Source organism: Streptomyces sp. NPDC000134 (genome assembly GCF_042899225.1).
Taxonomy (GTDB): domain Bacteria; phylum Actinomycetota; class Actinomycetes; order Streptomycetales; family Streptomycetaceae; genus Streptomyces.
This window is the reverse complement of sequence record NZ_JBIAZN010000003.1, coordinates 1-227,515: the sequence shown is the minus strand read 5'-3', so window position 1 is coordinate 227,515 and position 227,515 is coordinate 1. Positions and strand designations below refer to the sequence as shown.

The 227,515-nt window shown below is 72.5% G+C and carries 207 protein-coding genes and 3 pseudogenes (1 of these 210 cut by a window edge); 150 read left to right on the top strand and 60 right to left on the bottom strand.

The annotated features are described in order from the left end of the window. From rplK to ACFY32_RS05745, 13 genes are all read left to right on the top strand, one after another. Positions 1-143, top strand: partial view of a 50S ribosomal protein L11 gene (gene rplK / locus ACFY32_RS05805; protein ID WP_006130605.1) — the 3' end only. It extends 292 nt beyond the left edge of the window; the window shows 143 of its 435 coding nt (coding positions 293-435); its start codon lies beyond the left edge, outside the window; it ends in the stop codon at positions 141-143. A gap of 81 nt (positions 144-224) precedes the next feature. Continuing rightward, positions 225-950 (top strand): 50S ribosomal protein L1, encoded by a 726-nt coding sequence (gene rplA / locus ACFY32_RS05800; RefSeq protein ID WP_359189281.1) that lies wholly within the window; start codon positions 225-227, stop codon positions 948-950. 137 nt (positions 951-1,087) lie between these two features. After that, entirely contained in the window at positions 1,088-1,888 is an 801-nt protein-coding gene (locus tag ACFY32_RS05795; protein WP_390673495.1) for a hypothetical protein, read from the top strand. A gap of 305 nt (positions 1,889-2,193) precedes the next feature. Further along, positions 2,194-2,724 (top strand): 50S ribosomal protein L10, encoded by a 531-nt coding sequence (rplJ, locus tag ACFY32_RS05790; RefSeq protein ID WP_359189275.1) that lies wholly within the window; start codon positions 2,194-2,196, stop codon positions 2,722-2,724. Between the two features lie 115 nt (positions 2,725-2,839). Then, entirely contained in the window at positions 2,840-3,226 is a 387-nt protein-coding gene (rplL, locus tag ACFY32_RS05785) for a 50S ribosomal protein L7/L12 (RefSeq protein ID WP_359189272.1), read from the top strand. Between the two features lie 566 nt (positions 3,227-3,792). Beyond that, positions 3,793-7,278: a DNA-directed RNA polymerase subunit beta gene (rpoB, locus tag ACFY32_RS05780; RefSeq protein WP_359189269.1), complete on the top strand. Its 3,486-nt coding sequence runs from the start codon at positions 3,793-3,795 to the stop codon at positions 7,276-7,278. 97 nt (positions 7,279-7,375) lie between these two features. Then, positions 7,376-11,275 carry a DNA-directed RNA polymerase subunit beta' gene (locus tag ACFY32_RS05775; protein ID WP_359189267.1) on the top strand — a complete coding sequence of 1,300 codons (3,900 nt, stop codon included), beginning with the start codon at positions 7,376-7,378 and terminating at the stop codon, positions 11,273-11,275. A gap of 147 nt (positions 11,276-11,422) precedes the next feature. Then, on the top strand, positions 11,423-11,902 hold the full coding sequence (locus ACFY32_RS05770) for a DUF1707 and DUF4190 domain-containing protein (RefSeq protein ID WP_359189264.1): 480 nt from the start codon (positions 11,423-11,425) through the stop codon (positions 11,900-11,902). A gap of 342 nt (positions 11,903-12,244) precedes the next feature. Beyond that, positions 12,245-12,616, top strand: a complete 372-nt coding sequence (gene rpsL / locus ACFY32_RS05765) for a 30S ribosomal protein S12 (RefSeq protein WP_003948652.1) — start codon at positions 12,245-12,247, stop codon at positions 12,614-12,616. 2 nt (positions 12,617-12,618) lie between these two features. After that, positions 12,619-13,089, top strand: coding sequence for a 30S ribosomal protein S7 (rpsG, locus tag ACFY32_RS05760; protein WP_003998848.1), 471 nt, complete (start codon positions 12,619-12,621; stop codon positions 13,087-13,089). A 39-nt stretch (positions 13,090-13,128) separates the two neighbouring features. Beyond that, on the top strand, positions 13,129-15,255 hold the full coding sequence (gene fusA / locus ACFY32_RS05755; protein WP_359189262.1) for an elongation factor G: 2,127 nt from the start codon (positions 13,129-13,131) through the stop codon (positions 15,253-15,255). 158 nt (positions 15,256-15,413) lie between these two features. Continuing rightward, on the top strand, positions 15,414-16,607 hold the full coding sequence (gene tuf / locus ACFY32_RS05750) for an elongation factor Tu (protein WP_359189259.1): 1,194 nt from the start codon (positions 15,414-15,416) through the stop codon (positions 16,605-16,607). A 120-nt stretch (positions 16,608-16,727) separates the two neighbouring features. Further along, on the top strand, positions 16,728-17,816 hold the full coding sequence (locus ACFY32_RS05745) for a hypothetical protein (RefSeq protein ID WP_390673494.1): 1,089 nt from the start codon (positions 16,728-16,730) through the stop codon (positions 17,814-17,816). Between the two features lie 22 nt (positions 17,817-17,838). On the opposite strand, the gene ACFY32_RS05740 is transcribed toward ACFY32_RS05745, so the two are convergent. Both ACFY32_RS05740 and ACFY32_RS05735 read right to left on the bottom strand, forming a co-directional pair. Continuing rightward, positions 17,839-19,215: an alpha-lytic protease prodomain-containing protein gene (locus ACFY32_RS05740; RefSeq protein ID WP_390673493.1), complete on the bottom strand. Its 1,377-nt coding sequence runs from the start codon at positions 19,213-19,215 to the stop codon at positions 17,839-17,841. 114 nt (positions 19,216-19,329) lie between these two features. Continuing rightward, positions 19,330-20,277 carry a LysR family transcriptional regulator gene (locus tag ACFY32_RS05735; protein WP_359189251.1) on the bottom strand — a complete coding sequence of 316 codons (948 nt, stop codon included), beginning with the start codon at positions 20,275-20,277 and terminating at the stop codon, positions 19,330-19,332. Positions 20,278-20,558: 281 nt separating this feature from the next. Between ACFY32_RS05735 and ACFY32_RS05730 the strand changes: the two genes are divergently transcribed. The 37 genes from ACFY32_RS05730 to ACFY32_RS05550 all read left to right on the top strand — a co-directional run bounded on the left by ACFY32_RS05730 (position 20,559) and on the right by ACFY32_RS05550 (position 45,188). Further along, the gene (locus tag ACFY32_RS05730; RefSeq protein ID WP_390673492.1) at positions 20,559-20,690 is read left to right on the top strand and encodes a hypothetical protein; all 132 of its coding nucleotides are present in this window, start codon (positions 20,559-20,561) and stop codon (positions 20,688-20,690) included. Between the two features lie 429 nt (positions 20,691-21,119). Next, positions 21,120-21,428, top strand: a complete 309-nt coding sequence (gene rpsJ / locus ACFY32_RS05725) for a 30S ribosomal protein S10 (RefSeq protein WP_003948644.1) — start codon at positions 21,120-21,122, stop codon at positions 21,426-21,428. A 17-nt stretch (positions 21,429-21,445) separates the two neighbouring features. Then, positions 21,446-22,090 (top strand): 50S ribosomal protein L3, encoded by a 645-nt coding sequence (gene rplC / locus ACFY32_RS05720; RefSeq protein WP_004984533.1) that lies wholly within the window; start codon positions 21,446-21,448, stop codon positions 22,088-22,090. An 8-nt stretch (positions 22,091-22,098) separates the two neighbouring features. Continuing rightward, positions 22,099-22,755, top strand: a complete 657-nt coding sequence (gene rplD, locus ACFY32_RS05715) for a 50S ribosomal protein L4 (protein WP_359189245.1) — start codon at positions 22,099-22,101, stop codon at positions 22,753-22,755. Further along, complete coding sequence (gene rplW, locus ACFY32_RS05710; protein WP_190206090.1) at positions 22,755-23,174, top strand: 50S ribosomal protein L23; 420 nt, start codon at positions 22,755-22,757, stop codon at positions 23,172-23,174. Before rplD ends, rplW begins: the two co-directional genes overlap by 1 nt. A 50-nt stretch (positions 23,175-23,224) precedes the next feature. Continuing rightward, entirely contained in the window at positions 23,225-24,061 is an 837-nt protein-coding gene (gene rplB, locus ACFY32_RS05705; protein ID WP_359189241.1) for a 50S ribosomal protein L2, read from the top strand. A gap of 12 nt (positions 24,062-24,073) precedes the next feature. Continuing rightward, positions 24,074-24,355 (top strand): 30S ribosomal protein S19, encoded by a 282-nt coding sequence (gene rpsS / locus ACFY32_RS05700; protein ID WP_031076666.1) that lies wholly within the window; start codon positions 24,074-24,076, stop codon positions 24,353-24,355. Positions 24,356-24,396: 41 nt separating this feature from the next. Then, positions 24,397-24,744: a 50S ribosomal protein L22 gene (rplV, locus tag ACFY32_RS05695; protein WP_028420772.1), complete on the top strand. Its 348-nt coding sequence runs from the start codon at positions 24,397-24,399 to the stop codon at positions 24,742-24,744. Next, the gene (rpsC, locus tag ACFY32_RS05690) at positions 24,744-25,574 is read left to right on the top strand and encodes a 30S ribosomal protein S3 (RefSeq protein ID WP_019329636.1); all 831 of its coding nucleotides are present in this window, start codon (positions 24,744-24,746) and stop codon (positions 25,572-25,574) included. The genes rplV and rpsC overlap by 1 nt, the downstream gene beginning before the upstream one ends. A 5-nt stretch (positions 25,575-25,579) precedes the next feature. Next, entirely contained in the window at positions 25,580-25,999 is a 420-nt protein-coding gene (rplP, locus tag ACFY32_RS05685; RefSeq protein ID WP_190206087.1) for a 50S ribosomal protein L16, read from the top strand. Further along, on the top strand, positions 25,999-26,223 hold the full coding sequence (rpmC, locus tag ACFY32_RS05680) for a 50S ribosomal protein L29 (protein ID WP_059079052.1): 225 nt from the start codon (positions 25,999-26,001) through the stop codon (positions 26,221-26,223). Before rplP ends, rpmC begins: the two co-directional genes overlap by 1 nt. Next, on the top strand, positions 26,220-26,507 hold the full coding sequence (rpsQ, locus tag ACFY32_RS05675) for a 30S ribosomal protein S17 (RefSeq protein ID WP_028420769.1): 288 nt from the start codon (positions 26,220-26,222) through the stop codon (positions 26,505-26,507). The genes rpmC and rpsQ overlap by 4 nt, the downstream gene beginning before the upstream one ends. Positions 26,508-26,601: 94 nt before the next feature. Further along, a complete protein-coding gene (gene rplN / locus ACFY32_RS05670; RefSeq protein ID WP_003998823.1) occupies positions 26,602-26,970 on the top strand; it encodes a 50S ribosomal protein L14 in 369 nt (122 codons plus the stop codon). A gap of 2 nt (positions 26,971-26,972) precedes the next feature. Continuing rightward, complete coding sequence (gene rplX / locus ACFY32_RS05665) at positions 26,973-27,296, top strand: 50S ribosomal protein L24 (protein ID WP_003992365.1); 324 nt, start codon at positions 26,973-26,975, stop codon at positions 27,294-27,296. Further along, the gene (gene rplE / locus ACFY32_RS05660) at positions 27,296-27,853 is read left to right on the top strand and encodes a 50S ribosomal protein L5 (RefSeq protein WP_053661885.1); all 558 of its coding nucleotides are present in this window, start codon (positions 27,296-27,298) and stop codon (positions 27,851-27,853) included. Before rplX ends, rplE begins: the two co-directional genes overlap by 1 nt. Positions 27,854-27,858: 5 nt before the next feature. Continuing rightward, entirely contained in the window at positions 27,859-28,044 is a 186-nt protein-coding gene (locus ACFY32_RS05655) for a type Z 30S ribosomal protein S14 (RefSeq protein ID WP_003956452.1), read from the top strand. A 211-nt stretch (positions 28,045-28,255) separates the two neighbouring features. Next, positions 28,256-28,654, top strand: coding sequence for a 30S ribosomal protein S8 (gene rpsH, locus ACFY32_RS05650; protein ID WP_007384075.1), 399 nt, complete (start codon positions 28,256-28,258; stop codon positions 28,652-28,654). A gap of 24 nt (positions 28,655-28,678) precedes the next feature. Continuing rightward, the gene (gene rplF / locus ACFY32_RS05645) at positions 28,679-29,218 is read left to right on the top strand and encodes a 50S ribosomal protein L6 (RefSeq protein WP_190206084.1); all 540 of its coding nucleotides are present in this window, start codon (positions 28,679-28,681) and stop codon (positions 29,216-29,218) included. Between the two features lie 3 nt (positions 29,219-29,221). Beyond that, positions 29,222-29,605 (top strand): 50S ribosomal protein L18, encoded by a 384-nt coding sequence (gene rplR / locus ACFY32_RS05640; protein ID WP_359189231.1) that lies wholly within the window; start codon positions 29,222-29,224, stop codon positions 29,603-29,605. Between the two features lie 36 nt (positions 29,606-29,641). Next, positions 29,642-30,250: a 30S ribosomal protein S5 gene (gene rpsE, locus ACFY32_RS05635; RefSeq protein ID WP_108954805.1), complete on the top strand. Its 609-nt coding sequence runs from the start codon at positions 29,642-29,644 to the stop codon at positions 30,248-30,250. Further along, on the top strand, positions 30,250-30,432 hold the full coding sequence (gene rpmD, locus ACFY32_RS05630) for a 50S ribosomal protein L30 (protein WP_119102573.1): 183 nt from the start codon (positions 30,250-30,252) through the stop codon (positions 30,430-30,432). The genes rpsE and rpmD overlap by 1 nt, the downstream gene beginning before the upstream one ends. Before the next feature lie 2 nt (positions 30,433-30,434). Further along, positions 30,435-30,890 carry a 50S ribosomal protein L15 gene (gene rplO, locus ACFY32_RS05625; protein ID WP_359189226.1) on the top strand — a complete coding sequence of 152 codons (456 nt, stop codon included), beginning with the start codon at positions 30,435-30,437 and terminating at the stop codon, positions 30,888-30,890. Positions 30,891-31,131: 241 nt separating this feature from the next. Further along, entirely contained in the window at positions 31,132-32,445 is a 1,314-nt protein-coding gene (gene secY, locus ACFY32_RS05620; RefSeq protein WP_359189223.1) for a preprotein translocase subunit SecY, read from the top strand. Continuing rightward, positions 32,445-33,098 (top strand): adenylate kinase, encoded by a 654-nt coding sequence (locus ACFY32_RS05615; RefSeq protein WP_359189220.1) that lies wholly within the window; start codon positions 32,445-32,447, stop codon positions 33,096-33,098. Before secY ends, ACFY32_RS05615 begins: the two co-directional genes overlap by 1 nt. Before the next feature lie 120 nt (positions 33,099-33,218). Further along, positions 33,219-34,055 (top strand): type I methionyl aminopeptidase, encoded by an 837-nt coding sequence (gene map / locus ACFY32_RS05610; protein WP_359189217.1) that lies wholly within the window; start codon positions 33,219-33,221, stop codon positions 34,053-34,055. Between the two features lie 146 nt (positions 34,056-34,201). Beyond that, complete coding sequence (infA, locus tag ACFY32_RS05605) at positions 34,202-34,423, top strand: translation initiation factor IF-1 (protein WP_003948620.1); 222 nt, start codon at positions 34,202-34,204, stop codon at positions 34,421-34,423. A gap of 70 nt (positions 34,424-34,493) precedes the next feature. Next, positions 34,494-34,607, top strand: a complete 114-nt coding sequence (gene rpmJ / locus ACFY32_RS05600) for a 50S ribosomal protein L36 (RefSeq protein WP_003998809.1) — start codon at positions 34,494-34,496, stop codon at positions 34,605-34,607. 189 nt (positions 34,608-34,796) lie between these two features. Next, a complete protein-coding gene (gene rpsM / locus ACFY32_RS05595; protein ID WP_006130767.1) occupies positions 34,797-35,177 on the top strand; it encodes a 30S ribosomal protein S13 in 381 nt (126 codons plus the stop codon). 69 nt (positions 35,178-35,246) lie between these two features. Then, positions 35,247-35,651, top strand: coding sequence for a 30S ribosomal protein S11 (gene rpsK / locus ACFY32_RS05590; RefSeq protein WP_003948617.1), 405 nt, complete (start codon positions 35,247-35,249; stop codon positions 35,649-35,651). A 118-nt stretch (positions 35,652-35,769) separates the two neighbouring features. Continuing rightward, complete coding sequence (locus tag ACFY32_RS05585; RefSeq protein WP_003966937.1) at positions 35,770-36,792, top strand: DNA-directed RNA polymerase subunit alpha; 1,023 nt, start codon at positions 35,770-35,772, stop codon at positions 36,790-36,792. Between the two features lie 162 nt (positions 36,793-36,954). After that, a complete protein-coding gene (gene rplQ, locus ACFY32_RS05580; RefSeq protein ID WP_359189213.1) occupies positions 36,955-37,449 on the top strand; it encodes a 50S ribosomal protein L17 in 495 nt (164 codons plus the stop codon). Between the two features lie 148 nt (positions 37,450-37,597). Then, complete coding sequence (gene truA / locus ACFY32_RS05575; RefSeq protein ID WP_359189836.1) at positions 37,598-38,437, top strand: tRNA pseudouridine(38-40) synthase TruA; 840 nt, start codon at positions 37,598-37,600, stop codon at positions 38,435-38,437. A gap of 381 nt (positions 38,438-38,818) precedes the next feature. Beyond that, entirely contained in the window at positions 38,819-40,234 is a 1,416-nt protein-coding gene (locus ACFY32_RS05570) for a glycosyltransferase family 2 protein (RefSeq protein WP_390673605.1), read from the top strand. Beyond that, positions 40,235-41,254 (top strand): glycoside hydrolase family 26 protein, encoded by a 1,020-nt coding sequence (locus ACFY32_RS05565; RefSeq protein WP_390673491.1) that lies wholly within the window; start codon positions 40,235-40,237, stop codon positions 41,252-41,254. Next, positions 41,254-43,080 (top strand): glycosyltransferase family 39 protein, encoded by a 1,827-nt coding sequence (locus ACFY32_RS05560; protein ID WP_390673490.1) that lies wholly within the window; start codon positions 41,254-41,256, stop codon positions 43,078-43,080. Before ACFY32_RS05565 ends, ACFY32_RS05560 begins: the two co-directional genes overlap by 1 nt. A gap of 48 nt (positions 43,081-43,128) precedes the next feature. Further along, positions 43,129-44,433: a UDP-glucose dehydrogenase family protein gene (locus ACFY32_RS05555; RefSeq protein WP_390673604.1), complete on the top strand. Its 1,305-nt coding sequence runs from the start codon at positions 43,129-43,131 to the stop codon at positions 44,431-44,433. After that, complete coding sequence (locus ACFY32_RS05550) at positions 44,430-45,188, top strand: polyprenol monophosphomannose synthase (protein ID WP_359189204.1); 759 nt, start codon at positions 44,430-44,432, stop codon at positions 45,186-45,188. The genes ACFY32_RS05555 and ACFY32_RS05550 overlap by 4 nt, the downstream gene beginning before the upstream one ends. Positions 45,189-45,207: 19 nt before the next feature. Here the strand turns inward: ACFY32_RS05550 and ACFY32_RS05545 are convergent, their stop codons facing one another. After that, positions 45,208-46,083 (bottom strand): hypothetical protein, encoded by an 876-nt coding sequence (locus ACFY32_RS05545; RefSeq protein WP_359189201.1) that lies wholly within the window; start codon positions 46,081-46,083, stop codon positions 45,208-45,210. A 74-nt stretch (positions 46,084-46,157) separates the two neighbouring features. Here ACFY32_RS05545 and ACFY32_RS05540 point away from each other — a divergent pair, with 74 nt between their 5' ends. The 4 genes from ACFY32_RS05540 (at position 46,158) to glmM (ending at position 50,126) form a co-directional block, all read left to right on the top strand. Beyond that, positions 46,158-47,375 (top strand): glycosyltransferase 87 family protein, encoded by a 1,218-nt coding sequence (locus tag ACFY32_RS05540; protein ID WP_390673489.1) that lies wholly within the window; start codon positions 46,158-46,160, stop codon positions 47,373-47,375. 224 nt (positions 47,376-47,599) lie between these two features. Beyond that, positions 47,600-48,043: a 50S ribosomal protein L13 gene (rplM, locus tag ACFY32_RS05535; protein ID WP_190206074.1), complete on the top strand. Its 444-nt coding sequence runs from the start codon at positions 47,600-47,602 to the stop codon at positions 48,041-48,043. Positions 48,044-48,085: 42 nt separating this feature from the next. Then, positions 48,086-48,598 (top strand): 30S ribosomal protein S9, encoded by a 513-nt coding sequence (rpsI, locus tag ACFY32_RS05530; protein ID WP_019526966.1) that lies wholly within the window; start codon positions 48,086-48,088, stop codon positions 48,596-48,598. A 169-nt stretch (positions 48,599-48,767) separates the two neighbouring features. Continuing rightward, positions 48,768-50,126, top strand: a complete 1,359-nt coding sequence (glmM, locus tag ACFY32_RS05525; RefSeq protein WP_359189193.1) for a phosphoglucosamine mutase — start codon at positions 48,768-48,770, stop codon at positions 50,124-50,126. A gap of 85 nt (positions 50,127-50,211) precedes the next feature. Here glmM and ACFY32_RS05520 read toward each other — a convergent pair whose 3' ends face one another. Next, positions 50,212-51,144, bottom strand: a complete 933-nt coding sequence (locus tag ACFY32_RS05520) for a DUF389 domain-containing protein (RefSeq protein ID WP_390673488.1) — start codon at positions 51,142-51,144, stop codon at positions 50,212-50,214. Positions 51,145-51,164: 20 nt separating this feature from the next. Next, positions 51,165-52,154 carry a type I pantothenate kinase gene (coaA, locus tag ACFY32_RS05515; RefSeq protein ID WP_359189187.1) on the bottom strand — a complete coding sequence of 330 codons (990 nt, stop codon included), beginning with the start codon at positions 52,152-52,154 and terminating at the stop codon, positions 51,165-51,167. Between the two features lie 161 nt (positions 52,155-52,315). On the opposite strand from coaA, the gene glmS reads away from it, so the two are divergent. Both glmS and ACFY32_RS05505 read left to right on the top strand, forming a co-directional pair. Continuing rightward, positions 52,316-54,163: a glutamine--fructose-6-phosphate transaminase (isomerizing) gene (gene glmS, locus ACFY32_RS05510; protein ID WP_359189185.1), complete on the top strand. Its 1,848-nt coding sequence runs from the start codon at positions 52,316-52,318 to the stop codon at positions 54,161-54,163. A gap of 68 nt (positions 54,164-54,231) precedes the next feature. After that, positions 54,232-54,603: a holo-ACP synthase gene (locus ACFY32_RS05505; protein ID WP_359189183.1), complete on the top strand. Its 372-nt coding sequence runs from the start codon at positions 54,232-54,234 to the stop codon at positions 54,601-54,603. A gap of 10 nt (positions 54,604-54,613) precedes the next feature. On the opposite strand, the gene ACFY32_RS05500 is transcribed toward ACFY32_RS05505, so the two are convergent. Further along, a complete protein-coding gene (locus ACFY32_RS05500) occupies positions 54,614-55,225 on the bottom strand; it encodes a helix-turn-helix domain-containing protein (protein WP_390673487.1) in 612 nt (203 codons plus the stop codon). Positions 55,226-55,331: 106 nt separating this feature from the next. Between ACFY32_RS05500 and ACFY32_RS05495 the strand changes: the two genes are divergently transcribed. From ACFY32_RS05495 to tsaE, 4 genes are all read left to right on the top strand, one after another. Beyond that, the gene (locus tag ACFY32_RS05495) at positions 55,332-56,789 is read left to right on the top strand and encodes an NAD(P)H-hydrate dehydratase (RefSeq protein ID WP_359189178.1); all 1,458 of its coding nucleotides are present in this window, start codon (positions 55,332-55,334) and stop codon (positions 56,787-56,789) included. A 390-nt stretch (positions 56,790-57,179) separates the two neighbouring features. Continuing rightward, positions 57,180-58,343 carry an alanine racemase gene (alr, locus tag ACFY32_RS05490; protein WP_359189175.1) on the top strand — a complete coding sequence of 388 codons (1,164 nt, stop codon included), beginning with the start codon at positions 57,180-57,182 and terminating at the stop codon, positions 58,341-58,343. Between the two features lie 89 nt (positions 58,344-58,432). Continuing rightward, positions 58,433-59,698: an alpha/beta fold hydrolase gene (locus tag ACFY32_RS05485; RefSeq protein ID WP_390673486.1), complete on the top strand. Its 1,266-nt coding sequence runs from the start codon at positions 58,433-58,435 to the stop codon at positions 59,696-59,698. After that, positions 59,664-60,188, top strand: a complete 525-nt coding sequence (gene tsaE / locus ACFY32_RS05480; protein WP_359189169.1) for a tRNA (adenosine(37)-N6)-threonylcarbamoyltransferase complex ATPase subunit type 1 TsaE — start codon at positions 59,664-59,666, stop codon at positions 60,186-60,188. Before ACFY32_RS05485 ends, tsaE begins: the two co-directional genes overlap by 35 nt. Before the next feature lie 3 nt (positions 60,189-60,191). Here tsaE and ACFY32_RS05475 read toward each other — a convergent pair whose 3' ends face one another. Together ACFY32_RS05475 and ACFY32_RS05470 are read right to left on the bottom strand one after the other, a co-directional pair. Next, the gene (locus ACFY32_RS05475) at positions 60,192-60,359 is read right to left on the bottom strand and encodes a hypothetical protein (protein ID WP_359189166.1); all 168 of its coding nucleotides are present in this window, start codon (positions 60,357-60,359) and stop codon (positions 60,192-60,194) included. 128 nt (positions 60,360-60,487) lie between these two features. After that, positions 60,488-61,051, bottom strand: coding sequence for a hypothetical protein (locus ACFY32_RS05470; RefSeq protein WP_359189163.1), 564 nt, complete (start codon positions 61,049-61,051; stop codon positions 60,488-60,490). A gap of 110 nt (positions 61,052-61,161) precedes the next feature. On the opposite strand from ACFY32_RS05470, the gene tsaB reads away from it, so the two are divergent. The 8 genes from tsaB to ACFY32_RS05430 all read left to right on the top strand — a co-directional run bounded on the left by tsaB (position 61,162) and on the right by ACFY32_RS05430 (position 70,540). After that, positions 61,162-61,815 (top strand): tRNA (adenosine(37)-N6)-threonylcarbamoyltransferase complex dimerization subunit type 1 TsaB, encoded by a 654-nt coding sequence (gene tsaB, locus ACFY32_RS05465; protein WP_359189160.1) that lies wholly within the window; start codon positions 61,162-61,164, stop codon positions 61,813-61,815. A gap of 29 nt (positions 61,816-61,844) precedes the next feature. Then, complete coding sequence (gene rimI / locus ACFY32_RS05460) at positions 61,845-62,324, top strand: ribosomal protein S18-alanine N-acetyltransferase (protein ID WP_359189827.1); 480 nt, start codon at positions 61,845-61,847, stop codon at positions 62,322-62,324. Next, positions 62,317-63,402, top strand: coding sequence for a tRNA (adenosine(37)-N6)-threonylcarbamoyltransferase complex transferase subunit TsaD (gene tsaD / locus ACFY32_RS05455; protein WP_359189158.1), 1,086 nt, complete (start codon positions 62,317-62,319; stop codon positions 63,400-63,402). The genes rimI and tsaD overlap by 8 nt, the downstream gene beginning before the upstream one ends. Then, the gene (locus tag ACFY32_RS05450) at positions 63,399-63,653 is read left to right on the top strand and encodes a hypothetical protein (RefSeq protein WP_359189155.1); all 255 of its coding nucleotides are present in this window, start codon (positions 63,399-63,401) and stop codon (positions 63,651-63,653) included. Before tsaD ends, ACFY32_RS05450 begins: the two co-directional genes overlap by 4 nt. 82 nt (positions 63,654-63,735) lie before the next feature. Further along, positions 63,736-64,119, top strand: coding sequence for a CU044_2847 family protein (locus ACFY32_RS05445; RefSeq protein WP_359189152.1), 384 nt, complete (start codon positions 63,736-63,738; stop codon positions 64,117-64,119). 3 nt (positions 64,120-64,122) lie between these two features. After that, a complete protein-coding gene (locus ACFY32_RS05440; protein ID WP_359189149.1) occupies positions 64,123-66,270 on the top strand; it encodes a trypsin-like peptidase domain-containing protein in 2,148 nt (715 codons plus the stop codon). After that, complete coding sequence (locus ACFY32_RS05435; RefSeq protein ID WP_359189146.1) at positions 66,267-67,217, top strand: MoxR family ATPase; 951 nt, start codon at positions 66,267-66,269, stop codon at positions 67,215-67,217. Before ACFY32_RS05440 ends, ACFY32_RS05435 begins: the two co-directional genes overlap by 4 nt. Before the next feature lie 2 nt (positions 67,218-67,219). Next, a complete protein-coding gene (locus ACFY32_RS05430) occupies positions 67,220-70,540 on the top strand; it encodes an SAV_2336 N-terminal domain-related protein (protein ID WP_390673485.1) in 3,321 nt (1,106 codons plus the stop codon). Between the two features lie 19 nt (positions 70,541-70,559). Here the strand turns inward: ACFY32_RS05430 and ACFY32_RS05425 are convergent, their stop codons facing one another. Continuing rightward, positions 70,560-72,878, bottom strand: a complete 2,319-nt coding sequence (locus ACFY32_RS05425; RefSeq protein ID WP_390673484.1) for a glycoside hydrolase family 3 N-terminal domain-containing protein — start codon at positions 72,876-72,878, stop codon at positions 70,560-70,562. Positions 72,879-73,053: 175 nt separating this feature from the next. Between ACFY32_RS05425 and ACFY32_RS05420 the strand changes: the two genes are divergently transcribed. The 4 genes from ACFY32_RS05420 to ACFY32_RS05405 all read left to right on the top strand — a co-directional run bounded on the left by ACFY32_RS05420 (position 73,054) and on the right by ACFY32_RS05405 (position 77,395). Next, positions 73,054-74,106, top strand: a complete 1,053-nt coding sequence (locus ACFY32_RS05420; RefSeq protein WP_390673483.1) for a LacI family DNA-binding transcriptional regulator — start codon at positions 73,054-73,056, stop codon at positions 74,104-74,106. A 187-nt stretch (positions 74,107-74,293) separates the two neighbouring features. Continuing rightward, a complete protein-coding gene (locus ACFY32_RS05415) occupies positions 74,294-75,304 on the top strand; it encodes an LCP family protein (RefSeq protein ID WP_390673482.1) in 1,011 nt (336 codons plus the stop codon). 107 nt (positions 75,305-75,411) lie between these two features. Further along, positions 75,412-75,768, top strand: a complete 357-nt coding sequence (locus tag ACFY32_RS05410) for a YciI family protein (RefSeq protein WP_359189132.1) — start codon at positions 75,412-75,414, stop codon at positions 75,766-75,768. A gap of 421 nt (positions 75,769-76,189) precedes the next feature. Next, entirely contained in the window at positions 76,190-77,395 is a 1,206-nt protein-coding gene (locus ACFY32_RS05405; RefSeq protein WP_359189130.1) for an RNA polymerase sigma factor, read from the top strand. On the opposite strand, the gene ACFY32_RS05400 is transcribed toward ACFY32_RS05405, so the two are convergent. Continuing rightward, positions 77,392-78,558, bottom strand: coding sequence for a class I SAM-dependent methyltransferase (locus ACFY32_RS05400; protein WP_359189127.1), 1,167 nt, complete (start codon positions 78,556-78,558; stop codon positions 77,392-77,394). The two genes, ACFY32_RS05405 and ACFY32_RS05400, sit on opposite strands and share 4 nt — an antisense overlap. 90 nt (positions 78,559-78,648) lie before the next feature. Between ACFY32_RS05400 and ACFY32_RS05395 the strand changes: the two genes are divergently transcribed. The 4 genes from ACFY32_RS05395 (at position 78,649) to groL (ending at position 82,580) form a co-directional block, all read left to right on the top strand. Further along, on the top strand, positions 78,649-79,575 hold the full coding sequence (locus tag ACFY32_RS05395; RefSeq protein WP_390673481.1) for a polysaccharide deacetylase family protein: 927 nt from the start codon (positions 78,649-78,651) through the stop codon (positions 79,573-79,575). Beyond that, positions 79,572-80,303 carry a polysaccharide deacetylase family protein gene (locus ACFY32_RS05390; protein WP_390673480.1) on the top strand — a complete coding sequence of 244 codons (732 nt, stop codon included), beginning with the start codon at positions 79,572-79,574 and terminating at the stop codon, positions 80,301-80,303. Before ACFY32_RS05395 ends, ACFY32_RS05390 begins: the two co-directional genes overlap by 4 nt. 218 nt (positions 80,304-80,521) lie before the next feature. Then, the gene (groES, locus tag ACFY32_RS05385; protein ID WP_190206047.1) at positions 80,522-80,830 is read left to right on the top strand and encodes a co-chaperone GroES; all 309 of its coding nucleotides are present in this window, start codon (positions 80,522-80,524) and stop codon (positions 80,828-80,830) included. Positions 80,831-80,954: 124 nt separating this feature from the next. After that, the gene (gene groL, locus ACFY32_RS05380; RefSeq protein ID WP_359189120.1) at positions 80,955-82,580 is read left to right on the top strand and encodes a chaperonin GroEL; all 1,626 of its coding nucleotides are present in this window, start codon (positions 80,955-80,957) and stop codon (positions 82,578-82,580) included. An 83-nt stretch (positions 82,581-82,663) separates the two neighbouring features. Here the strand turns inward: groL and ACFY32_RS05375 are convergent, their stop codons facing one another. After that, positions 82,664-83,437, bottom strand: a complete 774-nt coding sequence (locus ACFY32_RS05375; protein ID WP_359189117.1) for an SDR family oxidoreductase — start codon at positions 83,435-83,437, stop codon at positions 82,664-82,666. Positions 83,438-83,536: 99 nt separating this feature from the next. Further along, entirely contained in the window at positions 83,537-84,205 is a 669-nt protein-coding gene (locus tag ACFY32_RS05370) for an MOSC domain-containing protein (RefSeq protein WP_359189114.1), read from the bottom strand. A gap of 81 nt (positions 84,206-84,286) precedes the next feature. Between ACFY32_RS05370 and ACFY32_RS05365 the strand changes: the two genes are divergently transcribed. Continuing rightward, a complete protein-coding gene (locus tag ACFY32_RS05365; RefSeq protein WP_359189111.1) occupies positions 84,287-85,183 on the top strand; it encodes a LysR family transcriptional regulator in 897 nt (298 codons plus the stop codon). Positions 85,184-85,225: 42 nt separating this feature from the next. Here the strand turns inward: ACFY32_RS05365 and ACFY32_RS05360 are convergent, their stop codons facing one another. Continuing rightward, the gene (locus tag ACFY32_RS05360; RefSeq protein ID WP_359189108.1) at positions 85,226-85,555 is read right to left on the bottom strand and encodes a WhiB family transcriptional regulator; all 330 of its coding nucleotides are present in this window, start codon (positions 85,553-85,555) and stop codon (positions 85,226-85,228) included. A gap of 381 nt (positions 85,556-85,936) precedes the next feature. On the opposite strand from ACFY32_RS05360, the gene ACFY32_RS05355 reads away from it, so the two are divergent. The 4 genes from ACFY32_RS05355 (at position 85,937) to ACFY32_RS05340 (ending at position 90,382) form a co-directional block, all read left to right on the top strand. Then, positions 85,937-86,548 (top strand): response regulator transcription factor, encoded by a 612-nt coding sequence (locus ACFY32_RS05355; RefSeq protein ID WP_003948568.1) that lies wholly within the window; start codon positions 85,937-85,939, stop codon positions 86,546-86,548. A 324-nt stretch (positions 86,549-86,872) separates the two neighbouring features. Next, positions 86,873-87,463: a sigma-70 family RNA polymerase sigma factor gene (locus ACFY32_RS05350; protein WP_359189105.1), complete on the top strand. Its 591-nt coding sequence runs from the start codon at positions 86,873-86,875 to the stop codon at positions 87,461-87,463. Positions 87,464-87,602: 139 nt separating this feature from the next. Continuing rightward, positions 87,603-89,111 (top strand): IMP dehydrogenase, encoded by a 1,509-nt coding sequence (gene guaB, locus ACFY32_RS05345; RefSeq protein WP_359189102.1) that lies wholly within the window; start codon positions 87,603-87,605, stop codon positions 89,109-89,111. 146 nt (positions 89,112-89,257) lie between these two features. After that, entirely contained in the window at positions 89,258-90,382 is a 1,125-nt protein-coding gene (locus ACFY32_RS05340) for a GuaB3 family IMP dehydrogenase-related protein (protein WP_359189099.1), read from the top strand. 58 nt (positions 90,383-90,440) lie between these two features. Here the strand turns inward: ACFY32_RS05340 and ACFY32_RS05335 are convergent, their stop codons facing one another. Beyond that, positions 90,441-91,649 carry a nucleotide sugar dehydrogenase gene (locus ACFY32_RS05335; protein ID WP_359189096.1) on the bottom strand — a complete coding sequence of 403 codons (1,209 nt, stop codon included), beginning with the start codon at positions 91,647-91,649 and terminating at the stop codon, positions 90,441-90,443. Positions 91,650-91,946: 297 nt separating this feature from the next. On the opposite strand from ACFY32_RS05335, the gene ACFY32_RS05330 reads away from it, so the two are divergent. Beyond that, positions 91,947-93,653, top strand: a complete 1,707-nt coding sequence (locus tag ACFY32_RS05330; protein ID WP_359189093.1) for a glycerol-3-phosphate dehydrogenase/oxidase — start codon at positions 91,947-91,949, stop codon at positions 93,651-93,653. Between the two features lie 79 nt (positions 93,654-93,732). On the opposite strand, the gene ACFY32_RS05325 is transcribed toward ACFY32_RS05330, so the two are convergent. After that, on the bottom strand, positions 93,733-94,827 hold the full coding sequence (locus ACFY32_RS05325) for a serine hydrolase domain-containing protein (protein WP_390673479.1): 1,095 nt from the start codon (positions 94,825-94,827) through the stop codon (positions 93,733-93,735). Positions 94,828-94,998: 171 nt separating this feature from the next. Between ACFY32_RS05325 and ACFY32_RS05320 the strand changes: the two genes are divergently transcribed. The 6 genes from ACFY32_RS05320 (at position 94,999) to ACFY32_RS05295 (ending at position 106,891) form a co-directional block, all read left to right on the top strand. Next, entirely contained in the window at positions 94,999-97,014 is a 2,016-nt protein-coding gene (locus ACFY32_RS05320) for a serine/threonine-protein kinase (protein ID WP_390673478.1), read from the top strand. Between the two features lie 154 nt (positions 97,015-97,168). Next, the gene (locus ACFY32_RS05315) at positions 97,169-99,886 is read left to right on the top strand and encodes a protein kinase (RefSeq protein WP_390673477.1); all 2,718 of its coding nucleotides are present in this window, start codon (positions 97,169-97,171) and stop codon (positions 99,884-99,886) included. A gap of 215 nt (positions 99,887-100,101) precedes the next feature. Beyond that, the gene (locus ACFY32_RS05310; RefSeq protein ID WP_390673476.1) at positions 100,102-101,916 is read left to right on the top strand and encodes a serine/threonine-protein kinase; all 1,815 of its coding nucleotides are present in this window, start codon (positions 100,102-100,104) and stop codon (positions 101,914-101,916) included. Between the two features lie 81 nt (positions 101,917-101,997). Beyond that, positions 101,998-103,176 (top strand): serine/threonine-protein kinase, encoded by a 1,179-nt coding sequence (locus ACFY32_RS05305; RefSeq protein WP_390673475.1) that lies wholly within the window; start codon positions 101,998-102,000, stop codon positions 103,174-103,176. Positions 103,177-103,380: 204 nt separating this feature from the next. Then, entirely contained in the window at positions 103,381-105,030 is a 1,650-nt protein-coding gene (locus ACFY32_RS05300; protein WP_359189075.1) for a succinic semialdehyde dehydrogenase, read from the top strand. 70 nt (positions 105,031-105,100) lie between these two features. Beyond that, positions 105,101-106,891, top strand: coding sequence for a GMC oxidoreductase (locus tag ACFY32_RS05295; protein WP_390673474.1), 1,791 nt, complete (start codon positions 105,101-105,103; stop codon positions 106,889-106,891). A 90-nt stretch (positions 106,892-106,981) separates the two neighbouring features. On the opposite strand, the gene ACFY32_RS05290 is transcribed toward ACFY32_RS05295, so the two are convergent. Both ACFY32_RS05290 and ACFY32_RS05285 read right to left on the bottom strand, forming a co-directional pair. Then, entirely contained in the window at positions 106,982-108,007 is a 1,026-nt protein-coding gene (locus ACFY32_RS05290) for a hypothetical protein (protein WP_390673473.1), read from the bottom strand. Positions 108,008-108,486: 479 nt separating this feature from the next. Next, the gene (locus ACFY32_RS05285; RefSeq protein WP_390673472.1) at positions 108,487-108,894 is read right to left on the bottom strand and encodes a chorismate mutase; all 408 of its coding nucleotides are present in this window, start codon (positions 108,892-108,894) and stop codon (positions 108,487-108,489) included. A 367-nt stretch (positions 108,895-109,261) separates the two neighbouring features. Between ACFY32_RS05285 and guaA the strand changes: the two genes are divergently transcribed. Then, a complete protein-coding gene (gene guaA / locus ACFY32_RS05280; protein ID WP_390673471.1) occupies positions 109,262-110,845 on the top strand; it encodes a glutamine-hydrolyzing GMP synthase in 1,584 nt (527 codons plus the stop codon). 101 nt (positions 110,846-110,946) lie between these two features. Here the strand turns inward: guaA and ACFY32_RS05275 are convergent, their stop codons facing one another. Continuing rightward, the gene (locus tag ACFY32_RS05275; RefSeq protein ID WP_390673470.1) at positions 110,947-111,432 is read right to left on the bottom strand and encodes a pyridoxamine 5'-phosphate oxidase family protein; all 486 of its coding nucleotides are present in this window, start codon (positions 111,430-111,432) and stop codon (positions 110,947-110,949) included. Between the two features lie 151 nt (positions 111,433-111,583). On the opposite strand from ACFY32_RS05275, the gene ACFY32_RS05270 reads away from it, so the two are divergent. Beyond that, positions 111,584-112,387 carry a class II aldolase/adducin family protein gene (locus ACFY32_RS05270; protein WP_359189821.1) on the top strand — a complete coding sequence of 268 codons (804 nt, stop codon included), beginning with the start codon at positions 111,584-111,586 and terminating at the stop codon, positions 112,385-112,387. Between the two features lie 5 nt (positions 112,388-112,392). Here the strand turns inward: ACFY32_RS05270 and ACFY32_RS05265 are convergent, their stop codons facing one another. Beyond that, the gene (locus ACFY32_RS05265; RefSeq protein ID WP_390673469.1) at positions 112,393-113,304 is read right to left on the bottom strand and encodes a DUF4429 domain-containing protein; all 912 of its coding nucleotides are present in this window, start codon (positions 113,302-113,304) and stop codon (positions 112,393-112,395) included. Positions 113,305-113,481: 177 nt separating this feature from the next. Between ACFY32_RS05265 and ACFY32_RS05260 the strand changes: the two genes are divergently transcribed. Together ACFY32_RS05260 and ACFY32_RS05255 are read left to right on the top strand one after the other, a co-directional pair. Beyond that, complete coding sequence (locus ACFY32_RS05260) at positions 113,482-114,756, top strand: hypothetical protein (RefSeq protein ID WP_390673468.1); 1,275 nt, start codon at positions 113,482-113,484, stop codon at positions 114,754-114,756. Positions 114,757-114,984: 228 nt separating this feature from the next. Beyond that, entirely contained in the window at positions 114,985-115,518 is a 534-nt protein-coding gene (locus tag ACFY32_RS05255; protein WP_390673467.1) for a DoxX family protein, read from the top strand. Here ACFY32_RS05255 and ACFY32_RS05250 read toward each other — a convergent pair. Next, positions 115,515-115,772 carry a hypothetical protein gene (locus tag ACFY32_RS05250; RefSeq protein ID WP_390673466.1) on the bottom strand — a complete coding sequence of 86 codons (258 nt, stop codon included), beginning with the start codon at positions 115,770-115,772 and terminating at the stop codon, positions 115,515-115,517. The two genes, ACFY32_RS05255 and ACFY32_RS05250, sit on opposite strands and share 4 nt — an antisense overlap. After that, positions 115,759-117,147: a PspC domain-containing protein gene (locus ACFY32_RS05245; RefSeq protein WP_390673465.1), complete on the bottom strand. Its 1,389-nt coding sequence runs from the start codon at positions 117,145-117,147 to the stop codon at positions 115,759-115,761. The genes ACFY32_RS05250 and ACFY32_RS05245 overlap by 14 nt, the downstream gene beginning before the upstream one ends. Positions 117,148-117,325: 178 nt before the next feature. Here ACFY32_RS05245 and ACFY32_RS05240 point away from each other — a divergent pair, with 178 nt between their 5' ends. Both ACFY32_RS05240 and ACFY32_RS05235 read left to right on the top strand, forming a co-directional pair. Continuing rightward, the gene (locus tag ACFY32_RS05240) at positions 117,326-118,618 is read left to right on the top strand and encodes a PspC domain-containing protein (protein WP_359189038.1); all 1,293 of its coding nucleotides are present in this window, start codon (positions 117,326-117,328) and stop codon (positions 118,616-118,618) included. After that, positions 118,615-119,334 (top strand): response regulator transcription factor, encoded by a 720-nt coding sequence (locus tag ACFY32_RS05235; protein WP_359189035.1) that lies wholly within the window; start codon positions 118,615-118,617, stop codon positions 119,332-119,334. The genes ACFY32_RS05240 and ACFY32_RS05235 overlap by 4 nt, the downstream gene beginning before the upstream one ends. 46 nt (positions 119,335-119,380) lie before the next feature. Here the strand turns inward: ACFY32_RS05235 and ACFY32_RS05230 are convergent, their stop codons facing one another. Beyond that, on the bottom strand, positions 119,381-120,427 hold the full coding sequence (locus ACFY32_RS05230; protein ID WP_359189032.1) for an NlpC/P60 family protein: 1,047 nt from the start codon (positions 120,425-120,427) through the stop codon (positions 119,381-119,383). Between the two features lie 428 nt (positions 120,428-120,855). On the opposite strand from ACFY32_RS05230, the gene ACFY32_RS05225 reads away from it, so the two are divergent. Further along, positions 120,856-121,209, top strand: a complete 354-nt coding sequence (locus tag ACFY32_RS05225) for a hypothetical protein (protein ID WP_359189029.1) — start codon at positions 120,856-120,858, stop codon at positions 121,207-121,209. Here ACFY32_RS05225 and ACFY32_RS05220 read toward each other — a convergent pair. Further along, on the bottom strand, positions 121,187-122,173 hold the full coding sequence (locus ACFY32_RS05220) for a tellurite resistance/C4-dicarboxylate transporter family protein (protein WP_359189026.1): 987 nt from the start codon (positions 122,171-122,173) through the stop codon (positions 121,187-121,189). The genes ACFY32_RS05225 and ACFY32_RS05220 overlap by 23 nt on opposite strands. Before the next feature lie 26 nt (positions 122,174-122,199). Continuing rightward, positions 122,200-122,361, bottom strand: a pseudogene (locus ACFY32_RS05215) (glycoside hydrolase); the annotation flags it as partial. Positions 122,362-122,519: 158 nt separating this feature from the next. Between ACFY32_RS05215 and pcrA the strand changes: the two are divergent. After that, entirely contained in the window at positions 122,520-125,006 is a 2,487-nt protein-coding gene (gene pcrA / locus ACFY32_RS05210; protein WP_359189023.1) for a DNA helicase PcrA, read from the top strand. 16 nt (positions 125,007-125,022) lie between these two features. Here pcrA and ACFY32_RS05205 read toward each other — a convergent pair whose 3' ends face one another. Together ACFY32_RS05205 and ACFY32_RS05200 are read right to left on the bottom strand one after the other, a co-directional pair. Next, a complete protein-coding gene (locus ACFY32_RS05205) occupies positions 125,023-126,579 on the bottom strand; it encodes a M23 family metallopeptidase (RefSeq protein ID WP_390673464.1) in 1,557 nt (518 codons plus the stop codon). Positions 126,580-126,822: 243 nt separating this feature from the next. Next, positions 126,823-127,752: an esterase/lipase family protein gene (locus tag ACFY32_RS05200; protein ID WP_390673463.1), complete on the bottom strand. Its 930-nt coding sequence runs from the start codon at positions 127,750-127,752 to the stop codon at positions 126,823-126,825. Positions 127,753-128,312: 560 nt separating this feature from the next. On the opposite strand from ACFY32_RS05200, the gene ACFY32_RS05195 reads away from it, so the two are divergent. Next, positions 128,313-128,729, top strand: coding sequence for a cobalamin B12-binding domain-containing protein (locus tag ACFY32_RS05195; protein ID WP_359189014.1), 417 nt, complete (start codon positions 128,313-128,315; stop codon positions 128,727-128,729). Positions 128,730-128,759: 30 nt separating this feature from the next. On the opposite strand, the gene ACFY32_RS05190 is transcribed toward ACFY32_RS05195, so the two are convergent. Together ACFY32_RS05190 and ACFY32_RS05185 are read right to left on the bottom strand one after the other, a co-directional pair. Next, a complete protein-coding gene (locus ACFY32_RS05190) occupies positions 128,760-130,502 on the bottom strand; it encodes a DUF5691 domain-containing protein (RefSeq protein WP_390673462.1) in 1,743 nt (580 codons plus the stop codon). A gap of 225 nt (positions 130,503-130,727) precedes the next feature. Then, the gene (locus ACFY32_RS05185; RefSeq protein WP_390673461.1) at positions 130,728-132,077 is read right to left on the bottom strand and encodes an SWIM zinc finger family protein; all 1,350 of its coding nucleotides are present in this window, start codon (positions 132,075-132,077) and stop codon (positions 130,728-130,730) included. Positions 132,078-132,209: 132 nt separating this feature from the next. Here ACFY32_RS05185 and ACFY32_RS05180 point away from each other — a divergent pair, with 132 nt between their 5' ends. The 5 genes from ACFY32_RS05180 to sucD all read left to right on the top strand — a co-directional run bounded on the left by ACFY32_RS05180 (position 132,210) and on the right by sucD (position 140,038). Beyond that, complete coding sequence (locus tag ACFY32_RS05180; RefSeq protein ID WP_390673460.1) at positions 132,210-133,394, top strand: AAA family ATPase; 1,185 nt, start codon at positions 132,210-132,212, stop codon at positions 133,392-133,394. A gap of 180 nt (positions 133,395-133,574) precedes the next feature. Next, a complete protein-coding gene (locus ACFY32_RS05175) occupies positions 133,575-136,310 on the top strand; it encodes a DUF5682 family protein (protein WP_390673459.1) in 2,736 nt (911 codons plus the stop codon). Continuing rightward, positions 136,307-137,482: a VWA domain-containing protein gene (locus ACFY32_RS05170; RefSeq protein ID WP_390673458.1), complete on the top strand. Its 1,176-nt coding sequence runs from the start codon at positions 136,307-136,309 to the stop codon at positions 137,480-137,482. Before ACFY32_RS05175 ends, ACFY32_RS05170 begins: the two co-directional genes overlap by 4 nt. 458 nt (positions 137,483-137,940) lie before the next feature. Continuing rightward, positions 137,941-139,125, top strand: a complete 1,185-nt coding sequence (gene sucC / locus ACFY32_RS05165; RefSeq protein WP_359189000.1) for an ADP-forming succinate--CoA ligase subunit beta — start codon at positions 137,941-137,943, stop codon at positions 139,123-139,125. A gap of 28 nt (positions 139,126-139,153) precedes the next feature. Next, complete coding sequence (gene sucD, locus ACFY32_RS05160) at positions 139,154-140,038, top strand: succinate--CoA ligase subunit alpha (protein WP_359188997.1); 885 nt, start codon at positions 139,154-139,156, stop codon at positions 140,036-140,038. A gap of 215 nt (positions 140,039-140,253) precedes the next feature. Here the strand turns inward: sucD and ACFY32_RS05155 are convergent, their stop codons facing one another. Next, complete coding sequence (locus ACFY32_RS05155; protein ID WP_390673457.1) at positions 140,254-141,393, bottom strand: helix-turn-helix domain-containing protein; 1,140 nt, start codon at positions 141,391-141,393, stop codon at positions 140,254-140,256. Between the two features lie 104 nt (positions 141,394-141,497). Between ACFY32_RS05155 and ACFY32_RS05150 the strand changes: the two genes are divergently transcribed. Continuing rightward, positions 141,498-143,291, top strand: a complete 1,794-nt coding sequence (locus ACFY32_RS05150) for a DUF6350 family protein (RefSeq protein ID WP_390673456.1) — start codon at positions 141,498-141,500, stop codon at positions 143,289-143,291. 94 nt (positions 143,292-143,385) lie between these two features. Here ACFY32_RS05150 and ACFY32_RS05145 read toward each other — a convergent pair whose 3' ends face one another. Further along, on the bottom strand, positions 143,386-144,162 hold the full coding sequence (locus tag ACFY32_RS05145; RefSeq protein ID WP_359188989.1) for a hypothetical protein: 777 nt from the start codon (positions 144,160-144,162) through the stop codon (positions 143,386-143,388). A 346-nt stretch (positions 144,163-144,508) separates the two neighbouring features. Here ACFY32_RS05145 and purN point away from each other — a divergent pair, with 346 nt between their 5' ends. Together purN and purH are read left to right on the top strand one after the other, a co-directional pair. Beyond that, the gene (gene purN, locus ACFY32_RS05140; protein ID WP_390673455.1) at positions 144,509-145,147 is read left to right on the top strand and encodes a phosphoribosylglycinamide formyltransferase; all 639 of its coding nucleotides are present in this window, start codon (positions 144,509-144,511) and stop codon (positions 145,145-145,147) included. Next, positions 145,144-146,748 carry a bifunctional phosphoribosylaminoimidazolecarboxamide formyltransferase/IMP cyclohydrolase gene (gene purH, locus ACFY32_RS05135; protein WP_390673454.1) on the top strand — a complete coding sequence of 535 codons (1,605 nt, stop codon included), beginning with the start codon at positions 145,144-145,146 and terminating at the stop codon, positions 146,746-146,748. Before purN ends, purH begins: the two co-directional genes overlap by 4 nt. Positions 146,749-146,843: 95 nt before the next feature. Here the strand turns inward: purH and ACFY32_RS05130 are convergent, their stop codons facing one another. The 4 genes from ACFY32_RS05130 to ACFY32_RS05115 form a co-directional block, all read right to left on the bottom strand. Further along, the gene (locus ACFY32_RS05130; RefSeq protein WP_359188980.1) at positions 146,844-147,311 is read right to left on the bottom strand and encodes a hypothetical protein; all 468 of its coding nucleotides are present in this window, start codon (positions 147,309-147,311) and stop codon (positions 146,844-146,846) included. Positions 147,312-147,409: 98 nt separating this feature from the next. Further along, a complete protein-coding gene (locus tag ACFY32_RS05125; RefSeq protein WP_390673453.1) occupies positions 147,410-148,957 on the bottom strand; it encodes a protein kinase in 1,548 nt (515 codons plus the stop codon). Continuing rightward, positions 148,954-149,778 (bottom strand): FHA domain-containing protein, encoded by an 825-nt coding sequence (locus ACFY32_RS05120; protein ID WP_390673452.1) that lies wholly within the window; start codon positions 149,776-149,778, stop codon positions 148,954-148,956. The genes ACFY32_RS05125 and ACFY32_RS05120 overlap by 4 nt, the downstream gene beginning before the upstream one ends. 129 nt (positions 149,779-149,907) lie before the next feature. Continuing rightward, positions 149,908-150,636, bottom strand: coding sequence for an RDD family protein (locus ACFY32_RS05115; RefSeq protein ID WP_359188970.1), 729 nt, complete (start codon positions 150,634-150,636; stop codon positions 149,908-149,910). A 256-nt stretch (positions 150,637-150,892) separates the two neighbouring features. On the opposite strand from ACFY32_RS05115, the gene ACFY32_RS05110 reads away from it, so the two are divergent. The 4 genes and pseudogenes from ACFY32_RS05110 to ACFY32_RS05095 all read left to right on the top strand — a co-directional run bounded on the left by ACFY32_RS05110 (position 150,893) and on the right by ACFY32_RS05095 (position 155,411). Continuing rightward, positions 150,893-151,747, top strand: a complete 855-nt coding sequence (locus tag ACFY32_RS05110; protein WP_359188967.1) for a bifunctional methylenetetrahydrofolate dehydrogenase/methenyltetrahydrofolate cyclohydrolase — start codon at positions 150,893-150,895, stop codon at positions 151,745-151,747. After that, positions 151,737-152,297, top strand: coding sequence for a DUF3017 domain-containing protein (locus tag ACFY32_RS05105; RefSeq protein ID WP_390673451.1), 561 nt, complete (start codon positions 151,737-151,739; stop codon positions 152,295-152,297). The genes ACFY32_RS05110 and ACFY32_RS05105 overlap by 11 nt, the downstream gene beginning before the upstream one ends. Before the next feature lie 437 nt (positions 152,298-152,734). Beyond that, positions 152,735-154,060, top strand: a pseudogene (locus ACFY32_RS05100) (helix-turn-helix domain-containing protein). A 361-nt stretch (positions 154,061-154,421) separates the two neighbouring features. After that, complete coding sequence (locus tag ACFY32_RS05095; RefSeq protein WP_359188958.1) at positions 154,422-155,411, top strand: malate dehydrogenase; 990 nt, start codon at positions 154,422-154,424, stop codon at positions 155,409-155,411. Between the two features lie 105 nt (positions 155,412-155,516). Here ACFY32_RS05095 and ACFY32_RS05090 read toward each other — a convergent pair whose 3' ends face one another. From ACFY32_RS05090 to ACFY32_RS05080, 3 genes are read right to left on the bottom strand one after another with little or no spacing between them, the layout of a single operon-like run. Next, a complete protein-coding gene (locus tag ACFY32_RS05090) occupies positions 155,517-156,272 on the bottom strand; it encodes an isocitrate lyase/phosphoenolpyruvate mutase family protein (RefSeq protein ID WP_359188955.1) in 756 nt (251 codons plus the stop codon). Continuing rightward, a complete protein-coding gene (locus tag ACFY32_RS05085) occupies positions 156,269-156,715 on the bottom strand; it encodes a carboxymuconolactone decarboxylase family protein (RefSeq protein ID WP_359188953.1) in 447 nt (148 codons plus the stop codon). Before ACFY32_RS05085 ends, ACFY32_RS05090 begins: the two co-directional genes overlap by 4 nt. Further along, on the bottom strand, positions 156,712-157,224 hold the full coding sequence (locus tag ACFY32_RS05080; protein ID WP_390673450.1) for a carboxymuconolactone decarboxylase family protein: 513 nt from the start codon (positions 157,222-157,224) through the stop codon (positions 156,712-156,714). The genes ACFY32_RS05085 and ACFY32_RS05080 overlap by 4 nt, the downstream gene beginning before the upstream one ends. Positions 157,225-157,270: 46 nt before the next feature. On the opposite strand from ACFY32_RS05080, the gene ACFY32_RS05075 reads away from it, so the two are divergent. The 6 genes from ACFY32_RS05075 (at position 157,271) to ACFY32_RS05050 (ending at position 164,120) form a co-directional block, all read left to right on the top strand. Further along, positions 157,271-158,662: a PLP-dependent aminotransferase family protein gene (locus ACFY32_RS05075; RefSeq protein ID WP_390673449.1), complete on the top strand. Its 1,392-nt coding sequence runs from the start codon at positions 157,271-157,273 to the stop codon at positions 158,660-158,662. Between the two features lie 90 nt (positions 158,663-158,752). Next, positions 158,753-159,109, top strand: coding sequence for a hypothetical protein (locus ACFY32_RS05070; protein ID WP_359188944.1), 357 nt, complete (start codon positions 158,753-158,755; stop codon positions 159,107-159,109). 3 nt (positions 159,110-159,112) lie between these two features. After that, positions 159,113-160,297 (top strand): glutathionylspermidine synthase family protein, encoded by a 1,185-nt coding sequence (locus tag ACFY32_RS05065; protein WP_390673448.1) that lies wholly within the window; start codon positions 159,113-159,115, stop codon positions 160,295-160,297. 280 nt (positions 160,298-160,577) lie between these two features. Beyond that, positions 160,578-162,026, top strand: a complete 1,449-nt coding sequence (locus tag ACFY32_RS05060) for a glycine hydroxymethyltransferase (protein WP_359188938.1) — start codon at positions 160,578-160,580, stop codon at positions 162,024-162,026. 372 nt (positions 162,027-162,398) lie between these two features. After that, entirely contained in the window at positions 162,399-163,412 is a 1,014-nt protein-coding gene (gene trpS, locus ACFY32_RS05055; RefSeq protein WP_390673447.1) for a tryptophan--tRNA ligase, read from the top strand. A gap of 126 nt (positions 163,413-163,538) precedes the next feature. After that, a complete protein-coding gene (locus tag ACFY32_RS05050; RefSeq protein WP_359188932.1) occupies positions 163,539-164,120 on the top strand; it encodes a 2'-5' RNA ligase family protein in 582 nt (193 codons plus the stop codon). Positions 164,121-164,130: 10 nt separating this feature from the next. Here the strand turns inward: ACFY32_RS05050 and ACFY32_RS05045 are convergent, their stop codons facing one another. Further along, positions 164,131-164,886 (bottom strand): decaprenylphospho-beta-D-erythro-pentofuranosid-2-ulose 2-reductase, encoded by a 756-nt coding sequence (locus tag ACFY32_RS05045; protein ID WP_359188929.1) that lies wholly within the window; start codon positions 164,884-164,886, stop codon positions 164,131-164,133. A gap of 9 nt (positions 164,887-164,895) precedes the next feature. Then, the gene (locus ACFY32_RS05040; protein WP_359188926.1) at positions 164,896-166,251 is read right to left on the bottom strand and encodes an FAD-binding oxidoreductase; all 1,356 of its coding nucleotides are present in this window, start codon (positions 166,249-166,251) and stop codon (positions 164,896-164,898) included. Between the two features lie 144 nt (positions 166,252-166,395). Here ACFY32_RS05040 and ACFY32_RS05035 point away from each other — a divergent pair, with 144 nt between their 5' ends. From ACFY32_RS05035 to ACFY32_RS05020, 4 genes are read left to right on the top strand one after another with little or no spacing between them, the layout of a single operon-like run. Next, entirely contained in the window at positions 166,396-166,893 is a 498-nt protein-coding gene (locus tag ACFY32_RS05035; RefSeq protein WP_390673446.1) for a phosphatase PAP2 family protein, read from the top strand. Continuing rightward, complete coding sequence (locus ACFY32_RS05030; RefSeq protein ID WP_390673445.1) at positions 166,886-167,833, top strand: decaprenyl-phosphate phosphoribosyltransferase; 948 nt, start codon at positions 166,886-166,888, stop codon at positions 167,831-167,833. The genes ACFY32_RS05035 and ACFY32_RS05030 overlap by 8 nt, the downstream gene beginning before the upstream one ends. Then, positions 167,830-168,342 (top strand): GtrA family protein, encoded by a 513-nt coding sequence (locus ACFY32_RS05025; protein WP_390673444.1) that lies wholly within the window; start codon positions 167,830-167,832, stop codon positions 168,340-168,342. Before ACFY32_RS05030 ends, ACFY32_RS05025 begins: the two co-directional genes overlap by 4 nt. Next, positions 168,330-169,238 (top strand): YihY/virulence factor BrkB family protein, encoded by a 909-nt coding sequence (locus ACFY32_RS05020; RefSeq protein ID WP_359188917.1) that lies wholly within the window; start codon positions 168,330-168,332, stop codon positions 169,236-169,238. Before ACFY32_RS05025 ends, ACFY32_RS05020 begins: the two co-directional genes overlap by 13 nt. Here the strand turns inward: ACFY32_RS05020 and ACFY32_RS05015 are convergent. Then, complete coding sequence (locus ACFY32_RS05015; protein ID WP_390673443.1) at positions 169,186-170,475, bottom strand: D-alanyl-D-alanine carboxypeptidase family protein; 1,290 nt, start codon at positions 170,473-170,475, stop codon at positions 169,186-169,188. The two genes, ACFY32_RS05020 and ACFY32_RS05015, sit on opposite strands and share 53 nt — an antisense overlap. A gap of 91 nt (positions 170,476-170,566) precedes the next feature. Between ACFY32_RS05015 and ACFY32_RS05010 the strand changes: the two genes are divergently transcribed. Both ACFY32_RS05010 and ACFY32_RS05005 read left to right on the top strand, forming a co-directional pair. Further along, positions 170,567-170,806: an SCO4848 family membrane protein gene (locus tag ACFY32_RS05010; RefSeq protein ID WP_359188915.1), complete on the top strand. Its 240-nt coding sequence runs from the start codon at positions 170,567-170,569 to the stop codon at positions 170,804-170,806. Positions 170,807-170,842: 36 nt separating this feature from the next. Beyond that, the gene (locus ACFY32_RS05005) at positions 170,843-172,135 is read left to right on the top strand and encodes a metallophosphoesterase (protein ID WP_390673442.1); all 1,293 of its coding nucleotides are present in this window, start codon (positions 170,843-170,845) and stop codon (positions 172,133-172,135) included. Here ACFY32_RS05005 and ACFY32_RS05000 read toward each other — a convergent pair. Both ACFY32_RS05000 and ACFY32_RS04995 read right to left on the bottom strand, forming a co-directional pair. Further along, complete coding sequence (locus tag ACFY32_RS05000; RefSeq protein ID WP_359188909.1) at positions 172,101-173,603, bottom strand: HAMP domain-containing sensor histidine kinase; 1,503 nt, start codon at positions 173,601-173,603, stop codon at positions 172,101-172,103. The two genes, ACFY32_RS05005 and ACFY32_RS05000, sit on opposite strands and share 35 nt — an antisense overlap. Next, positions 173,600-174,289, bottom strand: a complete 690-nt coding sequence (locus ACFY32_RS04995; RefSeq protein WP_359188906.1) for a response regulator transcription factor — start codon at positions 174,287-174,289, stop codon at positions 173,600-173,602. The genes ACFY32_RS05000 and ACFY32_RS04995 overlap by 4 nt, the downstream gene beginning before the upstream one ends. 171 nt (positions 174,290-174,460) lie before the next feature. Here ACFY32_RS04995 and ACFY32_RS04990 point away from each other — a divergent pair, with 171 nt between their 5' ends. Next, on the top strand, positions 174,461-176,881 hold the full coding sequence (locus ACFY32_RS04990; RefSeq protein ID WP_359189810.1) for an MMPL family transporter: 2,421 nt from the start codon (positions 174,461-174,463) through the stop codon (positions 176,879-176,881). A 66-nt stretch (positions 176,882-176,947) separates the two neighbouring features. On the opposite strand, the gene ACFY32_RS04985 is transcribed toward ACFY32_RS04990, so the two are convergent. From ACFY32_RS04985 to ACFY32_RS04955, 7 genes are all read right to left on the bottom strand, one after another. Continuing rightward, entirely contained in the window at positions 176,948-177,685 is a 738-nt protein-coding gene (locus ACFY32_RS04985; RefSeq protein WP_390673441.1) for a TetR family transcriptional regulator, read from the bottom strand. Positions 177,686-177,938: 253 nt separating this feature from the next. After that, the gene (locus tag ACFY32_RS04980) at positions 177,939-178,349 is read right to left on the bottom strand and encodes a VOC family protein (protein WP_359188900.1); all 411 of its coding nucleotides are present in this window, start codon (positions 178,347-178,349) and stop codon (positions 177,939-177,941) included. Between the two features lie 112 nt (positions 178,350-178,461). Beyond that, positions 178,462-179,241, bottom strand: coding sequence for a succinate dehydrogenase iron-sulfur subunit (locus tag ACFY32_RS04975; RefSeq protein ID WP_359188897.1), 780 nt, complete (start codon positions 179,239-179,241; stop codon positions 178,462-178,464). Continuing rightward, on the bottom strand, positions 179,241-180,995 hold the full coding sequence (gene sdhA / locus ACFY32_RS04970; RefSeq protein WP_390673440.1) for a succinate dehydrogenase flavoprotein subunit: 1,755 nt from the start codon (positions 180,993-180,995) through the stop codon (positions 179,241-179,243). Before sdhA ends, ACFY32_RS04975 begins: the two co-directional genes overlap by 1 nt. 19 nt (positions 180,996-181,014) lie before the next feature. Next, a complete protein-coding gene (locus ACFY32_RS04965) occupies positions 181,015-181,509 on the bottom strand; it encodes a succinate dehydrogenase hydrophobic membrane anchor subunit (RefSeq protein ID WP_359188892.1) in 495 nt (164 codons plus the stop codon). Between the two features lie 9 nt (positions 181,510-181,518). Continuing rightward, positions 181,519-181,899, bottom strand: a complete 381-nt coding sequence (gene sdhC / locus ACFY32_RS04960) for a succinate dehydrogenase, cytochrome b556 subunit (protein WP_359188889.1) — start codon at positions 181,897-181,899, stop codon at positions 181,519-181,521. Between the two features lie 178 nt (positions 181,900-182,077). After that, positions 182,078-182,614 carry a 2-oxo-4-hydroxy-4-carboxy-5-ureidoimidazoline decarboxylase gene (locus ACFY32_RS04955; RefSeq protein ID WP_359188886.1) on the bottom strand — a complete coding sequence of 179 codons (537 nt, stop codon included), beginning with the start codon at positions 182,612-182,614 and terminating at the stop codon, positions 182,078-182,080. A gap of 224 nt (positions 182,615-182,838) precedes the next feature. On the opposite strand from ACFY32_RS04955, the gene ACFY32_RS04950 reads away from it, so the two are divergent. After that, positions 182,839-184,467, top strand: a complete 1,629-nt coding sequence (locus ACFY32_RS04950; RefSeq protein WP_390673439.1) for a glycoside hydrolase family 20 protein — start codon at positions 182,839-182,841, stop codon at positions 184,465-184,467. 82 nt (positions 184,468-184,549) lie between these two features. Then, entirely contained in the window at positions 184,550-184,957 is a 408-nt protein-coding gene (locus ACFY32_RS04945) for a hypothetical protein (protein WP_390673438.1), read from the top strand. A gap of 47 nt (positions 184,958-185,004) precedes the next feature. On the opposite strand, the gene ACFY32_RS04940 is transcribed toward ACFY32_RS04945, so the two are convergent. Beyond that, the gene (locus ACFY32_RS04940; protein WP_390673437.1) at positions 185,005-187,635 is read right to left on the bottom strand and encodes an N-acetylmuramoyl-L-alanine amidase; all 2,631 of its coding nucleotides are present in this window, start codon (positions 187,633-187,635) and stop codon (positions 185,005-185,007) included. Between the two features lie 325 nt (positions 187,636-187,960). On the opposite strand from ACFY32_RS04940, the gene ACFY32_RS04935 reads away from it, so the two are divergent. Next, entirely contained in the window at positions 187,961-188,578 is a 618-nt protein-coding gene (locus ACFY32_RS04935) for an RNA polymerase sigma factor (RefSeq protein ID WP_359188877.1), read from the top strand. Then, entirely contained in the window at positions 188,575-189,321 is a 747-nt protein-coding gene (locus ACFY32_RS04930) for a hypothetical protein (RefSeq protein WP_390673436.1), read from the top strand. The genes ACFY32_RS04935 and ACFY32_RS04930 overlap by 4 nt, the downstream gene beginning before the upstream one ends. 112 nt (positions 189,322-189,433) lie before the next feature. Here the strand turns inward: ACFY32_RS04930 and ACFY32_RS04925 are convergent, their stop codons facing one another. Beyond that, positions 189,434-189,838, bottom strand: coding sequence for a winged helix-turn-helix transcriptional regulator (locus ACFY32_RS04925; protein WP_390673435.1), 405 nt, complete (start codon positions 189,836-189,838; stop codon positions 189,434-189,436). 42 nt (positions 189,839-189,880) lie between these two features. Between ACFY32_RS04925 and ACFY32_RS04920 the strand changes: the two genes are divergently transcribed. Further along, complete coding sequence (locus ACFY32_RS04920) at positions 189,881-190,732, top strand: enoyl-CoA hydratase/isomerase family protein (RefSeq protein WP_359188868.1); 852 nt, start codon at positions 189,881-189,883, stop codon at positions 190,730-190,732. Positions 190,733-190,914: 182 nt separating this feature from the next. On the opposite strand, the gene ACFY32_RS04915 is transcribed toward ACFY32_RS04920, so the two are convergent. Then, entirely contained in the window at positions 190,915-191,877 is a 963-nt protein-coding gene (locus ACFY32_RS04915) for an AraC family transcriptional regulator (protein WP_390673434.1), read from the bottom strand. A gap of 239 nt (positions 191,878-192,116) precedes the next feature. Here ACFY32_RS04915 and ACFY32_RS04910 point away from each other — a divergent pair, with 239 nt between their 5' ends. The 3 genes from ACFY32_RS04910 to ACFY32_RS04900 all read left to right on the top strand — a co-directional run bounded on the left by ACFY32_RS04910 (position 192,117) and on the right by ACFY32_RS04900 (position 194,895). Then, positions 192,117-192,716 (top strand): NAD(P)H-dependent oxidoreductase, encoded by a 600-nt coding sequence (locus ACFY32_RS04910; protein ID WP_359188862.1) that lies wholly within the window; start codon positions 192,117-192,119, stop codon positions 192,714-192,716. 446 nt (positions 192,717-193,162) lie between these two features. Beyond that, on the top strand, positions 193,163-193,825 hold the full coding sequence (locus tag ACFY32_RS04905; protein ID WP_390673433.1) for an RNA polymerase sigma factor: 663 nt from the start codon (positions 193,163-193,165) through the stop codon (positions 193,823-193,825). After that, positions 193,825-194,895: a hypothetical protein gene (locus ACFY32_RS04900; RefSeq protein WP_390673432.1), complete on the top strand. Its 1,071-nt coding sequence runs from the start codon at positions 193,825-193,827 to the stop codon at positions 194,893-194,895. Before ACFY32_RS04905 ends, ACFY32_RS04900 begins: the two co-directional genes overlap by 1 nt. 173 nt (positions 194,896-195,068) lie before the next feature. On the opposite strand, the gene ACFY32_RS04895 is transcribed toward ACFY32_RS04900, so the two are convergent. Next, positions 195,069-195,914: a L,D-transpeptidase family protein gene (locus tag ACFY32_RS04895; protein WP_390673431.1), complete on the bottom strand. Its 846-nt coding sequence runs from the start codon at positions 195,912-195,914 to the stop codon at positions 195,069-195,071. Between the two features lie 229 nt (positions 195,915-196,143). Between ACFY32_RS04895 and ACFY32_RS04890 the strand changes: the two genes are divergently transcribed. Together ACFY32_RS04890 and leuE are read left to right on the top strand one after the other, a co-directional pair. Continuing rightward, positions 196,144-197,724, top strand: a complete 1,581-nt coding sequence (locus ACFY32_RS04890; RefSeq protein ID WP_359188850.1) for a methylmalonyl-CoA mutase family protein — start codon at positions 196,144-196,146, stop codon at positions 197,722-197,724. Between the two features lie 71 nt (positions 197,725-197,795). Next, a complete protein-coding gene (gene leuE, locus ACFY32_RS04885; RefSeq protein ID WP_359188847.1) occupies positions 197,796-198,449 on the top strand; it encodes a leucine efflux protein LeuE in 654 nt (217 codons plus the stop codon). A gap of 7 nt (positions 198,450-198,456) precedes the next feature. Here the strand turns inward: leuE and ACFY32_RS04880 are convergent, their stop codons facing one another. After that, a complete protein-coding gene (locus ACFY32_RS04880; RefSeq protein WP_390673430.1) occupies positions 198,457-199,863 on the bottom strand; it encodes an FAD-dependent monooxygenase in 1,407 nt (468 codons plus the stop codon). Positions 199,864-199,954: 91 nt separating this feature from the next. Between ACFY32_RS04880 and ACFY32_RS04875 the strand changes: the two genes are divergently transcribed. Then, the gene (locus tag ACFY32_RS04875; protein ID WP_359188842.1) at positions 199,955-200,605 is read left to right on the top strand and encodes a TetR/AcrR family transcriptional regulator; all 651 of its coding nucleotides are present in this window, start codon (positions 199,955-199,957) and stop codon (positions 200,603-200,605) included. Here ACFY32_RS04875 and ACFY32_RS04870 read toward each other — a convergent pair. Beyond that, on the bottom strand, positions 200,590-201,765 hold the full coding sequence (locus ACFY32_RS04870; protein ID WP_390673429.1) for an acyltransferase family protein: 1,176 nt from the start codon (positions 201,763-201,765) through the stop codon (positions 200,590-200,592). The genes ACFY32_RS04875 and ACFY32_RS04870 overlap by 16 nt on opposite strands. Positions 201,766-201,969: 204 nt before the next feature. Here ACFY32_RS04870 and ACFY32_RS04865 point away from each other — a divergent pair, with 204 nt between their 5' ends. Beyond that, positions 201,970-203,436 carry a glycosyltransferase family 29 protein gene (locus ACFY32_RS04865; RefSeq protein WP_359188837.1) on the top strand — a complete coding sequence of 489 codons (1,467 nt, stop codon included), beginning with the start codon at positions 201,970-201,972 and terminating at the stop codon, positions 203,434-203,436. Continuing rightward, the gene (locus tag ACFY32_RS04860) at positions 203,433-205,760 is read left to right on the top strand and encodes a glycosyltransferase (protein WP_359188833.1); all 2,328 of its coding nucleotides are present in this window, start codon (positions 203,433-203,435) and stop codon (positions 205,758-205,760) included. The genes ACFY32_RS04865 and ACFY32_RS04860 overlap by 4 nt, the downstream gene beginning before the upstream one ends. A 54-nt stretch (positions 205,761-205,814) precedes the next feature. Here ACFY32_RS04860 and ACFY32_RS04855 read toward each other — a convergent pair whose 3' ends face one another. The 3 genes from ACFY32_RS04855 to ACFY32_RS04845 form a co-directional block, all read right to left on the bottom strand. Then, the gene (locus ACFY32_RS04855; protein ID WP_390673428.1) at positions 205,815-206,801 is read right to left on the bottom strand and encodes a hypothetical protein; all 987 of its coding nucleotides are present in this window, start codon (positions 206,799-206,801) and stop codon (positions 205,815-205,817) included. A gap of 158 nt (positions 206,802-206,959) precedes the next feature. Then, the gene (locus ACFY32_RS04850) at positions 206,960-208,297 is read right to left on the bottom strand and encodes a polysialyltransferase family glycosyltransferase (RefSeq protein WP_390673427.1); all 1,338 of its coding nucleotides are present in this window, start codon (positions 208,295-208,297) and stop codon (positions 206,960-206,962) included. Further along, positions 208,294-209,274 (bottom strand): glycosyltransferase family 2 protein, encoded by a 981-nt coding sequence (locus tag ACFY32_RS04845; protein ID WP_359188825.1) that lies wholly within the window; start codon positions 209,272-209,274, stop codon positions 208,294-208,296. The genes ACFY32_RS04850 and ACFY32_RS04845 overlap by 4 nt, the downstream gene beginning before the upstream one ends. 198 nt (positions 209,275-209,472) lie before the next feature. On the opposite strand from ACFY32_RS04845, the gene ACFY32_RS04840 reads away from it, so the two are divergent. From ACFY32_RS04840 to ACFY32_RS04775, 14 genes and pseudogenes are all read left to right on the top strand, one after another. Next, positions 209,473-210,798 (top strand): DUF6716 putative glycosyltransferase, encoded by a 1,326-nt coding sequence (locus ACFY32_RS04840; RefSeq protein ID WP_390673426.1) that lies wholly within the window; start codon positions 209,473-209,475, stop codon positions 210,796-210,798. A gap of 44 nt (positions 210,799-210,842) precedes the next feature. Then, positions 210,843-212,117 carry an N-acylneuraminate cytidylyltransferase gene (locus ACFY32_RS04835; RefSeq protein ID WP_359188819.1) on the top strand — a complete coding sequence of 425 codons (1,275 nt, stop codon included), beginning with the start codon at positions 210,843-210,845 and terminating at the stop codon, positions 212,115-212,117. A 13-nt stretch (positions 212,118-212,130) separates the two neighbouring features. After that, positions 212,131-213,069, top strand: coding sequence for an N-acetylneuraminate synthase family protein (locus ACFY32_RS04830; RefSeq protein ID WP_359188816.1), 939 nt, complete (start codon positions 212,131-212,133; stop codon positions 213,067-213,069). A gap of 44 nt (positions 213,070-213,113) precedes the next feature. Continuing rightward, positions 213,114-214,178: a hypothetical protein gene (locus ACFY32_RS04825; RefSeq protein WP_359188813.1), complete on the top strand. Its 1,065-nt coding sequence runs from the start codon at positions 213,114-213,116 to the stop codon at positions 214,176-214,178. A 267-nt stretch (positions 214,179-214,445) separates the two neighbouring features. Further along, positions 214,446-215,678, top strand: coding sequence for a M20 family metallopeptidase (locus ACFY32_RS04820; protein WP_359189804.1), 1,233 nt, complete (start codon positions 214,446-214,448; stop codon positions 215,676-215,678). Between the two features lie 185 nt (positions 215,679-215,863). Continuing rightward, positions 215,864-216,910, top strand: a complete 1,047-nt coding sequence (locus ACFY32_RS04815; RefSeq protein WP_359188811.1) for a BMP family ABC transporter substrate-binding protein — start codon at positions 215,864-215,866, stop codon at positions 216,908-216,910. Between the two features lie 257 nt (positions 216,911-217,167). Next, the gene (locus ACFY32_RS04810) at positions 217,168-218,217 is read left to right on the top strand and encodes a BMP family ABC transporter substrate-binding protein (protein ID WP_359188808.1); all 1,050 of its coding nucleotides are present in this window, start codon (positions 217,168-217,170) and stop codon (positions 218,215-218,217) included. A gap of 209 nt (positions 218,218-218,426) precedes the next feature. Beyond that, the gene (locus ACFY32_RS04805; protein ID WP_359188805.1) at positions 218,427-219,974 is read left to right on the top strand and encodes an ABC transporter ATP-binding protein; all 1,548 of its coding nucleotides are present in this window, start codon (positions 218,427-218,429) and stop codon (positions 219,972-219,974) included. A gap of 98 nt (positions 219,975-220,072) precedes the next feature. Next, positions 220,073-220,267: pseudogene (locus ACFY32_RS04800) on the top strand (heme ABC transporter ATP-binding protein); the annotation flags it as partial. After that, entirely contained in the window at positions 220,267-221,391 is a 1,125-nt protein-coding gene (locus tag ACFY32_RS04795; protein ID WP_359188802.1) for an ABC transporter permease, read from the top strand. The pseudogene ACFY32_RS04800 and the gene ACFY32_RS04795, both read left to right, overlap by 1 nt. Continuing rightward, a complete protein-coding gene (locus ACFY32_RS04790; RefSeq protein WP_359188799.1) occupies positions 221,388-222,653 on the top strand; it encodes an ABC transporter permease in 1,266 nt (421 codons plus the stop codon). The genes ACFY32_RS04795 and ACFY32_RS04790 overlap by 4 nt, the downstream gene beginning before the upstream one ends. Continuing rightward, positions 222,650-223,042, top strand: coding sequence for a cytidine deaminase (locus tag ACFY32_RS04785; RefSeq protein ID WP_359188796.1), 393 nt, complete (start codon positions 222,650-222,652; stop codon positions 223,040-223,042). Before ACFY32_RS04790 ends, ACFY32_RS04785 begins: the two co-directional genes overlap by 4 nt. Before the next feature lie 12 nt (positions 223,043-223,054). Further along, complete coding sequence (locus ACFY32_RS04780) at positions 223,055-224,338, top strand: thymidine phosphorylase (protein ID WP_359188793.1); 1,284 nt, start codon at positions 223,055-223,057, stop codon at positions 224,336-224,338. A gap of 94 nt (positions 224,339-224,432) precedes the next feature. After that, positions 224,433-225,026 carry a Uma2 family endonuclease gene (locus ACFY32_RS04775; protein ID WP_359188790.1) on the top strand — a complete coding sequence of 198 codons (594 nt, stop codon included), beginning with the start codon at positions 224,433-224,435 and terminating at the stop codon, positions 225,024-225,026. 1 nt (position 225,027) lies between these two features. On the opposite strand, the gene ACFY32_RS04770 is transcribed toward ACFY32_RS04775, so the two are convergent. Beyond that, complete coding sequence (locus tag ACFY32_RS04770) at positions 225,028-225,951, bottom strand: AEC family transporter (protein WP_359188787.1); 924 nt, start codon at positions 225,949-225,951, stop codon at positions 225,028-225,030. Positions 225,952-226,064: 113 nt separating this feature from the next. Between ACFY32_RS04770 and ACFY32_RS04765 the strand changes: the two genes are divergently transcribed. Further along, complete coding sequence (locus tag ACFY32_RS04765; RefSeq protein WP_390673603.1) at positions 226,065-226,457, top strand: STAS domain-containing protein; 393 nt, start codon at positions 226,065-226,067, stop codon at positions 226,455-226,457. Here the strand turns inward: ACFY32_RS04765 and ACFY32_RS04760 are convergent. Continuing rightward, a complete protein-coding gene (locus ACFY32_RS04760) occupies positions 226,341-227,354 on the bottom strand; it encodes a sigma-70 family RNA polymerase sigma factor (protein ID WP_359188785.1) in 1,014 nt (337 codons plus the stop codon). The genes ACFY32_RS04765 and ACFY32_RS04760 overlap by 117 nt on opposite strands. Positions 227,355-227,515: the final 161 nt, after the last annotated feature.

Here is a 227,515-nt window from a genome sequence, read left to right as displayed (position 1 = left end):
CCAAGGTCGCGAAGATCACGCGTGACCAGGTGCGTGAGATCGCCACCACCAAGATGCCCGACCTCAACGCCAACGACCTGGACGCCGCCGAGAAGATCATCGCCGGCACCGCCCGTTCCATGGGCGTCACGGTCGAGGGCTGACCCTCACCCTCGTAAGCCAGCAGTAGTGGCAGGGCCTGCTCGGCCCGGACCACAACTCCTCAGAAGCCAACAGGAGCAGTAGTGAGCAAGCGCAGCAAGTCTCTCCGCGCTGCGGACGCCAAGATCGACCGGGACAAGCTCTACGCCCCGCTCGAGGCCGTCCGTCTCGCCAAGGAGACCTCCACGACCAAGTTCGACGGCACCGTCGAGGTCGCCTTCCGCCTGGGTGTCGACCCGCGCAAGGCCGACCAGATGGTCCGTGGCACCGTGAACCTCCCGCACGGCACCGGCAAGACCGCCCGGGTCCTGGTCTTCGCGACCGGCGACCGTGCCGAGGCCGCGCGTGCCGCGGGCGCCGACATCGTCGGCGCCGACGAACTGATCGACGAGGTGTCGAAGGGCCGTCTGGACTTCGACGCCGTCGTCGCCACCCCGGACCTCATGGGCAAGGTCGGCCGCCTCGGCCGCGTCCTCGGCCCGCGTGGTCTGATGCCGAACCCGAAGACGGGCACCGTGACCCCGGACGTGGCCAAGGCCGTGACCGAGATCAAGGGCGGCAAGATCGAGTTCCGTGTCGACAAGCACGCGAACCTGCACTTCATCATCGGCAAGACGTCGTTCGACGACACCAAGCTGGTGGAGAACTACGGCGCGGCCCTGGAGGAGATCCTCCGGCTGAAGCCGTCCGCCGCCAAGGGCCGCTACATCAAGAAGGCCGCCATCAGCACCACGATGGGCCCCGGCATCCCGATCGACTCCAACCGCACCCGCAACCTCCTCGTCGAGGAGGACCCGGCGGCGGTCTGAGCCCTCGGCTCGCCCCCAGCGGTTCCACGGGCCCCGCACCTTCCCAGGTGCGGGGCCCGTCCCCGTTCCCGACCGGGTACGACCGCCCGGACCCTGGGTTAGCGTGCGGGCACGCAACCGACAGGGGTGGGTGGGACATGACGGGCACGACACCGCGTCGCAGGGCCTCGGGGATCGCGCTGACGGCCGTACTGCTGGGTGCCACCGCCTGCTCCGGCGAGGAGCCCGCCCCCGCGGCCCCTGCTCCGGCCGAGCGGGCCCTGCGCGCCGTCGAGCGGGCCACCGACCGGGCCGGGTCGGCGCGGGTCACCTCCACCACGGTCATGGGCAGCGAACTGTCCATCGAGGCGGCCGGCGCCCTCGGATGGCGGGACGACGGCCTCACCGGCACCCTCACCATCACGTACACCGGCGGCACCACCGCCGAGACCATGCGCGAGCTGGGCACCACCTCCATGGAGGCCCGCTACCTGCCCGACGCGTACTACGCGCGGATGGGCGACGCCTTCGCCGACAAGCTGGGCGGCCGGCACTGGATCAGGTACGACTACGAGGACCTGGAGAGCCTCGGCGGGGGAGCGGGCGCCGGATTCGCCGACCAGATGCGCACCAGTACGCCCCAGCAGTCCGTCAAGCGGCTGCTGACCGCCGACGACGTCCGCAAGGTCGGCGTGGGGACCACCCGCGGCCAGCGCACCACGCACTACTCCGGCACCGTCGACGGCCCCGGCACCCAGACCGTCGACGTCTGGGTCAACGACCAGGACCTGCTGGTCAAGAAGGTCGAGCGGGGCAGCACCGAATCCGGCCGGCTGACCCAGACCGCGTACTACGGCGACTACGGCGTCCGCGCCGCCGCCGAACGGCCCCCGGCCGGCGACACGGCCGACTTCGAGGAACTCCTCGGCCGGGAGACCGGCGGTTCCGAGCCGTCCTGACCGCGCGGAAACCACCGGAGCGGGCGGATTTGCTTGACACCGCCCCGGTCCCGTACGCTTCCACAGAAGCCAAAGACCGCTGGTCGTTGCCGTGCGCTCGTGAGAGGGCGCGGTGGCCGAAGGAACCGCTGAACTGCGGACGACCCGCGCAGGTGACATTGGAGAAGCTCCCGGAGTGCGCGCCGTGTGCGCGGATGGATTCCGGTCGAGCTACGCCCCGTGCGCCTGCGCCGGGGCGTTTCGTTTTCCCCAGTCCTCCTTCGGGTCCGCGCGGTCCGAATCACCCGGAAGGAGGCCGAGGCTCTATGGCGAGGCCCGACAAGGCTGCCGCGGTTGCCGAGCTGACGGACAAGTTCCGCAGCTCCAACGCCGCCGTGCTGACCGAGTACCGCGGTCTCACCGTGGCGCAGCTCAAGACGCTGCGCCGGTCGCTCGGTGAGAACGCCCAGTACGCCGTGGTGAAGAACACGCTGACCAAGATTGCGGCCAACGAGGCCGGGATCACGACGCTGGACGACCAGTTCAATGGTCCGACGGCTGTCGCCTTCATCACCGGTGACCCGGTGGAGTCGGCGAAGGGTCTGCGCGACTTCGCCAAGGACAACCCCGATCTCGTCATCAAGGGCGGTGTCCTTGACGGCAAGGCGCTGTCCGCCGACGAGATCAAGAAGCTTGCGGACCTCGAGTCCCGCGAGGTTCTGCTCTCCAAGCTGGCCGGTGCCATGAAGGGCAAGCAGTCCCAGGCTGCCTCTGTCTTCCAGGCGCTGCCGTCGAAGCTCGTCCGCACCGTGGACGCGCTCCGTGCCAAGCAGGACGAGCAGGGCGGTGCCGAGTAATTCGGCTCGCTTTCTGACTCACGCCGCCTAGCGGCGGGGGTCGCAGCGGGCCCGACGTACGCCCGCCTCACCCAGTACATCCGGCACCTGCCGATTTAGTGGAAGGACCGCCATCATGGCGAAGCTCAGCCAGGAAGACCTGCTCGCGCAGTTCGAGGAGATGACCCTCATCGAGCTCTCCGAGTTCGTGAAGGCCTTCGAGGAGAAGTTCGACGTCACCGCCGCCGCCGCCGCGCCGGTCGTGGTCCAGGGCCAGGGTGGCGGCGGCGCCGCCGAGGCCGTCGAGGAGAAGGACGAGTTCGACGTCGTCCTCACCGGCGCCGGTGACAAGAAGATCCAGGTCATCAAGGTCGTGCGCGAGCTGACCTCCCTCGGTCTGAAGGAGGCCAAGGACCTGGTCGACGGCACCCCGAAGCCGGTCCTGGAGAAGGTCAACAAGGAGCAGGCCGACAAGGCCGCCGAGGCCCTCAAGGGCGCCGGCGCCTCCGTCGAGGTCAAGTAACACCTTCGCGTCCGCGGAAAACGGCTCCCGAGGGCTGTAACGCGGACGCATCGAGGAGCGATCATCCATCCGGGTGGTCGCTCTTCGGCGTTCCCGGGGGTGCGGCCACGGTTGCCTTGCTCGCGTGTTAGCGCGGGGTATGGTGATCTTCGTCGTGTCGCCGAGCGTCCCGGTTCGGGTCAGGGGGGCCTTGACGAACCGCACGCAGCGCGCAATTCTCAGGACGCGTCGTCACAACGATCCGGGTTCCGAGGCATGGATCGGCGACGAAGAGGGCAGTATCAACGTGCGTTGAGGGCAGGCATGCCGCAGACGTTGAGAACAGTGAGGGTAGTGAGGCGCTCCAAAGAGCGGGACTGGACATCAGTGTGCCAAGTGGCTACACTGACCCTTTGCGCTGCCTGTTAGCTGCTCCCTGCCCGTCACCAGGGGCATGCCCTCACCTGAGCATCGAGACCGGAAGTCCCTGAACTGGCCGAACGGCCGGAAATGGGAAGTCTGTCCCCGTGCACAGGAGAGGGACCGGTACGCGCGTAGTGAGTCCGAGCCCTCGGAAGGACCCCCTCTTGGCCGCCTCGCGCAACGCCTCGACCGCGAATACGAACAACGCTGCCAGCACCGCCCCGCTGCGCATCTCTTTTGCAAAGATCAAGGAGCCCCTCGAGGTTCCGAACCTCCTCGCGCTGCAAACCGAGAGCTTCGACTGGCTGCTCGGCAACGACGCGTGGAAGGCTCGCGTCGAGGAGGCCCTGGAGAACGGTCAGGACGTCCCCACCAAGTCCGGTCTGGAGGAGATCTTCGAGGAGATCTCTCCGATCGAGGACTTCTCCGGGTCGATGTCGCTGACCTTCCGCGACCACCGCTTCGAGCCGCCGAAGAACTCCATCGACGAGTGCAAGGAGCGCGACTTCACGTTCGCCGCCCCGCTCTTCGTCACGGCCGAGTTCACCAACAACGAGACCGGCGAGATCAAGTCCCAGACGGTCTTCATGGGCGACTTCCCGCTCATGACCAACAAGGGCACCTTCGTCATCAACGGCACCGAGCGTGTCGTGGTGTCGCAGCTCGTCCGTTCCCCCGGCGTCTACTTCGACTCCAGCATCGACAAGACGTCCGACAAGGACATCTTCTCCGCCAAGATCATCCCGTCCCGGGGTGCCTGGCTGGAGATGGAGATCGACAAGCGCGACATGGTCGGTGTCCGCATCGACCGCAAGCGCAAGCAGTCCGTCACCGTCCTGCTCAAGGCGCTCGGCTGGACCACCGAGCAGATCCTGGAGGAGTTCGGCGAGTACGAGTCGATGCGCGCCACCCTGGAGAAGGACCACACCCAGGGCCAGGACGACGCGCTGCTCGACATCTACCGCAAGCTGCGTCCGGGCGAGCCGCCGACCCGTGAGGCCGCGCAGACGCTGCTCGAGAACCTCTACTTCAACCCCAAGCGCTACGACCTGGCCAAGGTCGGCCGTTACAAGGTCAACAAGAAGCTGGGCGCCGACGCCCCGCTCGACGCCGGCATCCTGACCGTCGAGGACATCATCTCGACGATCAAGTACCTGGTGAAGCTGCACGCCGGCGAGACCGAGACGACCGCGGACAACGGTCAGACGATCGTCGTCGAGACCGACGACATCGACCACTTCGGCAACCGCCGTCTGCGCAGCGTCGGCGAGCTGATCCAGAACCAGGTCCGTACGGGTCTGGCGCGTATGGAGCGGGTGGTCCGCGAGCGGATGACCACCCAGGACGTCGAGGCGATCACGCCCCAGACCCTGATCAACATCCGGCCGGTCGTCGCCTCCATCAAGGAGTTCTTCGGCACCAGCCAGCTCTCGCAGTTCATGGACCAGAACAACCCGCTGTCGGGTCTCACCCACAAGCGCCGTCTGTCGGCTCTCGGCCCGGGTGGCCTCTCCCGTGAGCGGGCCGGCTTCGAGGTCCGTGACGTGCACCCCTCGCACTACGGCCGCATGTGCCCGATCGAGACGCCCGAAGGCCCGAACATCGGTCTGATCGGCTCGCTCGCCTCCTACGGCCGGGTCAACGCGTTCGGTTTCGTCGAGACCCCGTACCGCAAGGTCATCGACGGCCAGGTCACCGACGACGTCGACTACCTGACCGCCGACGAGGAGGACCGCTTCGTCATCGCACAGGCCAACGCCACGCTGGGCGACGACATGCGGTTCGCCGAGGCCCGGGTGCTGGTGCGCCGCAAGGGCGGCGAGGTCGACTACGTCGGCCCCGGGGACGTGGACTACATGGACGTCTCGCCGCGCCAGATGGTGTCGGTCGCGACCGCCATGATCCCCTTCCTGGAGCACGACGACGCCAACCGCGCCCTCATGGGCGCGAACATGATGCGCCAGGCCGTCCCGCTCATCAAGAGCGAGTCGCCGCTGGTCGGCACCGGCATGGAGTACCGCTCCGCGGTCGACGCCGGTGACGTGGTCAAGGCCGAGAAGCCGGGTGTGGTCCAGGAGGTCTCCGCGGACTACATCACCACCGCCAACGACGACGGCACGTACATCACGTACCGCCTGGCCAAGTTCGCCCGCTCCAACCAGGGCACCTCGGTCAACCAGAAGGTCATCGTCAACGAGGGCGACCGGATCATCACCGGCCAGGTCCTCGCCGACGGCCCCGCCACCGAGAACGGCGAGATGGCGCTCGGCAAGAACCTGCTGGTCGCGTTCATGCCGTGGGAGGGTCACAACTACGAGGACGCGATCATCCTGTCGCAGCGCCTCGTCCAGGACGACGTCCTCTCCTCGATCCACATCGAGGAGCACGAGGTCGACGCCCGTGACACCAAGCTCGGCCCGGAGGAGATCACCCGGGACATCCCGAACGTCTCCGAGGAGGTCCTCGCCGACCTCGACGAGCGCGGCATCATCCGTATCGGCGCCGAGGTCATCGCCGGCGACATCCTCGTCGGCAAGGTGACCCCCAAGGGCGAGACCGAGCTGACCCCCGAGGAGCGCCTGCTGCGCGCGATCTTCGGCGAGAAGGCCCGTGAGGTCCGTGACACCTCGCTGAAGGTGCCGCACGGCGAGACCGGCAAGGTCATCGGCGTCCGCGTCTTCGACCGCGAGGAGGGCGACGAGCTTCCCCCCGGTGTCAACCAGCTCGTGCGCGTGTACGTCGCGCAGAAGCGCAAGATCACCGACGGTGACAAGCTCGCCGGCCGCCACGGCAACAAGGGCGTCATCTCCAAGATCCTGCCGATCGAGGACATGCCGTTCCTGGAGGACGGCACCCCGGTCGACATCATCCTCAACCCGCTGGGCGTCCCGTCCCGGATGAACCCGGGACAGGTCCTGGAGATCCACCTCGGCTGGCTCGCCAGCCGCGGCTGGGACGTCTCCGGCCTCGCGGAGGAGTGGGCGCAGCGCCTCCAGGTCATCGGCGCCGACAAGGTCGAGCCCGGGACCAACGTCGCCACCCCGGTCTTCGACGGTGCGCGCGAGGACGAGCTGGCCGGTCTGCTCCAGCACACCATCCCCAACCGCGACGGCGAGCGCATGGTGCTCCCGACCGGTAAGGCGCGGCTGTTCGACGGCCGCAGCGGTGAGCCGTTCCCGGACCCGATCTCGGTCGGCTACATGTACATCCTCAAGCTGCACCACCTGGTCGACGACAAGCTGCACGCCCGTTCGACCGGCCCGTACTCGATGATCACCCAGCAGCCGCTGGGTGGTAAGGCCCAGTTCGGTGGCCAGCGCTTCGGTGAGATGGAGGTGTGGGCGCTGGAGGCGTACGGCGCCGCGTACGCCCTCCAGGAGCTGCTGACCATCAAGTCCGACGACGTCACCGGCCGCGTGAAGGTCTACGAGGCCATCGTCAAGGGCGAGAACATCCCTGAGCCCGGCATCCCCGAGTCCTTCAAGGTGCTCATCAAGGAGATGCAGTCCCTGTGCCTCAACGTGGAGGTGCTGTCCTCGGACGGCATGTCCATCGAGATGCGCGACACCGACGAGGACGTCTTCCGCGCGGCGGAGGAGCTCGGCATCGACCTGTCCCGGCGCGAGCCGAGCAGCGTCGAAGAGGTCTGACGGGAGTCCGGCGGGCCTTGAGCGATCAAGGCCCGCCGGCCCCAGGACCCCCGTATCAGACCCCAAGACTTACAACCCTGAGAGGGATTGACGCATAGTGCTCGACGTCAACTTCTTCGATGAGCTCCGGATCGGCCTGGCCACCGCCGACGACATCCGTCAGTGGAGCCACGGCGAGGTCAAGAAGCCCGAGACCATCAACTACCGCACCCTCAAGCCGGAGAAGGACGGACTCTTCTGCGAGAAGATCTTCGGCCCCACCCGGGACTGGGAGTGCTACTGCGGCAAGTACAAGCGCGTCCGCTTCAAGGGCATCATCTGTGAGCGCTGTGGCGTGGAGGTCACGCGCGCCAAGGTGCGCCGTGAGCGGATGGGCCACATCGAGCTGGCCGCCCCCGTCACGCACATCTGGTACTTCAAGGGCGTCCCGTCGCGGCTGGGCTACCTGCTCGACCTCGCCCCGAAGGACCTGGAGAAGGTCATCTACTTCGCGGCGTACATGATCACGTACGTCGACGAGGAGCGCCGCACGCGCGACCTGCCCTCGCTGGAGGCGCACGTCTCCGTCGAGCGCCAGCAGATCGAGCAGCGCCGCGACGCCGACCTGGAGGCCCGCGCCAAGAAGCTCGAGACGGACCTCGCCGAGCTGGAGGCCGAGGGCGCCAAGGCCGATGTGCGCCGCAAGGTGCGCGAGGGCGCCGAGCGCGAGATGAAGCAGCTCCGCGACCGCGCCCAGCGCGAGATCGACCGCCTCGACGAGGTGTGGAACCGGTTCAAGAACCTCAAGGTCCAGGACCTGGAGGGCGACGAGCTGCTCTACCGCGAGCTGCGCGACCGCTTCGGCACGTACTTCGACGGCTCGATGGGTGCCGCGGCGCTGCAGAAGCGCCTGGAGTCCTTCGACCTCGAGGAGGAGGCCGAGAAGCTCCGCGAGATCATCCGTACCGGCAAGGGCCAGAAGAAGACCCGCGCGCTCAAGCGCCTCAAGGTCGTCTCCGCCTTCCTGCAGACCAGCAACAGCCCCAAGGGCATGGTGCTGGACTGCGTGCCGGTCATCCCGCCGGACCTGCGTCCGATGGTGCAGTTGGACGGTGGCCGCTTCGCGACCTCCGACCTCAACGACCTGTACCGCCGCGTCATCAACCGCAACAACCGCCTGAAGCGGCTTCTCGACCTCGGCGCGCCCGAGATCATCGTGAACAACGAGAAGCGCATGCTCCAGGAGGCCGTCGACGCGCTCTTCGACAACGGCCGCCGCGGCCGCCCGGTCACGGGCCCCGGCAACCGTCCGCTGAAGTCGCTGTCCGACATGCTCAAGGGCAAGCAGGGCCGCTTCCGCCAGAACCTGCTCGGCAAGCGCGTGGACTACTCCGCGCGTTCCGTGATCGTCGTCGGTCCGCAGCTCAAGCTGCACCAGTGCGGTCTGCCGAAGGCGATGGCGCTGGAGCTGTTCAAGCCGTTCGTGATGAAGCGCCTGGTGGACCTCAACCACGCGCAGAACATCAAGAGCGCCAAGCGCATGGTCGAGCGTGGCCGCACCGTGGTGTACGACGTCCTCGAAGAGGTCATCGCCGAGCACCCGGTGCTGCTGAACCGCGCGCCCACGCTGCACCGCCTCGGCATCCAGGCCTTCGAGCCGCAGTTGGTCGAGGGCAAGGCCATCCAGATCCACCCGCTCGTCTGCACCGCGTTCAACGCGGACTTCGACGGTGACCAGATGGCCGTCCACCTGCCGCTCTCCGCGGAGGCGCAGGCCGAGGCCCGCATCCTGATGCTGTCGTCGAACAACATCCTCAAGCCCGCCGACGGCCGTCCGGTGACGATGCCGACCCAGGACATGGTCCTCGGTCTGTTCTTCCTCACCACCGACGGCGAGGGCCGCAACGTCAAGGGCGAGGACCGGGCGTTCGCGTCCGTCGCCGAGGCCATCATGGCGTTCGACTCGGGCGAGCTGTCGCTCCAGGCGAAGGTCGACATCCGCTTCCCGGTGGGCACCATCCCGCCGCGCGGCTGGACCCCGCCGGCGCGTGAGGAGGGCGAGCCCGAGTGGCAGCAGGGTGACACCTTCACGCTGCGCACCACGCTGGGCCGCGCGCTCTTCAACGAGCTGCTGCCCGAGGACTACCCGTTCGTCGACTACGAGGTCGGCAAGAAGCAGCTCTCCGAGATCGTCAACGACCTCGCCGAGCGCTACCCGAAGGTCATCGTGGCGGCGACGCTCGACAACCTGAAGGCGTCCGGCTTCTTCTGGGCGACCCGCTCCGGTGTCACCGTGGCCATCTCCGACGTCGTCGTTCCCGAGGCGAAGAAGGAGATCGTCAAGGGCTACGAGGCGCAGGACGAGAAGGTCCAGAAGCAGTACGAGCGCGGTCTGATCACCAAGGACGAGCGCACGCAGGAGCTCATCGCGATCTGGACCAAGGCGACCAACGAGGTCGCCGAGGCGATGAACGACAACTTCCCGAAGACCAACCCGATCTTCATGATGGTGAACTCGGGCGCCCGAGGGAACATGATGCAGATGCGTCAGATCGCCGGTATGCGCGGTCTGGTGTCCAACGCCAAGAACGAGACCATCCCGCGGCCCATCAAGGCGTCGTTCCGTGAGGGTCTGTCCGTGCTGGAGTACTTCATCTCCACCCACGGTGCCCGTAAGGGTCTGGCGGACACCGCCCTGCGTACCGCCGACTCGGGTTACCTCACCCGTCGTCTGGTGGACGTCTCCCAGGACGTCATCATCCGCGAGGAGGACTGCGGCACCGACCGCGGCCTGCGCCTCAGGATCGCCGACCGCAACGCCGAGGGCGCCCTGCTCAAGACGGAGAACGTCGAGACGTCCGTGTACGCCCGCTGCCTCGCCGAGGACATCGTGGTCGACGGCAAGGTGCTGGCCCCGGCCGGCACCGACCTCGGCGACGTGCTCATCGACGAGCTGGTCAAGCACGGCGTCGAGGAGGTCAAGACCCGCTCGGTCCTGACCTGCGAGTCCGCCGTCGGCACCTGCGCCATGTGCTACGGCCGCTCGCTGGCCACCGGCAAGCTGGTCGACATCGGTGAGGCGGTCGGCATCATCGCCGCCCAGTCCATCGGTGAGCCCGGCACCCAGCTCACGATGCGTACCTTCCACACCGGTGGTGTGGCCGGTGACGACATCACGCAGGGTCTGCCGCGTGTCGTCGAGCTGTTCGAGGCCCGTACCCCGAAGGGTGTCGCCCCGATCTCCGAGGCCAGCGGCCGGGTGCGGATCGAGGAGACCGAGAAGACCAAGAAGATCGTCATCACGCCGGACGACGGCAGCGACGAGACGGCGTACCCGATCTCCAAGCGCGCCCGTCTGCTGGTGGGCGAGGGCGACCACGTCGAGGTGGGCCAGAAGCTCACCGTGGGTGCCACCAACCCGCACGACGTGCTGCGCATCCTGGGCCAGCGCGCCGTCCAGGTCCACCTGGTCGGCGAGGTCCAGAAGGTCTACAACTCGCAGGGTGTGTCGATCCACGACAAGCACATCGAGATCATCATCCGGCAGATGCTGCGCCGCGTGACGATCATCGAGTCCGGCGACGCCGAGCTGCTGCCCGGCGAGCTGGTCGAGCGCTCGAAGTTCGAGACCGAGAACCGGCGTGTGGTCCAGGAGGGCGGTCACCCGGCCTCGGGCCGTCCGCAGCTCATGGGCATCACCAAGGCCTCGCTGGCGACGGAATCCTGGCTGTCGGCCGCCTCCTTCCAGGAGACGACCCGAGTCCTGACGGACGCGGCGATCAACGCCAAGTCCGACAGCCTCATCGGCCTCAAGGAGAACGTCATCATCGGTAAGCTCATCCCGGCCGGTACGGGTCTGTCCCGCTACCGCAACATCCGGGTCGAGCCGACCGAGGAAGCCAAGGCCGCGATGTACTCGGCCGTCGGCTACGACGACATCGACTACTCGCCGTTCGGCACGGGCTCCGGCCAGGCGGTGCCGCTGGAGGACTACGACTACGGTCCGTACAACCAGTAACAGTCGGTTCTGAGGGGCGGTCACCTTTTGGGGTGGCCGCCCTTCGGCGCATCATGGAGGCAACCCCGTCGCGGGAGGTGCTCTCCGGTGTCGTATCCGTCCTGGCAGCCTCAGCCTCAGCCCTGGCACGGGCAGGGGGCTCCGTCGATGCTCGCTTCGCACGCCGATCGGGAGCGGGCCGTGGATGTGCTCAGAGCCGGGTACGGCGAGGGGCGGATGGAGCGCGAGGAGTTCGAGAAACGGGTCGCGCGGGCGTACGCGGCGCGTACGGTGGGCGAGCTGTCGGTGCTGGTGGCCGATCTGCCGCAGGGGCCGCTGCCCGCGGTCCCGGCGCTCCAGGCGCCGCCGCAGGGGGCCGTGCGGCCGGCGTTCCTGCCGGCGGGGCGGCCCCGGACCAACGAGAAGGCGATCGGCGCGGCGATCTGCGGGCTGCTGTGCCTGCCGACGGCCGGGCTGACCGGGATTCCGGCGGTGGTGCTGGGGCACGCGGCCCGTTCCGAGATCCGCCGCAAGGGGGAGTCCGGCGACGGGCTGGCGATGACCGGGCTGGTCCTCGGCTGGCTCTCCACGGCCGGCTGGGCGCTGCTGGTGGTCCTGATGGTGGCGGTGGCCGCCGCGTCCGGGTGAGGGCCCTGAGGGGCCGCCCCGGGGCTCCTCAGCGTGGGCCGGGCGTGGGTCTGCGGCGACCGGACGGCGTGGTGGGACTTGACACGGGGCCGGTGGGGATGCCGGGCGGACCCCATTTGTTTTGACCACAGCGAATGCGATAGGTACGCTCAGACCTTGTGCCTGGGGTGTGCCCTGGCGCTCGTGCGTGCCTTGAACCGCGCGGGAGCCGAGCGCGGCCACCGTGATCCGTGCCCTTTTCGCCTCGCGGCGGAAGTCCGCCGGTTCCGACACACCCGACCGCGTGGGTCGGCGACGTTCCAGGTTAGCTTCACCATTCGGCACACAGAAACCGGAGAAGTAGTGCCTACGATCCAGCAGCTGGTCCGCAAGGGCCGGCAGGACAAGGTCGAGAAGAACAAGACGCCGGCACTCGAGGGCTCCCCTCAGCGTCGGGGCGTCTGCACGCGTGTGTTCACGACCACCCCGAAGAAGCCGAACTCGGCCCTGCGTAAGGTCGCGCGTGTGCGTCTGACCAGCGGGATCGAGGTCACCGCTTACATTCCGGGTGAGGGACACAACCTGCAGGAGCACTCCATCGTGCTCGTGCGCGGCGGCCGTGTGAAGGACCTGCCGGGTGTTCGCTACAAGATCATCCGCGGCTCGCTCGACACCCAGGGTGTCAAGAACCGCAAGCAGGCCCGCAGCCGCTACGGCGCCAAGAAGGAGAAGTAAGAATGCCTCGTAAGGGCCCCGCCCCGAAGCGCCCGGTCATCATCGACCCGGTCTACGGCTCTCCTCTGGTGACCTCCCTGATCAACAAGGTGCTGCTGAACGGCAAGCGCTCCACCGCCGAGCGCATCGTCTACGGCGCCATGGAGGGCCTGCGCGAGAAGACCGGCAACGACCCGGTCATCACGCTCAAGCGCGCTCTGGAGAACATCAAGCCGACCCTTGAGGTCAAGTCCCGCCGTGTCGGTGGCGCCACCTACCAGGTGCCGGTCGAGGTCAAGCCCGGCCGCGCCAACACCCTGGCGCTGCGCTGGCTCGTCGGTTACTCCCGCGCCCGTCGCGAGAAGACCATGACCGAGCGGCTGCTCAACGAACTCCTCGACGCCAGCAACGGCCTGGGTGCCGCTGTGAAGAAGCGCGAGGACACGCACAAGATGGCCGAGTCCAACAAGGCCTTCGCGCACTACCGCTGGTAGTCGCTTCCCCCATCGAGACCGAGAGAAGACTGAAGCCTTATGGCTACCACTTCACTTGACCTGGCCAAGGTCCGCAACATCGGGATCATGGCCCACATCGACGCGGGCAAGACGACCACCACCGAGCGGATCCTGTTCTACACCGGTGTGTCGTACAAGATCGGTGAGGTCCACGACGGTGCCGCGACCATGGACTGGATGGAGCAGGAGCAGGAGCGTGGCATCACGATCACCTCTGCTGCCACCACCTGTCACTGGCCGCTGGAGGACGTCGACCACACCATCAACATCATCGACACCCCGGGCCACGTCGACTTCACCGTCGAGGTAGAGCGTTCCCTGCGTGTGCTCGACGGTGCCGTGACGGTGTTCGACGGCGTCGCCGGTGTCGAGCCGCAGTCCGAGACGGTGTGGCGTCAGGCGGACCGCTACGGCGTGCCGCGTATCTGCTTCGTCAACAAGCTCGACCGCACCGGTGCCGAGTTCCACCGCTGCGTCGACATGATCAGCGACCGCCTGGGTGCGCAGCCGCTGGTCATGCAGCTCCCGATCGGTGCCGAGGCCGACTTCAAGGGCGTCGTCGACCTCGTGACGATGAAGGCCTTCGTCTGGTCCGCCGAGGCGACCAAGGGCGAGATGTACGACATCGTCGACATCCCGGAGACGCACACCGAGGCTGCCGAGGAGTACCGCGGCAAGCTGCTCGAGGCCGTCGCCGAGAACGACGAAGAGCTGATGGAGCTGTACCTGGAGGGCACCGAGCCCACCGTGGAGCAGCTCTACGCGGCGATCCGCCGTATCACGATCGCCTCCGGCAAGGGTGAGGGCACCACCGTCACCCCCGTCTTCTGCGGCACCGCCTTCAAGAACAAGGGCGTCCAGCCCCTGCTCGACGCGGTCGTGCGCTACCTTCCGTCGCCGGTCGACATCGAGGCCATCGAGGGCCACGACGTCAAGGACCCGGAGAAGGTCATCGCGCGCAAGCCGTCCGACGACGAGCCGCTCGCGGCGCTGGCGTTCAAGATCATGAGCGACCCGCACCTCGGCAAGCTCACCTTCGTCCGCGTGTACTCCGGCCGCCTGGAGTCCGGCACCGCCGTGCTGAACTCCGTCAAGGGCCGCAAGGAGCGCATCGGCAAGATCTACCGCATGCACGCCAACAAGCGTGAGGAGATCGAGTCGGTGGGCGCCGGTGACATCGTCGCCGTGATGGGTCTGAAGCAGACCACGACCGGTGAGACGCTGGCCGACGAGAAGAACCCGGTGATCCTGGAGTCCATGGACTTCCCGGCGCCGGTCATCGAGGTCGCGATCGAGCCCAAGTCCAAGGGCGACCAGGAGAAGCTGGGTGTCGCCATCCAGCGTCTCGCGGAGGAGGACCCCTCCTTCCAGGTGCACACCAACGAGGAGACCGGCCAGACCGTCATCGGCGGTATGGGCGAGCTGCACCTCGAGGTGCTGGTCGACCGGATGAAGCGCGAGTTCAAGGTCGAGGCCAACGTCGGCAAGCCGCAGGTCGCGTACCGTGAGACGATCCGCAAGGCCGTCGAGAAGGTCGAGTTCACCCACAAGAAGCAGACGGGTGGCACCGGCCAGTTCGCTCGCGTCATCATCGCGGTCGAGCCGCTCGAGGGCGGCGACGCCTCCTACGAGTTCGTCAACAAGGTCACCGGTGGTCGCATCCCGAAGGAGTACATCCCTTCGGTCGACGCCGGCTGCCAGGAGGCCATGCAGTTCGGCATCCTCGCCGGTTACGAGATGACCGGTGTGCGCGTGACCCTGCTCGACGGTGCGTACCACGAGGTCGACTCCTCGGAGCTGGCCTTCAAGATCGCCGGTTCGCAGGCCTTCAAGGAGGCCGCGCGCAAGGCGTCCCCCGTGCTCCTGGAGCCGATGATGGCCGTCGAGGTCACCACGCCCGAGGACTACATGGGTGACGTGATCGGCGACATCAACTCCCGCCGTGGCCAGATCCAGGCCATGGAGGAGCGGGCGGGTGCCCGCGTCGTCAAGGGTCTCGTGCCCCTGTCGGAGATGTTCGGCTACGTCGGAGACCTCCGCAGCAAGACGTCGGGTCGCGCGAGCTACTCGATGCAGTTCGACTCCTACGCCGAGGTTCCGCGGAACGTCGCCGAGGAGATCATCGCGAAGGCCAAGGGCGAGTAACGGACCTCGCGTCCACGCCGTAGGCTTGACTCCGGAGCCTTGAGGGGCGAACCACCGCGATCGCGGCGGATCGCCCCGCGGGCCCGGGTTTTGACAGCAAAGATCACCTGGCGCCGATGAAGTAAGGCGTACCAGAACCACTCCACAGGAGGACCCCAGTGGCGAAGGCGAAGTTCGAGCGGACTAAGCCGCACGTCAACATCGGCACCATCGGTCACATCGACCACGGTAAGACGACCCTCACGGCCGCCATTACCAAGGTGCTGCACGACGCGTACCCGGACCTGAACGAGGCCACCCCGTTCGACAACATCGACAAGGCGCCGGAAGAGCGTCAGCGCGGTATCACCATCTCCATCGCGCACGTCGAGTACCAGACCGAAGCGCGTCACTACGCCCACGTCGACTGCCCCGGTCACGCGGACTACATCAAGAACATGATCACGGGTGCGGCGCAGATGGACGGCGCCATCCTCGTGGTCGCCGCCACCGACGGCCCGATGCCGCAGACCAAGGAGCACGTGCTCCTGGCCCGCCAGGTCGGCGTCCCGTACATCGTCGTCGCCCTGAACAAGGCCGACATGGTGGACGACGAGGAGATCATGGAGCTCGTCGAGCTCGAGGTCCGTGAGCTCCTCTCCGAGTACGAGTTCCCCGGCGACGACCTCCCGGTCGTCAAGGTCTCCGCTCTCAAGGCCCTCGAGGGCGAGAAGGAGTGGGTGGACTCCGTCCTCAACCTGATGAAGGCCGTCGACGAGTCGATCCCGGAGCCGGAGCGCGACGTCGACAAGCCGTTCCTCATGCCGATCGAGGACGTCTTCACCATCACCGGTCGCGGTACGGTCGTCACCGGCCGTATCGAGCGCGGTGTCCTCAAGGTGAACGAGGAAGTCGAGATCATCGGCATCAAGCAGGAGAAGACCAAGACCACGGTTACGGGCATCGAGATGTTCCGTAAGCTGCTGGACGAGGGTCAGGCCGGTGAGAACGTCGGTCTGCTGCTCCGCGGCATCAAGCGCGAGGACGTCGAGCGCGGCCAGGTCATCATCAAGCCGGGCACCGTCACCCCGCACACGGAGTTCGAGGCCCAGGCCTACATCCTGTCCAAGGACGAGGGTGGCCGCCACACGCCGTTCTTCAACAACTACCGCCCGCAGTTCTACTTCCGTACGACGGACGTGACCGGCGTGGTGACCCTCCCCGAGGGCACCGAGATGGTCATGCCGGGTGACAACACCGAGATGAAGGTGGAGCTCATCCAGCCCGTCGCCATGGAGGAGGGCCTGAAGTTCGCCATCCGCGAGGGTGGCCGGACCGTGGGCGCCGGCCAGGTCACCAAGATCAACAAGTGACCTAGTGGCTCCTGAGGGGCCCGTACGACTTCGGTCGTACGGGCCCCTTCGCCGTTTCCGGTGGGGATACAGTGCCGAGTGCTCGGTCACCTGTTCGTACGACCTGTGAGAGTGAGTGCTGTGAGCAGCGTCCCGCCCGCCGGCAGCCCGGACGAGGGGTCCTCGATATCCGACGAGGAACTGGAGAGGTTCCTGCGGGAGTCGGCCGAGGGCGTCGGGTCGCCGCCGAAGGAGCCGTCGGCACGGGCCCGGATGGTGGCCCGGCGGTTGGCCGAGGAGGGGGCCGCCGCCCCGGCCGCGTGGCGCCCGGGGCCTCCCGTGCGGATCGGCGGCGTCGGCCGGACGCGCCGGCGCGGGCTGCTCACCGTGGTCGGCGTGCTGATCGCCGCGGTCGTCGCCGTGCTCGCCGTACGCCCCTCGCTGCTGCTGGACCGGTTCCGCGGGGACGGGGCGGGAACCAGCGCCTCACCCGGCCCCGCCGGGGGACCGACCCGCGCCGAGCCGTTCCGCGGCTCGCCCGCCGCCGACTGGGCGGAGGGCGCGGACGCCATCGTGCCGCCGGCGGCCAGGGCCGTCCCCGGGGTCACCGAGGCGGAGGTGGCGCGGGCGCTGCGCCGCACGAAGGAGTTCCTGGTCGCCGCCAACCTGGACCCGGGCGTGCTGCGCGGCGAGCGGCCCGCGAGGGCGATCGGCCTGCTGGACCCGAAGAGTCCCGGGCTGCCGGCGAAGGTGAGGCGGTCGTTGAGCGCGCCGGACCGCACCAACGACCCGCTGCTGCTGTTCACCCGGTTCGACCCGGCGCAGGTCCGGGTGCTCGGGGACGTGGTCAAGGTCCGCGGCGAGATGACGGTGCGCGCGGGCGAGCCCGGGGTGGCGGAGGTGCGCGCCGACTACACCTTCGTGTACCCGCTGGTCCGTGCGGCGGGCGGCGACGAGGTCGCCCGGACCGTCGTCCGGCGCAGCCTCACCTTCGCCGTGTCCGACCCGGACCGCTGGGACGTCACCGAGGGGCGGCTGCTGCCGAAGTCGTACTACTCCGACTTCGGCAACACCGCCTGCGAGGTGTACGACGGCTATCTGCACCCCTCGTTCGGCGAAGGGCCCGCCACCGGCGAACCGGCGACGGGCCCCACCGTCGACCCCTACGACCGCGGCCGGCCGCTGACGGGGGACGGGCGCGACGAGTGCGGGGAGGTCACCCGCACCTGACGCGCGTGACCGGGCGGTGCGCTCACGCCCGCTGCCACAGCGCGGGCACGTTCGGGGGCTCCCAGCCCGGCTGGGCCTGGTGCGTCTGGAGGCAGCGGTAGGTCGCGCCGCCGTACGTCACGGTGTCACCGGCCTGGTAGACGGTGCCGGCCGCCCAGGTGCCGCCGGGCTCGCCCGGCTCGCCCGGGTTGCCTGGGTCGTCGGTGGTGGTCTTCAGGGTGAGGCCGTAGTTCTGCAGCAGCGGGTTGATCGGCTGGAAGTACGTGGTGCCGCCGCTGGAGCAGTTGCCCGAGCCGCCCGAGGTGACGCCCTGCGCCTGGCTGCCGGAGATGAAGGAGCCGCCGGAGTCGCCGGGCTCGGCGCAGACCGAGGTGCGGGTGACTCCGGTGATGGTGCCCTCGGGGTAGGTCACGCTGGTGTTGAGCTGCTGGACGGTGCCGCAGTGCCAGCCGGTGGTCGAGCCGGAACGGCACACCGACGCGCCGACCGTGGCCTGTGTGGACCCGGCGACCCGCACGTTCTGCCCGCCGGCGCCGTTGACGTACGGCGTGGCGGTCCAGTTGGAGTTGGTGGCCACCCACGCCATGTCGCGGCCGGGGAAGACCGAGCCCTGGAAGGTGCCCTGCGCCACGCGGTTGGAGCCGGTGGTGCTCGCCCCGGCCTGCCCGCAGTGGCCGGCGGTGGCGAAGCCCTGCTGGGTGCCGCGGGTGACGGGGAAGCCGATGGAGCAGCGGCTGCTGTTGTTGATGTAGTACGCCTCGCCGCCCCGCAGGTCGTACAGGGCCCGGGGCCGCTCGGCCGTGGTCTCGACGCGGCCGAGGGAGGCGTCCAGCCCGGCGGCCTTCAGCAGGGCGCGGGCGGCGGCGGGGCGGACGGCCTGGACGACGACCGTGTTGGTCGGCACGTCGACGTACCGGACCGGGGCGTCGGCGGTGTCCCGGCCGCGCGCCGCCCGGTCCAGGCGGGCCTTGGCGGCGTCCAGGTCGGCGAGGGAGTGGCGTACGACGGCGGCGCGGGCGCCCCGGGCCTCGATGGCCGGGACGTCGGCGGCGTCGGTGGTGGCCACGGTCAGGGCGGCGGGCTCGGCGCCGCGGACCCAGGCGCCCGCGAAGTCGGCGCCGAGGGCGAGCCGCAGCCGGCCGGCGGTGGCGCCGGCCTCCGCCTCGTTGGCCAGGCGCCGCTCGGCCTGGCCCCGGTCCAGGCCGAGGTCGCGTTGCAGGGCGCGCAGGAGGGCCGGGGGCGCGGCGTCGGTGCGAAGGGACTGGGCCGCGGTGGGGGAGGCGGCGGTGGTGGCCGTGGGGATCGCACCCGCGTGCGTGGAGCCGCTGAGCCCGGCCACGAACAGGGCGGCCGTCGCCGCGGTGGCGGCACAGACGGCTCTGGTGCGTCGGTGGAGCATGGGGGATCTCCTCGGTATCGGTCACGTGCGGGGCCACGTGCGGTGGGGAAGTGCCGAAACCGTAGGGAGGGCGGCGGGGCGCCGGTAAGACATCGGCCGGCCCCCTGCCCGGCGTTATGGAACGCGGTGGGCCGCCAGCCAGCGGGTGTAGCTGTCGCTGCGCGCCGCCACGCCCGCGTGCGCCATGCGGGCCTCGGCGAGGACGGTGTCGGCGGTGTCGGCGGGCCGGCCCCCGGCGTGCCAGCCGAGCAGGTGCCGCCAGGCGAGCGGCGTACCGGTGAGCGGCCGGGTCACGATCCCGGGGGTCGCCGGAAACGTCGCCCGGCACAGCCCGGCCGCCCGGCCGACCTGCACCAGGTGGACCAGGGCGGTGGTGTCGGTCTCGTACAGGCGGCGCGGGGTGAACCCGGCGCGGGCGCAGGCCGCCGTGAAGCAGTCCCCGAAACACCCGTCGCCCGGCACGCACGCCCAGTCCTCGCCGGCCAGCTCGCCCAGGCCGACCTCGGTGGCGTCGGCCAGCGGATGCCCCTGCGGCAGCATCACGAAGACCGGGTCGACGGCCACCTCCCGCCAGACGAGGCCCTCCGCGCCGGGCGGCGCGGCCGACCCGCAGGTCCCGGCGAGGGCGAAGTCCAGGCGGCCCTCGGCGAGCAGGTCGGCGAGCTGCCGCTCGGACCAGGAGGCGTGGGTGGTCACCCGGGCGTCGGGGGCGGCGTCGGCGAGCCGGTCGAGGAGGGCGCCGAGCAGCGGGCCGTGCGTGCCGCCGAGCCGGAGCTGCCCGGGGCCGGGTGCGGCGCGGGCGAACCGGGACGCCTCCCGCTGGAGTTCCGTCATGGCCGGCAGGACGACCCGGGTGCGCTCCAGGACGAGTTCGCCGAGCGCGGTGGCCCGTACGCCGTGCCGGCCGCGCTCGAACAGCGCGCCGCCGAGGGCGCGTTCGATCCGCTTGAGCTGCGCGCTCAGGGCGGGCTGCGCGAGGCCGAGGGCCGTGGCCGCCCGGGTGAGACTCCCGGCCTCGGCGATGGCCCGGACGGTCCTGAGATGCCGCAACTCCAGCTCCATGAGGGGAGCTTGCGTCGGGGGAGGGGCTGGGGCAAGGGGTTGGTGTGGACCAATGCGGGCGGGCGTCCTCCCGTCCGCCTCCCCGGCGGCGGGTGAACCCCGGTCCGGCATGTGCGAGAGCTCCGGGACAGCCCGGCGCGAGCCCTGCCACCGCTGTGCGCGGTGTTCTTGTCCGGACGGATGGGACAACCGCTCCCGGGGGGGCGGCGGGCCGGGCGCCGGCTGTACGTGATCGACGGCATCCGGCTGGTCGCCGCCCTGATGGTGGCGGTGCACCCCAGGTGATACGGCTCTACCCGGCGTACCGGTTCGCGATCGCGTTCCCCACGGCCGTCCCGATGGCCGTACCCGGTGTCCGGGAGCGGCTGAGGCCGCGCGAGATCCTGCTCAACCTCACGATGCTCCGGGAGTGACCGGCCGGGGGTCCGGGGACCGGCGTAGTTTGACCTACGTCACTACCGGGGTAATCTCTAGCGCCCGATTGGCGTCCGGCATGCCCCGTATGGCAGACTAGCGGGGTTGCTCGGTCGAGTGCCGATGCTGCGCGCCTCCCGCCGGGGGGACCGGAAGCGAGTCCCACAGTACTCGTCGCTCCTCATCAGGGGCGGACGTACGGGAATCTTCCGGGAAGCGTGAGCGGGGTACCGGCCAGGCGCCCGGTGGGCTTTCGCCCCTGGTCCGCGGTTCCGGAAGGGCCCGCACTCCCCATCGCAGGGATGTTCGAACAAGGGGCATCTGTGTCAGCGGGAGCGCGACACGCCCGACCGCGTGGGTCGGAAGGCGAACGGCAGGAGACTCCGGGTTCCAGAGCGTGAGACAAGAGACAGGACTACGAAGTAGCCATGGCGGGACAGAAGATCCGCATCCGGCTCAAGGCCTACGACCACGAGGTCATCGACAGCTCGGCGAAGAAGATCGTCGAGACGGTGACGCGTACTGGTGCGTCGGTCGCGGGCCCGGTGCCGCTGCCCACTGAGAAGAACGTGTACTGCGTCATCAAGTCGCCGCACAAGTACAAGGACTCGCGCGAGCACTTCGAGATGCGCACGCACAAGCGCCTGATCGACATCCTCGACCCGACCCCCAAGACCGTTGACTCTCTGATGCGACTCGACCTCCCGGCCGGTGTCGACATCGAGATCAAGCTCTGAGGCCGGTGATCTGAACGATGGCTAAGCAGATCAAGGGCATCCTGGGCGAGAAGCTCGGCATGACGCAGGTGTGGGACGAGAACAACCGCGTTGTTCCCGTCACCGTCGTCAAGGCCGGGCCCAATGTCGTCACCCAGGTCCGTACGAACGACGTCGACGGCTACGAGTCCGTCCAGATCGCCTTCGGCGAGATCGACCCGCGCAAGGTGAACAAGCCCCTCAAGGGCCACTTCGCCAAGGCCGACGTCACCCCCCGCCGTCACCTCGTCGAGATCCGCACGTCGGACGCCTCCGAGTACACGCTGGGCCAGGAAGTCACCGCCGAGGTGTTCGAAGCCGGCGTGAAGGTCGACGTGACCGGCAAGAGCAAGGGCAAGGGCTTCGCCGGTGTCATGAAGCGCCACAACTTCGGTGGCCTCGGCGCCGGACACGGCACCCAGCGCAAGCACCGCTCGCCGGGCTCCATCGGTGGCTGCGCCACCCCGGGCCGCGTGTTCAAGGGCCTCCGCATGGCGGGTCGCATGGGCAACGAGCGGGTCACCACCCAGAACCTGACCGTCCACGCCGTTGACGCGGAGAAGGGTCTGCTGCTCATCAAGGGCGCGGTTCCCGGTCCGAACGGCGGCCTCGTCCTGGTCCGCACCGCGGCCAAGGGGGCCTGAGGTAACCGATGAGCACTGTTGACATCCTTTCGCCGGCTGGCGACAAGGCCGGTACCGTCGAGCTCCCCGCGGAGATCTTCGGCGTTGAGAAGGTCAGCATCCCGCTGATCCACCAGGTCGTCGTCGCCCAGCTCGCCGCTGCCCGCCAGGGCACCCACAAGACCAAGACGCGTGGCGAGGTCCGCGGCGGTGGCAAGAAGCCGTACCGCCAGAAGGGCACCGGTCGCGCCCGTCAGGGCTCGACCCGCGCGCCGCAGTTCGCCGGTGGTGGCGTCGTGCACGGTCCCGTGCCGCGCGACTACTCGCAGCGGACCCCGAAGAAGATGAAGGCCGCCGCCCTGCGGCACGCCCTCACCGACCGGGCGCGTCACGACCGCATCCACGTCGTCTCCGGCGTGGTCGAGGGCGAGACCCCCTCCACCAAGGCCGCCAAGAGCCTGTTCGGCAAGATCAGCGAGCGCAAGAACCTGCTCCTGGTCGTCGACCGCTCCGACGAGGCCGCGTGGCTGTCCGCCCGCAACCTGCCCCAGGTCCACATCCTGGAGCCGGGCCAGCTCAACACGTACGACGTTCTCGTCTCGGACGACGTGGTCTTCACCCAGGCCGCGTTCGAGTCCTTCGTGTCCGGCCCGAAGGCCAACGACACCGAAGGGAGCGAGGTCTGATGGCCATCCGTCACCCCGCTATCGCCTCGAAGGCTGCCAAGAAGGCCAAGGAAGCGCGCCTGAAGAAGGCCCGCCGCCACGCCACCGAGGGCAAGAACACCGTCGTCACCCCGGCCAGCAAGGCGTACACGGACCCCCGTGACGTGCTGCTGAAGCCGGTCGTGTCCGAGAAGAGCTACGCGCTCATCGACGAGAACAAGTACACGTTCATCGTCGACCCGCGGGCCAACAAGACCCAGATCAAGGAAGCCGTGCAGTCGGTCTTCTCGGTCAAGGTCACCGGGGTCAACACGATCAACCGCCAGGGCAAGCGCAAGCGCACCCGCACCGGCTTCGGCCAGCGTGCGGCCACCAAGCGCGCGATCGTGACCCTTGCCGAGGGCGACCGTATCGACATCTTCGGCGGTCCGACCGCGTAAGCGGTCGGGATCGTCCAGATTTCGGAATCACTTCCGAGGACTGAGAGACAATGGGAATCCGCAAGTACAAGCCGACGACTCCTGGCCGTCGTGGCGCCAGCGTCGCCGACTTCGTCGAGGTCACGCGGTCCACGCCGGAGAAGTCGCTGGTTCGCCCGCTGCACAGCAAGGGCGGCCGTAACAACGCCGGTCGTGTGACCGTTCGCCACCAGGGTGGCGGACACAAGCGCGCCTACCGTGTGATCGACTTCCGTCGTCACGACAAGGACGGCGTGCCGGCGAAGGTCGCGCACATCGAGTACGACCCCAACCGCACCGCGCGCATCGCGCTGCTGCACTACGCCGACGGCGAGAAGCGCTACATCCTCGCCCCGCGCAACCTGCGGCAGGGCGACACCGTGGAGAACGGTCCCGGGGCCGACATCAAGCCGGGCAACAACCTGGCCCTGCGCAACATCCCGGTCGGTACCACGATCCACGCGATCGAGCTGCGCCCCGGTGGCGGAGCCAAGTTCGCCCGGTCGGCCGGTGCCTCCGTGCAGTTGCTGGCGAAGGAGGGCGCCTATGCCCACCTGCGCATGCCCTCCGGTGAGATCCGCCTGGTCGACGTGCGCTGCCGCGCCACCGTCGGCGAGGTCGGCAACGCCGAGCAGAGCAACATCAACTGGGGCAAGGCCGGCCGCAAGCGGTGGCTGGGCGTCCGCCCGACCGTCCGCGGTGTGGTCATGAACCCGGTGGACCACCCGCACGGTGGTGGTGAGGGCCGGACCTCCGGTGGCCGCCACCCCGTGTCCCCGTGGGGCAAGAAGGAAGGCCGTACTCGTTCGCCCAAGAAGGCGTCGAACAAGTACATCGTCCGCCGCCGCAAGACGAACAAGAAGCGCTAAGGACGGGTTGAGATGCCTCGTAGCTTGAAGAAGGGACCCTTCGTCGACGACCACCTGATCAAGAAGGTGGACTCGCAGAACGAAGCCGGTACCAAGAACGTCATCAAGACCTGGTCCCGTCGCTCGATGATCGTCCCGGCCATGCTCGGCCACACGATCGCGGTGCACAACGGCAAGACCCACATTCCGGTGTTTGTCACCGAGTCGATGGTCGGCCACAAGCTCGGCGAGTTCTCGCCGACGCGCACCTTCCGGGGTCACGTCAAGGACGACCGGAAGTCGAAGCGCCGCTAAGGCGGGGTGGAATGACCATGACAGACACTGGAAGGACGACCATGGAAGCCAGGGCCCAGGCGCGGTACATCCGCGTCACGCCCATGAAGGCCCGCCGAGTGGTGGACCTCATCCGTGGCATGGATGCCACGGAGGCTCAGGCGGTCCTGCGTTTCGCCCCGCAGGCCGCGAGCGTGCCGGTCGGCAAGGTGCTGGACAGCGCCATCGCCAACGCCGCGCACAACTACGACCACACCGATGTCGACAGCCTCTACATCTCCGAGGCGTACGTCGACGAGGGCCCGACCCTGAAGCGGTTCCGTCCGCGCGCCCAGGGCCGCGCCTACCGGATCCGCAAGCGGACCAGCCACATCACCGTGGTCGTCAGCAGCAAGGAAGGAACCCGGTAATGGGCCAGAAGGTAAACCCGCACGGGTTCCGGCTCGGTGTCACGACCGACTTCAAGTCGCGTTGGTACGCCGACAAGCTGTACAAGGACTACGTCAAGGAAGACGTCGCCATCCGTCGGATGATGACGTCCGGCATGGAGCGCGCCGGCATCTCCAAGGTCGAGATCGAGCGCACCCGTGACCGTGTCCGCGTGGACATCCACACGGCGCGTCCGGGCATCGTCATCGGCCGCCGCGGCGCCGAGGCCGACCGCATCCGCGGTGACCTGGAGAAGCTGACCGGCAAGCAGGTCCAGCTCAACATCCTCGAGGTCAAGAACCCGGAGACGGACGCCCAGCTCGTGGCCCAGGCCGTCGCCGAGCAGCTCTCCTCCCGCGTCTCCTTCCGCCGGGCCATGCGCAAGAGCATGCAGTCCGCCATGAAGGCCGGCGCCAAGGGCATCAAGATCCAGTGCGGTGGCCGCCTCGGCGGCGCCGAGATGTCCCGCTCGGAGTTCTACCGCGAGGGCCGCGTGCCCCTGCACACGCTCCGCGCGAACGTGGACTACGGCTTCTTCGAGGCCAAGACGACCTTCGGCCGCATCGGTGTGAAGGTCTGGATCTACAAGGGCGACGTCAAGAACATCGCCGAGGTCCGCGCCGAGAACGCCGCCGCCCGTGCGGGCAACCGCCCGGCCCGTGGTGGCAACGACCGCCCGGCCCGTGGTGGCCGCGGTGGCGAGCGTCGCGGGCGCAAGCCGCAGCAGCAGTCGGCTCCGGCCGCCGAGGCCCCCAAGGCCGAGGCGCCCGCCGCTGCCGCTCCGGCTGAGAGCACCGGAACGGAGGCCTGACCGACATGCTGATCCCCCGTAGGGTCAAGCACCGCAAGCAGCACCACCCCAAGCGCAGTGGTATGGCCAAGGGTGGCACGCAGGTCGCGTTCGGCGAGTACGGTATCCAGGCGCTGACCCCGGCGTACGTCACGAACCGTCAGATCGAAGCGGCTCGTATCGCCATGACCCGCCACATCAAGCGTGGCGGCAAGGTCTGGATCAACATCTACCCGGACCGCCCCCTGACCAAGAAGCCCGCCGAGACCCGCATGGGTTCCGGTAAGGGCTCCCCGGAGTGGTGGGTGGCCAACGTCAAGCCCGGACGCGTCATGTTCGAGCTGTCGTACCCCAACGAGAAGATCGCGCGTGAGGCCCTGACCCGTGCGGCTCACAAGCTGCCGATGAAGTGCAAGATCGTCAAGCGCGAGGCAGGTGAAGCGTGATGTCGGCCGGTACCAAGGCGTCCGAGCTGCGCGAGCTGGGCAACGAGGAGCTGCTCAACAAGCTCCGCGAGGCCAAGGAAGAGCTGTTCAACCTCCGCTTCCAGGCGGCGACTGGTCAGCTCGAGAACCACGGTCGGCTCAAGGCCGTCCGTAAGGACATCGCGCGGATCTACACCCTGATGCGCGAGCGCGAGCTGGGCATCGAAACGGTGGAGAACGCATGAGCGAGAACAACGTGACTGAGCAGAACACCGAGGCGCGCGGCTTCCGCAAGACCCGCGAGGGCTACGTCGTCAGCGACAAGATGGACAAGACCGTCGTCGTCGCCGTCGAGGACCGCGTCAAGCACGCCCTGTACGGCAAGGTCATCCGCCGTACGAACAAGCTCAAGGCGCACGACGAGCAGAACGCCGCGGGTGTCGGCGACCGCGTCCTCCTCATGGAGACCCGGCCGCTGTCCGCGACCAAGCGCTGGCGCGTCGTCGAGATCCTCGAGAAGGCCAAGTAATTCCTGCGGGCAAACCCGCAGGTCAGTTCCGCCAGGCTCCGGGGGCCGTCCTTGAACGGCCCCCGGGGAACCGGCAGACGATCAGGAGATAGACGTGATCCAGCAGGAGTCGCGACTGCGTGTCGCCGACAACACGGGTGCGAAGGAGATCCTCTGCATCCGTGTGCTCGGTGGCTCCGGTCGCCGCTACGCGGGTATCGGTGACGTCATCGTCGCCACCGTCAAGGACGCGATCCCCGGTGGCAACGTGAAGAAGGGTGACGTCGTCAAGGCGGTCATCGTTCGCACCGTCAAGGAGCGCCGCCGTCCGGACGGCTCGTACATCCGCTTCGACGAGAACGCCGCCGTCATTCTGAAGAACGACGGCGACCCTCGCGGCACCCGTATCTTCGGCCCGGTGGGCCGTGAGCTGCGCGAGAAGAAGTTCATGAAGATCATCTCCCTCGCGCCGGAGGTGCTGTGAGCATGAAGATCAAGAAGGGCGACCTGGTCCAGGTCATCACCGGTAAGGACAAGGGCAAGCAGGGCAAGGTCATCGCGGCCTTCCCCCGTGAGGACCGCGTCCTGGTCGAGGGTGTCAACCGGGTCAAGAAGCACACCAAGGCCGGTCCGACGGCTCGTGGTTCGCAGGCCGGCGGCATCGTCACCACCGAGGCCCCCATTCACGTGAGCAACGTTCAGCTCGTCGTGGAGAAGGACGGCAACAAGGTCGTGACCCGCGTCGGTTACCGCTTCGACGACGAGGGCAACAAGATCCGCGTTGCCAAGCGGACGGGTGAGGACATCTGATGGCTACCACCACCACTCCGCGTCTGAAGACGAAGTACCGCGAGGAGATCGCGGGCAAGCTGCGTGACGAGTTCAAGTACGAGAACGTCATGCAGGTCCCCGGTCTCGTCAAGATCGTGGTCAACATGGGTGTGGGCGACGCCGCCCGCGACTCCAAGCTGATCGAGGGCGCCATCCGCGACCTCACCACGATCACCGGTCAGAAGCCGGCCGTCACCAAGGCCCGCAAGTCCATCGCGCAGTTCAAGCTGCGCGAGGGCCAGCCGATCGGTGCCCACGTCACGCTCCGTGGCGACCGCATGTGGGAGTTCCTGGACCGCACCCTGTCGCTGGCGCTCCCGCGCATCCGCGACTTCCGCGGCCTGTCCCCCAAGCAGTTCGACGGCCGTGGCAACTACACCTTCGGTCTCACGGAGCAGGTCATGTTCCACGAGATCGACCAGGACAAGATCGACCGCGTCCGGGGTATGGACATCACCGTGGTCACCACGGCGACCAATGACGCTGAGGGCCGCGCGCTCCTTCGTCACCTCGGCTTCCCGTTCAAGGAGGCGTGAGCGAGATGGCGAAGAAGGCTCTGATTGCCAAGGCTGCTCGCAAGCCCAAGTTCGGTGTGCGTGCGTACACCCGCTGCCAGCGCTGCGGCCGCCCGCACTCCGTCTACCGCAAGTTCGGCCTCTGCCGCGTGTGCCTTCGTGAGATGGCTCACCGTGGCGAGCTGCCGGGCGTGACCAAGAGCTCCTGGTAATCCGGTAGTTCCGGACTCCCAGGGCTCTCGGTAAGCAATGGGACGGCAGGAGGCCCACCCCCGCATGGCTTAGGCTTGTGGGGTTGGGCGCCTGCCGCGCCCGTACGACTTACTACGCCGTAGGTCCACCGCGCCGCACCCGTCCCGTCTCGGATCGGGGAGAGGGATGGCGCACCAGGAAACCCCGGCGAGAGAGGCCACAGGCCAATTCATGACCATGACTGATCCGATCGCAGACATGCTGACGCGTCTGCGGAACGCGAACTCGGCGTACCACGACTCCGTGACGATGCCGGCGTCCAAGATCAAGTCTCACATCGCGGAGATCCTCCAGCAGGAGGGCTTCATCACGGGCTGGAAGGTCGAGGACGCCGAGGTCGGCAAGAACCTCGTCCTGGAGCTGAAGTTCGGCCCCAACCGTGAGCGCTCCATCGCGGGCATCAAGCGGATCTCCAAGCCCGGTCTCCGGGTGTACGCGAAGTCCACCAACCTGCCGAAGGTGCTGGGCGGCCTCGGCGTGGCGATCATCTCCACGTCGCACGGGCTCCTCACCGACAAGCAGGCCGGCAAGAAGGGCGTGGGTGGGGAAGTCCTCGCCTACGTCTGGTAGCAGAAGGGAACGGAGGAAACAGCTATGTCGCGCATCGGCAAGCTCCCCATCGCGGTTCCCGCCGGCGTGGACGTCACCATCGACGGCCGGACGGTCTCGGTCAAGGGCCCCAAGGGCTCGCTGACCCACACCGTCGTGGCGCCGATCGAGATCGCCAAGGGTGAGGACGGCGTTCTGAACGTCACCCGCCCCAACGACGAGCGTCAGAGCAAGGCCCTGCACGGCCTGTCGCGCACGCTGGTGGCGAACATGATCACCGGCGTGACCCAGGGTTACGTGAAGAAGCTCGAGATCAGCGGTGTCGGTTACCGCGTGGTCGCCAAGGGTTCGAACCTGGAGTTCTCCCTCGGCTACAGCCACCCGATTCTCGTCGAGGCCCCCGAGGGCATCACCTTCAAGGTGGAGACCCCGACCCGTTTCTCGGTCGAGGGCATCGACAAGCAGAAGGTCGGCGAGGTAGCGGCGAACATCCGCAAGCTGCGCAAGCCCGACCCGTACAAGGCCAAGGGCGTCAAGTACGAGGGCGAAGTCATCCGCCGCAAGGTCGGAAAGGCGGGTAAGTAAGCCATGGCATACGGGCAGAAGATCCTCAAGGGCGACGCCTACAAGCGCGCCGCGATCAAGCGCCGTCACATCCGCATCCGCAAGAGGCTCGCGGGTACGGCGGAGCGTCCCCGTCTGGTCGTGACCCGCTCCAACCGCCACATCGTGGCGCAGGTGATCGACGACCTCAAGGGTCACACCCTGGCGTCGGCGTCCACCCTGGACAGCTCGATCCGCGGTGGCGAGGGCGACAAGTCCTCGCAGGCCAAGCAGGTCGGTGCCCTGGTCGCCGAGCGTGCCAAGGCCGCCGGTGTCGAGGCCGTCGTGTTCGACCGAGGCGGCAACCAGTACGCGGGGCGCATCGCCGCCCTGGCGGACGCCGCCCGCGAGGCCGGGCTCAAGTTCTGAGCCGCTTGTAGCTAGCGGAAAGAGAGAGGTAATCCAATGGCTGGACCCCAGCGCCGCGGAAGCGGTGCCGGTGGCGGCGAGCGGCGGGACCGGAAGGGCCGTGACGGCGGCGCTGCTGCCGCCGAGAAGACCGCGTACGTCGAGCGTGTCGTCGCGATCAACCGCGTCGCCAAGGTTGTGAAGGGTGGTCGTCGCTTCAGCTTCACCGCGCTGGTCGTGGTGGGCGACGGTGACGGCACCGTGGGTGTCGGATACGGCAAGGCCAAGGAGGTGCCGGCCGCCATCGCCAAGGGTGTCGAGGAGGCCAAGAAGCACTTCTTCAAGGTCCCCCGCATCCAGGGCACCATCCCGCACCCGATCACGGGTGAGAAGGCTGCCGGCGTCGTGCTGCTCAAGCCCGCGTCCCCCGGTACCGGCGTCATCGCCGGTGGCCCGGTGCGCGCGGTGCTCGAGTGCGCCGGTATCCACGACGTGCTGTCGAAGTCGCTCGGCTCGTCCAACGCGATCAACATCGTGCACGCGACCGTGGAGGCCCTGAAGGGCCTGCAGCGTCCCGAGGAGATCGCGGCCCGCCGCGGTCTGCCGCTCGAGGACGTCGCTCCCGCGGCTCTGCTGCGTGCGCGTGCCGGGGCGGGGGCCGCGTAATGGCTCAGCTCAAGATCACGCAGACGAAGTCGTACATCGGCAGCAAGCAGAACCACCGTGACACTCTGCGTTCGCTCGGCCTGAAGAGGGTCAACGACGTGGTCGTCAAGGAGGACCGCCCCGAGTTCCGCGGCATGGTGCACACCGTCCGCCACCTCGTGACGGTCGAGGAGGTCGACTGATCATGGCGGAGAACAACCCGCTGAAGATCCACAACCTCCGTCCCGCCCCGGGCGCCAAGACCGCCAAGACCCGTGTGGGTCGTGGTGAGGCGTCGAAGGGTAAGACGGCCGGTCGTGGTACGAAGGGCACCAAGGCCCGTTACCAGGTTCCGGAGCGCTTCGAGGGTGGCCAGATGCCCCTCCACATGCGTCTCCCGAAGCTCAAGGGCTTCAAGAACCCGTTCAAGACCGAGTACCAGGTCGTGAACCTCGACAAGCTGGCCAAGCTCTACCCGCAGGGTGGAGAGGTCACCGTCGAGGACCTGGTCGCCAAGGGCGCCGTTCGCAAGAACAGCCTGGTCAAGGTCCTCGGCGAGGGCGAGATCTCCGTGGCGGTCGAGGTGCGGGTCGACAAGGCCTCCGCCTCCGCCAAGGAGAAGATCGCCGCCGCCGGCGGCAGCGTCACCGAGCTCGTCTGAACACCACAGGCGTCTCGATGACTTGAGCGATCCCGACCGGGGATACCCCACAAAAGGGGTATCCCCGGTTGGTCGTTCCTAGGGCGGTGGTGTCGCCGGTAAGGTGGCCTGCACTGCCCTCTTTCACGGGTGCCACACATGAGGCACCCTGGGCGGCAGTTGACCGTTACCAGTTCAGTCGTCAGTCGAACCTCAAGACCGTCACCCTTGACGCGCCAGCGCGGGGGTCGCAGGAGGCACCGTGCTCACCGCGTTCGCCCGGGCGTTCAAGACGCCCGACCTGCGCAAGAAGCTGCTCTTCACGCTCGGCATCATCGTGGTGTACCGAGTGGGTACCCACATCCCGATCCCGAACGTCGACTACAAGAGCGTCCAGGAATGTGTGGACCAGGCGTCGGGCAACCAGGGCCTCTTCGGTCTGGTCAATATGTTCAGCGGCGGCGCCCTGCTCCAGATCACGGTCTTCGCGCTCGGCATCATGCCGTACATCACGGCGAGCATCATTCTCCAGTTGCTCACCGTCGTGATCCCGCGCCTGGAGGCCCTGAAGAAGGAGGGCCAGGCCGGCACGGCGAAGATCACGCAGTACACCCGGTACCTGACCATCGCCCTCGCCATCCTCCAGGGCACCGGCCTGGTCGCCACCGCCCGCAGCGGCGCCCTGTTCTCCGGCTGCACGGTCGCCAACGAGATCGTCGCGGACGACGGGATCTTCTACACCGTCGTCATGGTGGTCACCATGACCGCCGGCACCGCCTGTGTCATGTGGCTCGGTGAGCTGATCACCGACCGCGGCATCGGCAACGGCATGTCGATCCTGATGTTCATCTCGATCGCCGCGACCTTCCCGTCCGCGCTGTGGGCCATCAAGACCCAGGGCGACCTGGCCGGCGGCTGGATCGAGTTCGGCACCGTGATCGCGGTCGGCCTGGTGATGGTCGGCCTGGTGGTCTTCGTGGAGCAGGCCCAGCGCCGCATCCCCGTGCAGTACGCCAAGCGGATGGTCGGCCGCCGGTCCTACGGAGGCACGTCCACCTACATCCCGCTCAAGGTGAACCAGGCGGGCGTGATCCCCGTCATCTTCGCGTCGTCGCTGCTCTACATCCCGGCGCTGATCGCCCAGTTCTCGAGCGGCACGTCCGGGTGGAAGACCTGGATCGAGGCCAACCTCGTGAAGGGCGACCACCCGATCTACATCACGCTGTACTTCTTGCTCATCGTTTTCTTCGCGTTCTTCTACGTGGCGATCTCCTTCAACCCCGAGGAAGTCGCGGACAACATGAAGAAGTATGGTGGCTTCATCCCGGGCATCCGGGCTGGCCGACCGACCGCTGAGTATCTGAGCTACGTACTCAACCGGATCACCTGGCCGGGTTCGCTGTATCTGGGTCTGATCGCTCTCGTACCGACGATGGCGTTGGTTGGTTTCGGGGCAAACCAGAACTTCCCGTTCGGCGGGACCAGCATCCTGATCATCGTGGGTGTGGGTCTCGAGACGGTGAAGCAGATCGAGAGCCAGCTCCAGCAGCGCAATTACGAAGGGTTCCTCCGCTGATGCGAATCGTCCTCGTCGGGCCGCCGGGCGCCGGTAAGGGAACGCAGGCCACCCGGCTTGCCGAGACGCTGCACATCCCGCACATCTCCACGGGTGACCTGTTCCGCGCCAACATCAGCCAGCAGACCGAGCTGGGCAAGCTCGCCAAGTCCTACATGGACGCGGGCAACCTGGTGCCGGACGAGGTCACGATCGCCATGGCCAAGGACCGCATGGAGCAGCCCGACGCCGCGGGCGGCTTCCTGCTGGACGGCTTCCCGCGGAACGTGTCGCAGGCGGAAGCGCTGGACGAGCTGCTCGAGACCGAGGACATGAGGCTCGACGCGGTGCTGGACCTGGAGGCGCCGGAGGAAGAGGTCGTCAAGCGCATCGCCGGGCGACGGGTGTGCCGGAACAACTCGGCGCACGTCTTCCACGTCACCTACACCCCGCCGAAGCAGGAGGGCGTCTGCGACGTCTGCGGCGGTGAGCTGTACCAGCGGGACGACGACTCCGAGGAGACGGTCCGCAAGCGGCTGGAGGTCTACCACACGCAGACCGAGCCGATCATCGACTACTACAAGGCGCAGGGCCTGGTGGTGACCATCTCGGCCATGGGGCCGGTGGACGAGGTCACGGGCCGCGCGCTGGAGGCGCTCAAGCGCGAGAAGTAGGTCCCGCACGCCGTGCGCAGCCGCGGTCCGCCTCCGGGCGGGCCGCGGCTGTGGTGTGGGGTGCACCGTATCGTTGTCGGTGTCCGTCGTTTCCCTGGTCCGAGAAAGGCCGCAGCCCCCATGGTGCAGATCAAGACCCCCGAGCAGATCGCCAAGATGCGTGAGGCGGGGCTGGTCGTCGCCGCCATTCACGCGGCCACGCGGGAGGCGGCGGTGCCGGGTGCCACCACCAGGGACCTGGACCAGGTCGCCCGCAAGGTGCTGGCCGACCACGGCGCCAAGCCGAACTTCCTCGGTTACGGCGGTTTCCCCGCGACCATCTGCACCTCCGTGAACGAGGTCGTCGTGCACGGCATCCCCTCCGACGAGGTGGTGCTGAAGGACGGGGACATTATCTCCGTCGACTGCGGCGCGATCATCGACGGCTGGCACGGTGACGCCGCCTACACGGCCTTCGTCGGCTCCGGGCACTCCCCGGAGCTGGTCGAGCTGTCGCGGGTCACCGAGGAGTCCATGTGGGCCGGTATCGCGGCCATGAAGCAGGGCAACCGCCTGGTGGACATCTCGCGGGCCGTCGAGACGTACATCCGCCGCCAGCCGAAGCCGGGCGGCGGCCGGTACGGGATCATCGAGGACTACGGCGGCCACGGCATCGGCACCGAGATGCACATGGACCCGCACCTGCTGAACTACGTCGACCGGCGGCGCGGCAAGGGCCCGAAGCTGGTCCCCGGCTTCTGCCTGGCCATCGAGCCGATGGTGTCGCTCGGTACGCCGAAGACCGAGGTCCTTCAGGACGACTGGACCGTGATCACCACGGACGGCACCTGGTCCTCGCACTGGGAGCACTCCGTCGCCCTCACCGAGGCCGGCCCCCTGGTCCTGACCGCCCCCGACGGCGGCAAGGCCAAGCTCGCGGAGTACGGGATCACGGCGGCGCCGGACCCCCTTGCATAAGGATCTAGCGTCTGGGGCAGACTTCCTCGTTTCGCCTTTTCGGGGGTGCTGTCGTAGACTGACTCGTCGGCTCTTGTGCACCCGCATGTCTGCATGCGGCTAGGTGCCCGGGGGTCGATCAAGGTAGTCGATTCGAAGGGCGAAGCGTGGCCAAGAAGCAGGGTGCCATCGAGATCGAGGGCACTGTCGTCGAGTCTCTGCCGAACGCCATGTTCAAGGTTGAGCTCCAGAACGGCCACCAGGTCCTGGCTCACATCAGCGGCAAGATGCGTATGCACTACATCCGTATCCTCCCTGACGACCGGGTCGTGGTGGAGCTGTCTCCGTACGACCTGACGCGTGGCCGGATCGTCTACCGGTACAAGTAGATCTTGCCCACGTCCCGCGCCGGCAACGGCGAGGGGCCGCCGGCAACTGACCCGGAGAACCTCACATCCCATGAAGGTCAAGCCGAGCGTCAAGAAGATCTGCGACAAGTGCAGGGTGATCCGCCGTCACGGTCGGGTCATGGTCATCTGCGAGAACCCGCGCCACAAGCAGCGCCAGGGCTGACCGCAGGACCAGACCCTCTGCCCTCCGCAGAGATTCGCGCGACGCGAGCTGAATATGTTCATACGCAGGTCCCAGGCGCCTCGGTGCCTGACACCCCCGGTTCGGAGGCCGGGGACCCAGTTCGTACCTCGTACGGCGGCTGGGAGCCGGTCCTGTGGAAGACCTCCGAAGATCACCAGGAGCCATTGAATGGCACGCGTTTCCGGTGTTGACATCCCGCGCGAAAAGCGTGTGGAGATCGCCCTCACCTACGTGTTCGGCATCGGCCGGACCCTCTCGCAGCAGACGCTCGCTGCCACCGGCGTGGACCCGAACACCCGTGTTCGTGACCTCACCGAGGAGCAGCTCGTCGCGATCCGCGAGTACGTCGACAACAACATCAAGACCGAGGGTGACCTCCGTCGCGAGATCCAGGCCGACATCCGCCGCAAGGTCGAGATCGGCACCTACCAGGGTCTCCGTCACCGTCGTGGTCTGCCTGTCCGCGGTCAGCGCACCAGCACGAACGCGCGTACCCGCAAGGGCCCGCGTCGCGCCATCGCCGGCAAGAAGAAGCCGGGCAAGAAGTAGTCCTCAGCGGACAACGCTTCATCAGCGGTCTTCGCTGTAGGACCGACCACCTCCCCGTAGGAGTAATAGATGCCCCCCAAGGGTCGTCAGGGCGCTGCCAAGAAGGTGCGCCGCAAGGAAAAGAAGAACGTCGCTCACGGCCACGCGCACATCAAGAGCACGTTCAACAACACGATCGTGTCGATCACCGACCCGACCGGCAACGTGATCTCCTGGGCCTCCGCCGGCCACGTCGGCTTCAAGGGCTCCCGGAAGTCCACGCCGTTCGCCGCGCAGATGGCCGCCGAGTCGGCCGCCCGCCGCGCCCAGGAGCACGGCATGCGCAAGGTCGACGTGTTCGTCAAGGGTCCGGGTTCCGGTCGTGAGACCGCCATCCGTTCGCTCCAGGCGACCGGTCTCGAGGTCGGCTCCATCCAGGACGTCACCCCGACCCCGCACAACGGTTGCCGTCCGCCGAAGCGCCGTCGCGTCTGACCTCGCTTCGCAGGGACTTTCCGGGCGGTACGGCTCCCGAAAGGGGCCGTATCGCCCGTACCCTTGCAGTACCAAGTCGGGCGTCATATAGCGGGCGCCCCTGACTGAAGGAACACACATGCTGATCGCTCAGCGTCCCTCGTTGACCGAAGAGGTCGTCGACGAGTTCCGCTCCCGGTTCGTGATCGAGCCGCTGGAGCCGGGCTTCGGCTACACCCTCGGCAACTCCCTCCGCCGGACCCTGCTCTCCTCGATCCCCGGTGCCGCTGTCACCAGCATCCGGATCGACGGCGTGCTGCACGAGTTCACCACCGTGCCGGGTGTCAAGGAGGACGTCACCGACCTGATCCTCAACATCAAGCAGCTCGTGGTCTCCTCGGAGCACGACGAGCCGGTCGTGATGTACCTGCGCAAGCAGGGCCCGGGTCTGGTCACCGCCGCCGACATCGCGCCGCCGGCCGGTGTCGAGGTGCACAACCCCGACCTCGTCCTCGCCACGCTCAACGGCAAGGGCAAGCTGGAGATGGAGCTGACCGTCGAGCGCGGTCGCGGCTATGTCTCCGCCGTGCAGAACAAGCAGGTCGGCCAGGAGATCGGCCGTATCCCGGTCGACTCGATCTACTCGCCGGTCCTCAAGGTCACCTACAAGGTCGAGGCCACGCGTGTCGAGCAGCGCACCGACTTCGACAAGCTGATCGTCGACGTCGAGACCAAGCAGGCGATGCGTCCGCGCGACGCCATGGCCTCCGCCGGCAAGACCCTGGTCGAGCTGTTCGGTCTCGCCCGCGAGCTGAACATCGACGCCGAGGGCATCGACATGGGTCCGTCCCCGACGGACGCGGCGCTGGCGGCCGACCTCGCGCTCCCGATCGAGGAGCTGGAGCTGACCGTCCGGTCGTACAACTGCCTCAAGCGCGAGGGCATCCACTCCGTGGGCGAGCTGGTCGCGCGGTCCGAGGCGGACCTGCTCGACATCCGCAACTTCGGTGCCAAGTCGATCGACGAGGTCAAGGCGAAGCTGGCGGGCATGGGCCTGGCGCTCAAGGACTCGCCCCCCGGGTTCGACCCGACCGCCGCCGCCGACGCGTTCGGCGCGGACGACGACGCGGACGCCGGGTTCGTGGAGACCGAGCAGTACTGACCGGTTCTCGGGTGCGGGTGCGCTGTGGCTTGCCGCGCAGTTGCCCGCGCCCCTTCCGGGGCGTCCCTTCGGGGCTGCCCCGGATCTCCGACAGGCGACCGCCTGCTCGGATACTGACTCCGGTACCTGATACGGCCGGGGCAGACACCTAGGAGAAACACCATGCCGAAGCCCACCAAGGGTGCCCGTCTGGGCGGCAGCGCCGCGCACGAGAAGCTGCTGCTCGCGAACCTCGCGAAGGCGCTGTTCGAGCACGGCCGCATCACCACGACCGAGGCCAAGGCGCGCAAGCTGCGTCCGTACGCCGAGCGTCTGGTCACCAAGGCGAAGAAGGGCGACCTTCACAACCGCCGTCAGGTGCTCCAGGTCATCACGGACAAGAGCATCGTGCACACGCTCTTCACCGAGATCGGCCCGCGGTACGAGAACCGCCCCGGTGGCTACACGCGTATCACCAAGATCGGCAACCGCCGTGGTGACAACGCGCCCATGGCCGTCATCGAGCTGGTCGAGGCGCTGACCGTGGCCCAGCAGGCGACGGGCGAGGCCGAGGCCGCGACGAAGCGGGCGGTCAAGGAGTCCGAGGAGGCCAAGGTCGAGGAGACCAAGGCCGACGAGGCCGCCGAGGCGCCGGCCGAGGAGTCCAAGGACGCGTAAGCGTTCTGCCGGGGGCTGTGCGGCCGGCCGCGGGTTCGTCGTGGCTGGTCGCGCAGTTCCCCGCGCCCCTTCAGGGCGTTGGCGGGTCCGTCCCTTTCCCAGGGGCGGGCCCGCTTTTCGGTGCTGAGAGGAACTGGGTGTGAGTGACGTGGTGCGGGTGCGGCTCGATCTGTCGTACGACGGGGCCGGGTTCTCCGGGTGGGCCAAGCAGGCCGGCGGGCGGCGGACCGTGCAGGGCGAGATCGAGGACGCCCTGCGGACGGTCACGCGGTCGGAACAGACGTACGAGCTGACCGTGGCGGGGCGGACCGATGCCGGGGTGCACGCCCGGGGACAGGTCGCGCACGTCGATCTGCCGCGGGAGGTGTGGGACGCGCACCGGGAGAAGCTGCTGAAGCGGCTCGCCGGGAGGCTGCCCAGGGACGTGCGGATCTGGTCGGTCGGGGAGGCGCCGGCCGGGTTCGACGCGCGGTTCTCCGCCGTGTGGCGGCGCTACGCCTACCGGGTCACCGACCATCCGGGCGGCGTCGACCCGCTGCTGCGCGGGCACGTCCTGTGGCACGACTGGCCGCTCGACGTGGACGCCATGAACGAGGCCGCGCGGGCGCTGCTCGGCGAGCACGACTTCGCCGCGTACTGCAAGAAGCGGGAGGGCGCCACCACCATCCGCACGCTCCAGGAGCTGAGCCTGGTTCGTGGGGAGGACGGGATCATCACCGCCACCGTGCGGGCCGACGCCTTCTGCCACAACATGGTGCGCTCGCTGATCGGCGCGCTGCTGTTCGTCGGCGACGGGCACCGGGCGCCCGACTGGCCGGGGAAGGTGCTGGCGGCCGGCGCCCGGGACTCGGCGGTGCATGTGGTACGGCCGCACGGGCTGACGCTCGAGGAGGTCGGCTATCCGGCCGACGAACTGCTCGCGGCCCGGAGCCGGGAGGCGCGCAACAGGCGGTCCCTGCCCGGGATGTCGGGTTGTGAAACGTGTTAGCTGCCTCCCATTCCTGAGCCTTTATCGCTCATAGGCGGACCTTTTCGGGCATACGTCCTTCACCTGGCCCTTACAACCTGTTGATCTCTCATATAACCTTGCGAAGCTCGGTCACTGGTTCGAATGTGCCGAACACGGTGGGGGTCGGCGGGCCGGGAGAGGCCCGGGGGGTTTCGTATGAGTTCAGTGGGCCCGGTGCAGACCGGGGGCCGTCGTGACGCGCGTCGCGGCGGGGGTGGCCGGCGCAGGGCCGATCGCGGCAAGGTCAGGGCCTCGCTCGGGCTGCTGCCGCTGCCGCCGAGTGACAAGGAGAAGTACTCCTACGCGCGCAGGCACCTGTGGGTCCTGACGATCAGCTCGCTGATCAGCTTCTGCTGCCTGGTGATGAGCCAGTTCAAGCTGGCCCAGTCCACGCCGCTGCTGTGGGCGTACACCCCGCTGCTGGTCTTCACGGTCGTCTACTACCTGGTGTCGCTCCGGGTGAACGGTTTCACCCGCGACTTCGACATCGAGTACCACAAGAAGCTGGTGCGGGAGTGGCGGCCGCAGGTCTACCCCACCGTCGACGTGTTCCTGCCGGTGTGCGGTGAGCCCATCGAGGTGCTGCACAACACGTGGAAGCACGTGCGCGCGATGGCGGACCACTACCCGGGCGTCTGCGTGCCCTTCGTCCTCGACGACGGCGCCAGCTCCGAACTGGAGGCCATGGCGCGGGACTTCGGGTTCCGCTACGGCACCCGCGAGAACCGGGGCTGGTACAAGAAGGCGGGCAACCTGCACTTCGGGTTCGGCCAGTCCGACGGGCAGTACATCCTCATCCTCGACGCCGACTTCACCCCGCGCGCCGACCTGCTGGAGGAACTGCTGCCGTACATGGAGTCCGACCCGCGCATCGGCATCGTCCAGTCGCCGCAGTACTTCCGGGTGCTGGACTCGCAGAACTGGATCGAGCGCGGCGCGGGCGCCGTGCAGGAGCTGTTCTACCGGTCCGTGCAGGTCTCCCGGCAGGGCAGCGACGGCGCGATCTGCGTGGGCAGTTGCGCCGTGTACCGGCGGGCGGCGCTGGACACCAACGGCGGCACCACGCTGATCGAGCACTCCGAGGACGTGCACACCGGCTTCGACCTGCGCAACCTCGGCTGGGACCTGCGCTATGTGCCGGTCGCGGTGTCGACCGGCGTCTGCCCGGACAACGCGGGCGCCTTCTTCAACCAGCAGTACCGCTGGTGCTCGGGTTCGATGAGCCTGCTCGGCAGCAGGAAGTTCTGGCAGACGAAGATCAAGCTGTCCAGCCGCCTGTGCTACATGTCCGGGTTCTTCTACTACATCCACACCGCGCTGTTCACCTTCGCGGCCCCGATCATCCCGGTGATGCTGCTGCTGGCGATGCCGGACAAGCTCAAGGTCGAGCACCTCCTGCTGGTGCTCCCGAGCATCATCTACACCACGATCGTCTTCCCGATGTGGCACAAGGCGCCCTACCGCCTGGAAGCCTGGGCGACCCGCATGATGTACGGCTGGGCGCACGTCTTCGCCATCTGGGACATCCTGCGCAAGAACCGCATGGGCTGGCAGCCCACCGGTTCCTCCGGCGCCAAGAAGAACAAGACCCGGCGCTTCTGGATCGGCATGTGGGTGTGGGGCGGCGGCTCCGCGCTGGTGTGGGTGGTCGCGGCGGTGTACCGCACGTTCACCATGAACGCCCCCGACTTCGCGCTGATCCTCTCCTCCGGACTCTTCTACGCCCTGGTGGTGGCCCGCGTCCTGGTCCAGCCCCGGGCGGAGGCGACGGCCTGAATGAACCTCCTCACCCGAACCCGCGCGGTGCTCTCCGCCTGTCTGCTCGCCCCGCTGCTGCTCACCGGCTGCTCCGTCCTCGACGACGGTGACGGCGGCGGCACCGGCGGCGCGCACGCCGGGACGGCCGGCGCCGGCTCCGGCGACGGCGCCGAGGCGAGCACCCCGTACGACGTCACCCCGCTGCTGAAGCCGACGCGCAAGTACTTCGGCGCCGCCGTCGAGGGGGCGCCGCACTCCATGAAGGGCGTCGACACCTACACCGGGATGGTCGGCAAGCAGCCGAACCTGATCGAGTACTACGCCGGGTGGGGCGACGGCTTCGACGCCACCGGGGTGCGCAACGCCTGGGCCGAGGGCGCCCTGACGCTGATGTCCTGGGAGCCCTTCGACACCCCGCTGGCCGACATCGCGGCCGGGAAGTCCGACACGTACCTGAAGAAGTACGCCGAGGCGGTGCGCAAGCTGAACCTGCCCGTGGTGATCTCCTTCGCGGACGAGTTCAACGGCCACTGGGAGAAGTGGGGCACCACCCACACCACCGCCGGGGACTACGTGGCCGCCTGGCGGCACATCCACGACGCCTTCGTGGACGCCGGCGCCTCCAACGTCATCTGGGCCTGGTCGCCGAACATCGTCAACCCCGTCACCGAGGTCGAGCTGAAGCCGTACTACCCGGGCGACGGCTACGTCGACTGGATCGGGCTGATCGGCTACTGGACGATCGAGGAGGACAACGCCTTCGACAGCGTCTTCGGGGCCACCCGGGACCAGGTGCGCACCTTCACCGACAAGCCGATGCTGCTGCTGGAGACGGCGGCCATGGCGGGCGAGCGGCGGCGGGCCGACATCCGGAACCTCTTCGAGGGCGTCACGGCCGACGACGACATGCTCGGCTTCGTCTGGTTCAACCACAAGAAGCGCGCCGACTGGCGGCTGGAGGCGAGCCCGCTGGCGCTGAAGGAGTTCAAGCGCCTGGCCGCCGACGACCGGTTCGGCTTCGACGTACGGAAGCCGTGATGACCTCCCGACACGATCACTACACGCCGCAGCCCTTCGACCCGTACGCGGAGGAGGAGCAGGCCGGCGGCTGGTTCAACTCCGACGGACACGTGCCGCCGCGGCCCGCCGCCCGGCAGGACGAGTACGGCGACGACCCGCAGCACCCGCCGTACCAGGGGCACCCGCCGTACCAGGAGCAGCAGCCGTATCAGGACGCCATCCCGCAGCAGCCCCGGTCCGGCTACGACGACCAGCCGACCTACGCCCTCAGGATCGTGGCGGAGCAGGCGCCGGCCGAGCCGGGCTACCACGTGCCCGAGACGCCCGAGGTCGGCTGGGACATGGCCGCCAGCAGGCGCCGCGCCTGGGTCAGCCGGGCGGTGCTGCTGTGCATCCTGGTCATCCAGGCCGTGCTCTCGCTGCGGCTGTCCAACACCGCCTTCCAGGACGAGGCCCTCTACCTCGCGGCCGGCCACGCCGAGCTGGACCACCTGCTCAACGGCACCAGGCTGCCGCTGGACTACGCCGCGTACTTCTCCGGCTCGCCGCAGCTCTACCCGGTGCTCGCCGCCCTGGTGGACGGCGCCTTCGGGCTCGCGGGGGCGCGCGGCCTGAGCCTGGCCTTCATGCTCGGCACCACCGCGCTGCTGTACTCCTTCAGCCGCCGGCTGTTCAACGAGCGGGCGGCGCTGGCCGCGGCGGCCCTGTTCGCGGTGACGCAGTCCACCATCGTCATGGGGTACTTCGCCACCTACGACGCCGCCGCCCTGTTCCTGCTGACCCTCGCCACCTGGATCGTCATCCGCACCGACCGGGCACCCGCGGCGGCCGTGCTGCTCGCCGCCCCGGTCGCGGTCCTCGCCGTCGGCGTGAAGTACGCCGCCGCGCTGTACCTGCCGACCATCGTGGTGCTGGCGCTGCTCACCGCGCTGCCGCGGCGGGGCGCGAAGTCCGCCGTGCTGCGGGTGGTGCTGCTCGGCGCCGGGATGGGCGCGATCCTCGCGGCCGGCGTCTACGCCACCGACCTGATGGACGGCGTCCGGCAGACCACCACCGACCGCGCGCACGGCACCGACACCGCCGCCTTCCTGCTGCGCCAGTCGGCGGAGTGGGGCGGGCTGATGTTCCTCACCGCCGTCGGCGGCGCCCTGTCCTACGCCCGGCGCAGCCGCATGAACGAGTCGCCGCTCGCGCACAGGCTGGACAACCCCGGCTGGCGGCGGCGGGCCCTGCTCGGGCTGCTGCTGTGCGGCACGGCGATGCTGGCGCCCGCGTACCAGATCCACCTGGGCACGTCCGTGTCGCTGTTCAAGCACATCGGCTTCGGACTGCTGTTCGCCGCGCCCATGGCCGGTGTCGGGGTGACCCGCCTGGTGGGCGCGCACTTCCGCTACCCGCAGCTCGGGATCATGCTGTGGACGGCCGTGCTCTGCCTCGGCATCGCGCAGTCGGACTGGCGCTTCGGCGTCTGGCCCGACTCGACCAGGATGATCGAGGCGATCGACCAGCACGTCGACGCCAAGGGCCACTACCTCTCCTCGACGCCCGAGGTGCCCGTCTACTACCTGCGGGAGAAGACCTCGCACCGCCAGTGGGCGAGCGTCTTCGGCATGGAGTACACGGACAAGAAGGGCAAGTACCTCACCGGGGACGCCGCCTACCGCGCGGCGCTGCGCGAGGGCGAGTTCGACCTGATCGTCATGGACGGGCACACCAACCCGCGGGTGGACGCCCTGGTCGCCAAGGCGGTCCGGGGCAACCCGCACTACCGGCTGCTCGCCGACGTCCCGTTCCGCAACTCCAGCGGCCAGGGCGAGTACCGCATCTGGATCAAGACCTCCTGAGCGGTTTCCGCCCCCTTCCACCCCCCTTCCGTGAGAAAGGCCGTCGTCATGCGGCTCACCGTCATCGGCACCGGCTATCTGGGTGCCACCCATGCCGCCTGCATGGCAGAGCTGGGCCACGAGGTCATCGGCGTGGACGTCGACCCCGAGAAGGTCGCCGCCCTGCGGGCCGGCCAGGTGCCGTTCCACGAGCCGGGCCTCGGCGAGCTGATCGCCCGGCACACCGCGACCGGGCGGCTGCGCTTCACCACCTCCTACGAGGAGGCCGGGGCCTTCGGCGAGGTGCACTTCGTGTGCGTCGGCACCCCGCAGCGGCCGGGCTCCGAGGCCGCCGACCTGTCCTACGTGGAGTCGGCCTTCGCGGCGATCGCCGGGCACAGCGCCGGGGACGCGCTGCTCGTCGGCAAGTCCACCGTGCCGGTCGGCACCGCCGAGGCGCTGGCCGGGCGGTACGCGGCGGAGGTCGCCTGGAACCCGGAGTTCCTGCGGGAGGGCTACGCCGTCGAGGACACCCTGCGGCCGGACCGGCTGGTGCTCGGGGTGCGCTCCGCCCGCGCGGAATCGATCCTGCGGGCGGTGTACGAGCCCGTCCTCGCGGCCGGCACCCCGCTGGTGGTCACCGACTTCCCGACCGCCGAGCTGGTCAAGACCGCCGCCAACGCCTTCCTCGCCACCAAGATCTCCTTCATCAACGCGATGGCCGAGGTCTGCGAGGCGGCCGGCGGCGACGTCCGCCGGCTCTCCGAGGCGCTCGGCCACGACGACCGGATCGGCGCGCGGTTCCTGCGGTCCGGCGTCGGCTTCGGCGGCGGCTGCCTGCCCAAGGACATCCGCGCCTTCGCGCACCGCGCCGACGAGCTGGGGGTCTCGCTGGCGTTCCTGCGCGAGGTCGACTCGATCAACATGCGGCGCCGGGACCGGGTGGTGGAACTCGCCCGTGAACTGTGCGGGGGCGCGGTGCTCGGCGCCCGGATCACGGTCCTGGGCGCGGCCTTCAAGCCCGACTCCGACGACATCCGCGACTCGCCCGCGCTCGACGTCGCCGCCCGGCTCGGGCTGGACGGCGCCGACGTCACGGTCTACGACCCGGCGGCGATGGACAACGCCCGCAAGGCGTTCCCGCTGCTCGGGTACGCCGCGTCGGCCGAGGAGGCGCTGCGCGGCGCCGACCTCGTACTGCTGCTGACCGAATGGCCGCAGTTCCGGGAACTCGACCCGGAACGGACCCGGTCGCTGGTCGGCCGCCCGCACATCGTGGACGGCCGGGGGGTGCTCGACGCGGACGACTGGACCGCGGCGGGCTGGCGGTTCCGGGCGCTGGGCAGACCCGCGCCCGCAGGGGAGGAAAGATGACGTACGACCCGGAGGGCTCCCGCGTCACCGTGGTGATGCCCACCTACAACGAGGCGGCCAACGTGCCGCGGATGGCCGAGGCGGTGCTGTCGCTGCCGCTGCCCGGCCTGCATCTGAAGATCGTCGACGACTCCAGCCCGGACGGCACCGGGCGGATCGCCGAGGAACTCGCGGAGAAGTACAACGCCGGGCGGCCCGCCGGGCGGCGCCGCATGAGCGTCCTGCACCGCACCGAGAAGGACGGCCTGGGCCGGGCCTACGTGGCGGGCATGAGCGCCGCGCTCGCCGAGGGCGCGGAGTACGTCGTGCAGATGGACGCCGACGGCAGCCACCCGGTCGAGGCGGTGCGGCGGATGCTCGCCGCGGCCCTGGACTCCGGCGCCGGACTGGTCGTCGGCAGCCGGTACGTCGAGGGCGGCGCGCTGGACGAGGAGTGGGGCCGGCACCGGGTGCTGCTCTCCCGCTTCGCCAACCGCTACGCCCGCACCGTGCTCGGCACCAGCATCAAGGACATCACCGCCGGGTTCAACATGTGGTCGGCGGCCACCCTGCGGGACGTGGACCTCACCACCGTGGACAGCGCGGGCTACAGCTTCCAGGTCGAGCTGAAGTACAAGGCCGTGCGCGCCGGGCACCACGCCGTCGAGATCCCCATCCGCTTCGAGGAGCGGACCGAGGGCGTCTCGAAGATGACCCTGCGCACCCAACTGGAGTCGGCGGTGGTCCCGCTCCGGCTCCGTCTGCGGCACCGGTAGCCGGGGGAGCGGGCGGCGGCTACCGGGTGGCCGCCGCCGACGCCTGGGCCTGGCCGCGCCGGTGGATCTGGTCGAAGGCGAACTGGGCCAGGTCGTCGCCGGCCCGGAAGACCGCGGTGTCCTTCTCGGTGACGTCCGCGCCGCTGGTGAAGCCCGCCATCGTGAAGTAGGCGTAGCGGCCGTAGGAGTTGGTCGTGGACCGGCAGATCGCGCCGGCGCAGAACGGGTCCACCCCGCCGCCCGACAGCGACCGGATGTTGCTCCTGGTGTCCGCCTGCGTCTTGGTGGCCGTGGCCTGCGCCTCGGTGTCGAAGACGGCGACCCCGACCGTCACCGCGATGTCGCCCTTGGTGTAGGTGACGCGGATCATACGGGTGCAGTCGTTGGCGGCGAGCAGCCGCGGCAGGCTCTGCTGGGCGGCGCCGGAGCAGGTCCGGGTGTCGGCGGTCGGGCCCTTCTCGTAGACCGTCTCGTTCATGGTGAGCCGGGTGCCCGGGAAGAGGACGTCCGGGCCGAGCGGCGCGGTGTCCTTCGCGGCGCTGGCGATGAAGTCCTCCGGGTCCAGCGGCGGCGGCGCGCTGGTCGGCGCGAAGGAGGGGGCCGAAGCGGTCGCGCTCGGCAGGCTGGCCGTCGACGGCAGTCCCGAGGAGGGCCGGCCGGAGGCCGGACCGGTGCCGTCCGCCGACACCACCGCCACCGCGACCGCGGTCGCTATCGCCGCGGTGGCCAGCGCCCCGCCCCCGATGAACAGCAGTCTGCGCCGCTTGGCGCGGGCCTCGGACGCCTCGGCGAGCGCGGCCCAGTCCGGCGCGTCACCGCCGCCGCTCAAGGGCTGCTGAGAATGCGGTTTCCAGGGATCCCACCCGGAGTCGGGTCCCCCCTGCCCAAAGCTCATGGGGCGCATCTTAGACGGGCCGGGCGGCGCGCTGGTCCGCGTCGGCGGGCCCCGCGGCGCCTAGCGTTCCTCCCATGCGGACGGGCAAAAGCGACATCTCCGGGTGGTTGGTGCGACCGGCGGGCGGGGCCGCGTGGGCGGCCCTCGCGGCGGTGCTGGCGGCCCTCGCGGCGAGCACGGCACGGGCCAGACCCGACGGCGGGATGGACAACGCGATCGTGGTCCGGGCCGCCCGCGCCTGGCTCGCCGGCGGCGACCCGTACGACGACCCGCACTTCCTCTACTTCCCGAGCGCCGTCCTCGCCGCCGTCCCCCAGGCCCTGCTGCCCGGTGCGGCGCTGCGCGCGCTGGTGCCCTGCGCGGTGACCGCCCTGCTCGCCGGGGGGTGGGCCTGCGCCCTGCGACTGCACCGGGTGCCGGGCACCAGCCTGCTCGGCGTGCTCGGCCTGACCGCGCTGGCGGCCGGATTCGCGCCCTTCGGGCACCTGGTCCACCTGGGCAACTGGACGGTGACCGCGGCGGCCGCGCTGCCGCTCGGCCTGCTGCTGGCGGACCGGGGCCGCTGGGCCGCGGCGGGCGCGGTGATCGGCGCCGCCGTGGCGCTCAAGCCGCTGCTCGCCCCGGTCGCCCTGCTGTTCCTCCTGGCCGGACGGTGGCGGGCGCTCGCCGCGGCCCTGCTGGTGCCCGCCCTCGCGTCCGGCGCGGCGGCGCTGCTGATGCCCGACCCGGCCGGCTTCTTCACCCGCACCCTGCCCTTCCTGCTGCACGGCGACGACGGCTTCGTCCGCTCCTGGGAGGCGTCCCTCCCGGCCGTCCTGCCCCGCCTCGGCGTCCCGCACCCCCTCGCCCAGGGCCTCGCCCTGCTCGCGGCCGGCGCCGGGGTGCTCTGCGCCCGCCGCCGCTGGCGCCGCGCCGGCCACGGCCCGCTCCGCCTGGCCGAGACCGGGGCCGGCCTGATGCTCTCCGCGTTCCTGGTCTCGCGCCCCTCCTACGACCACTACCTCCTGGTCGTGGTGCCCCTGCTGCTCGCCGGACTGCCGTACCGGGAGGCGGTGGCCCGGCGGCCCTGGTTCTGGCTCGCCCTGCTCCCGCAACTGCCCGGGGTCGCCTGGCCCGGTCTGGAGGCCCCCCGGCAGCGCGCCTTCAAGGACGCCTTCACGCTCGGCGCCCTGGCCGTCACCCTCGCCCTGCACGCCGTACGGCCCCCGGCCGGGCGGGCCCCGCAGGGCGGTCGCGTCACTCCGCCGCGGCGGGCACGTACAGTGGAGGTGGACAGCAGTGGCACCGGGTGACGGGCGATCCCTCGTTTTGACCCTTCTGGGGCACCCCGGTATCCTGCTTGTTCGTTGTGTATTGGCTTGCTCATTCTCACGGGACGGGCCCTTACACCGGTCCACCGGGCCGATGACCAGCGACTCCACGTGTGCGGTTTGCGTCGCCGCCGTGCGGTCAAGGCTGTCGTGATCGTTTCGGTGACCTTGTCAGGACCATTCACTCGAAGCGAAGGCTACGAACCGTGCGTACGTACAGCCCCAAGCCCGGCGATGTGACGCGCCAGTGGCACGTCATCGATGCTCAGGACGTCGTCCTGGGTCGTCTCGCCTCCACCGCGGCCTCCCTGCTGCGGGGCAAGCACAAGCCGATCTACGCGCCCCACGTCGACACCGGTGACTTCGTCATCATCATCAACGCCGACAAGGTGCACCTCTCCGGCAACAAGCGGACCCAGAAGATGGCCTACCGCCACTCCGGCTACCCGGGCGGTCTGCGCTCGGTCCGCTACGACGAGCTGCTGGACAAGAACCCCGAGAAGGCCATCGAGAAGGCCGTCAAGGGCATGCTCCCCAAGAACACGCTGGGCCGTCAGATGCTCTCGAAGCTGAAGGTCTACAAGGGTGACCAGCACCCGCACGGCGCGCAGCAGCCGCAGCCGTACGAGATCACCCAGGTCGCGCAGTAAGTCCGGCCACCCCCTAAGACTGAAGAGAATCTGAGGAGAATCGTGGCCGAGACCACTGCCGAGCAGCCGCTCGAAGAGCTTGACATCGACAGCTACACCACCGAGTCCGAGGTCCCCGTCGAGGGTGAGTACACCTCGGAGTCCATGGCCTCCCGCTTCGGCGAGCCCCAGCCGGCCGCCGGCCTGGGCCGCCGCAAGAACGCCATCGCCCGTGTCCGGATCGTCCCGGGCACCGGCAAGTGGAAGATCAACGGCCGCACCCTCGAGGACTACTTCCCGAACAAGGTGCACCAGCAGGAAGTCAACGAGCCCTTCAAGGTGCTCGAGCTGGAGGGCCGCTACGACGTCATCGCCCGCATCGCCGGTGGCGGCGTCTCCGGCCAGGCCGGTGCCCTCCGCCTCGGTGTCGCGCGTGCCCTCAACGAGGCCGACGTCGACAACAACCGCGGCCCGCTGAAGAAGGCCGGCTTCCTGCGCCGCGACGACCGTGCGGTCGAGCGGAAGAAGGCCGGTCTGAAGAAGGCCCGCAAGGCCCCGCAGTACAGCAAGCGCTAAATCTCCGACGCGCTGCGCGTACTCCGAACGCCCCGGCGGCACGCCTTTCGTGCCCCCGGGGCGTTCGTTTATCCCCAGCCGGGGGCGTATAACGGCACAAGACGCTCAAAGGCTTGTGTGATCGGATTGTCAGTGCGGCTCAGCATCTGACGCTTCCTCAGGAGGACAAGTGGGACGACTCTTCGGCACGGACGGCGTGCGCGGCGTCGCCAACGCGGACCTGACAGCCGAGCTGGCTCTCGGCCTCTCCGTCGCCGCGGCGCACGTACTGGCCGAGGCGGGCACGTTCGAGGGGCACCGGCCGACCGCCGTGGTCGGCCGTGATCCGCGTGCGTCCGGGGAGTTCCTGGAGGCCGCCGTGGTCGCGGGCCTGGCCAGCGCCGGAGTGGACGTGCTGCGGGTCGGCGTGCTGCCGACCCCCGCCGTCGCCCACCTCACCGGCGCGCTCGGCGCCGACCTCGGCGTGATGCTCTCCGCCAGCCACAACGCCATGCCCGACAACGGCATCAAGTTCTTCGCCCGCGGCGGCCACAAGCTCGCCGACGAGCTGGAGGACCGCATCGAGTCCGTCTACGCCGAGCACCGCACCGGCGCCCCCTGGGACCGGCCGACCGGCGCCGGCGTGGGCCGGGTACGGGACTACGAGGAGGGCACCGAGCAGTACATCGCCCACCTCCTCGGCGCCCTGCCGAACCGGCTCGACGGGCTGCGGATCGTCCTCGACGAGGCGCACGGCGCCGCCGCCCTGGTCTCGCCCGAGGCGTTCACCCGGGCCGGCGCCGAGGTCGTCACCATCGGCGCCGCGCCCGACGGCCTCAACATCAACGACGGCTGCGGCTCCACCCACCTGGACCTGCTCAAGGCCGCCGTCGTCGAGCACGGCGCCCACCTCGGCATCGCCCACGACGGCGACGCCGACCGGTGCCTGGCCGTCGACCACACCGGCGAGGAGGTCGACGGCGACCAGATCCTGGCCGTGCTCGCGCTGGCGCTGCGGGAGCGTTCCGCACTGCGCTCCGACACCGTTGTCGCGACCGTCATGTCCAACCTGGGCTTCAAGCTCGCCATGGAACGCGAGGGCATCCACCTCGTCCAGACCGCGGTCGGCGACCGCTACGTGCTGGAGGAGATGAAGGAACGCGGGTACGCGCTCGGCGGCGAGCAGTCCGGGCACGTCATCGTGCTCGACCACGCCACCACCGGGGACGGCACGCTGACCGGGCTGCTGCTGGCGGCGCGGGTCGCCAAGTCCGGGCGGACGCTCGCGGAGCTGGCCTCCGTGATGACGCGGCTGCCGCAGGTGCTGGTCAATGTGCCGGACGTGGACAAGGGGCGGGTGACGACGTCCGCGGAGCTGGCGGCGGCGGTGAGCGAGGCGGAGCGGGAGCTGGGGGCCACCGGGCGGGTGCTGCTGCGTCCCTCCGGGACGGAGCCGCTGGTGCGGGTGATGGTGGAGGCGGCGGACATCGAGCAGGCCCGGTCCGTGGCGGGACGGTTGGCCGATGTGGTGAAGTCCGCGCTCGGGTGACCTCTCGAAGAGCGGGACTGCGCGTTGCCGGGTGCGGCTCTGCCGTGGCTGGTCGCGCAGTTCCCCGCGCCCCTTCGGAGCGCGTCTAACTCGTCCTGCGTTTCTTCGTCGACCACAGCGCCTTCTGCAGGAGCAGCGTCAGCGTGCCCGCCAGGACGATGCCCAGGAGGTTCAGCAGGAGCTGTTCTCCTGAGCGCCAGCCCTGGTGGGTGTCGCCGTAGACGAGGGCGACGGCCGCGTTCGCGGCGGCCGGGACCGTGGTCACGGAGATCGCGACGCCGACCAGGGCGCCCGACTTGGCGGAGGTCAGGGACAGGGTGCCCGCGGCGCCCGCGAGGACCGCCACGACGAACGAGAACCAGTCCGGCGCGTAGACGAAACCGGTGTTGGGCCGGTCGGCCTCCAGTTGCCCCTTGCTGAACAGGCCGACGGCGTCCATGAAGAGGCTGAACCCGGCGGTGACCGTCATGGCCACGGCGAAGCCCACCAGCAGCGCGGTCATCGAGCGCAGCGCCAGCCTGGGGCTGCGCTGCACGATGGCCGTGCAGATGCCGGCCAGCGGCCCGAACTCCGGGCCCACCGCCATCGCGCCGACGATCAGGATCGCGTTGTCCAGCACCACACCGCAGGCCGCGATCATCGTGGCGAGCGTGATGAACGCGACGTAGGTGACCGACAGCGTCGACTCCTCGTGGGTGGCCTCCGCCAACTGCTCCCACAGCACCGCGTCGGCGCCCTCGCCCGGCGCCTCCTTCTCGGCCCGGTCGGCGTCCCGGGACAGCGACAGGTCGATGTTCTCGGCGGTGATCGCGCCCCGGGTGTCGAGGTCCAACGCGCGCAGCGCGTCGATCAGTTCGTCGGCGGCCTCGCGCGCCACGTCGCACATCACGACATCGCCGGCCGGCCGGCGGGCGGCGTCCGGCAGGACGACCAGATGGGCGGTGCCGACCGTCCGGTCGATCAGGCCCACCACGGCCTCGGTCTTCTCGGCCGGGGTGATCAGACGCAGATGCAGCATGCCGCCCATTCAACCGTGTGTCACAGCTTGCGCAGCCGCAACCGCTGCACCTTGTGGTCGGGGCCCTTGCGCAGGATCAGGGCGGCCCGGCCGCGGGTCGGGGCGACGTTCTCCACCAGGTTGGGCTTGTTGATGGTCCGCCAGGTGGTACGGGCGTACTCCAGCGCCTCCTCCTCCGAGACCTGGGTGTACTTGCGGAAGTACGAGGAGGGGTTCTGGAAGGCGGTCGCGCGCAGCTTCTTGAAACGGTCGAGGTACCAGCGCTCGATGTCCTCGGTGCGGGCGTCGACGTACACGCTGAAGTCGAAGTAGTCGGCGAGGCCCACCCGGGTGCGGCCGTCCTTGCCGGGCAGGGCGGGCTGGAGGACGTTCAGGCCCTCGACGATCAGGATGTCGGGGCGGCGGACGGTCAGCTTCCCGCCCGGCACGATGTCGTAGATCAGGTGGGAGTAGACCGGCGCGGTGACCTCGGCCTTCCCGGCCTTGATGTCGGCGACGAACCGGGTCAGGGCGCGGCGGTCGTACGACTCGGGAAAACCTTTCCGCGACATCATGCCGCGGGCCTCCAGCTCCCTGGTCGGCAGCAGGAAACCGTCCGTGGTGACCAACTCCACGCGCGGGTGCTCGGGCCAGCGGGACAGCAGCGCCTGGAGGAGGCGGGCGACGGTGGACTTGCCGACCGCGACCGAGCCGGCCACGCCGATGACGAAGGGGGTGCCGGACTGGGAGCCCTGCTCGCCGAGGAAGGTGTTCAGCGCGCCCCGCAGGCCGTCGGTGGCGCCGACGTAGAGATTGAGCAGCCGGGAGAGCGGGAGGTAGATGTCCCGCACCTCGTCGAGGTCGATGACGTCACCGAGACCGCGCAGCTTCTCGACCTCCTCGGCGGTCAGCGGCAGCGGCGTCTTGTCGCGCAGCGCGCTCCACTCGGCACGGGTGAGGTCGACGTAGGGAGTCGCCTCCGGCCGATGCCGGTGGGCGCTCCGGGATATCGAGGGGACCGGAGAGATCACAGTCCATTGTTAACGGAGTTCGAACGGGGCGGCAGGTGGGGTGCGTCACGCCGGGGCGCGGGCGGAGGGTGCGGGCGGGGCGTTCGTACCCCGGTGGGAATTTCCGATTTCGGGCACGAGATGACGGGTTCGTGATCGAAGCTGACCGTAGGCTGCCGGTCATGTGCGGAATCGTGGGATACGTGGGGTCGCAGTCGGCGCTTGATGTCGTGATGGCCGGACTGAAGCGGCTGGAGTACCGGGGATACGACTCGGCGGGCGTCGCCGTGCTCGCGGACGGCGGGCTGGCCCCCGCCAAGCGGGCCGGCAAGCTCGTCAACCTGGAGAAGGAGCTGTCCGAGCGTCCGCTGCCGACCGGCACCACCGGCATCGGCCACACCCGCTGGGCCACGCACGGCGGCCCCACCGACGCCAACGCCCACCCGCACCTGGACAACGCGGGCCGGGTCGCCGTCGTGCACAACGGGATCATCGAGAACTTCGCCGCGCTCAGGGCGGAGCTGGCCGGGCGCGGCCACGACCTCGCCTCCGAGACGGACACCGAGGTCGTCGCCCATCTGCTCGCCGAGGAGTTCTCCTCCTGCGCCGACCTGGCCGAGGCGATGCGGCTGGTCTGCCGGCGCCTGGAGGGGGCGTTCACGCTGGTCGCGGTGCACGCGGACGAGCCGGACGTGGTCGTGGGCGCCCGGCGCAACTCGCCGCTGGTGGTCGGGATCGGCGAGGGCGAGGCGTTCCTCGCCTCCGACGTGGCGGCGTTCATCGCGCACACCCGGGACGCCGTCGAACTCGGCCAGGACCAGGTGGTCGAGCTGCGCCGGGACGGGGTGACGGTGACCGGCTTCGACGGCCGGGCCGCCGACGTGCGCGCCTACCACGTCGACTGGGACGCCTCCGCCGCCGAGAAGGACGGTTACGCCTCCTTCATGCTCAAGGAGATCGCCGAGCAGCCGAAGGCGGTCGCCGACACCCTGCTCGGCCGGATCGACGCGGCGGGCTCGCTGACGCTGGACGAGGTGCGCATCCCGGCCGCGGAACTGCGCGAGATCGACAAGGTCGTCATCGTCGCCTGCGGTACGGCCTTCCACGCCGGGCTGATCGCCAAGTACGCCATCGAGCACTGGACGCGGATTCCCTGCGAGGTGGAGCTGGCCAGCGAGTTCCGCTACCGCGACCCCATCCTGGACCCGCACTCGCTGGTGATCGCCGTCTCGCAGTCCGGCGAGACCATGGACACCCTGATGGCGCTGCGGCACGCCCGCGAGCAGGGCTCCAAGGTGCTCGCCATCTGCAACACCAACGGCTCCACCATCCCCCGCGAGTCCGACGCCGTGCTCTACACGCACGCCGGTCCGGAGGTCGCCGTCGCCTCGACCAAGGCGTTCCTGACCCAGTTGGTCGCCTGCTACCTCGTCGCCCTCTACCTCGGACAGGTCCGCGGCACCCAGTGGGGCGACGAGATCCGCGCGGTCATCCGCGACCTGGCCCGGATCTCCGGCGCGGTCGACCAGGTCCTGGCCACCATGGAGCCGGTACGGGAACTGGCGCGGTCCCTGGCCGGCAAGGACACGGTCCTCTTCCTGGGCCGGCACGTCGGCTACCCGGTCGCCCTGGAAGGCGCCCTCAAGCTCAAGGAACTCGCCTACATGCACGCCGAGGGCTTCGCGGCCGGCGAGCTGAAGCACGGGCCCATCGCGCTGATCGAGGAGGACCTGCCGGTCGTCGTGGTCGTCCCCTCCCCGCGCGGGCGGTCCCTGCTGCACGACAAGATCGTCTCCAACATCCAGGAGATCCGGGCCCGGGGCGCCCGCACGATCGTCATCGCGGAGGAGGGCGACGCCGCGGTCGAACCGTACGCCGACCACCTGATCCGCGTGCCCGCGACCCCCACCCTGCTCCAGCCGCTGGTCGCGACGGTCCCGCTCCAGGTCTTCGCCTGCGAACTGGCGACGGCCCGCGGCAACGAGGTGGACCAGCCGCGCAACCTGGCGAAGTCGGTGACGGTGGAGTGAGCGGGTTCGAGCGGGCCGAGGGTCTCTTTCCCGGGGAGTCGCAGGAGGGTGCCTCGTAGGGTCTGCGCATGAGCATCATCGGGGTCGGGATCGACGTGGCCGAGATCGAGCGGTTCGGGGCGGCGCTGGCGCGTACGCCGGAGATGGCGCGGCGGCTGTTCCTGGACAGTGAGTTGTGTCTGCCCAGTGGGGAGCGGCGCGGGGTCGCCTCGCTGGCCGCGCGGTTCGCGGCGAAGGAGGCGCTGGCCAAGGCGCTCGGCGCGCCGGGCGGGCTGCTCTGGACCGACGCCGAGGTGTACGTCGAGGACAGCGGGCGGCCCCGGCTGCGGGTCACGGGGACGGTGGCGGCGCGGGCGGCGGAGCTGGGGGTCGCGACGTGGCATGTGTCGCTGAGCCATGACGCCGGGGTGGCCTCGGCGGTGGTGATCGCGGAGGGATGACGCCGGGGCGTCAGTTCTCCTTCGGGCGGACCCTTTCGTGCACGCGTTCGCCCTGGGCGCCGTACAAGGCGATCCACTCCACCGGGTGGTCGCCCGCGTTGGCGACGCCGTGGGGGACGCGGGTGTCGAACTCGGCGGACTCGCCGGCCGTGAGGACCAGGTCGTGGTCGCCGAGGGCGAGGAGGAGGCGGCCGGAGAGGACGTACAGCCACTCGTGGCCCTCGTGCGAGCCCTGTTCCGGGCGGGCCGGGCGCTCGGTCGCCGGGGCGGGGAGGATCTGTTTGTAGGCGTGCAGGCCGCCGAGGTGCGGGGTGAGCGGTATCCAGGTCTGGCCGTGCCGGACGAACGGGCGCGGGTGCACCCGGGGGTCGCCGGTGCGGGAGCCGACCAGTTCGTCCAGGGGGACGCGGAAGTGGCGGGCCAGCGGCAGCAGGTGCCGCAGCGTCGGTTCGCGGCGGCCCGACTCCAGCCGGGACAGGGTGCTCACCGAGATGCCGGTGGCGGCGCTGAGCCGGCGGAGCGTGGTGCCCCGGGCCCGGCGCAGGGCGCGCAGGCGGGGGCCGAGGGCGGTCAGTACGTCGTCCGGGGCCGGTGGGTCCGCCGGGGAGGCTTCGTCGGGCATGGGGGTATTCGCCGCCGCGGCCGGGGGCGTTGTCAAGCCGGGGCGGGGCAGCGGACAAGGCGTCCATGGATGCGACGGGATCGGTGAGGTACGGGAGACTCGGCCTATGCGGACTGCGTACAGCGTGGAGACGGTCAGGGCGGCGGAGCGGGAGCTGATGGCGCGGCTCCCCGACGGGGCGTTGATGCAGCGGGCGGCGGCGGGGCTCGCCGCCGCCTGCGCCGAACTGCTCGGGCGGGTGTACGGCAGCCGGGTCGTGCTGCTGGTCGGCAGCGGCGACAACGGCGGTGACGCGCTGTACGCCGGGGCGCGGCTCGCCCGGCGGGGCGCGGGCGTGCACGCGGTGCTGCTCGCGCCCGAGCGGGCGCACGCCGGGGGGCTCGCGGCGCTGCGCCGGGCCGGGGGGCGGGTCGCGCAGGCCGGGGCGGGGGAGCGGCTGATCGAACGGGCCGGCCTGGTCGTCGATGGGATCGTCGGGATCGGCGGCAGGGGCGGGCTGCGGCCGGAGGCGGTACCGCTGGCCGAGGCGGCCCGGCGGTCCCGGGCGGCCGTCGTCGCGGTCGACCTGCCGAGCGGGGTGGACGCCGACACCGGCGAGGTGCGGGGGGCGGCGGTGCGGGCGGATCTGACGGTGACCTTCGGGGCGCACAAGCCGGGGCTGCTGATCGATCCGGCCCGGGAGTACGCGGGGTCGGTGCGGCTGGTCGACATCGGGCTGTCGCTGCCGGACGAGCGGGCCGAGGCGGAGGCGCTCCAGCACGCCGACGTGGCGAGGCTGCTGCCGGCGCCGGGGGCCGAGAGCGACAAGTACCGGCGGGGCGTGGTGGGCATCGCGGCGGGGTCGGCCCGCTACCCGGGCGCCGCCGTCCTCGCCGTGTCGGGGGCGCTGCGGGGCGGGGCCGGGGCGGTGCGGTACGTCGGTCCGGCCGGGGACGCGGTGATCGCCCGGTTCCCCGAGACGCTCGTGTCCGACCGGGGGCCGGAGCGGGCCGGGCGGGTCCAGGCGTGGGTCGTGGGGCCGGGGATCGGGGACGACGCGGGGACGGTGGCGGAGGTCGTGGCGGCGGAGGTGCCGGTGCTGATCGACGCGGACGGGCTGCGGTTGGCGGGGGCGGACGCGGTGCGGGCGCGGACGGCGCCGACGCTGATGACTCCGCACGCGGGGGAGGCGGCGGCGTTGCTCGGGGTGACGCGGGAGGAGGTCGAGAGGGCGCGGCTGGCCTCGGCGCGGGAGCTGGCGGAGCGGTACGGGGCCGCGGTGCTGCTGAAGGGGTCGACGACGGTGGTGGCCGGGCCGGGTGGGGGGCGGCGGCGGACGGTGCGGGTCAATGCGACGGGGACGCCGTGGCTGGCCACGGCGGGGAGCGGAGATGTGCTGTCCGGGCTGGCGGGGTCGCTGCTGGCGGCGGGGTTGTCGGTGGTGGACGCGGGGAGTGCGGGGGCGTATCTGCATGGGCTGGCGGGGCGGGTGGCGGCGGAGGGGGCGCCGGTGTCCGCGGAGGATGTGGCGGGGGCGGTGGGGAGGGTCTGGCGGGATGTGGTCGGTGAGGGGGTGGGTGGGTGAGGGCGGGGTGTGGTGAGGGTGGGGTCGGGTGCGGTGCGGGTGGGTGAGGGTGGGGTCGGGTGCGGTGCGCGTGCGTGAGTGTGCGGCCCGGCGTCGGTGCGGGCGGGTGGGTGCGCTGCCCGGCGTGGCGGGGTGCCGCTGCGCCCACCCGTGCCGCCCCAGCGGCACGACTGCCCGCAGCTAGGGCGGTTGGGGGTTGCCGCTGGGCTTGTCTGTGGTGCCGTGGTGGTGCAGTTGCCCGCAGCTAGGGCGGTTGGGGGTTGCCGTTGGGCTTGTTTGTGGTGCCGTGGTGGTGCGGTTGGGTGCAGCTTGGGCGGTTGGGGGTGGGTGTGGGCAGGTGGTTGCCGGGATCGGGGGGTGGGGGGCGGGCTCTGAGAGACTGGGGGTCTGATGAGTGAGAGTGTGGAGCGGGGTGCGTCGGTGCGGGGCTGGGCCGAGGTTGATCTGGGCGCGTTGCGGAGCAATGTGCGGGCGCTGCGCGGGCGGATCGGCGGCGCCGCGCTCATGGCGGTGGTGAAGGCCGACGGGTACGGCCACGGCGCGCTCCCGTGCGCCCGTGCCGCCGTCGAGGCCGGCGCGACCTGGCTGGGCACCGCCACCCCGGAGGAGGCGCTGGCACTGCGGGCCGGGGGCGGGCTGCCGGACGACCTGCGGATCATGTGCTGGCTATGGACGCCCGGCGGCCCCTGGCAGCAGGCGATCGAGGCCGATCTCGACGTGTCCGTCAGCGCGATGTGGGCGCTGACGGAGGTCACCGCCGCCGCGCGCCGCGCCGGTCGCCCCGCCCGCGTCCAGCTCAAGGCCGACACCGGGCTCGGGCGCAACGGCTGCCAGCCCGGACCCGACTGGGAGGAACTGGTCGGTGCCGCGCTGCGCGCCGAGGCCGAGGGGCTGGTCCGGATCACCGGCCTCTGGTCCCACTTCGCCCGCGCCGACGAGCCCGGCCACCCCTCCGTACGGGCCCAGCTCGACCTCTTCCGGGAGATGACCGGGTACGCGGAGGGCGAGGGCGTCCGGCCCGAGGTGCGGCACATCGCCAACTCGCCCGCCACGCTCACGCTGCCCGAGGCGCACTACGACCTCGTCCGCCCCGGCATCGCCCTGTACGGCATCTCGCCCAGCCCCGAGGTCGGCACCCCCGCCGACTTCGGGCTGCGCCCGGCGATGACGCTGGCCGCCTCGCTCGCGCTGGTCAAGCGGGTGCCGGGCGGCCACGGGGTGAGTTACGGGCACCACTACACCACCCCCGGCGAGACCACCCTCGGCCTGGTCCCCCTCGGCTACGGCGACGGCATCCCCCGGCACGCCTCCTCCACCGCCCCCGTCCTGGTGGACGGCAAGTGGCGTACGGTCGCGGGGCGGATCGCGATGGACCAGTTCGTGGTCGACCTGGGCGGCGACCTGCCCGCGGCCGGCGACGAGGCGGTGCTGTTCGGGCCGGGCGACCGGGGCGAGCCCACCGCCGAGGACTGGGCGCAGGCGGCCGGCACCATCGCGTACGAGATCGTCACCCGCATCGGCGGGCGCGTTCCCCGCGTCTATGTGAACGAGTGACCCCCGCGTGTGCATGACGCACGCTTTCGGGTGAACCAGACATCACAGGGCCGACATCACACGGCCAGGCCGGCGAAGAGGAGCGGTACGTGAGCGAGAGCAGCGCGGACGCCGTCGCGGACGTCGCCGCGGCGGCCGTCGCCTCCGCCACGCAGGCCGCGGCCGGGGCCGCCGTCGGAGGCTGGCGCCGGGCGACCGGCCTCGCGGGGGCCGCGATAGGCGTGGTCGCGGCGGGAGCCGCGGCCGGAGTGGCGATAGAACGGCTGACGGTCGGCCGCGGCATACGCCGCAAGGCCCGCCTCGCCCTGGACTCGGCCGAACCGTACGGCGCGCTGCGCGGGACGCCCGGCCAGGCGTACGCCGACGACGGCACCGAGCTGTACTACGAGGTCGACGACATCGAACCGGAGGGCGGCTCCGCGCCCCGCCGCCGCCGGCTGTTCGGCCGCAAGGAACCCGCCCCCGCGACCGTCGTCTTCTGCCACGGCTACTGCCTCAGCCAGGACTCCTGGCACTTCCAGCGCGCGGCGCTGCGCGGTGTCGTACGGACCGTGTACTGGGACCAGCGCAGCCACGGCCGCTCCGGGCGGGGCGTGTCGCAGGCGGGGGACGGCGCCCCGGTCACCATCGACGACCTGGGCCGGGACCTGAAGGCGGTCCTCGACGCGGCGGTGCCCGAGGGGCCGGTCGTGCTGGTGGGGCACAGCATGGGCGGGATGACCGTGATGGCGCTGGCCGACCAGTGCCCCGAGCTGGTCCGCGAGCGGGTCGTCGGGGTGGCGCTGGTGGGGACGTCGTCGGGCCGGCTCGGGGAGGTCAACTTCGGGCTGCCGGTGGCCGGTGTCAACGCGGTGCGGCGGGTGCTGCCCGGGGTGCTGAAGGCGCTGGGGCAGCGGGCGGAGCTGGTGGAGCGGGGGCGCCGGGCGACCGCGGACCTGTTCGCCGGGGTCATCAAGCGGTACTCGTTCGCCGCCCGGGACGTCGACCCGGCCGTCGCCCGGTTCGCCGAGCGGATGATCGAGGCCACGCCGATCGACGTGGTCGCCGAGTTCTACCCGGCCTTCGACGACCACGACAAGACCGCGGCGCTCGCCCGCTTCGCGGGGCTGCCGGTGCTGGTGCTGGCCGGGGTGGGGGATCTGGTGACGCCCAGTGAGCACAGCGAGGCCATCGCCGGTCTGCTGCCCGACGCCGAGCTGGTCCTCGTCCCGGACGCCGGGCACCTGGTGATGCTGGAGCACCCGGAGCTGGTCACCGACCGGCTCGCCGACCTGCTGGTGCGCGCCGGGGCGGTCCCGGCAGGTACTACCGTGGACGGCTATGGAAGCACCAGCAGCAGCGCACGACCCCGCTGAGTCCGCCCCCGCCGTCGAGATCACCGTCACCTCCCCCGAGCAGATGCGGGAGCTGGGCCGCAGGCTGGCCGGGCTGCTGCGGGCCGGTGACCTGGTGATGCTGAGCGGCGAGCTGGGCGCGGGCAAGACGACGCTCACCCGGGGGCTCGGCGAGGGCCTCGGCGTGCGCGGCGCGGTCACCTCGCCGACGTTCGTGATCGCCCGGGTGCACCCCTCGCTCGGCGACGGCCCGCCGCTCGTCCACGTCGACGCCTACCGGCTGTCCGGCGGGCTGGACGAGATGGAGGACCTCGACCTGGACGTCTCCCTGCCCGAGTCCGTGATCGTCGTGGAGTGGGGCGAGGGCAAGGTCGAGGAACTCACCGAGGACCGGCTCCACCTGGCGATCCACCGGGCCGTCGGCGACACCGACGACGAGGTCCGGCACGTCACCGTGACCGGCATCGGCGCCCGCTGGGCGACGGCCGGCCTGAGCGCGCTCGCCGGGTAGCGCTCAGGCCGCCTCGCGGTGGTCCCCGGCGCGGTGGCGGGGCTCCGGCTCGGGGGCGCGCGGCGGGGTCGAGACGGCGCTCGCCGCCGCGCACGAGGCGAGCAGGTCGCGCATCGGCACTCCGGACGGGACGGGCAGCGGGGGCCGGGCCTGGTTCTGTGAAGCCGACATGGTCGCCTCCTGAAGGTCGGGGGCGGACGGGGTTAGGCATACCTAACCACGGACTGGATACCATGTGACCACGCCGGGGAAGCGGAGCGCAATGTTTTCCCGACGTCTTGTCGGAATCCGGTCCGCCGTCAGCGGACCACGACCACCTTCTGGCCGATGGTCGCGAAGTCCCACATCGCGTCGCCGTCCTCCCGGCCCTCCCGGATGCCGCCGGTGCGCGCCCCGCCCGCCGAGGGCCTGGCCGTGGAGCCGTCCACCGCCGCGCTGAAGCCGACCACCACGCCGTCGACGCTGGTGAACCGCACCACGTGCTCCACGGGGATGCCGTCGGAGCCGGTGACCCGGTTGGAGCGGGAGGTGACCGCGTAGACGCCCGGCCGGGGGTCCACCGCGCCGGGCGTGACCGCGAACGTGCGCCGGACCCGGTCGCCCGCGCCGACCAGCCAGACCCGGTCGTCGTCCACCGAGTACACGACGCGTTCACCCGTACCGGACCCGGCGGGCAGGGCGTGCGGGTGCCGTTCGTCGCGGGGGGCCTTCGTGGCGCCGGGGCCCGGGGCGGGGCGCACGCTCGGGCGGGAGCGGTCCAGGCCGGCCGGGACGTGTGCCGACGCCTGGTAGGCGAGGACCCCGACGGTGGCCAGGGCCGCCGCGGTGAGCCCGGTGACGACTGCGGAGCTGCTGCTTGCCACTGGCGACCACCTCGGCGTCGTACGTGCTGCTTGTGCGGCGACGGTAGCAGTCGGTGACCGTCGGACCGGGGCGGCCGACACGGGTCCCCGGGCCGCCGTAGGCTGTTCGTGTGCTCTTGCTCGCTCTGGATACCGCCACTCCCGCCGTGACCGTCGCCCTGCACGACGGCACGGACGTCATCGCCTCGTCGAGCCAGGTCGACGCGCGCCGTCACGGTGAGCTGCTGCTGCCCGCCGTCGACCGGGTGCTCGCCCGGTCCGGCCGCCGGCTCGACGCCGTCACCGGCATCGTCGTGGGCGTCGGGCCGGGCCCGTACACCGGGCTGCGCGTCGGCCTGATGACCGCGGACACCTTCGGACTGGCGCTCGGCGTGCCCGTGCACGGTGTGTGCACGCTGGACGGCCTGGCCTACGCCGCCGACCTGGACGGCCCCTTCGTGGTGGCGACCGACGCCCGCCGCAAGGAGGTCTACTGGGCCCGCTACGCCGACTCCCGCACCCGCCTGACCGACCCGGCCGTCGACCGCCCCGCCGACCTCGCCGGCCAGGTGGCGGGGCTGCCCGCGGTCGGCGCGGGCGCGCTGCTCTACCCGGACACCTTCCCCCGGGCGCACCAGCCCGAGCACGTGTCCGCCGCCGCCCTGGCCTCGCTGGCGGCCGAGAAGCTCGCGGCCGGCGAGGAACTCCTCGCGCCCCGGCCGCTGTACCTGCGCCGGCCCGACGCGCAGGTCCCCAAGAACTACAAGGTGGTCACCCCCAGGTGACCGGGTCCGCGACTGCCGTGCTGCGCGAGATGCGCTGGTGGGACATCGACCCGGTGCTGACCCTGGAACGCGAGCTGTTCCCGGAGGACGCCTGGTCCCGGGGCATGTTCTGGTCCGAGCTGGCCCACGCCCGGGGACCGGGGGCGACCCGCCGGTACGTGGTCGCCGAGGCGCCCGGCGGCCGGATCGCCGGATACGCCGGGCTGGTCGCCTCCTCCAGCGAGCAGGCCGACGTCCAGACCATCGCCGTCGCCCGCGACCAGTGGGGCACCGGCCTCGGCTCCAGGCTGCTGACCGAACTGCTCCGCGCGGCCACCGCCTTCGAGTGCGCCGAGGTGCTGCTGGAGTGCCGCGTGGACAACGTCCGCGCACAGAAGCTCTACGAGCGCTTCGGCTTCCGGCCCGTCGGCGTCCGGCGCGGCTACTACCAGCCGGGCAACGTGGACGCCCTGGTGATGCGCCTCACCGACCCTTCGACCTCCGTACAAGGAACCGAGAACAATGGCTGACGAACCCCTGGTCCTGGGGATCGAGACCTCCTGCGACGAGACCGGTGTCGGCGTCGTGCGCGGCACCACGCTGCTGGCCGACGCCGTCGCCTCCAGCGTCGACGAGCACGCCCGCTTCGGCGGCGTCGTCCCCGAGGTGGCGAGCCGCGCCCACCTGGAGGCGATGGTCCCCACCATCGAGCGCGCCCTGAAGGAGGCCGGGGTGAGCGCCCGCGACCTCGACGGCATCGCCGTCACCGCCGGCCCCGGCCTGGCCGGCGCGCTGCTGGTCGGCGTCTCCGCGGCGAAGGCGTACGCCTACGCGCTCGGCAAACCGCTGTACGGCGTGAACCACCTCGCCTCGCACATCTGCGTCGACCAACTGGAGCACGGGCCGCTGCCCGAGCCGACGATGGCGCTGCTGGTCTCCGGCGGCCACTCCTCGCTGCTGCTCTCCTCCGACATCACCTCCGACGTCCGGCCGATGGGCGCGACCATCGACGACGCGGCCGGCGAGGCGTTCGACAAGATCGCCCGGGTGCTGGACCTCGGCTTCCCGGGCGGCCCGGTCATCGACCGGTACGCCCGCGAGGGCGACCCGGCGGCGATCGCGTTCCCGCGCGGCCTGACCGGGCCCCGCGACCCCGCGTACGACTTCTCCTTCTCCGGGCTGAAGACGGCCGTGGCCCGCTGGATCGAGGCCAGGCGGGCGGCGGGCGAGGAGGTGCCGGTGCGGGACGTGGCCGCCTCCTTCCAGGAAGCCGTCGTGGACGTGCTGACCCGCAAGGCGGTCCGGGCCTGCAAGGACCAGGGCGTCGACCATCTGATGATCGGCGGCGGCGTCGCCGCCAACTCGCGGCTGCGGGTCCTCGCCCAGGAGCGCTGCGAGGCGGCCGGCATCAGGCTGCGGGTGCCGCGGCCCAAGCTGTGCACGGACAACGGGGCGATGGTCGCCGCCCTCGGCGCCGAGATGGTCGCCCGCGGCCGGCCCGTCTCCGACTGGGAGCTGTCCGCGGACTCCTCCCTGCCGGTGACCGACCCGCACGTCCCCGGCCACGACCATGTGCACGAGACCGGCAAGGAGAACCTGTACTCGTGACCGTCGCCCTGATGTGGGAGGCCCGCGCCGTTCCCGGCCGGGGCGCGGACCTGCTGGCCTGGGCCCGCGCCCAGGCGCTGCCCGCCGAACCCCTGCGCCGCGAGACCCTCCGCGCCCCGCAGGACCGGGTCCTGGTCATCACCTGGTGGGACGCGGAGTACGACACCGAACTGCCCGAACTGCCCGAACCCGAGGAGGGGTTGGTCACCCGGGCGGTGCACCGGTGGCGGTTCGAAGCGGTGGACGGCTGAGCGGTCGCGCAATACACCGATCCGGTAACCGAGTTCGGCGCTATCGTCGCCCGGACGCCTCCCGCCGAGGACAATGTCGGACGTGTCCACTCCACCTGACCTCGCACTCGACGACGGCACGCCGGTCCGGTTCCTGCTCACGCCGCCGCCCGGCCCGGCGCCCGCCGTTCCCGACGACGACCGGCCGGACGGGATGGGGCGGGCCGTCCCCGTCGCCGACGGGTCCCGGTCCGTCGCCCGGCTCGCGGCCGGGGCGCTGCGCGGCGCGCTCAGCCCGCTGGGCCCGCTGATCCAGCAGGTCCACGACGCCGCCACGGCCGTCCCCGACCCGCCCACCGAACTCAGCGTGACCTTCGGCGTCCAGGTCGGCCAGGACCTCAGGCTCGGCATCGTCGGCGGCACCGGCCAGGCCCACCTCACCGTCACCGCGAGCTGGACCCCGGTGCGCCGGCCCGGCGGGGAGTGACGCGTGGGATGGTTCGGAACCGCGGGGGGCGGTACCGGCGATCCCTCCCGGCACGTCGTCACCGTACGCCGGACCGAGGACGGCAAGGCCGTCGGCGCGGGCTTCCTGCTCGGCCCCGGCACCGTCCTGACCTGCGCACACGTCGTCAACGCGGCGCTGGGCCGGGCCATGCTCGAACCCCGCGCCCCCGGGCTGGACGAGGTCACCGTCGAACTCCACGGGGACGGGACCGCCGCCCGCGGCCACCCCGCCCGCGTCGCCCACTGGATCGCTCCCCGCGCGCCGGGCGGCGGGCCGGTGCCGGACGCCGCCGACGAGTGGCTCGGCGACCTCGCCGTCCTGCGGGTCGACGGCTCCCCGGCCGGCCTGCCCGCCGCCCCCCGGCTGGTCGACATGAGCATCGGCCAGGAGGTGGAGGCATGGCACGGCAGCGGCGCCCCCGCCACCCACGCCGGCCTCACCGTGCGGCAGCTCACCGGCGCCCGCGCCTACCTGGACGGCAGCGCCACCGGCATGGCCGTGGGCGCCGGCTACAGCGGCGGCCCGCTGTGGTGCCGGGCGGAGAAGGCCGTGGTCGGGCTGGTCGTCGCCCACTTCATGCCGCCCCGCGACCCCGCCACCGGCGCCCCGCTGCCCTACAGCCCGCAGCAACTGGTGCGGCGGAGCTGGGCCGTGCCCTGGCAGCGCATCGAGGCCGAACTGCGTCCGCTGGGCGCGCTGGACGCCCTGGCACCCGCGCTGCCCGACCCCGACGACCACGCCTTCCTGCTGCTGGCCGAGGCCATCGAGGACGTCTTCCCCTCGCCGAGCGGCCGGGTGGCCGGCGCCCAGAGGCTGGCCCGCGCCTGCGGGGTCGCGCCCGGCAGCGCGGTCACCCCGCCGACCCCCGAGGAGTTCGCCGCCTTCCTCCTCACCCACCCCCGGGCACTGGCCGCGCTCGCCGGGAACCTGCGCCGCGACGCCCCGGAGGACGCCGACCGGGTCCTCGCCGCGGGCGGCCTCTCCCGTACGCCCCGGCTGCTGTCCCCGCTGGAGTACACCGCCCTGCGCGGCCATCTGCGCGGGCTGGAGCCGAAGGTGCTGGCCCGGTTCCCCGAGGCGGTCCGGGCCGCCCTGCCGCATCTGGCGGCGCTGCCCGGCTGGGACACCGTGGAGTCCCTCCTCGACCAGTTGGAGGCACTGCCCGGCGACGGCCGCTCGGCCGACGGCGAGCCCCGGGTCCCCGCGCTGCTGCGGGTGATGGAGTACATCGGCGCGCTCTGCCCCGGCGCCCGGCGCGCCGAGCTGCGGCTCTGGGCGGACGGGGTCGCCGCCCGGCTCGGCATCGCCCGCGCCGCGCTCGGGGAGCGCCGCGCCGACGCCCAGGAGTGGGGGCGCTCGCTGCGCGCCCGCACCGCCCGGGTGCGCGTCCTGGTGCAGGTCGGCCGGGCCGGGCGGGGCCGGCACAAGCTGCGGATCTGGTGCGACGAGGGCGCCGGCCCCCGGCAGGTCTCCACCGACAGCGTCCGCTCGTACACCGCCTCCGAGGTGGCCCGCGAGGTGCTGCGCGTGCTGGACTCGCTCTGCCCGCCCGCCGAGGACGAACGGCCGCCGCTGGTCGAGGTGCTGGTCGACCGGGCCGGGCTCAACCTGCCCGTCGACGAGTGGGCGGCCCGCGACCCCGAGGCGGTGGTGCCCGGCGTGCTCGGCGTGGAGTTCCCGCTGGTCGTTCACTGCCCCGAACTGCTGCGCCGGCACGGCCGGTTCATGGCCCACTGGCGCAGCCGCTGGAACAAGCTGGACGAGGGCAGGACCCTCACGGTCTCCGAGTCGATGGACCGCGACACCCTCTACTCCCGGCTGGTCAACCAACTCGACACCGTACGCGTCTGTGTGGACGTGCCGCCCGGCCCGCGGGACGGCATCGTGCAGACCTGCCTCGCGCTGGGCATACCGGTAGTGGTGTGGGACCGCGGCCGGACCGGCGGCTCGCACACCGCCCGGTACACGGCCCAGGTCGCCACCCGGGAGCTGCCCGACGGTGTACGGGACTACCGCGCGGGCGCCAAGGCCAGCCCGCCCGATTTCCCCGGCCGCCCGGTCCTCGCCTGGGCCGACGCCGACCGCACCGTGCCCCGACTGCACCTGACCGAGCCCCAGGAGAGCGCATGACATCCGCAGCCGACGCCGACTGGCGGCTGTTCCGCGGCGACGGCCTGCCCCGGTCCGTCACCCTGCCCTCGGCCCCGCCGTGGCGCCGCTTCACCCCCGCGCGGACGATGCGCCCCGAACTGCCGTACGTCATCGCCGCGCAGCACGCCGACGTCGTCAACGCCGCGCTGCACCTGCGCCGCCCGCTGCTGGTGACCGGCCCGGCCGGCACCGGCAAGTCCTCGCTGGCACGGGCCGTCGCCCACGAACTGCGCCTCGGCGAGCTGCTGCGCTGGCCCGTCAACAGCCGCTCCACCGTGAAGGACGCCCTCTACCAGTACGACGCGATCGGCCGGCTGCGCGAGACCACCCTGAGCCGGGACCGGGGCGAGGGCGAGCCGTCCATCGGCACGTTCATCCGGCTGGGCCCGCTGGGCACCGCCCTGGTGCCCTCCGCGAACCCCCGCTGTCTGCTGATCGACGAGATGGACAAGGGCGACGTCGACCTCCCCAACGACCTGCTCACCGTGTTCGAGGAGGGCTTCTTCGACATCCCCGAGCTGACCCGGCTGCCGGAGGAGATGGCCGACGTCGAGGTGCAGACGTACGACCACCGGGGCACCGTCCGGGTCCACCAGGGACTGGTCCAGTGCGCCGAGTTCCCGGTGGTCGTCATCACCAGCAACGGCGAACGGGACTTCCCGCCCGCGTTCCTGCGCCGCTGCCTGCGACTGGACCTGCCGCTGCCCGACGAGGAACGGCTGCGCACCATCGTCGCCGCGCACCTGGGCGAGGAGGCGATGCGGGAGGCCGACGACCTGATCGAGGCGTTCCTGCGCCGCCGGGCGCTCGGCGAACTGGCCACCGACCAACTGCTCAACGCCGTCTTCCTGCGGGCCGGCGGCGTCGACCTGGACGCGGAGGGGCTGCTGGACGCCGTTCTGCACCAGCTCACCGGGGCGATGTGACCATGCCGGCCGGTGGGGAGCGGCTCGCCGAGGTGCTCAGGCTGCTCGGCGCCTGCCGGGTGGAACTGGACGCCGACCAGGTCCTGGACGTGCTCTGGCTGGCCCGGAAGCTGCCCGGGGGCACCGACGCCCCCCTGCGCCGTCCGGCCCCCGCCCCCGAACCGGCGCCCGCGCCGCCCGAGGACAACGGCCCCGACGACCGGGCCGGCCGGGAGCCGCCCGCGCCCGCCTCCGCCGACCCGGAGCTGCCCGAGCTGACCAGCCCCGCCCTGCACGCCGCCGCCCGGCCCGGCCCGTCCCTGCCCGGCCGCCCCGCCCGGCCCGCCCCGGAACCGAGGCGGGCGCTGCCGGTCCGGGTCCCCGAGGAGAAGGCCCTCGGCGACGAACTCGCCCTCGGCCGGTCGCTGAGGCCGCTGCGCCGCCGCCACGACAGCCGGCACCGCACCGAGATCGACGAGGACCGCACGGCCGCCGCCCTCGCCGAGACCCACCTGCCCGACGTGGTGGAACGCCCGGTGCGGGAGCGCTGGCTCAACCTCACCCTGCTCGTCGACGACGGCCTGTCGATGCTGCTCTGGCACCGCCTCGGCACCGAACTGCGCACCCTCCTGGAGCGGCTCGGCGCCTTCGCCGTCACCCGCGTCCTCGGCCTGGACACCCGCGCCCCGCACCGGCCCAGGCTGCACGCCCGGCCGTTCCGCCCCGGCAGCACCGAACTCCCGCTGAGCACCGTCAACGACCCCTCCGGGCGCACCCTGCTGCTGGTGGTCAGCGACGGCATGGGCCCGGCCTGGCGGTCCGGCGCGATGCACCGGCTGCTCGCCTCACGCGCGGCCCGCGGCCCGGTCGCCGTCCTGCACACCCTGCCGGCGGACATGTGGGAGGCGTCCGGCATCGCCGCCGAACGCTGGCAGGCCACCACCCGGCGGATCGGCGGCGCCAACACCTCCTGGAAGGTCGTCGACCCGCTGCTGCCGCCGGAGCTGAGCCGCTTCGAGGACATCCCCGTCCCCGTCCTGGAACCCACCGCCGACGCGCTCGGTGTCTGGGCCCGGCTGCTCGCCTCGCCCGGCACCACCGTCGAACTCCCGCTGCTGGCCCGCCCCGACCGGCACACCACCGTCGCCCGCGCCCGGGACCTCAGCAGCGCCCAGCACTTCCGGGACGCGGCCACCCCGGAGGCGTACCGGCTCGCCGCCCACCTCGCGGCCGTCGCCCCGCTGTCGGTGCCGGTGATGCGGCTGGTGCAGACGGCGGTGCCCTGGCCGGCCACCACCTCCCATCTGGCCGAGGTGTTCCTCGGCGGCCTGGTCCGGCCGCACCCGGCGCCCGTGCCGGGCCCGCTGCCGGCCAAGCACCGGATCTTCGACTTCTCCGCCGAGTCCAAGGCCGTCCTGCTCGACGCCGTGCCCCGGGCCGAACTGCTCGGCACCGGCCGCCGGATCGGCCGCAAGCTGGAGGAACTCGCCGGGAACTCGCCCGACTTCCCCGCCTGGCTGGTGCACCCCGACGGCTCCGACCCGCTGCCCGGCGCGCAGCAGCCGTTCACCAGCGTGGAGCGGCGGCTGCTCGCCCGGTTCGGCGTCTCCCTCGGCGGCGCCCGCACCTCCCCGGGGCCGGGGCGGGCGGTGCCCGGGGCCGGCACCGACGACTGGGAGCCGCTCACCGACGACGACCCGCGCCGGATCGGCGCCTACACGCTGCGCGGCCGGCGGCGCGGCCGGCGCACGGTGGTCTACCGGGGCGTCGACCGCCGCGGCCGGGAGGCCGTGCTGCGGCTGCCCCGCCCCGACCTGCCCGCCGTCAACGCCGGGCTGATCGCCGTGGAGGCCGAGGCACTGGCCCGCCTCGACGGCCAGTACGCGCCCCGGCTGCTCGCCACCGGGCTCCAGGACGCCCCGCCCTGGCTCGCCATGACGCCGATCGCCGACGCGGGGGAGCCCGGCACCCAGCCGCCGAGGCTCGCGGAGATCTTCACCCGCGCCCTGACCGACGGCACCGCCCCCTTCGACATCCTCCAGAGCCTGCTGGTCTCCTGCTACCTCGCCAACGCCGTCGCCCTGTGCCATGTCAACGGGCTGGTGCCGGCCGGTATCGACGCCGACAGCGTGTACGTGCTGCGCCGCACGGTCGTGCTCGGGGACCTGTCGGACTGCGCCGTCGACGGCGAGTACCTCGGCTCGGGCGCGGCCCCCACCCGCGAGGACAACGTGCGCGCCCTCGGCGAACTGCTCCAGGTCCTCAGCAGCAAGGCCGGCTGGGAGCTGCCCGGCCTGCCCGAGGGCATGCACCTGTGGCAGGGCGACACCTGGGAGCAGCTCAGGCGGCTCGTGCTGCGCTGCATCGACTCCGACCCGGCGGTCCGGCCCGCCGCCAGCGAGGTCGCCGAGGTGCTCGCCCGGTACGTGGCCCGCACCCGCCTCCAGCTCGCCGACGCCGGGGCGCGGGCCGCCCGGGACGGGGGCGCGCGGGTGCCGCTCGGCCCGCCGCCGGGCGGGAGCACCCCCCGGTTCGCGCCCAGGCTGCCGCGCTTCGGCGCCGCCCGCCGGACGGCCGAGGCCAGGCTGCGCGCCCTGCGGGTGCCGCTGCCGTACAGCAGGCGGCTGACGCTGGTCGGCGCCTACCACTACAGCGGGCGCGCGACCACCACCATGGTGCTCGGTTCGCTGCTCGCGGCGGTGCGCGGGGAACCCGTCCTCGCCCTCGACGGCTCCGCCTCCGAGGGCGCGCTGGACGCCTTCCTCACCGACCGCAACCCGGCCGTCGTCCGGGATCTCGCGGCCCTGCCGCCCGCCCCGGCGTACGAGGAGATCCGGGCGCGCACCACCAGGCTGCCGTCGGGTCTGGAGGTGGTCGCCCACCGGGGCGGGCACTTCAGCTCCAACTCGGCGCACCAGCAGGAGTACGCGCACGTCCTGGCGCAGACGGCGCCCTACTACCCGTTCGTGCTCACCGACTGGTCCCCGATGCGGCTGGACGGGTCGGCGGACGCGGTCCTGGACCACACCGACCGGCTGATCCTGTGCTGCGGTACGGCGGAGTGGTTCCTGGACGCGGCCATCCGGGTGCTGGCCGTCCTGCGGGGCTCGGGCCGCGCCGAGCTGGCCGCGCGGGCGCTGGTGGTGGCCACGGACCTGGACGGGCCCTCGCACCGGGGGCTGCCCGGGTCGTTCGCCCGGAGGCTGCGGATCGAGCCGGAGCAGGTGGTGCGGGTGCCCTTCGACACGGCCCTGCAGACCCCGGGCTGGCAACTGCACCGGCTCCGCCCGGCCACGACCGAGGCGTTCCTGAAACTGGCGGAGCTGGTCACGGCCGGGGAGTGAGCCCGGCCGGCGGGCCCGCTCAGTCCGCCCGCGCCACCTCCGTCCCGCAGCGCAGCTCGCGGTCCGGGCCCAGGACGCGTTCCGGGCCGGCCAGGGTGAGGTGCGCGGTGTGGCGTACGTCCGCGCTGGAGGCGGCGAGGCGCAGTTCCAGGGCGCCCGGTTCGACCACGCGCCGGCCGGAGCGGTCGGTGAAGGCCGACAGGTCCGCGTGGAAGCGGAACGTCACCCGCCGCGCCGCGCCCGGGGCGAGGTCCAGCCGCTGGTAGCCGATCAGCCGGACGTCGGGCCGGGTCACGCTCGCCACCGGGTCGTGCAGATAGAGCTGCACCACCTCGGCGCCCGCCCGGTCCCCGGTGTTGCGCACGGTGAGGGAGATGTCGTATGAGCCGTCCGTGCCGATCACCTCGGCCGGACCGCCGGTGAAGTCCTCCCAGGCGAAGGCCGTGTACGAGCGGCCGTGGCCGAAGGCGTACAGCGGGGTCGGGTCCAGGTTGCTGACCTCGCCCGCCAGGCCGAGCGGCGGCTGGAGGTAGGTCCAGGGCTGGCCGCCGGGCAGCCTCGGGATGCTCACCGGGAGCCGGCCCGAGGGGGTGACGCGGCCCGACAGCACCCCCGCGACCGCCGGACCGCCCTCCTCCCCGGGGAAGAACGCCTGGACGACCGCGCCCAGCCTGCCGTGCCAGCGGCCCAGCGCGTACGGCCGCCCGGTCAGCAGCACCAGGACCACGGGTACGCCGGTGGCGACCAGCGCGTCCAGCAGTTCGCCCTGGACGCCGGGGAGCGTCAGGTCGCTGGCGTCGCAGCCCTCGCCCGAGGTGCCCCGCCCGAACAGGCCCGCCCGGTCGCCCAGCACGGCCACGCAGACGTCCGCCTCGGCGCAGCGCGCGACCGCCTCCTCGAAGCCGGCGGTGTCCGGGCCGGAGGTGTCGCAGCCCTCGGCGAACGTCACCTTGGCGTCGGGCAGTTCGGCGCGCAGCGCGTCCAGGACCGTGGGGATGTCGATGCCGGCGGCCACCTCGGGATGCCGGGGCAGCACATGGGAGGGGAAGGAGTAGCAGCCGAGCATCGCCAGGGCGTCGGCGGCGCGCGGCCCGACCACCGCGACCCGGGTGTCGGGGGCGAGCGGCAGCAGGCCGTCCGGGTTGTCCAGCAGCACGACCGACTCCTCGGCCAGGCGCCGCGCGAGGGCCCGGTTGCCGGGGGAGTCCAGGTCGACCGGGGCCGTACCGGCGGGCGGCTCGGGCGTCCAGTCCTCGTCCAGCAGGCCCAGCTCGCACTTCTGCAGCAGGACCCGGCGGGCCGCCCGGTCGACCAGTTCCTCGGGGACCCGGCCGGCGCGGACCGCGCCGAGCAGCGGATGGCCGTAGCACTTGAGGGTCGGCAGCTCCACGTCGATGCCGGCCGCGAGCGCCAGGTGCGCCGCCTCGGCGGGGGTGCCGGCGACGCGGTGCAGGCTCTCCAGGAAGCCGATGCCGAAGTAGTCGGCGACGACCGTGCCCTCGAAGCCCCACTCCCCGCGCAGCAGCCCGGTCAGCAGCACCGGGTCCGCGGAGGCGGGGACGCCGTCGGTCTCGGTGTAGGCCGCCATCACCGACCGGGCCCCGCCCTCGCGCAGCGCCAGCTCGAACGGCGGCAGCGTCACGTCCGCGAACTCCCGCACCCCCGCCCGCACCGGCGCCAGGTTCCGGGCCCCGGCCGAGGAGGCGTACCCGGCGAAGTGCTTCAGCGTCGCGACGATCCCCGCCGACTCCAGACCCCGTACGTACGCGGCACCGATCGTGCCCACCAGGTACGGGTCCTCGCCGATGGTCTCCTCCACCCGGCCCCAGCGCGGATCGCGGACGACGTCCAGGACGGGCGCGAGGCCCTGGTGGACGCCGACCGAGCGCAGGTCGCGGCCGATCCGCCCGGCCATCTCCTCGACCAGGCCGGGGTCGAAGGTGGCGCCCCAGGCCAGCGGCACCGGGTAGGCGGTGGCCCGCCAGGTGGTGAACCCGGCCAGGCACTCCTCGTGGGCCAGCGCCGGGATGCCGAAGCGCCCGGCCGCGGTGATGCGCCGCTGGGCGCTCGCCAGCGCCCGCGCGCCGACGGCCGGGTCGACAGGGGCGGTGCCGAAGGGGCGGGTGAGCTGGCCGAGCCCGTGGGTGATCAGCTCGTCCCAGTCGTAGTCGGTGCTCATCTCGCTCTGGAGGGGCGCGACACCTTCGCCGTCCGTATCCGCGCCCACCCACACGCCGTACAACTGGGCGGCCTTCTCCTCCAGGGTCATCCGCGCCAGGAGGTCGTCGACACGGGCGGCGGCGGGCAGGGCGGGGTCACGCCAGGGCGCGGTGGTCATGGAACTCCTGTCGGGTGGACGGACGGCCCTCTCACACGGTGCTGAGCACGTGCCGCGTACGGTTGTTCGTACGTGCCGCGTTCTCGAATGTTTCGAATCATCATCCGAATGTTCCGGGAACCTATGGCCCGCCGAGGACTTCGTCAAGAGGGTCCGCAGGGATACGATCGCCGCCATGACATCCCCGCAGCCCGCTGAAACCCGGACGCGAGGGCGGTCCGCGCAGACGGCCACCCTCGCCGAGATCGCCCGCGAGGCCGGTGTCTCGGCGCCGACTGTTTCGAAGGTGCTCAACGGCCGTGCCGACGTCGCCCCGGCGACCCGGGCCCGGGTGGAGGAGCTGCTGCGCGCCCACGGCTACCGGCGCCGCCGCGCCGAGGCGACCCGCTCGCCCCTGATCGACCTCGTCTTCCACGAACTGGAGAGCGCCTGGGCGATGGAGGTGATCCGGGGCGTGGAGAACGTGGCCCGGGACGCCGGGCTGAGCGTGGTGCTCTCCGAGAGCGCGGGCCGGCTCACCCCCGGGCGGACCTGGGCCGACCAGGTCGCCGCCCGCCGCCCGCACGGCGTCGTGCTGGTCCTGTCGGGGCTGGACCAGTCCCAGCGCGCGCTGCTGACCAGCCGGTCCATCCCGTTCGTCGTGATGGACCCGGCCGGCGACCCGGGCGGCGACGTGCCGTCCATCGGCGCCACCAACTGGCAGGGCGGGCTGGCCGCCACCCGGCATCTGATCGAACTCGGGCACAGCCGGATCGGGGCGATCAGCGGGCCCACCCGGATGATGTGCAGCCGCGCCCGCGTCGACGGCTACCGGGCGGCCCTGGAGACCGCCGGGCTGCCCGCCGACCCCGGCCTGGTCCGCACCGGCGACTTCCACCACGAGACCGGCTACCGCCAGGGCCTGGAACTGCTGCGCCGCCCCGACCGCCCCACCGCGATCTTCGCCGGCAACGACCTCCAGGCGCTCGGCCTGTACGAGGCCGCCCGCGAACTGGGGCTGCGCGTCCCGGAGGACCTGAGCGTGGTCGGCTTCGACGATCTGCCGGTGGCCCGCTGGGTGGGGCCGCCGCTGACGACCGTACGGCAGCCGCTGACCGAGATGGCCGAGGCCGCCGCCCGCCTGGTGCTGGACCTCGGGCGCGACGAGGGCTCCGCGGCGGCCACCCGGGTCGAGCTGGCGACGAGCCTGGTGGTGCGCAGCAGCACGGCGGCGCCACCGGTGCTGTAGCGAAGCGAGTCGGCTGCCGTTCCGAAAGTTTCGACCGTTCCCGGCCTGCTCCGTCCGCCCGCCCCGGCAGTCTGAGAATTCCCGCAGAAATACCGGTCGACCGTCGCCCCCCGCGACCATACGGTCTTACGTTCCTCCTGGCGGGGCACATGGTCGGGAACGCGAACACCGGGACGGGGGCGGGCACATGGGCGGCCGGTCGAGGGTGCTGAAGGCCGCCGGACTCACGTTGGCGGGCGCCCTGGTGCTCGGCATCGCGGCGGCCGGCTGGATCTACTGGCACCTCAACGACAACATCACCAGCGTCGACATCAACAGCGCGCTCGGCGACGACCGCCCGGCCCGCCCCACCCCCGAGCCCTCCGCCTCGGCCTCCGCCTCCGCGGTGCCCACCGGGGCGCTGAACATCCTGGTCCTCGGCTCCGACTCGCGCAGCGGCGCGCAGAACCGCAAGCTCGGCGGCGGCGACAGCGAGGGCGCCCGCTCCGACACCGCGATGGTCGTCCACCTGGACGCCGGCCGGACCGCCGCCACCGTGGTGAGCATCCCGCGCGACACGCTCGTCACCCGTCCGTCCTGCCCGCTGCCCGGCGGGAAGTCGACCTCCGAGGCGCATCAGGCGATGTTCAACTCCGCCTACGCCGTGGGCGGTCCGGTCTGCGCGGTGAAGACGGCCGAGGCGCTCACCGGCGTCCGCATGGACCACTACATCGAGATCGACTTCTCCGGGTTCGCCAAGCTGGTCGACGAACTCGGCGGCGTCACCGTCACCGTCGAGGAGGACATCGACGACGACAAGAGCCACCTCCACCTCGACGCGGGCACCCACCACCTCGACGGCAAGCAGGCCCTCGGGCTCGCCCGCACCCGGTACGGCATCGCCGGCGGCAGCGACCTCGCCCGCATCGGGCTCCAGCAGCAACTGGTCAAGGCCCTGCTCACCCAGATCTCCGCGACCGACCTGCTCACCGACCCCGGCGCGCTGTACCGGGTCGCCGACGCGGTGACCGGGGGCCTCACCACCGACACGGGCCTGGACTCGCTCGGCGAGCTGATCGGCCTCGGCCGCAGCCTCGGCGGCCTCACGGCGGACAAGGTCCGCACCCTCACCATGCCGGTGGTACCGGCCCCGTCCGACCGCAACCGGGTGATCGCCGACCAGCCGGAGGCGCGCGAGCTGTGGAAGTCGCTGCGCTGAACCCGCGGGAAAGAATTCCGGCGGGAGTGTCGATCCGGCGGTGTGCCGTTCGACGCGAGGGGTGAGAGGCCGGGACCCCTTCCCGGCCGCCGACCCGAGGAGCCACCGTGCCCCGCTTCCTGTCACTGGTCCGCGTGAACGAGACCGACGCCCCCGCCGAGGGCCCCAGCCCCGAGCTGATGCGCCGGATGGGGGAGCTGCTGGAGGAGATGACCAAGGCCGGCGTCCTGCTCGACACCGCCGGACTGACCCCCACCGCCCAGGGCACCCGCGTCCACTACGACGGCGGGCGCGTCTCCGTCACCGACGGGCCGTTCACCGAGTCCAAGGAGGTCATCGGCGGTTACGCGCTGATGCAGGCCAAGGACCGGGCGGAGGCCCTGGAGTGGACCAAGCGCTTCCTCCTCGTCCACGAGGAGCACTGGACGATCACGTGCGAACTGCGCGAGGTGGTCGAGGGCTGACGGGGGCCGGCCCGAGGGTGGTGACCGGTGCCGGTTGGCCCGGGGCGCAGGGTGGTGTTCCCTGGGCCCCATGAAGCCACAGCCCCACCCCGGAACACCGATCACGGACCCCGGGCCGCCGAGCACGGACGCCGGGCCGTCGAGCACCGGCCCTGGGCCGTCGGGCACGGGCCCTGGGCCGTCGGGCACGGACGCCGGGCCGTCGGGCACCGGCTCCGGGCCGTCGAGCACGGACCCCGGGGCATCGGGCACCGACCCCGGACCGCGCGGGACGGTACCCGACCCGTCCGGTGCGGCATCCCGGCCGCCCGGGGCCGGCGTCAGCCCTGAGCCGCCCGGGGCCGGCGTCGGCCCTGAGCCGCCCGGGGCCGGCCCCGCGGCGCCCGACGCCACCGCCCGCGCCATAGAGACCGTCTTCCGCATGGAGTCCCCCCGCGTCATCGCCCATGTCGCCCGGCTCGTCCGGGACGTCGGCATCGCGGAGGAACTGGCGCAGGACGCGCTGGTCGCCGCGCTGGAGCGGTGGCCCCGGGACGGGGTGCCCGGCAACCCGGGCGCGTGGCTCATGACCACCGCCCGCCACCGCGCCGTCGACCTGATCCGCCGCCGGGAGAACTACGCGGCCAAGCTCGCGGAGATAGGCCGCGACCTGACCCACGCGGCCCCGCCCGAGGAGCCCCCCGACCCGGCCGGCATCGACGACGACCTGCTCCGCCTGGTCTTCACCGCCTGCCACCCCGTGCTGAGCGCGGACGCCCGCATCGCCCTCACCCTGAAGCTGCTCGGCGGCCTCGGCACGGCCGAGATCGCCCGCGCCTTCCTCGTACCGGAAACGACCGTCGCCCAGCGCGTCGTCCGGGCCAAACGCACCCTCGCCACCAGGAACGTCGCCTTCGAGGTCCCCTACGGCCCGGACCGCGCGGCCCGCCTCGGCTCCGTCCTCGACGTCATCTACCTGATCTTCAACGAGGGGTACGCCGCCACCGCCGGAGACGACCTGCTCCGCCCCGGCCTGTGCGAGGACGCCCTGCGCCTGGCCCGGGTGCTGGCCGCGCTGATGCCCGGGGAGCCCGAGGCGCACGGCCTGGCCGCGCTGCTGGAGTTCCAGGCGTCCCGCACCGCCGCCCGCACCGGGCCCGACGGCGAACCGGTCCTGCTCAAGGACCAGGACCGCACCCGCTGGAACCGCATGCTCATCGCCCGCGGCGTCACCGCCCTCGGCCGCGCCCGCGCCACCGCCGACGGCGCCCCGGGCCCGTACGTCCTCCAGGCCATGATCGCGGCCTGTCACACGCACGCGGACACCTACGAGCGGACCGACTGGCCGCGCATCGCCACCCTCTACGGCCTGCTCGCCGCCCGCGCCCCGTCGCCGGTGGTGGAACTCAACCGGGCCGTCGCCGTCTCCCTGGCCGACGGCCCCGCCCCCGCCCTGGAGATCGTGGACGCCCTCGCCGCCGGACCGGCCCTGCGCGCCTACCACCTGCTGCCCAGCGTCCGCGGCGACCTCCTGCACCGCCTCGGCCGTACGGAGGAGGCCCGCGCGGAGTTCGAACGCGCCGCGTCCCTCACCCGCAACGCCCGCGAACGGCACCTGCTGCTGCGCCGCGCCGAGGAGTGCCGTTAACGCACCGGCCCCCCGATCAGCATCGCCGGCGCCCCGGCGACCCGGGTCAGGAACACGGTCGCCGCGTGCGGCCCCTGCGGCTTCACCTTGCGCCGCAGTTCCTCCGGTTCCACCGCCGACCCCCGCTTCTTCACGGTCAGCGTGCCGACGCCCCGCTCCCGCAGCAGCGCCTTCAGCTTCTTGACGTTGAACGGCAGCACATCGGTGATCTCGTACGCGGTGGCGTACGGCGTCGGCAGCGGTTCGTCGGCGGTGACGTACGCGATCGTCGCGTCGAGCAGCCCGCCGCCGACCGCCTCGGCGACCTCGGCGACCAGATGGGCCCGGACGACCGCGCCGTCGGGCTCGTACAGGTACCGGCCGGGCGGGCGGACCGGCGGGTCGGGCAGGCGCCGGGAGAGCAGGGTGCGCGGCCCCGGCAGCAGCGTGGCCCGCACGGCGCCCGGCTCGGTGCCGAACCACAGCACCGCCTCCTTCACGTCCCCGCCGTCGGAGATCCACTCGGCCTCGGCCTCCTCCGGCACGGCCTCGTGCGGGATGCCGGGCGCGACCTTCAGCGCGGCGGCGACGGACGCCGTACGGGCCGCCCGCACCGCCCAGGACAGCGGCGGCGAGTACGCCTCGGGGTCGAAGATCCGGCCCCGCCCCCCTCTCCTGGCGGGGTCGGCGAAGACCGCGTCGTAGGAGCCGGTGTCCACCTCGGTGACGTCCGCCTCGCGGACCTCGATCAGCTCGCCGAGCCCCAGCGCCTCCGCGTTGGCGCGGGCCGCCGCCACCGCCGCCGGGTCCCGGTCCACGGCGAGCACCCGGACGCCCGCGCGGGCCAGCGCGATCGCGTCCCCGCCGATCCCGCAGCACAGGTCGGCCACCGAGGTCACGCCCAGTTCCGTGAACCGCCGGGCGCGGTACGCGGCGACGCTCGCCCGCGTCGACTGCTCGACCCCGTTCGGCGTGAAGAACATCCGCCCCGCGTCCTCGGCCCCGAACTTCGCCGCCGCCCGCTGCCGCAGCCTGGCCTGCCCCAGCGCCGCCGAGACCAGGCCGGCCGGGTGGGTGCGCCGCAGTCTGGTGGCGACGGCCAGTTCGCGGGCGGGGTCGGTGTCGCGCACCTCGTCGAGGAGGGCGCGGCCTTCGGGGGTGAGGAGGGCGTCGAGGTCGTTCACCGGGTCATTGTGGGCCAGTCGGTGGACCGTGCGGGGCCGGCCGCGGTGTCGGACGGGCTCCGGGACGGCCGCCTGCGAAGATCCGGCACCATGCGAGCAGTCGTACAAAATGATAAATCTCGGGTGTTCCGGGCGGTACGTCTCCGGGCCGGCCTCGCCGCGCTCGCCGTCGCCGCCCTCGTCCCGGGCTGTGCGCAGGGCTCCGCCGAGGTGCGGTCCGCCTCCGGCCAGCAGCCCCTCCAGGCGCCCCCGGCCCGCGCGCTCGACGCGTACGCCACCGGGCTGCGCGCGGCGCACGCCGCCCGGGTCGCCGCCGCGAAGCGCTGGGGCCTGAAGCGGGTGCCGCTGCCGGCCCCGCCGCCCCCGGCGGAGAAGCCGGAGATCACCACCCGCGAGGGCTTCGAGGTCGACGGGCACGCCGAACGCGGCCTCCCGCCGGTCTTCACCACCGTCCCCACCGAGCAGAAGATCGTCTTCCTGACCATCGACGACGGCGCCGAGAAGGACCGCGCGTTCCTGCGGATGATGACCGAGCTGAAGGTCCCGTACTCCGCCTTCCTCAGCGACTACCTGGCCAAGGAGGACTACGGCTACTTCCGGCGGATGCAGGCCCGGGGTGTCGCCCTCAACAACCACACCCTGCACCACCCGTACCTGCCGGACCTCTCCTACGACCGCCAGAGGCGCGAGATCTGCGGCATGCAGAAGGTGCTCCGCGCGCACTACGGCAAGCGCCCCACCGTCTTCCGCCCGCCCTACGGCGACTACGACGAGAACACCCTCGTCGCCGCCAAGAGCTGCGGCATCACCCACGTCCCGCTCTGGAACGAGGAAGTCTTCGTCGACCGCTGGGACTACCGCGAGTGGGACCGCGAGCTGCACCGCGGCGACATCGTCCTCACCCACTTCCGGGGCCGGGGCGACTGGCCGGGCACCATGCGCGACATGGCCCGCCGCTTCCTCGACAAGGTCACCGCCGAGGGGTACGCGGTGGCCCGCCTGGAGGACTACCTGTGAGGCCCCGCCGCACCCGCCGCACCCGCCGCGCCGGGACCGTCCTCACGGCGGCCCTGCTCACGGGCCCCGCCGCGCTCACGGGCTGCGCCCCGCCCGCCACCGGCACCGGCGCACACCCCGGCGCGTACGCCGGCGCGAAGCCGCCCCGGGCGGGGGACCTGCCGCCCGTCGTGGACCACGTCCGCACCCGCGACCGGGTCGTCTTCCTCACCTACGACGACGGCGCCGAACGCGACCCGGCCCTCGTCGGCCTGGTCCGCGCCCGCCGGCTGCCGGTCACCCTGTTCCTCACCGACACCGTCGTCGGCCCGGCCTACGGCCGCCTCGCCCGGCTCCGCTCGGTCGGCGCGAGCCTGCAGAACCACACCCTCGACCACGCCGCCCTGCGCGGCCTGCCGTACGCCGGGCAGCGCGCCGAGATCTGCGGCCAGCAGCGCAAGCTCACCTCCCGCTTCGGCGTCCGCCCCCGCCTCTTCCGCCCGCCCCACGGCACGTACGACACCACCACGCTGCGCGCCGCCGCCGACTGCGGCATCACCGCGGTCGTCCTGTGGCGCGTCTCCGTGGACCCCGCGGGCACCCTCGCCTACGCCCGGGGCGAACCCCGCCTCCACCCCGGCGACATCATCACCCTGGCGGACCCGCCCCTGGCCCCTCGCACGAAGGCCCTCCTGACCCGGCTCACCCGCCAGGGCTTCAGGGTGGCGAGCCTGGACGACTACCTGTAGGAGGCGGTCCGCCCGGCGCCGAGCCGCCCGACGCGCGGCGCTCGATTGGCACTCCGCTTGACCGAGTGCTAACCCCGGCCATAGTCTCGGGTCTGGCACTCCCCCCTGGAGAGTGCCAACACAGCGACGGGCAGGTCCGGCACCCGCGACGACGGATCGACCTGGTCGCCACCTCAGACAGTTAACCCCGTGAGATCTCCGAAGGGGGAGGTCGGATCGTGACGACCGCCAGCTCCAAGGTTGCCATCAAGCCGCTCGAGGACCGCATCGTGGTCCAGCCGCTCGACGCCGAGCAGACCACGGCCTCTGGCCTGGTCATTCCGGACACTGCCAAGGAGAAGCCCCAGGAGGGCGTCGTCCTGGCCGTGGGTCCGGGCCGTTTCGAGGACGGCAACCGCCTTCCGCTCGACGTCAAGGTCGGCGACGTCGTCCTCTACAGCAAGTACGGCGGCACCGAGGTGAAGTACAACAACGAGGAGTACCTCGTCCTCTCGGCCCGCGACGTCCTCGCGATCGTCGAGAAGTAATTCACCGAAGCACCTTGCTTCATTGCTTTACTGCTGCGCCCCTGGTCCCCCGCGTCACTTGAGAAGCCGGGCGCCCGGGGCGCAGCGTCGTTAACCCAGATTCCGGAAGAGGGCTCACGCTCCCATGGCGAAGATCCTGAAGTTCGACGAGGACGCCCGTCGCGCCCTCGAGCGCGGCGTCAACAAGCTCGCCGACACGGTGAAGGTGACGATCGGCCCCAAGGGCCGCAATGTCGTCATCGACAAGAAGTTCGGCGCCCCGACCATCACCAACGACGGTGTCACGATCGCCCGCGAGGTCGAGATCGAGGACCCGTACGAGAACCTCGGCGCCCAGCTCGTGAAGGAGGTGGCGACCAAGACCAACGACATCGCGGGTGACGGTACGACCACCGCCACCGTGCTGGCCCAGGCGCTGGTCCGCGAGGGTCTGCGCAACGTCGCCGCGGGTGCCTCCCCGGCCGCCCTGAAGAAGGGCATCGACGCGGCCGTCGCCGCCGTGTCCGAGGAACTCCTCGCCACCGCCCGCCCGATCGACGAGAAGTCCGACATCGCCGCCGTGGCCGCGCTGTCCGCCCAGGACCAGCAGGTCGGCGAGCTGATCGCCGAGGCGATGGACAAGGTCGGCAAGGACGGTGTCATCACCGTCGAGGAGTCCAACACCTTCGGTCTGGAGCTGGACTTCACCGAGGGCATGGCCTTCGACAAGGGCTACCTGTCGCCGTACTTCGTGACGGACCAGGAGCGCATGGAGGCCGTCCTGGAGGACCCGTACATCCTCATCAACCAGGGCAAGATCGCCTCCATCGCCGACCTGCTGCCGCTGCTGGAGAAGGTCATCCAGGCCAACTCCTCCAAGCCGCTGCTGATCATCGCCGAGGACGTCGAGGGCGAGGCGCTCTCCACCCTCGTGGTGAACAAGATCCGCGGCACCTTCAACGCCGTCGCGGTGAAGGCCCCCGGCTTCGGTGACCGCCGCAAGGCCATGCTCCAGGACATGGCGGTCCTCACCGGCGCCACGGTCATCTCCGAGGAGGTCGGCCTCAAGCTCGACCAGGTCGGCCTGGACGTGCTCGGCTCCGCCCGCCGCATCACCGTCACCAAGGACGACACCACCATCGTCGACGGCGCCGGCGAGAAGGCCGACGTCGAGGGCCGGATCAACCAGATCAAGGCCGAGATCGAGACCACGGACTCCGACTGGGACCGCGAGAAGCTCCAGGAGCGCCTCGCCAAGCTGGCCGGCGGCGTGTGCGTGATCAAGGTCGGCGCCGCCACCGAGGTGGAGCTGAAGGAGCGCAAGCACCGTCTGGAGGACGCCATCTCCGCGACCCGCGCCGCGGTCGAGGAGGGCATCGTCTCCGGTGGCGGTTCCGCTCTGGTCCACGCCGTCAAGGTCCTGGAGGGCAACCTCGGCAAGACCGGCGACGAGGCCACGGGTGTCGCGGTCGTCCGCCGCGCCGCCGTCGAGCCGCTGCGCTGGATCGCGGAGAACGCCGGCCTGGAGGGTTACGTCATCACCTCCAAGGTCGCCGAGCTGGAGAAGGGGCAGGGCTTCAACGCCGCCACCGGTGAGTACGGCGACCTGGTCAAGGCCGGCGTCATCGACCCGGTGAAGGTCACCCGCTCCGCCCTGGAGAACGCCGCGTCCATCGCCTCCCTCCTGCTGACGACCGAGACCCTGGTCGTCGAGAAGAAGGAAGAGGAAGAGCCGGCCGCCGCGGGCCACGGCCACGGCCACTCGCACTGAGCCCCGCCCCTTCCTGAGAAGGCCCGGCACCCCTCGGGGAGCCGGGCCTTCTCACGCCGTCCCGCGCCCGCGGAACCGGGGCGTCACCGGGGGCCGTACTTGCGGCCCGTCCGGGAGCTGATCCCGCCCAGCAGGCCCCGCGGGACCAGCTTCGCCGCGCCCATCAGGGCCTTGTAGCGGGGGTCGGGGATGGAGAGGGTCTTGCCGCGGGCGAGGTCGGTGAGGGCCGCGGCGACCAGCTTGTCGGCGTCGAGCCACATCCAGTTCGGGATGTTGTCCGTGCCCATGCCCGCCCGCTCGTGGAACTCGGTGCGCACGAAGCCGGGGGCCAGCGCCATCAGCCGTACGCCGCTGCCCGCCAGGTCGCGCGCCGCGCCCTGGGTGAACTGCACGACCCACGCCTTGGAGGCGCCGTACGTGCCGCGCGGCACGAACGCGGCGACCGAGGCCACGTTCACGATCCCGCCGCGCCCCCGCTCCCGCATCGCCCCGGCCGCCGCCGAGGTCAGCCGCAGCACCGCCTCGCAGTGCACCTTGAGCATCCGCAGCTCGTCGGCGAGGGAGACCTCCAGGTAGCGGCCCTTGTTACCGAAACCGGCGTTGTTGACCAGCAGGTCGACGGGGTTCTTGCGGTCGCCGAGCCGGGCGGCCACCGCCTCGATGCCGTCGTCCGTCGCCAGGTCGGCCGCCAGCACCTCGGCCTCGATGCCGTGCCGGTCGTGCAGTTCGGTCGCCTGCACGCGCAGCCGCTCGGTGTCGCGGGCGACGAGCACCAGGTCGTGCCCGTCGGTCGCCAGCTTCCGGGCGAACGCGGCGCCGATGCCCGCCGTCGAACCCGTAATCAATGCCGTTGTCATGGCGCAAGGTTAGTGACCCGGAGCGGGGCGGGCGCGTTTCGCTCACCGAGCCTCCCGGCCGGTGAAGCCCCGGTGAAGGCGCCGGCAGGCCACCGCCCGTCAGGAGGCGTGCCGCGCCACGTACTTGCGGGCCGTCTCCAGCGCCAGCGGGTGCAGCGTGTCGGCCGCCGCCAGCAGCCCCGGCAGCAGCTCACGCTCGGTCGTCAAGGCCCGGAACTGCGTCGCCACCGTCACCCCGTGACCGGGCCGGCGCACCACCTCCACCGGGTCGCCCGCCCGCACCGCGCCGGGCTCGATCACCCGCAGATACGCGCCCGGAGCCCCCTTGCGGGTGAACCGCCGCACCCACTGCTTCTCACCCAGATGGCCCTGGAAGGTCAGGCAGGGTATCCGCCCGCTGGTCACCTCCAGGACCACGTCGGCGCCGATCCGCCAGCGCTCGCCGATCAGCGCGCCCGACACGTCCACGCCCCGCAGGGTGAGGTTCTCGCCGAACGCGCCGTCCGGCAGCGGCCGGCCCAGCTCGCGCTCCCAGTCGTCGAGGTCCTCGCGGGCCATCGCGTACACCGCCTGGTCGTCGCCGCCGTGGTGCCGCCGGTCGCACACCGCGTCCCCGGCGAGGCCGCTGCCGCCGACCCCCTTCGGCCCCGGCGCCGACACCCGCACCGGCCCCTCGGCAGGCCGCTTGTCGATGCCGGTCACGCCCTGCGGCTGGTCGGTGTACGGCACGGCCACGGGCCGGCCCAGATTCACGGACAGAAGCTCCATGGCGGCACGGTAGACAACGCCCCCTCAAAGCGTCGACGGATTATTCGCCGCCGTATCAAAGCAGGGCTTATCCTCGGTCGGGTGATCGAGGCTCGTCATCTCCGGGTACTGCGTGCCGTCGCCGCCACCGGCTCCTTCTCCGCGGCGGGGCGTGAGCTGGGCTGCACCCAGCCCGCCGTCAGCCAGCAGATGAAGGCCCTGGAGGCCTCCGTCGGCACCCCCCTGCTGGTCCGCACCGGCCGCGAGATGCGGCTCACCCAGGCCGGCGAGGCGCTGGTGCGGCACGCCTCCGGCATCCTCGCCGGGCTCACCGCGGCCGAGGAGGAGGTCGCCGCCATCGCCGGACTGCGCGCCGGACGGGTCCGGCTGGTCTCCTTCCCCAGCGGCAGCTCCACCCTCGTGCCCACCGCCCTCGCCGCGCTGCGCGCCGCCCACCCCGGCACCCGGGTCTCCCTGGAGGAGGCCGAACCCCCGACCTCCGTCGAACGCCTGCGCGAGGGCGAGTGCGATGTGACCCTCACGTTCCGTTACGAGGGGGCGGCGGGCGCGGAGGAGTGGGACGACCTCGTCGTCCGGCCGCTGCTGAGCGACCGGCTGGTGGCGCTGGTGCCGGAGCGGCATCCGCTCGCCCGCGCCGGGTCGGTGGCCATCGGCGAACTGGCCGGGGAGTCCTGGATCGCAGGCTGCCCGCGCTGCCGGGGCCAGTTGGTCGAGGTGTGCGAGGCGGCCGGCTTCGCGCCCCGCATCGACTTCGCCACCGACGACTACCCGGCGGTCGTCGGCCTGGTCGGCGCCGGACTGGGCGTCGCCGTGCTGCCCCAGCTCGCGGTGGACTCCGTACGCCCGCGAGGCGCCCGTACGGTCCGGCTCGAACCGGCGGTGCGCCGGGAGATCGTCGCCCTGACCCTGCCCGACCTGGCCCAGGTGCCGGCGGTGGCGGCGACCTTGGAGCAGTTGGCGCGGGCAGCGGGCGCGTAGCCTTCGGGCCATCCGGCCCCACGGCTGCGAAGAAACGTTCCTTCAGGTGTTCGAGACGGGGTCGCCGCCGACCGCCGAGGCCGACACCAGCCGGTTGCGTGCGCGTCCCATCAGTTCTTCTCGCTCGTCCTCGGTCAGCCCGCCCCACACGCCGTACGGCTCGCGCACCGCCAGCGCGTGCGCCGCGCACTCCGCGCGGACCGGGCACCTCATGCAGACCTCTTTGGCCGAGTTCTCGCGAGCGCTCCGGGCCGCCCCGCGCTCGCCCTCCGGGTGGAAGAAGAGCGAGCTGTCCACCCCGCGGCACGCAGCCAGGAGCTGCCAGTCCCACAGGTCCGCGTTCGGTCCGGGAAGGCGGGAGAAATCTGCCATGGCGTGACCCCTTGCAACCGATCTGGGTGGATACGGTATCCACGACCGTACAACTACGGTCTAAGGAGATGAAAATATGACTCATTGCGAATCTAGTCGCAGACACTGCCAAAGCGGAAGAAAAGCGGCTGAATGGGGCATAGGTTGTGATGAAAGATTGTGGGTTCGCTGCGCGTGACTGCCTCGTGTCCGTCCCCTCACGTAGAGTGCCGAAGACGACACACAGCCCCGTAACTCTTTCGAGTGACCGTCGTTGAGAGTGCGGAGGCGGTTGAAGGAAGAAGTGCTCGGACGGGCGTCCGAGACGGTCGACCGCACAGGTGACGATTTCGTACCAGCCTGGAGGCTCAAGGTGACGCGCACTAGCTGCGGAGGACGGTCATGACATCCGTCCTCGTCTGCGACGACTCCCCGCTTGCCCGAGAGGCGCTCCGCCGCGCGGTCGCGACCGTGCCCGGCGTCGAGCGCGTGACGACGGCTGCCAACGGCGAGGAAGTCCTCCGCCGCTGGGGTGCCGACCGCTCCGACCTGATTCTGATGGACGTGCGCATGCCCGGCCTGGGCGGCGTCGAGACCGTCCGGCGGCTGCTGTCCGCCGACCCCGGTGCGCGCATCATCATGCTCACCGTCGCCGAGGACCTCGACGGCGTGGCCCTCGCGGTCGCCGCCGGCGCCCGGGGCTATCTGCACAAGGACGCCTCGCGCGCCGAACTGCGGGCCACGGTCACCCAGGCCCTCGCCGACCCGACCTGGCGGCTCGCCCCGCGCCGGCTGCGCTCCGCCGAGATGGGCGCCGCGCCGACGCTCACCGCGCGGGAGATCCAGGTGCTGGAGGGCATGAGCCACGGGCGGTCCAACGCCGAGATCGGCCGTGAGCTGTTCCTCTCCGAGGACACCGTCAAGACGCACGCCCGGCGGCTGTTCAAGAAGCTCGGGGCATCCGACCGCGCCCACGCGGTGGCCCTCGGCTTCCGGTGGGGCCTGGTCCGCTAGGTCCCGCCGGCCACCGCGCCGTGCCGTCCGGCACCCGCGGGCCCGTCGCCGCCGGCCGGGCCGGGCGGCGGCGCCCCGGGTCGATACGGCCCCCGCGCCCCCGTGGGCGCGGGAGCGAGGCCGGTCAAGTAGCTCTGTCGGTGCCCGCTGCTCGTTTCGCCGCGGATGCCGCATCCTTGAGGTGTGGAGTTCCTCGGGGACGAGTCGGTCGAGCGGAAGGGGAGGGCGCAGGGGATGAGTGCCGGCGCACCTGCTCATAACGCTTCGGTGCACAACACCGGACGCGGTGTCACGGATCGGACGGCCGCAGGGCACCATGGACCGATGCGTGACGACGAGGCGGCCCCCGAGCAAAGGGGGACGGTCGGTGCGCTCGTCCACCGGGCCGTAGACGGGGACGAGCAGGCCACGCACGACCTGCTCGCCCATGTCCACCCCCTCGCCCTGCGCTACTGCCGCACCCGGCTGTCCCGGCTGCCCGGCGACGCCCGTCACTTCGTCGAGGACCTCGCCCAGGAGGTCTGCGTCGCGGTCCTGCTCGCGTTGCCGCGCTACAAGGACACCGGCCGCCCCTTCGAGGCGTTCGTCTTCGCCATCGCCGCCCACAAGGTCGCCGACCTCCAGCGCGCCGCGATGCGCCACCCCGGTTCCACCGCCGTGCCGTCCGACGAGATGCCCGAGCGGCCGGACGACTCCCTCGGCCCGGAGGAGCGGGCGCTGCTCAGCAGCGACGCCGAGTGGGCCAAGAAACTGCTGGCCAACCTGCCGGAGAACCAGCGGGAGCTGCTGCTGCTGCGGATCGCCGTCGGCCTCACCGCCGAGGAGACCGGCCAGATGTTGGGAATGTCACCCGGGGCGGTGCGCGTCGCCCAGCACCGGGCGCTGAGCCGCCTCAGGGCCCTCGCGGAGCAGTAGTACCCCCGGTGCGCGGGCGCCCCGCCGGTCCCGTACGAATCTACGAAGGCCCGTCGTCCCCTTGATCGTGGAATGACCCACGTCCATTCCCCGTTAGCATGGACATCCGCACCGATCAAGGCCATTTGGGGAAGGTGTCATGACTGCCAACGTCGACGGAGTGCCCGAGAAATTCGCGACACTCGGGCTGACCTACGACGACGTGCTGCTGCTGCCGGGCCCGTCGGACATGGCACCCGACGAGATCGACACCGCCTCGTACGTCTCCAGGAACGTGCGGGTCAACATCCCGCTGCTGTCCGCCGCCATGGACAAGGTCACCGAGTCGCGCATGGCGATCGCGATGGCCCGCCAGGGCGGCGTCGGCGTGTTGCACCGCAACCTGTCCATCGAGGACCAGGCCAACCAGGTCGACCTGGTCAAGCGCTCCGAGTCGGGCATGGTGGCCCACCCCATCACGATCCACCCGGACGCCACGCTCGCCGAGGCCGACGCCCTGTGCGCCAAGTTCCGCATCAGCGGCGTGCCGGTCATCGACGGCGGCGGCAAGCTGCTCGGCATCGTCACCAACCGCGACATGGCCTTCGAGACCGACCGGACCCGCCGGGTGCGCGAGGTCATGACGCCGATGCCGCTGGTCACCGGCAAGGTCGGCATCTCCGGTCACGAGGCGATGGAGCTGCTGCGCCGCCACAAGATCGAGAAGCTGCCGCTGGTCGACGACGGCGGTGTCCTCAAGGGCCTGATCACGGTCAAGGACTTCGTCAAGGCCGAGAAGTACCCCAACGCCTCCAAGGACGGCGAGGGCCGGCTGCTGGTCGGCGCCGCGGTCGGCGTCGCCGGCGACGCCTACGAGCGTGCCCAGGCGCTGATCGAGGCGGGCGTCGACTTCATCGTCGTCGACACCGCGCACGGCCACTCCCGCCTGGTCGGCGACATGGTCGCCAAGATCAAGTCCAACTCCGCCGGCGTCGACGTCATCGGCGGCAACATCGCCACCCGCGACGGCGCCAAGGCCCTGGTCGACGCGGGCGCCGACGGCATCAAGGTCGGGGTCGGCCCCGGCTCCATCTGCACCACCCGCGTGGTCGCCGGCGTCGGCGTCCCGCAGGTCACCGCCATCTACGAGGCGTCGCTGGCCGCCCGCGAGGCCGGCGTGCCGGTCATCGGCGACGGCGGTCTGCAGTACTCCGGCGACATCGCCAAGGCCCTGGTGGCCGGCGCCGACACGGTGATGCTGGGCTCGCTGCTCGCGGGCTGCGAGGAGTCGCCGGGCGAGCTGCTCTTCATCAACGGCAAGCAGTTCAAGTCGTACCGCGGCATGGGCTCGCTGGGCGCCATGCAGACCCGCGGCGACCGCAGGTCGTTCTCCAAGGACCGCTACTTCCAGGAGGGCGTCGCCTCCGACGAGCAGCTCGTCCCCGAGGGCATCGAGGGCCAGGTGCCCTACCGGGGCCCGCTCTCCTCGGTCGTCCACCAGTTGGTCGGCGGTCTGCGCCAGTCGATGTTCTACGTCGGCGGCCGGACCGTGCCGGAGCTGCAGAGCAACGGCCGGTTCGTGCGGATCACCTCCGCCGGCCTGAAGGAGAGCCACCCGCACGACATCCAGATGACGGTCGAGGCACCGAACTACAGCCGCGCCAAGTAGGCGGCGCCTGCCCAGGGCGGTCCCGGAACATCCGGGACCGCCCTGGGCGTTGCTGAGGGATCGCCGCGGAGATCCCTCAGCAACGCCCTGCCGTGCCCGTCGGCGATACTGGAAGACGCTGAAACGCATAGGGAAAGGCCACAGACGTGACTGAGATCGAGATCGGGCGCGGCAAGCGCGGCCGCCGGGCGTACGCCTTCGACGACATCGCCGTCGTCCCCAGCCGCCGTACCCGGGACCCGAAGGAGGTCTCGATCGCCTGGCAGATCGACGCCTACCGGTTCGAGCTGCCGTTCCTGGCCGCCCCGATGGACTCGGTCGTCTCGCCGGCCACCGCCATCCGCATCGGCGAACTCGGCGGCCTCGGCGTGCTGAACCTCGAAGGGCTCTGGACCCGGTACGAGGACCCGCAGCCGCTGCTCGACGAGATCGTCGGCCTGCCCGTCGAGGCCGCGACCCGCCGGCTCCAGGAGATCTACGCCGCTCCCGTCAAGGAGGAGCTGATCGGGCAGCGCATCAAGGAGGTGCGCGACTCGGGCGTGGTCACCGCCGCCGCGCTCTCCCCGCAGCGCACCGCCCAGTTCTCCAAGGCCGTGGTCGACGCCGGGGTGGACATCTTCGTCATCCGCGGTACGACCGTGTCGGCGGAGCACGTCTCCGGTTCGCACGAGCCGCTCAACCTCAAGCAGTTCATCTACGAGCTGGACGTCCCGGTCATCGTCGGCGGCTGCGCCACCTACACCGCCGCCCTGCACCTGATGCGCACCGGCGCGGCCGGCGTCCTGGTCGGCTTCGGCGGCGGCGCCGCGCACACCACGCGCAACGTGCTGGGCATCCAGGTCCCCATGGCCACGGCCGTCGCGGACGTGGCGGCGGCCCGCCGTGACTACATGGACGAGTCCGGCGGCCGGTACGTGCACGTCATCGCGGACGGCGGGGTCGGCTGGTCCGGCGACCTGCCCAAGGCGATCGCCTGCGGCGCCGACTCGGTGATGATGGGCTCGCCGCTGGCGCGGGCGACCGACGCGCCGGGCAAGGGCCACCACTGGGGCATGGAGGCGGTCAACGAGGAGCTGCCGCGCGGCAAGAAGGTCGACCTCGGCACCGTCGGCACCGTCGAGGAGATCCTCACCGGCCCGTCCCACACCCCCGACGGCTCGATGAACTTCTTCGGCGCCCTGCGCCGCGCCATGGCCACCACCGGCTACAGCGAGCTGAAGGAGTTCCAGCGCGTCGAGGTGACGGTGGCGGACTCGCAGCACCGCCGCTGAGCACGCGTACCCGTACGAGGGGCCGGCCACCCGGTGGTGGCCGGCCCCTCGCGTTCCCTCACAGCCGGTACGCCGCCCCCGTGGGCGTGGCGCCGCGCGTGTCCAGCAGGAGCTGGGCCTTCACCGACAGGCCCTGGAGGTCGTACGTGCGGTGCTGCTGGAGCAGGATGGTCAGATCGGCGTCGGCGGCGGCCTCGTAGAGGGAGTCGACGCGGGGGACCGGGCGGTCCAGGACCGACCAGGAAGGGACGTGCGGGTCGTGGTAGCTGACCGCGGCGCCCATCGACACCAGCCGGGTCGCGATCTCCTCGGCCGGGGCGGCCTGCCGGTCGGCGAGGTCGGCCTTGTAGGTGACGCCGAGCAGCAGGACGCGGGCGCCGCGGGCGGACTTGCCGTGCTCGTTGAGGAGCGCGGCGGCGCGCTGGACGACGTAGCGGGGCATCTGGCTGTTGACCCGCTGGGCCAGCTCCACCATGCGCAGCGAGTGCGGGGCCCGGCCGGTGAGGTCCTGGGGGACGGAGTGGCCGCCGACGCCGGGTCCGGGGCGGAAGGTCTGGAATCCGAACGGTTTCGTCTCCGCGCAGCGGATGACGTCCCACAGGTCGACGCCCAGATCGTGGCAGAGGACGGCCATCTCGTTGACGAGTGCGATGTTCACATGCCGGAAGTTCGTCTCCAGGAGCTGTACCGTCTCCGCCTCCCGGGGGCCCCGGGCGCGGACCACCTTGTCGGTCAGGCGGCCGTAGAACGCGGCGGCCGACTCGGTGCAGGCGGGAGTGAGGCCGCCGATCACCTTCGGGGTGTTCGCGGGTGTGAAGTCGCGGTTGCCGGGGTCGACGCGGCTGGGGGAGTAGGCGAGGTGGAAGTCGCGCCCCGCGCGCAGGCCCGATCCGCGCTCCAGGACCGGGCGGAGGAAGTCCTCCGTGGTCCCCGGCCGCACCGGCGACTCCAGGATCACCGTGGTGTGCGGGCGCAGATGGGCGGCGAGGGTCCGGGCCGCGGCCTCCACCTGCGCCAGGTCCGGGCCGCCGTCCGCGCCCGGCGGGGTCGGCGCGCAGATGACGGCGGTGCGGACCCGGCCCAGCTCGGCCGGTCCGGCGGCCGTCCGGAAGCCGGACGCGAGCATCCGGCGCAGTTCGGCGGGGGTCAGGGAGCCGGTCTCGGGCCCGGTGCGGTAACCGAGCGTGGGGATGCCGGCGGCGACGGCGGCCTGGGCCAGCGGCAGGCCGTAGGGGCCGAGTCCGATGACGGCGAGATCTGCGGGCATGGCGTGGGCCGTCCTTCCCAGTAACCGAAGCGGGACAGGTGCGCAAGCCCGGTGGACGACTCGGGCGAGCACACGGTCACACTAGGAGTAAATATGACCGATTTGCGGGATTGGTCGGCCGAGTTACCCCGAGTGTTGGTGTGACGGTTGTCCACAGGTGAGGGCCCGTGGTGGCTGAAGTCGGGCAACCCGGTCAGAATCTGGGCATGGGGGGTACGCGGAACGACCGGGCCTCGCCCGACGGGTGCGGCCGACGCGACCGAAGAACCGGGACGACCGGACGAGCGGGAGGCAGCGGTGAGGACAGCGATACTGGGCCCGGCGCAGCGCGCCGAGTCGCTGGCGGCGATGGCCGAGCGGGAACTGGACGTGCTGGTCGTCGGCGGCGGCGTGGTGGGCGCGGGCACCGCCCTGGACGCCGTCACCCGCGGTCTGTCCACCGGGCTGGTCGAGGCGCGCGACTGGGCGTCGGGGACCTCCAGCAGGTCCAGCAAGCTGATCCACGGCGGCCTGCGCTATCTGGAGATGCTCGACTTCGCCCTCGTCCGGGAGGCACTGAAGGAGCGCGGCCTGCTGCTGGAGCGGCTCGCCCCGCACCTGGTGAAGCCGGTGCCGTTCCTGTACCCGTTGCAGCACAAGGGCTGGGAGCGGCTCTACGCCGGTTCCGGCGTCGCGCTCTACGACGCCATGTCGATGGCCCGCGGTCACGGCCGGGGCCTGCCGGGCCACCGTCACCTGAGCCGCCGTCACGCCCTGCGGGTGGCGCCCGCCTTGAAGAAGGACGCGCTGGTCGGGGCCTTGCAGTACTACGACGCGCAGATGGACGACGCCCGGTTCGTGGCCACCCTGGTGCGCACCGCGGCGGCGTACGGCGCGCCGGTCGCCAACCGTGCTCGGGTGACCGGCTTCCTGCGCGAGGGCGAGCGGGTCGTGGGCGCGCGTGTGCTGGACGTCGAGGCCGGCGGGGAGTACGAGATCCGCGCCAAGCAGGTCGTCAACGCCACCGGTGTGTGGACCGACGACACCCAGTCGCTGGTGGGGGAGCGCGGCCAGTTCCACGTCCGCGCGTCCAAGGGCATCCACCTCGTCGTTCCCAAGGACCGCATCCACTCCTCGACCGGGCTGATCCTGCGCACCGAGAAGTCCGTGCTCTTCGTCATCCCCTGGGGCCGGCACTGGATCATCGGCACCACGGACACCGACTGGGACCTCGACAAGGCCCACCCGGCCGCGTCCAGCGCGGACATCGACTACCTCCTCGAACACGTCAACTCCGTCCTCGCCGTGCCGCTGACGAGGGACGACGTCGAGGGCGTGTACGCGGGGCTGCGTCCGCTGCTGGCCGGCGAGTCGGACGCCACCAGCAAGCTGTCGCGCGAGCACACCGTCGCCCACCCGGTGCCGGGGCTGGTCGTCGTGGCGGGCGGGAAGTACACGACGTACCGGGTGATGGCCAAGGACGCGGTCGACGAGGCGGTGCACGGACTGGACCTGCGCGTCGCCGACTGCGTCACCGAGGACGTGCCGCTGCTGGGCGCCGAGGGCTTCCGGGCGCTGTGGAACGCGCGGGCCCGGGTCGCCGCCCGGACCGGCCTGCACGTGGTCCGCGTGGAACACCTGCTGAACCGTTACGGCGCCGTGGCCGAGGAGGTCCTGGCGCTGATCGCCGCCGACCCTTCGCTGGGCGAACCGCTGCCCAGCGCCGACGACTACCTGCGCGCCGAGATCGTGTACGCCGCCTCGCACGAGGGGGCGCGGCACCTGGACGACGTGCTGACCCGGCGCACCCGGATCTCCATCGAGACCTTCGACCGGGGCACCCGCAGCGCCCGCGAGGCGGCCGAGCTGATGGCGCCCGTGCTGGGCTGGGACAAGGACCAGATCGAGCGCGAGGTGGAGCACTACGAGAAGCGGGTGGAGGCGGAGCGGGAGTCGCAGCGCCAGCCCGACGACCTGACGGCGGACGCGGCACGGCTGGGGGCGCCGGACATCGTGCCGCTGTGAGGCGCTGGGGTCCGCCGGGCCGGCCGGCCGGCCTGGGGCGGTGGGGCGTGTGGTGCGGGTGGTGCGGGCGGTGCGGGTTTCACTCGAACGGGTGGCGGGGGACGGGAGCTTCGCGTGCGGCCCGGCCGTTCCAAGAGGTGTGGGGGCAGAACTCGGCCGCGAGCAGCGCGGGCTCCAGGCCGGGGGAGGCGATCGTGTCCGTATTGACCCGGAAGGCAAGGACCCGGCGGCCGTCGACGGTGGCCGCGACGCGCACATAGCTGCCCGCTATGCGCCCGTTGTGTCCCCACACCGTCAGGCCGCAGGGCAGCCTCTCCGGATACAGGCCCATGCCGTACGCGCCGTGTGCGGCCCGGGTGTCGAGCATCTCGCGCAGCCAGCGCGGGGACAGCAGATCACCGCCGAGCAGGGCCCCGTAGAAGCGGTCCAGGTCGGCCAGCGTGGACACCAGTTCGCCCGCGGCTCCGGCCACCCGCGGGTCCAGGACGGTGACATCGGTGCCGTCGGCCGTGTAGGCGCGGCCGTGCGGGGAGGGCAGTGAAGTCCGGGAACCGGGGAAGGAGGTATCTGTCAGACCCAGCGGAGCGATGAGGCGGCGCTCGGCCTCGGCGGCGTACGAGCGCCCGGTGACCTGCTCGACGATCAGGCCGAGCAGCACGTAGTTGGTGTTGGAGTACGAGAAGCGGCCGAGGTCGGCCGGGGGGTGGGTGAGGGCGATGCGTAGGGCCTGACGGGGTGTCACGGGCACGGTTCCGCCGGTGTCCGAGGTGAAGTCGTGCAGCCCGCTGGTGTGGGCGAGCAGGTCACGGAGGGTCAGCGCGCGCCCGTCGTTGCCCGCTCCGCGCACCAGGCCGGGCAGATGGTCCTCCACCGTGTCGGACAGTGACAGGCGGTGCTCGGCGGCGAGTTGCAGGACGACCGTGGCGACGAAGGTCTTCGTGACGCTGCCGGCCCGGAAGTGGTCGGCACGGGCGATCCCCTTCCCGGCACCGGCGTAGCGGGCTCCGCCGTCATCGAGCGCGAGCAGGGCGGCGGCCGGCGCCCCGCCCCTCGTGACCAGCGACGCCAGCAGCGGGTCCGCCGGTGGGACCCAGAGGGTCGACGCCGCGGCCGGAGCGAGCGTGAGGAGGGTCAGGGCGAGGGCGAACGCCAGCAGTGTCCGCAGTGGTGGCATCGCGGGCTCCTCCCTCGTCGCGCCCATCATGCAAGGCCGTGGAGCGCCTGGTTCACCGGGGTCCGCAGGGTGCGGGACCGGACTGCGCCGCCAGGGGCACCCTGGGCGTCGAGCACTTGTCGGGTGAGGGACAATGAAGGCTCTGTCAGGGCGGGTTGCATGAGGGGACGCATGTCGGAGGCGGAGCGGGCGGGGACATCCCGTCAGGACAAGAGCGCACGTCTCCTCGCCGGGCGGTACCGGCTGGGAGATGTGCTCGGCCGCGGCGGCATGGGGACGGTGTGGCGGGCCGAGGACGAGACCCTGGGACGCACGGTCGCCGTCAAGGAGCTGCGGTTCCCGTCGAGCATCGACGAGGAGGAGAAGCGGCGCCTGATCACGCGCACGCTGCGCGAGGCCAAGGCGATCGCGCGGATCCGCAACAACAGCGCCGTGACGGTCTTCGACGTGGTCGACGAGGACGACCGGCCGTGGATCGTGATGGAACTCGTCGAGGGCAAGTCGCTCGCCGAGGTCATCCGCGAGGACGGACTGCTGGAACCGCGCCGCGCCGCCGAGGTCGGCCTCGCCGTCCTGGACGTGCTGCGCTCGGCGCACCGCGAGGGCATCCTGCACCGCGACGTGAAGCCGTCGAACGTGCTGATCGCCGAGGACGGCCGGGTCGTGCTCACCGACTTCGGCATCGCCCAGGTCGAGGGCGACCCGTCCATCACCTCCACCGGCATGCTCGTCGGCGCCCCCTCGTACATCTCCCCGGAGCGGGCCCGCGGCCACAAGCCGGGACCGGCGGCCGACCTGTGGTCGCTGGGCGGGCTGCTGTACGCGGCGGTGGAGGGCACCCCGCCGTACGACAGGGGCTCCGCGATCGCGACCCTCACCGCGGTGATGACCGAGCCGCTGGAGGAGCCGAGGAACGCCGGGCCGCTCCGGGACGTCATCCACGGGCTGCTCACCAAGGACCCCGCCAAGCGGCTGGACGACGTCGGAGCCCGCGCGCTGCTCACCAAGGTCGTCAAGGCGCCCGACACCGCGGAACCGGCCGACGCCACCAAGGTGGTGCCCCTGCCGGCCCAGCCGGACGAGCGGGCCGGCTCGGGGAGCCGGCGGGGCGAGGAGGCCGGGGAGAAGCTGCGCGGCGCGCTGCGCTCGGTGAAGAAGGCCGCCGTCTCGGCGGGGGCGGCCGGTGCGGCCGCCACCCGTGCCAAGTCCGGGAGCGACGGGACCGGCGCGGCCACCGGGGCGGCCGGGTCCGCCGCGGGGGCGCGGGAGGCCGCGCCCGCGGCCGGCGGGTCCGGTGGCGCGGGCGCCGGCCGGCAGCGGAGCACCCCGGGCGGCACCGGCACCGGGTCCGGCGGGCGCAGCTCCGGCTGGCCCGTGATGCCGACGCCGGATCTGCCGGCCCGGCCCGCGCCGAAGGCGTCGCTCACCGATGTGGTGCCGAAGCGGACGCTGGTGATCATCGCGGTCGTCCTGGTGCTCGCCGTGATCGGCGCCGTCCTCGCCCTCACCCTGGGCGGCGACGACGACAACAGCGCGGGCGGCAAGGGCGCGGCGGCCACGGCCACCGCGAGCGAGGGCACCGAGCAGGACGGAGCCGGCGGGACCCGTACCGACGGTGCCTCGTCGCCGGACGCCGCCACGCCGAGCAGCGGAGCGAGCGCGTCGGCCGGGGCCGGTTCCTCCGAGGACGCCGGGGAGTCGGCGGACACCGACGACTCCGGCGGCTCCGAGGACAAGGGGGACTCCGCCGACGACGGCGCCGTATCGACGCACCAGGGCAAGCAGGGCTACGAGATAGGGCTGCCCAAGGGCTGGAAGTACGCGTCCACGGGCGCCGCGGGGGACCGGTTCACCGGGCCCGGCGGGCAGAAGCTGCTCGTCGCCTGGACCTCCACGCCCAAGAGCGACCCGGTGGCGGACTGGAAGAACCAGGAGCGGTACATGACGCGCTCCCAGTACCAGAAGATCCGCATCGAGAAGGTCGGCTACCGGGGCTGGAACGCGGCGGACTGGGAGTTCACGTACGTGGAGAGCGGTACCGAGTACCGCACCGTCGACCGTGGATTCGTCGTCGACGACCACCAGGGGTACGCGCTGATGTACACCGCGAAGGCCGCCGACTGGGACGGCGACCTGCGGCGGGACACCTGGCGGACGCTGACGAAGACCTTCGAGCCCAAGTCCTGAGCCGGGGGCGCGCCGGTTTCGCAAGGTTGAGATCTGGCATCACCTCTTTGCGGGTTGCCTCCGGCACGTATCGTGAGTGCGTGCGGACCGTACGCAGCGGGAACGGGTCGTAAGGCGAACGGATTCGAGCGACCGGGGTGGCCGGGGAGGCATCGTGGACGACTACGCGGGACGGGTACTCGCCGACCGCTACCGCCTGCCGCTGCCGCCGTCCGACGAGTACGAACTCACCGAGACCCGGGCCTTCGACACCTACAGCGGGCAGGAAGTCCTGGTGCGGCAGGTGCCGTTGCCGGAGGTCGTCGAGGCGGAGGTGCTCGACGCGGAGGGGCTGCCCGACGGGTTCACCGCGCGTGACGGCGGCCCGCGCCGACCCGGGCAGCACGGGCCGGCCGCGAGCGGCGGGACACGGCGGCCCACGGACCCGGCGGTGCGGCGGGCCGTGGAGGCGGCGCAGGCCGCGGCGGCCATCCCCGACCATCCCCGCCTCGACCAGGTCTTCGACGTGTTCGCCGAGGGCGGTTCGCTCTGGGTCGTCAGCGAGATGGTGGCCGCCCGGCCGTTGGCCGCGCTCCTCGCCGAACAGCCGCTCTCCCCGTACCGGGCGGCGGAGGTCGCCTCCGACGTGCTGATGGCGCTGCGGGTGCTGCACGCCCACGGCTGGGTGCACCGGAACATCACCGCGCGCACGGTGCTGGTCTGCGACGACGGACGTGTGATGCTGACCGGGCTGGCGGTCGGCGCCGCCGAGGAGGCGTTGTCCGGGTACGACCCGGTCCCGGCGCCCGAGGGCGAGCCGGGGGGCGGGGCCGAGCCGGTCCAGGCGCCTGAGGCCGGTGCGGCCACGGTGGCCATCGGGCCCGGTGGTGGTCCCGGCGACCCGGAGGCCGCGCGGCGGGCCGCGATACAGGCGCGGGTGGCCGGCGGGCTGCCGGCGCAGGGCGTGGAGAGCGGCGGGACCGCCGGGGGCGGCGGACCGCGGGCGCTCGACGCCGCCGGGGACGTCCGGGCGGCTCGGGCCGGGGCGATCGCCGCCTACCGCGCGGGTGCCCGCGCCGCCGCCCGGGTGCAGGAGGCACAGCACGGCCGGGCGGCGCTGCCCGGCGCCCGCCCCGCCCCCGGCGGCGGCTCCGGGCCTGGCGGCGGCTCCGGGCCCGGCACCAACGGGTCGGCGCAGTCGCCGTACGCCCCCGGACGCGGTGCGCCCGCCTCCCCGGGCGGCGCGCCGCCCGGCCAGATCGCCGACCCCTACGGCGTGCGGACCACCTCCACCGCCTCCACCTCCACGTCCTGGCACGGGGCGACGCCCCGTACGGCGGGCGACGCGGAACCGGTGACCGGCGGTCAGGGTCCGGTGAACGGCGGCCGAGGCCCGGTGCCGGGCGGTCAGGGCCCGATGCCTGGCGGTCAGGGCCCGCTGCCCGGCGGTCAGGGCCCGGTGCCCGCCGCCCCCGGTGGTCTGCCGGCCGCGCCCGGCGGTCCCCGGCCGGTCCCCCCGGTCCCCGACACCCGGAACGCCCCCGCCCCCGCCTCCGCCCCCGTTCCCGCCGCCACCCCCGGCCGCTGGGACGACCTGGTCGCGCAGGCGTCCGTGCGCGGGCGCGGGCCGACGACCGCGCTGGCGGCCGAGCGGGCGCGGCAGACGCGGATGGCCGTGGTCGGGCCGGTGACCGAGCGCTGGGCCCCGGAGCAGGCCGGCCCCGTGCACGAGAACTGGCAGCTCGCCGCGCCCATCGGCCCCGCGACCGACCTGTGGGCGCTGGGCGCCCTCCTCTTCCGCGCCGTACAGGGGCACGCGCCGTACCCGGAGGAGTCCACGGCCGAGCTGGTGCAGATGGTCTGCGCGGAGCCGCCGGCCTTCGCCGAGGAGTGCGGGCCGCTGCGGCCGGTCGTGGAGTCGCTGCTGCGGCAGGACCCGACCGAGCGCCTCGACTTCGAGGAACTGCGCGGCTGGTTGCGTTCGCTGGTGCGTTCGGCACCGGAGCCGGACGCCGGACTGCACGTCGTCCCCGCGCCGCCCCTGGACACCACCAAGCTGCCGGTCGTACGCCGCCGGGGCGAGCTGGTGCGCAGGCGGCGCGCCGGGCTGCCCGCGCACCACGGCCGGCACAAGCGGGGCCGGGAGGAGCGGCGTTCCGCGCACCGGCTCGGCCGCACCCTGGTACTGCTGGTACTGCTGGTCATGGCGGCGGCGGTCGCGTACGCCATGCTCTTCATGCCGAAGGCCGGCGAGACGGACGGCACCGGTTCGACCGACCGGACGAGCGCCGCCGGCGGGGCGAGCCGGGCGCCGGGCGCGTCGGCGGACCCGGAGGACGAGTCCCGGCCCGAGCGGGAGACCCCGCGGCACGGGGGGGACGGCGCGAAGCCCTCGCGGCCCGCCGGTTCCACCGAGCCGCAGACCACCGAGCCCGGCGCCGCCGACGGCTTCGTCCTGCGCAAGGACCCGGAGGGCTTCCGCGTCGCCGTCGCCAAGGGCTGGGAGCGCACCGCCGTCAACGGACGCGGCCAAGTGGTCTACTCCCGCGGCGACCTGGAACTGCTCGTGGTGCCCGGCCGGGACACGACCGCCGAGTTCGGCGGCGACCCGATGACGTATCAGCGCGACCGGGAGCCCGAGCTGCAGCCCTACCGGGACTCCAGTTGGGCCACCTCCACCGGGCTGAAGAGCATCGAGGTGGGCGGGCGGCGCATGGCCGAGGGGCAGTTCACCTGGACCGGCGACGACGGGGGCGAGCTGTACGTGCGCAACCTCGCGATCCTCGACGGCGGCCGGTACCACGTGGTGCAGGTGCGCGGCCCGGAGGCGGAGCGCGACGAGGTGACCCGCCTGTTCGAGCAGGCGTCGGCGACGTACCAGGCGACGGGATGACGCCGCGCCGGGTGCCGTAGAGCCGTATCCCGCACCGGAGTTCACGCTCCCGGCACGTCGGCTCGCCGACGCCCGGCGGACCCCTTCGGTTCACCTCCGGCGCGGAAAGCGACAACCGTCACAGAGCGGTCTCCGGAGCACCCCGGCGGTTCCCTGAGCGGGAACCGGTCCCTACGCTGACCCTGTCAAGAGCATTGCGGGGCAACGTGAATCAGATGCAAGGCCGGCTCCTCGCGGGCCGCTACCGGCTCGCTGACGCCATCGGCAGCGGTGGCATGGGCCGGGTGTGGCGCGCCCACGACGAGGTACTGCACCGGACCGTCGCCATCAAGGAGTTGACCGCCGCGCTGTACGTCGCCGAGAGCGACCGGGCCGTCCTGCTGGCGCGCACCCGCGGTGAGGCGCGGGCCGCCGCGCGGATCAACCACTCCGCCGTCGTCACCGTGCACGACGTACTGGAGCACGACGGCCGGCCGTGGATCGTGATGGAGCTGGTCGAGGGCCGTTCGCTGGCCGACGCGGTCAAGGAGGACCAGCGCGTCGAGCCCCGCGAGGCGGCGCGGATCGGCCTGTGGGTGCTGCGCGCCCTCGGCGCCGCGCACTCCGCCGGCGTCCTGCACCGCGACGTCAAGCCCGGCAACGTCCTGCTCGGCCGGGACGGACGCGTCCTGCTCACCGACTTCGGCATCGCGCAGATCGAGGGCGACAGCACCATCACGCGCACGGGCGAGGTGGTCGGCTCGGTCGACTACCTGGCCCCCGAACGGGTCCGCGGCCACGATCCCGGCCCCGCCTCCGACCTGTGGGCCCTGGGCGCGACGCTCTACACGGCGGTCGAGGGCAGATCGCCGTTCCGCCGCACCTCGGCCCTGGGCACCATGCAGGCGGTCGTCGAGGAGGAGGCCGAGGAACCCCGGTACGCCGGTCCCCTCGGGCCCGTCATCACCGCCCTGCTGCGCAAGGCTCCGGCCACCCGGCCCTCGGCGGCCGAGGCCGAGCAGATGCTCGCGGAGGCGGCGGAGGGCCGGCGGCCCAGCGGGGCCCAGGCGTACGTGCCGACAAGGCGGTTCCCGGACGGCGGGTATGCGAGCGGCACCGCCGACACGCCGTACGAGGGGTACGGAGGTCACGAGGGGCACGGAGGTCACGAGCGGTACGGGGGCCGGGGCACCGCGACGCCGTACCCGCCGGTGACCGGCCCGGCGGCGGCCGGCCCCACCACCACCACGACGCCGACCGGCGCGACGATCCCGGGCCACCCCGGGACGACGGGCCCGGCTCACCCCGGCGTGACCACCACGACCCCGGGCCATCCGTCCACCGGTGCCCCCGCCCGGCCGGGCGGACCGTCCCGGCGTCGCAGGCTGCGGACCCTCGCCGTGGTGATCGCCGCCGCCGTGGTCGTCGGCGCGGGCGCCGCCGTCCTGATGCGCGGCACCGACCTCGGCGGGGACACCGGGAAGGACACCGCCGCCACCGGTTCGCCGACCCCGGACACCTCCGGGTCCGCCCCGGACCCTTCCGGTTCGGGCACCACCGACGACAAGGCCACGGGCTCCGTACCGCACGGGTGGGTCCGGTACGACGACCCACTCGGTTTCAGCCTCTGGCTGCCCGAGGGCTGGAAGCGGCAGCCGCTCGACGAGGACGGCGACCTCCGGCAGATCGACTACACCCCCGACGGCGGCGAGCACTTCGTCCGGATCGCCGTGGACACCGCGCCCGACTTCAACGACCCCTACGCCCACCAGCTCGACCTGGAGCAGCAGCTCAAGCTGGTCGGCTACCGGCGGGTGACGCTGGAGCGCTCCACCTACCGGGACCGGGACAGCGCCCGCTGGGAGTTCACCTGGAACGCCCTGGCCAAGGACACGCCGTTCCCCGGGCCGCGCCGGGCGGTCGAGGAGGCGTACCTGTCCCGGGACGGCGTCGAGTACATCCTCTACATGTCCTCGCCCCAGGCGGACTGGGCGACCACGCGCGAGCAGTTCACGGCCGTGCTCCAGGGCTGGCAGGAAAGGACCGGCTGACGGCTCCGGCCGCACGTCGGTTGTCGGCCACCCCTGTCCGGCGTCCCCGAGCAGGTCCGCGCGGTGGGGCATGATGACCTCATGGTGACCGAGCGGGCGGGCGGGCGTGTCATCGCGGGCCGGTACCGGCTTCGGTGCCGGCTCGGGCGCGGCGGCATGGGCGTCGTATGGCGGGCCACCGACGAACTGCTCGGCCGGGAGGTCGCCGTCAAGGCCCTCCCGTTCGACGAGGGACTCTCCGTCGCCGAGGCCCGGCAGCGCCGCGACAGCGTCCTGCGCGAGGCCCGCGCGGTCGCCCGACTGAGCCATCCGCACATCATCGTCGTCCACGACGTGGTGGAGGACGACGAACGCCCGTACCTGGTCATGGAGCTGATCCACGGGGGTTCGCTCGCCGACCGGGTCGCCGCGCACGGCCCGGTCGACACCGCCGAGGCCGCCCGGATCGGGCTCGCCCTGCTCGGCGCCCTGCGCACCGCGCACCAGGCCGGGGTCCTGCACCGCGACGTCAAGCCGTCCAACGTACTGGTCGCCGAGGACGGCCGGGTCGTCCTCACCGACTTCGGCGTCGCCCAGGTCGCGGGCGCCACCACGCTCACCGAGGCGGGGTCCTTCGTCGGCTCCCCCGAGTACACCGCGCCCGAGCGGATGTCCGGCGCCGGGGCCGGGCCGCACTCCGACCTGTGGTCGCTGGGGGCGCTGCTGTGCGCGGCGCTCGGTGGCGAGTCGCCGTTCCGCCGGGATTCGCTCAGCGGCATCGTGCACGCCGTCATCTCCGAGGAGATACGGCCTCCCGCGCAGGTTGGACCGCTCCTCCCGCTCGTCCGCGGACTGCTCGAACGCGACCCCGGGCGGCGGCTGGACGCGGCCGGGGCGGAACGGATGCTGCGCGCCTTCCTGGACACGGGCCGTTCCCCGGCGCCGCCCGCGCCAGACGTACGGCACAGCCGGCGCGGCCTGCTGATGGCGGTGCTGCTGGTCGCCGCGACGGCGGCTGCGGGCGTCTCGGTGGCGGCGCTGCTGACCGACGGGTTCGGCGACGGCGGGGACACGCCGCCGACCTCGGTGCCGGGACCGGTCATGCCGGTGCGGCCCTCGCCGTCCGGCGTCCCGACCCGGACGGTCACGACCGAGCCGTCCGGCGTCCCGACCCGGACGGTCACGACCGCGCCGTCCGGCGTCCCGACCGAGACGGTCACCGTCACCCGTACGCCCGCCCCGTCCACGACCACGACCACGGCCGCGCCGTCACCGTCCTGACGGGGCGGCACGGGGGCGATCCCCGCGTGGTCCCGCACAATCCCCCCACGCCCCGCCGAAAAGAACCGACGCCCCCGCACCACCCCCGCAACCGGCCTGATCAGGGCATTCGTTGCCAGCGATCACTGGCAGTGTGCGAGTGTGCCGTGAATCCCCGTTACCGACGGGTACACAAAGGCCCCGCCGCGTCATACCCTGCCGCTCATGACGGACGCGCAGGCCCCGGACCTCACCGGCACGGACACCACGGACATCACCGGCACCACCACGGGCACCAACCCGGTCGCCCCCGCCCCGGCGGGCACCCGCACCGCGGCCGACGTGGTCACCCCCGAGCTGGTCGCCCGGCTCACCAAGGGCGTCGTCGGCTCCGGCCGGACCGTCAACCACACCCCGTACACCGGCGAGAAACTGGCCGACCTGCCCGAGTCCACCGCCGAGGACGTGGCCAGGGCCTTCGAGCTGGCCCGCGCCGCCCAGGCGGTGTGGGCGGCCACCCCGGTACGGCGGCGCGCGGCCGTCCTGCTCCGCTTCCACGACCTGGTGCTCGAACGCCAGGCCGAGGTCCTCGACCTGATCCAACTGGAGACCGGCAAGGCCCGGCTGCACGCCCACGAGGAGGTCCAGGCCGTCGCCATGGCGGCCCGGCACTACGGCCACAAGGCCGGCGCGTATCTGCGGCCCAAGCGGCACACCGGCGCCGTACCGGTGCTGACGAAGGTCACCGAACTGCGCCACCCGCGCGGCGTGGTCGGCCAGATCGTCCCCTGGAACTACCCCCTCGAACTCTCCGTCGGCGACGCCCTGCCCGCCCTCGTCGCGGGCAACGCCGTGGTGATGAAGCCGGACACCGAGTCCTGCCTGACCGCGCTGTGGGCCAGGGACCTGCTGATCGAGGCCGGTCTGCCCGCCGACGTCCTCCAAGCCGTCATCGGCCTCGGCCCGGTCGTCGGCCCCGAGGTCGTCAAGCGCGGCGACTACGTCTCCTTCACCGGCTCCACCCGCACCGGCCGCGAGGTCGCCCAGGTCGCCGCCGACCGGCTCGTCGGCGTCTCGCTCGAACTCGGCGGCAAGAACGCCATGCTGGTCCTCGACGACGCCGACCTCGACAAGGCCGCGGCGGGCGCGGTCCGCGCCTGCTTCTCCTCCGCCGGGCAACTGTGCGTCTCCATCGAGCGGCTGCTGGTGCACGAGTCGGTGGCCGACGCCTTCCTGGACCGGTTCGCCGCCCGCACCCGCGCGATACGCCTCGGCAACGCCCTCGCGTACGGCGCCGACATGGGCTCACTGGTCAGCGGGCAGCAACTGGAGACCGTACGGCGGCACATCGAGGACGCCGTCGCGCACGGCGCGCGGATCGTCGCGGGCGGGGTCGCGCGCCCCGACATCGGCCCCTTCTTCCACGAGCCGACCATCCTCGACGGCGTCACCGAGGCCATGACCGTGTGCGCCGAGGAGACCTTCGGGCCGGTCGTCTCCGTCCAGCGCTTCCGCACCGACGACGAGGCCGTCGAACGCGCCAACTCCACGCCGTACGGCCTGAACTCGTCCGTCTGGACGCGCGACGCCCGCCGCGGCCGGGAGATCGGCGCCCGGCTGCGCACCGGGACCGTCAACCTCAACGAGGGCTACGCCTCGGCGTACGGCAGCGTCCAGTCCCCGATGGGCGGCATGAAGGACTCCGGCCTCGGCCGCCGGCACGGCTCCGAGGGCGTCCTGAAGTACACCGAGGCGCAGACCATCGCCGAACAGCGCCTGCTCCCGCTGGCCCCCTCCCTCGGCATGGACGACGAGGGCTACGCCCGCTTCATGAGCCGCAGCCTGCGCCTGATGAAGGCATTCCGGTTCAGGTGATGCCGTAGCGGCGCGGGGAACCGCGCAGAACCACACATGGCCCGCACGCGAAACTCAACGAGGAGACCCCGTGCCCCAGGACCCGTACGACTACGACGTCATCGTCGTAGGCTCCGGCTTCGGCGGCTCCGTGTCCGCCCTCCGCCTGACCGAGAAGGGCTACAAGGTCGGCGTCCTGGAGGCCGGCCGCCGCTTCACCCCCCAGTCGCTGCCGAAGACGTCCTGGGACCTGAAGAACTACCTCTGGGCCCCCAAGCTCGGCATGTACGGCCTCCAGCGCATCCATCTGCTCGGCAATGTCATGGTCCTGGCAGGCGCGGGCGTCGGCGGCGGCTCCCTCAACTACGCCAACACCCTCTACGTCCCGCCGAAACCGTTCTTCGACGACGCCCAGTGGCGGGACATCACCGACTGGCAGGACGAGCTGGCGCCGTACTACGACCAGGCCCGGCGGATGCTCGGCGTGCGGCTCAACCCGACGATGACCCCGTCCGACGTCCACCTGAAGGCCGCCGCCGAACGGATGGGCTGCGGCGACACCTTCCACCTGGCGCCGGTCGGCGTCTTCTTCGGCGACGGCCAGGACGCCGACGGGTCGGTCCGGGCCAGGCCGGGGGAGCGGGTCCCCGACCCGTACTTCGGCGGCGCGGGCCCCGAGCGGCGGGCCTGCAACGAGTGCGGCGAGTGCATGACCGGCTGCCGGCACGGCGCGAAGAACACCCTCAACGAGAACTACCTCTACCTCGCCGAGAAGGCCGGCGCGGTGGTGCACCCGATGACGACGGTCGTCTCCGTCACCGACGACTCACGCGGCGGCTACGCCGTCGCCACCCTCCCCACCGACCGGAAGCACAAGGCGGGCGGCCGCACCTTCACCGCCCGCCGGGTCGTCCTCGCGGCCGGCACCTACGGCACCCAGACCCTGCTGCACCGGATGAAGGCCGGCGGTCAGCTCCCGTACATATCCGGCCGGCTCGGGGCGCTGACCCGCACCAACTCCGAGGCCCTGGTCGGCGCCCAGACCGACGACCGCCGCTACCGCAAGGCCACCGGCGAGCCCCGGGCCGACTTCACCCGCGGCGTCGCCATCACCTCCTCGATCCACCCGGACGCCAGCACCCACATCGAGCCGGTCCGGTACGGCAAGGGCTCCAACTCGATGGGCAGCCTGTCGATCCTCCAGGTCCCCTACGCCGGACAGACCGGCACCGGCACCTCCCGCGTCCTCGGCTTCCTCGCCCACGCGGCCCGGCACCCCGTGCTGGTGCTGCGCTCGCTGTCCAACCGCCGCTGGTCGGAGCGGACCATCATCGGCCTGGTCATGCAGTCGCTGGACAACTCCCTGACGACGTACCTGAAACCGGCTGGTGTCGGCAAGGGCCTGCTCACCGCCCGCCAGGGCCACGGCTCGCCCAACCCCAAGCAGATCAAGGCCGCCACCGAGGGCGCCTCCGCGCTCGCCGCCGAGATCAACGGCTTCCCCGGCTCCAACGTCGGCGAGCTGATGGGCACCCCGCTCACCGCGCACTTCCTCGGCGGCTGCCCGATCGGCGCCTCCCGCGAGACCGGCGTGATCGACCCGTACCACCGGCTCTACGGCCACCCGGGCATCTCGGTCGTCGACGGTGCCGCGGTCTCCGCCAACCTCGGCGTCAACCCGTCGCTGACCATCACGGCCCAGGCCGAGCGGGCGATGTCGTTCTGGCCCAACAAGGGCGACACCGACCCGCGCCCGGCGCAGGGCGCGGCGTACCGGCGGCTGAGCCCGGTCGAGCCCAGGTCCCCGGCGGTCCCGGCGGACGCCTTCGGCGCGCTGCGGCTGCCGTTCCTGGGCATCCCGGCGGTACCACCGCGCACCTGACCCCGGCATGCGGAAAGGACCTGCGCCCCCCTCCGAGCGCAGGTCCTTCCCTGTCTTGCGGCCCCGCGGTCCGACACCGCCGGCCGGGCCTTACGCCGGCGTACCGGCCTTGCGCCGCCGCGCGGTGAACACCGCGCCGGCACCGGCGACGACCGCGAAGCCGCCGACGAGGCCGATCACCGGCAGCGCGGAGCCGGCACCGGTCCGGGCGAGGCTGCCGGTGACGGCCGGGGCGTTGCCCGCGGGCTTCTCGGCGGTCACCGGCGCCCGGCCGCCTTGCTGCGGCTCGGTGCCGTCCGTGTCCGTACCGGCGGCCACGATCTGGAAGCGGTAGGCGGCCTGGCCGTAGCCGAGGCACGCGCTGTCGGCGTCGCCGTAGATCGTCGCGCCCAGCGTGAAGCCGGCGCCGACCGGGGCCGAGGCGGCGACGTTCATCCGCATCGGGATGTCCACCTGGTAGCCGGGCTCCAGCTTGTCGGTGTAGCCGACCCAGCCGGCCGCGTAGCCGTACTCGTCCACGTCGTCCCAGGTCCTGGCGTGCGGGTCGTACGCCTGGAGCCGGACCTGCCCGGTCGCGAACAGCTTCTCGCCGTCCTGGTCGGCGGAGGCGCCGGCCAGGTAGGAGAGCTGCTCCAGCGTGGAGCCGGAGGTGTTGGCCACGTTCAGCGAGAACGTGTGCCAGCCGCTGCCCGCCGCGATCTTCCCGGGCAGGCCGCCGATGGTGATGTCGACCTTGGTGTCCGCGCACTCGGACGGCTCGGGCAGGGGGTCCTCGGAGACGGAGACGCTCGGTGAGGGGCTGGCGCTGCCGGTCGGGGCGGCGCTGTCCGAGGCGCCGGCACTGCTCGACGGCGTGGTGGACCCCGAGGGTGTGGTGGAACCCGACGGTGTGGTGGACCCCGAGGGCGTCGTGGAGCCCGGCGGCGAGGTGGAGCTTCCGGGCGCGCTCTCGGAGGCGGAGCCGGTCGGGGACGCCGAGGTGCTCTCGCTCTCGCCGGACGTCGCGGTCACGGACCCGGTCGGTGACGCGGACGTCGTGCCGTCGGTGGCGTACGCGGCCGGGGCGCAGAGCAGCGCCACGGGGGCCAGGACTGCTGTCGCGGCCGCTGCTGCCATGACGCGGCGAAGCTGCATGAAGACCTCGGGAAGTCGGGCGTACCGCTGCGGCGCAGTACGGGCTGCTGGGTGAGGCCGCCGCGGACGAGGTGCGGGTGGGGCTCTCGGTTCAGCAGGTTGGATCAGTGACGGCTGTGAATGGTTGTGCCCGACTTCACAGGGAATTTATGTGGCGCACGTCACTGGCCGACGGGGAGCGGCGAGGGGTGGCGGCAGAGCGGCGGCAGGGGGCGGACGGGCGGCCGGCCCCGGGCGTCCCCGGGACCGGCCGTTCTCTCGGTGACCGGGCTGCTGTCCCCTGCCGTCCGGTCACTTTCCCTGGGGCGAGGTCCCACGACGTACGGCACGATCCGTACGTCTCATCGCCCCAGCGAGCCACGCGTGGTCCTGCGCGCCCGCCCCTGGCTGGCGCGGACACCGGTTCCAACGAGGCCCCGCGGGGGCGGTCACGCGCCGTACGGGTGAGAGCGGGGGTGAACTCAGATGCGACCGCGGCACAGTTCCAGCAGCGTCATGGCGAGGGACGTGCCCGGCCTGCCGAGGGCGTCCCGGTAGTGGCCGAGGACCTCCATCTCGCGGGCGAGGTTCACCCGCCGTCCGCCGGAGGTGATCCGGGCCTCCTGGATGACGGCCGAGACGGCCGTCCGTTCCTGGATCAGGCCGATGATCCGGTCGTCGAGCGCGTCGATGCGCTCCCGCGCGCCGGTGATCACGCCGGCCGCCTCGGCGGTCCGGGCGCCGGTCTTGTCGGATGCGGCGGGCACGGTCCTGGCGGGGGCGGTCGTGTCGGGTGCGGCGGGGACGGTCCTGGCGGGGGCGGTCGTGTCGGGTGCGGCGGGGACGGTCCTGGTGGGGGCGGTCGTGTCGGGTGCGGTGGGGACGGTCATGTCGGGGGCTCCTCGCCGGTCGGTGGGCGGGCCCCGGGACGACGGTCCGGGAAACGCCAGGCGCCCCGGGCCTTGTCGGCCCGGGGCGCCTGGGAAGTCGCTTGTCAGTTGCTCAAGCAGCACGACCATGGCAGCCGGCGGGCCGGTCGCCATAGGTAAACACGAAGGTCGGATGCGTGAGCATGGGGCCAGTATGCCGCCCGCGCGGACGGCGTCCAAGCCGGTTCGCATGGTGAGACATACGGGCGCCGGCGGGGGCGCGAGGCCGCCGGCCGCCCCCGCGCCGGACAGGGCGGGACGTCACCGCTCCCCGCCTCGGTAGAATCGGTAAGCACAAGACCCCCGCCCGACCGCCGGAAGGCACCCCGTGTCATCAGCGACCCCCGCTGCAAGCGCCGCCCCCGACACCGTCCTGGTCGTCGACTTCGGCGCCCAGTACGCCCAGCTCATCGCCCGTCGCGTCCGCGAGGCGCGGGTCTACAGCGAGATCGTGCCGGGCACCATGCCGGTCGAGGAGATCCTCGCCAAGAACCCGGCGGCGATAATCCTCTCCGGCGGCCCCTCGTCGGTGTACGAGGAAGGCGCCCCGACCGTCGACCGCGCCCTGTTCGAGGCGGGCGTCCCCGTCTTCGGCATGTGCTACGGCTTCCAGCTCATGGCGCAGAGCCTCGGCGGCACCGTCGACAACACCGGCGCCCGCGAGTACGGCCGTACCGGCCTGGCCGTCTCCAAGCCGTCCTCCACCCTCTTCGAGGGCACCCCGGAGGAGCAGGCGGTCTGGATGTCGCACGGCGACGCCTGCTCCGCCGCCCCCGAGGGCTTCACCGTCACGGCCTCCACGGACGTCGTCCCGGTCGCCGCGTTCGAGAACGACGAGAAGAAGCTCTACGGCGTCCAGTATCACCCCGAGGTGATGCACTCCACCCACGGCCAGCAGGTGCTGGAGCACTTCCTGTACCGCGGCGCGGGCCTCCGGCCGGACTGGACCACCGGCAACGTGATCGACGAGCAGGTCGCCGCGATCCGCGGGCTGGTCGGCGACAAGCGCGCCATCTGCGGCCTGTCCGGCGGCGTGGACTCCGCGGTCGCCGCCGCCCTGGTCCAGAAGGCCATCGGCTCCCAGCTCACCTGCGTCTACGTCGACCACGGCCTGATGCGCAAGGGCGAGACCGAGCAGGTCGAGAAGGACTTCGTGGCCGCGACGGGCGTACAGCTCAAGGTCGTGGACGCCAGCGAGCGGTTCCTGGCCGCGCTCGCGGGGGTCTCCGACCCCGAGGAGAAGCGGAAGATCATCGGCCGCGAGTTCATCCGCGTCTTCGAGCAGGCCCAGGCCGAGATCATCGCCGACGAGGGCCCGGCCGTGGAGTTCCTCGTCCAGGGCACCCTCTACCCGGACGTCGTCGAGTCCGGCGGCGGCACCGGCGCCGCCAACATCAAGTCCCACCACAACGTCGGCGGACTCCCGGAGGACCTGGAGTTCAAGCTGATCGAGCCGCTGCGCAAGCTGTTCAAGGACGAGGTCCGGATGGTCGGCCAGGAGCTGGGCCTGCCCGAGGAGATCGTCCAGCGCCAGCCCTTCCCGGGCCCCGGCCTGGGCATCCGGATCGTCGGCGAGGTCACCAAGGAGCGGCTCGACCTGCTCCGCGAGGCCGACGCCATCGCCCGCGAGGAGCTGACGGCGGCCGGCCTCGACCGCGACATCTGGCAGTGCCCGGTGGTCCTCCTCGCGGACGTCCGCTCGGTCGGCGTCCAGGGCGACGGCCGCACCTACGGTCACCCGATCGTGCTGCGGCCGGTCTCCTCCGAGGACGCCATGACCGCCGACTGGTCCCGCCTGCCGTACGACGTGCTGTCCCGGATCTCGACGCGGATCACCAACGAGGTGAAGGACGTCAACCGCGTCGTCCTCGACGTCACCAGCAAGCCGCCGGGGACCATCGAGTGGGAGTGATCCCCGAGCACCAGGCCCGTCGTTCGGATCAGGTCGCAGGGAATCCGCTGCGCCCCGTCATGCCAGGCCCCGCGTCCGCGGGCTGATCCGAACGACAGGACCTAGGCGCGCTTGAGCACGCGCACCGGCTCGCCGGGCCTCCAGACCTGGAGGACGAGGTACGCGTCGTCCTCCACACAGGTCCGGGTGATCTCGGTCAGCTCGGTACGGAAGAGGTGGAACCGCCCCGGCGGCTCCACCTCTTCCGCGTACGCGGCCCTGGTCGCCGCGTCCTCCACCTCGTACGCCCGTCCGCCGATCCGGACGTCGCCGCCGCCCATGCCGGTGCCGTCCCCGGGGTTCGCCTGGAGCGCGAAGCGCGGATCGCGGCGCAGGTCGAGCGCCTTGCGGGAGTCCGGCATCATGCCGAGCCACAGCTCACCGCCGAGGAACCGGACCTCCAGGCCGGTGGTGCGGGGCGAGCCGTCCTTGCGCAGGGTCGCCAGGACATGGTGCGGGTACGCGCCGAAACGCCGCTCGACGGTGGCGGCCAGGGCGGGTTCGGCGGCGGCGAAGGTGCCCCAGTTCGCTGTCGTGGTGCGAGTCATGCCACCGAGTCTCCCCTCGATACCGGACACCTCCTGTCGGGTATCGATACCTCGAACACCGTCCGCGCCCGTCTTTACGGAACAGAACTGTCCTCACCGGCTCACCGGCGGTACCTTCCGCCCCGTGAATCAACCCAGTGCCGGAGGCCCCATGCAGGGGACGCCCGGGGCCACACCGCCCCCGCCGCTGCCCACCGACAGACTCCAGTTCGCGATGCCGCCGAGGCACGAGTCGGTCGAGGCCGAACGCCGGCACCGCAAGGAACGCCTCGCGGGCGCGCTGCGGATCTTCGGGCGGTGCGGGCTGGAGGACGGGGTCTCCGGGCACATCACCGCCCGCGATCCCGAGTTCAGCGACTGCTTCTGGGTCAATCCGTTCGGGCTGCCGTTCAAGCACGTCACGGTGAGCGACCTGGTGCTGGCCAACGCCGACGGGCAGGTCGTCGAGGGCCGCTACCACGTCAACCAGGCCGCCTTCACCGTCCACTCCCAGGTGCACGCCGCCCGCCCCGACGTGGTCGCCGTCGCCCACTGCCACTCGGTCTACGGCCGGGCCCTGGCCGCCCTCGGCGACCTGCTGGACCCCATCACCCAGGAGAGCTGCGCCTTCTACGAGGACCACGCCCTGTACGACACCTACAGCGGCGTCGCCGTCGACGCCGAGGAGGGACGGCGGATCGCCTCGGTGCTCGGCAGTCGCAAGGCGCTGGTGCTGCGCAACCACGGGCTGCTGACGGTCGGCGACTCGGTGGACGCGGCGGCCTGGTGGTTCCTGTCCATGGAGCGGTCCTGCCAGGTGCAGCTCACCGCGCGGGCGGCGGGCCGCCCGGTCCTGATCGACCACCGGCAGGCCACGGCCACCCGGGAACAGGCCGGCGGCGACCTGGTGGCCTGGATCAACTACCAGCCGCTCTGGCAGGACATCAGCCGCAGCGAACCCGACCTGCTGGACTGACCGTCCTAGAAGTCCTTGAGCACGGCCGCCTTCGCCCGCGCGAACTCCTCGTCCGTCAGCACCCCGTCCCGGTGCAACTGCCCCAACTCCCGCAGCCTGCGCAGCAGTACGTCGTGCCGGTCGGCCCGCGGCGGCGGCACGGCCGGGGCCCGGCAGGACGCGGCACCGCCCTCGCCGGGGCGGACCTCGCCGGGGCGGGCGGCGGCGCGGGTCGAGGGGTGCGGCAGCCGGGCGGTGACCGCCGCCGCGACCAACGCGGTGAGCAGATCCCGCCGGGCACTGCCCCACAGGTCCAGCGCGTACGGGTCCTTCTCCGGCGGCAGCTCGGAGAACACCGTCTCCCGGGTCACGAACCTGAGGAAACCGTCCTCGTGACCCGAGTTGGGCAGCCACTCCACCCGCACCAGATCGGCCACGGCGATGATCCGCGGGCCGGTGGCGCGCTTGACCCGGCCGGAGGTCTCCGCCCAGTCGATCCGCACCCGCGTACCGTCGAAGGAGACCAGGCCGTCCGAGGACCGGACCGAGACCGGGACCGGCGGCCCCGGCAGCAGATACCTCTCGACCGGCTCGCGCGGGACACCGTCCAGCAGCAGCGCGTGCCGGATCTCCTCGGCCACGTACTCCGCGACCCCCGCCCGGTCGGTGTCCACCGTCAGCCGGTACGGGTCCGCCGCGTCGGGCAGCCGGCCGCCGGTCGCCTGGAGCAGCGGATCGGCGCCCTCGCGCAGCCGCAACCGCAGCCTCCCGCGCCTGCGGTCGGGCTCGAAGACGACCCCCGACACGGCGTCCAGCGGCACGGCGATCTCCCCGTACGTCTGCCGGAACAACGGCACCGAGCGGTGCAGACCCGGCGTGATCCGGACCGTGCTGCCGTCGAAGGCCCAGGTCCCGTCGCGCTGGATGATCTCGGCCATGGGGAAATTCTCGCAGCCGGGTCAACACGGCGGACCGCACGTCACTCGCGGCAGGCCCGGCGCGCCGGGGGCGCCCGACACGCACGGGCCCGGATAGGGCACAATTCGCTGTCGTCGCAAGGGAGTTGCGGGGGAACACGGGCTCGGGCCCAGGGTGCCGGAAGGTGGACGTCGGGCGTGGCGGTGCAGGAGGCGGAACACGGTGGCGCGGGCGCGCACGGGGGCGGGTGCACCTGCGGGGACTGTCCGCACGGCGCCCGCGCGGGACATCGGCGCGCGGTCGCCGAATTCCTGCGCAAACGGGACGAGTTCGCCGCCGGGCAGGGACTGCCGGCCGCGGTCGCCCACTCGGCGCCGGCGTCCCGGCAGTGGGTCTCCGAGGCCCTGACCCAGTCCGCCGAACTCGTCGCCGAACGCCGCCGGGCCGAGGGCGGGGCATGGCTGGCGGGACTCTGGCGCCGCACGGCCGGCGCGGTGTGGGCGGCGGTCGTGGCACTGCTGCTCGGGCAGGCGCTCACCGCGGTCGGCGCCGACTGGACGCCCGCGCGGACCGCCGGACTGGTGGCGGCGCTGCTCGTGGCCGGGGCGCTGACCGCGGCGTCCTGGTTCCACCGGGCGCGCGGCGGGGTGCTCGCCCCGGTCATCGGCGAGGACAACCGGCTGTCGACCTCCCGCGCGGTCGCGGCGGCCTGGGTGCTGTTCGTCTGCTACGCCGTACTGGTGCTCGTCGGGCAGTTGGCCCTGGCCTCCGGTCCCGGGGAACGGGACGCGCTGATCTCCGGTCTGGAACTGCGCCGGGGCGCCGGCGTGGTGACCGTACTGGCCGTCGTCTGCGGCATCGCCGTCCTGGTACGCCGGGTCGTCGGCCTCCGCGTCCTCGCCCAGCGGCTCCAGAAGGTCCCCGCCGACCGCCCCCGCGCGGCCGACCTCCTGACGGACGACTCGGGACGCGGCACCTTCGCCGACATCCAGTACGTCGTGATCGGCGCGGTCGCCCTGGTCTTCGCGGCGGTCCGGCTGGCGCGCCGCCCCGGACAGTTGCCCGACCTGCCGTGGGGGCTGGCGGTGCTGGTCCTGGTCTCGGCGGCGACCTACCTGGCCGGCAAGTACGCGGAAGGCGGCCGGCCCGTCATCCTCTCCGTGGTCCGGGCCCGCGAGGCCGGTGCCCTGGACGGCCCCATCCGCACCGGCGACGACATCGAGATCCGCGGCGCCGGCTTCGTCCCCCCGGGCGCCCAGAGCGCCGACCGCCTCTCCCGCATGGTCGTCCGCATCGGCCCCGTCAACGTCCATGTGCCCCTCGTCCCCGTCCCCGGCGGCTTCAGCAACCCCACCGACACCCTCCTCACCGTCCCGGTCCCGGCCGACGTGGAACCGGGCCGCGTCGACATCCAGGTGATCACCGCCTCCGGAGCGGAGACCAACCGCTGCACGGTGGACGTCACGGACTGACCCCGTCCCCCGCCGCCCCGCCCCGGCGGTCCGTCGCCCCGCCCGTCCGTCGACTCGCGGGCGGGTCGTGTCTCCCCCCGCAGTGCTCCAGTGCTCCAACCCTCACCCACCCGCCCGGCCCAGGGTGAGAATCCCCTGTCGATCACCGGATGAGCATGGCCCCCACCCCCTGCGTATGGTCTCTTGAGCAGGTCTCGGCACCCGCGGAGCGAGAGGCGGCCCCCACCCATGACCCACGGCATGCGCACCACCACCCACGGACTCCACCTCGGCGGTGGCAGACGCAACTGGCGTGACGACGCCGCCCGCTACGCCCTGCTCCCCCTCCGCCTCTTCCTCGGCATCACCTTCATCTACGCGGGCCTCGACAAACTCACCGACAGCGCCTTCCTCAAGGACAGCGGCACCGGCTCCGTCGGCGACATGATGCGGACCGTCCGCGGCTCCTCCGCCATCCCCGCCCTGGTCGACCTGGCCCTCAAGAGCCCGACCGGCTTCGGCTACGCCATCGCCCTCGGTGAACTCGCCGTCGGCATCGGCACTCTGATCGGCCTCCTCGCCCGGCTCGCCGCGCTCGGCGGCGCCCTGATCTCCCTGAGCCTGTGGCTGACCGTGAGCTGGGCCTCCGACCCCTACTACTACGGCAACGACCTCGCCTACCTCATGGCCTGGGTCCCCCTCGTCCTCGCCGGCGCACCGCTGCTGTCCCTGGACGCCCGGCTCCATGCCCGGCGCCGGCAGCGGTCCGGCGGCTACCGCTAGGACGGGGCGCCGGCCCCCGTGTCCGCCGGCGGACGGTCGGCGGGCGTCCGGTCCGCGGCCCGGCGGCGCCGTCGTACGCCCCGGGTGAGGACGGCGACCGCGCCCGCGAGGCAGAGGCCGCCCACCACGACGGGTATCAGCGCGAACCAGGGCGTGTCCCACAGCCCGCCCGCGTCACCGGCGTAGACGACGCCCGCGAGGGCCAGGAAGAGACCGGCGACCAGCCGCCCCGGCTGGAACTCATGACGCAGCACGGCTGACCTCCGCCTGTCCGACGCCGACCTGGAGGTCGAGGTCGAGTGTCCCGGTGCTCTCGCCGCCCCCGACCGGGGGCAGGGTCACCTGCTTGTGCTTGCCGGGCGCCACGTCCACGTCCTTCTGGTCGTCGCCCGGCAACTGGATGTCGCCCACGCCGACCTCGATGTCCAGCCGCACGGTCACGTCGCGCGGCACGATCACCCGTATTCGGCCCGCGCCGACATCCGCCCGGGTGCTGACCGTCCGCCCGTCGCCGACCTTCAGCCGGGACAGGTCGAGGGTGCCGACGCCGCTGCCGATGTCGTACTGCTCCCGCACCTCGGCGACCGAGGCGGGCCGCCAGTCGGCGCGCGCCCAGTGGGTGCCGATGTTGCCGGGCAGGGCGGCCGACGCGGCGAGCAGGCCCGCGGTGACGACCGCCCAGAAGATCGAACCGATGCCCGTCCGCCCGAGGAACGCGCTGAGCGCGATGCCCAGCCCGAAGATCACCAGCGCGCAGGACAGCCCCGTCTGGAGGCTGGTGCCCAGCGGGTGATCGTCCCAGGCCAGGCGGGTGGCGAGGCCACCGGTGAGGACGGCGAACAGGAAGACCGGGCCGCCGATCCGGCGGGCGTCGCGCTGCTTGGACGGCATCGCCGGCGGCACCGGCCCCTCGGTCTCGGGGGCGCCGTGGCTGATGTTGATCGCCGCCGCGATGTCCCGGCCGCGGGCGTCCCAGGGCCCCCACAGATACCCGGTGCCCCCGACATGGGAGCCGTCCTTGACGATGGGGTCGCGCCACCAGGACGGGTACGCGGAGGCGACCGGCGGGGCCTGCGCCTCGGGCGGGGCGTCGGCCACGGCCTGGGCGGCGAGCGGATCGGGGCTGGGGGTGCCGCGCCGCCGCGACCAGTACCCCGCGCCGGCGAGGAGGAGGGAGAGTATGACGGCGAAGGACAGCACCCCGCCGTTCTTCAGCATGGTGAGGAAGACCCCGCAGCCGACCAGGGCGAACAGGACGGCCGTCAGCGCCTGGCCGTCGACGCGGCCGGTGAGCAGCTTGCGCACCTCGTTCTCGTCCTCGTCGTCGGTCGGGACGAACAGCCAGGCGAAGCCGTAGAAGATCAGACCGAGGCCGCCGGTCGCGGAGAGCACCGCCAGGGTGATCCGGAAGATCACCGGGTCCAGGTCGCACTGCCGTCCGAGCCCGGCGCACACCCCGGCGAGCACCTTGTGCCGCCGGTCCCGCCGGAAGGTGTGCGGCGGGCCGGAAACACCCGGTCCGGGCGCGGCAGCCGCGGCGGGCGCGGCGCCCCGCGGCCCGGCACCCGGCGGCGGGTGCGGGCCGGAGCCGGGTCCCGGACCCGTCGCGGCGTGCTCGTGTTCTGTCATGCGTCCATGGTGACGGGCGCGATGCCCCGGCGGCAGTTGTGACGACCCTGGTCGGACCCTGATATCGGCCCCGAGCCGGGACCGGGAGGTGTTCGACGGCGGCGCCGCCGGAAGATCAGGGGAGTCTTAGGGACCGACCCTGATGCCCGGGTCGTCGCGCCGTGTGACCATCATTGGCATGCCGGAAGCCGCAGCAGCGCCCATCGTCGAACCGCGGCCGCCGCGCAAGCTCTACCGCAGCAGTGACGGACGCTGGCTCGGTGGTGTGGCGCGGGGGCTCGCCGGGCACCTCGGGCTGCCCGTGGTCTGGGTGCGGCTGGTCTTCGTCGGCCTGTTCATGGCCGACGGCCTGGGCGCGCTGCTGTACGCGGCGTTCTGGTTCTTCGTGCCGCTCGGCGTCGGCGGGGTCGAGGCCCAGCGGCCCCCGTCGCTGGTCTCGGCCGGCACCTCGCCCGACGGCCGCCGCAGACTCGTCACCCGCAAACCGGACAAGGGGCAGATCGTCGCCCTGCTGCTCATGGTCGTGGTGGCCATGATCTTCGTGGGCAATGTCAACCTCGGCGGCGGCGCCAGGGTGTACCTGTGGCCGACCGTGCTGGTCGGCGCGGGCGTCGCGCTGGTCTGGCGCCAGGCGGACAACGCCCGCCGGGCCCGCTGGGCCGAGGTCGGCCGCCACCGGCGTACGGTCACGCTGCTGCGCACCGGGGCGGGCGTGCTGCTGGTGACGGCCGGTGTCACCGGCGTCTTCGTCCTCCAGGGCTCCGCCGCCCATCTCGGCTCCGTCCTCCAGGCGGCCCTCGCCGTCCTGGTGGGGATAACGCTGCTGGCCGGGCCGTATCTCGTCCGGATGACGCAGGACCTCTCCGAGGAACGCCTGATGCGCATCCGCGCCCAGGAGCGCGCCGAGGTCGCCGCGCACGTCCACGACTCGGTGCTGCACACCCTGACCCTGATCCAGCGCAACGCGGACCAGCCGGGCGAGGTGCGCCGCCTCGCCCGCGCCCAGGAGCGCGACCTGCGCGCCTGGCTCTACCGGCCGGAGGGCAACGGCAAGGACGAGGACGACGAGCCCACCACCCTCGCCGAGGCGGTGAAGCGCAACGCGGCCGAGGTCGAGGACCAGCACGGCGTCCCCATCGAGGTCGTCGTCGTCGGCGACTGCCCGCTCGACGAACGGACCGGGGCGCAGATGCAGGCCGCCCGCGAAGCGATGGTGAACGCCGCCAAGTACGGTGGCCAGGGCGGCGCCGTTCAGGTCTACGCCGAAGTCGAGGGCAGGACGGTCTTCGTGTCCGTCCGGGACCGCGGCCCCGGCTTCGACCTCGACTCGATACCCGCCGACCGCATGGGTGTCAGAGAATCGATCATCGGCCGCATGGAGCGCAACGGGGGCACGGCGAAGCTGCGCGCGGTGCCCGACGGCGGCACGGAGGTCGAGCTGGAGATGGAGAGGGCGGAGAAGACGTCATGAGCGACCCGACCGAGGGGACCGCGGAGTCCGGCGCACCGACCGGCGGCGCGGGCGCACGCCATGTGCGCGTGGTCCTCGTCGACGACCACCGCATGTTCCGTACGGGAGTCCAGGCCGAGATCGGCCAGACCGAGCAGACCGGCGTCGAGGTGGTCGGGGAGGCCGCCGACGTCGACCAGGCGGTCACCGTCATCACCGCGACCCGGCCCGAGGTGGTCCTCCTCGACGTCCACCTCCCGGGCGGCGGCGGGGTGGAAGTGCTGCGCCGCTGCGCCCCGTTGATGGCCGACGCCGAGCGGCCGGTCCGTTTCCTCGCCCTGTCCGTCTCGGACGCGGCGGAAGACGTGATCGGCGTGATCCGCGGCGGCGCCCGGGGGTACGTCACCAAGACGATCACCGGCACGGACCTGGTGGACTCCGTCTTCCGGGTCCAGGAGGGCGACGCCGTCTTCTCCCCGCGGCTGGCCGGGTTCGTCCTCGACGCGTTCGCCTCCACCGACGCCCCGCCGGTCGACGAGGACCTCGACCGCCTCACCCAGCGGGAGCGCGAGGTGCTGCGCCTGATCGCCCGCGGTTACGCGTACAAGGAGATCGCCAAGCAACTGTTCATCTCCGTCAAGACGGTCGAGTCCCATGTCTCGGCGGTCCTGCGCAAGCTCCAGCTCTCCAACCGCCATGAGCTGACCAGATGGGCCACCGCCCGGCGGCTGGTCTGACGCACACCACCCGCGCTCGCACCACCCGCGCTCGCACCACCCGCGCTCACACCACCCGGGTCGCCCCGGCGAACGGCATCTGGTCGACCGGTGCCAGACGGACCGGCGCGGAAGGGTTGGGGGCGTGGATCATCCGGCCGTTGCCCACGTAGATGCCGACATGGCTGACGCCGGAGTAGAAGAACACCAGGTCGCCGGGGAGGAGTGCGGCGCGGGAGACGCGGCGGCCGGCGCCGATCTGGGCGTAGGTGGTGCGGGGCAGCGAGACGCCCGCGGAGCGGTACGCGGCCTGGATCAGGCCCGAGCAGTCGAAGGCGTCCGGGCCGGTCGCGCCCCAGACGTAAGGGCTGCCGAGCTTGGCGTAGGCGTAGGAGACGGCCGCCGCGGCGCGGGAGTCGGGCGCGTGGGCGGCGGCGGTGAGGGCGTCGCGGGCGCCGGAGGAGCGGGTGGCGCGGCCGGGGGCGTCGCCGGGGCGGGCGCGTTGTTCGGCGGTCAGCCGGGCCAGCAGGCGGCGGGCCTCGGCGAGTCTGCCGGTGACGGTCGCGCGGTGCCGTTTCAGCTCCGCCTTGCGGGAGGCCAGCGAGGTGAGTTCGACGCGGGCGGCGCCGCGCAGCCGTTCGATCTCCCGGAGCTGGGCGCGGACCCGGCCGAGGGCTGCCGCGTGCAAGCTGCCCGCCCGCTCGATCCAGGCGGCCGAGTCGAGGTACTGCCCGGGTTCGGCGGAGAGCGCGAGCTGCACGGCGGGGTCGATCCCGCCGGTGCGGTACTGGGCGGTGGCGACCGGGCCGAGCGCCTCCCGGGCGGCGTTGAGCCGGTCCTGCCGACGGGCCGTCTCGTCCCGCAGGTTCTCCAGCCTCCGCTCGGCCGCGTCGGCCTTCTCCCTGGCGCCGTTGTACTTCTCGGTGGCCACCTCCGCCTCCCGGTACAGCCGGTCGACCTCGCTCTCGATCTGCGCCGGTGTCGGCTCGGGGGCGGCGTGCCCGGTGCCGGTCCACGCCGTCGCGGTCGCCGCGCCGGTCAGGGCGATGGTGGCGGCGGTGCGGGCGGGGCCGCCGTTCGCCGTGCGTTGCCGGGCTCTGCGGTGTGCTGCCACCGGGGTCCCATGTCCTTCCGTACGACTGCTGTGACGACCCCCGTCGTTCGCAGTCGGTCCGGTGGTGGTCCCGCACAGGGGGGACGGGCCGCCACCGGACCTTCTGGCGGTGTGGCCGGCTGCCGCCCCGGGCCCGGGGCGGCGGTGGGGAGCCGGGCACCTGGGGGAGGACGCTAGACCGGCGCCCGGCGGGCCGGTGCGGCGATGCACGGAAGTGACGGCAGAGGGCCGGGTGATGCCCGTATGTGACCACGAGGGCGGCCGGCAGCCGTTCCCTCCACGCTGAGTCATGATCGTTGTGCCGGAACCGGAAGCGGGGGAGGGCGGCCGGGTGCTATCGGCGCGCACGGACGCACCCCCGGCCCGAGGAGGGCCGGGGACCGGGGCGGTGTCGGGGGAGGGGGCGCCCCTCGTTAGGCTCCGGCCCCATGGACGTAGTCATCCACCTCTTCGTCGGCCTTCACATCATCGGCATCGCGGCGCTGCTCGGCGGCTTCCTCACCCAGATGAAGGCGATGGGCCAGGGCACCGCCCGCTTCGGCCCGGCCATGCTGCACGGCGCGCTGACGATGCTGGTCACGGGGGTGATCCTGGTCGGCCTGAACCAGGCGGACGACCAGTCCGTCAACAACATCAAGATCGGCGTCAAGCTGGCCCTGCTGATCGTGATCCTCGGCCTCGTCTACGTGAAGCGGGACGACGAGAAGGTGGACAAGCCCCTCTTCGGGCTGGTCGGCCTGCTGACCATGGCGAACATCTTCATCGCCGTGCTGTGGACCTGAGCCGCGCCAACTCCGCCCGCGCGGAGACCACCGCCCCCGCGGCGACCGCCAGCCAGGCGGCCACCGAGATCCACAGCAGCACCTGACCCGGCCCCTCCAGCCAGGGCACCTCGACGGCGGCGGCGACGGACAGCGTCGCCGCCGCCGTCATGCCCAGCGGGAACACCGTCGACCAGCGCCGCACGTCGTAGCGGAGCCGCGGCCGGAGCACCTCGGCGACGAGCAGCACGGCGTACCAGGCCAGGTCGAGGACGAGCAGGACGACGGTCACGGTGCGCAGGGCGTCGGCGTCGTCCCGGTTCCACAGGTACAGGCCCGTGCCCTCGGCGGCGAGCAGCTTGGACCCGGCCAGCGCCGAGATGGCGAGCGCGCCGCCCGCCACCCAGTGGTCCCCGGCGCCCCGCGTCACCTGCCACAGGTCGAACCGCCACAGGGCGGCGACGTAGAGGACGAGGCCGAGCCAGAACGGCACCAGGGCCGCGTGCGCCGGCCACGCCGTGGAGGTGACGGCGGCGAGCGTGGCGCCGAGCACCGCGAGCCCCTGCGTGGCCACGCAGCCGAGGAACACCGCCCCGGGCATCCGCCGCCCCCAGTGCCGTACCACCAGGACGATCAGCCCCGGCCACAGCACGGTCGCCAGCGCCAGCAGGATGGCCGCCGGGGTCTGCCCGCCGAGCTGCGAGACGCGGGTGCCCAGCACGGTCGTCGCCGCCACCGCCGTGAGCGCGCCCGGCGTGACCGCCCGCGCGAGCCATGTCGCGCGCTCCCGCAGCAGCAGGGTGACGAAGTTCCCGGCCAGGCCCAGCCAGGCGGCGCAGGCCAGGACCAGGGCGATCCGCGACAGCGACTCGTGCCCGGTCAGGTGCAGGCCGACCGACACGATGCCGGTCGCCATCACCGCGGCCCCGGCCGCCGGTGGACGCCGCGCCCACCAGGCGCGCAGGGATGTGGTGCCGGACGACATGCGCCGATGCTAGAGAGCGGACCCTCTCACGCCGGTCGCACCACGCTGTGGAGCGCCGACTCTCCGTCGCAGGAGACGGATTCCTCCCGGGCGTAGGCGCCCGGCTCCGGGGCGTTGATCATCATGCCGTCGCCGGTGCGGAGGCCCACGTGGGAGACGTCGTCGTAGAAGAAGACCAGGTCACCGGCCGCGCTGCGCGTCGGTCCCGGTGCATTTCCGTGGCCTTGGCTACGGGTGTCACCTTCCGTGATCTCCGCAGCCTGGAGCGTGTCCGGTGATCCTCTTTCCGGCCGGGTTTTCGAGGTGGCAGCCGGTTGTCGGTGGGGCGCCCTAGACTCGTAGAGCGATGAGCAGCCTCTTTGACGACAGCTTCCTGGCGAGCCTCCAGGCCCCCCGCGGCCACGACGAGGAACCTCCGCCGCCCCCCGAGGACGACCACGTGCCGGAGCCGGTCCCGGACGACCTGTTCGCCGGGAAGTTCGACGCGCCCCCGGAGCGGGACGCCTACTACCGGGACGGCGCCCCCCGCCCGGTGGTCGACTCCGCGGCCCTGCTGGCGGGGCTGAACGACAACCAGCGAGCCGCCGTGGCGCACGCCGGCTCCCCCCTGCTCATCGTGGCCGGCGCGGGCTCCGGCAAGACCCGCGTGCTCACCCACCGCATCGCGTACCTGCTCGCCGAGCGCGGCGTGCACCCCGGCCAGATCCTCGCGATCACCTTCACCAACAAGGCCGCGGGCGAGATGAAGGAGCGCGTCGAGCAGCTCGTCGGCCCGCGGGCGAACGCGATGTGGGTGATGACCTTCCACAGCGCGTGCGTGCGCATCCTGCGCCGCGAGTCCAAGCGGCTCGGCTTCACCTCGTCCTTCTCGATCTACGACGCCGCCGACTCCAAGCGCCTGATGGCGCTGGTCTGCCGCGACCTGGACCTCGACCCGAAGCGCTTCCCGCCCAAGTCCTTCAGCGCCAAGATCAGCAACCTGAAGAACGAGCTGATCGACGAGGAGGACTTCGCCGCCCAGGCGGCCGACGGCTTCGAGAAGACCCTCGCCCAGGCGTACGCCCTGTACCAGTCGCGGCTGCGCGAGGCCAACGCCCTCGACTTCGACGACCTGATCATGACGACGGTCAACCTGCTCCGCGCCTTCCCGGACGTCGCCGAGCACTACCGCCGCCGCTTCCGGCACGTCCTGGTCGACGAGTACCAGGACACCAACCACGCGCAGTACGCCCTCGTGCGCGAGCTGGTCGGCGGCCTGGCCGAGCACCCGGTGGAGGTGCCGCCTGAGGCCGAGGTCCCGCCCGCCGAGCTGTGCGTCGTCGGCGACGCCGACCAGTCGATCTACGCCTTCCGCGGCGCCACCATCCGCAACATCCTCCAGTTCGAGGAGGACTACCCGGACGCGACGACCATCCTGCTGGAGCAGAACTACCGCTCCACCCAGACCATCCTGAGCGCCGCCAACGCGGTCATCGAGCGCAACGAGTCGCGCCGCCCCAAGAACCTGTGGACCAACGCCGGCGCCGGCTCCCGGATCACCGGATACGTCGCCGACACCGAGCACGACGAGGCCCAGTTCGTCGCCGACGAGATAGACCGCCTCACCGACGCGGGCGAGGCCAAGGCCGGCGACGTCGCCGTCTTCTACCGGACCAACGCCCAGTCCCGTGTCTTCGAAGAGGTCTTCATCCGCACCGGCCTGCCCTACAAGGTCGTCGGCGGCGTCCGCTTCTACGAGCGCAAGGAGGTCCGGGACGTCCTGGCCTACCTGCGCGTCCTCGCCAACCCCGAGGACTCGGTGCCGCTGCGCCGCATCCTCAACGTGCCCAAGCGGGGCATCGGTGACCGCGCCGAGGCCATGATCGACGCCCTCGCCCAGCGCGAGAAGATCAGCTTCCCGCAGGCGCTCAGGCGCGTGGAGGAGGCGTACGGCATGGCCGCGCGCTCCACCAACGCCGTCAAGCGGTTCAACACGCTGATGGAGGACCTCCGTACGATCGTGGAGTCCGGCGCCGGACCGGCCACCGTGCTGGAGGCGGTCCTCGAACGCACCGGGTACCTCGCCGAGTTGCAGGCGTCCACCGACCCGCAGGACGAGACCCGCATCGAGAACCTCCAGGAACTCGCCGCCGTCGCCCTGGAGTTCGAGCAGGAGCGCGGCGAGGGCGAGGAGGCCGGGACACTGGCCGACTTCCTGGAACGGGTCGCGCTGGTCGCCGACTCCGACCAGATCCCGGACGAGGAGGACGGCGACGGCGTCGTCACCCTGATGACGCTGCACACCGCCAAGGGCCTGGAGTTCCCGGTCGTCTTCCTCACCGGCATGGAGGACGGCGTCTTCCCGCACATGCGCGCCCTCGGCCAGACCAAGGAACTGGAGGAGGAACGGCGCCTGGCGTACGTCGGCATCACCCGCGCGCGCGAGCGGCTGTACCTGACCCGGTCCACGATGCGCAGCGCCTGGGGGCAGCCGTCCTACAACCCGCCCTCCCGTTTCCTGGAGGAGATCCCGGCCGCCCACGTGGCCTGGAAGCGGACCGGAGCGAATGCCTCCGCCTCGTCCGCCGGGCCGGTCTCCGGGGTCGCGGCCTCCCTGTCGTCGTCCCGCTCCCGGTCCTCCGCGTCCGGCGGCTCCGGGTTCGCCACCAGCCGGGCCGGCGAGAAGCCGACCGTGTCGCTGGCGGTCGGCGACCGGGTCACCCACGACCAGTTCGGCCTCGGCACCGTCGTCGCCGTCAAGGGCACGGGGGCGAACGCGGAGGCGACCATCGACTTCGGCGACACCAAGCCGAAGCGGCTGCTGCTGCGCTACGCGCCGGTGGAGAAGCTCTGACGCGCGGCGGGTGGGATCAGGTCGGGTCGAGGCCGTGGCTGCGCAGCCACGCCAGCGGGTCGATCGCCGAGCCGCCGGCCGGCCGCACCTCGAAATGCAGGTGCGGCCCGGTCGAGTTGCCCGAGTCGCCGGAGTACGCGATCGGGTCCCCGGCCTTCACCGTCGTACCCGAGGCGACGCGGTAGCTGGAGAGGTGGCAGTACCACGTCTCCGTGCCGTCCTTCGCCGTCACGATCATCATGTTCCCGTACGCGCTGTTGAGCTGGGTGCGGACCGTGCCGTCGGTCGCGGCCATCACCGTGGTGCCGTACGAGACGGGGAAGTCGATGCCGGAGTGCACGGACATCCAGTTGATGCCGGCCTGGCCGTAGTAGGCGCTGAGCCCGTGCTGCGCCACCGGCAGCGCGAACTTGGGGCGCAGCCGCTCCTTGCGCGCCGCCTCCTGTGCCGCGCGCTTCTTCTCGGCCGCCTGCTGCGCCTTGAGGTCGATGCGCTCCTGGGTCCGGCTGGCGCGGTCGGCGAAGTCGTCGGCGCCGGCGGAGAGGCTCGCGAGCTGGGTGTCCAGCTTGCTGTTGACGGCGGACGGCTTCACCGGCGTCGCGTCCGGGGCGGCGGCGGCCGTCTCCTTGCCGTCGTCGCCGGTCAGCGTGTTGACGGAGGCGGCGGCGATACCGGCGACCCCCATCACACAGGCCGAGGGCACGGCGATGGTCAGCAGCGCGGACCGCTTGGCCGGGCGGCGCCGGGAGCGGGAGGCGCTCCGGGAACCGGCGCGGGTGGTGGCCGGGGACGCGGCCCGGGACGGCGTGATCTCCTCCTGGCCCTCGAGGAGCACCCCGACGGCGGGGAGTTCGCCGGTGGCGGAGAGGCCGTGGTCGTCGTCCGGGTCCGGGTCGGAGTACTGGGCGGTTTCCGGGTGCTGGGCCGGTTCCGTGTCGTTCGGGAGATCCGTGGCGGGGTCCGGCGTGCCGTCGGTGTTCCACTGGGTGGCGTCGTAGGCACCGGTGTCGTACGTGCCCGGCTCGAAGGTCCCCGTGGTCCATTCCCACTGCTGGGTGGGGTCGGCCGGTTCGGCGGTCCGGTCGTGCCGGCTCCAGCCACCGGTGTCCCACTGACCGCCGGCCTCGGGACCGGCGCCCTGCGACGGCACGGCCGCCAGCACCTGGTGATCGGCCGTCCAGGCGGTGGTCTCGTAGGCGCCGGTGTCGTAGGCGGCGTGGTGCTGGGCCGCGTACGGGTCATAGTTCACGGTCTGCTGGGTACCGGTGGACCACTGGGCGGAGTCGTACGAGCCGGTCGTGTCGTACGAGCCGGTGTCCGGCCCGGGGAGGCTGCCGAAGAGCGGGTCGGCGGCGAAGGATTCGGTGCCGAAGGACTCGGTCGTGAAGGACTCGGTGCCGGGAGGCTGGGCGGCGGGGGCACCGGTGGCAAAACCGGTGGTGTCGTACCCGTCGTATGTGGTGAGGTCGCCGTACGCGGCCTCCTGGGAGCCGTACGACGCGTAGTGCGCCGAGTCGGCGTCGGAGGCCGAGGCCGGGGTGGTCATGGTCCCCGACGGGTGACGGTCGTTCACCAACTTCTCTTTCGCCTCGACAACAGGGGCTGCCAGAGCAGTGCGGCGACTGTACCCGGCGGTATGCGGGCACGACAATCTTCGCCAGGTTTCACTCGTACAGGAAACGGGCAATCGGCCGTGATTCGGCGGTCGATGGGCGCGAGTTTGACTTGGCGTTCGACGCCTGTTCGAGTTGTCGAGGGGGTCGCGGGCCGGAGCCCTGTCGCGGAGCCGGGCTGTCGCCGGGCCGTCCGCCCGCTGTCAGGCGACGGTCAAATCCGAGGAGCCGGTGCCGGACGGGGCCGTGTCGTCGGGCGCGTCGAGGGCCTGCCGGATGCCGGTCGCGACGGCGGGGTGCACCGGCAGGGCGAGGTGGCCGACGCCGCTCACCCGCACGTTCCGCACCGACAGGCCGGGGTGGTCCAGACAGGCCGTCTCCGGCGGGTCCATCATCCGGTCCAGATCGCTCCAGAAGCTGACGAACTGCGTACGGCAGCCCGGCGCGGGAAGGGCCAACTCCTCGATCACCGGTGAGCCGGGGCGCATCTGCCGGACGATCGGGTGCGCGTTCGCCAGAGGCACCACCCGGGTGCCGGAGTGCGGGGTGCCCAGGGTCACCAGCATCCGGACGCGGTGGTCACCGCCCAGACGCTGTATGTAGTACCGCCCGATCAGCCCGCCGAGGCTGTGCCCGACGATGTCGACCTGCCGCGCGCCGGTGCGCTCGCAGATCTCCTCGATGTGCCGGCCCAGCAGCTCCGCGGCGGTGCGGATGTCGCAGGTCAGCGGCGAGTAGTTGAGCGATTCGACCTGCTGTCTGCCGTGCTGGGCCAGGCTGCGGCGCAGCAGCAGGAAGACCGAGCGGTTGTCGATGAAGCCGTGCAGCAGGACCACCGGCGGACGGCTCTCGGCCTGCAACGGCAGCCGGGGGGTGTCGTCGGGGTCCGGCAGCGGGCCGCCCGGTCCGGCCGGTCCGGGTGCCGGGAAGACCGGGGCGGCCCGGCGCTCCTGCGTCATGCCCGAGGGGTAGAGCAGCAAGTGTCCCGCCAGGATCGCGAGGTCCAGGGCGGTCGCCTTCAAGAGGGTCAGGGAGAGCCCGGCGAGCCTGCCGGGCAGGGCCGGGATCGGGAGGGCCGGCAGGAGTCGCTGACAGATGGGGAGGAAGGGCTGCGCTGCCCTGGTGACCTTCATTGGCCGACCTCCTGTCGGCACGCGGAGAGCGCCTCTGTCCCCCGTGTGCCCTCATGGAGAGCCGTGACACAGGTGCTGGGTGATGCGAATGAGGTGCGAACGGGGTTTGCGAAGCCACTGCCCGTGGTAGGGCGGCTCCCGCTCTCCGCTTCGCGCTCCCGTACGCCGCCCAGCGCGCCGCTGACCGGCCGCGCCGCTGTGGCTCTCCGTGCGCTTGTTCCCGCCGATTTCTCGGAACGCTGCGCGGTGAACGTGTCCCACGTGTGATTTCCCCCTCTGTATCCACCGCGAAACGGCCGGTTGCGGGATGCTGGCGATAACGTGCGTTCACTTCCCCCGGGCGTGGTGCCGGGCACCCCGGCCGCGGGGCGGTGCGGCGGGCGTACGTACGTGTGTACGTGCACGGGGCCCGTACCGCGGGTGCGGCGGGTGCCGTCCGTGCGGCGTGTGTGACGGGCGTGGGTCGGGTGGCGTGTGCGGTACTGGCGGTGTCAGAGGTGCCGGCGGTACCAGCAGCTCTTGTCGATACGGATGGATGTAATCGCTTCATGGAGGCAGTGATGGGTGTGGCAGCCGGTCCGATCCGCGTGGTGGTGGCCAAACCGGGGCTCGACGGCCACGATCGCGGGGCCAAGGTGATCGCGCGGGCGCTGCGCGACGCCGGTATGGAGGTCATCTACACCGGGCTCCACCAGACCCCCGAGCAGATCGTCGACACCGCGATCCAGGAGGACGCCGACGCGATCGGGCTGTCCATCCTCTCCGGGGCGCACAACACGCTCTTCGCCGCGGTGATCGACCTCCTTCAGGAGCGGGACGCGGCGGACATCCTGGTCTTCGGCGGCGGGATCATCCCCGAGGCGGACATCCCCCCGCTGAAGGAGAAGGGCGTCGCCGAGATCTTCACGCCCGGCGCGACGACGGCGTCCATCGTGGAGTGGGTACGGGAGAACGTCCGTCAGCCGGCCGGGGCGTAACGGGGCCGGGTCCCGGTCCTCCCGGTCCCGTCAGCTCGGGGGCGGAGGGCCGGCCGGGGCGGCGGGCTTGGTGGGCTTGGTGGGCTTCCCGGGCTCGGCGGGTTCGGCAGGCTCGGCGGGTCCCGCGGGCTCGGTGGGCTCGGCGGTGGTGTTCAGCTCCTCGGTCATCGCCGCGCGCAGGCGCAACGTGGTGACCAGGCGCTGGAACGCCTCCGCCCAGTAGCCGCCCGCCCCCGGCGAGGCGTCCTCCGGCTCGTCCGGTATCGCCAGGAGACCGTCGAGTCTGCTCGCCTCCGAGGGGTGGAGACAGCGCTCGGCCAGCCCCATGACGCCGCTGAAGCTCCACGGGTAGTTCCCGGCGTCCCGCGCGATGTTGAGCGCGTCGACCACCGCGCCGCCGAGCGGTGCCGCCCAGGGCACCGCGCACACCCCGAGAAGCTGGAACGCCTCGGACAGCCCGTGCGTCGCGATGAACCCGGCGACCCACTCGGCCCGTTCGCCGGCGCCCAGCGTGCCCAGCAGCTTGGCGCGCTCCGCCAGCGACACCGCCCCCGGACCTCCGGCCTCCGGTGCCGTGGGCGGCCCGAGCAGCGCCCGCGCCCACCCGGCGTCCCGCTGCCGTACGGCCGCCCGGCACCACGCCCCGTGCAGCTCGCCCTGCCAGTCGTCCGCCACCGGGAGGGCGACGATCTCCCCGGGCGTACGTCCGCCGAGCCGCCCGGACCAGACGCCGAGCGGCGTCGCCTCCACCAACTGGCCGAACCACCAAGACCGTTCACCGCGCCCCGCGGGCGGTTTCGGCACCACCCCGTCACGCTCCATGGCGGCGTCGCACTCGTGCGGCGCCTCCACGACGAGGGTCGGCGTGGTCCGGCTCCGGTCGACGGAGACACAGGTCAGGGCCCGCGCCGCCATCCGCGCGGCGAGCGCCGAACCCGGCAGCGCCGACAGCAACTCCGCCGCCGTGGCCCGGACGTTGCGGCTGCGGTCGGCCAGCGCCTGCTCCAGGAACGGCTCGTCCCCGGCGCCCAGGCCCGTGCGCAGCGAGTCGAGGAACATCAGCCGGTCCTCGGCCCGCTCCGTCCCCCACGTCGAGGCCAGCAACTCGCGTGCCATGGCGGGGTCGTGAGCGCGCAGGGAGGACAGCAGCGTGACCCGCTCGGCGAACAGACCCTCCTGCCACAACCGCGTGGCCTTGTCCGTCTCCCCGGGGCGCGGCAGGGCGGCGTCCCCGCCCGGTGCCGCGCGCAGGGCGAACCGCCACTCGGGGTTCAGCCGGGCCAGCCACAGGGCGCGCGGCCCGGCGAAGGCCAGGGCCGCCGGCCGCAGGTCCGTCCGTCCCCGGGCCGCGTCCAGCAGGGCCGGCAGGGTCTCCGGCGGCGCGGCGAACCCACGGGCGTTCGCCGTCGCGAGCCACTGGGGCAGCAGCTCCATGAGGTCGGGTGCGGTGCCCCTGCGGCCGCCGCCGGAGGCGCCGGGCCGGTCGGCGAGCAGCATCGCCAGCCGCCGGGCGGCCGCCGTCGGCAGGGGCGGGCGGCGGTCCTCGGGCGCCGGCGCGGGCCGCTCCGCCGCCGCGGCGGGACGCAGCCCCGCCCTCCTCCGTACGGTCGCCATGGCGGCCGCGTCCAGCAGCGCCACCGGCGCCTTCGGGCCGGGCGCGCAGCCCGGGGGAGTGCGCCGGTCGGTGCCGAGCAGGGCGGAGGTGACGAGTTCCTCCCAGTCGGCGGACACGGATGCGGACGCGGGCACGGACGCGGGGGGCGTGCTGGTCATGCGGGTCCTTTCCTCGGGCGGGGTGGGTGGGGTGGGATGGGACGGAGCGGCTGGCTGGTTGGGCGGGGGTGGCTCTGTGGACGTGCGCGGGGCGTGCAGGGGGCGGGGGCGGAAGCGGGTCGGGTTCGGTGGCGGGACTGGGCCGGGAGGTCGGGTGCGGAGGCCCGGACCGGGTCGGGGGTCAGGGCCGGGCGGCCGGGTGGTGAGGCTCCGCCGGTGGGCGCGTCAGCACAGCGGCACCGCGGGTCCCTGGGTCGCCGGCCAGGCGGTCAGAGGGGTGAAGCCCCGGTGGCCGCACTCGCCGAAGACCGTGACGGGTGCGCCGCCCGAGAGCGCGACCAGGCGCCACAGGCCCGGCCGGCTGCGGGCGGTGGGCGTGAGCGGCAGTGCGGTGTCCCCGCCGGCGTCGGCCAGTTGCCAGGTGTCGCCGTCGGGGACGGGTATGACCCGGTCGAGGGTCACCGGCACGGACTCCAGCCAGGGATCGTCGCGCAGCGCCTCGCCGTACCGGGCCGCCGCCGCGGTCGTCGTGATCCCCGGCGGACGGATCGCCGTCCGCACGGGCGGGGCGAACCGCTCGCCCAGCGACGCCCGGTGCTGTCCGGCACCCGGATACGGCGTGACCTCACTCTCCAGCAAGAGGCCGACCGGCAGCGCCAGCTCCGGGGCGCGGCCGGCGGCCCCGTAGGAGAGGAGCAGGGCGGTGCGGTGCGAGGCGGCACCGTAGATCCAGATGCGCCGGGTCGTCAGGCGGGCGTCCACCGTGTCGTACTGGGCGAGGACCAGCCAGCGGTCGCGCAGGGCGGGCCCGTCCGGCGTTCCGGTCAGGCCGACGCGGGAGCGAACCGTCGCCGCCAGACCGTCCGGCAGGTGCTCCCGGCGCAGCCAGCCCTGGTCCAGCAGATGGAGGAGGGCGCACTCCTCAAGCAGGCGGACCGGCCGGCCGGGCCCGGACGAAGGGATGGCGCCCAGCTCCCGCACCCGGGCGGCGAGGCCCGGCGCCTGCGCGTCGACCATGCGGGCCGCGGTCTCCTCCCACATCCCGTACCCGGCCTGCTCGGCCCCGGCCAGACCGCCGCGCAGCAGGTCCGCCAGCCGCTGCTCCAGCTCGGTCGTGCCCGCCGTGATCCGCTCGGCCCGGCGCTCCGCCCTGCGCCGCGCCGCCTCCGGATCACCGGACGGGGCACCGGCGGAGTCGGCCGGGCGCTGCCGCTCGGCGCGCTCGCGCCGCGTCGCCAGCCACTGCCGCGCCCAGTCCGGCGCCTGCCCCGGCGCGACGGCGCCGTCCCCGCCCGCCCAGAGCAGCAGCAGCCCGAGCGCGTGCTTGCACGGGAACTTCCGGCTCGGACAACTGCACTTGTACGCGGGCCCCGTAGCGCCCGCGAGGTCGACGACCGTCTGATACGGCTTGCTGCCGCTGCCCTTGCACAGCCCCCACACCGTCCCCTCGTCGTCACATCCCGCCTCGGACCACGGTCCGGCCGCGCCGAGTTTGCTTCCCGCTTTGCGTGACGCGGCGTCAGGCGCCAGTGCCAGCACCTGGTCCGCGGTCCAGCGCTCCCCCTGCTGAGTCATGTCTCGAAACTAGGACCTGCCACTGACAATCGGCCCTCGCGAGTGCGTTTGTGCAGGTCAGGGCGATTGTCAGTGGTGTGGTGCACGGTTGTTGTCAGATCCGAACCGGCCGAGCTGGAGGGGGACTCAGCCATGCCTGTGTCCGCAGAACCGACATCCGTCGACCCGCACCAGAACGGGTCCGCGCCTGTGAACACGGGCCCGGAGCCCGGGACTTCCGCAAGTGCGCCCGAGAGCGCGGAGGTCCTGCGTCCGCACGCCGAGGACGCCTTCGCCGGCGAACTGGCCGCGCTGGCCGCGCAGGACGACCGTCCGCGCCCGGACCGCTGGAAGCTGTCGCCGTGGGCCGTCGCGACGTACCTGCTGGGCGGCACCCTGCCGGACGGCACGGTGATCAGCCCCAAGTACGTGGGCCCGCGCCGCATCGTCGAGGTCGCCGTCACCACGCTGGCCACCGACCGCGCCCTGCTCCTGCTGGGCGTGCCCGGCACCGCCAAGACGTGGGTGTCCGAGCATCTGGCGGCGGCCGTCAGCGGCGACTCGACGCTGCTGGTGCAAGGGACGGCCGGCACACCGGAGGAGGCGATCCGTTACGGCTGGAACTACGCGCGGCTGCTCGCCCACGGCCCCAGCCGCGAGGCGCTGGTGCCCAGCCCGGTGATGCGGGCCATGGCCGAGGGGATGACCGCCCGGGTCGAGGAGCTGACCCGCATCCCCGCCGACGTACAGGACACGCTGATCACGATCCTGTCCGAGAAGACGCTGCCGATACCCGAGCTGGGCCAGGAGGTGCAGGCGGTCCGGGGGTTCAACCTGATCGCCACGGCCAACGACCGCGACCGCGGTGTCAACGACCTGTCCAGCGCCCTGCGCCGCCGCTTCAACACCGTGGTGCTGCCGCTGCCGGAGACCGCCGAGGCCGAGGTCGACATCGTCTCGCGCCGCGTCGACCAGATCGGCCGGTCCCTCGACCTGCCGGCCGCGCCCGACGGCATCGACGAGATCCGCCGGGTGGTGACCGTCTTCCGCGAGCTGCGCGACGGGGTGACGACGGACGGGCGGACGAAGCTGAAGTCGCCCAGCGGCACGCTGTCCACGGCCGAGGCGATCTCCGTCGTCACCAACGGGCTGGCGCTGGCCGCCCACTTCGGGGACGGCGTGCTGCGGCCCGGCGACGTGGCCGCGGGCATCCTCGGCGCGGTCGTCCGCGACCCGGCGGCCGACCGGGTCATCTGGCAGGAGTACCTGGAGACGGTCGTCCGTGAGCGCGAGGGCTGGACGGACTTCTACCGGGCCTGCCGGGAGGTGACCGCGTGACCGGCACGCGGACGGCGACCCGGACGATGACCCGGACCGAGCCCCGGAGGACGGCCCGGACGACGGCACGGGGGACGGCCTGGACGACAGCACGGACGATGGCCCGGACGGCGGTCCACGCGGTCGCCGCGACCGGTGACGAGGACGACTCGGCGTGGACGCGCAGGGGAGGGGGACGACGTGACCGACACTGACCGGTCCCGGGCGGGTGCGCCGGGCCCTGGCGGCACCGAACCGGGCGGGGCCGGGACCCGGGCCGGGACAGAGGGTGCCCCTCTGCTGCTCGGCGTCCGGCACCACGGTCCCGGGTCGGCGCGGGCCGTGCGGGCGGCGCTGGAGGCGGCGCGGCCCCAGGTCGTGCTGATCGAGGGGCCGCCCGAGGTCGATCCGCTGATCCCGCTCGTCGCCCATGAGGAGATGCGGCCGCCGGTCGCCCTCCTCGCCCACGCCGTGGACGAGCCCGGCCGGTCGGCGTTCTGGCCACTGGCCGAGTTCTCCCCGGAGTGGGTCGCCCTCCGCTGGGCCGTGGAACACGACGTCCCGGCGCGCTTCATCGACCTCCCGGCCGCCCACACCCTCGCCTGGCAGGCGAGGGTGTGGGCGGCCGGAGAGGAGACGCCGGAGGACGGACCGGACGAGGACCGCGCCCCCGACGTGCGCACCGATCCGCTCGCCGTGCTCGCCGGGGCCGGGGGGTACGACGACCCCGAGCGCTGGTGGGAGGACGTCGTCGAGCACCGGAGCGGCGGCGAGGGCGATCCCCTCGCGCCGTTCCTGGCGCTGGAGGAGGCGATGGGGGCGCTGCGGGAGACGGAAGAGGACACCGTGCCCGCGTCCGACCAGGACCCGGGCTCCATGCCCGGCCGTGACCCGGGCTCCGCGCCCGGCCGGGACCCGGTGGCCGGACGGGATCGGGACCTGGTGCGGGAGGCGTACATGCGGCTCCGGTTGCGGGCGGCGCGGCGCGAGTTCCCGGGTGGTGAGGTGGCCGTGGTGTGCGGGGCCTGGCACGTGCCCGCGCTGCGCCGCAAGGTCGCCGTCACCGCCGACCGGGCCCTGCTGAAGGGGCTGCCCAAGGCGAAGACGGACATGACGTGGGTGCCGTGGACCCACCGCAGGCTCGCCCGGAGCAGCGGGTACGGCGCGGGCATCGCCTCGCCGGGCTGGTACGGGCATCTGTTCGCCGCGCCGGACCGGCCCGTCGAGCGGTGGCTGACCAAGGTGGCCGGTCTGCTGCGGGAGGAGGACCGGATCGTCTCCTCCGCCCATGTCATCGAGGCCGTACGGCTCGCCGGGACGCTCGCCGCGATGCGCGGGCGCCCGCTGCCCGGCCTGAGCGAGACCACCGACGCCGTGCGGGCGGTGATGTGCGAGGGCTCGGACGTACCGCTGGCGCTGGTGCACGACCGGCTGGTCGTCGGGGACGTGCTGGGCGAGGTGCCCGCGGACGCGCCCGCCGTGCCGCTCCAGCGGGACCTCACCCGCGTCCAGCGCCGGTTGCGGCTGAAACCGGAGGCGCTGGAGCGCGAGCTGGAACTGGACCTGCGCAAGGACACCGACGCCGAGCGCAGCCGGCTCCTGCACCGCCTCCGGCTGCTCGGCGTCCACTGGGGCGAACCGGCCGCGTCCCGGGGGAGCACCGGCACGTTCCGGGAGACGTGGCGGCTGCGCTGGGAGCCGGAGCTGTCGGTGCGGGTCGCCGAGGCCGGGGTGTGGGGCACCACGGTGCTCTCCGCCGCGACCGCCAGGGCGGAGGCGGACGCCGTCGCCGCACCGGGCCTCGCCGACGTCACCGCGCTCGCCGAGCGCTGTCTGCTGGCCGAGCTGCCGGACGCGCTGCCGACGGTGATGCGCGTCCTCGCCGACCGGGCGGCACTCGACACGGACGTCGGCCAGCTCGCCCAGGCCCTGCCGGCGCTGGTCCGCTCCCTGCGCTACGGCGATGTGCGCGGCACCGACACCGGGGCACTCGCCGAGGTCGCCGCGGGCCTCGCCGAGCGGGTGTTCGTCGGCCTGCCCCCGGCGTGCGCCGCGCTGGACCGGGACGCGGCCGAGGAGATGCGCCGCCACGTCGACGCCGTGCACGGCGCGGTGGCCCTGCTGGGCGACGCCCCGACCCCGACCCCGGCCCCGAGCCCGGCCCCCGGTCGGCGCGATGCCCTTGCCCCAAGCCAGGACGACGCCCTCGGTCCAAGCCAGGACGACGCCCCCATCCCGAGCCAGGACGGCGCCCCCGCCCCGGGCCCGAGCGGTGTCCCCGCCCCGGACCGGCGCGACGGCCCAGCTCCAGGCCCAGGCGGCGCGCCCGCCGGCCCAGGTCACGGCGATCTGCGGACCCGCTGGCAGCGGGTGCTGCGGGTGCTGTCCCGGCGGGACACCGTTCCAGGCGTCATCCGCGGCCGTTCGGTGCGGCTGCTGCTGGACGAAGGGGAGCTGCCGCCGGACGGCGCCGCCCGCCTCATGGGCCTCGCCCTCTCACCGGGGACACCGCCGGTCGACGCCGCCGCCTGGATCGAGGGCTTCGTCGGCGGCGGCTCCGGTGGCGGGATGCTCCTCGTGCACGACGAGAAGCTGCTCGGCCTGGTCGACGCCTGGCTGACCGGCGTACCGGGGGAGGTGTTCACGGACGTCCTGCCGCTGCTGCGGCGCACGTTCTCGGCGTACGAACCCGGCGTCCGCCGGACCCTTGGCGAACTGGTCCGGCGCGGCCCCGGCACCCGGGGCGGCCCGACCGGCGCGGGCCCCGGCGTACCGGGATTCGCGGCCGAGCCGGACGCGGCCCGCGCGGACGCCGTGGTGCCGGTGGTGCGCCTGCTGCTGGGCCTCGGCGAGAACGACGGCGACACGGCCGGCGGCGAGGGCGGGGAGCCCGACCGGACCCGTCACGACAACGACCCTGTGGGGGTGCGGACATGACCGCCGAGCGGATCGGCCAGGACCACGACGAGGACCGGGAGCGGCTGCGGCGCTGGCGGCTCGTCCTCGGCGGCGACAGCGCCGACGGCACCGGTTGCGCGCTCTCCGGGCGGGACGCGGCGATGGACGGCGCGCTCACCGCGCTCTACGGGAAGGGGGACCGGCCGGCGACCGGACGGGAGCGTTCGGCGGGGCTCGGCGCCTCGGCGCCCTCCGTGGCCCGCTGGCTCGGGGACATCCGGACGTACTTCCCGTCCTCCGTCGTCCAGGTGATGCAGCGGGACGCCATCGACCGGCTCGGCCTGGCCACGCTGCTGCTGGAGCCGGAGATGCTGGCGGCGGTGGAGGCCGACGTCCACCTCGTCGGCACGCTGCTCTCCCTGAACAAGGCGATGCCCGAGACCACCAAGGAGACCGCCCGCGCCGTCGTGCGCAAGGTCGTCGAGGACCTGGAGAAGCGGCTCGCCACCCGCACCCGGGCCACCCTCACCGGGGCGCTGGACCGCAGCGCGCGTGTCAGCCGGCCCCGCCACCACGACATCGACTGGAACCGGACGATCGCCGCCAACCTCAAGCACTACCTGCCGGAGTACCGGACGATCGTGCCCGAGCGGCTCGTCGGCTACGGGCGGGCCTCCCGGTCGGTGAAGAAGGAGGTCGTCCTCTGCATCGACCAGTCCGGGTCGATGGCGGCGTCGGTGGTGTACGCGTCGGTGTTCGGGGCGGTGCTGGCGTCCATGCGGTCGATCAGCACCCGTCTGGTCGTCTTCGACACGACCGTCGTCGACCTCACCGACCAGCTCGACGACCCGGTCGACGTGCTCTTCGGCACCCAGTTGGGCGGCGGCACGGACATCAACCGGGCGCTCGCCTACTGCCAGTCGCAGATCACCCGGCCCGCCGAGACGGTGGTCGTGCTGATCAGCGACCTGTACGAAGGGGGGATACGGAACGAGATGCTGAAGCGGGTGGCGGCGATGAAGGCGTCGGGGGTGCAGTTCGTGACGCTGCTGGCGCTGTCCGACGAGGGGGCGCCCGCCTACGACCGGGAGCACGCGGCGGCGCTGGCCGCGCTGGGCGCACCGGCGTTCGCCTGCACGCCGGACCTGTTCCCGGACGTGATGGCGGCGGCGATCGAGAAGCGCCCGCTGCCGATACCGGACCCGACGTGACCGTCTGCCGGTACCGGACCGGACATGCCCGGTCCGGTCCGGCCCCGGGGCAGCGGCCGCCCCGCGCCTCGGCGGATCGGCCGGCCCACCCCGGCCCCCCGGCCACTCCCGCTCCCAGCCCCCCCGGCCACTCCCGCTCCCGCCCCCCCGCCACTCCCGCTCCCGTCCCCCCTCCGACCTCACCGAGCCGCCCCCACACCGGTGAGGTCACCGGGCCGCCAGGTGTGCTTCCGGCACCCGGTGCCAGGACCGGCGGCATCATGTGACAGGTATCACCGCTCAGGTGTGAGATGCGATTTAGAGACCCCGTGCCAGCGGCGATAACCTGCGAGACGGACATGCCGCGCGCTCGGACACCGTGTGCGCCTCCCTTGTGACAACAGCGGACGTCACGTTGCCCTTCGCGGCACGCCCACGCATCCAACGAACCGCGAGATCACTGATAGGGACGGAAGCGCGTGGACCTGTTCGAGTACCAGGCGAGGGACCTCTTCGCCAAGCACGATGTACCGGTGCTGGCCGGTGAAGTCATCGACACGCCTGAGGCGGCGCGCGAGATCACCGAGCGTCTGGGCGGCAAGTCCGTCGTCAAGGCTCAGGTGAAGGTCGGTGGCCGCGGCAAGGCCGGTGGCGTGAAGCTGGCGGCCACCCCGGACGAGGCCGTCGCCCGCGCGACGGACATCCTCGGCATGGACATCAAGGGCCACACGGTCCACAAGGTGATGATCGCCGAGACCGCGCCCGAGATCGTCGAGGAGTACTACGTCTCCTTCCTCCTCGACCGCGCCAACCGCACCTTCCTCTCCATCGCCTCCGTCGAGGGCGGCATGGAGATCGAGGAAGTCGCCGCGACCCGCCCCGAGGCCGTTGCCAAGACCCCGATCGACGCGATCGACGGTGTGACGCCGGAGAAGGCGCGCGAGATCGTCGAGGCCGCGAAGTTCCCGGCCGAGGTCGCCGACAAGGTCGCCGACGTCCTGGTCAGGCTCTGGGACACCTTCATCAAGGAGGACGCCCTCCTGGTCGAGGTCAACCCGCTGGCCAAGGTCGCCTCCGGCGAGGTCATCGCCCTGGACGGCAAGGTGTCCCTCGACGACAACGCCGAGTTCCGCCACCCCGACTTCGAGGAGCTCCACGACAAGGCCGCGGCCAACCCGCTGGAGGCCGCCGCCAAGGAGAAGAACCTCAACTACGTCAAGCTCGACGGCGAGGTCGGCATCATCGGCAACGGCGCGGGTCTCGTCATGAGCACCCTGGACGTCGTCGCGTACGCCGGTGAGAAGCACGGCAACGTCAAGCCCGCCAACTTCCTGGACATCGGCGGTGGCGCCTCCGCCCAGGTCATGGCCAACGGCCTGGAGATCATCCTCGGCGACCCGGACGTCCGCTCCGTCTTCGTCAACGTCTTCGGCGGCATCACCGCCTGTGACGAGGTCGCCAACGGCATCGTCCAGGCGCTGAAGCTCCTGGAGGACCGCGGCGAGAAGGTCGAGAAGCCGCTCGTCGTCCGCCTCGACGGCAACAACGCCGAGCTGGGCCGCAAGATCCTCACGGACGCCAACCACCCGCTGGTGCAGCGCGTCGACACCATGGACGGCGCGGCCGACAAGGCCGCCGAGCTGGCCCACGCCGCCGCCAAGTAAGCACTCAGGACGAGGACACCAACACACCATGGCTATCTGGCTCAACAAGGACAGCAAGGTCATCGTCCAGGGCATGACCGGCGCCACCGGCATGAAGCACACCAAGCTCATGCTCGGCGACGGCACCAACGTCGTGGGCGGCGTCAACCCGCGCAAGGCGGGTCAGTCCGTGGACTTCGACGGCACCGAGGTACCCGTGTTCGGGACCGTCAAGGAGGCCATCGAGAAGACCGGCGCCGACGTCTCCGTCATCTTCGTGCCGGAGAAGTTCACCAAGGACGCCGTCGTCGAGGCCATCGACGCCGAGATCCCCCTCGCGGTCGTGATCACCGAGGGCATCGCCGTGCACGACTCGGCGTCGTTCTGGGCGTACGCGGGCAAGAAGGGCAACAAGACCCGCATCATCGGCCCGAACTGCCCCGGCATCATCACCCCGGGCCAGTCCAACGTCGGCATCATCCCGGGCGACATCACCAAGCCGGGCCGCATCGGCCTGGTCTCGAAGTCCGGCACGCTGACGTACCAGATGATGTACGAGCTGCGCGACATCGGCTTCTCCACGGCCGTCGGCATCGGCGGTGACCCGATCATCGGCACCACGCACATCGACGCGCTCGCCGCGTTCGAGGCCGACCCCGAGACCGACCTGATCGTCATGATCGGTGAGATCGGCGGCGACGCCGAGGAGCGTGCGGCCGACTTCATCAAGGCCAACGTGACCAAGCCGGTCGTCGGCTACGTCGCGGGCTTCACCGCGCCCGAGGGCAAGACCATGGGCCACGCCGGCGCCATCGTCTCCGGTTCCTCCGGCACCGCCCAGGCCAAGAAGGAGGCCCTGGAGGCCGCCGGTGTCAAGGTCGGCAAGACGCCGACCGAGACGGCGAAGCTGGCCCGGGAGATCCTGGCCGGCTGACCGCCGGGGCCGGACGGCGGACCGCACACCGGTCCGCGCACCGCCCTTCCCGCGAGGGCCCGCACCCCCACCACCGGGGGCGCGGGCCCTCGCGCGTTCAGCACCGTTCAGCGTGTCCTCCGCGCACCGCGTTCAGCCCGTTCAGCGTGCCCTCCGTGTACGCCGTGTACGCCGTGTACGCCGCGTACACCCCGTGTTCTCCGCGCTCAGCGTGTTCACCGCTCCAGCGGAACCAGCCGGTCCGGCCCGCTCCGCCACTCCTCGCGCAGCGCTGCCCGCAGCCGCAGTTCCTCGTCCGACAGCGCCCCCGGCGCCACCCTCGGCGGCAGGCCCCGCACCGCCTCCCCGGCGGGCACCGGCGGCTCGTACCGCGTGGGCGCCGTCCGCAGCGCCAGCGCCGTCGTCCCGATCAGGGCGACCGTGAACGCGATGGCGGCCCGGGTCCAGAACCGGGCCCGGCGTTCGCTGCCCGTCCGCACCGCGGGCGCCCCCGCCGCCCGCAGCCGCTCGGCCGACGCCGCCTCGCCCAGTTTCCGGTGCAGCTCCCCCGGATCGGCCAGCTCGGGCAGCCTGGCGGCGACGGCCTCGCGGGCGCGCATCAGCCGGTTGGCCGCCGCGGGAGTCGTCGCCTCCGTCTCCGCCGCCGTCTCGGGCAGGTTCAGACCGACCCCGTCGTACAGCAGCAGGGTGCGGCGGTGCGGCGGCGGGAGCTTTCGCATGACGGCCAGCAGGACCCGGGCGGACGGGTCGGCGGCCGGGGGTTCGCGATGCCGGTGGCGGAGGCGGAACCGGTGCCAGGGGGAGAGCGCGTACTCGTACGCCGCCGCCCGCACCCAGCCCGCCGGGTCCCGGTCGCGGGCCACCTCGGGCCAGCGTTCCCAGGCCCGCTGGAAGGCCCGCTCGACCGACTCGCGGGCCAGATCGCGACGGCCGGTGAGCAGATACGCCTGCCGTACGAGGGCAGGGGCGCAGAAGGCGTACAGCGCGTCGAACGCCTGAGCGGGCGTCAGGGCGGGTGGCTCGGCCCCCCGCCCCCCGGCCGACGGCCCGTCATCGACGGACCCGGCCGACCGGGCGACCGCCTCCACATCCGCCTCCGCCGGTCGCGGGCCCTCCGCCTCCGCCTGCTGATGCCCCGTCATCTCCGTGGCCGGGTCCGCCAGTGAGTCCAGCAGCCTCGCGTACGCCTCCCCCTTCCGGCCGCGTGGCGTCGTGCGGCCGGTCTCCCACGCGCGTACCGTCTCGCGGCTCACCCCCACCCGCGCCGCGAGCTGAGCCTGCGTCAACGACGCCGCCTCGCGCAGGCGTCGGCGCGCCCTGGGAGGGGGGAGCGGGATGGCAGGTGTCTGCGTCACCGGGCGCCCCTTCGTACGAAAAAGTACATAAACGTATATTGAGCGACACAGCGGGGCTTCGCCTGTTACGTCGCGAAAGCGCGTGTCGTTGGGAGCATGGCGGCGTGATCCCTACGACTGTTCGCCGGCCGCCGCTGTCCGTGCTGCACGCCCGCTGGCGGGACCGTTCGCCCGGACTGACCGCCGGACTGCTCGGCGGGGCGGTCGCGGCCGGGCTCGGGCTCGGCGCGGTGGCCGTGCTGGTGATGCTGCTGTGGATCAGTTCGCCGTACCCGGACAGCGGGCCGGGCGGCGCGCTGCACATGACGGCCGCCCTGTGGGTGCTGGCGCACGGCGTCGAACTCGTCCGCGTCGACGGCCCCGGCGGCTCCGTGCCCGTCGGGGTCGCCCCGCTGCTGTTGCTGCTGCTGCCGGTGTGGCTGCTGCACCGGGCAGCCCGGGACGCCACGGACGTCGACGACGGCGTGGGCCTGACCGTGGGCCCGGGGATGCCCTCGGCGACCCGCGTCGGCCGGCCGGGTGTACGGGCGGAGCGGGCCGCCGCCCCGCCGCACGTCTCGGCGCGGATCGCCTGGGCCGGTGTCGTCCTCGGCTACCTCGCCGTCGCCCTGCCCGTGGTGGTGTACGCGGCCGGCGGCGCGCTGCGGCCCTCCTGGCCGTGGACGGTGGTGTGGCTGCCGCTGATCACGATGGCGGCGGCCGGCGCGGGGGTGTGGACGGCGTTCGGCCGTCCGGGCGGGCCGGTGGGCCGGGCGCTGCGGGTACTGCCCCCGCATCTGCGGGAGCTGGTCGTGGAGCCGGACGCCCGGGTGGGCGCCGCCGCACGCGCCGCGGGCGCCGGTACGGCGGTGCTGGTCGGCGGCGGGGCGCTGCTGCTCGCGGTGTCGCTGGTGTGGCACGGCGGGGCGGCCCGGGACTCGTTCCTGCGACTGTCGGAGGGGTGGTCGGGGCAGATCGCGGTGCTGCTGCTCTGCCTGGCGCTGGTGCCGAACGCGGCGGTATGGGCGTCGGCGTACGCGCTCGGGCCGGGGTTCGTGCTGGGCACCGGGCATCTCGTCGGCCCGGTCGCCTCGGCGCCCGCGCCGTCGCTGCCGCCGTTCCCGCTGCTGGCGGCGGTACCCGACCCCGGTCCGGGCACGCCGCTGCACTGGGCGACCGGCATCGTGCCGCTCGCGGCGGGCGTCACAGCGGGCTGGTTCACGGCCCGCTCCGCGACGGAGGACTGCGGGAACCCGGACCACCGCCACGCACACCCGGGCCCCGGCCGCCCGGCGGCCCGCCCGGCGGCCCGCACCCCGCGAGCCGGGGCCTGGCCCCTCCGCCGCACCGCCGTCTCCGCCGCGCTCTCGGCGGTGCTCTGCGCCGTCCTCGTCGCGCTGTCGGCCGGGCTGTCGGGCGGGGCGCTGGGGAACGCCGCGCTGGCGCGGTTCGGGCCGGTGTGGTGGCAGGCCGGGGGCGCGGCCCTGGTCTGGATCGCGACCGTCGCCCTACCGACGGCGGTGACCGTACGCATCTGGCGCTGCCTGCCCGCACGCCCGACCACCGAACGGACCGGCACCGGGACGAGTACCGGAACCGGCACCGGGACGAGTACCGGAACCGGCCCTGGAACAAGTACCGGCACCGGCCCCGGAACAAGCCCCGGCACCGGCACCGGCCCCGCGACGGCCCCGGACCCCGACACCCCCCGCATGGACCGCCGCCAACTGGCCATCCCTGTCCCCGGACTCGACCGCCGCCTGCGCATCCCCGTGCCCGCCCTGGACCTCCGGCGGCGGCGCATTCCCGCCCCCGCGCCGAGCGGCCGGTCGCTCCCGCGCGAGGAACCCGGACCGCCGGCCGCACCCGTCCCGCTCTACGACCACGCGACCGCCCGCGACAGCGCGAACGGCGAGTAGGGCGAGTAGGGCGGCGACAGCGCCCTACTCGCCTACGGCCTGCTGCCTCCCCCCGCACCCCCCGTCGGTCCGGTCCCGTGAACCGGACCCGGGGTCAGCTCTCGCTGCCCAGCACTCCGCGCAACTGCTCCGGCAGGTGCTCGCTGCAGGACTGTCTCGACTCGTTGGTCAGGGCGTCGCTGCGGCACGTGTAGTAGTCGCTGTAGACGAGCTGCGCGACGAAGGACGCGGCGACCAGGACGATGCCCAGCGAGGCCGTGACCAGGCCGCTGATCGCGGCGGTCGTCTGCGGCCGGCCGGCCGGCTCGGGCGCCGCCGGGGTGTCGGGGTCGGTGGCGGCGCGGGGCTTGGCGCGCAGGGCGCTGATGCCCCAGTACAGGGCGAGCGCGCCGAGCAGCAGTGCCACGTACGGCCAACTGAACAGGGCGAAGAACAGCGCCCACATGCCGCTCAGCAGCGCGTACCGGGCGCGGCGCTGGGCGGGGTCGGCCGGGTCCCAGCGCGGGCCCGGACCACCGGACGGCCCCTCGGGGCCGGTGCCGGAACCGCCGGGCCGCTCGCCGAAGCCGCCGGAGGAGCGGCCGGGCTGCCGGTCGCTCCACCGTCCGCCCCAGGGCGCGCGGCCGCCCTGCGGGCCCCGGTCGCCGTCCGGGCCGTCGCCGCCCGACGGGTGCCGCGGCTGCCAGGGCCGGTCCGGGGTGCCCTCGGGCGGGGGCGCGAAGGGGTTGTCGTCCTGCGACGCCCCGTCACGGTCGCTGGGCGCGTCGGGCGGTGAGGACGGGCGCTCCCGCAGCAGCACACCGGTGCTGTGCTCCCCTCCCTGCGCCGACTGCTGGGGGAGCATGAGCAGTCGCAGGCTGCGGTCCGGCATCAAGTGAGCGTCTTCCCCTTGGCGATAGGAGTTTCTCGGGTCGAGCGGGCGATACGGGTACGACTGGTGAACGCCCGGCGTACGGGCAGCGTTCCCGCCACCGCCGGCGACCGCGGCCGCCGGCCGCCGCGGCGGCGGCGTCCCGCGACCGGGCTCCGACCAGACGCTACCTTCCGGCCACGCCCCCGTCCCGAGGGGGCCGTCCGGTGTGCCGGTATCGTTGCTGGCGGCCGGCCGCTTCGTAGACTTCCCCGTATCCCGGGGCGCGAAGCATTCGTACGACCGTACAAACGCGGCGGTGCGGACCGGCCGCAGGCACCCGCTTCCCCGAGAAAGGGCCCCCACCGTGGCCGCCAAGCCCGTGGCCGAGCGCGTCGGACGACTGGTCGTGCTGGTCTCCGGATCAGGCACCAACCTTCAGGCGCTGCTCGACGAGATCGCCGCCACCGGTTCCGGGGCGTACGGGGCCGAGATCGTCGCCGTCGGCGCGGATCGCGACGGCATCGAGGGGCTCGCGCGTGCCGAGCGCGCCGGGCTGCCGACGTTCGTGCGCCGGGTCGGGGACTACGCGACCCGCGAGGAGTGGGACGCGGCGCTCGCCGGGGCCGTCGCCGCCCACGAGCCGGACCTGGTGGTCTCGGCCGGGTTCATGAAGATCGTGGGCAAGGAGTTCCTGGCCCGTTTCGGGGGGCGGTTCGTCAACACCCACCCCGCTCTCCTCCCGAGCTTCCCGGGAGCCCACGGCGTACGGGACGCGCTCGCGTACGGCGTCAAGGTCACCGGCTGCACCGTCCACTTCGTCGACGACGGCGTCGACACCGGGCCGATCATCGCGCAGGGCGTGGTGGAGATCCGGGACGAGGACGACGAGAGCGCTCTGCACGAGCGCATCAAGGAAGTCGAGCGAAGGCTGCTCGTCGATGTCGTGGGGCGGCTCGCCCGCAACGGCTATCGCATTGAGGGACGAAAGGTAGTTATCCAGTGACCGCCACCGCCACCGCCACCGCCGGAAGCGACAAGCGGGCCATCCGTCGCGCGCTCGTCAGCGTCTACGACAAGACCGGGCTCGAGGACCTCGCCCGCGGGCTGCACGAGGCGGGCGTCGAACTCGTCTCCACCGGGTCCACGGCCGGCCGGATCGCCGCCGCCGGCGTCCCCGTCACCAAGGTCGAGGAGCTGACCGGCTTCCCCGAGTGCCTGGACGGCCGGGTCAAGACCCTGCACCCGAAGGTGCACGCCGGCATCCTCGCCGACCTGCGCCTGGACAGCCACCGCGAGCAGCTCGCCGAGCTGGGCGTGCAGCCGTTCGACCTGGTCGTGGTCAACCTCTACCCGTTCCGCGAGACCGTCGCCTCGGGCGCCACCCCCGACGAGTGCGTCGAGCAGATCGACATCGGCGGCCCGTCGATGGTCCGCGCCGCCGCCAAGAACCACCCCTCGGTCGCGGTCGTCACCAGCCCCGCCCGGTACGCCGACGTGCTCTCGGCGGTGCGGGACGGCGGGTTCGACCTGGCCGCCCGCAAGCAACTGGCCGCCGAGGCGTTCCGGCACACCGCCGAGTACGACATCGCCGTCTCCTCCTGGTTCGCCTCCGCGTACGCTCCCGCCGACGACTCCCCGTTCCCGGAGTTCCTCGCCACCGGCCTGGAGCGCTCGCACACCCTGCGCTACGGCGAGAACCCGCACCAGCCCGCCGCCCTCTACACCGCGACGGCGTCGGTCAGCGGCTCCGCCGCCGGCGGCGGCCTGGCCGGGGCGGAGCAGTTGCACGGCAAGGAGATGTCGTACAACAACTACACGGACACCGACGCCGCCCGCCGTGCCGCCTACGACCACGCCGAGCCCTGCGTGGCGATCATCAAGCACGCCAACCCCTGCGGCATCGCGGTCGGCGCGGACGTGGCCGAGGCGCACCGCAAGGCGCACGCCTGCGACCCGCTGTCCGCGTTCGGCGGCGTGATCGCGGTGAACCGGCCGGTCAGCAGGGAGATGGCCGAGCAGGTCGCGGAGATCTTCACCGAGGTCGTCGTGGCGCCGGACTACGAGGAGGGGGCCCTGGAGGTCCTCACCAAGAAGAAGAACATCCGCGTGCTGCGCTGCCCGGAGGCCCCCGCGCACCCGGTGGAGGTCAAGCCCATCGACGGCGGCGCCCTCCTCCAGGTCGCCGACCGCCTCCAGGCCGAGGGCGACGACCCGGCCACCTGGACGCTGGCCACCGGCGAGGCGCTCGGCGAGGCGGAGCTGGCCGAGCTGGCGTTCGCCTGGAAGGCGTGCCGGGCCGTGAAGTCCAACGCGATCCTGCTCGCCAAGGACGGCGCCTCGGTCGGCGTCGGCATGGGCCAGGTCAACCGGGTCGACTCCGCGAAGCTCGCCGTCGAGCGGGCCGGCGCCGAGCGCGCCCAGGGGGCGTACGCGGCGTCCGACGCGTTCTTCCCGTTCCCGGACGGCCTGGAGATCCTCACCGCGGCGGGCGTCCGGGCCGTGGTCCAGCCGGGCGGTTCGGTCCGTGACGAACTGGTGGTCGAGGCCGCGAAGAAGGCCGGCGTGACCATGTACTTCACCGGCACGCGCCACTTCTTCCACTGAGCCGTCCCGGTCCTTCTCCCACTGAGCAGTCCCGGGACCCCCGGAACGCGACGAGGGCCCGCCGGTCACCGACCGGCGGGCCCTCGCGGGTGGGATCAGCAGGGGCGCAGGGACCAGATCGGGTCCCAGGTGGCGGTGCCCGCCTGGTAGGCGGTGGACGTCCAGCGGACGCTGCCGTCCTTGTTGAAGAACTTCGCCACCGTGCCCGGTGTCTGGTTGTTGGTGAACGGGCCGTTGCCGGACCAGTTGGTCACGTTCCACGTCTGGCACTTGTAGAAGTCGAACTTGGTGCCGTTGACGACCATGCACAGGTGGCCGTAGCCGCAGGCCAGGTCCTGGGCGGCCTTCGTCTTGGGCGCCTCGGTGACGGTCAGGCCCTCGTACCTGACCGCGTCGGCGGACACGCTGAGCGGCTGGTGCCGGTCGGCGAGGACCTGGTCGGCGGCCCGCTGGAGGCCGGTGACCCGGGTGCCGGCCGGGTCGGCGGCGGTGGCCGCGACCGAGGAGCCGGCGACCAGGGCGGATGCCGCGAGGAGCAGGGCGGCGGGCTGGGTGATGTTCACTGTCGTTCCCCCATGAACGTCGGTGGTCGTACCGCCGAAGCGGTGTGGGACCACCGTGCCCGGGGCGCACCCTGTGCGGTACCTGTGAACTCCGAGGGTCACGACCGCCCCGGCGGGGTGTACTCCTTGAGGTAGTGGGCGACGCGGGCGGCGTAGGAGCGGTACTCCGGGGGAACGCCGCCCGCGTCGTTCACCTTGCCGTACGACGTCCGGTACGCGGCGGCGATCAGCACCCGGCGGTCACCGGGCAGCTCGGCGTCGAGACGGGGCGTGATCCAGCACAGGTAGCGGCCCATCGCCGGGATCGACTCGGCGGGCGGGAAGGGGGGTTCGGGGACGGTCTCGCCGGGCGTGCCGTCCTCGTGCATCCACCAGCGCAGCACGCTGGGGGTCCAGCGGGCGATGCCGTACTCGTTCTTCTCCGGGTCGGAGAGCAGCGGGTCGAAGTCGCTCTCCACCTTCAGCATGGCCCCGATCAGCACCGCGCTGACCTCTTCCCGGTCGCAGTCGTGGGCGGTCTCGACGATCAGCAGCCGGTAGGCGGGTGGCACGCCCCGGTCGGTACGGAGTTCCGCCGCGCCGTAGGAGGCGGCGGCGACCCGCGTGCCACCGGTGCCGCCGCCGTGCCGGCCGCCGCCGGGCGCGGGGGTGCCGTCGTCGAGGACGGCGCTGACGCCGAAGCCCAGCGCGGCGGCGACGGTGGCGGTGGCGGCGGAGCCGGCCAGCAGCAGCCGCCAGGTCCGGGCGCGGCGCGGCGGCGCCCCGCCGGCCGCCGCCGCCACCCGGCGCAGCAGGGCCCGGGTGCCGACGCGTCCGGCGTGCGTACGGGCCAGGCAGTCCCGCACGATCTCCCGCCACGGCTCCGGCAGCGCGGGCGACAGCCGCAGTTCGGCGGTGCCCCGGGCGTAGGCGACCGCCGCGTCCCGCCGGGCCGTCGGGGTGCCGCCGGGCAGCGGGAAGGTGCCGGTGAGCAGCAGGTGGGCGAGGACGCCGAACGCCCACACGTCGGCGGACGGACGGATTCGCCGGCCCCGCTCGCCGACCTCCGCCCAGAGCAGTTCCGGCGGGGTGTAGTCGGGCGTGGAGAAGGCGGGCGTGTAGGCGTGGGTGCCCTCCAGCTCGGCGGCCATGTTGAAGTCGGCCAGCCGGACCGTGCCGTCCTTCATCAGCAGCACGTTGGCCGGTTTCAGGTCACCGTGCACCCAGCCCGCTTCGTGCAGTTGTGCCAGTCCCTCGCAGATCTGCGCGAGCAGCGCGGGCCCGTCCGCCGGCCGCCCCGGCAGCGCCGCCAGCGACCGCTCCGCCCGCTCCAGTACGAGGACGGTGGCGCCGTCGAGGCCGGGGCGGGCCGGGTCGTCGACGGTGAGGGTGGCGTACATCCGGATCAGCCGGGGCCGGCGCAGGCGGCGGTGCAGTTCGACCTCGCGGTCGATCAGTTCGCGCAGGTGGGCGAGGTGCCGGGGGGTGCCCGTGCCGGTGGGCAGGAACTTCAGCGCCGCCGTCGCCGGGAGGTCGCCGGCCCCGCCGCCGGACCGGTGGCGACCCTCGTACACGCTGCCGAACGCGCCGGTGGCGATCGGCTCCCGCACCTCCCAGTCGCCGACCCGGTACCCCTTCGGCACCGGCACGGCGTACGGCTCGGTCACCGCACCGGCCGCTCGGACGCGGGCCGCCCGGACATCGGCCGATCAGGCGCCGACCGCCCGGAGTCCGACCGCCCGGACGTCGGCCGGGTCGGCCCCGCCAGCACCACCAGGTCGTCCTCGCGGACCAGGTCGAAGCGGAGCGCCAGGGAGACCAGGGACTCCTTCTTGCCGTTCAGCCGGGTCCCCGGCTCGGCGGTCTCCGGGCCGGGCTTCAGCCGCAGCTTGACGGCCAGGTAGTCGATGTTCCACTGCACCGACGTACGGGACGCGGCCGGCCAGCACGGGCGCAGCCGCTCGACGACCCGCTCGACCGTCGGCAGCGGCGCGTGCGGCGTCCCGCGCAGCCTCGGCTCGCACAGCGCGGCCAGCACCGCGAAGTACCGCTTGGTGCGGTCCACGGAGAAGGCCGGGGCGGTCGGCTCGCCGTCGGTGCCGTCCTCGGCGCGCAGATAGTCGTGGCGCGGCGCCCACACCTCGACCGGCAGCAGATCGCCCGCCGCGGGCAGCACGATACGCGAGAACTCGAACGGCACCGGCGCCTCCAGCCGCCCCGGCGCCACCTTGATGTGCTCGCCCGCCCCCTCCGGGTTCTCCACCACGTACGTCTGGCGGGCCGAGAGGTTGCTGAGCGTCCAGAAGGAACCCTGGGCCGTGATCTCACCCGCTCTGCGGGACACCCCGCCGTGCGCGATCAGCAGTCCGCCCTCGGGGACCGACCGGCCGAAGGCCAGCCGTTCGCCGGGGGCGAGCCGGAGCTGCGTCGGGGCGGTGCGGCCGGGCCCGCCCTCCGTGGTCGGCGGTACCACGATGATGCTGTACAAGGTGCGTCTCCCCGTGCCTGACGGCTGCCTCCTCAGACTAGGGGGACACGTAAGGGCCGTGTCCCCCTCGTTCGGGTGAGACACGGCCCTGACGGGTGACTGGCGCGAACGCGACGCCCCCGGACGGCGTCAGTTCTGGACGACCATCGTGCTCGCGGCCTTGTCGTGCCAGCCCTGCTGGCGGCCGGACTTGTCCCAGAACGGCGACAGGTACACCAGCAACTGACCGATGCCGCACGCGATGCTGCCGACCATCGGGATGATCCAGCGGATGAACGACGAACCCAGGCCCGGCTTCTGCCCGGTGTCCACCTTCACCACCCGGATGCCGACGCACAGCTTGCCGAGCGTGGCGCCCACCAGACCGGTCATCAGCCACTCGTAGAGCAGGCCCACGATCGCCAGCACACCGAACATCGCGCCGAACGCACTTGCGAAGTCCGACCCGGCGTCGTTGATGCAGGAGTCGTAGGTCACGGAGTTCGGGTCGCAGTCCTGCGCCGCCCCGAGGGAGCCGACGGCACCGACGACGATGAGCACGGTGTAGATGATGCCGAAGGCCACGCCGTCGATCATCCGGGCGCCGAAGCGGCGGCCCATCGAGGCGACCCGCGGACCGCCCGGCACGGACCCGCCCGGATAACCGGGGTGCTGCGGATAGCCGTACCCCTGCTGCGGCGGGACGCCGGGCGCCTGCGGATAGCCGTAACCGGGCTGCCCCTGCTGGGGGTGGCCGTAGCCGGGCTGCCCCTGCTGCGGGTGGCCGTAGCCGGGCTGCCCCTGCTGGGGGTGGCCGTAGCCGGGCTGCTGGGGTTCCTGCGGCTGACCGTACGGATTGTTGGGCGAGCCGAAACTCATCTGGGCTTCCTCCGTTGCGCAATCGGGGACGATGCGGACGACACGGAGGAACGTCGGACGTACGAGCGGTTCGCCCCCCGAGCTTGACCGCGACAGTGCGCCGCTCATCGTCGTCGGCCGGACGAGTGATTGTCCAGCTCGAAACACCGGACGTTGTGCAAGTGCAACCTGGCCGATCATGGCCGGACCGGCTGCGAGCGGTCCGCCCGGCGGCCGGATTGGAACAGGGGGCCGGTCATCCGCGAGGATGGGGGGCATGACCGCCCAGATTCTCGATGGCAAGGCCACCGCAGCCGCGATCAAGTCCGAACTGGCCGCCCGCGTGGCGGCGCTGAAGGAGAAGGGCGTCACGCCCGGCCTCGGCACCGTCCTGGTCGGCGACGACCCCGGCAGCCAGAAGTACGTCGCCGGCAAGCACCGCGACTGCGCCCAGGTGGGCATCGCCTCCATCCAGCGTGAACTGCCCGCCACGGCCACGCAGGAGGAGATCGAGGCGGTCGTCCGCGAGCTGAACGAGGACCCCGCCTGCACCGGCTACATCGTCCAGCTCCCGCTGCCCCGGGGCATCGACGAGAACCGCATCCTGGAACTCATGGACCCGGACAAGGACGCGGACGGACTCCACCCCATGAACCTCGGCCGCCTCGTCCTCAACGAGCCGGCGCCGCTGCCCTGCACCCCCAACGGCATCCTCACCCTGCTGCGCCGCTACGGCGTCGAGATCAAGGGCGCCGAGGTCGTCGTCGTCGGCCGCGGGGTGACCATCGGCCGGCCGATGCCGCTGCTGCTCACCCGGCGCAGCGAGAACGCCACGGTCACCCAGTGCCACACCGGTACCCGCGACCTCTCCGCCCACCTCAAGCGCGCCGACATCGTCGTCGCCGCCGCGGGCTCGCCGCACCTGATCCGCGCCGAGGACGTCAAGCCGGGCGCGGCCGTCCTCGACGTCGGCGTCTCGCGCAACGCCGAGGGCAAGATCGTCGGCGATGTCCACCCCGACGTCGCCGAGGTCGCCGCCTGGATCTCCCCCAACCCCGGCGGCGTCGGCCCGATGACCCGCGCCCAGCTCCTCGTCAACGTCGTCGAGGCGGCGGAACGCAGTGCCGGCTGAGAAAGAGACCCGGAAGACAGCGGGGCCGGAGACCGAGGGCGCGAGCCGGGAGCCGGACGCGGCGGAGGGGCGGAAGGGGACCGGCGCGGAGCCGGACCTCGACGGCATCACCGTGACGGACCCGGTCAGCGCGCCCGACGCGTACGGGCGGCCCCGGCGGGTCACGCGCCGCTTCCCGCTGTTCACCCGGGACACCGCGCGCCCCGAGGGCGGTGGCCGGGCCGCGCCCCGGGACGCCCCGGCGCCCGCCCGGCAGTGGCCCGTCCTCACCGTGGTCGGCCTGGTCGGCCTCGGCCTGCTGCTGACCGCGCTGGACGTCTTCCGCTACGGCATGCTGCTCATCGGCCTCGCCCTGCTCGGCGGAGCCGTACTGCGCTGGCTGCTGCCCGACGTCGGCATGCTCGCCGTCCGCTCCCGCTTCACGGACATCGCCACCTACGGCGTCCTGGGCCTCGCCATCGTCCTGCTGGCGATGATGGCCCAGCCCGACCCGTGGCTGCAGATCCCGTTCCTCAAGGACACGCTGCACTTCACCGTCAGCAACGAGTGACGCCGGACAGCGGAACGACGGCCCGTCCCCTCCCCCGTGGAAGGACGGGCCGCCGTCCGCACCCACCTTCCCCCGCCCCGAAGCGGCTGTTCAACGCCTGTCCGCGCGCTGTGGCACGGAAGTGACGGTTCTGGAACGGACTCCGGGAAGAACGTGACGCACGGGCCGTAAGAGACCGCGCGGGCAAGGCCCGTACGGGCGGGGTCCGGCCGGCTTCCGGGGCTCATTTGGGCGGAGCGAGGACCCGATGGAACACTGGTCCGCGGCCGGGCCGGCCTGCCGGTGCGGGCCCGCGGCCACCGCGCTCCTGCGCGCCCCCACCCCGGGAACCGAGACTCTCGACCGGCGCATCCCTGTCGACGGCCGGACGGGGACTCGGCGGAGGGCATCACGCGCGGGGGAACGACCAGCACGTCACCCGGGGAAGAGGGGGAGCAATGCCTCGTTGGAGGGCCTTGCCGGACGATCTCGATCCGCAGATCCGAGAGTTCGCCGGCCAGTTGCGCCGGCTCGTCGACCGCAGCGAGCTGAGCATCTCGGCGGTGGCCGACGCCACGGGTTACAGCAAGACGTCCTGGGAGAAGTACCTCAACGGCCGGCTGCTCGCCCCCAAGGGCGCGATCGTGGCGCTGGCCGAGGTCACGGAGACCGACCCGGTCCACCTGACCACCATGTGGGAGCTGGCCGAGCGGGCCTGGAGCCGCTCGGAGCTGCGCCACGACACGACCATGGAGGCCATCCGGATCTCCCGGGCAGGGGCGGCGCCCGGCGAACCGGGCGGCCGGGCGGACGACGGGACGAGGGGCGGCCGGGGGGACGACCGGCCGGGCAGCCGGCCGGACGGCCGCAAGGGCGGCGGCAGCGCCACGGCGACATCCGGCCCCGCCGGTCCCGCCGGTGTCGCGCCCGCCTTCCCGCCCGTTCCGAGTCAGCCGACGGCCGCGGACAGCGCGGACTCGGCCACCGGACGGGGCGGTGCCGTACGGGACGGGGGCCCGGCCGCCGCGTCGCCCGCGTCGGGCGAACCGGCCCCGGACTCCGGCGAGGCCCCGCTCGTCAACTCCTAGGGACTGGCCGGGTACCGCGGCCCCGCGCCCTCCGGACCCCGCCGGGGCGGGGCCGTGCCGCCGCCCCTGGCCGGGCCGGGGCGGGAGGCCACCACGGCGTCCGGCGGCGGGCCCGCCGCTCCGGCCGGCCCGCGGCGGACCGCTCCGGCCGGCCCGTACGGCACCCCGCCGCCCGCTCCCCGTCCCCGTCCCCAGGGCGGTTCCGGCGGCAAGCGGATGCCGATGTTCGTCGCGGGTGTGGTCGGTGTCCTGGTCGTGATCGCCGGGGCCTTCTTCCTGCTCGACGACGGCGGGAAGAAGGAGAAGGAGGGCGCCGGGCCCTCGCCCTCGCCCACCGCGACCCCCAGCAAGAAGCTGCCGCCGGGAGTGAAGTGCAGCGGCGACCAGTGCACCGGCAAGGACGCCGAGGACATGGGCTGCGGCGGCGACCTGGTCACCACCGAGCAGTCCGTCACCGTCGGCACGACCCTGGTCGAGGTCCGCTACAGCAAGATCTGCGGTGCCGTCTGGGGCCGGGTCACGCAGGCCGCGCAGGGCGACGAGGTCCAGATCAGCGCCGGCAAGGCCAGGCAGACCGGCTCGGTCACCATGGCCGGGGACACCATCGCGTACACCCCGATGGTGGCGGTGCCGGACGCCGCCGACGCCACCGCGTGCGTCACCCTGGCGTCGGGCGGGAAGGGCTGCACCCAGTAGCGGCGGCGAGGCGTCGGCAAGGCGGTGCCGCGGGGCGTGCGTCCGTCCCGGAAAAAAACTTCCGGCCGGACATGCATGGCTCCCGCCATCATGGGCACGCGAAAAGTACCCCCCCACGGGAGTCCGGCAACGGTACCCCCCCCCACGGCGGTCGCTCGGTCCCCCCTCTCCCGGACCGGCGGCCGCCTCTCCCGTATACGCGGACGCGTACGGCGGTGCTGTGGGCCGGGTTACACCCACCCGGACGTCCGGCATCCCGGATGCGCGATAGCCTGACCGCGGGTAGATCTCTTGACGCCAAGAGATCGATCAAACTCAGCGGGGCAGGGACGCCCCACCGCCAGCTCATACGGAGAACGCCATGACCCGCACTCCCGTGAACGTCACCGTCACCGGCGCGGCCGGCCAGATCGGTTACGCCCTGCTCTTCCGCATCGCCTCCGGCCAGTTGCTCGGCGCGGACGTGCCGGTCAAGCTGCGCCTGCTGGAGATCACCCCGGCGCTGAAGGCCGCCGAGGGCACCGCGATGGAACTGGACGACTGCGCGTTCCCGCTCCTCCAGGGCATCGACATCAGCGACGACCCGAACGTGGCCTTCGACGGCGCCAACGTCGCCCTCCTCGTCGGCGCCCGCCCCCGCACCAAGGGCATGGAGCGCGGTGACCTCCTGGAGGCCAACGGCGGCATCTTCAAGCCGCAGGGCAAGGCCATCAACGACCACGCCGCGGACGACATCAAGGTCCTCGTCGTCGGCAACCCGGCCAACACCAACGCGCTGATCGCGCAGGCCGCCGCCCCGGACGTACCGGCCGAGCGGTTCACCGCGATGACCCGTCTGGACCACAACCGGGCGCTGACCCAGTTGGCGAAGAAGACCGGCTCCACCGTCGCCGACATCAAGCGGCTGACCATCTGGGGCAACCACTCCGCCACCCAGTACCCGGACATCTTCCACGCCACGATCGCCGGCAAGAACGCCGCCGAGGTCGTGAACGACGAGAAGTGGCTGGCCGAGGACTTCATCCCGACCGTCGCCAAGCGCGGCGCGGCGATCATCGAGGCCCGGGGCGCGTCCTCCGCCGCGTCGGCCGCCAACGCCGCCGTCGACCACGTCCACACCTGGGTCAACGGCACCGCCGAGGGCGACTGGGTCTCCATGGGCATCCCGTCGGACGGCTCCTACGGCGTCCCGGAGGGCCTGATCTCCTCCTTCCCGGTCACCTGCAAGGACGGCAAGTACGAGATCGTCCAGGGCCTGGAGATCAACGAGTTCTCCCGCACCCGCATCGACGCCTCCGTCCAGGAGCTGGCGGACGAGCGCGAGGCGGTCCGTGGTCTCGGCCTGATCTGACCCGCGCTGCTCCCGCGAGGCCCCGCCGGGTGCGGGGCCTCCGGCATACCCGGACCGGCCGGTCGGTGAGTGATTCCGGCAGCCGGCCTCGGACCACGCCTCCGCTCAGGCCCGCAGCCGGGCCGCCGTCTCCCTCAGGGACTCGGTCGCGGCGCGCTGGAGGCCGGGGCCGAACGTGATCCGGGTGGCGCCGAGTTCGCCCAGTCGGGCGGGCGAGGGACCCTGGCCGGGACGCGCGACCACGTTGACCGGACCGGACGTCCCGGCCCGCAGCAACGGCAGGACCTCCAGCGGGGCCTGGATCGGATACACGCAGTCCGCGCCCGCCGCTGCGTACAGCGCGGCCCGCTCGATGGCCCGGTCCGGATCGGCGACGCCCCGGATGAACGTGTCCACCCGCGCGTTGACGAACAGCGCGTCCCCGGCCGCCGACCGCACCTCGGCCAGCCACTCGGCGTGCTCGTGCGGGTCCTTCAGCTCGCCCCCGGCCGAGTCCTCCAGGTTGCAGCCGACGGCGCCCGCCTCCAGCAGCCGCTCCACCAGTTCCTTCGGCGCCAGCCCGTACCCGCCCTCGACGTCCGCCGACACGGGCACCCGCACGGCCCGCGCGATCCTGGCCACCGCCGCGAACATCTCGTCGGCCGGGGTCCGCCCGTCCTCGTAGCCGAGGGAGGCCGCGACGCCCGCGCTGGGCGTCGCGAGCGCCGGGAACCCGGCCTCCTCGAAGACCCGGGCGCTCGCCGCGTCCCACGGTCCGGGCAGGACCAGCGGATCGTCCGGCGCGCGATGCCGGTGCAGGGCGCGGAACCGCTCGGCCTTGCCGAGGGCGCCGGCGGCGCCGGCCGTGTCGACGGTGCTCATGGTGTGTGACCCCCCGGTGGAACACGGCGGCTGACCATCAGCCGGTTCCAGTTGTTGATGGCGGCGATCAGCCCGACCAGATGGGCGAGTTCCGCCGCGTCGAAGTGCGCGGTGGCCCGCTCGTACACCTCGTCCGGCACGAACCCGTCCGTCAGCACGGTCACCGCCTCGGTCAGTGCCAGCGCGGCACGCTCCCGCGCGTCGAAGACGTCCTCGGCCTCCTCCCAGGCGGCGAGGAGATCGAGCTGCCGTTCGCTCACCCCCTGCTCGCGGGCGAGGGCGAGATGCATGTCGAGACAGAACGCGCAGTGGTTGAGCTGCGAGGCACGGATCACCACCAGCTCGGCGAGGGCCGGATCGCCGAGCCCCCGTTTGGCCGCCGCGCTCAGCGCCGACATCGCCGCGGCGACCTCGCGGTCGAGCAGCCCGGTCCGCGCCGTCATCCGTGCTGCCCCGGCCGGTAGTGGCCCGGCGCCATCCGGCAGGTCACCCCGAACCGGTTCCAGGCGTTGATCACCGTGATCGCGGCGATCAACTGCGCCAGCTCCGCCTCCTCGAAGTGCGCCGCGGCCTTCGCGTACACCTCGTCCGGCACGAACCCGTCCGTCAGGACCGTCACCGCCTCGGTCAGCTCCAGCGCCGCCAGCTCCCGCTCCGTGTAGAACGCGCGGGATTCCTCCCAGGCGGCGAGCTGCACGATCCGCTCCACGCTCTCGCCCGCCGCGAGCGCGTCCTTGGTGTGCATGTCGAGGCAGAACGCGCAGTGGTTGATCTGCGAGGCGCGGATCTTCACCAGCTCGTACAGCTTCGGGTCCAGACCCCGCCTGGCGGCGGCGTCCAGCCTGATCATCGCCTTGTAGACCTCGGGGGCGTGCTTGGCCCACTCCAGCCGGGCGGGCGGTTCGGGCGCGTAGGGGGCCTGCGGTGTGCTGTTCTCGGTGTAGGTCGTCATGCTTCGACCCTAGGAACGAAGCAGCCCAGGAGTATGGTCCATTCACATGCCGCGATCCTGGGCCACTCTCGGCGTCGACCTGCACCTGGAACCGACCGGGCCGGGCCTGCGCCGCGGCCTGACCGACGCCCTGCGCGACGCCGTGCGCACCGGCCGCCTCGCCCCCGGCACCCGCCTGCCGTCCTCCCGCGCCCTCGCCGCCGACCTGGGCATCGCCCGCAACACCGTCGCCGACGCCTACGCCGACCTCGTCGCCGAGGGCTGGCTCACCGCGCGCCAGGGCTCGGGCACCCGGGTCGCCGACCGGGCCGTCGCCGCGCCGGTGACCGATACCGCCGGCCGCCCCCGGGTGCCCGCCGGCCCCGCCTACGACCTGCGCCCCGGCACCCCCGACCTCGCCTCCTTCCCGCGCGCCGAGTGGCTCAGGGCCACCCGCCGCGCCCTGGCCGCCGCCCCGAACGACGCCTTCGGCTACGGCGACCCCCGCGGCCGCCCCGAACTGCGCACCGCCCTCGCCGGCTACCTCTCCCGGGTCCGCGGCGTGCGCACCGGCCCCGACCGCGTCCTGGTCTGCGGCGGGTTCGTGCACGGCCTCACCCTGCTCGGTACGGTGCTGCGCGCCCGCGGCGTCCACACGGTCGCCGTCGAGTCCTACGGCCTGCACTTCCACCGCGACCTGCTCACCGCCGCCGGCCTGCGCACCGTCCCGCTGCCCTACGACGACCGGGGCACCGACCCCCGCTCGCCCGCCGGTGACGCCGGGGCCGTCCTGCTCACCCCCGCCCACCAGTTCCCGATGGGCGAGCCGCTCCGGCCCGACCGGCGGGCGGCCGTCGTGGACTGGGCCCGGCGCACCGGCGCCCTGGTCCTGGAGGACGACTACGACGGCGAGTTCCGCTACGACCGCCAGCCCGTCGGCGCCCTCCAGGGACTCGACCCCGACCGCGTGGTCTACCTGGGCACCGCCAGCAAGTCCCTCGCCCCCGGCATCCGGCTGGGCTGGGCGGTCCTGCCGCCCGGCCTCATGGACGACGTGGTCGCCGCCAAGGGCCCCAGCGACACCTGCGCGGCCCTGGAACAGCTCACCCTCGCCGAGTTCCTCACCTCCGGCGCCCACGACCGGCACGTCCGCGCCGCCCGGCTGCGCTACCGCCGGCGCCGCGACGCCCTGGTCGCCGCGCTCGCCGCCCGCAACCCCGAGGTCCGCGCCACCGGCATCGCGGCCGGACTGCACGCCGTGCTCCGCCTGCCGCCCGGCACCGAGCAGTCCGTCGTCCAGGCCGCCACCTGGCAGCACCTCGCCCTGTACGGCCTGTCCTGCTTCCGCCACCCCCGGGCCGTCACCGACCCCCTCGACGCCGTCGTCGTCGGCTACGGCACCCCGCCCGACCACGCCTGGGCGGGGGCCCTGGACGCCCTCTGCCGTGCCCTGCCGTAAAGTCCGTCCCCGGCGACGGCCGTACCTATGATCGGCCCAACTGCCGGACGAGGGCCGGGACACCGGCCGGGACGAGGGGGAGACAGGAACATGGCAGAGACCCGGCGACGGCTGCGGTCCAGCACCGTGGTGCTCGGCGGCATGGGCGTCCTGGCGGCCGCACTCACCTCGTGCGGCTCCGAACCCGACCGCCGCTGCGTGGACCGCGACAGCTACGACACCCTCAACGGCTACAAGATCGTCGCGGACCAGAACTGCAAGTCCTCCGGCTCGGCCGGCTCCACCCGCAAGGGCGGCAAGAAGAAGGCCCGCCCCACCCGGGTCGACGCCGACTGGTACTACGACGCCGACGTCAGCGGCCAGTGGGCCTCCTCCGGCACCTTCAGCCGCGACGAGGCCGTCGACCGGGGCGGCTTCGGCTGCTCCGGCTCCGGCAGCGGCGGCTGACCCGTGGAACGCCGCACCATCGACCCCCGCCCCGACTGGCAGCGCACCGTCGAGGAACAGGGGCTCGTCTACCCCCTCACCCGCTACCCCGACGGCTCCCTGCGCCCCTACTGGGACGAGAGCGCCTACTACGCCTTCTCCCTGGAGGAGGTCGAGGCACTGGAGGAGGTCGTCGAGGAACTCCACCGCATGTGCCTGGCCGCGGCCGAGCACATCGTCACCGCCGACCGCTTCGCCGACCTCGGCATCACCGACCCCCGGGTGACCCGCGCGGTCGCCGAGGCATGGCACCGCCGGGCCGAACTCCCCTCCGTCTACGCCCGCTTCGACCTGCGCTACGACGGCACCGGCCCGGCCAAGCTGCTGGAGTACAACGCCGACACCCCGACCTCCCTCGTCGAGGCCGCCTCCCCGCAGTGGTTCTGGATGGAGGAGCGCTTCCCGGGCGCCGACCAGTGGAACTCCCTCCACGAACGCCTGATCGACGCCTGGAAGAGGCAGGCCGCCCTGCTCCCGCCCGGCAGCCCCCTGTACTTCGCGCACTCCTCCGCCGACGAACTCGGCGAGGACCTCATGACCGTCGCCTACCTCAAGGAGACCGCCGAACAGGCCGGCCTGGACACCGACTGGATATCCATGGAGGAGATCGGCTGGGACCGGCTCTCCGGCCGCTTCGTCGACAACCGGCTCCGCTTCATCCGGAGCTGCTTCAAGCTCTACCCCTGGGAGTGGCTCACCACCGACCGCTTCGCCGACCACGTCCTGGACACCCTCGACAACGGCGGCGGCACCGGCACCACCCTGTGGATCGAGCCCGCCTGGAAGATGCTGCTCAGCAACAAGGCGCTGCTCGCCGTCCTGTGGGAGCTGTACCCCGGCCACCCCAACCTCCTGCCCGCCTACCTCGACGGCCCCCGGGAACTGGCCCGCACCACCGGCTACGTCGCCAAGCCGCTGCTCGGCCGCGAGGGCGCCGGCGTGACCGTCCACCCGGCCGGCACCGGGGCCGCCCCGCGCACCGAGCCCGTCTGCTACCAGGAACTCGCCCCGCTGCCCGCCTTCGACGGCAACCACGTCGTCCTGGGCGCCTGGGTCGTCGAGAACGAGTCCGCCGGCCTCGGCATCCGCGAGTCCGCCGGCCTGGTCACCGACGAGTACGCCCGCTTCCTCCCGCACGTGATCCTCTAGCGCCCCAAGGGCGCGGGGACCCGCGCGGCCGGCGACCACGCGCCCGCGGCCGGCACCGGAGCCGCGCCCGGACACCCTCGCCCCGCACCGCCCGCATGATGGACGCCGGGCCACCGCACCCCGGGCCGCCCGGTACCCTGATCGCGGGCCGTGACTGGCGTGCTGGGATGGGACCGACCATCGGGAAGCGGCCCCCGGACCCGGGCCGTACGGGGTCCGGCACATGTGCCGTGCGCCTGGGCCGTACCGTGAACGCTGAACGCAACGTCCGGAGGTCCCCATGTCAGCCGAGCCCCTCTCCACCGCTTCCACCGCCTACCGAGCCGCCCTCGACGTGATCCGCGCCGTCGAGCCGCGGGTGGCCGACGCCATCGGCCAGGAGGTCGCCGACCAGCGCGAGATGCTCAAGCTGATCGCCTCCGAGAACTACGCCTCCCCGGCCACCCTGCTGGCGATGGGCAACTGGTTCAGCGACAAGTACGCCGAGGGCACCGTCGGCCGCCGCTTCTACGCCGGCTGCCGCAACGTCGACACCGTCGAGTCCCTCGCCGCCGAGCACGCCCGCGAGCTGTTCGGCGCCCGGCACGCCTACGTCCAGCCGCACTCCGGCATCGACGCCAACCTCGTCGCCTTCTGGGCCGTCCTCGCCGACCGCGTCGAGGCTCCCTTCCTGGCGAAGACCGGCGTCCGCCAGATCAACGACCTCTCCGACGCCGACTGGGCCGAGCTGCGCCAGGCATTCGGCAACCAGCGGATGCTCGGCATGTCCCTGGACGCCGGCGGCCACCTCACCCACGGCTTCCGCCCGAACATCTCCGGCAAGATGTTCGACCAGCGGTCCTACGGCACCGACTCCTCCACCGGCCTCCTCGACTACGAGGCCCTGCGCGCCACCGCCCGCGAGTTCAAGCCGCTGATCATCGTCGCCGGCTACTCCGCCTACCCCCGGCTGGTGAACTTCCGGATCATGCGGGAGATCGCCGACGAGGTCGGTGCCACCCTCATGGTCGACATGGCGCACTTCGCCGGGCTGGTCGCCGGCAAGGTCCTCACCGGCGACTTCGACCCGGTCCCGCACGCCCAGATCGTCACCACCACCACCCACAAGTCGCTGCGCGGCCCGCGCGGCGGCATGGTGCTGTGCGACGACTCCCTCAAGGACCAGGTCGACCGCGGCTGCCCGATGGTCCTCGGCGGCCCGCTCCCGCACGTCATGGCCGCCAAGGCCGTCGCCCTCGCCGAGGCCCGCCAGGACTCCTTCCGGGACTACGCCCAGCGCATCGTCGACAACTCCCGCGCCCTCGCCGAGGGCCTGATGCGCCGCGGCGCCACCCTGGTCACCGGCGGCACCGACAACCACCTCAACCTGATCGACGTCGCTTCCTCCTACGGTCTCACCGGCCGCCAGGCCGAGGCCGCCCTGCTGGACTCCGGGATCGTCACCAACCGCAACGCCATCCCGGCCGACCCCAACGGCGCCTGGTACACCTCCGGCATCCGCATCGGCACCCCCGCCCTGACCACCCGCGGTCTGGGCACCGCCGAGATGGACGAGGTCGCCGGTCTCATCGACCGCGTCCTGACCGCCACCGAGCCCGGCACCACCAGCAAGGGCGCCCCCTCCAAGGCCCAGCACGTCCTGGACCCGAAGATCTCGGACGAGATCTCCCGCCGGGCCACCGACCTGGTGGCCGGCTTCCCGCTGTACCCGGAGATCGACCTCGGCTGACCCCCGGCCGGCCGCCACGGCCGGCTCCGACACGGCGGTCCGGCGTCTCCTGCCGGGCCGCCGTGGGCCGCTCCGGCTCCCGCGCCCGGCAGCGCCCGCCACCAGTCCGTGCCGGCGCCCGCCGCCGAGGTCGCCCCGACGGGCGCGGTGCCGGTGCCCGTGGCCGTGCCGCCGCTCCCGTCCGGGCCTGCGGCGGCTCCGTCGTCCGTCCCCAGGGCGCCGGACAGAGGCCCGTGGTCCCGGAGCCCTCATCGACGACGCGGCCCCCCTCCCGCGTCCTCGCACTCTTGTCCCACCGCCCGGCCGCGACCGGTTCCCACCCGTTCCCGGCCAGTTCCGGAGCGGTCCGCGGAACCTGAGAGAATGGTGAGCATGGCTTCTGACCGACCCCGCGTGCTCTCCGGAATCCAGCCCACCGCAGGCTCGTTCCACCTCGGCAACTACCTGGGCGCCGTCCGCCAGTGGGTGGCCCTCCAGGAGACCCACGACGCGTTCTACATGGTCGTCGACCTGCACGCGATCACGGTCCCGCAGGACCCGGCGGAGCTGCGCGCCAACACCCGGCTCGCCGCCGCCCAGTTGCTGGCCGCCGGCCTCGACCCGGACCGCTGCACGCTCTTCGTCCAGAGCCATGTCCCCGAGCACGCCCAGCTCGCCTGGATCATGAACTGCATCACCGGCTTCGGCGAGGCCGGCCGCATGACGCAGTTCAAGGACAAGGCCGCCAAGCAGGGCGCCGAGCGCGCCTCCGTCGGCCTGTTCACGTACCCGATCCTCCAGGTCGCGGACATCCTGCTGTACCAGGCCCACCAGGTCCCCGTCGGCGAGGACCAGCGCCAGCACATCGAGCTGACCCGGGACCTCGCCGAGCGCTTCAACGGCCGCTTCGGCGCCACCTTCACCGTGCCCTCGGCGTACATCCTCAAGGAGACGGCGAAGATCTACGACCTCCAGGACCCGACGGTCAAGATGAGCAAGTCGGCGTCCACGCCGAAGGGCCTGATCAACCTCCTGGACGAGCCGAAGACCACCGCCAAGAAGGTCAGGAGCGCCGTCACCGACACCGACACCGTGGTCCGCTACGACGTCGGGAACAAGCCCGGGGTCAGCAACCTCCTCACCATCTACTCCACCCTGACCGGGGCGGGCATCGGCGAGCTGGAGGAGAAGTACGCGGGCAAGGGCTACGGTGCGCTCAAGACGGACCTCGCCGAGGTCATGGTCGAGTTCGTGACGCCGTTCCGGGAGCGGACCCAGCAGTACCTGGACGACCCGGAGACGCTGGACTCGGTGCTGGCCAAGGGCGCGGAGAAGGCGCGGGCCGTGGCCGCGGAGACCCTTTCCCAGGCGTACGACCGCGTGGGCTTCCTGCCCGCCAAGCACTGAGCGGCGCCCGGAGCGCCGCACATCACTCCGGTTGCGCCTGCCCCGGGCACGGTCGTGGCCGTACAGTCGATTGACAGGTGGCCGTGTCGGCGGCCGCCTCCGCCGGCACCAAGGACAGGAGACGACGTGGGGACCGTAACGATCGGCGTGTCGATCGCGGTCCCGGAGCCTCACGGCAGCCAGCTCCAGGAGCTGCGCGCGGGCTTCGGCGACGCCGCGGCTCACGGTATCCCCACCCACGTCACCCTGCTGCCGCCGACGGAGGTCGAGGCCGCGGCGCTGCCCGCGATCGAGGCGCACCTGGCGGAGGTGGCGGCGGCCGGGCGGGCCTTCCCGATGAAGCTGTCCGGCACGGGCACCTTCCGGCCGCTGTCGCCGGTGGTCTTCGTCTGCGTGGTGGAGGGCGCCGAGGCGTGCGCCTGGCTGCAGAAGCAGGTCCGGGACGCCTCCGGCCCCGTCGCGCGGGAACTGCAGTTCCCGTACCACCCGCACGTCACGGTGGCGCACGGCATCGAGGAGGCGGCCATGGACCGCGCCTTCGAGGAACTGGCCGGCTACCAGGCCGAGTGGCCCTGCACCGGCTTCGCGCTCTACGAGCAGGGCGCCGACGGCGTCTGGCGCAAGCTGCGCGAGTTCCCCTTCGGCAACGCGGTCGTCCCGCCCCAGACCGGCCGCGCGGAGCGGGACACCCTGCCCACGCGTCACTGAACGACAGGCGCTAGACGGGCAGCTTGCGGAACACCCCGCGCGGGAGGTGGCGCAGCGCCGACATCACCACGCGGAGGGCGCCGGGCACCCACACCGTCTCCGAGCGGCGCCGCAGCCCCAGCTCGACGGCGGCGGCCACCGCCTCCGGAGTGGTCGCCAGGGGGGCCTCCTCCAGGCCGGCGGTCATCTTCGAACGGACGAACCCGGGGCGTACGACCATGACGTGGACGCCGGTGCCGTGCAGCGCGTCGCCCAGCCCCTGCGCGAAGGCGTCCAGGCCGGCCTTGCTGGAGCCGTAGATGAAGTTGGCGCGGCGGGCCCGCTCCCCGGCGACGGAGGAGAGCACGACCAGCGAGCCGTGGCCCTGGGCCTGCAGGGCGCGGGCGCTGACCAGGCCGGCGCAGACCGCGCCGGTGTAGTTGGTCTGGGCGACCCGCACGGCGCTGACCGGCTCCCGCTCGTCGTGCGCCTGGTCGCCCAGGATGCCGAAGGCGAGCAGCACCAGGTCGATGTCGCCTTCCGCGAACACCTTGCCGAGGACCCCCTCGTGGGACCCGGGGTCGAGGGCGTCGAAGGCGACGGTGCGGACCTCGGCGCCGAGGCCGCGCAACTGCTCCGCCGCCTCGTCCAGGGCGGGGGAGGGGCGGCCGGCCAGCCAGACGGTGCGGGTGCGGCGGGCGATCAGACGGCGGGCGGTGGCCAGCGCGATCTCGGACGTACCGCCGAGGACGAGCAGGGACTGGGGCAGGCCGAAGGCGTCCTTCATGGCGGTCTCCTAGAGGTCGAGCCGGCGGGACAGGTCGGAGGTGAAGACCCCGCGCGGGTCCAGTTCCGCGCGCAGGGCGCGGAAGTCGTCCAGGCGCGGGTACATCGCGGCGAGCAGTTCGGGCCGCAGCCGGGAGTCCTTGGCGAGGTAGACCCGGCCGCCGGCCGCCGCGACCTCCTCGTCCAGCCCGTCCAGGAAGGGCCCGAGGCCGGGCAGGTTCGCCGGGATGTCCAGGGCCAGCGTCCAGCCGGGCACGGGGAAGGACAGCCAGCCCGGGTCGGCGTCCCCGAAGCGCTTGAGGACGGCCAGGAAGGACGGGCAGCGGTGCTCGGCGATGCGGTGCACGACGCGGCGCAGGGCGTCCTCCTGGCCGTGGCCGACGACGAACTGGTACTGGACGAAGCCGCCGCGGCCGTAGATCCGGTTCCAGTGCGGGACGCCGTCGAGGGGGTGGAAGAAGGCCGGGATCGACTGGAGCCGGCCGGTACGCGTGCGTGGCGCCTTGCGGTACCAGAGTTCGTTGAACAGGCCCACGGTCGTCCGGCTGAGCAGCCCCTCCGGCACGTACGAGGGCGCGGCCGGGAGGCGGGAGGGATGGAAGGCCAGGGGGTCGCGCCGGGCGCGGGCGCGGCGCGGCAGGGCGTCCAGGGGGGCGTGCTCGCCCCGGGTGAGCACCGCGCGGCCGGTCGCCGCACCGCGGGCGAGCAGGTCGATCCAGGCGACCGAGTAGCGGTAGCGGTGGTCGGTGGCGGCCAGGCGGGCCATCAGGTCGTCGAGGTCGCCGGCGCGCTCGGTGTCGACCCGCATCAGCGAGGTCTGCACCGGCTGGAGCCGCACGGTCGCGGTGAGGATCACCCCGGTCAGGCCCATCCCGCCGGTGGTGGCGTCGAACAGATCGGTGCCGCGCGGGACGACGTGGACCCGGCCGTCGGCCGTCAGCAGCTCCAGGGAGACCACGTGCCGCGAGAACGAGCCCGAGACGTGGTGGTTCTTGCCGTGGATGTCGGCGCCGATCGCCCCGCCGACGGTGACGTAGCGCGTGCCGGGGGTGACCGGCACGAACCAGCCGAGCGGCAGCAGCAGCCGCATCAGCGTGTGCAGGGAGACGCCCGCGTCGCAGAGCACGGTGCCGCCCTCGACGTCGATGGCGTGGATGCGGTCCAGGCCCGTCATGTCGAGCACGGACCCGCCCGCGTTCTGCGCGGCGTCGCCGTACGCCCGGCCCAGGCCCCGGGGGATGCCGCCGCGGGCCCCGCAGTCCCGGACGGCGGCGACCGCCTCCGCGTAGCTGCGCGGGCGGACCAGACGGGCGGTGGTGGGGGCGGTGCGGCCCCATCCGGTGACGGGAACGGTGTCGGCAGACATGGCGGTGACCGTATCGTCACTATGTGTTTGATCCGTTCTGAAACATCCGCGTCATCCCCGGAATGGGTGATTAATGGGATGTCGCTCAATAATGCCGGAGTTTTGCCCGACTTCCGGTGCTCCGGGCGTGAACAGTGAGTCCACATGAACATGGACCACCGGATCGTCTCGGCGCTCGCGGCGTGCGGCGGCGACCCGCGCGTGGCCGGTGCCGCCCGCGCCCTGTCCTGGGCCGGGGAACACGGGGCGCTGTGGCTCGCGGCGGGCCTCGCCGGAGCCGCCGTGGACGGCGCGCGGCGCGGCGCCTGGCTGCGCGGCACCGCCCTGACCGCGGGCGCCCACCTGGCCAGCATGGGTGTGAAACGGGTCGTACGCCGTCCGCGTCCCGCGCATGTCCGGCCGCTCGTGCGGACCGCCGGCCGGCACTCCTTCCCCAGCTCGCACGCCACCTCGGCCGCCGCCGCCGCCGTCGCGTTCGGCGGGCTCGGGGTGCGCGCCGTCCGGCCGCTGGCCGGGGCGGTCTGCCTGTCCCGGCTGGTGGCCGGCGTCCACTACCCCTCGGACGTGGCGGCCGGTGCCGCCCTGGGCGCCCTCACGGCCCGCCTGGGCGCCGACTGGATGCGGGGAGGCGTCCGTGGCTGAGACGGCCGTCCTGCGGCAGCGCACGCCCGAGCGGCGGCGGTCCGCGCCACCGCCCAGGGGCGGCCTCCTGGGCGGACTGCTCAGGACCGCGCGCCCCCGGCAGTGGATCAAGAACGTCCTGGTCGTCGCCGCCCCGGCCGCCGCCGGTGAGCTGTTCTCCCGTCCCGCCCTGGCCCAACTCCCCCTGGTGTTCGTCCTGTTCACCGCCTGCGCCGCCGCCGTCTACCTGGTCAACGACGCCCGCGACGCCGACGCCGACCGCGCCCACCCGGTCAAGCGGCACCGCCCGGTAGCCGCCGGACACGTCCCCGTCCCCGTCGCGTACGCCGTCGGCGGCGCCCTCGGCGTCCTCGCGCCCGTGTGCGCCGCCCGGCTCTGTCCGCCCGCGGTCGCCGCCCTGCTGGCCGCCTACCTCGTCATGCAACTGGCGTACTGCCTGGTCCTCAAGCACGTCCTGGTCGTCGACCTCGCCGTCGTCACCACCGGCTTCCTGATGCGGGCGATGATCGGCGGGCTCGCGCTCGGCATCCCGCTGTCCCGCTGGTTCCTGATCACCACCGGCTTCGGCGCGCTGTTCATGGTCTCCGCCAAGCGCTACTCCGAGGCCGTGCAGATGGCCGGGAAGGCGGGCGCCACACGCGCGTTGCTCACCGAGTACACCACCGGCTACCTCCGCTTCGTCTGGCAGCTCGCCGCCGGTGTCGCCGTCCTCGGCTACTGCCTGTGGGCGCTGGAGGAGGGCGGCGTCCCGCACACCGGCCTGCTGCCCTGGCGGCAGCTCTCCATGGTGGCGTTCATCCTGGCCGTCCTGAGGTACGCCGTCTTCGCCGACCGGGGCACCGCCGGCGAACCCGAGGACGTCGTCCTGCGCGACCGCGCGCTCGTCCTGATCGGCCTGGTGTGGGGGGCGATGTACGCCCTGGCGGTGGCCAATTGGTGACCGGCCGCCGGGCGGGCGCGGGCCACCGCCGGGAACTCCTCGGCTTCGCCGCGGCCGGACTGCTCGCCTACGCGGCCGACCTGGGCCTGTTCACCCTCCTGCGCGGACCGGCCGGGCTCGGCCCGCTCACCGCCAAGGCGCTCTCCTTCGTCGCGGGCTGCACGGTCGCGTACGCCGGCAACGCCCTCGGCACCTACCGGCACACCCGCCCCCGGGGCCTGCGCCCGTACGCCGTGTTCTTCGCGGTCAACGCGGCCGGGGCCGCCGTACAACTGCTCTGTCTGGCGGTCGGCCACTACGGCCTCGGGTTCACCTCGCAGCGCGCCGACACCGTCTCCGGGGCCGGGATCGGCATGGCGCTGGCCACGCTTCTGCGTTTCTGGGGCACAAGGACTTTGGTGTTCCGCACCACCGAGCCCGACCGGGACGACCGGAGCGACCGGGACGACCGGAGAGGCCGGTCATGGAGCGAGCGGACAGGGGGCAGGGTCGGATCATGGACTGGCTGAAGAAGCTTCCCGTGGTGGGGCCGTGGTTCGCCCGGCTGATGGCCACGCACGCGTGGCGGTCGTTCGAGCGGCTGGACCGGGTGAAGTGGTCGCGGCTGGCCGCCGCCATGACCTTCACGAGCTTCGTCGCGCTGTTCCCGCTGCTCAGCCTGGCCGCCGCGATCACCGCCGCCACCCTCAGCGAGGACCAGCAGAAGCAGGTCCAGGACAAGATCGCCGAGCAGATCCCGGGCATCGCCGACCAGTTGAACATCGACGGCCTGGTGCAGAACGCCGGCACCGTCGGGGTGATCGCGGGCGCCCTGCTGCTGTTCACCGGGATGGGCTGGGTCGACGCGGCGCGCGGCTGTCTGCGCGCGGTGTGGGAGCTGCCCGACGAGGAGGACAACCTCCTCATGCGCCGGGTGAAGGACGCCGGCATCCTGGTCGGCCTCGGGGGCGCCCTCCTGGTGACCCTCGCCATCTCCACCGTCGCCTCGGCGCTGGTCGGCTGGATCATCCGCCGGCTCGGCATGGACGAGGGCGGCGTCGGCGGCGTCCTGCTCTACATCGCCGCCTTCGCCGTCGCCGTGCTGGCCGACTTCCTCGTCCTGCTCTACGTCCTCGGGCTGCTGCCCGGTGCCGAGCCCACGCGCCACCGCCTGATGGTGGCCGCGCTGCTCGGCGCGCTCGGCTTCGAACTCCTCAAGCTGCTGCTCAGCAGCTATATGCAGGGCATCGCCGCGAAGAGCATGTACGGCGCGTTCGGCGTGCCCGTCGCCCTGCTGCTGTGGATCAACTTCACCGCGAAGCTGGTCCTGTACTGCGCCGCCTGGACGGCGACCGGCAGCAAGGAGAGCGAACTCAGGGGCGGGACCGGCGGCGTACCAGATCCGGCAGCGGCCACCGGCGGTTGACCAGGAACGCGGCGCCCGCGAGCAGCACCAGCACCCCGCCCGCGATGGCCAGCGCCGTCCCCGCGCCGGAGCCGCCGTCCGAGGCGCCGGCCACCGGCCGGGTGCCCGCGGTGCCGGTCGCGTCCGCGGAGCCGCCGCCCGCCTGGCCGGTGGCCCCGGAGGCGGTCGCGCCCGGCCGGGGGCTGGACTGGGCGGCGCTCCTGGGCGGCACCAGCTCACCCACCGGCCGGGCCTTGCCGGCCGCCTTGAAGCCCCAGTCGAAGAGGCGGGCGGTCTCCTTGTAGACCTCGTTGTGCTCCTGCTTCGCCGGGTTCATGACCGTGACGAGCAGCACCTTGCCGTTCCGCTCGGCGACCCCGGTGAAGGTGGCGCCCGCGTTGGTGGTGTTGCCGTTCTTCACCCCGGCGATGCCCTGGTAGACGTCGACGTCCGTGTCGCCGGAGAGCAGCCGGTTGGTGTTCTGGATCTCGAACTCCTCCCGGACCTTCTTGCCCTTCTTGTTCTTCTTCGTCGCACCCGGGAACTTCGCGGAGACCGTCGAGCAGTACTCGCGGAAGTCCTTCTTCTGCAGCCCGCTGCGGGCGATCAGCGTCAGGTCGTAGGCGGAGGAGACCTGGCCCGGGGCGTCGTAGCCGTCCGGGGTGACCACGTGCGTGTCGAGGGCCTGCAACTCCTCGGCGTGCTCGTTCATCTCCGCGACGGTGTTCCGCACGCCGCCGTTCATCGCGGACAGCACGTGCACCGCGTCGTTGCCGGAGCGCAGGAAGACACCGAGCCACAGGTCGTGCACGGTGTACGTCTCGTTCTCCTTGATGCCGACCATGCTGGACCCGGCGCCGATGCCCTCCAGGTCGGACGGCTGGACCTCGTGCTCGGCGGACTTGGGGAACTGCGGCAGCAGGGTGTCCGCGAAGAGCATCTTCATGGTGCTCGCCGGGGCCAGCCGCCAGTGGGCGTTGTGCGCGGCGAGCACCTCGCCGGACTCGGCGTCGGCCACGACCCAGGAGCGGGCGGTGAGGCCCTTGGGCAGCACCGGGGCGCCGCCGCCCAGGTCGACCTGGGTTCCCGCCACGCCGAGCCGGGCGCCGCCGACGGTCGACATGCCCGCCGGGGGCGTGGCCGTCGGGCTCGGGGCCGCCCGCGCGGCGGGCGCGGTGAGCACCAGGGACGAGACGGTGGTCAGGGCGGCGGCGGTGACCAGCAGGGCACGCCCGGCGGTCGTCATGGGTGCGGACACGACCGAGAACGTACCTCCCGTCCCTGTGGACGTCGCCCCCGCCTCCCCACCCCGCACACGGGTCCGGACACGCGGCGGCGATACTGAGGGCATGAAGCTCAGCCGCCCCCTGTCCTGGTTCCTGCTCGCCTTCGGGGTGTGGAGCTGGGTCATCTGGATCACTTTCGTCAAAAACCTGGTCAAGGACGGCAGCGGGCTCGCGTTCGAGGACGGCGACCCCACGGCGTACTTCTGGGTCCACCTGCTGCTCGCCGTCGTCTCCTTCGTATTGGGGACGGTCATCGGGGTCATCGGGTTGCGCGGACTGCGCGCACTGCGCCGCACGTCATAGACGTCACCGGCGTCTCAACTGAGGGGGTACGACGGCATGGTGGTCGTCTTCGCGCTGATCGCGCTGGTCGTGGTGGGCGTGCTGGTGGTGGCGAACTGGTACGTGTGGCGGCGCCTGTTCCACGACACGACCCGGCGCGCGGGCGGTGTGCGCCGGGCGGGCGCGGTGCTGATCGCCGGGGGCTGGGTCCTCGCGGTCGGCGCGCTCGTCGCCGAGCGCACGGGCGCGCCCTTCCGGCTCCAGCAGATCCTGGCCTGGCCGGGCTTCCTGTGGCTGGCGCTGTCGGTCTACCTGCTGCTGGCCGTCCTGGCCGGTGAGGCGGTACGGCCGCTGCTGCGCCGCTTCCTGGAGCGCCGGGCGCGGGCCCGCACCCCGGCGCCCGTGCCGGAGCCCGAGCGGATACCGGAGCCCTCCGGGGGCGGCGGCGCCCGCACCGAGGAACCGGCGGAACCGGCGGAACCGGCGGAACCGGCGCGACCCGAGGACCCCGCCCCCGCCCCCGCGCCCTCCCGCCGTCTCTTCGTCTCCCGGGTGGTCGGCGGCGCCGCCGCCGCGGCGGCCGTCGCGACGGTCGGCCACGGCACCTACGGCGTGCTGAACGGGCCGGCGGTCAAGCGCGTCACCGTGCCGCTGGCGAAGCTGCCGCGGGCGGCGCACGGCTTCCGGATCGCCGTGGTCAGCGACATCCACCTCGGCCCGGTCCTGGGCCGGGGCTTCGCCCAGCGGGTCGTCGACACGGTCAACGCCACCCAGCCCGACCTCATCGCGGTCGTCGGCGACCTGGTGGACGGCAGCGTCAAGGACCTCGGCCCGGCCGCCGCCCCGCTGGCCCGGCTCAGCGCCCGGCACGGCGCCTACTTCGTCACCGGCAACCACGAGTACTTCTCCGGCGCCGAACAGTGGGTCGAGGAGGTCCGCCGCCTGGGCCTGCACCCGCTGGAGAACGCCCGCACCGAACTGCCCCACTTCGACCTCGCCGGGGTCAACGACATCGCCGGGGAGGACGAGGGCCGGGGCCCCGACTACGACCGCGCCCTCGGCGACCGCGACCCGGCCCGCGCCTGCGTGCTCCTCGCCCACCAGCCGGTGCAGATCCACGACGCCGTCGACCACGGCGTCGACCTCCAGCTCTCCGGCCATACCCACGGCGGCCAGCTCTGGCCGGGCAGCCTCCTCGCCGCCGCCGCGAACCCGACCGTCGCCGGCCTGGAACGCTACGGCGACACCCAGTTGTACGTCAGCCGGGGCGCCGGCGCCTGGGGCCCGCCGACCCGGGTGGGAGCCGAGTCCGACATCACGGTGGTGGAGCTGGCGTCGCGCCGGGCGTGACCTCCCCGGGCCCGGTGCGGGCCGGCAGCGTCACCGTCACCGCGAGCCCCTCGCCCGGCGCGGTGCGCACCGTCACCTCGCCGCCGGCGGACCGGGCCGCGCTCTGCACGATGGCCAGGCCCAGGCCGCTGCCCGCGCCGCCGCCGGCCCGGAAGAACCGGTCGAAGACCCGGGCCGCGTCCTCCGCCGCGAGCCCCGGCCCCCGGTCCTCGACGTGCAGCCGGACCACCCCGTCGGACCGCTCCACGGCGAGCCGCACCGGCACGTCCGCGGGGGTGTGCACCCGTACGTTGGCCAGGAGGTTGCCGAGGATCTGCCGCAGCCCGGACTCGTCGGCGCGCACCAGCAGGGCGCCGTCGGCGTGCACCGTGACGGGCCGGCCGGGCTGCTGGACCCGCAGGTCGTCGGCGGCGTCCCGGACCAGGCCGGCGATGTCCACCGGGCGCAGCCGCAGCTCGGGGCGCTGGTCGAGCCGGGCCAGGGTGAGCAGTTCGTCGACGAGCCGGCCCATCCGGTCGCTCTCCGCCAGCACCCGCCCCCAGGCCCGCTTCCGCTCGGCCGGTTCGCGCAGCATGCCCTTGTCGTAGAGCTGGAGGTAGCCGCGGATCGCGGACAGCGGGGTGCGCAGCTCGTGCGAGGCGTCGGCGACGAAGCGGCGCAACTGGGCGGCGCTGCGCTCGCGGGTGCGGTACGCCGACTCCACCTGGTGGAGCATCGAGTTGAGGGCCAGCCGCAGTTGCTCCACCTCGGCGGTGGCCTCCTTGCTGGAGGGCACCCGCCGGGTCAGGTCGCCCTCGGCGATCGCGGAGGAGGTCTCCACCATGTCCTCCAGCGGCCGCAGCTTGCGCCGCACGCTCATCATCGTCAGCCAGGCCAGCAGCCCCAGCAGCACCGTCCCGATGGCCAGGTCGAGCTTGAGGGCCTTGGCGACGCCCGTGTGCAGGGCACCGGTGGAGGTGGCGGTCAGCAGGTAGGTGCCGTCGGCGAGCCGGGCGCCGGTGGCGCGGTAGGGGGCGCCGCGCACGGTGATGTCCCGCGGCTCGGGGTCGGCGGCCAGCGCCCGCGGGTCGTCCACGGCGGCGGCCAGGGCGCGCTGGCCCTCGGTCGGCTCGGAACCGGCCAGCGCGAGCACCCCGCCCCGCCCGTCGGCGGCGGCGAAGATCTGGTCCGGCACCCGCGCCTGGTCGCCCCCGCCCAGGAACCGGTCCCGGACCAGGGCCACCGCGCCGAGCGCGTCGATCTGCTCCAGGGTGAGGGGCGCGCCGCCGAACGACTCCCGGCCGCGGTTCAGTTCGGTGTCGATCTGGTCGATCAGGTAGTGCCGCATGCCCACCAGGCTGACGGCGGTCGCCACCACGATGCCGAGCGCCAGCAGCGCCACGTTGGCCAGCGTCAGCTTGGCCCGCAGCGAGGGGATGCCGCGCGTGCGGCGGGGCCGGCCGGTCCACCGGACGCGGGGGAGCCTCATGCCAGCCCGTATCCGACGCCCCGCCGGGTGGTGATCACGGGCGGCCCGAGGGTGTCGAGTTTGCGGCGCAGATAGCTGACGTAGGTCTCCACGACGGTCGACTCGGGCGGCGCGTGCTCGTACTGCCAGACGTGCCGCAGCAGTTGCTCCTTGGTCACGATCCGGCCGCCGTTGCGCACCAGGAAGCGCAGCAGGGCGTACTCGGTGGGGGTCAGCTCGACCGAGCGGCCCGCGCGGCGCACGGTGTACGTCGTCTCGTCCAGCTCCAGGTCGCCGTAGCGCAGCGGCGGCCGCTGCGGCAGGACGTCGGCGGGGCGGACCCGGCGCAGCACCGCCTGGACGCGGGCGACCACCTCGTCGATGTTGAACGGCTTGGTGATGTAGTCGTCGCCGAAGCCGAGGGCGCCGACTATCTCGGCGGGCGCGTCCCGCGCGGTGAGGAAGACCAGCGCCATCTCCGGGCGCCGGGCGCGCAGTTCCCGCCCCAGCGCGCGGCCGTCGCCGTCGGGGAGCATCACGTCGAGCAGCGCCGCGTCCGGGCGGGTGCCCTCGGCGAGGGCGAGGGCGTCGCGGACGGTGCCCGCGCACATCACCTCGAAGCCGTGGAAGCGCAGGGCGATGGTGAGGACGTCCGCGATGCTCGGTTCGTCCTCCACGACCAGCACGGTGCCGGGAACCGTCGTCATGCCCCCAGTATCCGCGCGGCCCCCGGCGGCCGGGAGCGATGCCGCTTTGGAGTTCCTTGAGAGTCCGGCCCGGGTGGTGTCCCCGCGCGTGCCGGGCCGTCGATTCTGATGCGCAGGACCTGGGGGACCGACCGACGATTTTCTGCGAACGAGGAGTTTGGCGTGGCGGCATTGGCGCGGTGGTGCTACCGGCATCGGCTGGTGGTCCTGTTGCTGTGGTTGGGGGCCCTGTTCGGACTGGGGGCGGGAGGGACGTCGGCGGGCACGGCCTACGCGGACGTCTTCTCCCTGCCGGACACGGACTCCTCGCGGGCGTACGACCTGATGGAGAAGGCGTTCCCGCAGAGTTCCGGCGACACCGACACGGTGGTGTGGAAGGTCGACGAGGGCTCCGTGCGGGACGAGGCCGTACGGTCCCGGATGGAGCCCGCGCTGCGGGACATCGGCAAGATGAAGGGGGTCGGCCGGGTCAGCGACCCGTACGGCCCGGACGGCGCGGCCCAGGTGAGCCGGGACGGGCGGATCGCCTACGCCCAAGTCACCTTCACCGAGCAGGCCAACGCCGTCGACAAGGCGGTGATCGAGGACCTGGTGGAGCGGGCCGAGGACGCCGAGGGCGACGGACTCGCCGTGGAGCTGGGCGGCCAGGCCGTCGCCCGCACCCAGGAGCCGCCGATGGGCACCGCCGAGCTGGTCGGCATCGCCGCGGCGGCCGTCATCCTGTTCCTGGCCTTCGGGTCGGTGTTCGCGATGCTCCTGCCGATCCTCACCGCCGTCGCGGGCGTCGGCACCGGCATGATGTCCACGATCCTGCTCAGCCACGTCACCGACGTCCCCGAGGTGGCCCCGCTGCTCGGCTCGCTCATCGGCCTCGGCGTCGGCATCGACTACGCCCTGTTCATCGTCACCCGGCACCGGCGCGGCATCCAGCGCGGCGCGAGCCCCGAGGAGGCGGCCGTCACCGCCCTCAACACCTCCGGGCGCGCGGTGCTGTTCGCGGGCGGCACGGTCTGCATCGCGCTGGCCGGGATGCTGGTGATGAACATGCGCTTCCTGGACGGCGTGGTCATCGCGACCTCCCTGACCGTGGTGCTCAGCGTGCTCGCGGCCACCACCCTGCTGCCCGCCCTCCTCGGGCTGCTCGGCATGCGGGTGCTCAGCCGCCGGCAGCGGCGCAGGCTGGCCGCGGCGGGACCGGAGCCGAAGGAGACCACGACCGGACTGGCGGCCCGCTGGTCGGCGTGGGTGCAGCGGCGTCCGCGCGGGACCGCGGCGGTGGCCGTGGTGGTGATGGCGGTGCTCGCCATCCCGGTCTTCTCGCTGCGGCTGGGCGCCACCGACCAGGGCAACCAGCCGGCGTCCACCACGACCCGGCAGGCGTACGACCTGCTCGCCGAGGGCTTCGGCCCCGGCTTCAACGGCCCGCTCCAGGTGGTCGTCGACGGCGGCGACGCCGCCGGGCTGGCGCGGGCGATCGAGGGCGTGGACGACGTCGCCCAGGTGGCCGCCCTGCCGCCCGCCGGCGGCGTCTCGGTCATCCAGGTGGTGCCGGCCACCTCACCGCAGTCCGAGGAGACCGACCGGCTGATCGACCGGTTGCGCGACGACGTGATCCCGGAGTCGGGCACCGAGGCGTACGTCGGCGGGGTGACCGCCGTCTTCAAGGACTTCGCGTCGGTCACCGGGGACCGGCTTCCGTACTTCGTGGCGACGATCATCGCGCTGGGCTTCCTGCTGCTGCTCGTCGCGTTCCGCTCCCTGGTGGTGCCGCTGACGGCAGCCGTGATGAACCTGGTGGCCGCCGCCGCGTCCTTCGGCGTGCTGGTGGCGATCTTCCAGTGGGGCTGGGGCGCGGAGGCCCTCGGCTTCGGCAAGGAGGGGCCGATCACCTCCTTCCTGCCGGTCATCATGCTGTCGCTGCTGTTCGGCCTGTCGATGGACTACCAGGTCTTCCTGGTCAGCCGGATGCACGAGGAGTGGGTGCACACCAAGGACAACGCCCGCGCGGTGCGCGTCGGCCTCGCGGAGACCAGCCGGGTGATCAACTGCGCCGCCCTGATCATGATCAGCGTGTTCTCGGCGTTCGTGCTCAGCGGCGACACCGAGGGCGCGATGGCGGGCATCGGCCTGGCCGCGGCGGTCGCGCTGGACGCGTTCATCCTGCGCACCGCGCTGGTCCCGGCGGCGATGCACCTGCTGGGCCGGTCCAACTGGTGGCTGCCGGCCGGCCTGGAGAAGCGGCTGCCGCACCTGGCGGTGGAACCGGCGGAACAGACGGCGGAGCGGCCGGCGGCGGAACCGGCCGCCGGACAGGGCCCCGCCTCCGCCGTCCACGGCTTCGTCCGCACCGCCGACGGCGACCCGGTCGAGGGCGCGGCCGTCACCCTGCTCTCCGCGAGCGGTCGCCGGGTCGACCGGGTCACCGCCCTGGCCGACGGCTCCTACATCCTGTCGGTCCCCGCGCCGGGCACCTACCTGCTGGCCGCGACCGCCCCCGGGCACGGCTCCCGCGCCGCGCGGGTCGTCGTGGCCGACGGCCCGCTGACGTACGACCTCCAGCTCGCCGACGAGGGGGCGGACGCCGTCAACTGACCACCGGGCCTCCCGCCCGCCCCGCCCGCCCCGCCCGGTCCGGCGGGGCGGGCGGGGCCGCGCCGGTCAGGGAGCCGTGCCCCGGCCCGGGTCCGGCATGAACTTCGTCATACCCGGCAGGAAGTCCGTGAACAGCTCGTGCACCTCGCGCACCAGCGGACGCAGCACCCGGAAGCGGGCCAGCACCACGCCCCGCGCGGTGAGCCGGGCACCGCGCTCGGCGAGCCGGTAGCTGCGCTCGCGGCCCTCGGTCCGGTCGAAGATCCAGTACAGGACGAGCCCCATCTGCGCCAGCCACATCAGCTCGGGCAGGATGTCCGCCAGCTCCTCGGGCACCTTGGTCCGGGCCCCGGCCAGCACCGCCCGGTGGACGCTGATCGCCTCCACGCGGGCGTGCTCCGACTCCGGGGAGAACGGGCTGAGCGGGCTGTCCGGGTCGGCGGCGTTCTTGAAGAACTGCACCGCGAACTCGTGGTATGGCGTGGCGATGTCCAGCCACACCTTCAGCACGCCCGCCAGCCGGGCCTCCAGGTCGCTCTCCCGGGCGAGGATGTCCCGGACCGCCTCCTGGTGCTCGGCGGCGATCCGGTCGTAGAACCCCTGGATCAGGTGTTCCTTGCCGGCGAAGTAGTAGTAGGCGTTGCCGACGGAGACCCCGGCCTCCTGGGCGATGGCCCGCATGGTGGTCTTGTCGTACCCCCGCTCCCGGAACAGCCGCATCGCCGTCTCCAGGATCAGGGCGCGGGTCTGCTCGGACTTGCTGGGCGGGGTTCCCTCACCGGGACCGTCGTTCATGACTGGCACGGAAGCAGAGCCTAGGGCCTGTCGTTCGGATCACGCCGCGGACGTGGGGTCCGGCACGCGCGCCTGCGGCATTGTCGTCACTCGCCGACTCCCCACGCTCGGCCGCGCTCGCGCGGGGGGAACCCCCATCGCGTCGGCTCCCTCCGCCGCCTTGCCTCCGCACGCGCCGGACCCCGCTCACCGGCGCGACGACGACGCGGCCGGTTTCCCGCGACCCGGTCCGGGCGGCAGGCCCCGGCCACCGCGGGCGGTGTCAGGGGCGGCGCCCGAGCTGCGGTCGTTTGGTGTAGTCGGTGAGCCCGGTGACATTGCCCCACGGGTCGGCGAACTCCACGGTCCAGCCGGTCACCGACTTGAAGGGCCCGTCGTACAGGTCGAGCCCGGCGTCGGTGAGCGCCTTCGCGGCGGTGCGGGCGTCCGGCACCTCCAGCCACACCCGGGGCGAGGGCCACGGCGGCGGCCGGTGCCCCAGCCCCTCCTCGTGCCGCAGCAGCACCCCGGGCGTCTCACCGCCGACCTTCAGCAGCGCGATCCCGCCCTCGTCGAACCGGAACCCCACGGCGAACCCGGCCCGCTCGTAGAACTCCACGGCCTCACCGAGGTCCCCGACCGGCAACAGCACGTTGTCGAAACCGAGAAGCTCGTACGACTCGTCATCTGACATGGCGTCAGCGTAAGCCGATGATCGCCCGCAACCGGTCATTTCCGGTGCCCAGCACGCCGAAGGCCCCGCTTCCGGCGGAAACGGGGCCTTTCGGGCAGGGTGTCGACCGGAGTCAGAAGCGGCGCGTGATCAGCGCCCGCTTGACCTCGGCGATGGCCTTCGTCACCTCGATGCCCCGGGGGCAGGCGTCGGTGCAGTTGAAGGTGGTGCGGCAGCGCCAGACGCCGTCGCGGTCGTTGAGGATCTCCAGCCGCTGCTCGCCCGCCTCGTCACGCGAGTCGAAGATGAAGCGGTGGGCGTTGACGATGGCCGCCGGGCCGAAGTACTGGCCGTCGTTCCAGAACACCGGGCACGAGCTGGTGCAGGCGGCGCACAGGATGCACTTGGTGGTGTCGTCGAAGCGCTCGCGGTCCTCGGCCGACTGCAGGCGCTCGCGGGTCGGCTCGTTGGTGTCCTTCGTGATCAGGAAGGGCATCACGTCCCGGTACGCCTGGAAGAACGGCTCCATGTCGACGACCAGGTCCTTCAGGACCGTCAGGCCCTTGATGGGCTCGACCGTGATCGGCTTCTCCGGGTTGATGTCCTTGATCAGCGTCTTGCACGCCAGGCGGTTCTTGCCGTTGATCCGCATCGCGTCCGAGCCGCAGATGCCGTGCGCGCAGGAACGGCGGAAGGTCAGCGTGCCGTCCAGGTCCCACTTGATCTTGTGGAGGCCGTCGAGGACGCGTTCCTTCGGGTCGATCTCGAGCTGGAAGTCCTGCCAGGTCGCCTCGGCCGCGACCTCCGGGTTGAACCGGCGGACGCGGAAGGTGACGGTGATGTAGGGGGAGTCGGCGAACCCGGGCTCGGGCGTGCCCGCCGCGTCCGCCTTGTCCAGAACTGGGGTAGCCATCAGTACTTACGCTCCATCGGCTGGTAGCGGGTCTGGACGACCGGCTTGTAGTCGAGACGGATGGACTCGGTGCCGTCGTCGCCCACCTCGCGGTACGCCATGGTGTGGCGCATGAAGTTGACGTCGTCGCGGTTGGGGTAGTCCTCGCGGTAGTGACCGCCGCGGGACTCCTTGCGGGCCAGCGCGGAGACGGCCATGACCTCGGCCAGGTCGAGCAGGTTGCCCAGCTCCACGGCCTCCAGGAGGTCGGTGTTGAACCGCTTGCCCTTGTCCTGGATCGCGACGTTCCTGTACCGCGCCCGCAGCTCGCCGATCTTCTCGACCGCCGTCTTGATCGTCTGCTCGGTGCGGAACACCATGACGTTGGCGTCCATGGTCTCCTGCAGCTCGCGGCGCAGCTCGGACACCCGCTCGTTGCCGGTGGAGGTGCGCAGCCGCTCGATCTGCTCGACGACGAGGGACTCCGGGGCCTCCGGCAGCTCGACGTACTCCGCCCGCTGGGCGTACTCCGCGGCGGCGATGCCGGCCCGCTTGCCGAAGACGTTGATGTCGAGCAGCGAGTTGGTGCCCAGCCGGTTGGCGCCGTGCACGGAGACACAGGCGACCTCGCCGGCCGCGTACAGGCCCGGGACGACGGTGGTGTTGTCGGAGAGGACCTCGCCCTGGACGTTGGTCGGGATGCCGCCCATCGCGTAGTGCGCGGTGGGCTGGATCGGGATCGGGTCCGTGTACGGCTCGATGCCGAGGTACGTACGGGCGAACTCGGTGATGTCCGGGAGCTTGGCGTCGAGCTGCTCCGGCGGCAGGTGGGTCAGGTCCAGGTAGACGTGGTCGCCCTCGGGACCGCAGCCGCGGCCCTCGCGGATCTCCGTGTAGATGGAGCGCGAGACGACGTCACGGGAGGCGAGGTCCTTCATGACCGGCGCGTACTTCTCCATGAAGCGCTCGCCGTCCTTGTTGCGCAGGATGCCGCCCTCACCGCGGGCGCCCTCGGTGAGCAGGATGCCCATGCGCCAGATGCCGGTCGGGTGGAACTGGAAGAACTCCATGTCCTCCAGCGGAATCCCGCGCCGGTACACGGCCGCCTGGCCGTCGCCGGTCAGCGTGTGCGCGTTCGACGTCACCTTGAAGAACTTGCCGGTGCCGCCGGAGGCGTAGATCACGGACTTCGCCTGGAAGACGTGGATCTCGCCGGTGGCCAGCTCGTAGGCCACCACGCCGGCCGAGCGCTTGACGCCGTCGACCTCGGTGATGAGCTGGTCCAGGACGTAGAACTCGTTGAAGAACTCCACACCCTCCTTGACGCAGTTCTGGTACAGCGTCTGGAGGATCATGTGGCCGGTGCGGTCCGCGGCGTAGCAGGACCGGCGGACCGGGGCCTCGCCGTGGTTGCGGGAGTGGCCGCCGAAGCGGCGCTGGTCGATGGTGCCGTTCGGGGTCCGGTTGAACGGCAGGCCCATCTTCTCCAGGTCGAGGACGGAGTCGATGGCCTCCTTCGCCAGGATCTCGGCGGCGTCCTGGTCGACCAGGTAGTCACCGCCCTTGACCGTGTCGAAGGTGTGCCACTCCCAGTTGTCCTCCTCCACATTGGCCAGCGCGGCGGCCATGCCGCCCTGCGCGGCGCCCGTGTGGGAGCGGGTCGGGTAGAGCTTCGTCAGGACGGCCGTGCGGCTGCGCTTGGTCGCCTCGATGGCGGCCCGCATACCGGCGCCACCGGCGCCGACGATGACGGTGTCGTACTTGTGTACCTTCATGATTCTCGCAGCCCCGTGCCTAGCGGATGTTCGGGTCGAAGGTGAAGATCACCAGCGTGCCCAGCAGGATGGTGAACACCGTGGCGGTGTAGAGCAGGCCCTTGAGCCACAGGCGCGTGTTCGGGCGCTCCGCGTAGTCGTTGATGACCGTGCGCAGGCCGTTGGCGCCGTGCAGCATCGCCAGCCACAGCATCAGCAGGTCCCAGACCTGCCAGAACGGCGAGGCCCAGCGGCCGGCCACGAAGGCGAAACCGATCTTGGAGACGCCGCCGTCGAGCACCAACTGGATCAGCAGGTGACCCAGGACGAGGACGACCAGCACCACGCCGGACAGGCGCATGAACAGCCAGGCGGCCATCTCGAAGTTGCCGCGGGTGGACTTCGGCGACTTCTTGGTGCGCTTGCGCGGGGGCTCGATCAGCGGCGCGGGGTTGTCGACCGTGTAGACGGAGGCACCCTCGACGGGGCCGATTCCGGAGGCGGTGGAGTCGGTCGTGACTGTGTTTTTCGACATGAGTACGCGTCAGCTCCCGAACAGTTCACGAGCGGCGTGGCCGAGGACGGGGTAGATCGCCCCGAGCATCAGCACGACCCAGAGGGCGACGACGGTCCAGAGCATCTGCTTCTGGTAGCGGGAACCCTTGATCCAGAAGTCGACTGCGATGACGCGCAGACCATTGAGCGCGTGGAAGAGGATGGCGGCGACGAGGCCGTACTCCAGCAGCGCGACGATCGGCGTCTTGTACGTGGCCACGACCTTGTCGTAGGCCTCGGGGGAGACACGCACGAGAGCGGTGTCCAGCACGTGAACGAACAGGAAGAAGAAAATGAGGACGCCGGTGACTCGATGAGCCACCCAGGACCACATTCCTTCCCGGCCGCGGTACAGCGTTCCAGCCGGCACGGAAGTTTCCTCCGGGAGCGGGGATTGGGGCCGCGCCGGCTTCTCTGTCGGTCGGGCCCGGCCGGGTATGGTCCACCGGCCCCCAGCATCGTAGCGACGGTTGCCTGCGGCGCTTACGGCGGGCCTACCGGTGTGATCAAACTTGCACCGAAGGGGGGTACGGTCCGGGTGGCTTGTGCTATTTGCCGGGTCTGTGGCCGTCGGTGGCCGCTCGCGCGGTTCCCTCCGCCCACAGGGCGCGGCTCAGCCGGCCCCTCGCCAGGCGGCGGAGTTCCTCCGCGGTGACCGTCCGCTCCTCCTCCGGATCGTTCGCCAATCGTGACCGGATGGCGGTCAGGGCGTGGTCCAGGGCCTCGGACCGGGGCACCCCGTCGAGACAGATGACGAACACGTGTCCGAATTTGGACTCATAGGCGGCGTGGGCCGCGCGCAGGGCCGTGCCGGCCACCGCGTAGGTGTCCCCGGGCAGGCCGGGCAGGGTCTCCGCCGCCAGCGCCTCGGCCAGGTCCTCGACGGTCAGGTCGTAGGCCGCCTCGTCCGCCGCCGCCAGCAGGGTGGTGAGGTCGGGGTAGGGCCGGTGGGCGGCGACGCTGCGGGCCCAGCGGTGACTGTGCAGGCAGGGCAGCAGGGCGCGGACGGCCTCGTCGGGCGGCGCGGCGTTGAAGCGGTCCAGTGCGGGCCGGGTGACCGGCGTGGCGCGTGTTTGCGGCGGCACGGGCGCGGCGACTCGGCCGGGGAGATCTGGAAGGCGGTGCGCAGGCAGCGTGGGTCCTCGTGGGCGTCACGTGTGGGTCGGCAGTGGATTGTGTGAGAGCTGTGGCGTCACGTTACCGAGTGGGAGCATGACATGTCCGTGCGACACCCGAATATCACCCGAACGGAAGAGTTTCGGAACATGTGGTGGACGCCTGTCCGGGGTAACGGACTTAGGTTGGCGTCGTGAGCAGCCACGGGCGCCGGACGCCGGCGCGGAAGACGGGACAGCGGGCCGTGATCGCCGGCACGGCGGTCGTCGCGCTCGGCACGGGCCTGGGCGTGTGGGCCTCCGGCGACGGCGGCCCGGCGGGCCCGGCGCGGTCGGCCTCCGACGGCGTGTCCGCGGCGCCGCCCGCCGCGACCAGCCCCTCCCCGAGCCGCTCGTACGCCCTGTCCGGCGAGCCCCGCACCATCCCCTCCGTCCGCGAGCACACCCCCGCCCGCGGCCCCGGCTGGCGGCCCGAGCGCGCCCACCGGGTCGTGGTGGACGGCAGCGGTCTCGCCGACGAGGGCCGGCTGCTCGCCGGCGAGCTGGGGCTGACGTACGCCGGGCAGCAGGACGACCGGCGGGCCGGGGACGTGCGCCTGGAGCTGGACAAGGGCCGGGGCACCGGCGCCGAGTCGTACACCATGACCGTGCGGGACGGGCGGGTGACCGTCAGCGGCCCCGCCGAGGCGGGTGTCTTCTACGGCACCCGGACGCTGAAGCAGGCGGTCGAGAGCGGCGGGGCGGCGCCCGAGGGGGTCGTGAAGGACGCGCCGGCCAAGCCGCGGCGCGGGTTCATGCTGGACATCGCCCGCAAGCACTACTCGGCCGACTGGATCGAGGACCGAATACGCGAGCTGGGCGACCTGAAGTACAACGAGCTGGGGCTGCACTTCTCCGACGACCAGGGCTTCCGCATCGAGTCCTCCTCGCACCCGGAGATCGTCTCGGCCGACCACCTGACCAAGGCCCAGGTCAGGAGGATCGTGGACCTCGCCGCCGCGCGGCACCTCACGATCGTCCCCGAGATCGACTCGCCGGGGCACCTCGGTGCCGTCCTCGACGCCCACCCCGACCTGCAGTTGCGCAACGCGCGGGGCGCGGCGACCAAGGGCGCGATCGACATCTCCGAGCCGGGCGCGGCCGAGATCGTGGACGACCTGATCGACGAGTACGCCGACGTCTTCCCGGGCGGCCGGTGGCACCTCGGCGGCGACGAGTACCAGGCGCTGACCGTGTCCGACCCGGCCGCCTCCTACCCGCAACTGGCCGCCGCGGCCCGCGAGAAGTACGGCCCCGGGGGCACCGTGGAGGACCTCACCACCGGCTGGCTCAACGACCGCGCCGCCACCGTCCGGAAGAACGACCGCACCCCGCGCGCCTGGAACGACGGCTTCTTCCGGGGCACCGCCGTCAAGGCCGACGACGGCATCGAGGTCGCGTACTGGACCGGCAAGGAGATCGGCGCCCGGCAGCCGTCGGAGTACCTCGCCGAGGGCCGCGAGGTGCTCAACTACAACGACGAGTTCCTCTACTACGTCCTCGGGCAGCCGCAGACCTTCGTCTATCCGACCGGGCAGCGCATCTACGAGCAGTGGACCCCGCGGGTGATCCGGGGCACCGAGGCGGTCGACGCCAAGTACGACGACCAGATCCTCGGCGGCTCCTTCGCCGTCTGGGGCGACATCCCCGGCGCCCAGACCCAGGCCCAGGTCGCCGAGGGCATCAGGCTGCCGCTCGCGGCGACCGCCCAGAAGCTGTGGGACCCGGACGCGCCCGAGCTGTCCTGGGCGCGGTTCAAGGCGCTGGCGGACAAGCTGAGCTGAACCGGGGCGCACCCCGCGGGAGGGCCCCGCGCGGCCGCCCCGAACAGGGTGACGAATCGATGGCCGCCGACGCTCTTGGGGTGTGACGACTTCGACGAGTGCGACGACAGCACAGCGGGACCCCAGGCCCACGGCCGCCGCCCGGCCGGCGCGGTGGGCGGCGGACGCGGTGGCCGCCCTCCGCGAGGGCGCCCGGCTGCGCCTGGACTACTCGGCGCAGAGCCTCTGGCGGGTCGACCGCGTGATCGACGGCATCCGGCGCGAGGACGCGCCGTACGCCGCCGTGGAGACCGTGCTGCGGGGCCTGGGCGCCTACGCCGGTGAGGTGATCGTCCGCCAGACCGGCGCCGAGTGGTGGTCGTCCGGCGGCGACCACTGGGTGCGCACCCCGGACGGGCGCCTGTGGGACCCGATGGAGGAGGCCCGCCGCTGCTTCACCGGGGACGGCTCGCTGCGGCTGCTGTGCCGGGATGCGACGGCGGGCGGGTGAGACCGGGCCGGGACCGTACGGGCGTACGGTCCCGGCCCGTCGCCCGGTCAGGGGGTGAGCGTCTGCCCGAGGCGGGCGTCCGACGGCGTGCCGAGGGTGGTCCTGCTGTAGAGCACGGAGTCGGTGAACCCGAGGCCCCGGCTGCCGCTCGGCACGTGCAGCAGGACGCCGTCGGTGCCGTCCTCGCCGTCGGCGCCCAGGGTGAGGTCGGCCCGCCCGTACCCGGACAGGTCGGCGAGGACCACGGCGGAGCCGAGCCGGTCGCCGGTCTCGGTGGAGCCGGGGACGCCGCCGGTGTCCTGGGAGACGGCGACCGAACCGGAGCCGGTGAGGCCGGACGAGCCGCCCTTGAACAGCAGCGCGTTGCCCGCGTCGGCGCGGTCGGCACCGTCGCGGGTGAGGTCCTCGCCGGGGGCGCCGGCCAGGACGTCCGCGTAGCCGTCGGCGTTGTGGTCGCCGGCCGAGACGGAGGTGCCGAGGGCGTCGCCGGACTCGTTGCCGCCGGGGACGGAGGCGGTGTTCTGGTGGATCACCTTCATGCCGGTGGTGGTGAACCCGCTGGAGGTGCCGAACAGCATGGTGAGCTGCCCGCCGGAGACGCCGCCGGACTCGGCGGCCACCGGCTGGCCGATGACCAGGTCGTCGTAACCGTTGTCGTTGAAGTCGCCGGCCGCGACCGACCGGCCGCCCTTGACGGAGATGACGCCGGCCTTGGTCAGGCCGGAGGCCGAGCCCGCGAAGCGGACGACGCGGCCGGTGCCGCCGGTGTCGCGGTAGTTGAGGGCGACGTCGGCGTAGCCGTCCCGGTTGAAGTCGCCGGTCGCCGCGTCGAGGTAGGCGACCGGGCCGGTGGCGGAGGTCAGGGTGCCGTACGTGGTGGCGCCGCCGCGCAGCCGGACGTTGTAGTTGCCGCCCTTGCCGGTGCCGGCCGAGAAGACGTCCGCCTTGCCGTCGCCGTTGAAGTCGCCGACGGTCACGGCGGAGCCGAGCTTCGCGCCGGTGGCGGTGACACCGGTGGTGGTGTACGAGTAACCGGACTTCAGGCCGGGGCCGTACAGCACCGTGACCGAGCCGCGGTCGGCGTGCCCGCTGGTGTCGTCCTCACCGGGGCTGCCGATCACCAGGTCGGCGTATCCGTCGCCGTTGTTGTCGCCCCAGGCGGTGGCGGTGCCGAAGGCGTCGCCGGACTCGGAGGAACCGGGCACGCCCGGACTGTTCTGGGTGAGCGACACCTTCTTGGCGATGACCGGGCCGTCCACGCCGCCGGGCACGACCCGCACGCCGTTCGCCTTCGGCACGCCGGCCACCAGGTCGGTGACGCCGTCGCGGTCGTAGTCGGCGGTGGGCAGGGCGTGCGAGACGCCCGGGGTCTTCGCGAGCGCCGCGATCCGGGAGAGCCTCGGGTAGAGGTTCTTGCCGGGGCAGGCGGTGGCGTTGGTGTCCCGGTGGCCGAAGACCCGGGGCAGCGTGATCTTGGTGCCCTTCTCGACCAGGTTGCCGTCCTGGCCCTTGGGGCTGCCGGAGGTCAGGGTGACCTTGCCGGTCGGGTCGATGCCGTACATCCCGAACTTCCACGCCACGATCCGCGCGATCGCGTCGAGGGCGGCGCGGCTGGGCCGGGCCGACTCGAAGTTGCCGAGGTAGGAGATGCCGACGGTGTTGGTGTTGAAGCCGACGTCGTGGGCGCCGGTCACCGGGAGGTCCATGCCGCCGCTGCGGCCCTCGAAGATCTGGCCGCAGCGGTCGACGAGGAAGTTGTAGCCGATGTCGTAGTAGCCGCGGGCGAAGTGCTCCTGCTGGATGGAGCGCAGCCGGGCCCGGGACTGGGCGCAGGACAGGGTGTTGTCGCTGTCCATGCCGGTGTGGTGGACGACGGCGGCGTCGATCTTCGTGCCGTAGCTCGGCGTGCCGTCGTACTCCGTGGAGGCGCCCCATTCGGCCTGCGTGATGACGGGGGGCTTGACGACCGTCGAGGGGCGGGGAGCGGGGACCGTGGAGGTCGGGGACGGGGTCGGGGACGGCGGCGCGGAGGTGACCGGCGGGGTCTGCGTGGTCGCGGGGGACTCGGGGGTCGCCGGGACCTCGGGGCTCACCGGGGTGTCCGGGACCCCGGTCGGCTCGGGGGCCGAGGGCGGCTCGGCGGTCGCCGGGGGCGTCCCGGGGTCCGTGGCCGGGTCCGTCGTCTCCGCCGCGTACGCGGCCGGTTGCGGGCCGCCCTCCGGGTCGGTGCCCGGGTCGAGCAGCTTGACGTCCATGCCGGCCGGCTGGCCGCCCGCCTCCTCGCCGTCCGCCGTCACCACGCGCACCTCGATGCCGTCGGCGTCACCGGTCCACAGCGAGCCGGTGCCGCCGCGGGCGGCGGCGCGTTCGCCCTCGGCGCCGTCGGCCTGGTTGGGCTCGGTGTCCAGCGGCTGCCACGGGGACCAGTCACCGCTGTGCAGGTCCCGGGTGCGCACCTCGGGCGTGCCCTTGGCCTTGGCTTCGGGGTCGTCCCAGGTCACCAGGACCGCGCTGAACCGGCCGGTGGTCCGGCGCTCCAGGCCCTTACGGCCCCCGCCCTCGCTGTGCAGCTTGACGGTGCGGATGGTGGGCTCGCGTTCCGCACCGCCCCGGCCGTCCGCCGGCGCCGGCTGGTCGGCCACGGCGTACGTGACGACGCCCGCCGTGCTCAGTACCACGGCCCCGGCCGTCAGCCAGGCCCGCCCGCGCAGACTGAGCGGTCTGTACGCATGGGTCCTGCGAGGACTCAATTACCCCACCCCTAGGAAGAAAACGTGTTCGCGTCACCTGTCACAGTAGGCCCACAGGTGTCATTGACTCAGCGTCAATCATCGGCCAAACGTCACCCGTGGTGACGGCCCGCGCCGACGCGGCCCGCGCCTGTGACACTTCCGCGCGCCCTGACGCTGAGGACCGTGGGGGACAGGGGCACGACCCGTCGTGCCGCACGGAGGCGGGCTCGCCCGAGCGCGCCCGCAGTCTCGGCACGGACGAGGACGGTTCTTGGGCCAGGGAGGGGAACTCCGTCGCGCACCCGCGTACGACGGGGAACTGGGGGCGGCCGTCGCGCGTGCCCAGCAGGGGGACGAGGCCGCCTTCGCGGTCGCGTACCGGATCGTGCAGCCCGGTCTGCTCGGCTATCTGCGGGGGCTGGTCGGAGACGACGCCGAGGACGTGGCGTCCGACGCCTGGCTGGAGATCGCCCGGGACCTGGGGCGGTTCCGGGGCGACGGGGCGGGCTTCCGCGGCTGGACGGCGACCATCGCCCGGCACCGGGCCCTGGACCATCTGCGGCGCCAGCGGGTACGGCCCCGGGCCTCGGCCCTGGAGCGGGACCTGCTGGACCTGCCCGGCCCGCACTCCACCGTCGACCAGGTGCTGGAGTCGCTGTCCACCGAGGCGGCCCTGACCATGATCCGCGCGCTGCCCCGGGACCAGGCGGAGGCGGTACTGCTGCGGGTCGTGGTCGGCCTCGACGGGCCGGGCGCGGCGCGGGTGCTGGGCAAGCGGCCGGGGGCGGTGCGGACGGCCGCGTACCGGGGGCTGAGGAGGCTGGCGGGGCAGCTCGGCGCCGACGGTGTGACGGATGAGCCGCACCGGACGCTGGGGGAGTCGACATGACCGGCGCCGGGAACGGCCCGGCGGGCGAGCCGGAACGGGAACGGACAGGGGCGGCGGACATGGCTGGACGGCACGGCGGACCCGGCCCCGCCGACCGCACCCCGCTGGAGTCCCTGCTCGCCACCGCCCTGCGCGCCGACGCCGCCGGCACCGAGGACCGCGCCCTGGCCGCGTTCCGGGACGCCCGGGACACGGGGGCGCACCGCGCGGCACGCACCCGGCGCCGGGACGACTGGCGGCCCCGCCGTCCCGCCCGGCGGATCACCCTGTCGGTCCTGGCGGCGAGCCTCACCCTGGGCGGCGTCGCCTACGCGGCGATCGACGCGGGCCGCGGCCCGGCCGCCGAGGACCCCGGCCGGCACCCCGACCGGCCGTCCGCCTCCGCGTCGGCCGCCCCGGCCCCGGCCCGCCCGTCGCCCTCCCGGACCGCCGCCCAGCCCGCCCCGGACGCCCCCGCCGAGACCACCGCCGCACCGGACCGGCCGGCCCCCGCCCAGGACACCGAGGCCCACTGCCGCGCCTACGAACGGCTCCCGGACCGGGCCCGCGACGCCACCGCCTGGCAGCGCCTGATCGAGGCGGCGGGCGGCGCGGACGAGGTCGCCGCGTACTGCGCCCGCCTGACGGCACCGCCCGCTCCCCGCACCACGGCACCGGGCCGCCCGACGGACCCCGGGAAGCCGGGGAGGACACCGGCCGAGGACCACCCCGGACGGAGCGGCGACAACGGCAGAAAGAAGTGATCCCGGCCCACGGCCGAGGCAACGGCCGGGGCCGCCACCCTCAGTCCGATAAAGCTGGACAGGGTGTCTGACCAGGCGCTTTGTCGGCCACACCGGACTCTTCCCGAAAGCGTCAGTGAGGGGTGTCCGCGGCTTTGTCGAATGCCTCCCTGTGTCGTTCGACTTCGGGGAGGTGGTCGGCGGTCCAGGAGCGCAGGATCGAGAAGGGCTCCTCGAGCGTGCGGCCCAGCGGTGTGATCCGGTACTCCACAGCAACGGGGCGTTGCACCAGTACCCGGCGCTCGACGAGGCCGTTGCGTTCCAACCGCCGCAGTGCCTGCGTCAGCGATTTCTGAGTGACCCCGTCGAGCTCTCTCTTCAGCTCGTTGAAGCGTCGCGGCTGCCGGCACAGCGCGGCCAGCAGCAGATGACCCCACTTGTCCAGCAACTGATCCAGGAGTTCGCGCTGCGGGCCGACGATGGTCTCGTGACCGGCCCGATCTTCGCGGATACCAGGTTCCTTTGAAGTACCTGCCATGCACCAGGTATACCAGAGATACCGGCAACCCAAGGGAATCCCATGACCGAAAAGTCCCTGCCCAGCCTCGATCTCAAGCGCCAGGACGGAGTGCTGTGGGTCTCGATCGATGTTCCGCCCGTCAACCTGATGACGGCGCAGCTCATGCTCGACCTGGACGCCGTCGCGGCATCGGCCGAGAATGATCCCGATCTGCACGTCATCGTGGTCCAGAGCGCTGATCCGGAGTTCTTCCTGGCGCACGGCGACCTGTCGTTCGTGGAGGACCCCGCGACCTACGCCGCCCTCCCGGTCGCGGAGGAGACGCTTGCCGGGACCGGCCCGATGATGCGGCTTCATGAACGCTGGCGGCGTCTGCCTCAGACCACCATCGCCAAGGTCGCGGGACTCGCCCGTGGCGGCGGAGCCGAACTGGTCTCCAGCCTGGATCTGCGGTTCGCGGCCCTTGAGACTGCGGCGTTCGGCCAGTTCGAGGCGCTGATCGGCATCGTCCCCGGAGCCGGTGCAACTGCCCACCTGCCCCGCCTCGTGGGTCGCGCTCGCGCTCTCGAGATCGTGCTGACAGGCGGGCTCGTCGACGCGGCGACCGCCGAGCGGTGGGGTTGGGTGAACCGAGCCCTGCCCGCCGCAGAACTGGATGAATATGTCGAGTGGGTCGCACTGGCCATCGCGTCTCTGCCCGACGGTGTCCGCGCCGCGGCTGTCGAAGCGATCGACGCGGCCGACGGCACGCTCGAGGACGCGCTGCGCGCGGAAAACCGCCTGCTCGGCGAAACGTTCACTCCCGCGTCCGGAGAGCTTGCTCGGGCAGCGCTCGCGGCCGGGGTTCACACGCGCGAGGTGGAGCTGGACCTCGAAAAGGTGCTGCGCGCGAACCTCGTCCGACGTTCGTGACGAATCTCGGCCCTGCGCGGGTGGAGCGCGGAAGTTGTCCGCACGGTCCGTTCGGTAGCGGCCCTGCGAGGCATCGTTTCAGGCACTGCGTGAGAACGTGAGCCGGAGAGATCAAGACAACTCAGGGAGCTGACAAGTCGAGTCGTCTGCCTGACGTGGTCGGGGGTACGTCGCGGGATTCGTCATGGAGGTGTGCCGGCCGGCTGCGGGGGCGGGGTCGTCGCGGTGCGTCGATGCGCGCTGGGGCTGATGCCGCGGATTCGTTTGAACGCCGCGCTGAACGCGAACGCGTCGGAGTACCCCACAGCGCGGGCGATCTCCGCGACCGTCGCCGTCTCGCGTTCGGTCAGCAGGTCCGCCGCGAGCGTCATCCGCCAGTGGGTGAGGTAGGTCAGCGGCGGTTCGCCGACCAGTTCGGTGAACCGCTTCGCCAGCGTGGCCCGCGACACCCCGGTCCGGCCGGCCAGCGAGGCGACCGTCCACGGCGCTGCCGGTTCCCCGTGCAGGAGACGCAGCGCGCCGCCGACCACCGGGTCGCGCCCGGCGGAGTACCAGCCCGGCGGAGTGCCGCCGGGCCGGTCGAAGTACCCGCGCAGCGCGCACACCAGCATCCAGTCCAGCAACCGGTCGAGGACGACCTGCTGGCCCGGCGTGTCCGCGGCGACCTCGGCGGCGAGATGTTCCCACACGGGGTCGGGCCCGCCGCCGGACTCCACGCGCAGGACGACGGGCAGGGCGCCCAGCAGCCGGCGACTGATCTCGCCGCGCACCGGGTAGGCACCGACGACCAGGGTCGTCGTGTTCTCCCCGCCGCTACCGGCGTCGTGCCAGCCCAGCCGGTAGCGGGTCCCGCCCTGCTCGGGCGTCGAGCAGAACGCGCCGCAGTCGACGGGTTCGGCCCGGGTGCCCACCTCGTCGACGAAGAGGAACGGCGCGGGGCCCCGCACGATCACGGTCTCGCCGACGCCCAGACGCTCGGGCGGGCGGCCCTCCGGCACGATCCAGCCGCCTCCGCGCAGGACGGTGCACAAGGTCAGCGGCGCGCCGTCCACGAAGCGCAGCGACCAGGGCGGGGTCAGGGTCGAACTGCCGAACAACGAGCCCTGGGCCCGTACTCCGCGCAGCAGGTCGCCGAAAGCATCCACCCGCCAACAGTAAACGCTTCAGACGATCACCCAGGTGATCTGGCCTATCACCCATGGAATCGTCCGGGTGTGTGCCGTTGACTCGCTGTCATGAGCAACGGCGGCGGCGGAAGCCTGGCGGTGCTGAACCCCGCGGGCCCCGGCCCGGCGTACCGGGCTCCGGAGACGGAGCACCGCACGCCGTCCTGCACCCCCACACCACTTGCCGACATCCGTTCTTCACGCAACTGGAGCCATCGATGCATACCCTGCTGGTCGCCGCCAACCCCGACCCCCGGTCCCTGACGCATTACGTGCTGGAAAGGCTCGAAGCAGCGCTCCGGCCCGGTTCGGTCGAGATCGCCGACCTGGCCGAGGAGGGGTTCGACCCCCGGTTCACCCCGGCGGATCGCCAGGCGTACCACGACGGCGGCGACTACCCGGCCGACGTCATGGCCGAGCACCGTCGTCTTGAGCGCGCCACCGATCTCGTGCTGGTCTTCCCCGTGTACTGGTGGTCGATGCCCGCGCTGTTGAAGGGGTGGATCGACCGTGTCTTCGTCAACGGCTGGGCCTTCGAACACTCCCCGACTTCGGGCCTGCGGCCGAAACTGCAGGGCCTCACCACACATCTCCTGCCCATCGCCGGTGACGACTCCGGTGCGTACGAGCGCCACGGATACGAGAGCGCACTGCGGACGCAGATCGAGCACGGCATCGTCGACTACTGCGGCAGCCGGCGCGGCTCCACAGCGTTCATCCACCGATCCGAACAACTCGGCTCCGAGGCCACGGTGCGCGGTGTCGACCGTGCGGTGCGGACCATCAGCGAAGCCATCCATGCTCGCCCGGCCGGATGATCCGCAGAAACCGGGACGGATACCGGCCGCGGACGGACAGGATGCCTCCGGGCGGTCCGCAGGACATGCCGGGCAAGTCAGTGCCCGGTGGCGGGCCACCCGACGAAGGCGATCGTGAGGCACCACTCGCCGGGCCGCACCGGTAGAAGCCACGGCAACGGCCGGGGCCGCCACCCCCCACAGGAGAGGCCCCGGCCGTCGCGCGGCACGGACCGCGCGGCGGCCCGTACTTCCTACAGCGCCACCCCTGCGTTTTGTGTCACACCTCACCGCGTCACGGCTTAGTTGCAGGTTGTACGGCCAGGAGTACGGCCATGGACGGGGAGCGGTTTCAAGACGTAACGTGCCTTTCGCGCCGGTGTGCGGAGGGCGGTGCCCCGCCCCGTCCCGCGGTAGACCACCGTGGGCCACCCGAGGCGGATCAAGCGCAGAGGAAGGCGCGGGCGGTGCTGGGGGACGACGCCGAGCTGACCGCCGCGGTGCGCGCGGCACAGGACGGGGACGAGACCGCGTTCCGGACCGTGTACCGCGCGGTGCATCCGCGGCTGCTGGGCTACGTACGGACGCTGGTCGGCGATCCGGACGCCGAGGACGTGGCGTCCGAGGCGTGGCTGCAGATCGCCCGGGACCTGGAGCGGTTCGACGGGGACGCGGACCGGTTCCGCGGCTGGGCCGCCCGGATAGCCCGCAACCGCGCCCTGGACCACATCCGGATGCGCGGGCGCCGCCCCGCGACCGTGGGCGACGAGACCGAACTGACCGGCAAGCCCGCCCTCTCCGACACCGCCGGCGAGGCCATCGAGGCGCTCACCACCGGCACCACCCTCTCCCTCATAGCCAGGCTGCCCCAGGACCAGGCCGAGGCCGTCGTCCTGCGGGTCGTGGTCGGCCTCGACGCCAAGACGGCCGCCGAGACGCTGGGGAAACGTCCCGGTGCCGTCCGCACCGCCGCCCACCGCGGCCTGAAGCGGCTGGCCGAACTCCTCGGCGAGGATGCGGAATCGGCCGGCGCGCTCGGCGCGCTGCCGGCCCAGCGAGAACCGCGCGGCCGCGCGGCGACGTCCGCCACTGTGACGCATACGCGTGCGCGGACGCAGAAGGACATGTGATGGCCGACGAGCAGGACAGGTGGCTGGACCGCGAAACGGCGGAGCTTTTGCTGCGCGGGGAGCCACTGGAGGCGGTCGACCCCGCGGTCCGCGACCGGGCCGAACGGCTCGCCTCGGCCCTCGCCGCGCTGTCCGCCCCGACCCCGCCGACCAGCGGGGAACTCCCCGGCGAGGCCGCCGCGCTGGCCGCCTTCCGCGAGGCGCGCGCCGAATCGTCCGGCGCCCCGGACGCCGTGTCCGGCACCCTCGGCCGGGGCGCCCCGCGCCGGGCCCTGGACGCCGGACCGGTCCGGATCGGCGGGCGCGACGACGATGCCCGGCGCCCGCGCCGGACCCGCCCGCTGCGGCTCGGGCTGGCCGCCGCGCTCACCGCCGGCATGGTCGGCGGGGCGGGTATCGCGGCCGCAACCGGAGCCCTGCCGACGCCCTTCGGCGACCGCGGCGCCCCGGACCCCGCCGCCTCCGTCTCCACCGCCGCCACCCCCGGCCGCCCCCTGTCCTCCCCGTCGCCCCGGACCACCGCCCCGCGCGACGAGGCCGGCACGGGACGCGGCACCGGCGCCCCCGGCGCGGCGGACGCCCCCGGTGAGCGCGACCGCGCCGACGCCTGCCGCGACATCCGCGCGGGCAAGGAGCGCGACGCCCTGCGCGAACACGCCCTCCGGAAGGCGGCCGACGGCCCCTGCGAGCAGCAGGAGCAGAAGCAGCACAAGCAGAAGCAGCACAAGCAGAAGCAGCACAAGCAGCCGGAGAAGACCGAGAAGCCGGACAGGCCCGAGGGCACGGACAAGAAGGGCACGTACGAGAACAAGAGGGGCACGTACGAGAAGGGGAAGGGCGCCGAGGGGAGGGACAACAAGGAGAAGGGCGGCCACGGGAACGGCGAGCGGGAGAGCCGGGGCCACGGCCACCACGGCGGCAGCGGGCAGCGCGACCGGTCCGGGAGCGACGACCCGGACGCGGGCGACCGCGCTGACGCCCACCGTTCCGACCACCGCCCCGCGGCTCCGCACACCCCTTCCGACCAGCACGGTTCCCCGCGCGGAAAAAAATCCTCGGCCAGGGAGTGACACTTTCGGCCGTCCCGGCGCAGTACTGGGTGAGCCGACTGGTCATCGGCTGTCGCACCGAGCCTGGGTTCCCCCCGTACCCGCGGCTCGTGCACATCGGCGCGGGCGGGACATGTTCCCCCGGTCCCGCCCGCGCCCCCCTCGCCCCTCCGGCCACGCCGGTACGGCGGCCGTCACTGGTACACGACGACCTTGTCACCGGTGCGGACCTGCGCGTACAAACCGGCGATCGCCGCCTCGTCCCGGACGTTGACGCAGCCGTGCGAGGCACCGGCGTATCCCCGGGCCGCGAAGTCGGACGAGAAGTGCACGGCCTGGCCGCCGCTGAAGAACATGGCGTACGGCATCGACGTGTCGTAGAGCGTCGACCAGTGGTCGCGGGACTTCCAGTAGACCTCGAAGACGCCGTCGCGGGTCGGCGTGTACCGGGAGCCGAAGCGGACCGCCAGCGTCGCCACGGTACGGCCGTCGATCATCCAGCGCAGGGTGCGGCTGGTCTTGCTGACGCACAGCACCCGGCCGGTCAGACAGCGCGGGTCCGGCGCGGCGGCGGGCTGACCGCCCATCAGGTACAGGTCCCAGTAACCCGGTTCGCGGGTCATCGCCCGCAGCCTCTCCCAGGTGACCCGGTCCGTCCGGCCGGTCCTGGGCAGGCCGCGCTTGCCCTGGAAGCCGCGGACCGCGCGCTCGGTCAGCTCGTCGTAGGTCCCGGTCGGACCGTCGTACAGCCAGGCGATCTGGCGCAGCCGGGCCTGGAGTTCGCGGACGTCCCGGCCGGTGTCGCCGGGGGACCACAGGACGGCGGGCGCGGGTTCCGCGCGGCGCGGGGAGCCGGTGTCCCGCCGACCGGGGTCCGGCGCGGGGTGCGGGGTCCGGGCCGCGGGCGAATGGCTCGGCAGTTCGAAGCGGATCGGTCCGCGCGGCTTGCCGTCCGGGCCGGTGGGCTGCACCGTGCAGCCGCAGACCACCGCCACGGCCAGGACCAGCAGCGCGGCCGGCCTCCTCCCCGTGCCCCGCATCGCGCCCCCCGATCGCCTCGCCGGTGTCACCCCTCATGCTTCCCCGCCCGGCACACGGCGTTAACGGAACGGCGCGGTTGTGTGTGACCCGGACCGCGACAATGCTGTGAGCAAGGTCCCAGCGTGCTCCCCTCCACCGGGTGCGCGCGGCGCCGCTACAGTCCGACGAGAGGTCGGACCGTACCAGCCGGTAACCAGTGAGTAACTGCTCAGCGGGAGGCAACCACACATGGCGCGCGAGTCGGAGTCCGGACTGCCCATCGAGCCGGTGTACGGGCCCGACGCCCTCGCGGGCTGGAACCCGGACGAGAAGCTGGGCGCGCCGGGCGCCTACCCCTTCACCCGGGGCGTGTACCCCTCGATGTACACGGGACGGCCCTGGACGATGCGCCAGTACGCCGGTTTCGGCACGGCGACGGAGTCCAACGCCCGGTACAAGCAGCTCATCGCCAACGGCACGATGGGCCTGTCGGTCGCCTTCGACCTGCCCACCCAGATGGGCCACGACTCCGACGCGCCGATCGCGCACGGCGAGGTCGGCAAGGTCGGCGTGGCGATCGACTCGATCGACGACATGCGGGTGCTGTTCGACGGCATCCCGCTGGACAAGGTCTCCACGTCGATGACGATCAACGCCCCGGCCGCCCTCCTGCTGCTGCTCTACCAACTCGTCGCCGAGGAGCAGGGCGTCGGCGCGGACGAGCTGACCGGCACGATCCAGAACGACGTGCTGAAGGAGTACATCGCGCGGGGCACGTACATCTTCCCGCCCAAGCCCTCGCTGCGGCTGATCGCCGACATCTTCAAGTACTGCCGGGCCGAGATCCCGAAGTGGAACACCATCTCGATCTCCGGCTACCACATGGCGGAGGCCGGTGCCTCGCCCGCGCAGGAGATCGCCTTCACCCTCGCCGACGGCGTCGAGTACGTGCGCACGGCGGTCGCCGCCGGGATGGACGTGGACGACTTCGCGCCCCGGCTGTCGTTCTTCTTCGTGGCCCGGACCACGATCCTGGAGGAGGTCGCCAAGTTCCGCGCCGCCCGCCGGATCTGGGCGCGGGTGATGAAGGAGGAGTTCGGCGCGGAGAACCCCAAGTCGCTGATGCTGCGCTTCCACACCCAGACCGCCGGGGTGCAGCTCACCGCGCAGCAGCCCGAGGTCAACCTGGTCCGGGTGGCCGTGCAGGGCCTCGCCGCCGTGCTCGGCGGCACCCAGTCGCTGCACACCAACTCCTTCGACGAGGCCATCGCCCTGCCCACCGACAAGTCCGCGCGGCTCGCCCTGCGCACCCAGCAGGTGCTCGCCTACGAGACGGACGTGACGGCGACCGTCGACCCCTTCGCCGGGTCGTACGTCATCGAGAGCATGACCGACGAGGTGGAGGCGGCGGCGCTGGAGCTGATGCGCAAGGTCGAGGACCTCGGCGGCGCGGTCAGCGCGATCGAGCACGGCTTCCAGAAGGGCGAGATCGAGCGCAGCGCCTACCGGATCGCCCAGGAGACCGACTCCGGCGAGCGGGTCGTGGTCGGCGTCAACCGGTTCCAGTTGGACGAGGAGGAGCCCTACGAGCCGCTCCGCGTCGACCCCGCCATCGAGGCGCAGCAGGCCGAACGTCTCGCGCGCCTGCGCGCCGCGCGAGACCAGCCGGCCGTCGACGCCGCCCTGGCCGCGCTGCGCAGGGCTGCCGAGGGCGAGGACAACGTGCTGTACCCGATGAAGGACGCGCTGCGCGCCAGGGCCACGGTCGGCGAGGTGTGCGACGCGCTGCGCGGGGTGTGGGGGACGTACGTGCCCTCGGACGCCTTCTAGGCCGCCCGGACGCGTTCCGGGCCGCCCGGACGCGTTCCGGGCCCTCGGACCCTCGTGCGAGACTCCTTTCCATGTTCGGCGTCATCGACCTTCCCACCTATCTCGCGGGCCTGATCCTCATCGTCCTGCTGCCCGGCCCCAACTCGCTGTACGTGCTGTCCGTCGCCGCCCGCCGCGGGGTGCGCGCCGGGTACCGGGCGGCGGCCGGGGTCTGGTGCGGGGACGCCGCGCTGATGACCCTGTCGGCCGCCGGGGTCGCCTCGCTGCTCCAGGCCAACCCGCTGCTGTTCGGCGTCGTGAAGTACGCGGGCGCCGGCTATCTGACCTGGCTGGCGATCGGGATGCTGCGGGCCGCGTGGGCGATGTGGCGGACCCGGCGCCGGGAAAGCGCCGCCGCCGAGGCGCCGGCGGCGGCCGGCCCCGAGGAGCGGCCGTTCCGCCGGGCCCTGATCGTCAGCCTGTTCAACCCGAAGGCGATCCTGTTCTTCGTCGCCTTCTTCGTGCAGTTCGTCGACCCGGGCTACGCCTATCCGGCCCTGTCCTTCGTGGTCCTCGGCGCCTTCGCGCAGTTCTTCAGCTTCCTGTACCTGAGCGCGCTGATCTTCAGCGGCACCCGGCTCGCCGCCGCCTTCCGCCGCCGCCGGAAGCTGTCGGCGACGGCCACCTCGGCGGCCGGGGCGCTGTTCCTCGGGTTCGCCGCGAAGCTGTCGCTGGCCGGCTCCTGAGGACCGGTCAGGTCAGGGCCACGCGGGCCAGGTAGTCCGCGAGGCCCTCGGCCTCGGCGGAGCCGGCCCAGCCGATGTAGCCGTCCGGGCGGAGCAGGAACAGCCCGGTGCCGTACGCCCGGTGGGCCGCGGCGCGCACCACCCGCACCGCGTCCGGCAGCGCGGGCGCGGCGGTGTCCAGGGCGAGCAGCGTCCAGTGCGGGCCCCGGCACGCGTCGAACACCCGGACGCCGTCCAGTACGGCGTCGGGGGCGCGGTCACCTGCCCGTACCGGACCGTCCGGGGCCGGCCGGGTCTCCCGCGCCAGCGAGGAGTCCCGGTAGCCGAGGTCGAGCTGCGCGGTCGCTTTGCCGCGCCGCACCTCGCCCCGGTGGACGCCGCTGGTCAGCCCGAGCATCTCGGCGGCCACCCGGCGGCGCTCCTCCTCGTAGGTGTCCAGCAGCGCCGGGTCCGCGCCGCCGCCCAGCACCGCGCCCAGCTTCCAGCCCAGGTTGTAGGCGTCCTGGACGCTGGTGTTCAGCCCCTGTCCGCCGGCCGGCGAGTGGATGTGCGCGGCGTCCCCGGCCAGGAAGACCCGGCCCGCCCGGAACCGGTCGGCGAGGGCCTCCCGGGGCCGGAAGTCCGAGGCCCACCGCACCTCCGTCACGTCCTCGGGGGCCAGGTGGGTCCGGGAGGCGACGGTCTTGCGGATGCCGTCGAGGGAGAGGTCCACGTCGGTGCCCTCCGGGAACCGGGCGGTCACCTGGAAGTCGTCGGTCCCGGCCAGCGGGCAGAGGGCGAGCAGGCCGTCGCCGCCCTCGCCCGGCGGGAAGAGGTGCCAGTTCTCCCGGTCCAGGCCGGTGATCCGCACGTCCGCGACCAGCGCGGGCCCCGGGTCGACGGCCCGGCCGGTCATCCCGACGCCGACCGCGCGGCGCACCGCGGAGCGCCCGCCGTCGGCGGCGACCGCGTACCGGGCGCGCAGCGCGGTGCCGTCGCCGCAGCGCACCCGCACCCCCGTGCCGTCCTGGTCGAGGTCCACGGCCTCCCGGCCGAACAGGACCCGCCCGCCCAGTTCCTCCAGCCTGGCCCGCAGGATCTGCTGGGTGCGCCACTGCGGCACCATCCACGGCTCGGTGTACGGGGCCTCCTCGGTCGGCTCGATCGGGTCCCACATGGCGTGTTCGCCGAGCCGCTCGCCGTCCCGCCAGATCATCCCCACCGGATAGCGGCCGCCCGCCGCGCGGATCGCGTCCAGCACGCCGAGGTCGTCGAAGACCTCCATGGTGCGCGGCTGGAGGCCCTTGCCGCGCGAGCCGGGGAAGAGGCCGTCCGCCCGCTCCAGGACCAGCGCGGCGATCCCGCGCCGGGCCAGGTCGATGCCGAGGGCGAGTCCGGTGGGACCCGCGCCGACGATCAGTACGTCCGTCTGCATGCCGCTCCTTAACGTCGTTAAGTGCTCGTTGCCGCAAGGGTGCCCTTAACGTCGTTAAGGTGTCAAGCGCGGGCAGGGTAGGTTGGGCCGGGTGAGCACGGAACGCCGGGCGCCCCTGGACCGCGCGCAGGTCGCGGAGGCCGCCCTGAAGCTGCTGAACGAGGTGGGCCTGGAGGGCCTCACCCTGCGCGCCATCGCCAAGGAGCTGGACGTCAAGGCGCCCGCCCTGTACTGGCACTTCAAGGACAAGCAGGCGCTGCTGGACGAGATGGCCACCGAGATGTTCCGGCGGATGGTCGCCGGCACCGCCCTCGATCCGGCCGACACCTGGCGGGAACGGCTGCTGCGGGTCAACCGGGGGCTGCGCGCGGCGCTGCTCGGCTACCGCGACGGCGCCAAGGTGTTCAGCGGCTCACGCTTCACCGGCTTCGAGCACGCCGGGCAGATGGAGCAGAACCTGGAGCTGCTCACCGGCGCCGGCCTCACCCTCGCCCAGGCCGTGCGGGCGGTCACCACGACATACCTCTACACCCTCGGCTTCGTCACCGAGGAACAGGGCGTCCAGCCCCGCCCGGGAAGCCCGCGCGAGGGCTTCGACCTGGCGGAACGCACCCGGATGCTGGCCGGCTTCCCGCTGAGCGCGGCGGCCGGACCGGAGCTGTTCGCCGACTACGACCGCCACTTCGAGGAAGGTCTGGCCCTGCTGCTCGCGGGGATCGGCGCCCGCTACGGCATCGACTGAGCGCGCTCCCCGCGCGGCCGGGACAGCGCCCCCCGAAGCCGTGGCGTCAGCGGCGTCTCGACGAACCGGTACAGCAGCCAGGCCAGCGCCAGCATCGCCGCGACCGTCAGGCCGAAGGTCGCCGCCGACGGCACGCCCAGCTTCTGGTGCAGGGCGTCGATCAGCACCCAGCCCAGGTGCTCGTGCACCAGGTAGAACGGGTACGTCAGCGCCCCCGCGAGCGTCAGCCAGCGCCAGTCCGCCCACCGCAGCCAGCCCAGCGCGATCGCCGCCACCGCCGCGAAGCCGAACGTCACCACCGCGACGATGCCCAGCGAGGACCGGTAGGAGAAGTCGTCCGGGCCCGCCGGGTGCCACAGCGCCTCCACCGCCTGCTGCTGGCCGACCAGCCAGCTCACGCCCACGATCCCCCAGGCGTACACGTCCCGCCGGTCGCGGTGGACCAGGTACAGGCCGATGCCGCCGACGAACAGCGGGGCGTACTGCGGCATCAGCACCAGGTCCAGCAGCGGCTCGTCGGCCGCGGCGGCGATCACCGCGGCCAGCGTCCAGCAGGCGCAGAACATGATCACGCGCCGCCGGGTCGCGCCGGGCAGCACCACGCACAGCGCGAACAGCGCGTAGAAGCGCACCTCGACCCAGAGCGTCCAGCACACGCCCAGCACCCGGTCGGCGCCCAGCGGCTGCTGGAACATCGTCAGGTTCACCAGCGCGTCGCTCGGCGACACCGCCTGGTAGGCGACCGCCGGCAGCGCGAAGACGGCCGTCACCAGGACGACCGCCACCCAGTAGGCGGGCAGCAGCCGGGCGGCGCGGGAGGCGAAGAACGACCGCAGCGGCCTGCCCCAGCCGCTCATGCAGATCACGAACCCGCTGATCACGAAGAAGATCTGCACCCCCAGGCAGCCGTACGCGAACCACGAGTGCAGCGTGGGGAACTGGAGCTTGGGCGAGCTGCCCCAGGCCGCGGTGATGTCCCCGCCGCGCCCGCCGTAGTGGTACGCGGCCACCATCAGCGCGGCCAGCAGCCGCAGCCCGTCCAGCGCGTGCAGCCGGGGCGCCCGGCGGGCCGGGGCCGGACCGGCGTCCCGGCTCGTGTCCGGGCCCGGGTCCGGCCGCCGGGTCGGTTCGGGCGCCGGGCGGACGGTCGTGCTGGTCACGGAGTTCCCCTCGTCGGACCGGAGGCTGAGGACGCGCTGTGAGCGCCTCAGCACACTAGTCCGAATCACAGGAACGACAGATCGACAGGCCAACGATTCGCCCGGTAGTACCAGTGCGTTCATCCGGACGTCGTTTTTGCTTCCTAAATTCTCCCGACATCCAACATCGCTTGGGAAAAAGCAGAAAAGAAGACCAGGAGTGCCATGACGAGGGTCCAGAACAGACGGTCACGTGCCGGTGGGGGTGAGCTGGACGACTGTCTGCGCGCCTGCGCCGTGCACAGCGGAAAGCTCGTCGGCAGTCTCGACCGCCGTCGTGTGGAACTCGCCGAGCAGTTGCGCAAGCTGCTCGTCGTGTGGGGCACCCACCGCATCGACGCGCCCGCCGCCGCCCCGTCCGGCGCCACCGCGCTGCTCAAGCGGGCCGTGAAGGGCGCCGCGACCCCCGTCGCCGGCACCGCCATCCCGAACGAGCTGCTGGACGCCCTGCTGGCGGTCGCCAACAAGGCGCTGCAGTGCGGGTACGACGACGAGCTGAACCTCGCCCTGGTGATCAGCGACACCGTGCTCGCCCAGCGGAAGAACTCCCGGGCCGGCTGGCGGCTGCGCGCCCGGCTGCTGGAGGCCCTCGGCGAGGAGACCGAAGCGGTCGAGGCGTACGAGAAGTACCTGGGCCTCACCGACGACGACGGCTTCGGTGTCCGCGCCCGCATCGCCGGTCTGCGCGGCGGCGCCGACAAGGAGCGCGAGCTGCTCGGCCTGCTGGCCCGGCAGTGCCCCGCCGCCCGCGACCACGCCCGCGGCGAGGCCACCGACGTCTGGGCCGAGGGCCTGGCCGCGCACGCCGCCGGCGACTGGGCCGCCGCCGAGCCGCGCCTGGTGGGCGCCCTGCTGATCCTCGCCGAGGAGGAGGCCCCGGTCGCCGACCGGCAGCAACTGCTCAGCCAGTACCTGGAGCTGCGCACGGCCGTCGACCACGACCTGACCGCCCTCACCCCGGTCCTCGGGCTCTACGCCGAACAGCGCCGCAGCCGGATGCGCGGCCCGGTCGCCGACCCGACCGTCGGGGGCGTGCGCTGGATCACCCTCGGCGAGTTCCGCAACCAGATCGCCGGCAAGTCGATCTGCCTGATCGCCAACTCCGGGCGGGTCGGCGCCAGTTCCATGGGCGCCGAGATCGACGCCTACGACCTGGTCGTGCGCTTCAACTCGTACAGGATCGACCCCAAGCACACCGGCAGCCGGACCGACATCCACGCCACCATCCACAAGCACGGCTTCAACTGGGACAAGCAGGTCACCACCCGGCTGGTCTTCGGCGGCATCTCCGGCGACTGGAAGTGGTCGCTGCGCAACCGCCTGGTCCCCGGCGCCCAGACGTACCTCGGCGACGAGTCGCTGCGCTGGCCGGTCCGCAACATCGGCCGCCTCGGCGCCGACGTCTGGTCCGGCATCCCGACCACCGGCTTCAACATGCTGTTCCTGCTGGACTTCCTGGACGTCAGCCCCAGGCTCGACCTGATCGGCTTCGACTTCTACGAGAGCGGCGCCTACCGCGTGCCCGAGGCGATGAAGCTGGCCATCACGTCCGTGCACGAATACACCAGCGAGAAGGAATGGGTCATGCAGCGGGCCCAGAGCGTGACCGACATGAGGATATCCCTGCGATGACGACGACCCTCTCCACGCCGGCCACCGCGATACCGGTGACGGCGGCCCACGACATCACCGGCAAGCGCCGCATCGCCTTCGCGTCCTACGTCGACGAGAACTACCTCCCCGGCTTCCTCGTCCTGCTGCGCAGCCTCGCCCTGTCCAACCCGAGCGTCTGCGAGGACTTCGTCGTCCTCTACGACGACCTGCGCCCCGGCTCCATCGCCAAGATCCACGCCCTGCACCCGCGGATCGTGCTGCGCCGGGTCGACGCCGAGCACTACGACTCGTACCAGAAGGGCGACCAGGACAACTACCTGGTCCGCAAGGCGTACTTCATCCTCGACGTCTTCCGCCTCCGCGAGTACGACACCGTCATCACCCTCGACACCGACATGGTCGTCCTCGGTGACCTGGGCGAACTGCTCAAGCTCCGCGAGGGCCTCGCGGCCGTCCCGCAGTTCTTCTACGGGCAGCACAAGCTGAACTCCGGACTCCTCGTCATCCAGCGCGAGTACCTGTCCGACGAGTTCTGCGCCAGGCTCGACGCCACCGGCCGCAGCGGCGACTACGAGCTGGACAAGCACGACCAGGGCATCCTCAACGCCGTCCTGGACGGCGACTTCGTCCGCCTCGACGCCCGCTACAACTTCGTCAAGCGGCGGCTCTCCGGTGACCTGCCGGTGCCGGAGGACACCGCGATCCTGCACTTCACCGGGCGGCACAAGCCCTGGCAGGGCGGCGAGTCCGGGTACTCCCAGGCGGAGGACCGCTGGCGCGAGTTCGAGATGTCCGACGCCGAGTTCCACGCCGCCTACCTCAACTCCTCCGGCGGCCTCCACCACGACCTGCTGGTGCACTTCGGCACCCCGCACGTCAAGCGCACCGGCAACGTCGAGTACGCCCGCAAGGTGGCCGCCGCGCACATCGCGGCCGGCGACTACCAGGACGCCGTCGACATCCTGTCCGGCGTGCGCGTCCCGCTGGACGAGGCATGGCCGCACGAGGTGCTCGGCCACGCCCTGATGAGCGTCTCCCGGTACGAGGAGGCCAAGGCCCAGTTGCTGCTGGCCACCGCCGCCCCCAACCGGGCCGCCACCGCCTACGCCCGGCTCGCCCAGATGGCCTGGGTGCACGGCGACAACGCCGAGGCGCTGAAGTACGCCACGGCCGGCCTCGCCGTCGACCCCACCCACCGCTCCAGCCGGCTGTGGGCGCAGCGCGCGGCCTCGGTGCCCGCGCAGGAGCTGGGCGCCCCCGAGGACCAGCTCGCGCACGTCGCGTTCTACATGGACCGGCAGGGCAACGCCGGTGACAAGCTGCTTCCGGAGACCGTACGGCTCGGTTTCGGCGCGGACACCACCAGCCGGCGCTGGCACCCCGTGCACGCCCACCGCTACTTCGACCGGGCGGCCCTGGAGCGGGTCAACGCCCGGCGCGGACTGGTCATCGGCGGTGGCGGCCTGTTCATCCCGGACACCATGCCCAACGGCAACAGCGCCTGGCAGTGGAACGTCCCCGACGAGCACCTGCGCGCCATCGACGTGCCGATCATGGTGTACGCGGTCGGGTTCAACGCCTTCGACGGGCAGTCCTACCGGGCCGGGCGGTTCCGGGAGAGCCTGCGGCTGCTGGTGGAGAAGTCCGCGTTCTTCGGGCTGCGCAACCACGGCTCGATCGCCAAGGTACGGGCCATGCTCCCCGCCCACCTCCAGGACAAGGTCCGCTTCCAGCCCTGCCCCACCACGGTCAGCCGCCAGTTGGTCCCCGGCTGGACCGACCCGTCGTACCGCGAGGACACCGTCCTGCTGAACGCGGCCTACGACCGGGCGGGCCTGCGCTTCGGGCACGACTACGGGCACTTCCTCGCCGAGATGGCCAAGGCGGTGCGGGCCATCGGCGCGCACACCGAGGTCCGCTGCGTGGCGCACTCGCTGGACGACGAGAAGATCGCCTTCGACCTGCGCCGCGAGCACGGCATCTCGCTGCCGGTGATCCCGATGTACGACTTCGACAACGACGAGATCCGCGACCTGTACGCCAAGACGCGGCTGGTCATCGGCATGCGCGGGCACGCCGGCATGATCCCGTTCGGGGTCGGCACGCCGATCGTCTCGCTGATCTCGCACCCGAAGATGGCGTACTTCCTGGCCGACATCGAGCGTCCCGAGTGGGGTGTCTCGGTGCACGACAGGAACCTGGGCGCGGTCCTCACCGAACGGGCGATCGACATCCTGGACCACCACGCGGCGACGGTCGCCGACGTCCACGAACGCCAGCAGAGCCTGTGGAAGGTCACGGAGTCCAACGCGGCGGACATCCGGGCGATCCTCGGCGCGTGACAAACGCCGTGCGCCCCCCGGCCGGCCGGGGGGCGCACGGCGTTCCGCCGTCCGTCAGCGGCCGACGGCCTTCTTCACCAGCTTGCCCAGCTTCGAGCCGCCCCCGTGCCGCTCCCGGTCCTCCTCGTACGCCTTGCGCAACTGCGCGAAGTGGTCGGCGCGGGTCCGGCTGAGGTACTCGTCGCCGGTCAGCGGCTTGGCGAGGGCCCAGGCCCGCTTGTGGTCACCGGCGTAGTGGGCGACGTACGCCTTGGCGAACTCCAGGACCGGCCTGAAGGGGATGCCGCCGGTGTGGTCGCGGTCGATCCGCTCCTGCACGGCCGAGATCAGCGCCAGCTTCTCGTCGACCGTGTAGGCGTCCTGGGCCATCGTGCGCAGCACCTCCTCGGGGATCGGGCGGACCACCTCGAAGGCGAGGGTGGAGCGGATCGGCGGCCCGGCGATCTCGATGTAGGGCAGCAGCGCGCCGGTGCTGTGGTGCAGCCACGGCAGCCGGGGCCCGGCGAAGTCCTGGTGCAGCACGACCGAGCCGGGCCGCAGCCTGGTCAGGAACCGCTCGGTGACGCAGCGGAAGACCCGGGGCGTCTTGGCGATGTCGATGTGCAGGAACTCCACCGGGCTGGTGTCGTGCGGGTCGGAGGTCTGCCACAGGTCCCCGGCGTGGATCTCCAGGAACGGCAGGAACGGCTCCAGGTGACGGCGGAAGTCGCCGAGGAAGGAGTTGTCGTCCTCGGGCCTGGTCCCGGCGGTGAAGAACTTCTCCGTGGCGAAGGTGCCCTTGCCGACCCGGAAGAAGTCGTAGGCGTGCAGCCTCCCGGTCCGTTCGTCGAAGACCGGGCTCTCCTTCAGCCCCAGCGCCAGCGCGTACGTCGAGCCGCCCCCGCCGGAGCCCAGTTCCACGATCCGGTCCCGGCCCGTCAGGTGATGGCGCCCCAGCAGGTAGAGGAACCGCAGCTCCCAGGTGCTGACCTGGGAGTAGGGGATCGTGTCCGGCAGGTGGACGTCGTCCAGGAGCGGGTAGAGCCGGCCGAGGTTCGTCATGGATGCCTCACGGGTTCGATGGCGCAAGAGAAAGACGGCATCCGCGATACTAGAGGTACGAACCTGTGTTCACCATGGATTGCATGGAGTAACCCGGCCTTTGACTTGCGTTTATGCGGTCGTCGTTCGCTGTTCACCGCCGGGCCCCGGCCCCGGGCTCAGCGGCGCACCACCCGGCGCTGCAGGCTGCGGGCCGTGCGGGCCACCCGGCGGACCGTCGCGTTGCGGGGCAGGAAGCCGAGCTGGGCCGGTACCCCGCCGGGCAGGCCCAGGGAGGTCAGGCGCTTCTTCTTGAAGTAGCGCCAGGTGCGCGCGTCCAGGCGGGCCGACAGATACCGCTCGGTCTCCGCGCGCAGGCCCGGGAGGATCTTCGGCTGCATGGTGAAGCCGACGGCGCGGACCAGGTCGGCGAGGTCCTCGGGGCCCATGACGCCGGTGCCGGCGGTGACGGCGGCCCGGTCGGTCAGGTCGGGCAGCAGCGCGTCGACGATGGTGACGGGCATCCGGTTGCTGTTCTCGAACGGCGACAGCCGGTCCAGCAGGGTGTCCGTGCCGATCCGGGCGACCGGCAGGCCGTACAGCGCGGACGCGGTGATCAGGGCCGTGGAGAAGCAGCCGACCACCAGCGCGGGGCGGGTGCGCTGGTAGAGGACCTCGGCGAGGACCGGTGTGCCCAGCACGGTGAGGTCGGCGCCGAGCCGCTCGGCCTCCTGCTCCAGCGTGCGGGTGAAGCGGGCCGGCGCGGTGGGGTGCGGCTTGAACACGATCCGCCTGTGGCCGAGTTCGACGGCGCCCTTCAGCATCCGTACGTGCAGGTCCTCCTCCTGCTCGGCGGAGAGGATGTTCAACGCCGACAGGTACTGGCCCAGCAGCAGCGCGGGCTCCTCGACCTCGGGCAGGTCCGCGCCGGTGTCGACCAGTTCGGCCAGCACCTTGGTGAAAGCGCCGGTCGGCACCACCTCGGGCTCGACGCCGAACTCGGTCAGCAGCAGCGGGCGCAGGCCCGGCACCAGGTCCAGGTGGAGCAGCCGCTCCACCCGCGTGCCGACCAGCGGGTCGATCTTGTTGCGGGTCGGCCCGTAGCTCATCAGGCCGTCCGCGTACACCGTGACCGGCGCGTCGGTGAGGATCTGCGCCACCCCGAGCGCCGGGTTGACCTGGATCGACTCCACCGCGAGCGCGATGTCGTCGTCCCCGATCCCCCAGGCCAGCCGCAGATACCGCTCCCACATCGGGACGTCGTCCGGGCGCGGCGCCCAGGCCCCCGGGTGGAACGGGAAGATCGCCTCGTTCCACGACACCACGTCGTCGAACCGGCCCCGCAGGTGCTCGAACCCCGGCATCGCGTCCACCGCCGGGGTGGTCTCCGGCGTCGTCGCGTTGTTCGACACCAGCAGCACCCGCCGGTCGGCCGGGGCGAAGCAGCCGGCGTCCAGGGCGGCGGCCAGCGTCGCGGTGCCGTACAGCGTGGACGCCATGAAGATCTGCGTGGTCACGCCGCCACCTCCGCGCCCTGCCCGGACCGGCGGCGCAGCCTGCGCAGCTTGGTGGCCCGCTCGGCGTCCATCGACGCCAGCGCGTCGTCGAGCACGTCCTGCGGCATCCGCCGCAGCGCGGCGGTGCTCATCGCCTTCAGTTTCCGGGCCACGGGAGCCTCGAACCTTTCGATGGAACCGAGATGGTGGGAGATGATCGCGCAGTACGTGCGCACCGCCTTCGGCAGCAGCGCCGCCGCCTCCGGATCGGCGGCGGTCTCGTCGATCACCTGGTCGAAGGCGCGGACGAAGTCGAGCTGCCGGGCGTCGCCGATCTGGGTGAGCGAGGAAGCGACCCCGCGCCGGTAGAAGACCCCGAGCAGGCTGGTCACGGCGAACGAGTCGGCCTCGCGGTGCAGCTTCCAGATCCACGGCCGGTCCTCGGCGGTGCGCAGCCCGTGGGTGAAGTGCAGCAGGCCGCGGTCGGCCAGCCTGCGGTGGTAGATGCCCGCCCAGGCGTAGGCGTAGTCGACGGAGGTGGTGCGGTGGGCGGGCAGGATCGCCCGGCGCGGGGGCAGCACCACGTTGCGGCGGCCGTGCGGCACCCGGTGCACCGACCTGGCCCGCGCCGTGCACTGCACATGGTCGGTACGGACGAAGTCGCAGCCCAGGTCCTCGATGGCGGCGACCAGCTTCTCGTAGTAGCCCGGGGCCAGCCAGTCGTCGCCGTCCAGGAACGTGAGGTACTCCCCGCGGGCCGCGTCGATACCGGTGTTCCGGGCGGTCGCCAGGCCGCCGTTCTCCTCGTGTCTGATCAGCACTGCCCCCGGCAGCTCGCGCTCCGCACGCGCGAGCAGGTCCGCGGTCCCGTCGGTGGAACGGTCGTCGACGAGAATGAATTCGAAGTCCGCGCGGGCGTTGGCGCGCAGACTGCGCAGGGCATCGGGGACGTATTGCCGCACGTTGTAGAACGGCACGATGACGGAGAGCTTGAGCACGTCACGGACGTTAGGCGGCGGCCCGGCACATCGCTTTACCCGCACCTTGATACCGGGTGAACGCCGTATGGCGAAGCCGTGACGCGAACACTTTTCCGAGCGTCCGACGAGCCGATTCTCCTTCCGGAGGGGTGCTGTTAACCGTTTGTTGTGTTCGGGTTGGGCCGGTCCTCTCCCTGGCTTCCTAGCGTCGTCGACGTGCCAGCAAGTGCAATCGAGCCCCTGCGGGTGGCGGTCCTCGCGGATTCCGACACCCGGTGGAAATGGGGCGCGCTCACCGCGAACCGCGTCGCCCCGCAGCGGGCCGGCCGGACGGACCTCCGTCTGGACGGCTATCTGCTGCGCGGCCGCGCCACCCCCACCCCCCGCCAGTTGCAGGAGGTCGGCGTGCACGCCGACTCCCTCGACGAGGTCACGGCGGTGGAGTTCCTGCGCGCCATGGACGAGAAGCCGTACGACATCGTGGTCCTCGCCCTGGTCGGCGGCGGCGTCCAGGCCGTGCTGCACGGGCTCGGCCGGGTCTGGGCCGACCGCACCGAGCGCCCCGTCGTCGTCACCGGATACGTCGGCGTCGTCTACGAGAAGCTCGCCGACGGCCTGCTGCTGCGGCACGGCGCCGACCTCGTCCTCGCCAACTCCCGCCAGGACGCGGACCGTTTCCGCGCCGTGTACGAAGGGGTCGGCGCCGACGCCGCCGCGGTCACCGAGGTCGCGCTGCCCTTCCTCGGCGGCGCCGCCTACACCGGCGAGCACGACCCGTACACCGTCGTCTTCGCCGCCCAGCCCTCCGTTCCCGACAGCCGCCGGGACCGTACGTACCTGCTGGACCGGCTGATCCGGCACGCCCGCAAGCACCCCGAGCGGCAGGTGCTGCTCAAGCTGCGCTCCAAACCCGGCGAGCACACCACCCACATCGAGGAACTGCCGTACCAGAAGCTGGTGCAGCGGGCCGATCCGCCGCCCAACTTCCAGCTCGTCTACGGGCACATGGGCGAGGTACTGGACCGCACCGACCTGCTGGTCACCGTCAGCTCCACGGCGGCCCTGGAGTCCCTGCACCGCCGTATCCCCACCGTCGTCCTCACCGACCTCGGGGTCCGCGAGGCGCTCGGCAACCACCACTTCGTCGGCTCCGGCTGCCTCGCCTCCTGGGACCAGCTCGACGCCGGCCACCGGCCCGCGCCCGACCCCGAGTGGGTCGCCCGGCAGGGCGTCGCCGCCGAGGGCGGGTCGTACGAGTCCGCCTTCGACGCCGCCCGGGAGCGCATCGCCAGGCTGCTCGACCGGCCCGGCGGCCTCCCCCCGCTCACCCCGTACTACACGCCCGTCACCGCCCCCGGCTACCTGCCCGGCATCCTCGCCCGGCACCACCTCGCCCCCGACGGCCACCCGCTGCCCGGCGCGCCCGCCGCCGACAAGGACCCCGGTCCGGTCCGGCAGATCGTGCGCCGCGCGGCCCGCGGCGCCTACCGGCACGGAGTGCAGCGCGTGGCGCCCGTCATCCGGCGGATGGGGGAGCTGTGACGGTCCCGGCCACCACCCCGCCCCCTGCCCCAGGAGCAGAACCCATGACCGACTCAGAAGCGGACCGCGGCGCGACGATGCGCCGGGTGCTCGCGGTGATCCCCGCGCGGGGCGGCTCCAAGGGCGTCCCCGCGAAGAACCTCGCCCCCGTCGGCGGCGTCCCGCTGGTGGCCCGCGCGGTCCGGGAGTGCGTCGCCGCCCGCCTGGTCACCGACGTGGTCGTCTCCACCGACGACCAGGCCATCGCCGCCGCCGCCCGCCAGGCCGGCGCCGAGGTGGTGCTGCGCCCCGCTGCCATCGCCGGGGACACCGCCACCTCCGAGGCCGCCGTGCTGCACGCCATGGACGCCCACGAGGCGCTGCACGGCGCCCCCGTCGACGTGGTCCTGCTCGTGCAGTGCACCAGCCCGTTCCTGATCCGCGAGGACATCGACGCGGTGGCCGCCGCCGTCGCCGAGAACGGCGCCGACAGCGCGGTCACCGTCGCCCCGTTCCACGGCTTCCTCTGGCGCGACGGCGACGACCCCGCCGAGGGCGGACACGGCGTCAACCACGACAAGTCCTACCGCCCCCGCCGCCAGGACCGCCCCCAGGACCTGCTGGAGACCGGCGCCGCCTACGCCATGGCCGCGCCCGGCTTCCGCGAGCACCGGCACCGCTTCTTCGGCCGCACCGAACCGGTGCGCACCGACCCCGCCCGCGTCCTGGAGATCGACGACCCGCACGACCTGGCCCGCGCCCGCGCGCTCGCCCCCCTGCTCGACGCCGACCTCCCCCACTCTCGGCTCCGCTCGAGCGGGGGGACCCCCATCGGCGCGCTGCCCGCCGCCGGCGACATCGACGCGGTCGTGCTCGACTTCGACGGCACCCAGACCGACGACCGGGTGCTGATCGACTCCGACGGACGGGAGTTCGTCGCCGTGCACCGCGGCGACGGCCTCGGCATCGCCGCCCTGCGCCGCTCGGGCCTGCGGATGCTGATCCTGTCCACCGAGCAGAACCCGGTCGTCGCCGCCCGCGCCCGCAAGCTGGGGCTGCCGGTGCTGCACGGCGTCGACCGCAAGGACCTCGCCCTCAAGCAGTGGTGCGAGGACCAGGGCATCGCCCCCGAGCGCGTGCTCTACGTCGGCAACGACGTCAACGACCTCCCGTGCTTCGCCCTCGTCGGCTGGCCCGTGGCGGTCGCCGGCGCCCATGACGTCGTCCGCGGCGCCGCCCGCGCGGTCACCACCGTCCCCGGTGGCGACGGCGCGATCCGGGAGATCGCCGGCTGGCTCCTCGGACCCTCGCTCGACTCTCTCGCCCCCCTCACCAAGTAAGGACCCTCCTGCCATGAGCACCAACTCCCGCCTGCGCACCTTCGGTTCCAAGACCGCCGGCCCGGGTCGGCCCGTGTACATCACCGGTGAGATCGGCATCAACCACAACGGCGAGCTGGAGAACGCCTTCAAGCTGATCGACGTGGCCGCCGAGGCCGGCTGCGACGCCGTCAAGTTCCAGAAGCGCACTCCGGAGATCTGCACCCCGCGCGACCAGTGGGACATCGAGCGCGACACCCCCTGGGGCCGGATGACCTACATCGACTACCGCCACCGCGTGGAGTTCGGCGAGGACGAGTACCGCCAGATCGACGCGTACTGCAAGGAGAAGGGGATCGACTGGTTCGCCTCCCCGTGGGACACCGAGGCCGTCGCCTTCCTGGAGAAGTTCGACGTCCCCGCCCACAAGGTGGCCAGCGCCTCGCTGACCGACGACGAACTGCTGCGCGCCCTGCGCGCCACCGGCCGCACGGTCATCCTCTCCACCGGCATGTCCACCCCCAAGCAGATCCGGCACGCGGTCGAGGTCCTGGGCAGCGACAACATCCTGCTCTGCCACGCCACGTCGACCTACCCGGCCAAGGCCGAGGAGCTGAACCTGCGGGTCATCAACACCCTCCAGCAGGAGTACCCGAACGTCCCGATCGGCTACTCCGGCCACGAGACCGGCCTGCAGACCACCCTGGCCGCCGTCGCCCTCGGCGCCACCTTCGTCGAGCGCCACATCACCCTCGACCGCGCCATGTGGGGCTCCGACCAGGCCGCCTCCGTCGAGCCCCAGGGCCTGACCCGCCTGGTCCGCGACATCCGCACCATCGAGGCGTCCCTCGGCGACGGCGTCAAGAAGGTCTACGACTCCGAGCTGGGCCCGATGAAGAAGCTGCGCCGCGTCACCGGCGTGGTCGCCGAGGCGGAGATCGCCGCGGCGGCGGGCGAGCCCGTCACCGTCTGACCCCACCCCACCCCACCACCCCACGACGGGACGGTCGTACGCCGATGAGCCCTCGCGCCGGGAAGCCCGGCCCCCACACTCTCGCCTTCGTCGAGAGTCCGGTACAGCTTCTGAACGTACTGGAGTGGGCGCACACCCGTGCTCCCTGGACGGGGCTCACCCTCGTCGTGCTGTCCCCCGTGGACCCGATGACCCGGGGCCAGCTCCGCCGCATGTCGGAGCTGGCCCGCGAAGACGGACACGAGGTCCGCTGGGAGGAGGCGCGGGGCGGGACCTCGGCGCCCTTCCGCACCGTCGGGGGCCTGGCGGCGCTGCTCCGCCGCGCCCGCCGGATCGTCATGGGAGACCCGTTCTCCCGCTACGTACAACTGCTGCTGACCATCACCCGGGCCCGCGAGCTGGTCGTCGTCGACGACGGCACGGCCACGATGGAGTTCGTCGGGCAGCTCGCCCGGGGCGAACGCCTGGTCCGCTGGCACCGCAAGGGCAGCCGGCCCGGCGCCCGCGACCTCCTGTTCGCCCCCGTGTCGTCCTCGGCCCGCCGCCGCCTCACCCCCGCCGGGGGCCGCCAGGTCGAGATCTTCTCCTCCATGCCGATCGCCGAGGTCCCCGACGGCGTCACCGTCACCGCCCACGACTTCGCCTGGACCCGGTCCCGCTTCGGCCCGCCCCGCATCACCAAGGGCGCCGACATGGTGGGCACCTCCCTGGTGGAGACCGGGGTCGTGGACGCCGAGCGCTATCTGGACGCCGTCCGCACCCTCGCCAAGACCCACGGCGCCACCCGCTACTTCGCCCACCGCCGGGAGAGCACCGAGAAACTCCACCGGCTCGCCGTCGAGACCGGCCTGGAGGTCGTCCGCCCCGACCTGCCCCTGGAGCTGATCGCCCGGCGCGGCCCGGTCGGCCGCACCATCCTCAGCTTCCCCTCCACGGTCGTCCACACCCTCCCCCTCGCCCTGGCCGGCACCGACGTCACCGTCGCCGTCTGCGACATCGACCCCGCCTGGCTCACCCGCTCCGCCTCGCCCCGCGCCTCCGGCTTCCTCTCCGGCGTCACCGACTCCGCCCGCGGCGTGGAACGCCTCCTGGCGGTCCCCGGCACCTGAGCGGCCCGCACCGCGAAAGCCCCCGCTGACCTGCCCGACAGTTGGACGTCGGGCGCGTAGGGGCGGTGATCCGTGGTATCCGTGAGGTGGGCGGGCGCCGCTCGGCGGTCCCGCCCGCGCTCGTGCGGAAGCGTGCGAGCCTACCCAGTTGTCCCGACGCGTATGCGTCCGGCGGCCGTATTTTCTTCGCCTGACGGGCTGAAGTTTTGTTGATCTCGGGACAGTTGGCCGTCCGGGCGTCCTACCCTTCAGAGGGTGAAGCCACTGATGTCACTGGAGTCCGAAGTCGCCGCCCCCGGGGAGACCGCGCTGCCCGGCACGCTGCCGCAGGCGCTGCGCGAGGAGCTGGTGGAGTTCCGCCGCGACCTCCACATGCACCCCGAGCTGGGCAACCAGGAGTTCCGCACCACCGCCGCGATCAAGGAGCGGCTGGAGCGGGCCGGGCTCAAGCCCCGGGTGCTCTCCGCGGGGACCGGGCTCATCTGCGACATCGGCGCCGACCCGGGGGAGCCCGGCGGCGGCGCCCCGATGCTCGCGCTGCGGGCCGACATCGACGCCCTGCCCATCCCGGACACCAAGAGCGAGTGCGCCTACCGCTCGACCGTGCCCGACCGCGCGCACGCCTGCGGGCACGACGTCCACACCACCGTCCTGCTGGGCGCCGGCCTGGTCCTGGCCGCCCTGCACGAGCGGGGCCTGCTGCCGCGTCCGGTGCGGCTGGTGTTCCAGCCCGCGGAGGAGGTGCTGCCCGGCGGCGCCACCGACGCCATCGACGACGGCGCGCTGGAGGGCGTGCGGCGCATCCTGGCGGTGCACTGCGACCCCCGGGTGGACGCCGGGCGGATCGGGCTGCGCGAGGGCCCCATCACTTCCGCCTGCGACCGCATGGAGATCGCCCTGGGCGGCCCCGGCGGCCACACCGCCCGCCCCCACCTCACCACCGACCTGGTCACCGCCGCCGCCCGGGTCGTCACCGACGTGCCCGCGCTGGTCGGCCGGCGCGTCGACTCCCGCAGCGGACTGGCGATCACCTGGGGCCGTATCGATTCCGGCCACGCCCCCAACGTCATCCCGCAGCACGCCGAACTCGCCGGGACCGTGCGCTGCCTCGACCTCGACGCCTGGCGGCAGGCCCCGGACATCGTGGTCGCCGCCATCGACGAGGTGGCCAACCTGCACCGCGCCAAGTCGGAGATCACCTACGTGCGCGGCGTCCCGCCCGTGGTCAACGAGGCGACCAGCACCGACCTGCTCCGCGAGGCGATGACCGCGCGGCGCGGCGCCGACGCGGTGGAGGGCACCGAGCAGAGCCTGGGCGGCGAGGACTTCTCCTGGTACCTGGAGCGGGTGCCCGGCGCCATGGCCCGGCTCGGCGTCCGCCCGCCCGGCGAGCGCGCCGTCCGCGACCTGCACCAGGGCGACTTCGACGTGGACGAGTACGCCATCACCGTCGGCGTCGAACTCTTCACCGCCGCCGCCCTCCTCGACGCCGCCCGCTGACCCCCGGGGTGCCTCCGGGCACCCCTTTCCGCCCCCTTCACGACGGTGGTTCACAGGGCCGTAACCGGCCAGCGGCACGAATGGGTAACGGCCCCGCGGAACCCCGTTCCCAGGAGTGTCTACGCGCGTTAATGTGCGCCGAACCGGGCGCCCGCTGCGGGGTTTTGGAGAATGGGGAACTTCACATGCGTCGGACATCGAGACTGACCCGCGTCGCGGTGGGGGCCGCGTCGCTCGCCCTCGCCGCCACCGCCTGCGGCGGCACCAGCAGCGAGAACGGCGGCGACGACGGCAAGGACAAGGGCCTCGCCCTCGCGTACGACATCGGCGGGCGCGGCGACCAGTCCTTCAACGACGCCGCGTTCGCGGGCCTGGAGCAGGCGAAGAAGGAGTTCGGCTACGAGACGCAGGACATCGAGCCGACCGAGGGCGAGACGGACGCCGACAAGGAGCAGCGCCTCGCCGCGCTGGCCAAGCAGGGCTACGACCCGGTGATCGGCGTCGGCTTCGCCTACGGTCCGGCGATGAAGGCCGTCGCCGCCAAGTACCCGGACACCACCTTCGGCATCGTGGACTCCGTGGTCGAGGGCAAGAACGTCGCCTCCCTCGTCTTCGCCGAGAACGAGGCGTCCTACCTGGCCGGTGTCGCCGCCGCCAAGGCCACCAAGACCAAGGTCGTCGGGTTCGTGGGCGGCGTGGACGTCCCCCTGATCCACAAGTTCCAGGCCGGCTACGAGCAGGGCGTGAAGGACACCGACCCCAAGGTCAAGGTGATTCCGCAGTACCTGACGCAGACCGCGGAGGAGGGCGGCTTCTCCAGCCCCGACAAGGGCAAGGCCGCCGCCGAGGGCCAGATCGAGAAGAAGGCCGACGTGGTGTACCAGGCGGCCGGGCTGTCCGGGCAGGGCGTGATCGAGGCCGCCGCGACCGCCAAGGTGTGGGCGATCGGCGTCGACTCCGACCAGTACCGGCAGGAGGCCCTCGCCAAGTACAAGGACTCCATCCTCACCTCCGCCCTGAAGGACATCGACGGCGCGGTGTACGCCCTGGCCAAGTCGGTCGAGGACGGCAAGCCGCTGAGCGGCACCCACACCTTCGACCTGAAGTCCGAGGGCGTGGGCCTGTCCGAGAGCAACCCGAAGTACGCCGAGGTCGCCGGCCTGAAGGACGCCGTGGCCAAGGCCGAGGCGGGCATCATCGACGGCTCGATCAAGGTCCGCACCGAGCCGTAGACCGTACGGGCGATACCGGTACGAAGCGGGCGGGCGCACCGGCCCCCGCCCGCTTCGCCGTACCCGGCCCCGCGTCACCCACAGCCACACCGCGTTTGCACCCGGCAAGGGCCCGGCCGTGACCCGCGACACCTTGGCCACAGGGGGATAACAAGGTGGACAGAAGGGGTTTTCAGGCAGGTCTACGCGCGTTAATCTGCGGCGAAGCCAGCGCCGAAGCCGAACCGTCCGGCGCTTGTACGACAGGAGCACCACACATGCGCCGGATTTCCCGGATCACGGTCGCAGGCGCAGCGACCGCCTCCCTGGCCCTCGCCCTCGCCGCCTGCGGTGGTACCTCGACCTCTTCCGACTCCTCGGAGTCCAAGGGCGACAAGGGTCTCGCGATCGCGTACGACGTCGGCGGCAAGGGCGACCAGTCCTTCAACGACGCCGCCTTCGCCGGCCTGGAGCAGGCGAAGAAGGAGTTCAAGTACGAGACGGCGGACATCGAGCCCACCGACGGTGAGACCGACGCCGACAAGCAGCAGCGCCTGGAGTCCCTGGCCAAGCAGGGCTACGACCCGATCGTCGGCGTGGGCTACGCGTACGCCGCCGCCGTCAAGGGTGCCGCGGAGAAGTTCCCCGACACCACTTTCGGCATCGTCGACGACTCCACCATCGAGGCGAAGAACGTCGCCGACCTGGTCTTCTCCGAGGAGCAGGCGTCGTACCTGGCCGGTGTCGCCGCCGCCAAGAGCACCAAGACCAAGGTCGTCGGCTTCGTGGGCGGTGTGGACAACCCGCTGATCCACAAGTTCCAGGCCGGCTACGAGCAGGGCGTGAAGGACACCGACCCCAAGGTCAAGGTGATCCCGCAGTACCTGACGCAGACCGCGGAGGAGGGCGGCTTCTCCAGCCCCGACAAGGGCAAGACGGCCGCCGAGGGCCAGATCGAGAAGAAGGCCGACGTCGTCTACGCGGCGGCCGGCCTGTCCGGCCAGGGCGTGATCGAGGCCGCCGCCGCCAACAAGGTGTGGGCGATCGGTGTCGACTCCGACCAGTACCAGCAGGAAGCCCTCGCCAAGTACAAGGACTCGATCCTGACCTCGGCGATGAAGGACGTCGCCAAGGCGGTCTACAACCTCGCGAAGTCGGTCGAGGACGGCAAGCCGGAGACCGGTATCGTTCGGGGCGATCTGCAGAGCGGCGAGGTGAGCCTGTCGAACTCCAACCCGAAGTTCGCGGACGACACCGCGCTCCAGCAAGCCCTGAAGACGGCCAAGGAGAAGATCGTCAGCGGCGAGATCAAGGTCAAGTCGAGCTGATCGGGCAGTTGCCGGTCGGCGTGCAAGCGCGGTCGCGCGGACGCTCGGCGGGGCACGGGAGGGACGCCTTCCCGTGCCCCGTCCGAGCAGGTGCGCCACCGCTTTCGATGCCGTAGGGGCGCTACGCGCGTAGACGGCCCCCGTCCCCAGGAGTGTGCGCCATCAACGCGTCCAGCAGCCCTCCGGCCGGAGCGGCGGTCAACGGATCGGTGACCGCCGTCGAACTGGCCGGGATCACCAAGCGCTTCCCCGGCGTCGTGGCCAACCACGACATCCACCTCACCGTCCGCAAGGGCACCGTCCACGCCCTGGTCGGCGAGAACGGCGCCGGCAAGTCGACCCTGATGAAGATCCTCTACGGCATGCAGAAGCCGGACGAGGGCACCATCGCGATCGACGGCGAGCAGGTCTCCTTCTCGTCCCCGGCCGACGCCATCGCCCGCGGCATCGGCATGGTCCACCAGCACTTCATGCTCGCCGACAACCTCACGGTCCTGGAGAACGTGGTCCTCGGCAGCGAGAAGCTGTACGGCATCGGCGGCAGGGCCCGCCGCAAGATCAAGGAGATCTCCGAGCGCTACGGCCTCGACGTCCGCCCCGACCTGCTGGTCGAGGAACTCGGCGTCGCCGCCCGCCAGCGCGTGGAGATCCTCAAGGTCCTCTACCGCGGCGCCCGCACCCTCATCCTGGACGAGCCGACGGCCGTCCTGGTGCCGCAGGAGGTGGACGCCCTCTTCGCCAACCTGCGCGAGCTGAAGTCGGAGGGCCTGTCCGTCATCTTCATCTCGCACAAGCTGGGCGAGGTCCTCTCCGTCGCCGACGACATCACCGTCATCCGGCGCGGCACCACGGTCGGCACGGCCGTCCCGTCCGAGACCTCCCCCCGTCAGTTGGCCGAGATGATGGTCGGCAGCGAACTGCCCACCCCCGAGACGGCCGAGTCCACGGTCACCGACCGCCCGGTCCTCAGCGTCGAGAAGCTGCGCCTGACCGCGCCCGGCGGCAAGGCCCTCCTGGACGACGTCACCTTCACCATCCACGCCGGCGAGGTGCTCGGCATCGCGGGCGTCGAGGGCAACGGCCAGACCGAACTGGTCGACGCGCTCATCGGCCTGAGGGCCGCCGACTCCGGCACCATCCGCCTGGCCGACGAGGAGATCACCGCCTGGTCCACGCGCAAGCGCCGCGAACAGGGCGTCGGCTACATCCCCGAGGACCGCCACCGCCACGGCCTGCTGCTGGAAGCGCCGCTGTGGGAGAACCGCATCCTCGGCCATGTCACCGAGCGGCCCAACGCCAAGGGCGTCTGGCTGAACCCGAAGGCGGCCCAGGAGGACACCCGCCGGATCGTCGAGACCTACGACGTCCGCACCCCCGGCATCGACGTCACCGCCGCCTCGCTGTCCGGCGGCAACCAGCAGAAGCTGATCGTCGGCCGTGAGATGAGCCACCGGCCGCGCTTCCTGATCGCCGCCCACCCCACCCGGGGCGTGGACGTGGGCGCCCAGGCCGCGATCTGGGACCACATCCGCGAGGCCCGCCGGGAGGGCCTGGCCGTGCTGCTGATCTCCGCCGACCTGGACGAGCTGATCGGCCTGTCCGACACGCTGCGGGTGATCTACGACGGCCGGCTCGTCGCGGACGCCGACCCGGCCGCCATCACCCCGGAGGAGCTGGGCTCGGCGATGACGGGCGCGGCCACCGGCCACCTGGAGCACGAAGCAAACGACGAGCCCGGGGAAGACGAGGCCCGCTGATGAAGAAGTTCGACAAGGAGCGCGTGCTCCTCGCGGTGGCCGGACCGGTCATCGCGCTCGCCGTGGCCTTCGTGCTCAGCGCGATCGTGCTGATCGCGCTGATCTCCGCCGACCTGGACGAGCTGATCGGCCTGTCCGACACGCTGCGGGTGATCTACGACGGCCGGCTCGTCGCGGACGCCGACCCGGCCGCCATCACCCCGGAGGAGCTGGGCTCGGCGATGACGGGCGCGGCCACCGGCCACCTGGAGCACGAAGCAAACGACGAGCCCGGGGAAGACGAGGCCCGCTGATGAAGAAGTTCGACAAGGAGCGCGTGCTCCTCGCGGTGGCCGGACCGGTCATCGCGCTCGCCGTGGCCTTCGTGCTCAGCGCGATCGTGCTGATCGCCTCGGGCAAGAACCCCGTCGAACCGTTCGCCTTGATGTTCGAGCAGGCCGGGTTCTCCGACATCCAGGTACTGATCATCAACCAGGCGTCGATGTACTACATCGCCGCCCTGGCGGTGGCCATCGGCTTCCGGATGAACCTGTTCAACATCGGCGTGGACGGCCAGTACCAGCTCGGCGCCATGATGGCCGCGATCGTCGGCGTCCACGCCGACCTCCCCGCGTTCCTCCAGATCCCGCTGCTGCTGCTGACCGCCGTCCTCACCGGCGCCTTCTGGTCCGGCATCGCCGGCGTCCTGAAGATCACCCGCGGGGTCAGCGAGGTGGTCGCGACGATCATGCTGAACTCCATCGCCACCGCCGTCATCGGCTACCTGTGGCTGCCCGACGTCTTCGGCGTCAAGGTCGGCAACAACAACACCACCGGCGAGATGCACGACTCCGGCTGGGTCCCCGGCATCGACATGGGCGCGGCCGGCGAGGTCTACGGCCTGGTGATCCTCGCCGTGCTGCTCGGCATCGGCTACTGGGTCGTCCTCAACCGCACCCGCTTCGGCTTCGACCTGCGCGCCTCCGGTGCCTCCGAGACCGCCGCCGCGGCCAGCGGCGTCGACCCCAAGCGGATGGTCCTCACCGCCATGCTGATCTCCGGCGGCCTCGCCGGACTCGCGGGCCTGCCCATCCTGCTCGGCGGCACCCACACCTACAGCCTCAACTTCCCGACCGGCATCGGCTTCCTCGGCATCGGCATCGCCCTGCTCGGCCGCAACAGCCCCGTCGGCATCGCCTTCGCCGCCCTGCTGTGGGCCTGGCTCGACAAGGCCAGCCCCGAGCTGGACTTCCACGGCTACGACAAGGAGATCGCGGTCATCATGCAGGGCCTGATCGTCCTCTCCGTGGTCGTCTCCTACGAGGCCGTCCGCGAGTGGGGCCTGCGCCGCCAGCAGCGCCGGGTCGGCGCCGAACTGGCCGCCGGTCACGTCCTGGGCGCCACCGACAACACCACGAAGGAGGTGGCTGGCCGATGACCACCGCGACCGACCTCAACCAGCCCACGCTGCAGCCCGCGGCGCCCACCGGCCGCCGCATGTCCGTGCCGGTGCTGCTCCTGGTCATCGCCGGGGCCCTGGCGCTGACCTCGCTGGTCCGCATCATCACCGGCGCCGACGGCATCACCAACGTCAGCCAGATGTCCACCGCCCTCCAGCTCGCCGTCCCGATCGGCCTGGCGGGCCTCGGCGGCCTGTGGGCCGAGCGGGCGGGCGTGGTCAACATCGGCCTCGAAGGCATGATGATCCTCGGCACCTGGTTCGGCGCCTGGGCCGGCTTCCAGTGGGGTCCCTGGACCGGTGTCCTGGTCGGGATCATCGGCGGCGCGATCGGCGGTGTCCTGCACGCCATCGTGACGATCACCTTCAACGTCAACCACATCGTCTCCGGCGTCGCCCTCAACATCCTCGCCCTCGGCGCCACCCGCTACCTCGCGCCGCTGGCCTTCGAGGGCCACCAGGGCGGCTCCGCCAAGCAGTCCCCGCCGGTGGACTCCCTCGGCCACTTCACCATCCCCGGGCTGTCCGACGGCCTGAAGTCCCTCAACGAGCACGGCTGGTTCCTCGTCTCGGACATCGCCGGCCTCCTCGGCGGCCTGGTCACCGACGTCTCCTGGCTCACCCTGATCGCCGTCGCCCTGATCCCCGCGACCTGGTGGGTCCTGTGGCGCACGCCGTTCGGCCTGCGGCTGCGCTCCTGCGGCGAGAACCCGGTCGCCGCCGAGTCCCTCGGCGTCAACGTCTACAAGTACAAGTACCTCGCCGTGATCATCTCCGGCGGCCTGGCCGGGCTCGGCGGCGTCTTCCTCTCCATCGTCGCCAACCCCTTCTACCTGGAGGGCCAGACCAGCGGCCGCGGCTACATCGGCCTCGCGGCGATGATCTTCGGCAACTGGATGCCGGGCGGCCTCGCCATCGGCGCCGGCCTGTTCGGCTACACCGACAGCCTCAACCTGCGCGGCGGCTCCGCCAACGTGCACGCCCTGCTGCTGCTCGGCGCGCTGCTGCTGCTGGCCGGCGCGATCTGGCTCGCGGTCCGCAAGAAGTACGTCAAGGCCGTGGTCACCCTGGTGGTCGGCGCGCTGGTGTTCGCCTGGTACGCGGGCACACACGAGGTCCCCAACCAGGTCGTCTCCGCCACGCCGTACGTCGTCACCCTCGTCGTCCTCGCCCTGTCCGCGCAGCGCCTGCGGATGCCGAAGGCGGACGGGATGCCGTACCGGAAGGGGCAGGGCAAGTGAGCGGCGCCGACTGGGAGTCGCTGCGCGCGGCGGCCCGGGACGCCATGTCCCGGGCGTACGCCCCCTACTCCGGCTACCCGGTCGGGGCCGCCGCCCTGGTGGACGACGGCCGCACGGTCACCGGCTGCAACGTGGAGAACGCCAGCTACGGCCTGGGCCTGTGCGCCGAGTGCGGTCTGGTCTCCCAGATGCAGGCGACCGGCGGCGGCCGGCTGACCCACTTCACCTGCGTCGACGGCCACGGCGAGATCCTCGTCCCGTGCGGCCGCTGCCGGCAGTTGCTGTACGAGTTCGGCGGCCCGGACCTGCTCCTGGAGACCCCGGAGGGGGTCCTGCCGCTGTCCCGGATGCTCCCGCAGGCCTTCGGCCCCGACCACCTCACCAAGTAAGGAACGCCCGTCATGGCCATGGACGTCATCTCCGTCATCCGCACCAAGCGGGACCGCGGCGAACTCAGCGACGAGCAGATCGACTGGGTCATCGACGCGTACACCCGCGCGGAGGTGGCCGACGAGCAGATGTCGGCGCTGGCGATGGCCATCCTGCTCAACGGCATGAACCGGCGCGAGATCGCCCGCTGGACGGCCGCGATGATCGCCTCGGGCGAGCGGATGGACTTCTCCTCGCTGTCCCGCCCGACCGCCGACAAGCACTCCACCGGCGGCGTCGGCGACAAGATCACGCTGCCGCTGGCGCCCCTGGTCGCGGCCTGCGGGGCCGCGGTCCCGCAGCTCAGCGGCCGGGGCCTCGGCCACACCGGCGGCACCCTGGACAAGCTGGAGTCCATCCCCGGCTGGCGGGCGCTGCTCTCCAACGCGCAGATGCTGGACGTCCTGGACACCACCGGCGCGGTGATCTGCGCGGCCGGCGACGGCCTGGCCCCGGCCGACAAGAAGCTGTACGCGCTGCGGGACGTGACCGGCACGGTCGAGGCGATCCCGCTGATCGCCTCCTCGATCATGTCCAAGAAGATCGCGGAGGGGACCGGGTCCCTGGTCCTGGACGTGAAGACGGGCAGCGGCGCCTTCATGAAGACCGTCGAGGACGCCCGCGAACTGGCGGAGACGATGGTCGGCCTGGGCACCGACCACGGCGTGCGGACGGTCGCGCTGCTCACCGACATGTCCACCCCGCTCGGCCTGACCGCGGGCAACGCCCTGGAGGTCCGCGAGTCCGTCGAGGTCCTCGCGGGCGGCGGCCCGGCGGACGTCGTCGAACTGACCCTCGCGCTGGCCCGCGAGATGCTCGACGCGGCCGGCATCCAGGACGCCGACCCGGCCAGGGCCCTGGCCGACGGCTCAGCGATGGACGTCTGGCGCCGCATGATCGCCGCCCAGGGCGGCGACCCGGACGCGCCCCTGCCCACGTCGAAGGAGCAGCACGTGGTGACGGCGGACGCCTCCGGCGTCCTGACCCGCCTGGACGCCTACGCCATCGGCGTCGCCGCCTGGCGCCTCGGCGCGGGCCGGGCCCGCAAGGAGGACCCGGTGCAGGCGGCGGCGGGCGTCGAACTGCACGCCAAGCCCGGCGACGAGGTCACCGCGGGTCGGCCCCTGCTGACCCTGCACACGGACACGCCGGAACGCTTCGCGTACGCCCTGGAGGCGGTGGCGGACTCGTACGACATCGCCCCGGCCGGTACGGAGTTCAGCGCCTCGCCGGTGGTCCTGGAGCGCATCGCCTGACCTGGGGATTGCTCGATCGGGTGAACGGGATCGGTGGACCCCCGCCGGTCCCGTTCGGCATGCTGGTATCGGTGACGACCGAATGGAGACCGCCATGAGCGCACTCACCGTCGACCACTTGTCAGCCGACGGCCGCGAGTGGGACGGGCTCGTCCGGATCTGGGAAGGCACGGACGCTCCCGAAGGGTGCAAGGTGGAGATCATCGAGGGGATCGTCACCGTGTCACCACCCCCGTCCAACGTCCACAACGACATCGCCGACCTCGTACATCGCAGCCTGTACGCGGTGATCACCAAGGACCGAGGGGTCTACCAGACCTTGGGAACGGCCGTTCCGTCCCGTGGCGGTCTCTTCATCCCGGACATTGCTGTGGTGCCGAAGGCGGCGCTGAGGAGGGACCCGCACGGTTACGTCCCCGCCTCCGCGGTCGAACTGGCTGTGGAGATCACCTCCAGGTCCAACGCGCACAACGACCGCCTCAAGAAAGCCGTCGGCTACGCGCAGGCCGGGGTGCCGCTCTATCTGCTGATCGATGGCTGGGCCCCCGGCGGACCGACGATCACGCTGTACGGCGAACCGCAGGGCGACGTCTACCGCACCCTGCACGCGGGCAAGTTCGGGGACCCGGTCGGCCTGGCCGAGCCTTTCGGGCTGACCCTGGACACCAGCGAGTTCCCCGAACCCTGAGTTACCCCAGCACCGCCGCCACCGCCACCAGCACCGGGACCGCCGCCACCGTCGACACCAGGACGGCGTCCCGGGCCAGCCGTTCGGCGACGCCGTACTGACTGGCGTAGGTGTAGAGGTTCTGCGCGGCCGGCAGGGCCGAGGTCACCACCACGTCCAGCAACCGGTCGCCGCGCAGGCCGAAGACCCCCGCCGCCAGTGCCCAGGCCAGCACCGGCTGGCCCACCGTCTTCAGGGCGACCGCGAGCAGCACCGGGTGCCGGTCCGCGCCCCGCAGCGGCATCGTGCTCCCGCACAGGGAGATGCCGAAGGCCAGCAGCACGGCGGGTACGGACATGTTGCCGATCAGCGTCAGCGGGTCCAGGACCGGGGCGGGCACCCGCAGCCCGGACGCGGCGACGGCGACCCCGGCCAGCGAGCCCAGGGCTATCGGATTGCGCAGCGGGGTCAGCAGCCGCCGCCACAGCGGGCCGTCCCGGCCGTCCGCGCCGCTCAGGTCGAGGACCGTCAGCGCCACCGGCGTGATCAGCACGAGCTGGAACAGCAGCACCGGCGCCACCAGCGAGGCGTCCCCGAGGACGTACACGGCGATCGGGATGCCCAGGTTGCCCGAGTTGACGTACCCGGAGCACAGGGCGCCGATCGTGGTCCGGCCCACGCCCCAGCGGCGGGCCGTGCCGACCGCGACGAAGACACCGGCCACCGCGAACGTGCTCAGCGCGGTCACCAGCAACCTGCTGGAGAACACCACCGACAGATCGGCGCCCGCCAGCGTGGTGAACAGCAGGGCGGGCGAGGCCACGTGGAAGGCGAGCCGGGTCAGCACCTCGCGCCCGTGCTCGCCGAGGTGTCCGCCCCGGCCGAGCAGCCAGCCGACGCCGATGACGACCGCGATCACCGCGAAGCCGGTCAGCACCCCCTGCACGGCACCTCCCGGGCGGCGGGAACGGCGTCGGACGGCACGGCGGGACGGGATGCGTGGCACATGCAGCAAACCCTCGGGTGCGGGGTGTGCGCAGGTCAAACCCGGCCCCGGCGATGAGTTCCGCGCCCGCCCCCGGTCTACCGCACGTGGATGCCCTGACACCCGCCGTACTCGTGCTGCCGGGGAGTGTCTCCCGAGGGGAGACGCCCCGGCTCTGCGACGAGGTGCGCGCGCTGCTGGAGAGGACCGGGGCCGGGGTCGTGATCTGCGACGTCGGCGGGCTGGGACCGGGACCGCCGGGCCTGGAGACGGTCGAGCTGCTGGCCAGGCTCCAGCTCACCGCCCGGCGGTCCGGCGGCCTGATCCGGCTGCGCGCCCCCGCCCCCGCCCTACGCGCCCTGCTCGACCTGGCCGGCCTCCCCGTCGAGGTGGAGCGGCAGTCCGAACAGCGGGAACCACCGCCGGGTGTCGAGGAAGCAGTGGAATCCGGTGATCCGGCCGGCTGAGATCTCCAGCACCTGGATCGCCCAGGGCGTGAAGCCGCCCGCCTCCGGGTCCGGCTTGTAGTGCGCGAAGGCCGGCAGCCCGTTGGCCCGGGTGGGCAGCAGCCGGGACCCCGCGCAGGACGCGCCGAGCGTCGTCATGAACCCGGTGATGTCCGACGGCCCGGCCAGCCACAGGTCGAACGGCGGCATCGTCATGACCGCGTCCTCGTGCAGCAGCGCGGTCAGCGCCGTCATGTCGTAGCCCTCGAAGGCCGCGACATAGCGCTCCAGCAGCTTCTGCTGCTCCTCGTCCAGCGGGTCCGACACCGCCCCCGCGGCCTCCCGGTCCGGCTGCTCGGCGAGGGTGGCGCGGGCCCGCTGCAGGGCGCTGTTCACCGACGCGACCGAGGTGCCGAGCAGCTCGGCGACCTCACTGGCCCGCCAGGCCAGCACCTCGCGCAGGATGAGCACCGCCCGCTGTTTGGGCGGCAGTTGCTGGAGGGCGGCCATGAAGGCCAGGCGCACCGACTCCTTGGCGATCGCGGCCTGGGCCGGGTCCTCGGCGGCGGGCAGCACGCGGGCGTCCGGCACCGGCTCCAGCCAGGTGTTGTCCGGGCGGGGGGACAGGGCGGCGCGGGCCAGCGGCGTCGACTCGGTCAGGTCCATCGGCCGGGCCCGCTTGTTGCCCGCGGACAGCATGTCCAGGCAGACGTTGGTCGCGATCCGGTAGAGCCAGGAGCGCAGACTGGACCGGCCCTCGAACTTCCCGTAGCTCCGCCAGGCGCGGACCAGGGTGTCCTGGACCGCGTCCTCGGCCTCGAAGGAGGAGCCGAGCATCCGGTAGCAGTACCCGGTCAGTTCGACCCGGTGCTTCTCCAGCGCGGAGTCCAGCTCCGCCGTCGCCGTGCCGTCCGTCATCGTCCACCCACCCCTGTGGCCCTCCGTCGCGCGTGGTCGCGCCTCGCACTCCGGAAGCTACCGCAGGGCACTGACATTGATGCTGATACTCGGGTTCCGGCGGCCGTGACTCGGGCACTGACTGACGCCCTGCTGGGCTGTCTTCGCGTTGGTCTGTCCGG

What these genes read in the sequence shown, in the direction of transcription:
- ACFY32_RS05795 (WP_390673495.1), top strand. Translation starts at nt 1,088, where the DNA reads ATGACGGGCACGACACCGCGTCGCAGGGCCTCGGGGATCGCGCTGACG.
- rplJ (WP_359189275.1), top strand. Translation starts at nt 2,194, where the DNA reads ATGGCGAGGCCCGACAAGGCTGCCGCGGTTGCCGAGCTGACGGACAAG.
- rplL (WP_359189272.1), top strand. Translation starts at nt 2,840, where the DNA reads ATGGCGAAGCTCAGCCAGGAAGACCTGCTCGCGCAGTTCGAGGAGATG.
- ACFY32_RS05770 (WP_359189264.1), top strand. Translation starts at nt 11,423, where the DNA reads ATGCTCGCTTCGCACGCCGATCGGGAGCGGGCCGTGGATGTGCTCAGA.
- rpsG (WP_003998848.1), top strand. Translation starts at nt 12,619, where the DNA reads ATGCCTCGTAAGGGCCCCGCCCCGAAGCGCCCGGTCATCATCGACCCG.
- fusA (WP_359189262.1), top strand. Translation starts at nt 13,129, where the DNA reads ATGGCTACCACTTCACTTGACCTGGCCAAGGTCCGCAACATCGGGATC.
- ACFY32_RS05740 (WP_390673493.1), bottom strand. Translation starts at nt 19,215, where the DNA reads ATGCTCCACCGACGCACCAGAGCCGTCTGTGCCGCCACCGCGGCGACG.
- ACFY32_RS05735 (WP_359189251.1), bottom strand. Translation starts at nt 20,277, where the DNA reads ATGGAGCTGGAGTTGCGGCATCTCAGGACCGTCCGGGCCATCGCCGAG.
- rpsJ (WP_003948644.1), top strand. Translation starts at nt 21,120, where the DNA reads ATGGCGGGACAGAAGATCCGCATCCGGCTCAAGGCCTACGACCACGAG.
- rplC (WP_004984533.1), top strand. Translation starts at nt 21,446, where the DNA reads ATGGCTAAGCAGATCAAGGGCATCCTGGGCGAGAAGCTCGGCATGACG.
- rplD (WP_359189245.1), top strand. Translation starts at nt 22,099, where the DNA reads ATGAGCACTGTTGACATCCTTTCGCCGGCTGGCGACAAGGCCGGTACC.
- rplW (WP_190206090.1), top strand. Translation starts at nt 22,755, where the DNA reads ATGGCCATCCGTCACCCCGCTATCGCCTCGAAGGCTGCCAAGAAGGCC.
- rplB (WP_359189241.1), top strand. Translation starts at nt 23,225, where the DNA reads ATGGGAATCCGCAAGTACAAGCCGACGACTCCTGGCCGTCGTGGCGCC.
- rpsS (WP_031076666.1), top strand. Translation starts at nt 24,074, where the DNA reads ATGCCTCGTAGCTTGAAGAAGGGACCCTTCGTCGACGACCACCTGATC.
- rplV (WP_028420772.1), top strand. Translation starts at nt 24,397, where the DNA reads ATGGAAGCCAGGGCCCAGGCGCGGTACATCCGCGTCACGCCCATGAAG.
- rpsC (WP_019329636.1), top strand. Translation starts at nt 24,744, where the DNA reads ATGGGCCAGAAGGTAAACCCGCACGGGTTCCGGCTCGGTGTCACGACC.
- rplP (WP_190206087.1), top strand. Translation starts at nt 25,580, where the DNA reads ATGCTGATCCCCCGTAGGGTCAAGCACCGCAAGCAGCACCACCCCAAG.
- rpmC (WP_059079052.1), top strand. Translation starts at nt 25,999, where the DNA reads ATGTCGGCCGGTACCAAGGCGTCCGAGCTGCGCGAGCTGGGCAACGAG.
- rpsQ (WP_028420769.1), top strand. Translation starts at nt 26,220, where the DNA reads ATGAGCGAGAACAACGTGACTGAGCAGAACACCGAGGCGCGCGGCTTC.
- rplX (WP_003992365.1), top strand. Translation starts at nt 26,973, where the DNA reads ATGAAGATCAAGAAGGGCGACCTGGTCCAGGTCATCACCGGTAAGGAC.
- rplE (WP_053661885.1), top strand. Translation starts at nt 27,296, where the DNA reads ATGGCTACCACCACCACTCCGCGTCTGAAGACGAAGTACCGCGAGGAG.
- ACFY32_RS05655 (WP_003956452.1), top strand. Translation starts at nt 27,859, where the DNA reads ATGGCGAAGAAGGCTCTGATTGCCAAGGCTGCTCGCAAGCCCAAGTTC.
- rpsH (WP_007384075.1), top strand. Translation starts at nt 28,256, where the DNA reads ATGACCATGACTGATCCGATCGCAGACATGCTGACGCGTCTGCGGAAC.
- rplF (WP_190206084.1), top strand. Translation starts at nt 28,679, where the DNA reads ATGTCGCGCATCGGCAAGCTCCCCATCGCGGTTCCCGCCGGCGTGGAC.
- rplR (WP_359189231.1), top strand. Translation starts at nt 29,222, where the DNA reads ATGGCATACGGGCAGAAGATCCTCAAGGGCGACGCCTACAAGCGCGCC.
- rpsE (WP_108954805.1), top strand. Translation starts at nt 29,642, where the DNA reads ATGGCTGGACCCCAGCGCCGCGGAAGCGGTGCCGGTGGCGGCGAGCGG.
- rpmD (WP_119102573.1), top strand. Translation starts at nt 30,250, where the DNA reads ATGGCTCAGCTCAAGATCACGCAGACGAAGTCGTACATCGGCAGCAAG.
- rplO (WP_359189226.1), top strand. Translation starts at nt 30,435, where the DNA reads ATGGCGGAGAACAACCCGCTGAAGATCCACAACCTCCGTCCCGCCCCG.
- ACFY32_RS05615 (WP_359189220.1), top strand. Translation starts at nt 32,445, where the DNA reads ATGCGAATCGTCCTCGTCGGGCCGCCGGGCGCCGGTAAGGGAACGCAG.
- map (WP_359189217.1), top strand. Translation starts at nt 33,219, where the DNA reads ATGGTGCAGATCAAGACCCCCGAGCAGATCGCCAAGATGCGTGAGGCG.
- rpmJ (WP_003998809.1), top strand. Translation starts at nt 34,494, where the DNA reads ATGAAGGTCAAGCCGAGCGTCAAGAAGATCTGCGACAAGTGCAGGGTG.
- rpsM (WP_006130767.1), top strand. Translation starts at nt 34,797, where the DNA reads ATGGCACGCGTTTCCGGTGTTGACATCCCGCGCGAAAAGCGTGTGGAG.
- rpsK (WP_003948617.1), top strand. Translation starts at nt 35,247, where the DNA reads ATGCCCCCCAAGGGTCGTCAGGGCGCTGCCAAGAAGGTGCGCCGCAAG.
- ACFY32_RS05585 (WP_003966937.1), top strand. Translation starts at nt 35,770, where the DNA reads ATGCTGATCGCTCAGCGTCCCTCGTTGACCGAAGAGGTCGTCGACGAG.
- rplQ (WP_359189213.1), top strand. Translation starts at nt 36,955, where the DNA reads ATGCCGAAGCCCACCAAGGGTGCCCGTCTGGGCGGCAGCGCCGCGCAC.
- ACFY32_RS05565 (WP_390673491.1), top strand. Translation starts at nt 40,235, where the DNA reads ATGAACCTCCTCACCCGAACCCGCGCGGTGCTCTCCGCCTGTCTGCTC.
- ACFY32_RS05560 (WP_390673490.1), top strand. Translation starts at nt 41,254, where the DNA reads ATGACCTCCCGACACGATCACTACACGCCGCAGCCCTTCGACCCGTAC.
- ACFY32_RS05555 (WP_390673604.1), top strand. Translation starts at nt 43,129, where the DNA reads ATGCGGCTCACCGTCATCGGCACCGGCTATCTGGGTGCCACCCATGCC.
- ACFY32_RS05550 (WP_359189204.1), top strand. Translation starts at nt 44,430, where the DNA reads ATGACGTACGACCCGGAGGGCTCCCGCGTCACCGTGGTGATGCCCACC.
- ACFY32_RS05545 (WP_359189201.1), bottom strand. Translation starts at nt 46,083, where the DNA reads ATGAGCTTTGGGCAGGGGGGACCCGACTCCGGGTGGGATCCCTGGAAA.
- ACFY32_RS05540 (WP_390673489.1), top strand. Translation starts at nt 46,158, where the DNA reads ATGCGGACGGGCAAAAGCGACATCTCCGGGTGGTTGGTGCGACCGGCG.
- ACFY32_RS05520 (WP_390673488.1), bottom strand. Translation starts at nt 51,144, where the DNA reads ATGCTGCATCTGCGTCTGATCACCCCGGCCGAGAAGACCGAGGCCGTG.
- glmS (WP_359189185.1), top strand. Translation starts at nt 52,316, where the DNA reads ATGTGCGGAATCGTGGGATACGTGGGGTCGCAGTCGGCGCTTGATGTC.
- ACFY32_RS05505 (WP_359189183.1), top strand. Translation starts at nt 54,232, where the DNA reads ATGAGCATCATCGGGGTCGGGATCGACGTGGCCGAGATCGAGCGGTTC.
- ACFY32_RS05500 (WP_390673487.1), bottom strand. Translation starts at nt 55,225, where the DNA reads ATGCCCGACGAAGCCTCCCCGGCGGACCCACCGGCCCCGGACGACGTA.
- ACFY32_RS05495 (WP_359189178.1), top strand. Translation starts at nt 55,332, where the DNA reads ATGCGGACTGCGTACAGCGTGGAGACGGTCAGGGCGGCGGAGCGGGAG.
- alr (WP_359189175.1), top strand. Translation starts at nt 57,180, where the DNA reads ATGAGTGAGAGTGTGGAGCGGGGTGCGTCGGTGCGGGGCTGGGCCGAG.
- tsaE (WP_359189169.1), top strand. Translation starts at nt 59,664, where the DNA reads ATGGAAGCACCAGCAGCAGCGCACGACCCCGCTGAGTCCGCCCCCGCC.
- ACFY32_RS05475 (WP_359189166.1), bottom strand. Translation starts at nt 60,359, where the DNA reads ATGTCGGCTTCACAGAACCAGGCCCGGCCCCCGCTGCCCGTCCCGTCC.
- rimI (WP_359189827.1), top strand. Translation starts at nt 61,845, where the DNA reads ATGCGCTGGTGGGACATCGACCCGGTGCTGACCCTGGAACGCGAGCTG.
- tsaD (WP_359189158.1), top strand. Translation starts at nt 62,317, where the DNA reads ATGGCTGACGAACCCCTGGTCCTGGGGATCGAGACCTCCTGCGACGAG.
- ACFY32_RS05435 (WP_359189146.1), top strand. Translation starts at nt 66,267, where the DNA reads ATGACATCCGCAGCCGACGCCGACTGGCGGCTGTTCCGCGGCGACGGC.
- ACFY32_RS05430 (WP_390673485.1), top strand. Translation starts at nt 67,220, where the DNA reads ATGCCGGCCGGTGGGGAGCGGCTCGCCGAGGTGCTCAGGCTGCTCGGC.
- ACFY32_RS05425 (WP_390673484.1), bottom strand. Translation starts at nt 72,878, where the DNA reads ATGACCACCGCGCCCTGGCGTGACCCCGCCCTGCCCGCCGCCGCCCGT.
- ACFY32_RS05420 (WP_390673483.1), top strand. Translation starts at nt 73,054, where the DNA reads ATGACATCCCCGCAGCCCGCTGAAACCCGGACGCGAGGGCGGTCCGCG.
- ACFY32_RS05415 (WP_390673482.1), top strand. Translation starts at nt 74,294, where the DNA reads ATGGGCGGCCGGTCGAGGGTGCTGAAGGCCGCCGGACTCACGTTGGCG.
- ACFY32_RS05405 (WP_359189130.1), top strand. Translation starts at nt 76,190, where the DNA reads ATGGAGTCCCCCCGCGTCATCGCCCATGTCGCCCGGCTCGTCCGGGAC.
- ACFY32_RS05395 (WP_390673481.1), top strand. Translation starts at nt 78,649, where the DNA reads ATGCGAGCAGTCGTACAAAATGATAAATCTCGGGTGTTCCGGGCGGTA.
- groL (WP_359189120.1), top strand. Translation starts at nt 80,955, where the DNA reads ATGGCGAAGATCCTGAAGTTCGACGAGGACGCCCGTCGCGCCCTCGAG.
- ACFY32_RS05375 (WP_359189117.1), bottom strand. Translation starts at nt 83,437, where the DNA reads ATGACAACGGCATTGATTACGGGTTCGACGGCGGGCATCGGCGCCGCG.
- ACFY32_RS05370 (WP_359189114.1), bottom strand. Translation starts at nt 84,205, where the DNA reads ATGGAGCTTCTGTCCGTGAATCTGGGCCGGCCCGTGGCCGTGCCGTAC.
- ACFY32_RS05360 (WP_359189108.1), bottom strand. Translation starts at nt 85,555, where the DNA reads ATGGCAGATTTCTCCCGCCTTCCCGGACCGAACGCGGACCTGTGGGAC.
- ACFY32_RS05355 (WP_003948568.1), top strand. Translation starts at nt 85,937, where the DNA reads ATGACATCCGTCCTCGTCTGCGACGACTCCCCGCTTGCCCGAGAGGCG.
- ACFY32_RS05350 (WP_359189105.1), top strand. Translation starts at nt 86,873, where the DNA reads ATGCGTGACGACGAGGCGGCCCCCGAGCAAAGGGGGACGGTCGGTGCG.
- guaB (WP_359189102.1), top strand. Translation starts at nt 87,603, where the DNA reads ATGACTGCCAACGTCGACGGAGTGCCCGAGAAATTCGCGACACTCGGG.
- ACFY32_RS05335 (WP_359189096.1), bottom strand. Translation starts at nt 91,649, where the DNA reads ATGCCCGCAGATCTCGCCGTCATCGGACTCGGCCCCTACGGCCTGCCG.
- ACFY32_RS05325 (WP_390673479.1), bottom strand. Translation starts at nt 94,827, where the DNA reads ATGCCACCACTGCGGACACTGCTGGCGTTCGCCCTCGCCCTGACCCTC.
- ACFY32_RS05320 (WP_390673478.1), top strand. Translation starts at nt 94,999, where the DNA reads ATGTCGGAGGCGGAGCGGGCGGGGACATCCCGTCAGGACAAGAGCGCA.
- ACFY32_RS05310 (WP_390673476.1), top strand. Translation starts at nt 100,102, where the DNA reads ATGCAAGGCCGGCTCCTCGCGGGCCGCTACCGGCTCGCTGACGCCATC.
- ACFY32_RS05305 (WP_390673475.1), top strand. Translation starts at nt 101,998, where the DNA reads ATGGTGACCGAGCGGGCGGGCGGGCGTGTCATCGCGGGCCGGTACCGG.
- ACFY32_RS05300 (WP_359189075.1), top strand. Translation starts at nt 103,381, where the DNA reads ATGACGGACGCGCAGGCCCCGGACCTCACCGGCACGGACACCACGGAC.
- ACFY32_RS05290 (WP_390673473.1), bottom strand. Translation starts at nt 108,007, where the DNA reads ATGGCAGCAGCGGCCGCGACAGCAGTCCTGGCCCCCGTGGCGCTGCTC.
- ACFY32_RS05285 (WP_390673472.1), bottom strand. Translation starts at nt 108,894, where the DNA reads ATGACCGTCCCCACCGCACCCGACACGACCGCCCCCACCAGGACCGTC.
- ACFY32_RS05275 (WP_390673470.1), bottom strand. Translation starts at nt 111,432, where the DNA reads ATGACTCGCACCACGACAGCGAACTGGGGCACCTTCGCCGCCGCCGAA.
- ACFY32_RS05270 (WP_359189821.1), top strand. Translation starts at nt 111,584, where the DNA reads ATGCAGGGGACGCCCGGGGCCACACCGCCCCCGCCGCTGCCCACCGAC.
- ACFY32_RS05265 (WP_390673469.1), bottom strand. Translation starts at nt 113,304, where the DNA reads ATGGCCGAGATCATCCAGCGCGACGGGACCTGGGCCTTCGACGGCAGC.
- ACFY32_RS05255 (WP_390673467.1), top strand. Translation starts at nt 114,985, where the DNA reads ATGACCCACGGCATGCGCACCACCACCCACGGACTCCACCTCGGCGGT.
- ACFY32_RS05245 (WP_390673465.1), bottom strand. Translation starts at nt 117,147, where the DNA reads ATGACAGAACACGAGCACGCCGCGACGGGTCCGGGACCCGGCTCCGGC.
- ACFY32_RS05240 (WP_359189038.1), top strand. Translation starts at nt 117,326, where the DNA reads ATGCCGGAAGCCGCAGCAGCGCCCATCGTCGAACCGCGGCCGCCGCGC.
- ACFY32_RS05235 (WP_359189035.1), top strand. Translation starts at nt 118,615, where the DNA reads ATGAGCGACCCGACCGAGGGGACCGCGGAGTCCGGCGCACCGACCGGC.
- ACFY32_RS05225 (WP_359189029.1), top strand. Translation starts at nt 120,856, where the DNA reads ATGGACGTAGTCATCCACCTCTTCGTCGGCCTTCACATCATCGGCATC.
- ACFY32_RS05220 (WP_359189026.1), bottom strand. Translation starts at nt 122,173, where the DNA reads ATGTCGTCCGGCACCACATCCCTGCGCGCCTGGTGGGCGCGGCGTCCA.
- pcrA (WP_359189023.1), top strand. Translation starts at nt 122,520, where the DNA reads ATGAGCAGCCTCTTTGACGACAGCTTCCTGGCGAGCCTCCAGGCCCCC.
- ACFY32_RS05200 (WP_390673463.1), bottom strand. Translation starts at nt 127,752, where the DNA reads ATGAAGGTCACCAGGGCAGCGCAGCCCTTCCTCCCCATCTGTCAGCGA.
- ACFY32_RS05195 (WP_359189014.1), top strand. Translation starts at nt 128,313, where the DNA reads ATGGGTGTGGCAGCCGGTCCGATCCGCGTGGTGGTGGCCAAACCGGGG.
- ACFY32_RS05190 (WP_390673462.1), bottom strand. Translation starts at nt 130,502, where the DNA reads ATGACCAGCACGCCCCCCGCGTCCGTGCCCGCGTCCGCATCCGTGTCC.
- ACFY32_RS05185 (WP_390673461.1), bottom strand. Translation starts at nt 132,077, where the DNA reads ATGACTCAGCAGGGGGAGCGCTGGACCGCGGACCAGGTGCTGGCACTG.
- ACFY32_RS05180 (WP_390673460.1), top strand. Translation starts at nt 132,210, where the DNA reads ATGCCTGTGTCCGCAGAACCGACATCCGTCGACCCGCACCAGAACGGG.
- ACFY32_RS05170 (WP_390673458.1), top strand. Translation starts at nt 136,307, where the DNA reads ATGACCGCCGAGCGGATCGGCCAGGACCACGACGAGGACCGGGAGCGG.
- sucD (WP_359188997.1), top strand. Translation starts at nt 139,154, where the DNA reads ATGGCTATCTGGCTCAACAAGGACAGCAAGGTCATCGTCCAGGGCATG.
- ACFY32_RS05145 (WP_359188989.1), bottom strand. Translation starts at nt 144,162, where the DNA reads ATGCCGGACCGCAGCCTGCGACTGCTCATGCTCCCCCAGCAGTCGGCG.
- ACFY32_RS05115 (WP_359188970.1), bottom strand. Translation starts at nt 150,636, where the DNA reads ATGAGTTTCGGCTCGCCCAACAATCCGTACGGTCAGCCGCAGGAACCC.
- ACFY32_RS05110 (WP_359188967.1), top strand. Translation starts at nt 150,893, where the DNA reads ATGACCGCCCAGATTCTCGATGGCAAGGCCACCGCAGCCGCGATCAAG.
- ACFY32_RS05095 (WP_359188958.1), top strand. Translation starts at nt 154,422, where the DNA reads ATGACCCGCACTCCCGTGAACGTCACCGTCACCGGCGCGGCCGGCCAG.
- ACFY32_RS05090 (WP_359188955.1), bottom strand. Translation starts at nt 156,272, where the DNA reads ATGAGCACCGTCGACACGGCCGGCGCCGCCGGCGCCCTCGGCAAGGCC.
- ACFY32_RS05085 (WP_359188953.1), bottom strand. Translation starts at nt 156,715, where the DNA reads ATGACGGCGCGGACCGGGCTGCTCGACCGCGAGGTCGCCGCGGCGATG.
- ACFY32_RS05080 (WP_390673450.1), bottom strand. Translation starts at nt 157,224, where the DNA reads ATGACGACCTACACCGAGAACAGCACACCGCAGGCCCCCTACGCGCCC.
- ACFY32_RS05075 (WP_390673449.1), top strand. Translation starts at nt 157,271, where the DNA reads ATGCCGCGATCCTGGGCCACTCTCGGCGTCGACCTGCACCTGGAACCG.
- ACFY32_RS05070 (WP_359188944.1), top strand. Translation starts at nt 158,753, where the DNA reads ATGGCAGAGACCCGGCGACGGCTGCGGTCCAGCACCGTGGTGCTCGGC.
- ACFY32_RS05060 (WP_359188938.1), top strand. Translation starts at nt 160,578, where the DNA reads ATGTCAGCCGAGCCCCTCTCCACCGCTTCCACCGCCTACCGAGCCGCC.
- trpS (WP_390673447.1), top strand. Translation starts at nt 162,399, where the DNA reads ATGGCTTCTGACCGACCCCGCGTGCTCTCCGGAATCCAGCCCACCGCA.
- ACFY32_RS05045 (WP_359188929.1), bottom strand. Translation starts at nt 164,886, where the DNA reads ATGAAGGACGCCTTCGGCCTGCCCCAGTCCCTGCTCGTCCTCGGCGGT.
- ACFY32_RS05040 (WP_359188926.1), bottom strand. Translation starts at nt 166,251, where the DNA reads ATGTCTGCCGACACCGTTCCCGTCACCGGATGGGGCCGCACCGCCCCC.
- ACFY32_RS05035 (WP_390673446.1), top strand. Translation starts at nt 166,396, where the DNA reads ATGAACATGGACCACCGGATCGTCTCGGCGCTCGCGGCGTGCGGCGGC.
- ACFY32_RS05020 (WP_359188917.1), top strand. Translation starts at nt 168,330, where the DNA reads ATGGACTGGCTGAAGAAGCTTCCCGTGGTGGGGCCGTGGTTCGCCCGG.
- ACFY32_RS05010 (WP_359188915.1), top strand. Translation starts at nt 170,567, where the DNA reads ATGAAGCTCAGCCGCCCCCTGTCCTGGTTCCTGCTCGCCTTCGGGGTG.
- ACFY32_RS05005 (WP_390673442.1), top strand. Translation starts at nt 170,843, where the DNA reads ATGGTGGTCGTCTTCGCGCTGATCGCGCTGGTCGTGGTGGGCGTGCTG.
- ACFY32_RS05000 (WP_359188909.1), bottom strand. Translation starts at nt 173,603, where the DNA reads ATGAGGCTCCCCCGCGTCCGGTGGACCGGCCGGCCCCGCCGCACGCGC.
- ACFY32_RS04995 (WP_359188906.1), bottom strand. Translation starts at nt 174,289, where the DNA reads ATGACGACGGTTCCCGGCACCGTGCTGGTCGTGGAGGACGAACCGAGC.
- ACFY32_RS04980 (WP_359188900.1), bottom strand. Translation starts at nt 178,349, where the DNA reads ATGTCAGATGACGAGTCGTACGAGCTTCTCGGTTTCGACAACGTGCTG.
- ACFY32_RS04975 (WP_359188897.1), bottom strand. Translation starts at nt 179,241, where the DNA reads ATGGCTACCCCAGTTCTGGACAAGGCGGACGCGGCGGGCACGCCCGAG.
- sdhA (WP_390673440.1), bottom strand. Translation starts at nt 180,995, where the DNA reads ATGAAGGTACACAAGTACGACACCGTCATCGTCGGCGCCGGTGGCGCC.
- ACFY32_RS04965 (WP_359188892.1), bottom strand. Translation starts at nt 181,509, where the DNA reads ATGTCGAAAAACACAGTCACGACCGACTCCACCGCCTCCGGAATCGGC.
- ACFY32_RS04930 (WP_390673436.1), top strand. Translation starts at nt 188,575, where the DNA reads ATGACCGGCGCCGGGAACGGCCCGGCGGGCGAGCCGGAACGGGAACGG.
- ACFY32_RS04925 (WP_390673435.1), bottom strand. Translation starts at nt 189,838, where the DNA reads ATGGCAGGTACTTCAAAGGAACCTGGTATCCGCGAAGATCGGGCCGGT.
- ACFY32_RS04920 (WP_359188868.1), top strand. Translation starts at nt 189,881, where the DNA reads ATGACCGAAAAGTCCCTGCCCAGCCTCGATCTCAAGCGCCAGGACGGA.
- ACFY32_RS04910 (WP_359188862.1), top strand. Translation starts at nt 192,117, where the DNA reads ATGCATACCCTGCTGGTCGCCGCCAACCCCGACCCCCGGTCCCTGACG.
- ACFY32_RS04900 (WP_390673432.1), top strand. Translation starts at nt 193,825, where the DNA reads ATGGCCGACGAGCAGGACAGGTGGCTGGACCGCGAAACGGCGGAGCTT.
- ACFY32_RS04895 (WP_390673431.1), bottom strand. Translation starts at nt 195,914, where the DNA reads ATGCGGGGCACGGGGAGGAGGCCGGCCGCGCTGCTGGTCCTGGCCGTG.
- ACFY32_RS04890 (WP_359188850.1), top strand. Translation starts at nt 196,144, where the DNA reads ATGGCGCGCGAGTCGGAGTCCGGACTGCCCATCGAGCCGGTGTACGGG.
- leuE (WP_359188847.1), top strand. Translation starts at nt 197,796, where the DNA reads ATGTTCGGCGTCATCGACCTTCCCACCTATCTCGCGGGCCTGATCCTC.
- ACFY32_RS04880 (WP_390673430.1), bottom strand. Translation starts at nt 199,863, where the DNA reads ATGCAGACGGACGTACTGATCGTCGGCGCGGGTCCCACCGGACTCGCC.
- ACFY32_RS04865 (WP_359188837.1), top strand. Translation starts at nt 201,970, where the DNA reads ATGACGAGGGTCCAGAACAGACGGTCACGTGCCGGTGGGGGTGAGCTG.
- ACFY32_RS04860 (WP_359188833.1), top strand. Translation starts at nt 203,433, where the DNA reads ATGACGACGACCCTCTCCACGCCGGCCACCGCGATACCGGTGACGGCG.
- ACFY32_RS04855 (WP_390673428.1), bottom strand. Translation starts at nt 206,801, where the DNA reads ATGACGAACCTCGGCCGGCTCTACCCGCTCCTGGACGACGTCCACCTG.
- ACFY32_RS04835 (WP_359188819.1), top strand. Translation starts at nt 210,843, where the DNA reads ATGACCGACTCAGAAGCGGACCGCGGCGCGACGATGCGCCGGGTGCTC.
- ACFY32_RS04830 (WP_359188816.1), top strand. Translation starts at nt 212,131, where the DNA reads ATGAGCACCAACTCCCGCCTGCGCACCTTCGGTTCCAAGACCGCCGGC.
- ACFY32_RS04825 (WP_359188813.1), top strand. Translation starts at nt 213,114, where the DNA reads ATGAGCCCTCGCGCCGGGAAGCCCGGCCCCCACACTCTCGCCTTCGTC.
- ACFY32_RS04820 (WP_359189804.1), top strand. Translation starts at nt 214,446, where the DNA reads ATGTCACTGGAGTCCGAAGTCGCCGCCCCCGGGGAGACCGCGCTGCCC.
- ACFY32_RS04815 (WP_359188811.1), top strand. Translation starts at nt 215,864, where the DNA reads ATGCGTCGGACATCGAGACTGACCCGCGTCGCGGTGGGGGCCGCGTCG.
- ACFY32_RS04810 (WP_359188808.1), top strand. Translation starts at nt 217,168, where the DNA reads ATGCGCCGGATTTCCCGGATCACGGTCGCAGGCGCAGCGACCGCCTCC.
- ACFY32_RS04795 (WP_359188802.1), top strand. Translation starts at nt 220,267, where the DNA reads ATGAAGAAGTTCGACAAGGAGCGCGTGCTCCTCGCGGTGGCCGGACCG.
- ACFY32_RS04790 (WP_359188799.1), top strand. Translation starts at nt 221,388, where the DNA reads ATGACCACCGCGACCGACCTCAACCAGCCCACGCTGCAGCCCGCGGCG.
- ACFY32_RS04780 (WP_359188793.1), top strand. Translation starts at nt 223,055, where the DNA reads ATGGCCATGGACGTCATCTCCGTCATCCGCACCAAGCGGGACCGCGGC.
- ACFY32_RS04775 (WP_359188790.1), top strand. Translation starts at nt 224,433, where the DNA reads ATGAGCGCACTCACCGTCGACCACTTGTCAGCCGACGGCCGCGAGTGG.
- ACFY32_RS04765 (WP_390673603.1), top strand. Translation starts at nt 226,065, where the DNA reads ATGAGTTCCGCGCCCGCCCCCGGTCTACCGCACGTGGATGCCCTGACA.
- ACFY32_RS04760 (WP_359188785.1), bottom strand. Translation starts at nt 227,354, where the DNA reads ATGACGGACGGCACGGCGACGGCGGAGCTGGACTCCGCGCTGGAGAAG.